Origin of the sequence: Streptomyces sp. NBC_01463, from assembly GCA_036227345.1 — a bacterium.
Classification (GTDB): Bacteria; Actinomycetota; Actinomycetes; order Streptomycetales; family Streptomycetaceae; genus Streptomyces.
In genome coordinates this window covers 8,108,754-8,339,439 of record CP109468.1, presented here as the reverse complement: position 1 = coordinate 8,339,439, position 230,686 = coordinate 8,108,754, and the positions used below count along the sequence as shown (strand labels likewise).

At 72.0% G+C, this 230,686-nt stretch carries 192 protein-coding genes, 4 pseudogenes and 1 riboswitch (2 of these 197 only partly in view); of the genes and pseudogenes, 87 read left to right on the top strand and 109 right to left on the bottom strand.

Annotation, left to right across the window (positions count from 1 at the left end):
* Both paaF and OG521_36560 read left to right on the top strand, forming a co-directional pair.
* Positions 1-740: the 3' portion of a phenylacetate--CoA ligase gene (gene paaF / locus OG521_36565; protein WUW25982.1), read on the top strand. It extends 556 nt beyond the left edge of the window; 740 of the gene's 1,296 nt are visible here — the last part of the coding sequence; its start codon lies off the left edge, out of view; the stop codon is at positions 738-740.
* Between the two features lie 156 nt (positions 741-896).
* Complete coding sequence (locus tag OG521_36560) at positions 897-1,688, top strand: SAM-dependent methyltransferase (protein ID WUW25981.1); 792 nt, start codon at positions 897-899, stop codon at positions 1,686-1,688.
* Positions 1,689-1,703: 15 nt separating this feature from the next.
* Here OG521_36560 and OG521_36555 read toward each other — a convergent pair whose 3' ends face one another.
* The 4 genes and pseudogenes from OG521_36555 to OG521_36540 all read right to left on the bottom strand — a co-directional run bounded on the left by OG521_36555 (position 1,704) and on the right by OG521_36540 (position 6,319).
* Positions 1,704-3,203, bottom strand: coding sequence for an acyl-CoA synthetase (locus OG521_36555; GenBank protein WUW25980.1), 1,500 nt, complete (start codon positions 3,201-3,203; stop codon positions 1,704-1,706).
* An 85-nt stretch (positions 3,204-3,288) separates the two neighbouring features.
* Positions 3,289-3,557, bottom strand: a pseudogene (locus tag OG521_36550) (hypothetical protein).
* A 114-nt stretch (positions 3,558-3,671) separates the two neighbouring features.
* A complete protein-coding gene (locus OG521_36545) occupies positions 3,672-5,213 on the bottom strand; it encodes an acyl-CoA synthetase (GenBank protein ID WUW25979.1) in 1,542 nt (513 codons plus the stop codon).
* A complete protein-coding gene (locus OG521_36540; GenBank protein WUW25978.1) occupies positions 5,210-6,319 on the bottom strand; it encodes a nitronate monooxygenase family protein in 1,110 nt (369 codons plus the stop codon). Before OG521_36540 ends, OG521_36545 begins: the two co-directional genes overlap by 4 nt.
* A 182-nt stretch (positions 6,320-6,501) precedes the next feature.
* Here OG521_36540 and OG521_36535 point away from each other — a divergent pair, with 182 nt between their 5' ends.
* Positions 6,502-8,340, top strand: a complete 1,839-nt coding sequence (locus tag OG521_36535) for a serine hydrolase (protein WUW25977.1) — start codon at positions 6,502-6,504, stop codon at positions 8,338-8,340.
* Positions 8,341-8,400: 60 nt separating this feature from the next.
* On the opposite strand, the gene OG521_36530 is transcribed toward OG521_36535, so the two are convergent.
* Entirely contained in the window at positions 8,401-8,838 is a 438-nt protein-coding gene (locus tag OG521_36530; protein ID WUW25976.1) for a VOC family protein, read from the bottom strand.
* Between the two features lie 642 nt (positions 8,839-9,480).
* On the opposite strand from OG521_36530, the gene OG521_36525 reads away from it, so the two are divergent.
* A complete protein-coding gene (locus OG521_36525; GenBank protein ID WUW26919.1) occupies positions 9,481-10,824 on the top strand; it encodes an endo-1,4-beta-xylanase in 1,344 nt (447 codons plus the stop codon).
* 105 nt (positions 10,825-10,929) lie between these two features.
* Here the strand turns inward: OG521_36525 and OG521_36520 are convergent, their stop codons facing one another.
* On the bottom strand, positions 10,930-12,012 hold the full coding sequence (locus OG521_36520) for a LacI family transcriptional regulator (GenBank protein WUW25975.1): 1,083 nt from the start codon (positions 12,010-12,012) through the stop codon (positions 10,930-10,932).
* A gap of 225 nt (positions 12,013-12,237) precedes the next feature.
* Between OG521_36520 and OG521_36515 the strand changes: the two genes are divergently transcribed.
* The 11 genes from OG521_36515 (at position 12,238) to OG521_36465 (ending at position 26,198) form a co-directional block, all read left to right on the top strand.
* Positions 12,238-13,506, top strand: a complete 1,269-nt coding sequence (locus OG521_36515; GenBank protein ID WUW25974.1) for an ABC transporter substrate-binding protein — start codon at positions 12,238-12,240, stop codon at positions 13,504-13,506.
* 138 nt (positions 13,507-13,644) lie between these two features.
* On the top strand, positions 13,645-14,487 hold the full coding sequence (locus tag OG521_36510) for a sugar ABC transporter permease (protein WUW25973.1): 843 nt from the start codon (positions 13,645-13,647) through the stop codon (positions 14,485-14,487).
* The gene (locus OG521_36505) at positions 14,474-15,397 is read left to right on the top strand and encodes a carbohydrate ABC transporter permease (GenBank protein WUW25972.1); all 924 of its coding nucleotides are present in this window, start codon (positions 14,474-14,476) and stop codon (positions 15,395-15,397) included. The genes OG521_36510 and OG521_36505 overlap by 14 nt, the downstream gene beginning before the upstream one ends.
* 45 nt (positions 15,398-15,442) lie before the next feature.
* The gene (locus OG521_36500) at positions 15,443-16,207 is read left to right on the top strand and encodes an SDR family oxidoreductase (GenBank protein ID WUW25971.1); all 765 of its coding nucleotides are present in this window, start codon (positions 15,443-15,445) and stop codon (positions 16,205-16,207) included.
* Complete coding sequence (locus OG521_36495; protein ID WUW25970.1) at positions 16,195-17,982, top strand: heparinase II/III-family protein; 1,788 nt, start codon at positions 16,195-16,197, stop codon at positions 17,980-17,982. The genes OG521_36500 and OG521_36495 overlap by 13 nt, the downstream gene beginning before the upstream one ends.
* 3 nt (positions 17,983-17,985) lie before the next feature.
* Positions 17,986-19,965, top strand: coding sequence for a heparinase II/III-family protein (locus tag OG521_36490; protein WUW25969.1), 1,980 nt, complete (start codon positions 17,986-17,988; stop codon positions 19,963-19,965).
* Between the two features lie 2 nt (positions 19,966-19,967).
* Positions 19,968-20,570 (top strand): hypothetical protein, encoded by a 603-nt coding sequence (locus tag OG521_36485; protein WUW25968.1) that lies wholly within the window; start codon positions 19,968-19,970, stop codon positions 20,568-20,570.
* On the top strand, positions 20,567-21,646 hold the full coding sequence (locus OG521_36480; protein WUW25967.1) for a right-handed parallel beta-helix repeat-containing protein: 1,080 nt from the start codon (positions 20,567-20,569) through the stop codon (positions 21,644-21,646). Before OG521_36485 ends, OG521_36480 begins: the two co-directional genes overlap by 4 nt.
* Positions 21,643-22,794: an SGNH/GDSL hydrolase family protein gene (locus tag OG521_36475; GenBank protein WUW25966.1), complete on the top strand. Its 1,152-nt coding sequence runs from the start codon at positions 21,643-21,645 to the stop codon at positions 22,792-22,794. The genes OG521_36480 and OG521_36475 overlap by 4 nt, the downstream gene beginning before the upstream one ends.
* A 10-nt stretch (positions 22,795-22,804) precedes the next feature.
* Positions 22,805-25,219 (top strand): polysaccharide lyase 8 family protein, encoded by a 2,415-nt coding sequence (locus OG521_36470; protein ID WUW25965.1) that lies wholly within the window; start codon positions 22,805-22,807, stop codon positions 25,217-25,219.
* Between the two features lie 16 nt (positions 25,220-25,235).
* Positions 25,236-26,198 carry an acetylxylan esterase gene (locus OG521_36465; GenBank protein ID WUW26918.1) on the top strand — a complete coding sequence of 321 codons (963 nt, stop codon included), beginning with the start codon at positions 25,236-25,238 and terminating at the stop codon, positions 26,196-26,198.
* A gap of 10 nt (positions 26,199-26,208) precedes the next feature.
* Here the strand turns inward: OG521_36465 and OG521_36460 are convergent, their stop codons facing one another.
* The 7 genes from OG521_36460 to OG521_36430 all read right to left on the bottom strand — a co-directional run bounded on the left by OG521_36460 (position 26,209) and on the right by OG521_36430 (position 35,864).
* Positions 26,209-27,753 carry an NAD(P)/FAD-dependent oxidoreductase gene (locus OG521_36460; protein WUW25964.1) on the bottom strand — a complete coding sequence of 515 codons (1,545 nt, stop codon included), beginning with the start codon at positions 27,751-27,753 and terminating at the stop codon, positions 26,209-26,211.
* Positions 27,754-27,822: 69 nt separating this feature from the next.
* Positions 27,823-30,084, bottom strand: coding sequence for a serine/threonine-protein kinase (locus tag OG521_36455; protein ID WUW25963.1), 2,262 nt, complete (start codon positions 30,082-30,084; stop codon positions 27,823-27,825).
* Between the two features lie 26 nt (positions 30,085-30,110).
* Entirely contained in the window at positions 30,111-31,001 is an 891-nt protein-coding gene (locus OG521_36450; GenBank protein WUW25962.1) for a DUF2236 domain-containing protein, read from the bottom strand.
* Positions 31,002-31,308: 307 nt separating this feature from the next.
* Entirely contained in the window at positions 31,309-32,967 is a 1,659-nt protein-coding gene (locus OG521_36445) for a sigma-70 family RNA polymerase sigma factor (GenBank protein ID WUW25961.1), read from the bottom strand.
* 106 nt (positions 32,968-33,073) lie between these two features.
* Positions 33,074-34,252, bottom strand: coding sequence for an acyl-CoA dehydrogenase family protein (locus OG521_36440; GenBank protein ID WUW25960.1), 1,179 nt, complete (start codon positions 34,250-34,252; stop codon positions 33,074-33,076).
* A 123-nt stretch (positions 34,253-34,375) separates the two neighbouring features.
* On the bottom strand, positions 34,376-35,533 hold the full coding sequence (locus tag OG521_36435) for a methyltransferase (protein WUW25959.1): 1,158 nt from the start codon (positions 35,531-35,533) through the stop codon (positions 34,376-34,378).
* A gap of 133 nt (positions 35,534-35,666) precedes the next feature.
* A complete protein-coding gene (locus tag OG521_36430; GenBank protein WUW25958.1) occupies positions 35,667-35,864 on the bottom strand; it encodes a hypothetical protein in 198 nt (65 codons plus the stop codon).
* Positions 35,865-36,117: 253 nt separating this feature from the next.
* Here OG521_36430 and OG521_36425 point away from each other — a divergent pair, with 253 nt between their 5' ends.
* Positions 36,118-36,942, top strand: coding sequence for an endonuclease (locus OG521_36425; protein WUW25957.1), 825 nt, complete (start codon positions 36,118-36,120; stop codon positions 36,940-36,942).
* Positions 36,943-37,020: 78 nt separating this feature from the next.
* Here OG521_36425 and glsA read toward each other — a convergent pair whose 3' ends face one another.
* The 3 genes from glsA to OG521_36410 form a co-directional block, all read right to left on the bottom strand.
* A complete protein-coding gene (gene glsA, locus OG521_36420; protein ID WUW25956.1) occupies positions 37,021-38,358 on the bottom strand; it encodes a glutaminase A in 1,338 nt (445 codons plus the stop codon).
* Between the two features lie 14 nt (positions 38,359-38,372).
* Positions 38,373-38,939: a hypothetical protein gene (locus OG521_36415; protein ID WUW25955.1), complete on the bottom strand. Its 567-nt coding sequence runs from the start codon at positions 38,937-38,939 to the stop codon at positions 38,373-38,375.
* Positions 38,940-39,042: 103 nt separating this feature from the next.
* Positions 39,043-39,537 carry a DUF1269 domain-containing protein gene (locus OG521_36410; protein WUW25954.1) on the bottom strand — a complete coding sequence of 165 codons (495 nt, stop codon included), beginning with the start codon at positions 39,535-39,537 and terminating at the stop codon, positions 39,043-39,045.
* Between the two features lie 121 nt (positions 39,538-39,658).
* On the opposite strand from OG521_36410, the gene OG521_36405 reads away from it, so the two are divergent.
* The gene (locus OG521_36405) at positions 39,659-40,771 is read left to right on the top strand and encodes a chemotaxis protein (protein ID WUW25953.1); all 1,113 of its coding nucleotides are present in this window, start codon (positions 39,659-39,661) and stop codon (positions 40,769-40,771) included.
* A gap of 67 nt (positions 40,772-40,838) precedes the next feature.
* Here OG521_36405 and OG521_36400 read toward each other — a convergent pair whose 3' ends face one another.
* The 4 genes from OG521_36400 to OG521_36385 all read right to left on the bottom strand — a co-directional run bounded on the left by OG521_36400 (position 40,839) and on the right by OG521_36385 (position 46,010).
* Positions 40,839-43,229, bottom strand: a complete 2,391-nt coding sequence (locus OG521_36400; GenBank protein WUW25952.1) for a phosphoketolase family protein — start codon at positions 43,227-43,229, stop codon at positions 40,839-40,841.
* A gap of 58 nt (positions 43,230-43,287) precedes the next feature.
* Positions 43,288-44,691 carry an NADP-dependent succinic semialdehyde dehydrogenase gene (locus OG521_36395; protein WUW25951.1) on the bottom strand — a complete coding sequence of 468 codons (1,404 nt, stop codon included), beginning with the start codon at positions 44,689-44,691 and terminating at the stop codon, positions 43,288-43,290.
* 177 nt (positions 44,692-44,868) lie between these two features.
* Positions 44,869-45,372, bottom strand: a complete 504-nt coding sequence (locus OG521_36390) for an ATP-binding protein (protein ID WUW25950.1) — start codon at positions 45,370-45,372, stop codon at positions 44,869-44,871.
* A gap of 245 nt (positions 45,373-45,617) precedes the next feature.
* The gene (locus OG521_36385; GenBank protein ID WUW25949.1) at positions 45,618-46,010 is read right to left on the bottom strand and encodes a hypothetical protein; all 393 of its coding nucleotides are present in this window, start codon (positions 46,008-46,010) and stop codon (positions 45,618-45,620) included.
* Positions 46,011-46,210: 200 nt separating this feature from the next.
* Here OG521_36385 and OG521_36380 point away from each other — a divergent pair, with 200 nt between their 5' ends.
* Both OG521_36380 and OG521_36375 read left to right on the top strand, forming a co-directional pair.
* Complete coding sequence (locus OG521_36380) at positions 46,211-46,543, top strand: DUF6479 family protein (protein ID WUW25948.1); 333 nt, start codon at positions 46,211-46,213, stop codon at positions 46,541-46,543.
* Positions 46,544-46,732: 189 nt separating this feature from the next.
* Positions 46,733-47,539 (top strand): VOC family protein, encoded by an 807-nt coding sequence (locus tag OG521_36375; GenBank protein ID WUW25947.1) that lies wholly within the window; start codon positions 46,733-46,735, stop codon positions 47,537-47,539.
* A 24-nt stretch (positions 47,540-47,563) separates the two neighbouring features.
* Here OG521_36375 and OG521_36370 read toward each other — a convergent pair whose 3' ends face one another.
* The gene (locus tag OG521_36370; protein WUW25946.1) at positions 47,564-48,088 is read right to left on the bottom strand and encodes a DUF6328 family protein; all 525 of its coding nucleotides are present in this window, start codon (positions 48,086-48,088) and stop codon (positions 47,564-47,566) included.
* Between the two features lie 203 nt (positions 48,089-48,291).
* On the opposite strand from OG521_36370, the gene OG521_36365 reads away from it, so the two are divergent.
* Positions 48,292-49,782 carry a SulP family inorganic anion transporter gene (locus OG521_36365; GenBank protein WUW26917.1) on the top strand — a complete coding sequence of 497 codons (1,491 nt, stop codon included), beginning with the start codon at positions 48,292-48,294 and terminating at the stop codon, positions 49,780-49,782.
* 26 nt (positions 49,783-49,808) lie between these two features.
* Here OG521_36365 and OG521_36360 read toward each other — a convergent pair whose 3' ends face one another.
* Entirely contained in the window at positions 49,809-50,300 is a 492-nt protein-coding gene (locus OG521_36360; protein WUW25945.1) for a GNAT family N-acetyltransferase, read from the bottom strand.
* A 60-nt stretch (positions 50,301-50,360) separates the two neighbouring features.
* A complete protein-coding gene (locus tag OG521_36355; protein ID WUW25944.1) occupies positions 50,361-50,765 on the bottom strand; it encodes a DUF1992 domain-containing protein in 405 nt (134 codons plus the stop codon).
* A gap of 230 nt (positions 50,766-50,995) precedes the next feature.
* Here OG521_36355 and OG521_36350 point away from each other — a divergent pair, with 230 nt between their 5' ends.
* Both OG521_36350 and OG521_36345 read left to right on the top strand, forming a co-directional pair.
* Entirely contained in the window at positions 50,996-51,580 is a 585-nt protein-coding gene (locus OG521_36350) for a hypothetical protein (protein ID WUW25943.1), read from the top strand.
* Positions 51,577-52,248, top strand: a complete 672-nt coding sequence (locus OG521_36345; GenBank protein ID WUW25942.1) for a hypothetical protein — start codon at positions 51,577-51,579, stop codon at positions 52,246-52,248. Before OG521_36350 ends, OG521_36345 begins: the two co-directional genes overlap by 4 nt.
* 30 nt (positions 52,249-52,278) lie before the next feature.
* Here the strand turns inward: OG521_36345 and OG521_36340 are convergent, their stop codons facing one another.
* From OG521_36340 to OG521_36325, 4 genes are all read right to left on the bottom strand, one after another.
* Positions 52,279-53,205 (bottom strand): hypothetical protein, encoded by a 927-nt coding sequence (locus tag OG521_36340; GenBank protein ID WUW25941.1) that lies wholly within the window; start codon positions 53,203-53,205, stop codon positions 52,279-52,281.
* Positions 53,206-53,346: 141 nt separating this feature from the next.
* A complete protein-coding gene (locus OG521_36335; GenBank protein ID WUW25940.1) occupies positions 53,347-54,147 on the bottom strand; it encodes a tyrosine-protein phosphatase in 801 nt (266 codons plus the stop codon).
* Positions 54,148-54,429: 282 nt separating this feature from the next.
* On the bottom strand, positions 54,430-54,768 hold the full coding sequence (locus OG521_36330) for an SHOCT domain-containing protein (protein WUW25939.1): 339 nt from the start codon (positions 54,766-54,768) through the stop codon (positions 54,430-54,432).
* Between the two features lie 57 nt (positions 54,769-54,825).
* Complete coding sequence (locus OG521_36325) at positions 54,826-55,254, bottom strand: DUF1269 domain-containing protein (protein WUW25938.1); 429 nt, start codon at positions 55,252-55,254, stop codon at positions 54,826-54,828.
* Positions 55,255-55,490: 236 nt separating this feature from the next.
* Between OG521_36325 and mutA the strand changes: the two genes are divergently transcribed.
* Genes mutA through meaB form a run of 3 tightly spaced genes read left to right on the top strand, consistent with a single transcriptional unit; the run spans position 55,491 to position 60,586 of the window.
* On the top strand, positions 55,491-57,347 hold the full coding sequence (mutA, locus tag OG521_36320) for a methylmalonyl-CoA mutase small subunit (protein ID WUW25937.1): 1,857 nt from the start codon (positions 55,491-55,493) through the stop codon (positions 57,345-57,347).
* A complete protein-coding gene (gene scpA, locus OG521_36315) occupies positions 57,347-59,548 on the top strand; it encodes a methylmalonyl-CoA mutase (protein WUW25936.1) in 2,202 nt (733 codons plus the stop codon). Before mutA ends, scpA begins: the two co-directional genes overlap by 1 nt.
* Positions 59,549-59,560: 12 nt before the next feature.
* The gene (gene meaB / locus OG521_36310; GenBank protein WUW25935.1) at positions 59,561-60,586 is read left to right on the top strand and encodes a methylmalonyl Co-A mutase-associated GTPase MeaB; all 1,026 of its coding nucleotides are present in this window, start codon (positions 59,561-59,563) and stop codon (positions 60,584-60,586) included.
* A 15-nt stretch (positions 60,587-60,601) separates the two neighbouring features.
* On the opposite strand, the gene OG521_36305 is transcribed toward meaB, so the two are convergent.
* Positions 60,602-61,483 carry a GNAT family N-acetyltransferase gene (locus OG521_36305; GenBank protein WUW25934.1) on the bottom strand — a complete coding sequence of 294 codons (882 nt, stop codon included), beginning with the start codon at positions 61,481-61,483 and terminating at the stop codon, positions 60,602-60,604.
* Between the two features lie 349 nt (positions 61,484-61,832).
* Between OG521_36305 and rho the strand changes: the two genes are divergently transcribed.
* The gene (gene rho / locus OG521_36300; GenBank protein ID WUW25933.1) at positions 61,833-62,981 is read left to right on the top strand and encodes a transcription termination factor Rho; all 1,149 of its coding nucleotides are present in this window, start codon (positions 61,833-61,835) and stop codon (positions 62,979-62,981) included.
* Between the two features lie 17 nt (positions 62,982-62,998).
* On the opposite strand, the gene OG521_36295 is transcribed toward rho, so the two are convergent.
* From OG521_36295 to OG521_36280, 4 genes are all read right to left on the bottom strand, one after another.
* On the bottom strand, positions 62,999-64,360 hold the full coding sequence (locus tag OG521_36295; protein ID WUW25932.1) for an NAD(P)/FAD-dependent oxidoreductase: 1,362 nt from the start codon (positions 64,358-64,360) through the stop codon (positions 62,999-63,001).
* Positions 64,361-64,492: 132 nt separating this feature from the next.
* A complete protein-coding gene (locus OG521_36290) occupies positions 64,493-64,795 on the bottom strand; it encodes a hypothetical protein (protein ID WUW26916.1) in 303 nt (100 codons plus the stop codon).
* A 74-nt stretch (positions 64,796-64,869) separates the two neighbouring features.
* The gene (gene ctaD / locus OG521_36285; GenBank protein WUW25931.1) at positions 64,870-66,600 is read right to left on the bottom strand and encodes a cytochrome c oxidase subunit I; all 1,731 of its coding nucleotides are present in this window, start codon (positions 66,598-66,600) and stop codon (positions 64,870-64,872) included.
* A gap of 240 nt (positions 66,601-66,840) precedes the next feature.
* The gene (locus tag OG521_36280; GenBank protein WUW25930.1) at positions 66,841-69,063 is read right to left on the bottom strand and encodes an NADP-dependent isocitrate dehydrogenase; all 2,223 of its coding nucleotides are present in this window, start codon (positions 69,061-69,063) and stop codon (positions 66,841-66,843) included.
* 160 nt (positions 69,064-69,223) lie between these two features.
* On the opposite strand from OG521_36280, the gene OG521_36275 reads away from it, so the two are divergent.
* Positions 69,224-69,724 carry a tetratricopeptide repeat protein gene (locus tag OG521_36275; GenBank protein ID WUW25929.1) on the top strand — a complete coding sequence of 167 codons (501 nt, stop codon included), beginning with the start codon at positions 69,224-69,226 and terminating at the stop codon, positions 69,722-69,724.
* 7 nt (positions 69,725-69,731) lie between these two features.
* Here the strand turns inward: OG521_36275 and OG521_36270 are convergent, their stop codons facing one another.
* Both OG521_36270 and OG521_36265 read right to left on the bottom strand, forming a co-directional pair.
* Positions 69,732-70,763: a glutathione S-transferase C-terminal domain-containing protein gene (locus OG521_36270; protein WUW25928.1), complete on the bottom strand. Its 1,032-nt coding sequence runs from the start codon at positions 70,761-70,763 to the stop codon at positions 69,732-69,734.
* Positions 70,760-72,277, bottom strand: coding sequence for an MFS transporter (locus OG521_36265; GenBank protein ID WUW25927.1), 1,518 nt, complete (start codon positions 72,275-72,277; stop codon positions 70,760-70,762). Before OG521_36265 ends, OG521_36270 begins: the two co-directional genes overlap by 4 nt.
* Before the next feature lie 143 nt (positions 72,278-72,420).
* On the opposite strand from OG521_36265, the gene OG521_36260 reads away from it, so the two are divergent.
* Entirely contained in the window at positions 72,421-72,816 is a 396-nt protein-coding gene (locus tag OG521_36260; protein WUW25926.1) for a helix-turn-helix transcriptional regulator, read from the top strand.
* Between the two features lie 23 nt (positions 72,817-72,839).
* Here the strand turns inward: OG521_36260 and OG521_36255 are convergent, their stop codons facing one another.
* Positions 72,840-74,147 (bottom strand): NAD(P)-binding domain-containing protein, encoded by a 1,308-nt coding sequence (locus OG521_36255; GenBank protein ID WUW25925.1) that lies wholly within the window; start codon positions 74,145-74,147, stop codon positions 72,840-72,842.
* Between the two features lie 105 nt (positions 74,148-74,252).
* Between OG521_36255 and OG521_36250 the strand changes: the two genes are divergently transcribed.
* A complete protein-coding gene (locus tag OG521_36250; protein ID WUW25924.1) occupies positions 74,253-74,618 on the top strand; it encodes a metalloregulator ArsR/SmtB family transcription factor in 366 nt (121 codons plus the stop codon).
* Here OG521_36250 and arsB read toward each other — a convergent pair.
* Both arsB and OG521_36240 read right to left on the bottom strand, forming a co-directional pair.
* A complete protein-coding gene (gene arsB / locus OG521_36245) occupies positions 74,558-75,718 on the bottom strand; it encodes an ACR3 family arsenite efflux transporter (GenBank protein ID WUW25923.1) in 1,161 nt (386 codons plus the stop codon). The genes OG521_36250 and arsB overlap by 61 nt on opposite strands.
* Positions 75,715-76,023, bottom strand: coding sequence for a metalloregulator ArsR/SmtB family transcription factor (locus OG521_36240; protein ID WUW25922.1), 309 nt, complete (start codon positions 76,021-76,023; stop codon positions 75,715-75,717). Before OG521_36240 ends, arsB begins: the two co-directional genes overlap by 4 nt.
* Positions 76,024-76,129: 106 nt before the next feature.
* Here OG521_36240 and OG521_36235 point away from each other — a divergent pair, with 106 nt between their 5' ends.
* Positions 76,130-76,552 carry an arsenate reductase ArsC gene (locus tag OG521_36235; GenBank protein WUW25921.1) on the top strand — a complete coding sequence of 141 codons (423 nt, stop codon included), beginning with the start codon at positions 76,130-76,132 and terminating at the stop codon, positions 76,550-76,552.
* Between the two features lie 11 nt (positions 76,553-76,563).
* Here OG521_36235 and OG521_36230 read toward each other — a convergent pair whose 3' ends face one another.
* On the bottom strand, positions 76,564-77,109 hold the full coding sequence (locus tag OG521_36230; GenBank protein WUW25920.1) for a DUF1697 domain-containing protein: 546 nt from the start codon (positions 77,107-77,109) through the stop codon (positions 76,564-76,566).
* A 51-nt stretch (positions 77,110-77,160) separates the two neighbouring features.
* Positions 77,161-78,468 carry an MFS transporter gene (locus OG521_36225; protein WUW25919.1) on the bottom strand — a complete coding sequence of 436 codons (1,308 nt, stop codon included), beginning with the start codon at positions 78,466-78,468 and terminating at the stop codon, positions 77,161-77,163.
* Positions 78,469-78,719: 251 nt separating this feature from the next.
* On the opposite strand from OG521_36225, the gene dhaK reads away from it, so the two are divergent.
* From dhaK to OG521_36205, 4 genes are all read left to right on the top strand, one after another.
* Entirely contained in the window at positions 78,720-79,706 is a 987-nt protein-coding gene (gene dhaK / locus OG521_36220; protein ID WUW25918.1) for a dihydroxyacetone kinase subunit DhaK, read from the top strand.
* A gap of 75 nt (positions 79,707-79,781) precedes the next feature.
* A complete protein-coding gene (gene dhaL, locus OG521_36215; GenBank protein WUW25917.1) occupies positions 79,782-80,396 on the top strand; it encodes a dihydroxyacetone kinase subunit DhaL in 615 nt (204 codons plus the stop codon).
* Positions 80,393-80,803 (top strand): PTS fructose transporter subunit IIA, encoded by a 411-nt coding sequence (locus tag OG521_36210; protein ID WUW25916.1) that lies wholly within the window; start codon positions 80,393-80,395, stop codon positions 80,801-80,803. The genes dhaL and OG521_36210 overlap by 4 nt, the downstream gene beginning before the upstream one ends.
* Positions 80,804-80,897: 94 nt before the next feature.
* A complete protein-coding gene (locus tag OG521_36205) occupies positions 80,898-81,407 on the top strand; it encodes an NUDIX domain-containing protein (GenBank protein WUW25915.1) in 510 nt (169 codons plus the stop codon).
* Between the two features lie 48 nt (positions 81,408-81,455).
* On the opposite strand, the gene OG521_36200 is transcribed toward OG521_36205, so the two are convergent.
* The 3 genes from OG521_36200 to OG521_36190 all read right to left on the bottom strand — a co-directional run bounded on the left by OG521_36200 (position 81,456) and on the right by OG521_36190 (position 84,630).
* Complete coding sequence (locus OG521_36200) at positions 81,456-83,099, bottom strand: ATP-binding cassette domain-containing protein (protein WUW25914.1); 1,644 nt, start codon at positions 83,097-83,099, stop codon at positions 81,456-81,458.
* A gap of 263 nt (positions 83,100-83,362) precedes the next feature.
* Complete coding sequence (locus OG521_36195; protein ID WUW25913.1) at positions 83,363-84,301, bottom strand: M56 family metallopeptidase; 939 nt, start codon at positions 84,299-84,301, stop codon at positions 83,363-83,365.
* On the bottom strand, positions 84,298-84,630 hold the full coding sequence (locus tag OG521_36190) for a BlaI/MecI/CopY family transcriptional regulator (GenBank protein ID WUW26915.1): 333 nt from the start codon (positions 84,628-84,630) through the stop codon (positions 84,298-84,300). The genes OG521_36195 and OG521_36190 overlap by 4 nt, the downstream gene beginning before the upstream one ends.
* A 298-nt stretch (positions 84,631-84,928) precedes the next feature.
* Here OG521_36190 and OG521_36185 point away from each other — a divergent pair, with 298 nt between their 5' ends.
* The 4 genes from OG521_36185 to OG521_36170 all read left to right on the top strand — a co-directional run bounded on the left by OG521_36185 (position 84,929) and on the right by OG521_36170 (position 87,327).
* Positions 84,929-85,597 carry a DedA family protein gene (locus OG521_36185; protein WUW25912.1) on the top strand — a complete coding sequence of 223 codons (669 nt, stop codon included), beginning with the start codon at positions 84,929-84,931 and terminating at the stop codon, positions 85,595-85,597.
* Positions 85,594-86,202 (top strand): phosphatase PAP2 family protein, encoded by a 609-nt coding sequence (locus tag OG521_36180; protein ID WUW25911.1) that lies wholly within the window; start codon positions 85,594-85,596, stop codon positions 86,200-86,202. Before OG521_36185 ends, OG521_36180 begins: the two co-directional genes overlap by 4 nt.
* 182 nt (positions 86,203-86,384) lie before the next feature.
* The gene (locus tag OG521_36175; GenBank protein ID WUW25910.1) at positions 86,385-86,804 is read left to right on the top strand and encodes a hypothetical protein; all 420 of its coding nucleotides are present in this window, start codon (positions 86,385-86,387) and stop codon (positions 86,802-86,804) included.
* A 154-nt stretch (positions 86,805-86,958) separates the two neighbouring features.
* A complete protein-coding gene (locus tag OG521_36170; protein ID WUW25909.1) occupies positions 86,959-87,327 on the top strand; it encodes a VOC family protein in 369 nt (122 codons plus the stop codon).
* A 61-nt stretch (positions 87,328-87,388) separates the two neighbouring features.
* Here OG521_36170 and OG521_36165 read toward each other — a convergent pair whose 3' ends face one another.
* Complete coding sequence (locus OG521_36165; protein ID WUW25908.1) at positions 87,389-88,033, bottom strand: DNA-binding response regulator; 645 nt, start codon at positions 88,031-88,033, stop codon at positions 87,389-87,391.
* Between the two features lie 92 nt (positions 88,034-88,125).
* Here OG521_36165 and OG521_36160 point away from each other — a divergent pair, with 92 nt between their 5' ends.
* Complete coding sequence (locus OG521_36160) at positions 88,126-88,968, top strand: oxidoreductase (GenBank protein WUW25907.1); 843 nt, start codon at positions 88,126-88,128, stop codon at positions 88,966-88,968.
* Positions 88,969-89,143: 175 nt separating this feature from the next.
* On the opposite strand, the gene OG521_36155 is transcribed toward OG521_36160, so the two are convergent.
* From OG521_36155 to OG521_36120, 8 genes are all read right to left on the bottom strand, one after another.
* Positions 89,144-89,464, bottom strand: coding sequence for a DUF6191 domain-containing protein (locus tag OG521_36155; protein WUW25906.1), 321 nt, complete (start codon positions 89,462-89,464; stop codon positions 89,144-89,146).
* A gap of 99 nt (positions 89,465-89,563) precedes the next feature.
* On the bottom strand, positions 89,564-90,604 hold the full coding sequence (locus OG521_36150; GenBank protein ID WUW25905.1) for an NAD(P)-dependent alcohol dehydrogenase: 1,041 nt from the start codon (positions 90,602-90,604) through the stop codon (positions 89,564-89,566).
* Between the two features lie 58 nt (positions 90,605-90,662).
* Entirely contained in the window at positions 90,663-91,436 is a 774-nt protein-coding gene (locus tag OG521_36145; protein WUW25904.1) for an SDR family oxidoreductase, read from the bottom strand.
* Positions 91,433-92,104: a TetR family transcriptional regulator gene (locus tag OG521_36140; protein WUW25903.1), complete on the bottom strand. Its 672-nt coding sequence runs from the start codon at positions 92,102-92,104 to the stop codon at positions 91,433-91,435. The genes OG521_36145 and OG521_36140 overlap by 4 nt, the downstream gene beginning before the upstream one ends.
* A gap of 113 nt (positions 92,105-92,217) precedes the next feature.
* Positions 92,218-93,429: a serine/threonine-protein phosphatase gene (locus tag OG521_36135; GenBank protein WUW25902.1), complete on the bottom strand. Its 1,212-nt coding sequence runs from the start codon at positions 93,427-93,429 to the stop codon at positions 92,218-92,220.
* Between the two features lie 241 nt (positions 93,430-93,670).
* Positions 93,671-94,447: a GNAT family N-acetyltransferase gene (locus tag OG521_36130; protein WUW25901.1), complete on the bottom strand. Its 777-nt coding sequence runs from the start codon at positions 94,445-94,447 to the stop codon at positions 93,671-93,673.
* Positions 94,444-95,364, bottom strand: a complete 921-nt coding sequence (locus OG521_36125; protein WUW25900.1) for an NADP-dependent oxidoreductase — start codon at positions 95,362-95,364, stop codon at positions 94,444-94,446. Before OG521_36125 ends, OG521_36130 begins: the two co-directional genes overlap by 4 nt.
* 152 nt (positions 95,365-95,516) lie before the next feature.
* Positions 95,517-96,254, bottom strand: a complete 738-nt coding sequence (locus OG521_36120) for a class I SAM-dependent methyltransferase (GenBank protein WUW25899.1) — start codon at positions 96,252-96,254, stop codon at positions 95,517-95,519.
* Positions 96,255-96,532: 278 nt separating this feature from the next.
* On the opposite strand from OG521_36120, the gene OG521_36115 reads away from it, so the two are divergent.
* From OG521_36115 to OG521_36080, 8 genes are all read left to right on the top strand, one after another.
* Positions 96,533-98,179, top strand: coding sequence for an ABC transporter substrate-binding protein (locus OG521_36115; protein ID WUW25898.1), 1,647 nt, complete (start codon positions 96,533-96,535; stop codon positions 98,177-98,179).
* Between the two features lie 36 nt (positions 98,180-98,215).
* Complete coding sequence (locus OG521_36110; protein WUW25897.1) at positions 98,216-100,324, top strand: alpha/beta fold hydrolase; 2,109 nt, start codon at positions 98,216-98,218, stop codon at positions 100,322-100,324.
* Entirely contained in the window at positions 100,321-101,361 is a 1,041-nt protein-coding gene (locus OG521_36105) for an ABC transporter permease (GenBank protein ID WUW25896.1), read from the top strand. The genes OG521_36110 and OG521_36105 overlap by 4 nt, the downstream gene beginning before the upstream one ends.
* The gene (locus OG521_36100) at positions 101,358-102,182 is read left to right on the top strand and encodes an ABC transporter permease (protein WUW25895.1); all 825 of its coding nucleotides are present in this window, start codon (positions 101,358-101,360) and stop codon (positions 102,180-102,182) included. Before OG521_36105 ends, OG521_36100 begins: the two co-directional genes overlap by 4 nt.
* A complete protein-coding gene (locus OG521_36095) occupies positions 102,182-104,134 on the top strand; it encodes an ABC transporter ATP-binding protein (GenBank protein WUW25894.1) in 1,953 nt (650 codons plus the stop codon). Before OG521_36100 ends, OG521_36095 begins: the two co-directional genes overlap by 1 nt.
* Positions 104,135-104,190: 56 nt before the next feature.
* A complete protein-coding gene (locus OG521_36090) occupies positions 104,191-104,805 on the top strand; it encodes an XRE family transcriptional regulator (protein WUW25893.1) in 615 nt (204 codons plus the stop codon).
* Between the two features lie 311 nt (positions 104,806-105,116).
* Positions 105,117-106,079, top strand: coding sequence for an RNA polymerase sigma factor SigF (locus tag OG521_36085; GenBank protein ID WUW25892.1), 963 nt, complete (start codon positions 105,117-105,119; stop codon positions 106,077-106,079).
* 394 nt (positions 106,080-106,473) lie between these two features.
* Positions 106,474-107,742: a sulfite oxidase gene (locus OG521_36080; protein ID WUW25891.1), complete on the top strand. Its 1,269-nt coding sequence runs from the start codon at positions 106,474-106,476 to the stop codon at positions 107,740-107,742.
* A 26-nt stretch (positions 107,743-107,768) separates the two neighbouring features.
* Here the strand turns inward: OG521_36080 and OG521_36075 are convergent, their stop codons facing one another.
* The 6 genes from OG521_36075 to OG521_36050 all read right to left on the bottom strand — a co-directional run bounded on the left by OG521_36075 (position 107,769) and on the right by OG521_36050 (position 114,594).
* Complete coding sequence (locus OG521_36075; protein ID WUW25890.1) at positions 107,769-108,674, bottom strand: NAD(P)-dependent oxidoreductase; 906 nt, start codon at positions 108,672-108,674, stop codon at positions 107,769-107,771.
* A gap of 55 nt (positions 108,675-108,729) precedes the next feature.
* On the bottom strand, positions 108,730-109,455 hold the full coding sequence (locus tag OG521_36070) for an adenosylcobinamide amidohydrolase (GenBank protein WUW25889.1): 726 nt from the start codon (positions 109,453-109,455) through the stop codon (positions 108,730-108,732).
* A 51-nt stretch (positions 109,456-109,506) separates the two neighbouring features.
* The gene (locus OG521_36065; protein ID WUW25888.1) at positions 109,507-110,808 is read right to left on the bottom strand and encodes an alpha/beta hydrolase; all 1,302 of its coding nucleotides are present in this window, start codon (positions 110,806-110,808) and stop codon (positions 109,507-109,509) included.
* Positions 110,809-110,894: 86 nt separating this feature from the next.
* Complete coding sequence (locus OG521_36060) at positions 110,895-111,953, bottom strand: hypothetical protein (protein WUW26914.1); 1,059 nt, start codon at positions 111,951-111,953, stop codon at positions 110,895-110,897.
* Positions 111,954-112,036: 83 nt separating this feature from the next.
* Complete coding sequence (locus tag OG521_36055) at positions 112,037-113,710, bottom strand: OPT/YSL family transporter (protein ID WUW25887.1); 1,674 nt, start codon at positions 113,708-113,710, stop codon at positions 112,037-112,039.
* An 83-nt stretch (positions 113,711-113,793) separates the two neighbouring features.
* Entirely contained in the window at positions 113,794-114,594 is an 801-nt protein-coding gene (locus tag OG521_36050; protein ID WUW25886.1) for an IclR family transcriptional regulator, read from the bottom strand.
* 486 nt (positions 114,595-115,080) lie between these two features.
* Here OG521_36050 and OG521_36045 point away from each other — a divergent pair, with 486 nt between their 5' ends.
* Entirely contained in the window at positions 115,081-116,148 is a 1,068-nt protein-coding gene (locus OG521_36045) for a PRC and DUF2382 domain-containing protein (GenBank protein WUW25885.1), read from the top strand.
* A gap of 108 nt (positions 116,149-116,256) precedes the next feature.
* Here OG521_36045 and OG521_36040 read toward each other — a convergent pair whose 3' ends face one another.
* From OG521_36040 to OG521_36020, 5 genes are all read right to left on the bottom strand, one after another.
* On the bottom strand, positions 116,257-117,045 hold the full coding sequence (locus OG521_36040; GenBank protein ID WUW25884.1) for an ABC transporter ATP-binding protein: 789 nt from the start codon (positions 117,043-117,045) through the stop codon (positions 116,257-116,259).
* Positions 117,042-118,085 (bottom strand): iron ABC transporter permease, encoded by a 1,044-nt coding sequence (locus OG521_36035; GenBank protein WUW26913.1) that lies wholly within the window; start codon positions 118,083-118,085, stop codon positions 117,042-117,044. The genes OG521_36040 and OG521_36035 overlap by 4 nt, the downstream gene beginning before the upstream one ends.
* 41 nt (positions 118,086-118,126) lie before the next feature.
* Complete coding sequence (locus OG521_36030) at positions 118,127-119,167, bottom strand: ABC transporter substrate-binding protein (GenBank protein WUW25883.1); 1,041 nt, start codon at positions 119,165-119,167, stop codon at positions 118,127-118,129.
* A gap of 62 nt (positions 119,168-119,229) precedes the next feature.
* Positions 119,230-119,418: riboswitch (cobalamin riboswitch) on the bottom strand.
* Positions 119,419-119,491: 73 nt separating this feature from the next.
* Positions 119,492-119,668: a hypothetical protein gene (locus OG521_36025; protein WUW25882.1), complete on the bottom strand. Its 177-nt coding sequence runs from the start codon at positions 119,666-119,668 to the stop codon at positions 119,492-119,494.
* A complete protein-coding gene (locus tag OG521_36020) occupies positions 119,665-121,566 on the bottom strand; it encodes an acyl-CoA oxidase (GenBank protein ID WUW25881.1) in 1,902 nt (633 codons plus the stop codon). Before OG521_36020 ends, OG521_36025 begins: the two co-directional genes overlap by 4 nt.
* Before the next feature lie 182 nt (positions 121,567-121,748).
* On the opposite strand from OG521_36020, the gene OG521_36015 reads away from it, so the two are divergent.
* The 4 genes from OG521_36015 (at position 121,749) to OG521_36000 (ending at position 130,017) form a co-directional block, all read left to right on the top strand.
* Positions 121,749-123,065 carry a hypothetical protein gene (locus OG521_36015; GenBank protein ID WUW25880.1) on the top strand — a complete coding sequence of 439 codons (1,317 nt, stop codon included), beginning with the start codon at positions 121,749-121,751 and terminating at the stop codon, positions 123,063-123,065.
* 109 nt (positions 123,066-123,174) lie between these two features.
* The gene (locus tag OG521_36010) at positions 123,175-126,288 is read left to right on the top strand and encodes an AAA family ATPase (protein WUW25879.1); all 3,114 of its coding nucleotides are present in this window, start codon (positions 123,175-123,177) and stop codon (positions 126,286-126,288) included.
* Positions 126,289-126,394: 106 nt separating this feature from the next.
* Positions 126,395-126,700, top strand: coding sequence for a hypothetical protein (locus OG521_36005; protein WUW25878.1), 306 nt, complete (start codon positions 126,395-126,397; stop codon positions 126,698-126,700).
* Positions 126,697-130,017 carry a S8 family serine peptidase gene (locus OG521_36000; GenBank protein WUW25877.1) on the top strand — a complete coding sequence of 1,107 codons (3,321 nt, stop codon included), beginning with the start codon at positions 126,697-126,699 and terminating at the stop codon, positions 130,015-130,017. Before OG521_36005 ends, OG521_36000 begins: the two co-directional genes overlap by 4 nt.
* Positions 130,018-130,143: 126 nt before the next feature.
* Here OG521_36000 and OG521_35995 read toward each other — a convergent pair whose 3' ends face one another.
* The 9 genes from OG521_35995 to OG521_35955 form a co-directional block, all read right to left on the bottom strand.
* On the bottom strand, positions 130,144-131,076 hold the full coding sequence (locus OG521_35995; GenBank protein WUW25876.1) for a carbohydrate kinase: 933 nt from the start codon (positions 131,074-131,076) through the stop codon (positions 130,144-130,146).
* A gap of 129 nt (positions 131,077-131,205) precedes the next feature.
* Positions 131,206-132,078, bottom strand: a complete 873-nt coding sequence (locus OG521_35990) for an ABC transporter substrate-binding protein (GenBank protein WUW25875.1) — start codon at positions 132,076-132,078, stop codon at positions 131,206-131,208.
* Positions 132,079-132,179: 101 nt separating this feature from the next.
* Positions 132,180-132,806 (bottom strand): GNAT family N-acetyltransferase, encoded by a 627-nt coding sequence (locus OG521_35985; GenBank protein WUW25874.1) that lies wholly within the window; start codon positions 132,804-132,806, stop codon positions 132,180-132,182.
* 85 nt (positions 132,807-132,891) lie between these two features.
* On the bottom strand, positions 132,892-133,218 hold the full coding sequence (locus OG521_35980; GenBank protein ID WUW25873.1) for a cupin: 327 nt from the start codon (positions 133,216-133,218) through the stop codon (positions 132,892-132,894).
* A 104-nt stretch (positions 133,219-133,322) separates the two neighbouring features.
* Complete coding sequence (locus OG521_35975) at positions 133,323-134,948, bottom strand: glycoside hydrolase family 13 protein (GenBank protein ID WUW25872.1); 1,626 nt, start codon at positions 134,946-134,948, stop codon at positions 133,323-133,325.
* A 139-nt stretch (positions 134,949-135,087) separates the two neighbouring features.
* Positions 135,088-136,047 carry a carbohydrate ABC transporter permease gene (locus tag OG521_35970; protein ID WUW25871.1) on the bottom strand — a complete coding sequence of 320 codons (960 nt, stop codon included), beginning with the start codon at positions 136,045-136,047 and terminating at the stop codon, positions 135,088-135,090.
* Positions 136,048-136,062: 15 nt separating this feature from the next.
* Positions 136,063-137,022, bottom strand: coding sequence for a sugar ABC transporter permease (locus OG521_35965; protein WUW25870.1), 960 nt, complete (start codon positions 137,020-137,022; stop codon positions 136,063-136,065).
* 92 nt (positions 137,023-137,114) lie between these two features.
* Complete coding sequence (locus OG521_35960; protein WUW25869.1) at positions 137,115-138,539, bottom strand: extracellular solute-binding protein; 1,425 nt, start codon at positions 138,537-138,539, stop codon at positions 137,115-137,117.
* Between the two features lie 331 nt (positions 138,540-138,870).
* Positions 138,871-143,160, bottom strand: coding sequence for a discoidin domain-containing protein (locus OG521_35955; protein ID WUW25868.1), 4,290 nt, complete (start codon positions 143,158-143,160; stop codon positions 138,871-138,873).
* A gap of 537 nt (positions 143,161-143,697) precedes the next feature.
* Here OG521_35955 and OG521_35950 point away from each other — a divergent pair.
* The 5 genes from OG521_35950 to OG521_35930 all read left to right on the top strand — a co-directional run bounded on the left by OG521_35950 (position 143,698) and on the right by OG521_35930 (position 150,369).
* Complete coding sequence (locus OG521_35950; protein ID WUW25867.1) at positions 143,698-144,435, top strand: 4'-phosphopantetheinyl transferase superfamily protein; 738 nt, start codon at positions 143,698-143,700, stop codon at positions 144,433-144,435.
* A gap of 46 nt (positions 144,436-144,481) precedes the next feature.
* Complete coding sequence (gene pgm / locus OG521_35945; protein ID WUW25866.1) at positions 144,482-146,122, top strand: phosphoglucomutase (alpha-D-glucose-1,6-bisphosphate-dependent); 1,641 nt, start codon at positions 144,482-144,484, stop codon at positions 146,120-146,122.
* A 108-nt stretch (positions 146,123-146,230) separates the two neighbouring features.
* Positions 146,231-148,603, top strand: coding sequence for an ATP-binding cassette domain-containing protein (locus OG521_35940; GenBank protein WUW25865.1), 2,373 nt, complete (start codon positions 146,231-146,233; stop codon positions 148,601-148,603).
* A gap of 9 nt (positions 148,604-148,612) precedes the next feature.
* Positions 148,613-149,344 (top strand): hypothetical protein, encoded by a 732-nt coding sequence (locus OG521_35935; protein WUW25864.1) that lies wholly within the window; start codon positions 148,613-148,615, stop codon positions 149,342-149,344.
* On the top strand, positions 149,344-150,369 hold the full coding sequence (locus OG521_35930; GenBank protein WUW25863.1) for a serine/threonine protein kinase: 1,026 nt from the start codon (positions 149,344-149,346) through the stop codon (positions 150,367-150,369). Before OG521_35935 ends, OG521_35930 begins: the two co-directional genes overlap by 1 nt.
* Here OG521_35930 and OG521_35925 read toward each other — a convergent pair.
* On the bottom strand, positions 150,342-151,658 hold the full coding sequence (locus tag OG521_35925) for a streptophobe family protein (GenBank protein WUW25862.1): 1,317 nt from the start codon (positions 151,656-151,658) through the stop codon (positions 150,342-150,344). The genes OG521_35930 and OG521_35925 overlap by 28 nt on opposite strands.
* 141 nt (positions 151,659-151,799) lie before the next feature.
* Here OG521_35925 and OG521_35920 point away from each other — a divergent pair, with 141 nt between their 5' ends.
* Positions 151,800-153,164 carry a hypothetical protein gene (locus OG521_35920; protein WUW25861.1) on the top strand — a complete coding sequence of 455 codons (1,365 nt, stop codon included), beginning with the start codon at positions 151,800-151,802 and terminating at the stop codon, positions 153,162-153,164.
* Between the two features lie 45 nt (positions 153,165-153,209).
* Here OG521_35920 and OG521_35915 read toward each other — a convergent pair whose 3' ends face one another.
* Positions 153,210-153,923, bottom strand: a complete 714-nt coding sequence (locus OG521_35915; protein ID WUW25860.1) for a 2-phosphosulfolactate phosphatase — start codon at positions 153,921-153,923, stop codon at positions 153,210-153,212.
* Positions 153,924-153,995: 72 nt separating this feature from the next.
* On the bottom strand, positions 153,996-155,801 hold the full coding sequence (locus OG521_35910; protein WUW26912.1) for a rhamnogalacturonan lyase: 1,806 nt from the start codon (positions 155,799-155,801) through the stop codon (positions 153,996-153,998).
* Positions 155,802-156,144: 343 nt separating this feature from the next.
* Between OG521_35910 and OG521_35905 the strand changes: the two genes are divergently transcribed.
* Entirely contained in the window at positions 156,145-158,169 is a 2,025-nt protein-coding gene (locus tag OG521_35905; protein ID WUW25859.1) for a SpoIIE family protein phosphatase, read from the top strand.
* Positions 158,170-158,394: 225 nt separating this feature from the next.
* Here the strand turns inward: OG521_35905 and OG521_35900 are convergent, their stop codons facing one another.
* The 3 genes from OG521_35900 to OG521_35890 all read right to left on the bottom strand — a co-directional run bounded on the left by OG521_35900 (position 158,395) and on the right by OG521_35890 (position 160,247).
* On the bottom strand, positions 158,395-158,862 hold the full coding sequence (locus OG521_35900; protein WUW25858.1) for a lamin tail domain-containing protein: 468 nt from the start codon (positions 158,860-158,862) through the stop codon (positions 158,395-158,397).
* A gap of 392 nt (positions 158,863-159,254) precedes the next feature.
* Positions 159,255-159,896, bottom strand: coding sequence for a hypothetical protein (locus OG521_35895; protein WUW25857.1), 642 nt, complete (start codon positions 159,894-159,896; stop codon positions 159,255-159,257).
* Positions 159,897-159,947: 51 nt separating this feature from the next.
* Positions 159,948-160,247, bottom strand: coding sequence for a DUF1876 domain-containing protein (locus OG521_35890; GenBank protein ID WUW25856.1), 300 nt, complete (start codon positions 160,245-160,247; stop codon positions 159,948-159,950).
* Positions 160,248-160,523: 276 nt separating this feature from the next.
* Between OG521_35890 and OG521_35885 the strand changes: the two genes are divergently transcribed.
* Positions 160,524-161,357: a serine/threonine-protein phosphatase gene (locus OG521_35885; protein ID WUW25855.1), complete on the top strand. Its 834-nt coding sequence runs from the start codon at positions 160,524-160,526 to the stop codon at positions 161,355-161,357.
* A 69-nt stretch (positions 161,358-161,426) separates the two neighbouring features.
* Positions 161,427-162,422: an MASE1 domain-containing protein gene (locus OG521_35880; protein ID WUW25854.1), complete on the top strand. Its 996-nt coding sequence runs from the start codon at positions 161,427-161,429 to the stop codon at positions 162,420-162,422.
* Between the two features lie 23 nt (positions 162,423-162,445).
* Here OG521_35880 and OG521_35875 read toward each other — a convergent pair whose 3' ends face one another.
* The 3 genes from OG521_35875 to OG521_35865 all read right to left on the bottom strand — a co-directional run bounded on the left by OG521_35875 (position 162,446) and on the right by OG521_35865 (position 165,856).
* On the bottom strand, positions 162,446-163,690 hold the full coding sequence (locus tag OG521_35875; GenBank protein ID WUW26911.1) for an FAD-binding protein: 1,245 nt from the start codon (positions 163,688-163,690) through the stop codon (positions 162,446-162,448).
* 115 nt (positions 163,691-163,805) lie between these two features.
* Positions 163,806-165,062: a glycosyltransferase gene (locus OG521_35870; GenBank protein ID WUW25853.1), complete on the bottom strand. Its 1,257-nt coding sequence runs from the start codon at positions 165,060-165,062 to the stop codon at positions 163,806-163,808.
* 107 nt (positions 165,063-165,169) lie between these two features.
* A complete protein-coding gene (locus OG521_35865) occupies positions 165,170-165,856 on the bottom strand; it encodes a ribonuclease HI (GenBank protein WUW25852.1) in 687 nt (228 codons plus the stop codon).
* Between the two features lie 192 nt (positions 165,857-166,048).
* On the opposite strand from OG521_35865, the gene OG521_35860 reads away from it, so the two are divergent.
* From OG521_35860 to OG521_35850, 3 genes are all read left to right on the top strand, one after another.
* Positions 166,049-166,231 carry a DUF6381 family protein gene (locus OG521_35860; GenBank protein WUW25851.1) on the top strand — a complete coding sequence of 61 codons (183 nt, stop codon included), beginning with the start codon at positions 166,049-166,051 and terminating at the stop codon, positions 166,229-166,231.
* A 177-nt stretch (positions 166,232-166,408) separates the two neighbouring features.
* Positions 166,409-167,143: an SDR family oxidoreductase gene (locus OG521_35855; protein WUW25850.1), complete on the top strand. Its 735-nt coding sequence runs from the start codon at positions 166,409-166,411 to the stop codon at positions 167,141-167,143.
* Between the two features lie 22 nt (positions 167,144-167,165).
* Positions 167,166-167,708: an HAD domain-containing protein gene (locus OG521_35850; protein WUW25849.1), complete on the top strand. Its 543-nt coding sequence runs from the start codon at positions 167,166-167,168 to the stop codon at positions 167,706-167,708.
* Between the two features lie 15 nt (positions 167,709-167,723).
* Here the strand turns inward: OG521_35850 and OG521_35845 are convergent, their stop codons facing one another.
* Complete coding sequence (locus tag OG521_35845) at positions 167,724-168,593, bottom strand: UbiA family prenyltransferase (protein WUW25848.1); 870 nt, start codon at positions 168,591-168,593, stop codon at positions 167,724-167,726.
* A gap of 118 nt (positions 168,594-168,711) precedes the next feature.
* Between OG521_35845 and OG521_35840 the strand changes: the two genes are divergently transcribed.
* The 6 genes from OG521_35840 to OG521_35815 all read left to right on the top strand — a co-directional run bounded on the left by OG521_35840 (position 168,712) and on the right by OG521_35815 (position 173,437).
* Positions 168,712-169,767 (top strand): type III polyketide synthase, encoded by a 1,056-nt coding sequence (locus tag OG521_35840; protein WUW25847.1) that lies wholly within the window; start codon positions 168,712-168,714, stop codon positions 169,765-169,767.
* A 12-nt stretch (positions 169,768-169,779) separates the two neighbouring features.
* Entirely contained in the window at positions 169,780-170,307 is a 528-nt protein-coding gene (locus OG521_35835; GenBank protein WUW25846.1) for an isoprenylcysteine carboxyl methyltransferase family protein, read from the top strand.
* A complete protein-coding gene (locus tag OG521_35830) occupies positions 170,304-171,317 on the top strand; it encodes an NAD(P)/FAD-dependent oxidoreductase (GenBank protein ID WUW25845.1) in 1,014 nt (337 codons plus the stop codon). Before OG521_35835 ends, OG521_35830 begins: the two co-directional genes overlap by 4 nt.
* Positions 171,318-171,420: 103 nt before the next feature.
* On the top strand, positions 171,421-172,206 hold the full coding sequence (locus OG521_35825) for an SAM-dependent methyltransferase (GenBank protein ID WUW25844.1): 786 nt from the start codon (positions 171,421-171,423) through the stop codon (positions 172,204-172,206).
* A gap of 30 nt (positions 172,207-172,236) precedes the next feature.
* Positions 172,237-172,914, top strand: a complete 678-nt coding sequence (locus OG521_35820) for a class I SAM-dependent methyltransferase (protein WUW25843.1) — start codon at positions 172,237-172,239, stop codon at positions 172,912-172,914.
* Positions 172,915-173,089: 175 nt separating this feature from the next.
* Positions 173,090-173,437, top strand: coding sequence for a DoxX family protein (locus tag OG521_35815; GenBank protein ID WUW25842.1), 348 nt, complete (start codon positions 173,090-173,092; stop codon positions 173,435-173,437).
* A 38-nt stretch (positions 173,438-173,475) separates the two neighbouring features.
* Here the strand turns inward: OG521_35815 and OG521_35810 are convergent, their stop codons facing one another.
* Positions 173,476-174,501, bottom strand: a complete 1,026-nt coding sequence (locus OG521_35810) for a hypothetical protein (GenBank protein ID WUW25841.1) — start codon at positions 174,499-174,501, stop codon at positions 173,476-173,478.
* A 336-nt stretch (positions 174,502-174,837) separates the two neighbouring features.
* On the opposite strand from OG521_35810, the gene OG521_35805 reads away from it, so the two are divergent.
* Positions 174,838-175,452, top strand: coding sequence for a hypothetical protein (locus OG521_35805; GenBank protein ID WUW25840.1), 615 nt, complete (start codon positions 174,838-174,840; stop codon positions 175,450-175,452).
* 62 nt (positions 175,453-175,514) lie between these two features.
* Entirely contained in the window at positions 175,515-176,507 is a 993-nt protein-coding gene (locus tag OG521_35800; protein WUW25839.1) for an aldo/keto reductase, read from the top strand.
* Between the two features lie 40 nt (positions 176,508-176,547).
* Here OG521_35800 and OG521_35795 read toward each other — a convergent pair whose 3' ends face one another.
* Positions 176,548-177,084, bottom strand: coding sequence for a MarR family transcriptional regulator (locus OG521_35795; GenBank protein WUW25838.1), 537 nt, complete (start codon positions 177,082-177,084; stop codon positions 176,548-176,550).
* A 119-nt stretch (positions 177,085-177,203) separates the two neighbouring features.
* Between OG521_35795 and OG521_35790 the strand changes: the two genes are divergently transcribed.
* A complete protein-coding gene (locus OG521_35790) occupies positions 177,204-177,617 on the top strand; it encodes an organic hydroperoxide resistance protein (protein WUW25837.1) in 414 nt (137 codons plus the stop codon).
* A gap of 59 nt (positions 177,618-177,676) precedes the next feature.
* Here the strand turns inward: OG521_35790 and OG521_35785 are convergent, their stop codons facing one another.
* The 5 genes from OG521_35785 to OG521_35765 all read right to left on the bottom strand — a co-directional run bounded on the left by OG521_35785 (position 177,677) and on the right by OG521_35765 (position 182,008).
* The gene (locus OG521_35785) at positions 177,677-179,440 is read right to left on the bottom strand and encodes a protein kinase (GenBank protein ID WUW25836.1); all 1,764 of its coding nucleotides are present in this window, start codon (positions 179,438-179,440) and stop codon (positions 177,677-177,679) included.
* A 115-nt stretch (positions 179,441-179,555) separates the two neighbouring features.
* On the bottom strand, positions 179,556-179,906 hold the full coding sequence (locus tag OG521_35780) for a transcriptional regulator (GenBank protein WUW25835.1): 351 nt from the start codon (positions 179,904-179,906) through the stop codon (positions 179,556-179,558).
* Entirely contained in the window at positions 179,903-180,409 is a 507-nt protein-coding gene (locus OG521_35775) for a hypothetical protein (GenBank protein ID WUW25834.1), read from the bottom strand. Before OG521_35775 ends, OG521_35780 begins: the two co-directional genes overlap by 4 nt.
* Positions 180,410-180,532: 123 nt before the next feature.
* Positions 180,533-181,279: a helix-turn-helix domain-containing protein gene (locus OG521_35770; GenBank protein ID WUW25833.1), complete on the bottom strand. Its 747-nt coding sequence runs from the start codon at positions 181,277-181,279 to the stop codon at positions 180,533-180,535.
* 93 nt (positions 181,280-181,372) lie between these two features.
* Positions 181,373-182,008 (bottom strand): DUF1345 domain-containing protein, encoded by a 636-nt coding sequence (locus OG521_35765; GenBank protein WUW26910.1) that lies wholly within the window; start codon positions 182,006-182,008, stop codon positions 181,373-181,375.
* A gap of 229 nt (positions 182,009-182,237) precedes the next feature.
* On the opposite strand from OG521_35765, the gene OG521_35760 reads away from it, so the two are divergent.
* Positions 182,238-184,571: an FdhF/YdeP family oxidoreductase gene (locus OG521_35760; GenBank protein ID WUW26909.1), complete on the top strand. Its 2,334-nt coding sequence runs from the start codon at positions 182,238-182,240 to the stop codon at positions 184,569-184,571.
* 21 nt (positions 184,572-184,592) lie between these two features.
* On the opposite strand, the gene OG521_35755 is transcribed toward OG521_35760, so the two are convergent.
* Entirely contained in the window at positions 184,593-185,030 is a 438-nt protein-coding gene (locus OG521_35755; protein WUW25832.1) for an SgcJ/EcaC family oxidoreductase, read from the bottom strand.
* Positions 185,031-185,179: 149 nt separating this feature from the next.
* On the opposite strand from OG521_35755, the gene argB reads away from it, so the two are divergent.
* A complete protein-coding gene (argB, locus tag OG521_35750; protein WUW25831.1) occupies positions 185,180-186,031 on the top strand; it encodes an acetylglutamate kinase in 852 nt (283 codons plus the stop codon).
* Between the two features lie 71 nt (positions 186,032-186,102).
* Here argB and OG521_35745 read toward each other — a convergent pair whose 3' ends face one another.
* Entirely contained in the window at positions 186,103-186,624 is a 522-nt protein-coding gene (locus OG521_35745; protein WUW25830.1) for a GNAT family N-acetyltransferase, read from the bottom strand.
* Positions 186,625-186,715: 91 nt separating this feature from the next.
* Positions 186,716-186,928 carry an MbtH family protein gene (locus tag OG521_35740; protein ID WUW25829.1) on the bottom strand — a complete coding sequence of 71 codons (213 nt, stop codon included), beginning with the start codon at positions 186,926-186,928 and terminating at the stop codon, positions 186,716-186,718.
* A 149-nt stretch (positions 186,929-187,077) separates the two neighbouring features.
* On the opposite strand from OG521_35740, the gene OG521_35735 reads away from it, so the two are divergent.
* Positions 187,078-188,172 (top strand): alpha/beta hydrolase-fold protein, encoded by a 1,095-nt coding sequence (locus OG521_35735; GenBank protein WUW25828.1) that lies wholly within the window; start codon positions 187,078-187,080, stop codon positions 188,170-188,172.
* 22 nt (positions 188,173-188,194) lie between these two features.
* On the opposite strand, the gene OG521_35730 is transcribed toward OG521_35735, so the two are convergent.
* The 8 genes from OG521_35730 to OG521_35695 all read right to left on the bottom strand — a co-directional run bounded on the left by OG521_35730 (position 188,195) and on the right by OG521_35695 (position 208,266).
* Positions 188,195-189,895, bottom strand: a complete 1,701-nt coding sequence (locus OG521_35730; protein WUW25827.1) for an ABC transporter ATP-binding protein/permease — start codon at positions 189,893-189,895, stop codon at positions 188,195-188,197.
* Positions 189,882-200,783: an amino acid adenylation domain-containing protein gene (locus tag OG521_35725; protein WUW25826.1), complete on the bottom strand. Its 10,902-nt coding sequence runs from the start codon at positions 200,781-200,783 to the stop codon at positions 189,882-189,884. Before OG521_35725 ends, OG521_35730 begins: the two co-directional genes overlap by 14 nt.
* Positions 200,784-200,840: 57 nt before the next feature.
* A complete protein-coding gene (locus OG521_35720; protein WUW25825.1) occupies positions 200,841-202,628 on the bottom strand; it encodes an ABC transporter ATP-binding protein/permease in 1,788 nt (595 codons plus the stop codon).
* A 40-nt stretch (positions 202,629-202,668) separates the two neighbouring features.
* Positions 202,669-203,727 (bottom strand): iron-siderophore ABC transporter substrate-binding protein, encoded by a 1,059-nt coding sequence (locus tag OG521_35715; protein ID WUW25824.1) that lies wholly within the window; start codon positions 203,725-203,727, stop codon positions 202,669-202,671.
* Between the two features lie 114 nt (positions 203,728-203,841).
* Entirely contained in the window at positions 203,842-204,684 is an 843-nt protein-coding gene (locus OG521_35710; protein ID WUW25823.1) for an ABC transporter ATP-binding protein, read from the bottom strand.
* Between the two features lie 35 nt (positions 204,685-204,719).
* Entirely contained in the window at positions 204,720-205,790 is a 1,071-nt protein-coding gene (locus OG521_35705; GenBank protein ID WUW25822.1) for an iron ABC transporter permease, read from the bottom strand.
* Positions 205,787-206,845: an iron ABC transporter permease gene (locus OG521_35700; GenBank protein WUW25821.1), complete on the bottom strand. Its 1,059-nt coding sequence runs from the start codon at positions 206,843-206,845 to the stop codon at positions 205,787-205,789. The genes OG521_35705 and OG521_35700 overlap by 4 nt, the downstream gene beginning before the upstream one ends.
* 65 nt (positions 206,846-206,910) lie before the next feature.
* Positions 206,911-208,266 carry a lysine N(6)-hydroxylase/L-ornithine N(5)-oxygenase family protein gene (locus OG521_35695; GenBank protein WUW25820.1) on the bottom strand — a complete coding sequence of 452 codons (1,356 nt, stop codon included), beginning with the start codon at positions 208,264-208,266 and terminating at the stop codon, positions 206,911-206,913.
* A 247-nt stretch (positions 208,267-208,513) separates the two neighbouring features.
* Between OG521_35695 and OG521_35690 the strand changes: the two genes are divergently transcribed.
* On the top strand, positions 208,514-209,461 hold the full coding sequence (locus OG521_35690) for a methionyl-tRNA formyltransferase (GenBank protein ID WUW25819.1): 948 nt from the start codon (positions 208,514-208,516) through the stop codon (positions 209,459-209,461).
* A 43-nt stretch (positions 209,462-209,504) separates the two neighbouring features.
* On the opposite strand, the pseudogene OG521_35685 reads toward OG521_35690, so the two are convergent.
* Together OG521_35685 and OG521_35680 are read right to left on the bottom strand one after the other, a co-directional pair.
* Positions 209,505-210,442: pseudogene (locus OG521_35685) on the bottom strand (aminoglycoside phosphotransferase family protein).
* Positions 210,443-210,529: 87 nt separating this feature from the next.
* On the bottom strand, positions 210,530-212,053 hold the full coding sequence (locus OG521_35680) for a catalase (GenBank protein WUW25818.1): 1,524 nt from the start codon (positions 212,051-212,053) through the stop codon (positions 210,530-210,532).
* A gap of 208 nt (positions 212,054-212,261) precedes the next feature.
* On the opposite strand from OG521_35680, the gene OG521_35675 reads away from it, so the two are divergent.
* On the top strand, positions 212,262-212,750 hold the full coding sequence (locus OG521_35675) for a flavin reductase family protein (GenBank protein ID WUW25817.1): 489 nt from the start codon (positions 212,262-212,264) through the stop codon (positions 212,748-212,750).
* A 40-nt stretch (positions 212,751-212,790) separates the two neighbouring features.
* Here OG521_35675 and OG521_35670 read toward each other — a convergent pair whose 3' ends face one another.
* On the bottom strand, positions 212,791-212,919 hold the full coding sequence (locus OG521_35670; GenBank protein WUW25816.1) for an LPFR motif small protein: 129 nt from the start codon (positions 212,917-212,919) through the stop codon (positions 212,791-212,793).
* 245 nt (positions 212,920-213,164) lie between these two features.
* On the opposite strand from OG521_35670, the gene OG521_35665 reads away from it, so the two are divergent.
* Positions 213,165-213,593, top strand: a complete 429-nt coding sequence (locus OG521_35665; GenBank protein ID WUW25815.1) for a polyketide cyclase — start codon at positions 213,165-213,167, stop codon at positions 213,591-213,593.
* 130 nt (positions 213,594-213,723) lie between these two features.
* On the opposite strand, the gene OG521_35660 is transcribed toward OG521_35665, so the two are convergent.
* Positions 213,724-214,812: a lytic polysaccharide monooxygenase gene (locus tag OG521_35660; GenBank protein WUW25814.1), complete on the bottom strand. Its 1,089-nt coding sequence runs from the start codon at positions 214,810-214,812 to the stop codon at positions 213,724-213,726.
* 673 nt (positions 214,813-215,485) lie between these two features.
* Positions 215,486-216,508 carry a LacI family transcriptional regulator gene (locus OG521_35655; GenBank protein WUW25813.1) on the bottom strand — a complete coding sequence of 341 codons (1,023 nt, stop codon included), beginning with the start codon at positions 216,506-216,508 and terminating at the stop codon, positions 215,486-215,488.
* Between the two features lie 469 nt (positions 216,509-216,977).
* Here OG521_35655 and OG521_35650 point away from each other — a divergent pair, with 469 nt between their 5' ends.
* On the top strand, positions 216,978-218,354 hold the full coding sequence (locus OG521_35650) for a cellulase family glycosylhydrolase (GenBank protein ID WUW25812.1): 1,377 nt from the start codon (positions 216,978-216,980) through the stop codon (positions 218,352-218,354).
* 167 nt (positions 218,355-218,521) lie between these two features.
* Entirely contained in the window at positions 218,522-219,673 is a 1,152-nt protein-coding gene (locus OG521_35645; GenBank protein ID WUW25811.1) for a HEAT repeat domain-containing protein, read from the top strand.
* 391 nt (positions 219,674-220,064) lie between these two features.
* Here the strand turns inward: OG521_35645 and OG521_35640 are convergent, their stop codons facing one another.
* Both OG521_35640 and OG521_35635 read right to left on the bottom strand, forming a co-directional pair.
* Complete coding sequence (locus tag OG521_35640; GenBank protein WUW25810.1) at positions 220,065-220,811, bottom strand: DUF2071 domain-containing protein; 747 nt, start codon at positions 220,809-220,811, stop codon at positions 220,065-220,067.
* Positions 220,808-221,140 (bottom strand): metalloregulator ArsR/SmtB family transcription factor, encoded by a 333-nt coding sequence (locus OG521_35635; protein ID WUW25809.1) that lies wholly within the window; start codon positions 221,138-221,140, stop codon positions 220,808-220,810. Before OG521_35635 ends, OG521_35640 begins: the two co-directional genes overlap by 4 nt.
* Positions 221,141-221,621: 481 nt before the next feature.
* On the opposite strand from OG521_35635, the gene OG521_35630 reads away from it, so the two are divergent.
* Genes OG521_35630 through OG521_35620 form a run of 3 tightly spaced genes read left to right on the top strand, consistent with a single transcriptional unit; the run spans position 221,622 to position 224,768 of the window.
* The gene (locus OG521_35630; protein ID WUW25808.1) at positions 221,622-222,917 is read left to right on the top strand and encodes a sugar ABC transporter substrate-binding protein; all 1,296 of its coding nucleotides are present in this window, start codon (positions 221,622-221,624) and stop codon (positions 222,915-222,917) included.
* Positions 222,917-223,906 carry a sugar ABC transporter permease gene (locus tag OG521_35625; GenBank protein WUW25807.1) on the top strand — a complete coding sequence of 330 codons (990 nt, stop codon included), beginning with the start codon at positions 222,917-222,919 and terminating at the stop codon, positions 223,904-223,906. The genes OG521_35630 and OG521_35625 overlap by 1 nt, the downstream gene beginning before the upstream one ends.
* Entirely contained in the window at positions 223,899-224,768 is an 870-nt protein-coding gene (locus tag OG521_35620) for a carbohydrate ABC transporter permease (protein WUW25806.1), read from the top strand. The genes OG521_35625 and OG521_35620 overlap by 8 nt, the downstream gene beginning before the upstream one ends.
* 99 nt (positions 224,769-224,867) lie before the next feature.
* Here the strand turns inward: OG521_35620 and OG521_35615 are convergent, their stop codons facing one another.
* Entirely contained in the window at positions 224,868-225,731 is an 864-nt protein-coding gene (locus OG521_35615) for a helix-turn-helix transcriptional regulator (GenBank protein WUW25805.1), read from the bottom strand.
* 149 nt (positions 225,732-225,880) lie between these two features.
* Here OG521_35615 and OG521_35610 point away from each other — a divergent pair, with 149 nt between their 5' ends.
* Positions 225,881-226,927, top strand: a complete 1,047-nt coding sequence (locus OG521_35610; protein WUW25804.1) for an NAD(P)-dependent alcohol dehydrogenase — start codon at positions 225,881-225,883, stop codon at positions 226,925-226,927.
* Between the two features lie 270 nt (positions 226,928-227,197).
* Here the strand turns inward: OG521_35610 and OG521_35605 are convergent.
* Positions 227,198-227,553: pseudogene (locus OG521_35605) on the bottom strand (transporter).
* A 362-nt stretch (positions 227,554-227,915) separates the two neighbouring features.
* Here OG521_35605 and OG521_35600 point away from each other — a divergent pair.
* Positions 227,916-228,656 (top strand): SDR family oxidoreductase, encoded by a 741-nt coding sequence (locus tag OG521_35600; protein ID WUW25803.1) that lies wholly within the window; start codon positions 227,916-227,918, stop codon positions 228,654-228,656.
* Positions 228,657-228,746: 90 nt separating this feature from the next.
* Here the strand turns inward: OG521_35600 and OG521_35595 are convergent.
* Positions 228,747-229,746: pseudogene (locus tag OG521_35595) on the bottom strand (IS5 family transposase).
* Between the two features lie 761 nt (positions 229,747-230,507).
* On the opposite strand from OG521_35595, the gene OG521_35590 reads away from it, so the two are divergent.
* On the top strand, positions 230,508-230,686 hold the 5' portion of the coding sequence (locus tag OG521_35590; protein ID WUW25802.1) for a serine/threonine-protein phosphatase. It continues 994 nt past the right edge of the window; the window shows 179 of its 1,173 coding nt (coding positions 1-179); it begins with the start codon at positions 230,508-230,510; its stop codon lies beyond the right edge, outside the window.

Genomic DNA, 230,686 nt, shown 5'->3' with positions numbered 1-230,686 from the left:
TGCTGACCCTCCTCGACGAGTTCGAGCGGCAGGGCATCGATCCGCGGACGACGTCGCTGAAGGTGGGGATCTTCGGGGCCGAGCCGTGGACGGAGGAGATGCGCCGGGAGATCGAGGAGCGGTTCGCGATCGACGCGGTCGACATATACGGGCTGTCCGAGGTGATGGGCCCGGGCGTGGCGCAGGAGTGCGTGGAGACGAAGGACGGGCTGCACATCTGGGAGGACCACTTCTATCCCGAGGTGGTCGACCCGTTCACCGGCGAGGTGCTGCCGGAGGGGTCGGAGGGCGAGCTGGTGTTCACCTCGCTGACCAAGGAGGCCATGCCGGTGATCCGTTACCGGACCCGGGACCTGACCCGGCTGCTGCCGGGCACGGCCCGCGTGTTCCGGCGCATGGAGAAGGTCACCGGGCGCAGTGACGACCTGGTGATCCTGCGCGGGGTGAACCTCTTCCCGACCCAGATCGAGGAGATCGTGCTCCGGACGCCCGGGGTGGCGCCGCACTTCCAGCTCCGGCTGACCCGCGAGGGCCGGCTGGACGTGCTGACGGTGCGGGCGGAGGCCCGGGCGGGGGCGACGCCCGAACAGCGGGCGGCGGCCGCCGCGTCGGTCGCGGCGGCGGTCAAGGACGGGATCGGCGTCTCGGTCGGGGTGGAGATCCTGGATCCCGAGACGCTGGAGAGGTCGGTCGGCAAGTTCCGGCGGATCGTGGACGAGCGGGAGCGTCCCGGCAGTTGACCTGCGGCGCAGCCGTCCGGCCGTTCAACTGACCTCGGGGCGCGCGTGGTTGCTGTGGCAGGATGCGTGCAGGGGGCACGGTGGATACGGAGATGTGCCCGGCCCCCGCGGCACCGTTCCGCGTGTCCTCCCGTACCGAAGAACTTGGAGCTCGCCATGACGACAGGCCCGGCCAGGACTCGGATCGACACCGGCAGGCCGCACCCGGCGCGCGTCTACGACTACCTCCTGGGCGGCAAGGACCACTACCCCGTCGATCAGGCGCTCGGCGAGCAGATGCCGCCCGAGGCGAAGGACGCCGTCGCGCAGAACCGGGCGTTCATGCACCGGGCGGCGGGCTGGGCCGCGCGGGCGGGCGTCGACCAGTTCCTCGACATCGGGACGGGCATTCCGACCCAGCCGAATCTCCATCAGATCGTCCAGGAGATCAATCCGGCGGCCCGGGTCGTGTACGCGGACAACGATCCGATCGTGCTGCGCCATGCCGAGGCGCTGCTCGTCAGCACGCCGGAGGGCGCCACCGCCTATCTCGAAGCCGATGTGCGCGAGCCCGGGAAGATCCTCGAACACGCCGGTACCGTGCTGGACCTCGGCCGGCCCGTCGCGCTGTCCCTGATCGCCCTCCTGCACTTCGTCCCGGACGAGGACGACCCCTACGGCATCACCCGCACCCTCCTCGACGCGCTGGCGCCGGGCAGTTGCCTGGTGCTGTCGCACTTCACCAAGGACTTCCTCTCCGGCGAGCAGGACAAGACCGACGAGTACCGGTCGAGCGGCATCACCCTGAGGCCCCGGACCGGGGCGGAGGTCGCGCGGTTCTTCGACGGGCTCGACGTGGTCGAACCGGGCCTGGTCACCGCCCCTCGATGGCACCAGGACCGGGCTGTCCCCGAGAGCAGGGACGCCACCGACAGTTTCCATGTCGGGGTCGCCCGCGTCCGCCGGTGACGCGCCCGCGCCTCCTCAGGCGAAGCGGTCGCGGAGCTCCCGCTTGAGGATCTTCCCGCTGGCGTTGCGCGGCAGGCCGTCCACGAACACGATCCGCTTCGGGGCCTTGAAGTGGGCCAGCTTCTCGCGGGCGTGAGCGATCAGTTCGGCCTCGGTCGCCTCCCCGCGCAGGACGACGACGGCGGTGACGGCCTCGATCCAGCGCTCGTCGGGCAGTCCGACGACCGCCGCCTCCGCGACCGCCGGGTGCGTGTAGAGCGCGTCCTCCACCTGGCGGGAGGCGACGAGGACGCCGCCGGAGTTGATGACGTCCTTCACCCGGTCGACGACGGTGAAGTAGCCCTCCGGGTCGCGGACGGCGAGGTCGCCGGAGTGGAACCAGCCGTCGCGGAACGCCTCGGCGCTCTCCTCCGGCTTGTCCCAGTAGCCGCTGCACAGCTGGGGCGAGCGGTAGACCACCTCGCCGGCCGTGCCGTCGGGGACCTCCTTGCCGTGCTCGTCGACGACCTTGGCCTCGACGAAGAGGACGGGGCGGCCGCAGGAGTCCATCCGGCCCTCGTGCTCGTCCGGTCCCAGGACGGTGGCGAGGGGACCGATCTCGCTCTGTCCGAAGCAGTTGTAGAAGGCGAGGCCCGGCAGGCGTGCGCGGAGGCGTTCCAGCACCGGTACGGGCATGATCGACGCCCCGTAGTAGGCCTTGCGCAGACCGCCGAGGTCGCGGGTCGCGAAGTCGGGGTGGTTGGCGAGGCCGATCCAGACGGTGGGCGGGGCGAAGAGGCTGTCCGCCTGTCCCGATTCGACGAGGTCGAAGATCCGGGCCGCGTCCGGGGCGTCCAGGACCGTGTTCTCGGCGCCGACCGCGAGATAGGGCAGCAGGAATACGTGCATCTGCGCCGAGTGGTAGAGCGGCAGGGCGTGCACGGGCCGGTCGCCGGCGCGCAGGTCCAGGGCGGTGACGGCGCTGACGTACTCGTGGACGAGGGCGCCGTGCGTCATCATCGCGCCCTTGGGCAGGGCGGTGGTGCCGGACGTGTACAGCAGCTGGACGAGGTCGTCGGCGGCCGGTTCGTGCGCGGGGACGAAGGGGCGCGGGCTGTCGAGTTCGGCCAGGAGGGAGCCGGGGGCGTCGCGCAGCGCCCGTACGGCGTACCCCTGCGGGACCCGGCCGGCGAGGTCCGGGTCGGTGAGGACCAGGGAGCTGCCGGACTGCTCCAGGATGTACGCGAGGTCGTCGCCCGTGAGGTTCTGGTTGACCGGCACGTGGACCAGCCCGGCGCGGGCGCAGGCGAGATAGGCGATCAGGTACGCGTCGGAGTTGTGGGCGTAGGAGGCGACCCGGTCCCCCGGGCGCAGTCCGTGGCCGTCCATGAGGACGGCGGCCGCGGTACCGACCGCCTCGTCGAGCCCGCGGTAGGTCCAGGCCCGGTCGGCGTACCGCAGGGCGGGGCGCTCGGGGGTGCGCCGTGCGCTGCGGGTCACGACGCCGTCGACTGTGCTGCTGCGTACACCGGTCATGGCGTGATCCTGTGCGGCCGGGGCCCGGTGGTCAAGGGCCGGGAGGGCAGCGCGCCCCGGTGGTCGTCCCGTCTGAGGTGGCCGTCCCGTCCTGGGTGAGCGGGAGGAGGTACTCCCGGTGCCTGACGGTCTGGACGGCGACGAAGAGGCCGTAGAGGAACAGCGAGGCGACGGCGGCGAAGGTGAGCTGGGCGCGGTCACGGCCAGTTCGCCGACGCGGTGGGCGACCACCTCGGCATGGTGCACGGCGGCCAGGACGGCGCCGGCGAGGCAGAGCGCGACCACGTCGACGGCGAACGGCGGCAGCTCGCGCCCCCAGCTGAACACCAGCGCGAGCGCCGCGACGAGCGGCACGACCACGGTCCACCGGGTCGCCAGTGCCCGGATCGTCGCGCTCGTGTTCGTAGGCCGTACGCTGCCAGAACCGGCCGGGGACCCGCTCGGCGGCCGGACCCGCCGAGGGGGGTTCTACGCGTGTCCCTCCCAGTACGGTTCGCGCAACCGCCGTTTGTACAGCTTGCCGTTGGGGTCGCGGGGCATCGTGGTGATGAATCCCAGGGTCTTGGGTCGTTTGTAGCCGGCGAGCAGCCCCGCGCAGTGTCCGAGGATCTCGGCGGCGAGTGCGTCACCCGCCTCGTGCCCCTCGGCCGCTTCGACCACGGCCCTGACCTCCTCGCCCCAGTCGGCGTGCGGGATGCCGAAGACCGCGGCGTCGGCGACCGCGGGGTGGGTGAGGAGGGCGCCCTCGATCTCGGCGGGGTAGATGTTCACGCCGCCGGAGATGATCATGTCGATCTTGCGGTCGCGGAGGAAGAGATAGCCCTCCTCGTCGAGGACGCCGAGGTCGCCGACGGTGAAGAAGTCGCCGATGCGGTTCTTCCGCGTCTTGCCCTCGTCCTTGTGGTAGCTGAAGCCGCCGGTGCTCATCTTCATGTAGACGGTGCCGAGCTCGCCCGGCCCGAGCCGGTTGCCGTCGTCGTCGAAGACCGCGAGTTCGCTGATCGGCCAGGCCCGGCCGACGGTGCCCGGCTTCTTCAGCCAGTCGTCGGCCGTGGCGAAGGCGCCGCCTCCCTCGCTGGCCGCGTAGTACTCCTCGACGCAGCGGCCCCACCAGTCGATCATGGCGCGTTTGACGTGGTCGGGGCAGGGGGCCGCGCCGTGGATGGCGTGGCGCATCGCGGAGACGTCGTACCGCTGCCGGACCTCCTCGGGCAGGGCGAGGAGGCGGTGGAACTGGGTCGGGACCATGTGCGTGTGGGTGCAGCGGTGGGTGTCCATCGCCCGCAGCATCTCCTCGGGCGACCACTTGTCCATCAGGACGAGCGGGTGGCCGATGTGCAGGGCCGCTCCCGCGAACTGCAGCACCGCCGTGTGATAAAGCGGCGAACACACCAGGTGGACGTTCCCGTCGAACGGCTTGATGCCGAAGATGCCGAGGAAGCCGCCGAGGTAGGTCTCCTCGGGGAGCTTTCCGGGCAGCGGCCGGCGGATGCCGCGGGGGCGGCCGGTGGTGCCGGAGGTGTAGTTCATGACCCAGCCGAGCGTGCGTCCCTCCGGGGGCGAGACGGGCCGGTTCTCCAGCAGTTCGGCGTACGGGCGGAAGCCGTCGACCGCGCCGACTCCGTAGCGGTGGCTCGCGGGCAGCTTCGCCTCGTCGGCCGCGGCGGTCGCGGCCTCGGTGAAGCGTTCGTGGGCGATGAGCACCTTGGCGCCGGAGTCGGCGACGATCCAGGCGATCTCGGGCCCGACGAGGTGGTGGTTGACGGGGACGAGGTAGAAGCCGGCCTGCGAGGCGGCGAGGTAGGCGGTGAGGAACTCGACCCCGTTGGGCAGGACGACGGCGAACGCGTCGCCCTCCTCCAGGCCCGCCGCGCGCAGTCCGTGGACCATGCGGTTGGCCTCGGCGTGCAGCCGTCCGGCCGTCCAGTCCTCGCCGTCGGGTGCGATGAGGACCGTGCGGTCGGGGTCTGCGGTGGCCTGGGCCCAGAAGCCGTTGGGCGGCTGGTTCATGAGGCGCTCCGTCCGGCGATGCGGTTGATCCGGTCCACGGCCCGTTCGAAGCCGCGGGTCAGGTCGTCGAAGACGGCCTGCACACTGCGTTCGGTGTTCATCCGGCCGACGATCTGGCCGACGGGGGTGCCGAGCAGGGCGCCCGTCTCGTACTTCTGGATACGGGAGACGGCCTCGGCGACCAGGAGACCCTGGAGCGGCATCGGCAGCGTGCCGGGTCCCGCCGGGTCGTCCCAGGCGTCGGTCCATTCGGTACGGAGCTGACGCGCGGGTTTGCCCGTGAGGGCGCGGGAGCGGACGGTGTCGCCGGATCCCGCGGCGAGGAGTTTGGCGGTCAGCGCCCGGGAGTGCATGTCGGCCTCCTCGGTGGTGAGCCAGAGGGAGCCGAGCCAGACGCCCTGGGCGCCCAGGGCAAGCCCGGCGGCGACCTGTTCACCGCTGCCGATGCCGCCCGCCGCGAGGACGGGGAGCGGACCGACGGCGTCGACGACGTCCGGGACGAGGACCATCGAGGCGATCTCTCCGGTGTGGCCGCCCGCCTCGTACCCCTGGGCGACGACCACGTCGATTCCGGCGTCCGCGTGGTGGCGGGCGTGCCGGGCACTGCCGGCGAGCGCGGCGACGAGGACGTCGTGCTCGTGGGCGCGGGCGACGACGTCGGCGGGCGGTGAACCCAGGGCGTTGGCGAGCAGTCTGATGGGGTAGTCGAACGCCACGTCGAGCTGGTTGCGGGCGACCTCCTCCATCCAGCCGGTGATGCGCCAGCCCGACGCCTCGCCCTCGGCGAGTTCGGGGACGCCGTACTTGGCGAGGGTCTCCTGCACGAACTGCCGGTGGCCGGGCGGGATCATCGCCTCCACATCGGCCTCGCTCACGCCCTCCACCTTCTTGGCGGGCATGACGACGTCGAGGCCGTAGGGCTTGCCGTCCGTGTGTTCCTGCATCCAGTCGAGGTCGCGTGCGAGGTCGTCGGGGGCGGTGTAGCGGACCGCGCCGAGTACGCCGAATCCTCCGGCCCGGGTGATGGCCGCGGCCACCGCCGGGAACGGCGTGAAGCCGAAGATGGCGTGCTCGATCCCCAGTTTTTGGCTCAGCTCCGTCTCCATGGGCGGCAGGATGCCGCAGTCCGACAACCGAGGGAAGAGATTTTCTGATGCTGTGTCAGATTCTTTGTGACTCCGGGGCCTACGGGGCGGCGAGGGGGGACAGTACTCTCTGCCTCGGCAGGAAGTTTCATGCTCGGAAGAATTTTCGAAAGTTACTTTCAGGCAGCGGGAAGGGGTTCCGGATGACCGAGGACACGGCGGGCGGGGGCATCAGCCGGCGGAGGCTGGGCAGTGGGATGCTGGCCCTGGGCGGGGCTCTCGCCCTGGCGCCCATCCCGTTCGCGGAGGCGGCGTCTGCCACGGAGTCGGGGGCGGGGTCGTCGGACATGGGCACAGGGACCGCGTCGGGGCACGGCAGGCCGACGCTGCGCCGCGGATCGGCCGCGCGCGCGGGGCTGTTGCAGGAGCCGCTCGACCAACTGGTCACCGAGGCGGAGAGATACCTCGCCGACTCGCCCAAATACCCCTGGTACGCGGGTGCCGTGCTGCTCGCGGGGCGGGGCGGGACGGTGGCACTGCACCGTCCGATCGGCAAGGCGGTGCGTTACGCGGCGTACGACGAGACGACCGACACCGGGGTGGAGTTCCCGGCGGACCAGCAGATCGCCATGGCCGAGGACACGGTCTTCGACCTGGCGTCGGTGTCGAAGCTGTTCACCTCGATCCTGGCGGTGCAGCAGATCGAGCGCGGCACGCTGGAGCTGGAGGCGACCGTCGCCACGTATCTGCCGGACTTCGCCGGCGGCGGCAAGCAGGACATCACGATCCGTCAGCTGCTCACGCACACCTCGGGTTTCCGTGCCTGGATCCCCCTCTACACGGCGCCGACCCGCGAGGGGAAGCTGGAGCTGCTCTGGAACGAGGCCCCGGCGAACCCGCCCGGCACGGTGTACCTCTATTCCGACCTCAATCTGATCTCGCTCCAGCTGGTACTGGAGAAGATCACCGGCCGCACCGAGGACGTACTGCTCCGCGAACAGATCACCGCTCCGCTCGGGATGCAGCGCACCCGGTACAACCCGCCGGCCTCCTGGAAGCCGAAGATCGCCGCGACCGAGGACGCCCGGCTCCCCTGGTCGGGACTGGAGCGCGGACTGGTCTGGGGCGAGGTCCACGACGAGAACGCCTTCAGCCTCGACGGGGTCGCCGGCCACGCCGGGGTCTTCTCCTGTGCCTGGGACCTGGCGATCCTCGCCCGCACCCTGCTCAACGGCGGGGTGTACGGACGCGCGAGGATCCTCTCGGCCGCATCGGTGGATCTGCTGTTCACCGACTTCAACACCGCGTTCCCCGGTGACGCGCACGGCCTCGGCTTCGAGCTCTACCAGCACTGGTACATGGGCGCGATGGCCACGCCCCGTACGGCCGGCCACACCGGCTTCACGGGCACCAGCTTGGTCCTCGACCCGTCCACCGACTCGTTCCTGATCGTGCTGGGCAACTCGGTGCACCCGGTGCGCAACTGGCGCTCCGGCAGCGCGCCGCGGGTCGCGACGGCCAACCAGCTGGCCCGGGCGGTCGCGGTCCGGCCGGCCCGGGGCCGTACCGCGTGGTTCTCCGGCATGGCCAGTGCCTCGACGGCCACGCTGGCACTCCCGCCGCTCACCCCGGCCTCCTCGCGCGCCCGGCTGAGCTGTGCGCTGTGGTGGGACGCCGAGCCCGCGTCGGACTTCCTCTTCCTGGAGGCCTCGACGGACGCCGGGGCCAGCTGGCAGCCGGTCCCGTTCACCACCACGCCGGCCCCGCAGCAGCACCGCCCACAGCCCGAAGCGCACCCGACGGGCTCGGTCTCCGGCTGGTCGGGCCGGGTCTGGCACCGCCTGGACGCGGACCTCGCCCAGTGGCGCGGCACCGAGACCGTGCTGCGGTGGCGGTACACCACCGATCAGCTGTACGTCGGACGCGGCGTGTACGTGGACGCGATCAGGGTCGAGGACGGCGGACGCACGGTCTTCGACGAAGGACGGCCGGGCGACGCGCGGCGCATCGAGGCGAAGGGCTGGGCCGCTTCGGCGAACTGACCGCACCGGACCGGGACGGCCCGCCTCTGCGGCCGGCCGTCCCGCAGCCGCGCATCCGGCTCACAGCAGGCAGAACTCGTTGCCCTCCGGGTCCGCCATCCAGAGGTGATCGGGCCGCCCGTCGGCCTCGAACTCCTCGACGACCTTCGCCCCCGCGGCAGTCAGCCGCTCCAGCGCCTCCAGCACGCGGGGCCACCGCACCTCCCACGGCACCTCACGGCCGCCACCGGCCTGCACGTCCATGTGCAGCCGGTTCTTCCCGGCCTTCGCCTCGGGCACCTTCATGAAGGACAGGCCGGGCCCCTCACCGTCCGGGTCCGCCAGATAGGCGCCGTCGCCCCATTCCTCCTCCGGGACGTCGTAGTGGGCGAACCACTCCTCCCAGCTGCCGAAGCCCTTCGGCGGCGGCTTCTTCGCGTAGCCCAGGGCGAGCGCCCAGAACTCCGCCAGTCGCGCGGGGTGCGCGCAGTCGATCGTCAGACTCCAACGTGTCGCCATGAATCCCTCCGGACAGAAGATCCGGCCCCTCGGCCGACCGCGGGACCGATCGTGCCACGGGGGATTCCGGGGATCTCCGCGATTCGATTCAAGATTCTTTACGGACCGAAATATTTCGGTCTGTTGTGTCGTCGATTTCGATTGATCAGTCATCCAATTCGATGGCGCGAGCGGCAACATGCCTGTTCAGAAGCGCTTCACCTGGAGCCGACTCCACCAGCGCGACGACCGCTCAACCCTTCCTTCACGCTCGACATTCGGAATCCTTTCGTAACTCTCGATGCCGAATGTACCCATCCGCCCTGCACGTCCCGCGACCAGTTGTGAGCCGAAGGGCATAAGACCAGTTCACGGCGCCACACGGTGGCGATGAAGCGGTTAATCTCACCGAAATATTTCGGAAATGTGGCGTTGACGAGCCGTCCGGGCGCGCGCATACTCTCCCTCGCTCCCTGCATCACCGATCAACTTCGCGCCGCGGAACCGTCGTTGGACGGTTCATCCCCCGCGGCGAACGAACCGCTCAGCGCACGGTCCACCCACCCGTCCGGACGGCCCGCTCACGCCCGTCCGGCAATCGGAAGAAGGTGTTGGAAAGTGATCGTCAATTCACCGCACGGCGGCGAGGCCGCACGTCCGTGGCTGCGCTCACGGACACGACGGGCCTGCGTGCTCGCCACGGCGGGGGTACTCGCCGCCGCGGGGGTCCTCTCCCTCGCCGGCACCGCCGACGCCGCGACGACGCTCGGGGCATCGGCCGCCGCCAAGGGCCGGTACTTCGGCGCAGCCGTCGCCGCGAACCACCTGGGCGAGTCCGCGTACGCCTCCACCCTGGACACCGAGTTCACCATGGTGACCCCGGAGAACGAGATGAAGTGGGACGCCGTCGAGGCCTCCCGCAACAGTTTCAACTTCAGCTCCGCGGACCAGATCGTCAGCCACGCCCAGGGCCGGGGCATGAAGCTTCGCGGTCACACGCTGGTGTGGCACTCCCAGCTGCCCGGCTGGGTCGGCGGGCTCGGGGCCACCGATCTGCGCTCGGCGATGAACAACCACATCAACCAGGTGATGGCGCACTACAAGGGCAAGATCTACGCCTGGGACGTCGTCAACGAGGCCTACCAGGACGGCAGCAGCGGGGCCAGGCGCAGCTCGCCCTTCCAGGACAAGCTCGGCAACGGCTTCATCGAGGAGGCCTTCCGCACCGCCCGGGCCGCCGACTCCGGCGCCAAGCTCTGTTACAACGACTACAACACCGACGGCCAGAACGCGAAGAGCAACGCGGTCTACGCCATGGTGAAGGACTTCAAGCAGCGCGGGGTGCCGATCGACTGCGTCGGCTTCCAGTCGCACTTCAACGGCAACTCCCCCGTCCCCTCCGACTACCAGGCCAACCTGCAGCGCTTCGCCGATCTCGGGGTCGACGTACAGATCACCGAGCTGGACATCGAGGGTTCGGGATCGGCTCAGGCCGCGAGTTACACCAAGGTCGTCAACGCCTGCCTGGCCGTGTCGCGCTGCGCCGGCATCACCGTGTGGGGCATTCCGGACAAGTACTCGTGGCGCGCCGGCGGCACCCCGCTGCTGTTCGACGACAACTACGGAAAGAAGCCGGCCTACAGCGCGGTGCTCGCGGCGCTGGGCGGCACCGGCGGCGGGGGTGACGGCGGTGGTGGAAACGGTGCCTGCACGGCCACTTACACCCGGACCAACACCTGGGGCGACCGCTTCAACGGGCAGGTGACCATCACGGCGGGCAGCTCGGCGATCAGCGGCTGGACGGTTCCGGTGACGGTGACGTCGCCGCAGAAGATCGCCACCACCTGGAACGGCACTCCGTCCTGGGACAGCAGTGGCAACGTGATGACGATGAAGGCCAACGGGAACGGGAATCTGGCCGCCGGGGCCTCGACGTCCTTCGGCTTCACCCTCATGACGAACGGCAACACCTCGGCGCCCGCCATCGGCGCCTGCACCGCCTCCTGATCCAGGGGCGTCCGAGGACACCGGCGCGAGGGCACCGCTTCCGGGGCGGTGTCCTCGCGTCGTCCGTGCACCGGCCGGCGGACGACGCCGACGCGCACCGGTGACTCACCGGTGCGCGAGAGCCTCCTCGGCCGCGGCCACCTCGGCGGGGGCGGAAGCCGTCGACTCCCGGACCACGAGTCTCGGCCTGATCAGGAGCGAACGTCCGGCGACCGGGGCGGAGTCGATCCGGGCCTTCAGCTGCTGGAACGTCTCCGCGGCCATCTCGGGCAGCGGCTGGCGGACGGTGGTCAGCGGCGGCTCGAAGAGGTCGGCGAGCAGGATGTCGTCGAACCCGACCACGGAGACGTCCTGTCCCGCACTGCGGCCGGCGTCCTTCGCGCCCCGGCAGATCCCGATCGCGCACATGTCGTTGATGGCGACGAACGCGGTGGGCGGGCGCGGGCCGCAGAGGAGCTCGCGGGCCGCCCTGCGCCCCAGTTCGGCCGCGTCCTTGTCACCGAACTCGGTGGTACCGGCGCCGGGCCAGACGATCGCGTCGGCCGGGTCGAGGCCGGCCGACTCCAGGGCGGCCCGGAAGCCGCGCAGCCGCTCGCGGCGGTTGACGCTGTTGACCGAGCCGGAGACGAAGGCCAGCCGGCGGTGGCCCAGTTCGAGCAGGTGCCGGGTGGCGAGCTCGGCTCCCATCGCGTTGTCGACGCTGATCGAGGCCAGTGACGGCGGATCGCCCGCCTGGGCGGTGCGGTCGAAGGCGACCATCTTCAGACCGCGGCTGAGCAGCGGTGCCACATGGTCGAGCGAGGGCAGCGAGGAGCAGAGCACCACACCGCTCACCCCGTCGGCCAGCAGCTCCTCGCCGTACTTGAGCTCACGGGCCGGATCGCGCTCACTGTTGCAGAGCAGTACGTGATAGCCCTCGGCCAGCGCGATGGCCTCCAGCTCCCGGGCCAGCGCCCCCCAGAAGGGGTTGGCGACGGACGGCACGATCAGGCCGATGACCTTGATCCGGCCGGTGCGCAGCATGCGCGCCGCGCGGTTGGGCCGGTAGCTGAGCTGCTCTATCACCTGCTCGACGCGAGCCAGGGTCGCCGCCTGCATACGGTCCGTACGTCCGTTGAGGACGTTCGACACGGTGCTCGCGGAGACCCCCGCGGCCTCCGCGACCTGATGGATCGTTACCCCGCTCATGCCACCTCCGGTTCGGAACGTGTTCGCCAGACTAGTGTACCGATTTACTGAACTCTCTTCACCGGTACACCCGTTAACTTTCCCGAAAATTGTTGTGCATCAGCTGTTGACGAGCCTCTTGGGGCGTTCTTAGTCTCAGTGCATCGATTTACCAGCGCTTCCCAGCCATGGCCGGGTTGCCATCGCTGGATCGATCCACTGTCTCCACCTCAAAAGGGGTGCCCAATGGAACTCAAACGACGGTCGCTGCTCGCTGCCATCGGCGCCGGTACGGCCGCGGCCGCACTCTCCGGCTGCGGCACCGGCTCTTCGACGGCCGGCTCCGCCGACGGTCCCGCCGAGGGCGAGATCACGCTGCTCACCCCGATCTACGAAGGCGCCGACGGCAAGACGCTGTTGGAGAAGGAGATCCTCGGCGGCTTCCGGAAGAAGTATCCGGACGTCAAGGTGAACGTGGACTACACCACGTACGCGCAGCTCAACGAGAAGATCACCACGGGGCTCGCCGGCGGGCTGCTGCCCGACGTGCTGATGATGGGCGTCGGCTGGATCCCGCCGTTCGCCGCGAAGAAGGCCATCGCCCCGCTGCCCGAGAAGTTCGCCACCGCGCACGACTACGAGAAGCGGGTCCTGGAGCCGTCGCGCTACGACGGCAAGCTGTACGCGCTGCCGGTCGTCCTGGACACCCGCATCGTCGTCTACCGCAAGGACCACTTCGCCGAGGCCGGCATCAAGAAGACCCCGGCCAACTGGGCGGAACTGCGGGCCGTCGCCAAGCAGCTGACGAAGGGCGGCCGGGTCGGATTCGACCCGTTCTCCATCGATCTGCGCCAGTGCTGGGAGACGTTCCTGTTCGCCAACGGCGGTCAGCTGTTCAGCGCGGACGGCAAGAAGGTGCTGTTCACCGACAACCGGGGCGTCGAGGCGCTGCAGTTCTTCAAGGACCTGTCCGCGGACGGCTCCGCCGACTACACCAAGAAGACGGCTGCCGGTGCACCGTCGAACGTCCAGACCGGCAAGGCGTCGATGATGATGACGACGAGCGCCCTGTGGGAGCAGGTCCGTGACCAGAACCCGGAGCTGCTGAAGGACGACACCCTCGGCGCGTTCATCCTGGCCAACCGCAAGCCGGCGATGCTCCAGGGCGGCACGCTCGTCACCCAGTCGGCGAGCTCCAAGCACCCGGCCGCGGCACGTGCCCTGGTCGAGTACCTCTCGACCCCCGACTCGATCCTGGGAGCGGCGAAGCAGCGCGGTTCGGTGCCGGGGCTCAAGGACCTCAACGAGTCCGGCTACGTGAAGGAGAACAAGTTCGTCGATCTCTCCCTCCAGAACATGAGCGCGGCCTGCTCCGAGGGCGGCACCGCGGCCTGGATGGAGATCCGCGAGAAGATCAAGCCGACGCTGGAGCCCGCGATCGTGGGCAACCAGTCCGCGAAGGATGCCATCGCGGAACTCGGCCGTCTCGCCGAAGCCGCCATCGGCCGGATGTGAGGCATCACTGTGGGAGCTGTATCCGTACTGAAGGCACGGCCCGCGCGGCCGCCTTCTCCGACTGAGAAGACCCGGCCCGCCAAGCGCCGGACCGGCAGGACCCCCACGGGTCCCGGGCGCCGCAGGCAGCGGGCCGGCATGCTGATGGTGGCACCCGCCCTGCTGCACGCCGCCCTCTGGATCGGCCTGCCGGTCGTCGCCTCGGTCGTCCTGGCCTTCACGAAGTACGACGTGCTGACGCCGCCGCAGTTCGTGGGGCTGGACAACTTCAAGGAGATGATGGACGACGCGGTGTTCCGCAAGTCCATCGTCAACACCGTCATCTACACCTTCTTCACCGTGCCGTTCGGCATGATGCTGGGGCTGCTGCTGGCGCTCGCCCTGCACACGGGTCTGAAGGCCCGCGGCATCTTCCGTACCGCGATCTTCCTGCCGCAGGTCACCGCCACCGTGGCGATCGCCCTGGTCTGGCTGTGGATCTACAACCCGGGCAACGGGCTGCTCAACACGCTGCTCTCGTTCGTCGGCGTCAGCGGTCCGGCCTGGCTCTCCTCGACCACCTGGGCGCTGCCCTCGGTGATCCTGGTCGGCGTCTGGCAGGGCATCGGCATGAAGATGCTCATCTACTTGGCCGCGCTCCAGTCCCTGCCGAAGGAACTGTACGAAGCGGCGTCGGTCGACGGCGCTTCCAAGGCGCGGCAGTTCTTCTCGATCACGCTGCCGCTGCTGAAGCCCGCGACGTTCTTCGTGCTCATCACGTCGATGATCAGCGCGTTCCAGTCGTTCGACCAGGTCTACATCCTCACCGAGGGCGGGCCGGCCAACAGCACCACGATGATGACGTACGAGATCTACAAGTCCGCCTTCCGGGAGTTCCGCGTCGGCTACGCCTGCGCCCAGTCACTGGTGCTGTTCGTCCTGCTGATGGGCTTCACCCTGGTCAACCGGCGGATCATGGGAGGCACCCGTGGCCACAACTGAGCTGCACAAGCCCGGGGTCGCGCAGCCGCCCCGCCCCAGGGCGAACCGGAAGCCGGTGTCCGCCGGCCGGATCGCGCTCTATGTGACGCTGTCCGTGATCTCCCTGCTGATGGTGGTGCCGTTCATCTGGATGGTGCTGACCTCGCTCAAGACACCGGTGGAGATCGCGTCGCAGGATGCCGGACTGCTCCCGGAGCACTGGGAATTCGGCAACTACGCGGAGGCGCTGAAGGCCGCGCCCTTCGCCACGTACGCCCGCAACAGCTTCATCATCGCGACCAGCCACACCGTGCTCAACCTGGTGATCGCCTCGATGGCGGGGTACGCGCTGGCCCGGATCAGGTTCCGCGGCAGCGAGGTCATCTTCTACCTGTTCATCGCGGCCCTGATGATCCCCACCTACACCAAGGTGCTGCCCGAGTTCCTGATCGTCCGCTTCATGCCGCTGGCCGGCGGGAACGACCTCTTCGGCCAGGGCGGCAGCGGCTGGCTCGACACCTGGTGGGCGCTCATCGTGCCCGGTGCGGTCACCCCGTTCGCGGTCTTCCTCTTCCGCCAGTTCTACCTGGACCTTCCGGTGGAGCTGGAGGAGGCGGCCAGGCTGGACGGTCTGGGCGAGTTCCGGATCTACGCCCGCATCATGACGCCGCAGGTCAAGCCCGCCCTCATCACGGTGGCGCTGCTGACCTTCGAGTCCTCCTGGAACAACTTCCTGTGGCCGCTGCTGGTGACCCGGACGGACAGTCTGCGGGTCATCCAGGTGGGGCTCTCCGTCTTCAAGACGGAGAACGGCCCCCAGTGGCACTTCCTGATGGCCGGCACCACGCTCGCCACCCTGCCCATGGTCGTGCTCTTCCTCATCGGCCAGCGCTACTTCGTGCAGGGCTTCGCAACCGCCGGTCTCAAGTGACCGGTCCCGGTCCTCAACGGCCGGTTATCGAAAGGGTTACCCCCCATGTCTGCTGATCTCCAAGGTTCCCGCGCGCTGGTGACCGGTGCGGGCCACGGCATCGGCCGCGCCATCGCCGTCGCCCTGGCCGAGGCCGGCGCCGATGTCGCCGTCCACTACCACTCCTCCGCCGACGAGGCCGCGAAGACGGTCTCCGCGATCGAGGCGCTCGGCCGCAAGGCCAAGGCGTTCCAGGCCGACGCGACGGTGACGGCCGAGGTGGACCGCCTGGTCGAGGACGCCACCGGATTCCTCGGCGGGCTGGACGTCCTGGTCTGCAACGCCGGTCATCTGATCGGCCGGGCGACGATCGCCGAGATGTCCGACGACCACTTCGACCGGGTCATCGACACCAATCTGACCTCGACGTTCCGTACGGTTCGGGCGGCGCTGCCGCACCTGAAGGAGTCGTCCGCCGGGCGCGTCATCACGATGTCGTCGCTGGCCGCGCACAACGGCGGCGGCCCCGGATCGGTCGCCTACGCGGCCGCCAAGGCCGGCATCAGGGGATTCACCAAGGGCCTGGCCAAGGAGCTCGGCGGCAGCGGCATCACGGTCAACACCGTCGCCCCCGGCTTCATCAAGGGCACCGCCTTCCACGACACGTTCACCGCGCCCGCGGCGCAGGAGGCGATGGAGGCGGGCATCCCGGTGGGCCGGGCCGGCACACCGGAGGACGTCGCCTCGGCGGTCGTCCACCTGGCCTCGCCCGCGTCCGGCTTCCTGACCGCCACCACGGTGGACATCGACGGTGGCGTATGGCCGCGTTGAGGCGGATCGCGCGGGAGCGCGGCGGCTGGTGGCACGCGTACGTCTGCCCCGCGCACGGGGTGGAGCTCGACCACGGTGATGTGCTCGCCGGGGAGTTCCCGGAAGGCGGTGCGCGCTGTGCGTACGGCTGCCGGGTCGACAACGAGGCGGTGCGCGGTGCCTGGCTGGTGCTGTCGCACCAGGCCTGGGCGCGGCACCTGCGGGTGCTCGCCCACCGGGGCGAGCGTGCCGAGGCGGTGGCGCGGCTGGTGGAGTACACCGCTCTGTACGAGGAGCTGGCCACCGCGCAGCACGGCGAGGCGCAGGGCTGGATGCTGCGCGGCCGGCTCTTCCACCAGGCGCTGACCGACGCGATCTGGGCGGTGAACATCGGGCACACCGTCCTGACCCTCGCCGAGGGCGGCACGGAGGACCTGTCCGGTGTGCTCCCGCTGCTGGACTCCTTGGAGCGGGCCGCACTCGACGCCCGCGCCGTGCTGATCGGCAAGGGGCAGCTCGCCTCCAACTACACCGCGTGGCTCAATGCCGCGGGCGCCGCCGCAGGGCGCGCCGCCGCGGCGGTGCGCGGGCAGGAGTGGGACGGCGCCAAGGAGTGGCTGGAGGGCGACAGCGGTCTCTACGCGCATCTGCGGGTCGCGGTCGCCGGGGACGGCTGGGAGTGGGAGGGCAGCACCTACTACCACGGGTTCGTCCTGCGTGCGGCGCTGCTGGCGCTGCGGGGCACCGACCCGGCGGCCCTGCCGGCCGATGTGACGGGTGTGCTGGCCGGGATGACGGACGTGCTGGCCTCGATCGCGACGCGGGGCGGCATTCTGCCCGCGCTGCACGACGGCCCGTACCTGCGCGCACCGCTGGCCCTGGAGTGGCTGGAGCTCGTCGCGCTGGCCCAGCAGCTGGTTCCGTCGGCCGCGCTGGACGCGGTGGCCGGGCGGGCCCGGGCCGAGCTGGGTGCGGGCGACGACGGGCTGGACCGGGAGCTGGGCGGCTGGTTCACCGGCCCGCCGCTGGCGGAACGTCCGGCGCCGGGTGCGCTCACGCTGTTCACCACGGCGGGCTACGCGGTGCTGCGCGTCGCGGGTGTCCACGCGCTGCTGGACTTCGGCCCGCACGGCGGTTCGCACGGCCACCGGGACAAGCTGTCTCTTTATCTCTACGGCGACACCACGCCGTGGCAGCCCGACCCCGGCCAGGTGCCCTACGCCCACGCCGAGTTCCGCGATCTGTACGCGTCGACCGAGGCCCATCCGGCGTTCCGGGTGGACGGTCTCGAACAGGCGGAGTGCACGGGCGCGCTGCTCGGTTCGGACGACCGCTCGGTCACCGCGGAGGTGACGACGGCGTACGAGGGCGTGCGCGGGGTGCGGCGGATCGCCGCGGGCGAGGGCTATCTGGTCGACCTGCTGACCGTGACGGCCGACGAGTCCCGGCGCATCACCGCGCAGTTGCGCCCCGGCACCGCGCTGGACGTGCAGGTGCAGGCCGCGGGCCCGGTGCGCACCACCTGGTACGGCGACGAGACGCTGCACGGCTGGCACACGCACCGCGCCGACGTGCCGGTGCGCCCGGTGACCGCGCCGGGTCCCGGCCCCGCCGACGACCCGCAGCGGATGCGGACCCGGGTCGACTTCACGGCCGACACCGGCCGGGTCACGTTCGCCTCGGTCTACCAGGCCGCGTCGGCCGGGCCCGCGGTGACCGACGTACATCTGGACGACGACGGACTGACGGTCTGCCTGGCGGACGGCAGCACCGCGCGGTTCCTGACGGAGGACTGACCCTTGTTGCTCTCGGCGACCCCGCCCCCCGGGCCGCGCCCCGCACAGGAGCTGCGGCTGTTCGAGGAGGCCGCCCGCCACCGCGGGCTGACCCCGCCCCGTACACACCCCCTGGCCAGCATCACCTGGCTCGGGCCCGCCGCCTCCAATCCGGCGCTCGCCTACCGGATCTCCGGCGACCGGGCACACCTCGCGGAGAGCGTGCGGTGGATCGAGGCCGCGGTGCGGCTGCCGCACTGGGGCAAGGCCCATATGCCGGACCACGACCTGGACGCCGGCTGGCTGCTGCACCATCTCGCCCTCACGTACAAGTGGCTCGGCGACGACCTGCCGGACGGGGTGCGGGCGCTGCTGCGGTACAAGCTGCTGCTCCAGGGGCGGCGGATGTACGAGTTCGCGGTGGCGAGCGAGGGCAGCTGGTGGTCGTCGTCGTACTGGCAGAACCACAACTGGATCTGCTACGCGGGTCTGGCGACGGCCGGGTACGTGCTGGGCAAGGAGGAGTGGACCGAGCGCGCCAAGGACAACCTCGGGACCGTCCTGGACCTGATGCCCGAGGACGGTTCGCACGCCGAGGGCGTCGTGTACTGGCGCTACGGCGTGCCGTTCCTCGCCATCCATCTGGATCTCCTGAAGGAGGCGGAGGGCATCGACTGGTGGGACCGGGGCGGGTTCATGTCCCGGACGTTCCGCTACCGGCTGCACCAGACGGCGCCCGGGTTCGCGTTCAACGTCGACCACGGCGACTGCCATGACCGGCGCAGCGGCCACAGCGCCGGGCTCTACTACCGGCTGGCCGCGCAGTACGCGATCCCCGAGGCCCAGTGGATGGGCGATCTGGCATCGGGCGAACTGCTGTGGCAGGAGGCGGCCGAGAGCGGCGTGCGGCCCGGCATCCTGCCGGAGGCCTACCTCGAATACCTCTGGTACGACCCGTCGGTGCCGGCCGCCCGGCCCACCGAGACCCGCGCGTTCTTCCCGGACCTCGGGCTGCTGGCCGCGCGCACGGGCTGGGACGACGACGCCACGCTGGTGTCGTTCAAGGCCAGCCCCGGGGGCGGTCACCGGGCGTGGGAGACCGCGGAGAAGCACCGGGTGGAGAAGGGCTGGGAGACGCTCAACCAGGGTCACCACCACCCCGACTCGGGCTCGTTCGTGTTCGTCTCGCAGGGCGCGTTCCTCGCCGTGGACGAGGGCTACAGCAACCGCAAGAAGGCCGCGCACCACAATCTGCTGCTGGTGGACGGGCAGGGGTACGCGGACGAGGACCGGTACCACGTGTACCGGGACATCCCCTTCGAGCGGCAGGCCGGGCAGCGCGATGTGCTCGTTGCCGCCGACTGCGGATGGGCGCACTCCACGGCCGGGATCGCGGCGATGTACGACCCCGCGCTCGGGGTGCGGCGCCTCGACCGGACGCTGGTGTTCACCCCGTCGGGACGTCTGGTGCTGCTGGACCTCGCCGAGGCGGATTCGGCACGGGAGTGGACGTTCCTGCTCCAGACCGACCGGCCCACCGAAGCGCAGGAGGACGGCAGCCGGCTGATCCGCTCCGGTTCGGCCGCGGCCCGGCTGCGGCAGTTCGCCCCCGTCGACGGCCGCGTCGCCGTCGAGGTCACCGAGGTCGAGGCCAATCCGACGTCGAGCACGCCGGAGCTGCGCCTCACCCGCACCCTGCACACCCTGCGCTCCACCACGCCCCGGTCGGCCGAGGGGATGTTCCTCAGCACGATCACCCCGGGCACGGAGACGGACGCCACCCGGGTCCCGTGCACGGAGGGCCAGGGCGTGTCCTTCGGTGACGAGACCGTGCTGCTCTCCCCCGTCACCCGGCGGATCCGCACCGCCGGGCTCCTCGCCGACGCCGCGGCCGTGCTGCTCGGCGGGGACGACGCCCCGTACGTGGTGGCGGCGACCCGGCTGGAGCGGGACGGCGCCGTGCTGCTCGACGTGGCGGAACCGTACACAGGAAAGGTCGGCTGATCATGCAGGCATCTCTCTCGTCCGGCTGGCCGACGCTGCTGCGCCGGCTGGAGTTCGTGGCCTACCCGGCCGCCGCCGGGGCCGCGTGCGCCGTGCTGTCGCTGGGGGTGGTGACCTGGCTGCCCGCGCTCGCCGCGATGGCGCACGGGCTCCAGCGGTGGCGGGCCGAGGGGGACAGCCGGTGCGTCGTCCACACGTTCAGGGCCTTCCCGCAGTACTGGCGGGCCCTGTGGCGGCACTCGCTCGTCTCCACGGCGGCCGGGGGCGTGCTGGCCGCCAACATCGTCCATCTGCTGGGCCGTTCGGAGCCGTGGACCTTCGTACTGCTGGCGGCCCAGGTGGGCATCGCGGCCGCCCTGGTCATCCACCATGTGGCGTTCGCGGCCGAGGCCGGACGGGAGCCGGGCGGCACCGTCCGTACCTGGACCCGGGGCGCGCTCGCGCTCGGCTTCGGTTCGGCCGCCCGGGGCACCGCCCTGCTCGGCGCGGTGGTCTCCGCCGTGCTCCTCTCCCTCGTCGTACCGCTGGGGCCACTGCTTCTCGGCCCCAGCATTCCCGTACTGCTCGCTCTGTCCTTCGCTGATCCCAGGAGGCACACCCCATGAGCCACGCACTGCGCACCACTCTCGTCGCCGCGCTCGCCGTCGGCGCGCCGCTCGTCTTCCCCCCGCCGTCGGTGGCCGCTGCCGCCGCCACCGCCTACTACGTGTCGCCCTCGGGAAGCGACAGCAACTCCGGTACGTCGGCGGGCTCCCCGCTCGCCACGATCCAGAAGGCCGTCGACCTGGCGCCGACGGGAGCGGTGGTGAACCTCGCCTCGGGCACGTACCAGCAGGACGTCGTGACCAAGCGCGCCGGCGTCACGATCACCGGCCCGGCGAACGCCGTGGTGAAGGGGGCGGGCGACGCCCGGATCATCCAGGTGCAGCACGACTCCACGACGCTGAGCGGCTTCACCGTCGACGGGCTGCACGGGTCGTCCACCGATGTGGCGGGGTACCGCCTCAAGCTCATTTATGTCATGAGCACGACCCCAGGTAACGGTGTGGGCGGTCTGCGCATCACCGGGATGACGCTGAAGAACGCCGCCGACGAGTGTCTGCGGGTGCGCTATCTGGTGACCGGCGCGGACATCTCCGACAACACCATCACCGACTGCGGTGTCGCCGACTTCAAGTTCGGCGGCGGCGGGAAGAACGGCGAGGGCATCTACCTCGGCACCGCACCCGAACAGCAGGGTGCGAACGGCGCCCCGGACGCGGCTCCCGACATCAGCAGGAACAACCGCATCCACCACAACACGATCGCCACCCGCGGCAACGAGTGCGTCGACGTGAAGGAGAACTCGACGAACAACTACGTCGAGTACAACGACTGCAGCCAGCAGAAGGACTCCAGCTCCGGCGGCCTGGACGCGCGCGGCAGCGGCAACATCTTCCGGTACAACACCATCCACGACAACACCGGCGCGGGCATCCGGCTCGGCGGCGACACCGCGGCCGACGGCACCGGCACCAGCGTCTACGGCAACACGATCACCGGGAACGCCGGCGGCGGCATCAAGTTCATGCGCACCCCGCAGGGCCCCGTCTGCACCAACACGATGAGCGGCAACACCGGTGGCGACGCCGTGGGTACCTACGGCAGCGAGTACGCCCCGACCGGTGCGTGCCCGCAGTGAGCGGCCGGGGACCCGCGAGACGCGGGGTACTGACGGCGGCGGCCGGGCTGGCCGCGGTCGTGGCGACGGCGCCGGGCGCGCAGGCCGCCGAAGGACCGGGCGCCGGTGCGCGCCGCTCGCGCTGGACGACCTCGTGGGCGACCGCGCAGACCGCGCCGACGCCCACCGACGCGGTGGCGAGCGCCGGGCTGACGCAGGGCACGTTCACCGCGCACGTACGCCTGTCGGCCGGCGGCCAGGTCCGGCTGCGCTACGGGCACGCGTTCGGCACGGTGCCGGTCCTGGTCGGGCCGGTGACCGCGGGCGGCAGGCCCGTGACGTTCGGCGGGCAGCGGCAGGCCTGGATCGCCGCGGGCGCCTCGCTGACCAGTGACGCGGTCGCGGGCCTGCGGGCCGCGGACGGCTCCCTGCTGACGGTCCGCACCGAACTGCCGGGCCCCACCGGACCGTTGTCCTTCCACCGCAACACCCATTCCTCGCATGACGTGGACGGGGAACGCACCACTTCGGTGTACCTGCTGACGGGCGTCGAGGTGACGGGCGCCCACGGGCCGGTCGTCGCGGTGCTGGGCGACTCCATCGCGGAGGGCGTCGGCACGCCCGACGACTCCGATCTGCGCTGGCCCGACCAGCTGGCCAGGGGGCTGCCGGGCGCGGCGGTCGCCGATCTCGGGATCAGCGGCAACCGGGTGCTGCTCGACGACGCCCGGTTCGGTCCCGGCGGACAGGCCCGTTTCGACCGCGACGTGCTCTCCCTGCCCGGGCTCCGTACCGTCCTGATCCACCTCGGGGTCAACGACCTCCAGCAGCCGCCCGCCCAGACCGACCCGTCGCTCGTCCTGGCCGGCTACCGGCAGCTGGTGCTGCGGGCCCGGGACGCGGGCCTGCGCGCGGTCGGCGCGACCATCGCCCCGTTCGGCGGCTGGACCCGCTGGACGCCCGAGCTGGAGACGGTGCGCCAGCGGATCAACGCTGCCGTGCGGACCGGCCGGGTCTTCGACGCCGTCGCCGACTTCGACGCCGCCCTGCGCGATCCGGACCACCCCGAGCGGATGCTGCCCGCGTACGACAGCGGTGACGGCCTCCACCCCAATCCATCCGGCCATGCGGCGCTCGCCGCGGCCGTCGACCGCCGACACCTTCTGTGAGGGCCGCACCATGAACCCAGGCACCACCAGGGGCACCACCCGCCGCACCGTGCTCGCCGGTGCGGCGGCGCTCGGCGCGGCCGCCGCCCTGCCGCTCACCCTCGCGGCGGGCACGGCGCACGCCGCGGACCCGGTCGACGACGCCGCCTCCCTGCGGACCCGGTGGCACACCCTGCTCACCGGCGGCCCCGGCCTCGACCTCACGGACTCCCGGATCGCCGCGGCCGTGGCCAGGATCGGCAAGGCCGCGACGACGTCCGCGAAGGGCCTGGACCCGTCCCGTACCGACGGGCTCTTCCCCGACCTGACCAGCACCACGCTCTCCAACCACGTCACGACCTCGTTCAAGCGCCTGGCGACCGTCGCCACCGCGTGGGCCGTCCCTGGCACCGTCCAGTACGGCGACACCGCACTGCGGGACCTGCTGCTGGCGGGCATCGACTGGATGCTGACGAACCGCTACGGGCCCGGGCACACCCGGTTCGACAACGACTGGGACTGGGAGATCGGCTCCGCGCTCGCGCTCAACGACGCGGCCGTGCTGCTGTACGACGCACTCGGTACGGAACGGCTCGGCCGGATCAACGACGCCGTCCGCGGCTACACACCCGACCCCAACCTCTGGCGGGCCGACCGGCAGATCGCGACCGGCGCCAACCGGGTGTGGATCTCCACCGTCGTCGCCGTGAACGCGGTACTGCGCGACAGCGGCGACGACCTCGTCCGGGTGCGTGACGCTCTTTCGGACGTCGAGGGTTCGGGCGCCAACAGCGTCCTCGCCTTCAACGACGCGAGCGCGGCGGCCGAGGGCACGGGCGAGGGCTTCTACTCCGACGGCTCGTTCCTCCAGCACTACAAGCACCCGTACAACGGCGGCTACGGCAAGGAGCTGCTGAACAACCTCTCCCGGCTGCTGAACCTCCTGGCGGGCACGTCGTGGACGGTCACCGACCCGGACCTCGACAACGTCCGGCTCTGGGTCGACGAGGGTTTCGACCCGCTGCTCGCGCGCGGCGACGTGATGGCGTCGGTCTGCGGGCGCGAGATCGCCCGCCCGAGCAAGCAGGGTCACGTCTCGGCGCAGACCGTCATCGAGGCCGTGGTGCGGCTGATCCCGAGCTTCCCCGGGGAGACCGCCGACCGGTTCACCGCCCTGGTCAAGCAGTGGATCGCCGAGGACACCTACCGCGACTTCCTCGCCGTCACGGACCTCGCCTCGCTCGTCGCGGCCCGCAACGTGATCGCGTCGTCCGTGCCGGCCCGCGGTCCGCTGGTCGCGCACAAGCAGCACCCGCGGATGGACAAGGCGGCCCACCACCGGCCCTCGTTCGCCCTCGGCGTCTCCGCGTACTCCTCCCGGATCTACAACTACGAGTCGATCCAGAACGAGAACCTGCACGCCTGGCACCTCTCCGACGGCATGGTGCTCCTCTACACCGACGACCTCGGCCACTACAGCGAGGACTACTGGCCCACCGTCGACCCGGCTCGGCTGCCCGGCACCACCGTCATCGCCGGCCGGCCCGCCGACGCGGCGGGACAGCGCACCACCAGCACCGCCGACTGGGCGGGCGGGACCGCGCTGCCGGGGACGACGCTCGGCGCGTACGGCATGGAGCTGCGGGCGTTCGGCAGTTCGCTGCAGGGCCTCAAGAGCTGGTTCTGTCTGGACGACGTCATCGCGTGCGTCGGCTCCGGGATCAGCGCGGACGCGGGCACGGCCGAGACGGTGGTGGAGAACCGGAAGCTGCGTGACCCGGCGGCGGCACTGACCGTCAACGGGCAGGCGGCGCCGGCCGACACCGGCTGGTCGGCGCGGCTGGACGAGGTGCGCTGGCTGCACGTCGCCGGGACCGGCGGCTATGTCTTCCCCGAGCCCGTCACCCTGAACGGTCTGCGCGAGAACCGGACCGCGACCTGGCGCGAGATCAACCTCAAGTACGGCACGGACACCTCCGTCACCCGCCCGTACCTGACGCTGTGGCAGGACCACGGCACCGCACCGGACCTGGCCGGATACTTCTGGCTGCAGGCCCCGATGGCCTCCGCCGAGCGGACCGCGCAGTGGTCGGCCGCGCCCCCGGTGAAGCTGATCGCGGACTCCACCGCCGTGCACGCGGTACGCCGCTGCGCGGACGGGCTGCTCGCCGCGAACTTCTGGACCGCCGGGACCGCGCAGGAACTCACCGCGGACGGACCGGCATCGGTCCTGGTCCGGCCGGAGGGCAAGACGGTCACCGTCTCGCTGTCCGACCCGACCCAGCTGCGGTCCTCGGTCGTGCTGGAGCTCGCCCTGCGCGGTCTGAGCGTCGTCTCGGCCGACCCCGGCATCACCGTGGCCCCCGCCGGCACGGGCGTCCGGATCACCGCCGACACTGCTGAACGTCACGGTGCAACCCTCAACCTCACCCTGAAGAGGAGCTAGACCCTTGCTGTTCGACATGCCCATGGACCGGCTGCGCGACTACCGGCCGGAGCCGGAGGAACCGGCCGACTTCGACGCCTTCTGGGAGAAGACGCTCACCGAGAGCGCCCGCCACGCCCTGGACGCCGAGTTCGTCCCGTACGACGCCGGATTCGCCACCGTCGACGTGTTCGACGTGACGTTCCGCGGCTGGGGCGGCCAGCCGGTCAAGGCGTGGCTGATGCTCCCCCGGGAACGCTCGGGCCCGCTGCCGGCCGTCGTGCAGTACATCGGGTACAACGGCGGGCGCGGCATCCCCTACTCCTGGCTCACCTGGAGCGCCCTGGGCTACGCCCACCTGGTGATGGACAACCGCGGCCAGGGCGGCGGCGGCAAGAACACCGCCGACACCGTGGACATCGGCCCGGACGGGAACGGCTCCTCCTCCCCCGGCTTCCTCACCCGGGGCATCGAGGACCCGTACCGGCACTACTACCGCCGGCTGATCACCGACGCGGTGCGGGCCGTCGACGCGGCGAAGGCCCATGACGCGGTGGACGCCTCCCGGGTCGCGGTCCTCGGCGGCAGCCAGGGCGGCGGGCTCGCCCTCGCCGTGGCGGGGCTGCGGGACGACGTCGTGGCGGCCGTCGCCGATGTCCCGTTCCTCTGCCACTACCGGCGCGCCTCGCAGATCACGGACGCCGGTCCGTACGCGGAGATCGCCCGCTGGCTGTCCGGGCACCGCTTCCGGATCGACGAGGCGATGGAGACCCTGTCGTACTTCGACGGCGTCAACTTCGCGGCGCGCGCGACCGCTCCGGCGTGGTTCTCGGTGGGGCTGATGGACAAGGTCTGCCCGTCGTCCACGGTGTTCGCCGCCTACCACCGCTACGCCGGTCCGGCGCAGATCGAGGTGTTCACGTACAACGGGCACGAGGGCGGCGCGGAGTACGACCTGCCGCGCAAGATCGAAGCCCTGCGCGGCGCGTTCGGTCAGTAGCGGATGCCGGTCACCGGCCCAGCACCGCCATCGCGGCGTTGTGGCCGGGGACCCCGCTGACCCCTCCGCCGCGCACCGCCCCGGCCCCGCACAGCAGCACGTTGGCGTGCGCGGTCTCCACGCCCCAGCGGCCGGTCTCCGGTGCGGCGTACGGGAAGGAGAGGTCCCGGTGGAAGATGTGGCCGCCGGGCAGCCGCAGGTCCCGCTCCAGGTCCAGCGGTGTCTTCGCCTCGATGCAGGGCGTGCCGTCCGCGTCGAGCGCCAGGCAGTCCGCGAGCGGCTCGTCCAGGTGGGCGTCGAGCTCGGCGAGCGTGGCCTTCAGCAGTGCGGCACGGGTGGCGTCGTTGTCCGCGGCGAACAGGCGCGCCGGAGTGTGCAGGCCGAACAGCGTCAGCGTCTGGTAGCCGCGGGCCGCGAGATCCGCGCCGAGAATCGAGGGGTCCGTCAGGGAGTGGCAGTAGATCTCGGAGGGCGGCGCGGTGGGCAGCCGGCCCGCGGCCGCGTCCCGGTAGGCGTCGGCCAGCTGCCCGTAGCCCTCGGCGATGTGGAAGGTCCCGGCGAACGCCTCGCGCGGGTCCACGGACCGGTCCTTGAGCCGGGGCAGCCGGGTGAGCAGCATGTTCACCTTCAGCTGCGCGCCCTCGGCGGGTACGGGCGGCGCGTCGCCGAGCAGGGCGGCGAGGGCCTCGGGAGAGGCGTTGACCAGGACCCGGCGTGCGCCGACGGTCGACTCGCCGCCGTCGGTCCGCACCGTCACCTCGGCGTGCGTTCCGTCCGTGTCGATACGGACGGCCTCGTGTCCGGTACGGATCTGCGCACCGGCCGTGAGCGCGGCGGCGGCGAGGGCGTCGGTGAGCGCGCCCATGCCGCCGACCGGGACGTCCCAGTCACCGGTGCCGCCGCCGATCACGTGGTAGAGGAAGCAGCGGTTCTGGAGCAGTGAGGGATCGTGCGCGTCGGCGAAGGTGCCGATCAGCGCGTCCGTGAGCACGACGCCGCGGACGAGGTCGTCGGCGAAGTTCTCCTCGACGGCGACGCCGATGGGCTCCTCGAACAGCATCCGCCAGGCCTCCGCGTCACCGATCCGCTCCCGCAGCGCCTCGCGGGTGGGCAGCGGCTCGGTGAGTGTGGGGAAGACCCGCTCGGCGACCTGCCCGGTGAGTCCGTAGAACCGCTGCCACGCCTCGTACTCCCGGTCCGATCCGGTGAGCGCGGCGAAGGAGTCCCGGGTGCCGTCGCCGCTGACGAGCAGTCCGGTGGCGCGCCCGTCGCGGACGGCCGGGGTGTACGAGGAGACGGTCCGCTTGCGTACGGCGAAGTCCAGGCCGAGCTCGCGGACGATCTTCGGCGGGAGCAGGGACACCAGATAGGAGTAGCGCGACAGCCGGGCGTCGACCCCGGCGAACGGGCGGGTCGAGACGGCCGCTCCCCCGGTGGTGGTGAGCCGCTCCAGGACCAGGACGGACTGTCCTGCGCGGGCCAGATAGGCGGCGGCGACCAGGCCGTTGTGGCCACCGCCGACGATCACTGCGTCATAGCTGTCTCGTACGGGCATGCCCCTTGGTAACACGGACGCGCGGCGCGGACCAGGGCTCCCCGGGGCGCGCCCGTGTGCCGGGCCGTCTCATCGCGGCGCGATGCCCCGCCGTTGCCGCAGCGCCGCCACCTGCCGGTAGAGCTCGACGGCCTCCGGGCCGCGGCCGAGCTGTTCGAGGCAGTGCGCCTCGTCGTTGCGGCCGGCGAGCGTGTCGGGGTGCTCGGCCCCCAGTATGCGGGTGCGGGCCTCGGCGACCTGCCGGTACACCTTGAGGGCGTCGGCCCAGCGTCCGAGCCAGCCGAGGCCGACGGCGACCTCACGGCGGCTGACCAGGGTGTCGGGGTGGTCGGCGCCCAGGACGCGGGCGCGGATCTCGCACACGTCACGGGATTCGGTGAGCGCCTCCTCCCAGCGGGCCAGCCGGCCCAGGTTGACGCCCAGGCCGTGGCGGGCGCGCAGGGTCTCCGGGTCGTCCGGGCCGCTGACCCGGGCCCGGTCCGCGACGAGTGCGCGGTAGAGCTCCAGCGCCTCGGCGCTGCGGCCCAGCCGGCCGAGGCTGATGCCGGTCTCGTAGCGGGCGGCGAGGGTGTCGGGGTGGTCGGCGCCCAGCGCCTGCGACCGGGCCAGGACCACCTCCCGGTAGGTCTGCAGGGCCTCCGTCCAGCGGCCGAGCCGGCCCAGGGTGTAGCCGACCTCGTAGCGGGTGACGAGGGTGTCGGGGTGGGTGGCGCCGAGCAGCCGGGCGCGCGCCTCCGCCACGTCGCGCGCCATCGCGTACGACTCCTCCAGCCGCCCGAGCCTGCTGAGGTTGAACGCCAGGTTGTGGCGGCAGCGCAGGGTGTCGGGGTGGTCGGGCCCCGTCGAGCGTTCCCGGGAGGCGAGAACGGCGGCGTACAGCTGGTGGGCCTCGAAGTGGCGGCCGAGCTGGCCCAGTACGTACGCCATCTCCTGACGGGCCGCGAGGGTCTCCGGGTGGTCGGGGCCGAGCGTGCGTTCGCGGCCCTGGGCGACGCGGCCGAACTCCCGCAGCGCGTCCGCCGCGCGCCCGGTCCGGCTGAGCGTGAACCCGACCTCGTAGCGGCTGGAGAGCGTCTCGGGGTGGTCGGGGCCCAGTACGCTCTCGCGTTCGGCGGCGACCGCGCGGTGCACCTCCCCCGCCTCCTCCCAGTGGCCGAGCCGGCCCAGGTTGAGGCCGGCGCTGTGGCGGCTGGCGAGGGTCGAGAGGAGGTCGGGTGCCGGGGTGGGCCGCTCGGCGCCGGCGGGACCGCCGGCCGGAACACGCCGCTCGGTGCCGGTGGTCCACTCACCGGTCAGGCCCGCCGAGTGGTCGAACCCGTCCGGCGGGAGGTGCGCGGCCCCGGTCGCCTTGTGCCCAGTGGTCATGCCACGGGTCCAGTCCGGCAGCCGCGGTGCGGGGACGGCCGGCCCGCCGGGCAGCGCGACCGGGGCCGGCGGCGCGAGGAGGACCCGGCCGGTGGGCTCCAGGTGCGGCTGTTCGCCGGTGCGGCCGACGGCGATCCGGCGGCGCAGGTCACCGGCGTCGACCGGCCGCTGGTCGGGCGTCTTGGCGAGCAGTTCCAGGACGACGCGGTCGAAGAACCCGGGCAGTTCGGCGCGGTGCGTGCGCAGGGGTTCGGGCGGGGTGTCCCGGTGGCCGACGAGCACCCCCCAGGCGTCGTCGAGGTCGAACGGCGGTGCCCCGGTGGCGATCTCGTACAGCACGCAGCCCAGCGAGTAGAGGTCGCTGCGGTGGTCGACCTGGCCGCCGCTGATCTGCTCCGGCGACATGTAGTGCGGGGTGCCCATGGCGATGCCCGCGCCGGTGAGCCGGGAGGTGACGGAGATGTCGTGGCCGAGCCGCGCGATGCCGAAGTCGCAGATCTTCACGGTGCCGTCGGCCAGCCGCATGATGTTCGCCGGCTTGAGGTCACGGTGGACGATGCCCTGCTGGTGGGTGTATCCGAGGGCGTCGGCGACCTGTTCGGCGATGTCGACGACGTCGTCGACGGGCAGCGGGACCTGCTTGTTGTCCTCCAGGAGCTGGCTGAGGTTGCGGCCGTCGAGGAGTTCCATCACCAGATAGAGCACGCCCTCGTGCTCGCCGAAGTCATGGACGACGGTGACGCCCCGGTGCTGGAGGGCGGCGGCGACCCGGGCCTCCCGCCGGAAGCGTTCGCGCAGGATGCGGGTGAAGTCCCGGTCGTGCTGCGGGCCCATGGGCTTGAGGCATTTGACGGCGACCTGCCGGCCGAGCGATTCGTCGCGGGCGCGCCACACCTCGCCCATGCCGCCGCGCCCGATCAGATCGAGCAGTCGGTACCGGCTCTGGATCAGCCTGGTTTCCGCCATGCCTGCTGTCGCCCCCGTCACTCCGCCTACTGTCGCTGCGCCCTCCCCGGCCCGTCCAGTATGGCTGCCTGCCTTTTCAGTTTGTACGGGGTGGGGCGGCTGCCGGGTCCGAGTCGTGCCATGGCGTTCACAATGTGACCGGGCGGGAGCTGCCAGCGCAGCCGCGACGGGATGGCGCGCAGGGCCGTGCCGGTGGTGCGCAGACGGCGGTCGACGGTGGCCGCCGGCGGGACGGGTCTGCCGTACAGCTCATGGGCGAACGGCGGCAGCGACTGGTAGGCGAGGCTCGCGACACGCCGCCAGAGCACGGCCCGCGCCGGTACGAGCAGCGGGTGCACCGGTGGCCGGCGCAGGAAGTCGTCGACGTCCGACGCCTCGGGCGAGGAGGCCAGCCGGGGCCGTATCCGGGCGAAGTAGGCGGCGAGCTGCGCGGTGCTCGCGGGGACGTCCGCCGGATCGAGGCCGACGAGGCGGGCGCCGGTGCGGTGCTCGTCGACGTACCGGTCGGCCTGCGCGTCGGTGAGCGGGTAGCCGGAGCGCCGCTCGACCTGGAGGTAGGAGTCGACCTCCGCGCAGTGCACCCACAGCAGCAGTTCGGGTTCGTCGACTCCGTAGGTCTCGCCGCTCAGCGGGTCGGTGGCCTTCAGGAGCCGGTGGATCTTGCGGACCCGCGCCCCCGCCTTCTCGGCGGCGTCGGCGGTGCCGTACGTGATCGTCCCGACGAAGCCCGCCGTGCGCATCAGCCGGCCCCAGGCGTCCTTCCGGAAGTCGGAGTTCTGCATCACTCCGCGCACGGCGCGCGGATGCAGCGCCTGGAGGTACAGGGCGCGGACTCCGGCCACCCACATCATCGGGTCGCCGTGCAGCTGCCAGGTGACCGACGAGGGCCCGAAGAGCCCGGGGTCGGGTTCCGTCATGTGCTCGTACCTCCCGTTGCTCCCGCCCGGCGCGCACCGGCGCACGCGTCGTGAACGGGCGCGCCGTCCCGGATCGCGGCCCCGCACCGGCGCTCCCGCCAGGATCCGCTGTCCGTCACCGCCCCGGCAACTGTCTGCCGGTCACCCGGCGATTCACCGGGCGGTCGCCGTCCACTCCTCGGGGCGCTCGTGATTCATCTGCGGCAGTGCTGTGAAGGCACCCGCGATTCCGCGGGACCGGCCGGCTCCTGTCCGGCGGGAGGAAGCGGGGGCGACGCGTCAACCGCACCGCCGGCCTTCGCACGGTTCAGAGCTTCGCGCCGAAGTCCTGCGTCCACCACGGTCCGCCGGGTCCCTGGTGGATACCGATGCCGATGTCCTTGAAGTCGCAGTTGAGTATGTTGGCGCGGTGGCCGGGGCTGTTCATCCAGGACTCCATCACCGAAGCGGGTGTCTGCTGGCCTCGCGCTATGTTCTCGCCGTACGTGGACCAGCGGTACCCGGCGTCGGTGACGCGCTGTCCGGGGTCGGCGCCGTCGGGGTTGGTGTGCTCGAAGAAGTCCCGGGCCGCCATGTCGTCCGAGTGGCGCTGCGCCGCGTCCGTGAGCTGTGAGTCCTCCGTGAGCGGCCCGCAGCCGGCGGCGCCCCGCTCCTTGTTGACCAGGGCGACGACCTGGGCCGCGGTGCTTATGGGGGCCGGCTGTGCGGCGGGGCTGCTCGGCACCCGCGGTGCGGTCGTCTGCTTCGGTGCCGGAGGGGCGCTCTTCTTCGGCTTGCGGCTCGGGGTCGCCGAGGCGCTCTTCTTCGCGGACGGCGAGGGCGACGCGGACACGGACGGCGAGGGGGACGGTGAGGTGGTGGCCGGGGTCTCGGGTGCGGTGAGGTCGGTGATGGGCTCGGCCGACGTACGCGACGCCGCTTCGTCGTCACTTCCCGTACCGGGGCCCAGTGACACGTACCAGAGGCCCCCGCCGGCCACGCAGGCCGCCAGTACCGCGCCGCCCACCGCCCGGCGCCGGACGGTCCGCCTGCGGGCTCGGGCCTCGGCGCGGGAGGTGCCGTGTCCGCCCCCGTGCCGCCCGCCCGGGGAGCGGTGCCGGCCGGGTCCGGCGGGTATCGCTCCCTCGCCCGTCGGCGCGCCGAGCGGGTACGAGGCGGCGACGGGTGCCGTCCCGTCCTGCGCGGGCCACAGCGCGAGCAGGGCCACGGGCACCGCGACCAGCGCCAGCCCCGCCAGCAGGCCCTCGGCGGGCATCAGGCCGCTGCGGAGTCCGGCACACCGGTAGCAGTCACGGGCGTGCCGGGCTATGCGCTTGCGCCACAGGGCCGACGGCCGGCCGTCCCAGGCGGCGAGGACCCCGCGCAGGTCCTCGCACGGCGGCTGCGCGTCGAGCGCCCGCACGACGATGCGGGCCGTCTCCAGCTGCGCCTTCATCCGCTGCACCCGGACCGCCGCGTACTGCGGCGTGAGTTCCAGCGCCTCGGCGACCTCGGTCCGGGTCAGCTCCCCCGCGCACTCCAGCCACCACAGCGACAGCAGGCCCCGGTCCTCCGGCTCCAGCCACCGCGTCGCACGCGCCGTCTCCTGACGCTGCCCGGACAGTTGCAGACGCATCATCGTGAGATCGACGAAGTCGGCCCTCGGATCGGCGACCTGTCCGGCCTCCTCCAACGGGCCTGGCGCGCCGTTGCGGCTCTGCCAGTGGGCCCGGACCTGGTTCATCGCGATCGCCACCAGCCAGGAGCGGAAGCTCTCCGGGGCCCGCAGACCGCCGAGCCCGTGCAGCGCCCGGAGCATGGTGTCCTGCACCACGTCGTCCACGTCCGCCGAACCGTTCAGTGCCCGGCCCACGATGTTGTAGACGAGCGGGAGGTAGGCGCCGGCCAGCGCGTCCCTGGCCGCCGCGTCCCCCTCGCGGGCGGCGGTCACCAGTGCCACCGGGTCCACCGTGTGCTGATGGCTCATGAAGAAGTTCCCTGTCCTGTAGACCGCTGATGATGCCCGATGGCTGGGAGACTGCCGAGGGCGGCCCGGATATCAGTTATCCGCGGACAGGATTTTCCGCGAGGACTCAGCGGCGTACGCGCGGCATCCCGAGGCCGATCCACGAGATGATCTCGCGCTGGATCTCGTTGTTGCCGCCGCCGAAGGTGAAGATGACGGCGGACCGGTAGCCGCGTTCGAGTTCGCCGTGCAGGACGGCGCCCGCGGAGCCCTCCTTGAGCGGTCCGGCCGAGCCGACGACCTCCATGAGCCAGGCGTAGGCGTCGCGGCGCGCTTCGGAGCCGTACACCTTGACGGCGGAGGCGTCCTGCGGGGTGAGGGTGTGGTTCTGGACGGCGGACACCATCTGCCAGTTCAGGAGCTTCATCGCGTCGAGCCGGGTGTGGGTGCGGGCCAGGCGGGCGCGGACCCAGCCGAGGTCGATGACGCGGCGTCCGTCGGCGAGGCGGGTCTCGGCGGCCCAGCGCCGGACGTTGTGCAGGGCGCGGATGGCCATGGTGCCGTGGGCGGCGAGGGTGACGCGTTCGTGGTTGAGCTGGTTGGTGATGAGCCGCCAGCCCTTGTTCTCCTCGCCGACCCGGCGGGAGACGGGGACGCGGATGTTCTCGTAGTAGCTGGCGGTGGTGTCGTGCGAGGCGAGGGTGTTGATCAGGGTGCAGGAGTAGCCGGGGTCGGACGTCGGGACGAGGAGCATGGTGATGCCCTTGTGGGGCGGGGCGTCCGGATCGGTGCGGGCGGCGAGCCAGACCCAGTCGGCGGTGTCGCCGTTGGTCGTCCAGATCTTCTGCCCGTTGACGACGTAGGTGTCGCCCTCACGCACCGCGCGGGTCTTGAGCGCGGCGAGGTCGGTGCCGGCGTCGGGTTCGCTGTAGCCGATCGCGAAGTCGATCTCACCGGCGAGGACCTTCGGCAGGAAGTAGGCCTTCTGCTCGTCGGTGCCGAACTGCATGATCGTCGGTCCGACGGTGTTGAGGGCCATCAGCGGCAGCGGGACGCCCGCCTGGGCCGCCTCGTCGAAGAAGATGAACTGCTCCATCGGCGACAAGCCGCGTCCGCCGTACTCCGTGGGCCAGCCGACGCCGAGCCAGCCGTCGGTGCCCAGGCGCCGGATCGTCTCCCGGTAGAAACGCTTCTGGGCGGCCGGGTCGGCGTAGCGCGCGTAGGCGTTGTCGGGAACCAGGGCGGCGAAGTACGTATGCAGTTCGGTCCGCAACTGCTGCTGTTCAGGCGTGTATTCGAGGTGCACGGCCCCTCCAGGAGTCTCGCTTCGCGTCGCCCGTGTGCGGCGGCGCACACAGTAGAACGTGTTGCAAGAATCCGGAAGGGGCACGGGCCCGCGGGCCCGTGCCCCTCCGCGGCTGTCCGGCTGTCAGCGTTTGACGGCGCGCAGCACGACGAACTTGGGGTCGCCCGCCACCGTGGTGCAGTTGCCGAAGGTCCGGCGCAGCTGGGTGTGGTAGCCGAGGTGCCGGTTGCCCACGACCCAGAGTTCGCCGCCCTGGCGCAGCGCGGTGCGCGCCCCGTGGAACATGTTCCGGGCGGTCGCGTCCGTGGTGGCCTGGTGCGAGTGGAACGGCGGGTTGCACAGGACGAGGTCGGCTCCGGCGGGCTCGGCGCCGGTCAGTCCGTCGGCGACGACGAAGCGGGCCCCGGTGTCCGCGTCGGTGTTGGCCCGGAAGGTCGCCTCCGCCGAGGCGAGGGCCTGGTACGACTCGTCGACGAAGGTGAGCCCGGCCTCGGGGTTGGCGAGCGCGGCGGCCAGGCCGAGCACCCCGTTCCCGCAGCCGAGGTCGACGACCCGGTCCGGGCCGCTGCGCACGGGCAGGTGCTTGAGGAAGAAGCGGGTGCCGATGTCGAGCCGCTCCGCGCAGAAGATCCCGGCGTGGTTGATGACGGTGCGTCCCGCGACGGCCCCCACGTCGTCGGGCAGCTCGTAGCGGTGCGGCCAGGGGCTGGGGGTGCGGGCCAGGGAGGGGTCCGGCGTGCAGTGGATGAGCCGGGCCTTCTTGACCGCGAGCGAGGTGCGGGTGGGGCCGATGATCCGCTCGAACAGCTTGAGGGTGGAGGTGTGGATCTCCTTCACCATGCCGGTGCCGACGACGACCGTGCCGGCGTGGACCGCGGGGGCGAGCCGGTGCAGCTGGTCCTCCAGGAGCGCGAGGCTCTTGGGTACGCGGACGAGCAGCACGTCGATGCGGTCCGGCGGGGTGTCGCGCGCGGAGAGCAGGCGTACGGCACCTGCGTCGGCCCCGTTGCGCTCCAGGTTCGCCGCCGTCGCCCGCTGCGCGAGGTAGGAGTCGGTGATCTGCACGGGGCGGTGGGCGGCCAGCGCCGTGCTCAGGGCGCCCCAGCGGTCGCCGACCACGACGAGGGCGCCGGAGAGGGCGACCGGTTCGGCCCCGTCGGTCCCCTCCAGGTGCCGGAGCAGGTATTCGTCGGCCGCGTCCCAGGCTCGGAACGGGTCGCGCGGGTCCTCGGGGAAGCGGGCGAGGTCGTAACCGGCCCCTGACGTCGTCAAACGGTTCATATTCCGTTCAGGCTAACCGAGCGACGGCCGGCCCCCGTACACGCACTGCCGCCGCACCGCCCGGTCGCGGCCGCGCACCACCGTGCCCCGGCATGCGCCGGTGGTCACGGCCGGTGCCGCGGCCGCGGGGTGCCTACGGCAGCTGCTTGTCGATGGCCGCCCGGCCCTCCCGGGCGATCCGGCGCTCCGCCCACTCGAGATTCCGGGGTGTCAGGTCCCGCCCTGAGGCGAGCACCACGTCCTCCGCGGACGGATTGTCGCTGGCGCCGGTGTGCAGAAGGGCGTCCGGGGTCACGCCCCGTACGGATACGGATTCGGGCTCGTCACTCATGCCGCCTCCTCGTCCTTGCGGCAATTCTCGCCCCCTGCCGACGGGGGCGCATCCGATGCCGGCGGGGAGGCCCGCGACGGCCCGGGACCGACTCTCACTTGACCTGCACATGATAGGTACGCAGCGTTCACACCTCGGTCACGGTGCGTGTGGAAGGCTCCCGCTGACCACCAAGCGACACGACCACCGCGGAGCCGCCCCCCCACCCTGTGACGGCGCCGCGGTGCCCGTATTTCCGGAGAGGACACCCCACATGTCCCGTCGTCACCTTTCCTGCCGGCGCCCACTGCTGGCCACGCTCGCCGCCTTCGCGGTGCTCGCCGGCACCGCGGCCGCCGCGCCGGCCGCGACACCGCAGCCCCCGGCGGCTTCCGTCACCCCGCTCGGCGCACTGGACGACACGTACTACCAGGACGCGCTCGGCAAGACCGGCACCGCGCTCAAGGGCGCCCTGCACACGATCATCAGCGACCAGACCAAGCTCTCCTACAGCCAGGTCTGGGACGCGCTGAAGGACACCGACGAGGACCCGGCCAACTCCTCCAACGTGATCCTTCTGTACACCGGACTCTCCGAGCCGAAGAGCGCCAACGGCGGCGGCGTCGGCCAGTGGAACCGGGAGCACGTCTGGGCCAAGTCGCACGGCGACTTCGGCACCGCCACGGGCCCCGGCACCGACATCCACCACCTGCGCCCGGAGGACGTCTCGGTCAACTCCACGCGCGGCAACAAGGACTTCGACAACGGCGGAACCGAGCTCGCCGACGCGCCCGGCAACTTCACCGACAGCGACTCCTTCGAACCGCGCGACGCCGTCAAGGGCGACGTCGCCCGGATGATCCTCTACATGGCGGTGCGCTACGAGGGCGACGACTCCTTCGCCGACCTCGAACCCAACGACAGCGTGTCCAACGGCTCTGCGCCGAACATCGGCCGCCTCTCCGCGCTGAAGACCTGGAGCGAGCAGGACCCGCCGGACACCTTCGAAAAGCGCCGCAACGACGTGATATTCGACCAGTACCAGCACAACCGGAACCCGTTCATCGACCACCCCGAGTGGGTCGAGTCCATCTGGTGAACCGCCCGTCCTGACGCGACTCCCCGACACGGCGACGGACCGCTGTGCGGGGAGCGCGAACCGGACGGTCCGGCCGGCTCAGCCGGCGGCGTCCGCCACACACCGGGCCACGGCCTCCTCGCGGGTGGCGAAGCACCTGGGGGCGGCGGCGCCGTCCCCAGGCTCCCGCAGCCGGCCGTCCGGGTCGGCGACCGCGGTGCGCCGGCCGTCGGCGGTGAGCCGGGCCAGCCCGCTGCGCAGCATCGCCCGCGCCACGGTGTCGATGTCGGTCACCCGCAGCAGGTCGAGCACCACGGCGCCGGTCCCCTCCGGTCCCGCCTCGTCCATGGCGTACAGCACCCGCTCCGCCGCCGTGAAGTCCAGCGCGCCCTGGGCGGCGACGACCGCCACCTGTTCGTGCCGGGCCCGGTCCCGCTCCGCCGCCGGCGCGGACGGCAGGTCGTCGGCGGTGGTGACGAGGGTGACGGTGGAGCCCGCCAGCGCCGGGTTGTGCATGAGGTGCAGGCCGAGCCGCTCCGAGAGCCGCCCGATCGCCAGGTGCCCCCGCACGGAGGACCCGCCCGCGTCGAGCAGCGGGCTGTACGTCCCCATGCCGAAGCGGGCGGGGCCCGCGGCGATCAGCCCGCCGGACACCCCGCTCTTGGCCGGCAGCCCCACCCTCAGCAGCCAGTCGCCCGAGGAGTCGTACATGCCGCACGTCGCCATGACGGCGAGCACCTGGGCGGCGACGGGTTCGGGGACCACCCGGTCCCCGCTGAGCGGATTGACGCCGCCGTGGGCCAGGGTCGCCGCCATCGCGGCGAGATCCAGGGCGGTGACCCGTACCGAGCACTGACGGAAGTACGTCTCCACCGCCGCGACCGGGTCCACGGGCAGGGGGCCGGTGCTGCGGATGAGGTAGGCGAGGGCGCGGTTGCGGTCCCCGGTGAGCGCCTCGGAGGCGTACACCTCCTCGTCCACGTCGAGCCGCCGGCCGGCGAACCGGCTCAGGCAGTCGAGGATGCGGCCGAACCTGGGCGCGGCCGGAGTGTCGGGGATGAGGGCGGTGGTGACGATGGCGCCCGCGTTGACCATGGCGTTGTCCGGGCGGCCGGTGCCGCGCTCCAGGCTGATCGCGTTGAACGCCTCGCCGCTCGGCTCGGCGTTCACCCAGCGGGACACCTCGTCGAGGCCGAGGACGGACAGGGCCAGCGCGTAGACGAACGGTTTGGACACGGACTGGACGGTGAACGGCACCTCGGCGTCGCCGGTGCTGTAGCGGTGACCGTCCATGCTGATCAGGGCCAGCCCGAAGGCGCCCGGGTCGGCGAGGGCCAGTTGCGGGATGTAGTCGGCGACTTCGCCGTCGTCGACACCGGCGAACTCGGCGTGCAGTTCCCGCAGTGCGTCCGTGACGGCACCGGTGGCGGCACTCACCGCGCTCCCGGCCGTCAGCCGCGCTCGGCCTGGGCGATGCGGGGGAACGACTTGACGCCGGCCGCCTTGCGGCTGTTGGCGTGCTCGCTGACCGTCCGGTTGGGCGGGGCGTCGGCGAAGCCGAGCACCACGGAGTCGAGCACCTTCCCCGAGGCGTCCACGAACTCCACCCGCACGGCGTAGAAGGCCGCCTTGCCGGAGCGGTTGGTGACGCGCACCAGGGCGCTGCGGAACTGCTCCGACGCCGCGACCGGGAGACCGTTGACGGAGACGTCCTCGACGGCGTTGCCCTTCCCGTCGACGCCCTTGAGCGTCGTCACGGCCTTCTGCCGGTTGCGCTCCACATCGGCGGAGACGGAGGCCGCGAAGTCGTCCTGGGTGCGCGGGCTCCTGGTGGCCTCGGGCGAGGCGACCGGCTCCGCCGAGACCGTACGGGTGCTTCTGGCCGTGCCCTGCGAGGAGGTGTCGGAGCTGTCGCAGGCGGCGGTGCCGGCCACGATCACCGCTGCGAGCACGGCGGGGGTCAGGCTGCGGGCTGCGCGGCCGCGCAGCGCGCGCCGCACGGGGCTGGTCTGGTTCACGGACGCTCCGTCTGCTCGGAAGTCGGAAGTACGGATGTGCGGAAGTACGGATGCGGGTGGGGCTGGTGAGGAGGTCCCGGACGCCGGGACCGCTCCCCAGTGGTCATGCCGCGTCGTCGCCGAAGATCTCGCGGAGCCGTTCCTCGCTCCGCGTGTCCAGATTGCTGTGGAGCAGTTCGGCCCCGCCCCCGGGGAACGCGTCGCCGATCCGGTCGGGCACCTCGTTCATGGTGAGCAGGAAGAGGGCCGAAGTGCCGGGGGTGACCTTCTCCTTGACCTCGGCGATGAAGTCGTCGTCGATGCCGACGTCGGCCAGCTTGCCGCCGAGTGCCCCGGCGGCCGCGCCGATGGCGGCGCCCAGCAGCGGCATCAGGAAGATCAGCCCGAAGAGCATGCCCCAGAAGGTGCCGCTGAGGGCGCCCGCGCCGACCAGGTTGAGCAGCTGCTTGGTCCGCGGCTTGGCGCGGTCGGCGGGCCAGCTCACGACGGCGGCGTCCAGGATCTTGATCAGCCCCTCCTTCTGCAGGGACTTCAGCGTCGTTTCCACGTCCTCCGCGCCTTCGGCCGACTGGAATTTCCACACCGTGAGCGTGGACATCGCGCATACCTCCCGAACCCGGAATGACCAACTCGCCCATATTAGGATCAAAAGGTATGAATTGACTCGTCGAATCACCCGCTCCGCACGGCAGTGCGCACGAGTCCCCGGGAGGGAACTGATGGATACGGATGCTCTGACCGCCGGTCTGTTGCAGAAGCTCCGCGCGGCCAGGCCCTATCCGGCCCTGTCCCTGACCATGCCGACCCATCGGCGTGCACCGGACAACGCCCAGGACGCCGTGCGGCTGCGCAACCTGGTGTCGGAGGCGGGCAACCGCCTCGACGCCGACCCCGATGTCACCCGCGAGGCGCGCGACGCGGTCCGCCGGCAGCTCGACCGGGCGGTGGCCGAGATCGATCCGCGCCGGGCCCTGGACTCGCTGGTGGTCCTCGCGACGGCGGACGAGTACCAGATCTGGCAGCTGCCGCGCACCGCGCCCGAGCGGGTGGTGCTGAGCGACACCTATCTGACCCGCAACCTGGTCGCCGCGAAGGCCCAGGCCCAGCCGTTCTGGGCGCTCACCGTGTCGGCGGACCACGCCACCCTGTTCAGCGGCACGGCCGACGCCGCGCACGAGGAGCGGATCGGCGGTTTCCCGCTGACGGCTCCGCGCGAGGCGCCCAACCCGCAGCGCGAGGAGCGGATCGGGGACACGCCCAGCACCTTCAGCGACGAGGAGACCCGCCAGTTCCTGCGCACGGTGGACGAGAAGCTGCGCGGGGTGCTGGCCACCGATCCGCGCCCGCTCTATCTGGTCGGCCTCGCCCCGGCGCTCGCGCTGCTCGACGAGGTCGGTGAGAGCGCCGACGTCGCGGTCGGCCGGGTCACCAAGGGCGCACCGGCCGACACCTCCGCGAGCGATCTGCTGACCGAGCTGCGGCCCGCGCTGGAGGCCCGGCAGAAGCGCTTCGCCGCGGAGATCGACGGAAAGCTGGACGAGGCACGCGGCAGGCGTGCCTTCGCCGGCGGTCTCGACGAGGTGTGGGCCGCCGTCCGGGAGGGGCGGGCCGGCCTGGTGGCCGTGGAGGAGCACTACCAGCAGACGGTCCGGGCCGACCGGGAACACCTGGTGCCGGTCGGCGGGGACGCCACGGAGCCGCCGGAGACCGTCCGTGAGGACATCGTCGACGAACTGGTGGAGGCGGCCCTGGACAGCGGCGCCGACGTGGTCTTCGTCGCGGACGACTCGCTGAAGGAACACGGAAGGATCGCGGCGGCACTGCGCTACTGACGGGCCGGACGGCGCGAACACGGCCGGGGCCCGGACGGTCTGCACCGTCCGGGCCCCGGCCGCACGCTTATTGGCCCTGCCAGGTCCAGTCGGCCACTTCCGGCAGGTCCGTGCCGTGTGCGCGGATCCACTCGTGGTGGCGCGTCCGGGTGTCCGCCATCGCCTGACGCACCGCCACGGCACGGACGCCGAGGCCCGGGACGCGGTCGACGACGTCCATGACCAGCCGGTAGCGGTCGAGGTCGTTGCGGACCACCATGTCGAACGGCGTGGTCGTCGTGCCCTCTTCCTTGTAGCCCCTGACGTGCAGCTGGGCGTGGCCGGTGCGGCGGTAGGCCAGCCGGTGGATCAGCCAGGGATAGCCGTGGTAGGCGAAGATCACCGGCTTGTCGCGCGTGAAGAGGGCGTCGTACTCGGAGTCCGGCATCCCGTGCGGATGCTCACCGTGCGGCATGAGCCGGGCCATGTCGACGACGTTCACCACCCGTACCGCCAGCTCCGGCAGATGCTGCCGCAGGAGGCCCGCCGCCGCCAGCGTCTCCAGGGTGGGTACGTCCCCGGCGCAGGCGAGCACGACATCGGGTTCGCGGCTGCCGTCCTCCGTGCCCGCCCACTCCCAGACGCCCGCGCCCCGTGCGCAGTGCGCGCGGGCCTGGTCGAGGGTGAGCCAGTCGAAGCCGGGCTGCTTGCCGGCCACGATCACGTTCACGTAGTCCCGGCTGCGCAGCGCGTGGTCGGCCACGGACAGCAGGGTGTTCGCGTCCGGGGGCAGATAGACACGGACGACCTCGGGGCTCTTGTTCAGGATGTGGTCGACGAAGCCCGGGTCCTGGTGCGAGAAGCCGTTGTGGTCCTGGCGCCAGACGTGCGAGGTGAGCAGGTAGTTGAGGGAGGCGATGGGGCGTCGCCAGGGCAGCCGGCGCGAGGTCCGCAGCCACTTGATGTGCTGGTTGACCATCGAGTCGACGATGTGGGCGAAGGCCTCGTAGCAGGAGAAGAGTCCGTGCCGTCCGGTGAGCAGATAGCCCTCAAGCCAGCCCTGGCACAGGTGCTCGGAGAGGATCTCCATGACGCGGCCGTCGCGGGCGAGGTGCTCGTCGGTCGGGAGCGTTCCGGCCTGCCAGGCCTTGCCGGTGGCTTCGTAGAGGGCGTCGAGCCGGTTCGAGGCCGTCTCGTCGGGGCCGACGACCCGGAAGTCGCGCCGGTCGGCGGTGGCCGTCATGACGGCTTCCAGCAGACCGCCGAGAACCTTGGTCGGTTCGTGCAGGGTGGTGCCGGGGCTGTCCACCCGGACGGCGTGCGCCTCCAGGGGCGGGACCGGCAGGTCACGCAGGAGGAGCCCGCCGTTGGCGTACGGGGTGGCGCCGAGCCGTGCCGTGCCTTCCGGTACGCAGGCGAGGACCTCCGCCGAGGGGTGCCCCTCCGCGTCGAAGAGTTCGTCGGGCCGGTAGGAGCGCATCCACCGCTCCAGTTGCCGCAGGTGCTCCGGGTTGTCCCGGACCCCGGGCAGCGGGACCTGGTGGGCGCGCCAGGTGCCCTCGACGGGCAGCCCGTCCACCTGGTCCGGGCCGGTCCAGCCCTTCGGGGTCCGCAGCACGATCATCGGCCAGTGCGGGCGGCCGGTGTCACCGCCGGTCCGGGCGGCCTCCTGGAGCTCCTGGATGCGGTCGACGGCCCGGTCCATGGCGGCGGCCATCGCCCGGTGCACGGTGAGGGGGTCGTCCCCCGCCACGTACAGCGGTTCGTGTCCGTAGCCCCGCAGCAGCGCGTCGAGCTCCTCCTCGGGGAGGCGGGCGAGCACCGTCGGGTTCGCGATCTTGTAGCCGTTGAGGTGCAGGACCGGGAGGACGGCTCCGTCGTGGACGGGGTCGAGGAACTTGTTGGCGTGCCAGGACCCGGCGAGCGGTCCGGTCTCCGCCTCGCCGTCGCCGATGACGCAGGTGACCAGCAGGTCCGGATGGTCGAGTGCGGCCCCGTAGGCGTGCGCGAGGGAGTAGCCGAGTTCGCCTCCCTCGTGGATGGAGCCGGGTGTCTCGGGCGCGACATGGCTGGGCACTCCGCCGGGGAAGGAGAACTGCTTGAACAGCAGTCCCATGCCCGCCGCGTCCCTGCTCACATCGGGGTAGGTCTGCGAGTAGCTGCCCTCCAGCCAGGAGTTGGCGAGGACGGCGGGGCCGCCGTGACCGGGGCCCCAGACACAGAGCGCGGAGGTGCCGCGCGACCTGATGATGCGGTTCACGTGGGTGTAGACGAGGTTGAGCCCCGGTGAGGTGCCCCAGTGGCCGAGCAGCCTGGGCTTGATGTCCTCGGGGGCGAGCGGCCTGGTCAGCAGCGGGTTGGCCATCAGGTAGATCTGGCCGACGGCCAGGTAGTTGGCTGCCCTCCAGTGTGCGTCGAGCGCGGCGATCTCCTCGTCGGACGGGCCGGTCGTCGATGAGGACGGCGGTGCGTCGCTCATGGTCACCTCTCAGCGGGCGGTGTGCGGTGGTCCGGCCGGTACGGGGCCCGGACCGTGGTCAGGCTCCGTACCAGACGGTCGTGGCGTTGCAGAATTCGCGGATGCCGTGGCCGGCGAGCTCACGTCCGTAGCCGGAGCGCTTCACCCCGCCGAACGGCAGTGCGGGGTGCGAGGCCGTCATGCCGTTGAAGAAGACACCGCCCGCCTCCAGATCGCGGACGCAGCGCCTGCTCTCCTCGGCGTCCCGGGTCCAGACGTTGGAACTGAGCCCGAACGGCGTGTCGTTGGCCAGCTCCACGGCCTCGTCGAGGCTGCCGGCCCGGTAGAGCGTGGCGACGGGACCGAAGGTCTCCTCATGGTGGATGCGCATGGCGGGCGTGATGCCGCCAAGGACCGTGGGGGCGTAGAACCAGCCCCGCTCCAGGCCGCCCGTCAGGCCCTCGGGCCGGCCGCCGCCGCACAGGGCGCCGGCCCCCTTCCCCAGCGCGTCGTCGACGAGCTCCTCCAGATCGGTGCGCCCCTGCTCGGTGGCGAGCGGGCCGATGTCGGTGGACTCCTCCAGCGGATCGCCGACGGCGAGGTCGCGCATGCCCACGGTGAAGCGCTCGGCGAACTCCTCGTACACCTGGGTGTGCACGATGAACCGCTTGGCGGCGATGCAGGACTGCCCGTTGTTCTGGACCCGGGCCGTCACGGCCGTACGGGCCGCCTTGGCGACGTCGGCCGATGGCAGGACGAGGAAGGGGTCGCTGCCGCCGAGTTCCAGGACGGTGTGCTTGACCTCGTCGCCGGCGACGGCCGCGACGGCGCGGCCGGCGGGTTCGCTGCCGGTCAGGGTTGCCGCGGCCACCCGGCGGTCGCGCAGGATCGCCTCGACGGCCCCGGAGCCCACCAGGAGGGTCTGGAAGCAGCCCGCCGGGAAGCCGGCCCGGTGGAACAGGTCGCCCAGGTACAGGGCCGTCTGCGGCACGTTCGACGCGTGCTTGAGCAGGCCCGTGTTCCCGGCCATGAGCGCGGGGGCCGCGAACCGTACGACCTGCCAGAGGGGGAAGTTCCACGGCATCACGGCGAGCACCGTGCCCAGGGGGCGGTAGTGGACGTAGGCACGGGACGCACCGGCGTCCTTCACGTCGGCGGGCGAGGGATGCTCGTCGGCGAGGAGCTCCTCGGCGTGGGCGGCGTACCAGCGCATGGCCTTGGCGCACTTCGCGGCCTCGGCCCGGGCGGCCTTGACCGGTTTCCCCATCTCCAGGGTCATGGTGCGGGCGATGTCCTGCTGGTCCTCGTCGAGCAGGTCGGCGGCCCGGTTCAGCAGCCGTGACCGCTCACCGAATCCGGTGGTGCGGTACTCCCGGAATGCGGCGTCCGCCGCGGCGAGCCGCCGCTCGATCTCGTCCGCCCCCAGTGCGTCGAACGTCCTGAGCGTCTCGCCGTTCGCGGGGTTGACCGTTGCGATGGGCATGACTGTGGCCTCCTTGCCTCGGTACTTCGACCGTGCCGCGCCGCGCGCGGCGACGCAACGCGGACCCCTCCACCCGGATACCCGACCGGCGCGGACCATGCCCGAAAGGGGCAGTGGATCCGCGCCGGAGGGTGCGCCGGGGGGCGGGGACGGTCAGGGCCGCTCCGTACCGCCGCCTCAGACGAGGGCGAGGGCGTCGGTCCGGACCGGGGCCGCCGCGGGAAGGTCCGTGACGACGGCCGGCGGCCGGCGGAACTCGCGGACCCCGGGCAGCGGCGGCAGCGGCACCAGCTCGATGAGCTGCGGCTCCTGCGCGTACCGGGTGAACCAGACGACCTTGCCCTCGGCGGTCCGGCAGGTGCCCCAGCTGTCGCTGAGCGCCATGACCCGGCTGAGGCCGCCGCCCTCGTGGAGCAGCCGCGGCATGTCGGAACCGTTGTCGGCGACGGAGACCGTGAGGTGCCGTCCGGACCAGCGGAGTTCGAGGACACAGGTGTTGTCGTCACCGACGTGCCGCTGGACGTTGGTCAGCAGCTCCTCCACAGCCCGGCACACGGGCCGGATGTGGAGTTCGAGACTCCAGTGACGGAGGTGTGCGGCGACGATCCGTCGCAGCTGGGACACACGCTCTGCCGATACCTGGAGTTCGACCAGATAGTGCCGGTCGAGTGGAACGGTCATCGTCGAGGCTCCTCACATCGAGGCCCACATGCTTCGCCCCGTTGAACCAACGACCCCCGAATACGAACAGTGAGCAGATGTCACTTCTGGGTCACTCCATAGGGTGACCCGGTGGAGCCGGTCGCGCAACATATCCGGCCCCTCACCCCCTGTGACCGGCGCATATCCGTCCGGTGTGTGCCGTCCGCAGGTCGGCGTGGCGGGCGGATGGAGCAGCGGACGGCGGGCCGTCTCCGGGAGAGGCGCTAGGCGTTCTCCAGCCGCAGACGGACCTCCTCCTCCTGGTCGCCGGAGACGGTGCCCACGACCCGGACGGCGAAGGCGTCCGCCAGGCTCTGCCGCAGGCGCTCAACCGCCCAGTAGCCGCCCTGCGCGTCGACCGTGACGGGTGCGCCGAGCCGTACGGGCCCCGACACCACGCGGGCCTCGGTGACATCGACCGTCACGACCCATGCGGTCGGACGCTTGCCGTTGACGTCCTGCGGCACGTCGACGGAGGCCCGGTCGGTGGTGAAGGCGGCCCTCAGCACGTCGAAGACCGTGCGCGCGTCGCCCTTCTCGCACCCGCTGACGACGACCGACACCTCACTGCCGGAACGGCTCTCGTCCGTCCGCTGCTCTTCCTGTGTGCTGTTCACCGCGGTTCCTTCCGGAGGGGTCACTTCCAGGCTCGCCCCGCAGCCGCACGCCTGCGACATGAGGGGCCCGGCCGCCCCGCGGGTGCCGGCGGCAATTCACCTCACATGAATTCGAAACACTTTTCACGGCCATATCCACTTAAAACATGAATTCGACCGCAGATCCGAGTGACTGCCCCGCCCCGGGGTATCCGGCAAGCATGGACGTATCGGATGGAGCCCTGAATTCCCTCGCCATCACCCTCGCGGACGGACGGAGCGCGACAGGGTGGGTGATGGCCGTGGTCGGCGTGGTCCTGGTGGCCGTGCTGATCGGCGCCGTCTGGCTGGGCAGGCGGCGTCGGGCCGAGGAGTTGCCCCCTCCCCGGCCCGACGAGCAGCCGGTGGTGCCCGATCACCGCGCCCACGTCGAGGAGCACGACGTCCATGGCGACGACAGCTTCCCCGCCGACGGCCGGGGGCTCTCGCCGTACGAGCTCGGTGATCACGGCAGCGGGACCGCCCACCGGGACGACGAGGAGCGGCGCGACTGAGCGGCCCGCGCCGCGGTCCCGGACCGCCGGCCCGGCGGGGCGCCCACCCGGTGCCGCGGCGGGCGGCGAAGCCGCGTGTTGCGGGAGCGGCCGCCCGCGGTGAGGCTGGTGAAGGCCCGAAGGCCACCGGCACACGTCTGCCGCACATCCCATGAAGGCAGTAGGACCATGACCGCAGGCACCTCTGGTATGGCATCCGCGCCCGCGCCGCTGACCGGCTCGGCCGCGCCCTGCTGGGTCAATCTGATGACCCTCGGCCTGGAGTCGGCCCAGGAGTTCTACGGCCCGGTGATGGGCTGGACGTTCCGGCCGGGCAAGCTCGGCCAGGAGTTCTCGGTCGCCCGCCGCGGCGACGTACCGGTGGCCGGGATCGGCGCCGTGGCCAGTACGTTCCGCGTCGCGGTGGCGTGGACGCCCTACTTCGCCGTCCGGGACGCCGATGTGGCCGCTGCCCGGATCCGGGAGCGCAGCGGCACGGTGGCGGTGGGCCCGCTGGGGCTGGGCAAGGGGCGCGGCGCGCTGGCCGCCGACCGCGACGGTGCGGGGTTCGGCATCTGGGAACGGACCGAGCCGGCGACTTCGCCGCCGGCCCCGGACGGCCATGCGCACGCCTGGCTGCGGCTGCGCACCCGGAGCGCGTTCGACGCGGCGATCTTCTACGGCGAGGTCCTGGACTGGGCCAGCGGGCGTCCCGGCGCCTGTGAGGTGACGTACGTGAAGGACGAGGTGATCGTGGAGTGCGGCGGCCGCCAGCTGGCCCGCATCAGCTCGGACGCGGTCGAGGCGGCGCCCGATCCGCTCGTCCGCCCGCACTGGCAGGTCATCTTCCCGGTGGACGACGTCCCCGCGGCTGTCGCGGCGGCGCGTGAGCGCGGCGGTTCGCTGGTCGAGGAGCTGACCGGGCCCGAGGGCCGCGAGGCGACCCTGATCGACCCCGACGGCGGGCTCGTCACGCTGACGGACGTCCACACATCGGCGGCCACCGGTACGGCGTGAACCACCGCCCGGTACCCGGCAGCGTCACTTCTCCCGTCGTGGTCCGGGCCGGGAGCGGGCCAGCGCCCAGGCCGGGAACACGAACCAGCAGACCAGGAACCACAGCGCCATCCCGCCGACCAGCCACAGGGCGAGGGCGTTGTGCAGCGCCACCCGGAGGATCAGCAGGAGCGCCGAGCACATCGTGCAGAACAGCAGGACCAGCCCGATCACGGTGAGGCGCGACGCCCAGGTGACCGTCTCCGGTTTCATCCGCCTCCCGGTCAGCAGCCGGTGGTACGAGACCGGCCCGATGAGCGCCCCCGCGGTGGCCGACCCGAACATCACCGTGACGACGTAGATCGTGCGGTCGGTGTCGGAGAGGTCCGTGAAGCGCGGCTGGAAGACGACGGCGAGCAGGAAGCCGAAGAGGATCTGCACGCCGGTCTGGGCGACGCGCAGTTCCTGGAGCAGATCGGTCCACCGGCGGTCCGCCCGTTGCTCGGGCGTCTCGCGGCGGCGTCCCCACGCACCGTCCTCGCCACTGTCCCCCTCGGGTGTCGGGCTCACCGTGGACCTCCGTCCGGACAGCCGCGGCGTCCGCGTCATCGCCTTTCCCACACGGTAGACCGCCCAGTGGCCCACGGCCCCTCGCGGAGCGTCCCGGACCCGGGGCGGGGGGTAGAATTCCGGGGTCAGCACAACGCCCGGTGCCCGCCGCCGGGCGGGCGGTCCCGGGCTCCGCCCGAACAGGACAGGTCCCGCTCCCCTTGCTGCTCTCCCCCGCACGGTCGCTGAAGGAACTGACCGCCCCCGTCCGGTCGCCGAAGGTGCTGCGTACCGAGGTCCTGGCAGGTCTGGTCGTCGCGCTGGCCCTCATACCCGAGGCGATCTCCTTCTCGATCATCGCCGGTGTCGACCCCCGCATCGGCCTCTTCGCCTCGTTCACCATGGCCGTCACCATCTCCGTCGTGGGCGGCCGGCCCGCGATGATCTCGGCCGCGACGGGCGCGGTGGCCCTCGTCATCGCCCCGCTCAACCGCGAGCACGGGTTCGGGTATCTCGTCGCCGCGGTCATCCTCGGCGGCCTCTTCCAGATCGTGCTGGGCGCACTGGGCGTGGCACGGCTGATGCGTTTCGTGCCGCGCAGCGTCATGGTCGGCTTCGTGAACGCCCTGGCGATCCTGATCTTCATGGCGCAGGTCCCCGAGATGCACGACGTGCCGTGGGCCGTCTATCCGCTGATCGTGGGCGGCCTCGCCCTGATGGTGTTCTTCCCGAAGCTGACGAAGGCCGTGCCGGCGCCGCTGGTCTCCATCGCGATCCTCACCGCGATCACCGTCGGTGCCGCGATCGCGGTGCCGACGGTCGGCGACAAGGGCGCCCTGCCGTCCTCCCTGCCGGTGCCGGGACTGCCGGACGTCCCGTTCACCATGGAGACGCTGACGACGATCGCGCCGTACGCGCTGGCGATGGCCCTGGTGGGGCTGATGGAGTCGCTGATGACGGCGAAGCTCGTCGACGAGATCACCGACACCCGTTCCAGCAAGACGCGCGAGTCGGTCGGCCAGGGCATCGCCAACGTGGTGACCGGGTTCTTCGGCGGTATGGGCGGCTGCGCGATGATCGGCCAGACGATGATCAACGTACGCGTGTCGGGCGCGCGGACGCGGCTGTCCACCTTCCTGGCCGGTGCGTTCCTGATGGTGCTCTGCATCGTCTTCGGCCCCATCGTCTCGGACATCCCGATGGCCGCGCTGGTCGCCGTGATGGTGATGGTGTCGGTGGGTACGTTCGACTGGCACTCGGTCGCACCGGCGACGCTGCGCCGGATGCCCCTCGGCGAGACCGGCGTCATGGTGATCACCGTGGCGTGCGTGGTCGCCACCCACAACCTGGCCATCGGCGTGGTGGTGGGCACGCTCTGCGCGATGGTCGTCTTCGCCCGTCGGGTCGCCGGGGTCGCACAGGTCACCTCGGTGACGGACCCGGAGGGCGACAGCGTGCTCTACGCCGTCACCGGCGAGCTGTTCTTCGCCTCCTCGAACGACCTGGTCACGCGGTTCGACTACGCGGGCGATCCGGCCCGCGTCGTCATCGACCTGTCGGCCGCCCACGTCTGGGACGCCTCCTCCGTGGCCGCCCTGGACACGGTCACCGCGAGGTACGCGCAGCGGGGCAAGACGGTGGAGATCATCGGCCTCAATCAGGACAGCGCCCGGATCCACGGCACCTTGAGCGGCGAGCTGGCCGCGGGTCACTGACGCGGTCCGGCGGGAACGCTGTCGCCTCAGGCGACGGGCAGCACCAGTTCGGGGCGGTCCCACATGACCGCGGGCGGCGCGGCCCGGACGGTTCCCGTCCGCCTGGCGCCCACCTCCGTGTAGAAGCCCTCGGCGGGCGGATGCGACACGATGCGCACATCGGTGAGTCCGGCCGCGCCCGCCTCGTCCCGCAGGTGTCCGATGAGCAGGCGCCCGATACCGGCGCCCTGCGCGGCGTCGGCGACGAACATGAGATCGAGTTCGGGCGGGTCGAGGATCAGGGAGTAGAACCCGAGCAGCCGTCCGGTGGTCTCCCCCACGGCCACGAAGACCCGGTGCGTCTCGACGTAGTCGTGGCCCACCCGGTAGCCCGCCACCATGGGTGCGTACGGGCCCTCGTAGGCGCGGGAGGTCCGCACCAGCCGGGTCAGCCGCTTCGCGTCCCGGGCGGTGGCCCGCCGGATCCCCACCTCTTCGCCCAGCGCCCCGCGCCCCCGCGACGTAATGCCTGATCTCATACAGGGAGTATTACGTACGTGAGCCGGGCCGGAAGACCGGCCCACGCACGGGCGACCGCGTCAGGAAGCCTCGCGGGCCGCGCGCCACTCGTCGACGAGGGCCTCGACATCGAAAGGCCGGAGGTTCAGCAGGGGGCCGGGCGGCGGGCGTCTGACGGCCGCGTCGATCTTCTCGTTCACCTCGGTCAGCATCCGCCGCACCTCCGCCTCCGTGCGGACCTCCGGCAGGGCTGCGACGGTGTCCTCCGCCTCTTTACGCAGGGCCAGGGTCGGCGGGAGCACGGACACCCCCTCGCGCTGCATCTTCGCCTTGATCCACCACGTGTCGTCGTACGGGCGGTCCATCGCTTCCAGCGGCTTGCCGAACCCCGGCAGCTGGGAGAAGTCACCACGCTGTTCGGACTCACGAATCTGTTTGTCGACCCACGACTCGAAGCTGACGCCCGTGGGCTTGCGCTCGGTCACCGTGATGCCCCTCTCGGAGATGCGTGTGATGCAGCCCCTTCACGATACCCAGGGGCCGTACGGCGGTGGCCGGAGGCCGCCCCCGACTCGGGCCGCGGGCAGACACCGTGCCTTGAACGCGAACGGCGGGGTACACGAGCAGCACGCCCGGCCGGCACAGCGCCGGGACACGGACCGAAAGGGATGGTGAGCGTGGAACACAGCGACCCGCGGACCGAGAACGGGAAGGGGTGGTGACCGTGACGACCGTAGTGATCATCGTCGCTGTCGTCCTCGTCGCCGCCTGCGCCCTCGCCTTCCTCTACACACGCCAGACGGGCGGGCAGGGAATGCGGCGCCGCTTCGGCCCCGAGTACGACCGGACCGTCGCCCGCCACGACGGCGACGCGAAGGCCGCCGACAACGAGCTGCGCGAACGCCTGAAGCGGCACCGCTCCCTGCGTGAACGTCCGTTGACCCCCGAGGCACGCGCGCAGTACGCGGACCGCTGGACGCAGATCGAGGGCGGCTTCGTCGACGCGCCCCGGCAGGCGGTCGCCGATGCGGACACCCTGCTGGCCGAACTGGCCCAGGACCTGGGCTTCCCCGACGGCACGGACTTCGGCGAGCAGAGCGACGCGCTCTCCGTCCACCATGCCGAACACGTCAACGGCTACCGCCGGGTGCACGACGCCAAGCAGAACGACGGCGACACGGAGAACATGCGCGAGGCGCTGCTCGAGGCCCGCGGGCTGTTCGACGTACTCGTCTCCAACGGCACGGACCGGCCGGTCAGCCGGCACTCGAACCACGCAGAAGGAAGTGACAGGGCATGACGCACGACGCCGATCGCACTCCTCGCATCCCCACCGACGCCCCCGAGGCGGCGAAGAAGCCCACGGAGGCCACCACCACCGGCCGCACGGTCGACCCCGCCTCCACGGGCGGCGACGCCGCACGCAAACCGGATGACGCCCCGGCCGGTATCCCGCGCATGCGGACCCCGGCGGCCGCACCGCCCGACGACGGACCGGCGACCCGACTGCCGACCGACACCCGGACCTCCGACACCCGGGCCTCCGACGCCCTGTCGTCCGACGCCCGGTCGTCCGACACCCGGTCCCCCGAATCCCGGTCGACCCACACGCGGGAGAAGACACCTGACACCCGGGAGAAGACAATCGGGTCCCGCGATGAGACACCCCGCACCCGGGACGAGACACCCGGCAGCCGCCACTCCCTCATCCCGGACGGCGACCACGACAAGATCGCCCAGCGGCTCCAGCACGCCGTCAGCGAGTTCGTCGAGAGTCCCCGCAAGGCGGTCGAGGAGGCCGAGAGCACCTTCGACTCCGTCGTCGACGGGCTCACGGCGGCACTCAAGGAACAGCGGCGCACGCTCGGCAGCTCCGGCCGCGACGGCGACCCCGGCTCCCGAACCGAGGAACTGCGGGTCACCCTGCAGCACTACCGCGACCTCACCGAGCGCCTGCTGAACGTCTGAGGGACGCGACCCCCGCACGCCGTGCCGTGATCAGTGGCCGTGTGTGTCAGGTGTCGTAGATCCGGCCCGCCCGGCTTCCGGGCGGGCCGTCGTCCTTGCCTCGACGGTGAACGCGGCGGTGTGCACCTTCCCGCCGTGACGGAAGTCGAGGAAGAGACGGTAGGTGCCCGCGCTCGGCGCGGTGGCCGCGAACGAGACGGCGGGACCGGGACCTCCCTCGTTCGGGTGGACGTGGAGGTAGGCGAGGTCGCCGGAGCGCAGGGCGACGAGGTGACCGTACGCACCGAGGTGGGGCTGCAGGTCCGTGACGGGCCTGCCGTTCCTGCTGACGGTCAGTTCCAGTTCGCTCTCCCGGCCGGCGCGCAGCCCTCCGCTCAGCGCCACCTCGTAGCCGTCGGTCACCGCGGTGGTGCGCACGGCCGGCAGTTCCTTGGGACGGTAGCCGCCGGACACGGCGAGGTCGGTTCCCAGCGTCAGGTTCGAGGCGCCCCGCACGGCCGGGGTGAAGTCGGCGAACATGCGGTAGCCACCGGCGGCCGGCAGCGATACGGGCACCGACCAGGTGCCGTCGGCGGCGCGCACGGGGTGCAGATGCCGGTAGACCGTGAGGTCCCGTGAGGCGAGGACGAGGTGCAGTTCCTTGCCGTGCTCGCGCTGATACGCGGTGACCCTGCGGCCGGTCGCGTCGTCGACCACGGCGAACCGCAGGACGGTGCGGGTCCCGGCCCCGAGCGCGGGCGTCCGCAGATCCAGCGTGTAGCCGCCCTCGGAGACCTGCAGCCCGCCCGCCGCCGGGCCGGTGACCGGCTCGGCGGGCCCGTGATCCGCCCCGTGCCCACCCGCGGGCCGCACCTGGGCGGTCAGCTGCGGGCCGACACCGTTCCCCACGCCGTACGCGACACCGAAGGTCGCCGCCAGCGCGGCGGCAAAGGCGGTGATCTTCAGTCCGTTGTTCATGACGCTCTCCTCCGGTGCGGCTGCCCCTACGCCTCACAAGATACCCCCTAGGGGTATCAAGCAACCGGTCGGTCCCGATCGGCAGGACAGACAGCGGGGCATGCCGGCGCCGGAGGACGGGCCGGTCCGCCTCCCCCGGATTCAGCCGGTGGAGACCACGAGTTCGTCGCGCAGGCGCCGCAGCGCGGGCTCGGGGATGCGCAGCCCGTCGCGTGCGTAGCCGTCGAGCCCTCCCCAGCGTTCGTCCATGGCGTCCAGGGCCGTGTCGAGGTAGCGGGGGCGCACCTCGATGATCGCGGAGGCGATCGCGGGGTCACCGCCCGCGTCGAGGAAGCTCTGGACGTACGGTCGGAACGCGACGCGCACCACCGGGTTCACCGCGAGGAACTCCGTCCTCGCGACATCCCGCGAGGCGCCGAGCAGCAGGAGCAGCACGGTCGCCGCCCAGCCCGTACGGTCCTTGCCCGCGGTGCAGTGGAAGAGCACGGGGCGCGCGGCGGCGTCGGCGGCCGTCTCGACGAAGGCCCGGTAGGCGGCGGCCGCGCGCGGCGAGAGCACCATCTGGCGGTACGTCTCGGCGAACATCTCCTCGGCCTTCCCGCCCCCGAGCAGCCGCTCGGCCTCGACCGGATCGGCGAGCAGGGCACGGAGCCTGGCGGGCGCCACTCCCGGGTCGTCCCCGAGCACGTCGGCGACGAACAGCCGGGCCCCGGGCGGCAGCCGGTCGGGCGCCGAGGACCGCTCGTCCGCGGTCCGCAGATCGACGACGGTACGGATACCGAGTCCGGCCACCGCCGCGTCGTGCACCGGATCGAGACCGCTGAGCTGACCGGAGCGCAGCACCACGCCCGGCCGCACCTGCCGGCCCGGGCCCACGGCGATGCCGCCCAGGTCCCGCAGGTTGAGAACAGAGGCTGCCGGGACGGCCCTGGCGGTTTGCACGATGAACTTCCTCTTTTCCCGACACGTATCCGAATTGATTTCGGGCTTGGCCGGATCAAAAGTCGCATGATGTCGGGAAATCGACAAAGTAAAACGCCGGAGATGATCGACGGGTCATTCCGGGCCGGGAAAGCGGGCGCGTGAAAGAGCTGCTTCGGGCCCGTGGCCCGGGGCGTTGCACGCTTTCACCGGGCGGGAGAGCAGCCGGACGCGGTCATGCGCCGCCGCACTCCTGGGCGGCGGCGGGAGCAGACATCCGCCGGCCCGCCCTGACAGAGGGAGTCACTCCGCCAGAAGCCTCATCTTCTGGTCGTTGAACTCGGCGTCGGTGAGGATGCCCTGCTTCTTCAGTTCGGCCAGCCGCTCAAGGCGGCTGATCAGATCGTCCGGAGCCGGCTCGGCGGCCTGCTGCTGGGCCGCTTGCTGCTGGGAGGCCTGCTGCTGAGCGGCCTGCATCTGCATCTGCTGCCGCATCTGCTCCTCGGCCAGCTGGTCGGCGTCGTCATCGGCGAACCTCGCCTGCTGGTGCCGCTGCACGCGGCCGCTGACCGCCGATGCCGTGCCGGCGACGACAGCGGTGCGCGCCACCGCCCCCAGCAGACCGGGGCCGCGGCGGTTCATTCCAGGTCCTCGAAAGATCGGCATGTCGGGCGCCTTTCCGGTGCGATGCGGGAGGGGTCAGCGTTCCGTGGCGGCGGCCGCCACCGCGGCCTCCGCGACCTCGGCGGGAATCCGCTCATGGGCGACGAGCCGGCCGCCCGACGCGCGGACCGCCTCGGTGATCGGCAGCGCCCAGAGGTCCTCCCACACGATGAGCGCGGCGGAACTGCCCGGCGGCACGCTCTCGCCCAGCGTCCGGATGTCCTCGCTGTTCAGCATCCCGGTGACCTCACCCTCGACCGGCTCGAACGAGACGAGGTCGTCCGGGTCGAGGTCCTCCAGCTCGACGGTCTCGATCGCGCCGTCCTCGGTCCGGTACACAAAGGTCAGATCGAGGATGCGTACCGCTTTCGAGGCGACCGCTTCGGCCAGCGCCGGCGCGATGGCACCGGTGAAACGGCTGCCGGGAAACGCGACGACGAGGTACTCCACAGGTCCCACAGCCACGAGCGTGTCCTCTCCGGAAGAATGGATTGCCAGCAGCATAACTTCGTACTTTTGGTGCCGCACTGTGGCGAATCATCACCAATCATTGGATCCACATCGGTTAAGGATGGATCCGGCAGGCGTCCACGGCACGGGTTAGGCGACGGTGCGTGAAGGATCAAGCGCGTTTCGGAGAGGGCAAGGTCACAGGTCGAGCCCCTGCTGCTGTATCTGAGACCTGTCCTAGCATCGGATCCATGACGGTCCAGCCTGCTGACGGGCTTTCGTTGGCCGCCGAATTCCCGGAACCCACCCATGAGCAGTGGCAGAGCCTCGTCGAAGGTGTGCTGCGCAAGTCGGGCAAGGACGTTTCGGGTTCGGCCGCCGAGGAAGCACTGTCCACCAAGGTGGAGGACGGGCTCATCACTCGTCCCCTCTACACCTCGCGCGACGACGCGCCCGATGCCGGTCTCCCGGGCTTCGCCCCCTTCACCCGCGGCAGTACGCCGCAGGGCAGCACGGCGGGCGGCTGGGGGGTCCGGCAGCGCCACACCTCGACGGATCCCGTCCGGCTCAACGAGGCCGTACTCGGGGACCTGGAGAACGGCGTCACCTCGTTGTGGCTGACCGTCGGAGGTACCGGCGGTGTGCCGGTGTCCGGTCTGGCCCGGGCCCTCCAGGGCGTCCACCTCGACCTGGCACCGCTCGTCCTCGACGCAGGAGACGAACTCGACGCCGCGGCGGAGGAGTTCCTCCGGCTGTGCACGGAGCGCGGTGTGGCGCCGGAAGCGGTGCGCGGCAGCCTCGGCGCCGACCCGCTGGGACAGGCCGCCCGCAGCGGCGGCGCGGCGGACACGGCATCCGCCGTGCGCTGGGCGAAGCGCTGCGCGGCCGGGTATCCGGGGCTGCGGGCCCTGACCGTTGACGCGCTGCCGTACCACGAGGCCGGCGGCTCGGCCGCCCAGGAGCTGGGCAGTTCACTGGCGACGGGTGTCGCCTATCTGCGGGCGCTGACCGATGCCGGGCTCGGTGTCGAAGAGGCCTGCGCGCAGCTGGAGTTCCGGTACGCGGCCACCGCCGACCAGTTCCTGACGATCGCCAAGCTGCGGGCCGCGCGCCGCCTCTGGGCGCGGGTCGCCGAGGTCTGCGGGGCACCGGAGGCAGGCGGGCAGCGGCAGCACGCGGTGACGTCGCCCGTGATGATGACCCGTCGCGATCCGTGGGTGAACATGCTGCGGACCACGCTGGCCTGCCTGGGGGCGGGTGTCGGCGGCGCCGACGCGGTGACCGTGCTGCCGTTCGACCACGCACTGGGCCTGCCGGACGCTTTCGCCCGGCGCATCGCGCGCAACACGTCGACGATCCTGCTGGAGGAGTCTCATCTGGCCCGGGTCATCGACCCGGCGGGCGGTTCCTGGTACGTGGAGCGGCTGACGGACGAACTGGCCGACTCCGCCTGGGCGTTCTTCCAGGAGATCGAGCGGGCCGGCGGTCAGGCCGCGGCACTGTCCTCGGGTCTGGTCGCGGACCGCCTCGCGGCCACCTGGGCGGCCCGCAGCAAGGACCTCGCCCGGCGCAAGGAGCCGATCACCGGCGTCAGCGAGTTCCCTCAGCTCGCGGAGCGCGCGGTGGAGCGGGATCCCCTGCCGGCGGCCGCCGCGCAGGGCGGACTGCCCGTGGTCCGTCGCGACGAGGCGTTCGAGGCGCTGCGCGCCCGTTCGGACGCCCATCTGGCGGCGACCGGAAACCGGCCGCGGGTGTTCCTCGCCGCGCTCGGCCCCGCCGCGGCGCACACCGCGCGTGCCTCGTTCGCCGCGAACCTGTTCCGGGCGGGCGGCATCGAACCCGTCCACGAGCCGGTCCAGGTGGACGCCTCGTCGGCCGCGGCGGCGTTCACCGCCGCGGGCACGGACCTGGTGTGTCTGTGTTCCAGCGACGCGCTCTACGCCGAACAGGCAGGCGAGGTCGCCGCGGCGCTCGTCGCCGCCGGTGCGCAGCGGGTGTACCTGGCGGGACGGCCCGGTGAGTACCCGGGCGTCGACGAGTTCGTCTTCGCCGGCTGTGACGTGGTGGCCGTGCTCTCCTCCGTTCTCGACCGTATGGGTGTGGCGTAATGCGGATCCCCGATTTCTCCGACATCGAGCTCGGGCCGGGCAGCGGCACCGAGGTGACCGAGGACCAGTGGCGTGCCGCGGTCAAGGAGTCCTCCGGGACCTCCGACGGCGATCTCCTGTGGGAGACGCCGGAGGGCATCGCGGTCAAGCCGCTGTACACCGGCCAGGACCTGGAGGGCATCGACTTCCTCGGTACGTACCCGGGGGTGGCGCCGTATCTGCGCGGCCCCTACCCGACGATGTACGTCAACCAGCCCTGGACGATCCGGCAGTACGCGGGCTTCTCCACCGCCGAGGAGTCCAACGCCTTCTACCGTCGCAACCTCGCGGCCGGGCAGAAGGGCCTCTCGGTCGCGTTCGACCTGCCGACCCACCGCGGCTACGACAGCGACCACCCGCGGGTGACCGGTGACGTCGGCATGGCCGGTGTCGCGATCGACTCGATCTACGACATGCGTCAGCTGTTCGACGGCATCCCGCTGGACAAGATGTCGGTGTCGATGACGATGAACGGCGCGGTGCTGCCCGTACTCGCGCTCTACATCGTGGCCGCCGAGGAACAGGGCGTGCCGCCCGAGAAATTGGCCGGGACCATTCAGAACGACATTCTGAAGGAGTTCATGGTCCGCAACACCTACATCTATCCGCCGAAGCCGTCGATGCGGATCATCTCCGACATCTTCTCGTACACCTCGCAGAAGATGCCGCGCTACAACTCGATCTCCATCTCCGGCTATCACATCCAGGAGGCCGGAGCGACGGCCGACCTGGAGCTGGCGTACACCCTGGCCGACGGGGTGGAGTACCTGCGGGCCGGACGCGACGCAGGGCTCGACGTCGACGCGTTCGCACCGCGGTTGTCGTTCTTCTGGGCGATCGGCATGAACTTCTTCATGGAGGTCGCGAAGCTGCGGGCGGCCCGGCTGCTCTGGGCCAAGCTGGTCAAGGAGTTCGAGCCGAAGAACGCCAAGTCCCTCTCGCTGCGCACCCATTCACAGACCTCGGGGTGGTCTCTGACCGCGCAGGACGTGTTCAACAACGTCACCCGCACCTGCGTCGAGGCGATGGCCGCCACCCAGGGCCACACCCAGTCGCTCCACACCAACGCCCTCGACGAGGCCCTCGCCCTGCCCACCGACTTCTCGGCACGCATCGCCCGCAACACCCAGCTCCTGCTCCAGCAGGAGTCCGGCACCGGACGGGTCATCGACCCGTGGGGCGGCAGCGCCTACGTGGAGAAGCTCACCCACGACCTGGCGCGGCGGGCCTGGCAGCACATCGAGGAGGTCGAGGCGGCCGGCGGCATGGCCAAGGCCATCGACGCCGGCATCCCCAAACTCCGCATCGAGGAAGCCGCCGCCCGCACCCAGGCCCGCATCGACTCCGGCCGCCAGCCCGTCATCGGCGTCAACAAGTACCGCGTCGGGACCGACGAGAAGATCGACGTCCTCAAGGTCGACAACTCCTCCGTCCGCACCCAGCAGATCGAGAAGCTGCGCCGGCTGCGCGAGGAGCGCGACGAACAGGCCTGCCAGGACGCCCTGCGCGCCCTGTCGGCCGCCGCCGGGCGGGCCCCGGGGCCCGGCCTGGAGGGCAACCTGCTGGCGCTGGCGGTCGACGCGGCGCGCGCGATGGCGACCGTGGGCGAGATCTCCGACGCGCTGGAGAAGGTGTACGGCCGGCACGCGGGCCAGATCCGTACGATCTCGGGTGTGTACCGCAACGAGGCAGGGGAGTCGCCGTCCGTGGACCGCACCCGCGCGCTGGTCGACACGTTCGAGGAGGCGGAGGGACGCCGTCCGCGCATCCTGGTCGCCAAGATGGGCCAGGACGGGCACGACCGGGGCCAGAAGGTCATCGCGACCGCCTTCGCCGACCTGGGCTTCGACGTGGATGTGGGCCCGCTGTTCCAGACGCCGGGCGAGGTCGCCCGGCAGGCGGTCGAGGCGGACGTGCACATCGTGGGCGTCTCCTCGCTGGCCGCCGGCCACCTCACCCTCGTGCCCGCACTGCGTGAGGAGCTCGCGGCCGAGGGCCGCGAGGACATCATGATCGTCGTGGGCGGGGTCATCCCGCCCCAGGACATCGAGGCCCTGCACGAGGCGGGCGCGGCTGCGGTGTTCCCGCCCGGGACGGTGATCCCGGACGCCGCCCACGACCTGGTCACGCGCCTGGGCGCCACACTCGGCCACGAGCTGTGAGCCGCTGAACCGATGGCCCCGAAGATCGATCTCGACAGTTATGTGAAGGGCGTTCTCGACGGGAAGCGCGCGCATGTCGCGCGCGCCATCACGCTCGTCGAGTCCACCCGCCCCGATCACCGGGCGCTGGCCCAGCAGTTGCTGCGCGAGTTGCTGCCGCACTCGGGCAGCGCCCGGCGCATCGGCATCAGCGGGGTGCCCGGAGTCGGCAAGTCCACGTTCATCGACGCCCTCGGCACGATGCTCACCGGGCTCGGGCACCGGGTCGCGGTGCTCGCCGTGGACCCGTCCTCCAGCCGCACCGGCGGCTCCATCCTCGGCGACAAGACCAGGATGGAGCGGCTCGCCGTCGACCCGGCGGCATTCGTCCGCCCCTCCCCCACCGCAGGCACGCTGGGCGGGGTGGCGAAGGCGACCCGGGAGTCCATCGTGGTGATGGAGGCGGCGGGCTACGACGTGGTGCTGGTGGAGACGGTGGGTGTCGGCCAGTCGGAGACGGCGGTCGCCAACATGGTCGACACGTTTCTGCTGCTGACACTGGCCCGCACCGGTGACCAGCTCCAGGGCATCAAGAAGGGTGTCCTGGAGCTGGCGGACGCCATCGCGGTGAACAAGGCCGACGGCCCGCACGAGCGCGACGCCCGCTCCGCGGCACGCGAACTGGCGGGTGCGCTAAGGCTGATGCACCCGGTGGACGCTGCGTGGACACCGCCGGTGCTGACCTGCAGCGCCCGCGAGTCCAGCGGTCTGGACACCCTGTGGGAGCGCCTTGAGCAGCACCGGGCGCTGCTGGAGTCGACGGGCCGGCTCGCGGCCAAGCGCAGTGAGCAGCAGGTGGACTGGACGTGGACGATGGTGCGGGACGAACTGCTGGAGAGTCTGCGCAGCCATCCCGGGGTGCGCGCCCTCACCCCGGACCTCGAACGGCGCGTACGGGAGGGCTCGTTGCCCGCCACGCTGGCCGCCGAGCAGATCCTGGAGGTGTTCCGGGAACGGGACACGGCGGCCGGGCGCGACGAGGAGCCGGGCCCGGCCTGACCGGGTCGGCAGACCTCAGAGGTCGAGCTGGTACTCGAAGGAGCGGTGCGTCGGCTCGTATCCGAACGCGTCGTTGATACGCCGCATGTACGTGTTGCTGTCCGCGGTGTCCGCGAGCAGGCCGCCCAGGTCCGGGTGGTGCTCGCGGGCCCGCAGGATGGACGCCGCCTTCATCCAGCGGGCGAGGCCGTGGCCCCGGTGCTCGGGCAGGACGCCCGTTCCGTAGTGCTGGGCGTCGCCCAGGCGGTCGCCCGGCACGACGAGTTCGGTGAAGCCCGCGATCGATCCGTCGCTCTCGTCGACGGCGGCGACCGTGTGCAGCAGCTCGCCCCGGTCGGCGACGGACCGGGCGACGGACCTGACCCGGTCGACGTCCCAGACCATGGTGCCGTAGTCGGTGTCGTCCATGGGCATGTCGTCCATGGCGCGGCGCGATGCGGCGAAGGTGTGGGCCAGCGGTTCGGGGACGGTGCCGTCCCAGGACTCCAGCCGGTAGCCGGGATGCGGCTCCTCGATGACGGCGGTCAGTGCCGCCGTGTCCACCTGCTTCAGCGGCAGCCGGGCGTAGGTGAGGGCGAGGACCCTGCGCAGCCCCCTGGCCCGCAGGAACAGGTCTCCCGGGGTGCCGTCCCCGGCCTGCGCGACGACGGCCCTGCGGCCGAGGTCCGCCGCGGCCCCGGCGGCCGCCTCCAGCAGCCGGGAGCCGGTCCCCCTGCGGCGTTCGGCCGGGTGGACCTGGATGTCCAGCTCGGCCAGATGGTCCTGGCCCTCCCTGGTGAACACCCGCAGGAACGCCGATCCGACGGGTGCTCCGGCCTCGTCGGACGCCAGCCACGCCAGGCGGTAGTCGTTGGCGCCGCGGTCGGGATCGGTCAGGGCGGTGAGATGTATCGGCAAGGTGACTCCGGGGTCGGGAGTGAGGACCGGACCGGAGTACGAAACCACTCCCGCACCCCCGCCGCAATGGAGTTACCCGCACCACATCGGCGCCCGGAGTCCGGCAGCCGTGCTACATTGCAATCGGTACTTGTGTACGCCTCTCATTCAGGCGCCGGTACCGATTCACCTTCACCACGCTGATGCGCCCGTCCTTTCCGACCGGCGATCCAGCTTCATCGCATTGACTTCCCAGTCCGGTTCGGACTCGTTCCCACCGGTCTTTCCTGCCCGTCGTACGGGGCGTGAGTTGTCCGCCCCCGTCCCTGCCGGGCCCCTTCATTCGCATGTCCGCGAAAGGACCACCCGCATGACCACCACACTCGAACACCCCGTATCCACCACCGCCCGGCCCGCGGCCGCAACGGCCGCCGCCGGCATCCTCGACATCACGCAGCAGGGGCACGGTTCCCTGCGCTCATCCGGCGGCCACCCGGCCCCCGGCGACGTGCAGGTCCCCGCGGCGCTGATCCGCCGGCACGGACTGCGCAGGGGCGACGCCGTCGAAGGCGTCTGCGAGCGGCGCGGCGCCCTGAGCGCCGTCGCACGCGTCAACGGGCTCGCCCCGCAGGCGCTGCGCGGCCGCCCCCACTTCTCCGACCTCACCCCGCTCCACCCCCGGCAGCGGCTGCGCCTGGAGACACCGTCCGGCGGCCCCTCGACGCGCATCGTCGATCTCGTCGCGCCGGTCGGCAAGGGCCAGCGCGGGCTGATCGTCGCCCCGCCCAGGACCGGCAAGACGGTCCTCCTCCAGCAGATCGCGGCCGCCGTCGCGGAGAACCACCCCGAGTCCCATCTGATGGTGGTGCTCCTGGACGAACGGCCCGAGGAGGTCACCGACATGCGCCGCTCGGTGCGTGGCGAGGTCTACGCCTCGACCTTCGACCGGCCCGCCAAGGAACACATCGCCCTCGCGGAACTCGCGCTGAACCGCGCCAAGCGCCTCGTCGAGCAGGGCCGTGACGTCGTCATGCTGCTCGACTCCCTCACCCGGCTCTGCCGCGCCCACAACAACGCCGCGGGCAACGGCGGACGCACCCTCAGCGGTGGTGTGGACGCCGCCGCGCTGCTCGGCCCCAAGCGCCTGTTCGGCGCCGCCCGCCTCACCGAGGAGGGCGGCTCCCTGACCATTCTGGCCACGGCGCTCGTGGACACAGGTTCCCGCGCGGACGAGTACTTCTTCGAGGAGCTGAAGGGCACCGGCAACATGGAGCTCCGCCTCGACCGGTCACTCGCCGAGAAGCGGATCCACCCGGCGGTGAACATCGCCGCCTCCGGCACCCGCCGCGACGAACTCCTCGTACCGGCGGAGGAGTTGACCGCCGTACGAGGGCTCCGCCGGGCGCTGCACTCCAGGGACGCGCAGACCTCGCTGGAGACGCTCCTCGACCGGATCCGGCACACCCCGGACAACACCGCGTTCCTGCGCCTGATCCGCAACACGGTGCCGTCCGCCTGACGGGTGCCGGCGCCGGCTCACATCCGGGCGTTCAGCGCCGCGGTGTGCTCACGGACCTGCTCCGGGGTGAGATAGCGGTCCGTGTACTCGAAGTCCCGCAGGGTCGCGGGCTTGCGGGACTGGAATCCGGTACGGACGAAGTCGTCGCCCGCTGCCGCGTTGATCAGCCAGTTGGTCATGACGCGCGCCTTCGCCACATTGGTCCGCAGCGCCGACCAGTGGTAGCCGCGGGCCACGGCCTGGGCGGTGATCCCGTGCATCTCGATGCCGAGGGGCTTGGAGACCGCGTCCTTGCCGCCGAGGTCCACGACGAGCCCGAGGTCCTTGTGGACGTACGGCTGCAGCGGCTGGTGCCGGAGCGTGGCCAGCAGGTTGTCGGCGAGCTTGCGGCCCTGGCGCATCGCGTGCTGGGCGGTGGGCGGGCAGACCGCGCCGTCGCCCTTGGCGAGGTCCGGCACGGCCGCGACGTCACCGAGCGCGAACATCCCGTCGTACCCGGGCAGCGTCATCTCGGGCGTCACCGCCAGCCTGCCGCGTACCGTCTCCGCGTCGAAGGTGGTGACGAGCGGGCTCGCGGCGACGCCCGCCGTCCAGATCAGGGTGCGGCAGGGCAGGACCCGGCCGTCGGTGAACGTCACCTTGTCGGGGCCGGCCTCGGCGACGGAGACGCCGAGCGACACCTCGATGCCGCGGTCGCGCAGCACCTTCAGAGCGCTCTCGCCGAGCTTGTCGCCCAGCTCGGGCATCAGCTTCGGCGCGATGTCGATCAGATGCCACTTGATGAGCTTCGGGTCGAGCCTGGGGTAGTGCCGCACCGCGTTGCTGGTGAGCCGCTGCAGGCAGGCCGCGGTCTCGGTGCCCGCGTACCCGCCGCCGACCACCACGAACTGCAGCCGCGAGGCCCGCTCCTCCTCGTCCTCGCTGGCGTCCGCGAGGTCGAGCTGGGCGATCACGTGGTCGCGTACGTAGGCCGCCTCGGCCAGCGTCTTCATGCCGCGGGCGTTGTCGAGCAGCCCGGGGATGTCGAAGGTGCGGGTGACGCTGCCCGGGCTGAGCACGATGTAGTCGTACGGCTCGTAGACGACTTCGTCGGTGATCTTGCGGATGACGCAGATCTTCGCCTTGGGGTCCACTCCGATGGCCCCGCCGGGAATGATGCGCGTGCGGTGCCGGCTGCTCCGGCGCAGTGACACCGCGACGGACTGCGGTGTGAGGACGCCGGAGGCGACCTGTGGGAGCAGGGGCAGGTAGAGCTGGTACGAGAACGGCGCCACGAGTGCGATGTCCGCTTCACCCGGACGGAGCCCGCGTTCCAGTCGGCGTACGCACTCGACCCCGGCAAAACCGGCTCCGACAACGAGAATCCTGGGTCGTGCCACAGTGTTCGTCCCTTCTCGGGTCTGGACGGTCGTCCGTTCGCCTGCCCCGTCACACGCGCCCGTCACCTCTCATCTTTACGAGAGGGGCGCGGGTTCGCCTGCTGGGGCGGCAGAACGGACGATCTCACCGGGTCATCTGGCCAGGTATGTCACCACGGTGCAGGCGCCGCCCGCCGTGCCCGCGCAGACGACCGCGGCGGCGACGCAGCGCGCCCTGAGCCTGCGGTAGCGCTCGCTGTACTCGCCGCGTAGTTCGGTGGCGCGCGCCGAGACACGCATCAGCATGGCCCGCGAGGCCGCTGCCCGGTCGGCCGCGTAGACCCGCTCGACGTCCTCGCGCTGGGCCGTCGTGAGCCAGGGCAGCTCGTCGGTGAAGCGGCGGGCGAGCCGGCGCGCCTGCTCGACCTCGGCGCTCCACAGCAGGTAGCCCTCCATCCGGGCCAGGCCGCGGGCGGCCTCCTTGTCGGAATAGGACCCCACGCGTCTCTCCTCTCCCCCTGCCGTCCTGTTCACGCCTGCCGGTCCCCCGGCGCCACCGTCACCGATTGGTCGCCGCGGTTGGCGGCCTCGTCGAGCTCGCGTACGTCGGGGTGGTGCAGGTCGAACGCCGGGGATTCGGAACGGATCCGCGGCAGGGTGAGGAAGTTGTGCCGCGGCGGCGGGCAGGACGTCGCCCACTCCAGCGAGCGGCCGTAGCCCCACGGGTCGTCGACCTCGATCTTCTCGCCGTACTTGGCGGTCTTCCACACGTTGTAGAGGAACGGCAGGATCGACAGGCCGAGCAGGAACGAGGAGATCGTCGAGATCGTGTTCAGCGCGGTGAAGCCGTCGGCGGCCAGGTAGTCGGCGTACCGGCGCGGCATTCCCTCGGCGCCGAGCCAGTGCTGCACCAGGAACGTGCCGTGGAAGCCGACGAACAGCGTCCAGAAAGTCAGTTTGCCGAGCCGCTCGTCGAGCATCTTGCCGGTGAACTTCGGCCACCAGAAGTGGAATCCGGCGAACATCGCGAACACCACGGTGCCGAAGACGACGTAGTGGAAGTGCGCGACCACGAAGTACGAGTCCGAGACGTGGAAGTCCATCGGCGGAGACGCCAGGATGACCCCGGTCAGACCGCCGAAGAGGAACGTGACGAGGAAGCCGATGGACCAGAGCATCGGTGTCTCGAAGGACAGCGATCCCCTCCACATCGTGCCGATCCAGTTGAAGAACTTCACCCCGGTGGGCACCGCGATGAGGAACGTCATGAACGAGAAGAACGGCAGCAGCACGCCTCCGGTGACGTACATGTGGTGCGCCCACACGGTCACGGACAGACCGGCGATGGAGATCGTCGCGGCCACCAGGCCGATGTAGCCGAAGATCGGCTTACGGCTGAAGACGGGGATGATCTCGCTGACGATCCCGAAGAACGGGAGCGCGATGATGTACACCTCCGGATGGCCGAAGAACCAGAAGAGGTGCTGCCAGAGCAGCGCGCCGCCGTTGGCCGCGTCGAAGACGTGGGCGCCGAACTTGCGGTCCGCCTCCAGCGCCAGGAGTGCCGCCGCGAGCACCGGGAAGGCCAGCAGGACCAGCACACCGGTCAGCAGGACGTTCCAGACGAAGATCGGCATGCGGAACATCGTCATGCCGGGGGCGCGCATGCAGATGATCGTGGTGATGAAGTTGACCGAGCCGAGGATCGTGCCGAAGCCGGAGAAGGCCAGACCCATGATCCACATGTCTCCGCCGACGCCCGGCGAGCGGACGGCGTCCGTCAGCGGGGAGTAGGCGAACCAGCCGAAGTCGGCCGCACCGTTCGGCGTGAGGAAGCCGGCCACCACGAGGATCGAGCCGAAGAGGTAGAGCCAGTACGCGAACATGTTCAGCCGCGGGAACGCCACATCGGGCGCGCCGATCTGCAGCGGCATGATCCAGTTGGTGAACCCGGCGAACAGCGGCGTCGCAAACATCAGCAGCATGATCGTGCCGTGGATCGTGAACGCCTGGTTGAACTGCTCGCTCGACATGATCTGCATCCCGGGGCGGGCCAGTTCTGCCCGCATGAAGAGCGCGAGCAGCCCGCCGATGACGAAGAACGCGAACGAGGTGACCAGGTACAGCGAACCGATCGTCTTGTGGTCGGTGGTGGTCATCCACGTGATGACGACGTTGCCCGGCTGTTTGCTGCGCACCGGGAGTTCGTTGGCGTACGACTCGTCCTCGTCCGTCGGCCCTGCCGTGCCAGTCGTCGTCACTGGGACGCTCCTTCGGTAGTCCTCCGCCGGGTGGACCGCGCACCCGGCCGGATGCAGCAAACCAGCCGTGGGAGCCCGGTGCGTGGCCCTGCGCCCGCCGTGGCGCGACATTCACCCGTCAGGGGGTCCCGCAAACAGCTCCGCCCCGGCTCGACGGAACGTCGGCCGGGGCGGAACGGGTCACCGGTCCCATGGGCGGGTCAGGGGCACTGGTCCCCCGCGCCGCCCGCGTGACTCAGCTCAGGCGAGGCTCGCGATCGCCTGGTTGAACGTCGCCGAGGGGCGCATGACGGCGGCGGCCTTGGCCGGGTCGGGCTGGTAGTAGCCGCCGATGTCGGCGGGCTTGCCCTGGACCGCGATCAGTTCGCCGACGATGGTCTGCTCCTGCTCGGCCAGCGTCTTGGCGAGCGGGGCGAACGCCGCGGCGAGCTCGGCGTCGGCGGTCTGCTGCGCCAGCTCCTGGGCCCAGTACAGCGACAGGTAGAAGTGGCTGCCGCGGTTGTCGATGCCACCGAGGCGGCGGCTCGGCGACTTGTCCTCGTTCAGGAACGTGGCCGTGGCCCGGTCCAGGGTGTCCGCGAGGACCTGGGCGCGGGCGTTGTCCGTGGTCTGCGCGAGGTGCTCGAAGCTGACCGCGAGGGCGAGGAACTCGCCCAGGCTGTCCCAGCGGAGGTAGTCCTCCTTGACGAGCTGCTGGACGTGCTTGGGCGCGGAGCCGCCGGCGCCCGTCTCGAACAGACCGCCACCGTTCATCAGCGGCACGACGGAGAGCATCTTCGCACTGGTGCCGAGTTCCAGGATCGGGAACAGGTCGGTGAGGTAGTCACGCAGCACGTTGCCGGTCACCGAGATGGTGTCCTCACCGCGCCGGATGCGCTCCAGCGAGAAGGCGGTGGCCTTCTCCGGGGTCAGGATCTCGATCTGGAGACCGTCGGTGTCGTGGTCCGCCAGGTAGGTCCTGACCTTGGCGATCAGCTGCGCGTCGTGGGCGCGGGTCTCGTCGAGCCAGAACACGGCCGGGTTCCCGGTCGCGCGGGCGCGGGTGACGGCGAGCTTGACCCAGTCCTGGATCGGCAGGTCCTTGGTCTGGCACATCCGGAAGATGTCACCGGCGCCCACGGTCTGCTCCAGCACGGCGTTGCCCGCGGCGTCGACGACGCGCACGGTGCCGGTGGCGGGGATCTCGAAGGTCTTGTCGTGGCTGCCGTACTCCTCGGCCTTCTGCGCCATCAGACCGACGTTGGGCACCGAGCCCATGGTCGACGGGTCGAAGGCGCCGTTCGCACGGCAGTCGTCGATCACGACCTGGTAGACACCCGCGTAGCTGCTGTCCGGCAGGACGGCGATGGTGTCGGCCTCGCCACCGTCCGGGCCCCACATGTGGCCGGAGGTGCGGATCATGGCCGGCATCGAGGCGTCGACGATGACGTCGCTGGGGACGTGCAGGTTGGTGATGCCCTTGTCGGAGTCGACCATCGCCAGGGCGGGGCCCTCGGCGAGCTCGGCCTCGAAGGACGCCTTGATCTCGGCGCCCACCTGGGGAACCGAGTCGAGGCCCTTGAGGATCCCGCCGAGGCCGTCGTTCGGGGTCAGGCCCGCGGCGGCGAGGACGTCGCCGTACTTGGCGAAGGTGTTCGGGAAGAAGGCGCGGACCACGTGGCCGAAGATGATCGGGTCGGAGACCTTCATCATCGTGGCCTTGAGGTGCACGGAGAACAGGACGTCCTCGGACTTGGCCCGGGCGATCTGCGCGGTGAAGAACTCGCGCAGCGCGGCGACGCGCATGACGGCGGCGTCGACGACCTCGCCGGCGAGCACGGGTACCGACTCACGCAGCACGGTGGTGGTGCCGTCGTCGCCCACCAGCTCGATGCGCAGCGAGCCGGGCTCGGCGATCACGGCGGACTTCTCGGTGGAACGGAAGTCGTCGACACCCATGGTCGCGACGTTCGTCTTCGAGTCGGCCGTCCAGGCGCCCATGCGGTGCGGGTGCGTCTTGGCGTAGTTCTTGACCGACGCGGGGGCGCGGCGGTCGGAGTTGCCCTCACGCAGGACGGGGTTGACCGCACTGCCCTTGACCTTGTCGTAGCGCGCGCGGACGTCCTTGTCCTCGTCGCTCTGCGGGTCGTCCGGGTAGTCCGGGAGGGCGTAGCCCTGCTCCTGGAGCTCGGCGATCGCGGCCTTCAGCTGCGGGATCGAGGCCGAGATGTTCGGCAGCTTGATGATGTTCGCGCCGGGAGTGGTGGCCAGCGCGCCGAGCTCGGCGAGCGCGTCCTCGATGCGCTGGTTCTCCTGGAGGCGGTCGGGGAAGCTGGCGATGATCCGGCCCGCCAGGGAGATGTCACGGCTCTCCACGGTGACCCCGGCCTTCGAGGCGTATGCCTCGACCACGGGCAGGAACGAATACGTCGCCAGGGCCGGGGCCTCGTCGGTGTGTGTATAGATGATGGTCGAGTCAGTCACCCTGTGCTCCGCTCCACGTCTGCAACATTGCTTGACATCAAGATATCTCGTGATCGCCACTGTCTCGACAGGGCCCTGCCCCGTCCAGTCCGGAACCGGCCGTACCGCCCCCGCCCGGCGGATTTGCGATGCCTGCCCGGCCCTGGCAGCGTGCGGCTGTATGACCACGGACAGCGAGCACGACGAGGCACTGGCACAGGCGGTACGGCTGCGCGAGCTGCGGACGCCCGAGGCGCACGAGCGGCTGCTGCGCCTGGCCGCCGACCATCCCGGCCACGGCGGGATCGCCTATCAGACCGCGTGGTCGCACGACCGGCTCGGCCTGGAGGCGCAGGCCGTGCCGTTCTACGAGCGTGCGCTGGAGGGCGCGGGCCTCCCGGCCGGGAGCCGGCACGGGGGCTTCCTGGGGCTCGGCAGCACCTTGCGGGTGCTGGGCCGGTACGAGGAGGCGCACGCCGTGCTGCGCCGGGGCCTCGCGGAGTACCCCGACGACGCCGCGCTGCGGACCTTCCTCGCCATGACGCTGTACAACCTCGGCGAGGCGCGGGAGGCCGTGAGCACGCTGCTGAAGGTGACCGCCGCCACCTCGGCGGACGACCGGATGCGCGAGTACGTCCCGGCGGTCGAGTACTACGCCGACCATCTGGACGAGACGGAGTAGCGGCGGCTCAGGGCCGGTGCCGCGGGGGTACCGCCTCGTCCGCCGGCACGGGTCCCGGCGGGGTGCCGTCACCGAACGGCCGGCCGCCCAGCTGCTCCCGGTGGTGCGGGGTGAGCCACCCCGACGGATCGGGTCCGACGGGCACGATGCCGGTGGGGTTGATGCCCGTGTGGACCCGGTAGTAGTGCTGCTTGATGTGGTGGAAGTCGACGGTGTCGCCGAAGCCGGGGGTCTGGTAGAGGTCCCTGGTGTAGGCCCACAGCACCGGGTCCTCGGCCAGTTTCGAGCGGTTGCACTTGAAGTGGCCGTGGTAGACGGCGTCGAAGCGCACCAGCGTGGTGAAGAGCCGGATGTCGGCCTCGGTGATCGTGTCGCCGACCAGGTACCGCCGGTCCGCGAGCCGGTCCGCCACCAGGTCGAGCCGGCGGAAGAGCGTCTCGTAGGCGTCTTCGTACGTCGCCTGGCCGTCCGCGAACCCCGCCCGGTAGACGCCGTTGTTGACGTCCCGGTAGATCCCTTCCATGACCTCGTCGATCTCCTCGCGCAGCGGCTCCGGGTAGAGGTCGGGTGCCCCGGGGCGGTGCAGCGCGGTCCATTCGGTGGCGAGGTCCAGGGTGATCTGCTGGTAGTCGTTGGTGACGAGGCGGCCGCTGGGTACGTCGACGACCGCCGGGACGCTGACGCCGCCCGGGTAGCCCTCCTCCCGCGCGTCGTACGCCTCGCTCAGGTAGTGGATGCCGAGCACCGGGTCGCGGCCGTCCGGGTCCAGGGTGAAGCGCCAGCTGCGGTCGTCCTGCAGCGGGTCGGCGACGGCGAGCGAGAGGGCGCTCTCCAGGCCGAGCAGTCTGCGGGAGACCAGGGCCCGGCTCGCCCAGGGGCAGGCGCGGCTGACGACGAGGCGGTAGCGGTCCGCCTCGACGGGCCAGCCGTCGCGGCCGTCGGCGGTGATCCGGTCGGCGAAGTGGCTCCGGGACCGTTTGAAGGGCTTGTGCCCGTACGCGCTGTTGCCGTCCTGGGCGGTGCCGTCGGGGTCGTTCATCGCGTCTCCTTGCGGTCGGCCGGGGAGGGTGCGGACTGTTCCGTACGGCTTCTGCCCCGCCGGGCCCCTCCCACGTCGGCCAGCGCCACGACGAGTCCGGCGAGGACGAAGGCGACGGAGACGACGAGGCCGTGGTCGTAGGCGGTGGACCAGGCGGCGGAGCCCACCTGGGCGAAGAACACCGAGCCGACGGCGGCGATCCCGATCGCGGAGCCGACGCGCTGGCCGGTCTGCAGCGTGCCGCCGGCGCTGCCCGCGGTGGCCACCGGCACCTGCGAGAGGGTCAGGGTCTGGTTGGGGGCGATGACCAGGCCGCTGCCCAGTCCGGCGAGGAGCAGCGGGGCGGCCATCGCCCAGCCGGCGCCCCGGCCGGGCACCAGGTGGACGGCGAGGGCGGTGCCGGCCAGGCCCACCGCGACGGTGGCCAGTCCGATGACGACGAGGGGCCGCCCGTACCGGCCGACCAGCCGGCCGCCGGGTCCGGCGGCGACGGCGGAGCCGAGGGCGAACGGGGTGATCGACAGCCCTGCCTGCAGGGCGGTGTAGTGCAGCCCGCTCTGCAGGTAGAGCGTGGTGATGAAGAAGATCGAGGTGAATCCGGCGAAGTACAGCAGGATCAGCAGACAGCCCAGCCAGTAGGAGCGGACGCGGAAGAGCGACAGGTCGACGACCGGCTGTGTGCCGCGCCGGCCGCACCGGGACTCCCAGCCGACGAACGCGGCGAGCAGCGCGACGGCGACCACCAGCAGCAGCCACTTCCCGTTGCCCGGCCACTGGTGGGCCTGGACGAACGGCAGCAGCAGGGCGAGGACGCCCGCGCCCAGCAGCAGGATGCCGAGGGGGTCGAGGTCCCGCAGCCGCACCGGGCCGGCCGACGGCGTGTCGGGCAGCAGCCGGCGGGCCAGCAGGAGGCAGACGAGGCCGAGCGGCAGGTTCACGTAGAACACCCAGCGCCAGCCCTCCTCGGCGCCGGCCGCCTGGATGAGCAGACCGCCCAGCAGGGGGCCGACCGCGGTGGAGATGCCGACCACCGTGCCGAACATGCCGAACGCCCGGCCGCGTTCCCGGCCGGAGAACATCTGCTGGATGAGGGCGGAGATCTGCGGCGAGAGGAGACCGCCGGCCAGCCCCTGGACCAGCCGGGCGATCACCAGCCAGGTGCTGGACTGGGCGGCGCCGCAGGCCGCGGACGACAGGGTGAAGAGCACCAGCCCGGTCATGAAGACCTCGCGGCGCCCCCGGGCGTCGCCGAGGCGTCCGGCGGGGATCAGGAAGAGACCGAAGGCGAGCGCGTACCCCGAGAGCACCCATTGGAGGTCGGACTCCGGGGTGTGCAGCCCTTCCCGGATGGACGGAAGGGCTACGTTGACGATCGACACGTCCAGGAGTGTCATGAAGCCCGCGACCAGGCAGACGGCGAGTGCCCGCCACCGCCGGGGGTCGGGGGTGTCCGGACCGGTGGCGGAACCCGCCCCCCACCCCGCGTCACCCCGGTGCGCCGCGCTCTCTGCCATGGCTCGCACCCTAGGGCGCACGCCCCGATTCCTCATCCCGACAGGGCCACCCGGCCCACCGGCATCAGTCACCCATGGCATACACCAAGCATTATCGAGAAAATGTTTGCATATGCGACCTGCGAGCCTTTAAGGTGCGGCATATGCAGTCCTACACCGTCGGTCAGGCCGCCCGTCTGCTGGGCGTCAGCCCGGACACCGCACGCCGCTGGGCGGACGCCGGGCGCGTCGCCACCCATCGCGAGGAGGGCGGGCGCCGGCTCATCGACGGCCGCGATCTCGCCGCGTTCTGCGTCGAGGTGGCGCAGAACGAGCCCGGCGAGGAGGACACCTCGTACACCTCCGCCCGCAACGCCTTCGCGGGCATCGTCACCGCCGTCAAGCTCGGGGACGTGGCGGCGCAGGTGGAGATCCAGGCCGGCCCGCACCGGCTGGTCTCGCTGCTGACCCGGGAGGCCGTCGAGGAGCTGGGCCTTGAGGTCGGCATGCAGGCGACCGCCCGGGTGAAGTCGACCAGCGTCCACATCGACCGCGTCTGACCGGACCCCTTCCCCGGGGCGGGTCAGGTTCCGCAGCAGCCTCCGGCCCCGTCCTGCCCGGCGGCCGGGTCGTCGAAGAGTCCGGCGCCGCCGCAGACCCCGGTCTCCGGGAGGGTGAGTTCGACGCGGTCGGCCGCGTCGGTGTCGCCGGCGAGGGCGGCGGTGACCGAGCGGACCTGTTCGTAGCCGGTCATGGCGAGGAAGGTCGGGGCACGGCCGTAGGACTTCATGCCGACGAGGTACAGGCCCTGCTCGGGGTGGGACAGCTCGCGGTGGCCGTGCGGGTAGACGGTGCCGCAGGAGTGCTGGTTCGGGTCGATGAGCGGGGCGAGCTCCACCGGCGCCTGGAGGCGTTCGTCCAGGGCGAGGCGGAGTTCGGACAGGAAGGACAGGTCGGGGCGCAGACCGGTCAGGACGATGAGCTCGTCGACCGGGTCGAGGCGCCTGCCGTCCTCACCGACGAGGGCCAGCCGGCCGCCGTCGGCGGGCTCGACGGCCTCGGTGCGGAATCCGGTGACGGCGTCGGCGTACCCGTCGTCGACGGCGGCCTTGGCGGCCAGCCCCAGCGCGCCGCGCGCGGGAAGCTGGTCGGCGCTTCCGCCGCCGAAGGTGGAGCCGCTGATGCCGCGGCGGAGGATCCACACCGAGTGGGTGCCGGGCTCGTCCTTCGCGAGGCCGGCGAGGGTGGCCAGGGCCGTGAAGGCGGAGGCTCCTGAGCCGATGACGGCGGTCCGCTTCCCGGCGTACCGGGCGCGGACGGCCGGGTCGGCGAGGTCCGGGACACGGTAGGAGATGCGGGCAGAGGCGGCGCGTTCGCCGAGGGCGGGGAGGCCGTCGGCGCCGATCGGGGCCGGGGTGGACCAGGTGCCGGACGCGTCGATCACCGCACGGGCGAGGATGCGCTCCTCGGTGCCGTCGGCGCGCGTGACGCGGAGGGTGAAGGGCTGCCGCTCGCGGTCCGCGTCGACGATCCGGTCCCGGCCGAGGCGGGAGACGCCGGTGACCGTCGTGCCGTAGCGGACCCGGGCGCCGAGGACGTCGGCGAGCGGCTGGAGGTAGCCCCCGGCCCACTCCCCGCCGGTGGGGTAGGTGTCCGCGGCGGGCCGGACCCAGCCGGCGGGCGCCAGGAGCTTCTCGGCGGCCGGGTCCGTCAGCTCGCTCCAGGTCGAGAACAGCCGCACGTGCGACCAGCCTCGCACCGCGGTCGCGGCCGTGGGCCCGGCCTCCAGGACCAGGGGCTCGATGCCGCGCCCGACGAGGTGGGCGGCTGCGGCAAGCCCGGCGGGGCCGGCGCCGATGACGACGACCGGAAGGTCTGCAGTGGTGGTCATGACAGTGATGTCCTCCGGAACGGGCGACCCCACACGGTCGCTGTTTCGATCGATGTCTATATAAGAAGCTTGGCACTCGGCATCGATGAGTGTCAACATAGACACATGTCGAAGTCAGAGCTCGTGCGGTTGCCGGTCCTGGACGCGGATGCCGTGGTGCCGTGCTGCCCGCCGATCACCGCTGGAGAGCTGTCGCAGGGGGACGCGGAGAAGATGGCCGCGATGTTCAGGGCGCTGTCCGACCCGGTGCGGCTGCGCCTGTTCTCCAAGGTCGCCTCGCATCCGGGCGGCGAGGCGTGCGTGTGCGACATCTCCGACGTCGGCGTCTCCCAGCCGACCGTGTCCCACCACCTGAAGAAGCTGCGCGAGGCCGGCCTGCTGACCTCGGAGCGGCGCGGGACCTGGGTCTACTACAAGGTCGCGCCGTCCGTCGTGGCGGGGATGTCCGCCCTGCTCGACGTGCGCACCTGAGCCGTGTGCACCGATGTGAACCTCTTCCGCCAGGCCAGCGCGACGTACACCAGCCCGATCAGGACGGGGACCTCGATCAGCGGGCCGACGACACCTGACAGCGCCTGGCCGGAGGTGACGCCGAAGGTGGCGACGGCCACGGCGATGGCGAGCTCGAAGTTGTTGCCCGCCGCCGTGAACGCCAGCGTCGCGGTGCGGTCGTAGGCCAGCCCGAGCGCCTTGCCGAGCAGGAACGTACCGAAGAACATGATCGCGAAGTACACGAGCAGGGGCGCTGCGATGCGTACGACGTCGAGCGGCCGCGAGGTGATCGTCCTCCCCTGGAGTGCGAAGAGGACGACGATCGTGAAGAGCAGTCCGTACAGCGCCCAGGGGCCGATCCTCGGCAGGAACCTGGCCTCGTACGGTCCGCGGCCCATCCTCCGCTCGCCGATGCGGCGGGTGAGGAAGCCGGCGAGCAGCGGGACGCCGAGGAAGACGACGACGTTGAGCGCGATGTGCCAGACGGGCACGTCGAGGCCCTGCCCGTCCCCCAGGCCCAGCCACCGCGGGAGCAGGTCGAGGTAGAACCAGCCCAGCGCGCCGAACGCGATCACCTGGAAGACGGAGTTCAGCGCGACGAGGACGGCCGCGGCCTCGCGGTCGCCGCAGGCGAGGTCGTTCCAGATGATGACCATGGCGATGCAGCGGGCGAGGCCGACGACGATCAGGCCGGTGCGGTACTCGGGGAGGTCCGGGAGGAAGACCCACGCCAGCGCGAACATGACGGCGGGCCCGACGACCCAGTTGATGACCAGCGAGGACACCATCAGCTTCCGGTCGCCGGTGACGGTGTCGAGCCGGTCGTAGCGGACCTTGGCCAGCACCGGGTACATCATGACCAGCAGGCCGAGCGCGATCGGCAGGGAGATGCCGCCGATCTCGGTCCGCGCCAGCGCGTCGTTCATCCCGGAGACCATCCGCCCCAGCCCCAGGCCGGCGGCCATGGCGAGCAGGATCCACACCGCGAGGTAGCGGTCGAGGGTGGAGAGCTTCCGGACGACCGAGTCGTCGCCACCGCCGACCGGAGCGGGGGAGGTGGCGGGCTCTGCGGAGGTCACGGGCACGCCCTCTTGTTCTCGGAAGCGTTTCGGGCCGAGTCGGCCAGTGCGGCGAACCGCTCCGAGAGCCCGGCCAGGATCTCGGGCTTCAGCTTGTAGTAGGTGAAGCGGCCGCAGGGCTCGGTCTCCACCACTCCGGCCTCCCGCAGGACCTTCATGTGGTTGGAGAGGTTGGTCTGCCTGGCGCCGGTCTCCTCGACCAGGTGCGTCGTGCAGAGCGTCTCGCGCGCCAGCAGGGTCACGATCCGGAGGCGGAGCGGGTCGCTCAGCACCCGCATCAGATCAGCGTCGACTGAAGTCAGCATGCACTGATACTGTCACATCACCGCAGACTGATACCAGCAGGGGCTGACCTTTCGGGCCTGTCCGCCGGGGCGGCCGCACCCGCCGCGAAGAGGGAGAACGACCACCATGACCGAGTCGGCCCGCAAGCCGTCCGTGCTGTTCGTCTGCGTGCACAACGCGGGCCGCTCCCAGATGGCCGCTGCCTGGCTGACCCATCTGGCCGGGGACCGCGTCGAGGTCCGCTCCGCCGGGTCCGACCCGGGCGCCCGCGTCAACCCGGCGGCCGTCGAGGCGATGGCCGAGGCCGGGATCGACATCTCCGCCGAGAGCCCGAAGGTCCTGACGGCCGACGCGGTCCGCGCGGCCGACGTGTGCGTCACGATGGGCTGCGGCGACGCCTGTCCCGTCTTTCCCGGCAAGCGCTACCTCGACTGGAAGCTGGACGATCCGGCCGGCCTCGGCATCGAGGGCGTGCGCACCGTGCGCGACGGGATCAGGGCGCTCGTCGAGCGCCTGATCGACGAGATCGCCCCGCCCGCTTCGGCCTGACGGCGCGTGGCTCAGGCAGCGCCCTTCTTGGCCGCGTCGAGGATCTTCACCAGGGTGTGGAAGAAGCGCGTCGTCGCGTCGTGGCCCAGGGCGCGTTCCTGGAAGCCCTTGGCGGCGGGTGCCTTGCCGTTGATCAGGTACCAGACGACGAAGGCGTCGTAGCCGGTGCTGCCGATGATCTCCATGTCCTTCTTCGGGGAGAGCAGCGGGAGCTCCAGGTCCGGATCGATCCGCTCGGTCGTGAACACCACGCAGCAGCGCATGTCGTCGGTGACCGGGACGTCCTTGAACGGGTCGAGCGCGATCAGCGCCTCCAGTTCCGGCACCGTGCGCAGGCACACCGCGACCTCGTAGCCGAGCGCGTCGGCGAGGTGGTCACCGATGCGGGTGCCGAGGACGGTCCGGTCGGTCTCGTCGGACTCGAAGAAGACGTTGCCGCTCTGGATGTAGCTGCGTACGGAGTCGAACCCCATGCCGGTGAACAGACCGCGCAGGTACTCCATCTTCACCGAACGGCCAGGCACGTTCATCCCGCGCAGGAACGCGATGTACAGCAATTCCGATCACCTGTCCGTACGAGAAGGGGAGCCGGTCCGGCGCCTGCCAGCCTATGCGGTGTCCCCTGCCGTGTCCCCGTCCGGCGTGATCGCCCGGCCGGGTGGGACCGCCTCCGTACGCGGCGATCCGCCGGGCCCGGACCGCGCGATTCCGGTCAGCGTGCCCGTCAGCGCGACGGCCAGCACGGCGCAGCCGGTCACGAGGAAGACCGGCGTGACCCCGAATCCGGCCGCGGCCGCCGTGGCGGCGGCCGCGCCGAGCGGTCCGAGTGCCGAATGGATGGTCCAGAACGCCGAGGTGACCCGTCCCAGCAGCCGGCTGGGGGTGACCTCCTGGCGCAGCGACATGGAGGAGATGCCGGCGATGCCGGTGCACAGGACGTTCACCGTCATCAGTACGGCGATCACCGGCACGCTCCGCGCCGGCCCCATGCAGACGACGGCCGCGCCGGCCAGCGCGAACGCGGTGATCCAGCTCGCGCCGAAGCCCATCCTCGACCGGACCCGCGCCACCAGGGCGGAGGCGATGAACGTGCCGACCGTACCCGCCGCCAGCACATATCCCACCGTGGTGTCGGGGCGGCCGAGGTCGTGCTTCAGCAGGTAGATGACGAGGTCCGTCAGCCCGTAGGTGAGGAAGGTCAGCAGCGAGAGCAGCACGGTCAGCGGGCGGAGCACCGGATGCGCCCACAGGAACCGTGCGCCCGCCAGGAACTCCCCCCGTACCGTGCCGCGTCCGTCCTTCTCCGGACCGGCCGGCCGGTCCGGACGGATCCTGACGAACAGCACACCGACCGCGGAGACCGCGAAGGTCAGGGAGTCGATGCCGATGGCGGCGGCCGGTCCGGCCGCCGCGGCCACGAACCCCGCGAGAGCGGGACCCGCGACCCCGGCGACGGCGTACGTGGCGAAGAGGTGTCCATTGGCCCGCGCTATCTGATCCGGCGCCACGAGAGCCGGAACGACCGTCACATAGGTGACCTGGAACAGCATGGAGAAGACCCCGACGACCGGTACGACGGTGTAGATCAGCCAGACCGGCGCCGCGAACAGCCAGACCAGCGGGATGAGCGCGTAGAGCAGGCAGCGCGCACCGTCGCCGACCACCAGGAGCATCTTGCGGTCGAACCGGTCCGCGATCACCCCCGCGAACAGGCCGGTGACGATCGACGCGACTCCGGTGAGACCGGTGACGACTCCCATCTGGACCACCGATCCCGTGCTGTGCAGCACCAGGAGCGGAATCGCCACGTACGAGAAGGAGTCCCCCAGGGCGGAGAGCGTCTGGACCGCCAGGAACAGGCGATAGGCCGGGTCTCTCCACAGGGAGGGCGCGCCGGCCGCCCCGGCTGCCGTCATCCGTTCCCCGGACGGTGTCCCTGCGCCCACTGTGTGCCCCTCCCCGCTGCGTTCCGGCCGCCCCTGACCGTAGGCGTCGCGGCGGGGGCGGCGCGCGCCGCTTTCCGGCCGTCCCCTCGGTACCGGCCCGGGCGGGTCCAGGTGCGGTTCTTCGCACAGGGGCCTTGCGCGTCCTACGGTGGTGGTCCGATGTCCCCCGAGCCCGCACCCCCCGCACAGGTCCGACACTCTCCTGGGAGATTCCGTTGCGCATGCTGATCAACGTCCCCGAAACCGTGGTCGCCGACGCGCTGCGCGGCATGGCCGCCGCCCACCCCGAACTGACCGTGGACGTCACGAACCGGGTCGTCGTACGCCGTGACGCACCCGTCGCCGGAAAGGTCGCCCTGGTCTCCGGCGGCGGGTCCGGGCACGAACCGCTGCATGCCGGGTTCGTCGGCCCCGGCATGCTCTCGGCGGCGTGTCCCGGCGAGGTGTTCACCTCACCCGTGCCGGACCAGATGGTGCGGGCCGCGGCCGCAGTGGACAGCGGGGCGGGCGTGCTGTTCATCGTGAAGAACTACACCGGTGACGTCCTCAACTTCGAGATGGCCGCCGAACTAGCCGACGAGGAGGGGGTGCGGGTCGCCCAGGTGCTCGTCAACGACGACGTCGCGGTGACCGACAGCCTCTTCACGGCCGGCCGGCGCGGCACCGGAGCGACCCTGTTCGTCGAGAAGATCGCCGGCGCGGCGGCCGATGAGGGCGCGCCGCTGGACCGGGTGGCGGCCTTGGCGCGCCAGGTCAACGAGGCTTCGCGGAGCTTCGGCGTGGCGCTGACCTCGGTCACCACCCCTGCCAAGGGCTCCCCCACCTTCGATCTGCCGCCCGGCGAACTCGAACTCGGGGTGGGGATCCACGGCGAGCCGGGACGGGAGCGGCGCCCGATGATGACCTCGCGGGAGATCGCGGACTTCGCGGTGGACGCGGTGCTGGAGGACCTGCGGCCGCACGGTCCGGTGCTCGCGCTCGTCAACGGGATGGGCTCGACGCCGCTGCTGGAGCTGTACGGCTTCAACGCCGAGGTGCAGCGGGTGCTCTCCGAGCGGGGCGTGGTCGTGGCTCGTACGCTCGTGGGGAACTATGTGACCTCGCTGGACATGGCGGGCTGTTCGGTGACGCTCTGCCAGGTGGACGAGGAGATGGTACGGCTCTGGGACGCGCCGGTGCAGACTCCCGCCCTGCGCTGGGGCCGTTGACCCACCGGTCTCCCGGACCGGGTGACCCCTTCCGTTCTCATTCATTCGATTCATTCGACGGACCGAGGAGAGCATGTGCTCGACGCCGATTTCTTCCATCGCTGGATGACCACGACCGCCGCGTCGGTCGACCGCGAGGCGGCGCGTCTGACCGAGCTCGACTCCGCGATCGGGGACGCGGATCACGGCAGCAATCTGCAGCGCGGATTCGCCGCGGTCGTGGCGGCCCTGGCCGAGGAGCCGCCGCAGACGCCGGGTGCCGTGCTCATGCTGGCCGGACGGCAGTTGATCTCGACCGTCGGCGGGGCCTCCGGGCCGCTGTACGGGACGCTGCTGCGGCGCACGGGGAAGGCGCTCGGCGAGGCGCCGGCCGTCACCGCCGAGGAGTTGGCGCAGGCGCTGGGAACGGGGGTCGCGGCGGTGGCCCAGCTGGGCGGGGCGCAGGCCGGTGACAAGACGATGCTCGACGCGCTGCTGCCCGCGGTGGAGGCGCTCGGGTCGTCGTTCGACGCGGGACGGGACGCGGCACTGGAGGGCGCACTGGCGACCGTGCCTCTGCAGGCGCGCAAGGGCCGGGCCAGCTATCTCGGGGAGCGGAGCATCGGGCATCAGGATCCCGGGGCCACCTCGTCCGCGCTGCTGATCGCCGCGCTCGCGGAGACCGCCGCTGCGACCGGCGGTGACGTGTGAGCGGGGAGAAGCAGGTCGGAATCGTGCTGGTCTCGCACAGCGGTCCGGTGGCCGAGGCGGTGGCCGAGCTCGCCAGGGGGCTGGCGGCCGGTGGTGCGACTGCGCCGGTGGCCGCGGCCGGCGGGACTCCCGCGGGCGGGCTCGGCACCAGTTCGGAGCTCATCGCCCGGGCCGCCCGGTCGGTGGACGGCGGCGCGGGTGTCGCGGTGCTCGTCGACCTGGGCAGCGCCGTCCTCACGGTGAAGGCGATGCTCGCCGAGGGCGACGAACTCCCGGACGGGGCGAGGCTGGTGGACGCCCCGTTCGTGGAGGGCGCGGTGGCCGCGGTGGTCACGGCGTCCGCCGGCGGCGACCTCGACGCCGTGGCGGCGGCGGCCTCGGAGGCGTACGACTACCGCAAGGCCTGAGCGTCCGGTCAGGCACGGAGGTCGTTCACGCGGCCGAGGGTTCCCCGGCCGCGTGAGCGGGGCGCGGTTGTCCTGCGGGACCACACTGGACGGTATGGCTTCCCACACGGCTCCCAGGCGCAGCGCCGGTCTCCTCCTGTTCCGAAGGCGCGGGCCCTCCTTCGAGGTCCTCATCGGCCATATGGGCGGGCCGTTCTGGGCGCGCCGGGAGAGCGCGGCGTGGTCGGTGCCGAAGGGCGAGTACGAGCCCGGGGAGACGGCACGGGCGGCGGCCGGGCGGGAGTTCGGGGAGGAGTTCGGCCGTCCGGTACCGGACGGTGCGTGGGTGGCGCTGGGTGAGTCGCGCCAGTCCGGCGGCAAGACCGTGACGGTGTGGGCGGTGGAGGCCGAGCTGGATCCGGCGGACGCCGTACCGGGGACGTTCACCATGGAGTGGCCGCGAGGCTCGGGCGTGCAGCGGGAGTTCCCGGAGATCGACCGGTTCGCCTGGTGCGCGCCGGAGGTCGCGGCCGAACGGCTCGTCAAGGGACAGCGGGTGTTCGTGGAGCGGCTGCGCGAACGGCTGGCGGACGGGCAGGGCCCGGACCGGCACGGCGAGGACTGAGGCCGCAGCCGTGGCGGCCCGGGCCCCCCGCCGTCCGGTGGTGCCCGCTCAGGTGCGGGCGACCGGCCGTCCCGCGTCGAGTTCCAGCCGGTCGCCGGTGAACCGGCCGCGGAAGCTGCGGTCGTGCGAGACGACCACGACGGCGCCCTCGTGCGCCGCCAGCGCCGCTTCCAGCTCCTCCACCAGGTCCAGGGCGATGTGGTTGGTCGGTTCGTCCAGCACCAGCAGATCGGCGGGCCGGGTGACCAGCCGGGCCAGGGCCAGCCGCCGCTGCTGGCCGACGGAGAGCGCGGCGACGGGAACCGACAGGTCCTCGGGGCGGAAGAGGCCGAGCGCGAGGAGCAGGCCGGTGTACTCGTCGGCGTGGCCGGGCCGGCCGGCCGCGAAGGTCGCGAGCAGCGTGCGCCGCGTCGGCCGGACGGGGAGTTCCTGCGGGAGGTAGCCGATCCTGGCCCGGCGGCGGACCGTGCCCGTGTCGGGGGCGAGGTCCCCCGCCAGGACGCGCAGGAGGGTCGACTTCCCCGCCCCGTTGGGCCCGCTGACCAGGAGCCGCTGCCCGCGTTCCAGCCGCAGCGCGGGCAGGCTCAGCCGGTCGCCGACCGCGACGGAGGTGAGCTCCACGAGCGGTCCCCGGTCCCCCGCGCCCTCGTCGGCGAGGGCGAGTCCGGCGGAGAACCGCAACGGCTGCGGCGGCACAGGCACGGGCGCCCTGCGGAGGGCTTCCAGCCGGGTCCTGGCCGCCCGGACCTGCCCGGACAGCTTCGCCTCGTGCGAGCGGCGGTGCTTGCCCCAGCCCTCCCCCGGGTCCTTGCCGGTGGTGGCGAGGCGCTGTCCTGCGGCGCCCACGAGCTCTTCGGTGCGGGCCAGTTCGTCCAGCCACTCCTGGTGTTCCTGCGCCCAGCGGCGGCGGGCCGCCGCCTTCGCGGTGCGGTAGCCGTCCCAGCCGTCCCCGTACCGGACGACGCCGCGCAGATCGCGGTCGACCTCGACGATGACGGTGGTGGTCCGTTCCAGGAACGTCCGGTCGTGGGTGATCACCACGAGAGTGCCGCGATGGGCGCGCAGGTGCTCCTCCAGCCAGGTGACGGCCCGGAGGTCGAGGTGGTTCGTCGGCTCGTCGAGGAGCAGCAGTTCGGGTGCTGCCGCCAGCACACAGGCGAGGGCGAGCCGGGACTGTTCACCGCCGGAGAGGGTGCCGAGGGTGCGCTCCCGGGCCAGGTGCCCGAGCCCGAGCCCGTGCAGTGCGGCGTCGGCCCGCGAGTCAGCGAGATATCCGCCGCGCTCCTCGTACTCCGTCAGCAGGTCTCCGTACGCGGCGAGTCGCGCGTCGTCGGCGCCGCCCGGTGCGGCGAGTGCCGCCTCCGCGTCGCGGATCCGCCGCTCCAGCGTGCGCAGTTCGGCGAGGGCGGTGTCGACGGCGTCCTGGACGGTGCGGGCGGGGTCGAGGGCGAGCGTCTGGGAGAGGTAGCCGGTGCCGCCGTCGAAGCGGACGGAGATCTCGCCGCTGTCCGGCGTCTCGGCACCGGCGATCAGCCGCAGGAGGGTGGACTTCCCGGAGCCGTTCTCGCCGATGACGCCGACGTGGTCGCCGGGGCGGACGGTGAGTGACACCTGGTCGAGGACTACGCGGTCTCCGTACGCCTTGGAGACGTCCTTGACGGTCAGCTGGGCGTGGTCGTGCTGGAGGGGCATGGGTGGTCTTCCCTGAAGGGTGCATGCCTCGGCGGCCCGTGACGGGGCGCGGCGGTCGGGGATTCCGGACGGTCCTGTGGGGGACGGCGGTGCGCGCGGTGAACCGTGCGTCGCGCGGCGGCGTCCCTGACGGAATCAGCGGAAGAAGTAGTACGAACCCATGGATGTCAGTGTAGTCACGGACCCGCGGGGGCTGTCAGGTCCTTTTCCCGGATCGGGTGCGGCTCGGTCCACACGGCGAGCGTGCGGGAACGGGCCTGCACCTACGGGGTCTCGCCCTGGGCGGTCTCGATGCTGCTGTGCAGGTCGTAGGTGGCATCGAGCGCGGCGGCGCCCGACACCGCCAGGCAGGCAAGGAGGGTCGCGGCCGCGGCCCGGCCGATCCGCGGGCGCACGACGGGCCGGCCCAGCAGCGCGGCGACACGTCGTGGGACGGGTCCGGCGGCTGCCGGAAGCGCGCCTGCGGGGCGGGGTGCGGGCGGGGCTCCGGCGGACCCGGCGGCGAGTGCGGCCCGCCCGATCGCGCGGGCCGCCACCCGGCGGTCCCCGACGGCGAGCGCGGCCGCCTCGTCCGCACAGCGCTCCAGTGCGTAGCCCAGAGGGGCGCGCAGGGCGCGCAGCGCCGGATGGCAGCGCGCGGACAGTTCGGCGAGCACGAGGTAGAGGTGGTGGCGGCCGGTGAGATGGGCGCGCTCGTGGGCCAGGAGCACGTCGCGTTCGGCGGGTTCGAGAGCGTGCAGCATGCCGGTGGTGACGACGATGCGTCCGGGGCTGCCCGGCCGCCCCGGCAGGGCGTAGGCGTCCGGGCGGCTGTCCCGCAGGACCGCCAGTTCGTCCCCGTCGTCGCCGTCATGGCGGGCCGCCCGGTGCAGTTGGCTCCAGTGGCCGCGCACCGCACGGGCCAGGGCCACGGCGCAGCCCGCGAGCAGTGCGAGGGCGGCCGCCGCGAGCGGGACGGCGACGGCCGGCGCGGCTGCCGCCAGGGGGTGGACGAACTCACCCGCGGCGGCGACGACGGACAGCCGGCCGGCCCCCGGCACCACCAGCAGGGCCAGGGCGAGCACCGTGCACAGGGCCAGACCCGCCGCCGTCACGGCGAGGAGCCGCACGGCCCGTGCGGGCGCGAGCGCGTCGGCCAGCCGGCGTGCGGCGGGCACGACGACGAAGGGCGTCAGCAGGGGAATCCATACGGCGTAGATCATCGGGCGTCGCCGTCGAGGAGCTCGCGGAGCAGCTGCTCGTCCTCGTCCGTGAGCTGCGAGACGAACCGGGCGAGCACCGTGCCGCGGTCGTGCTCCTTGCGCAGTTCGCTGTGCATCCGGCGGGCGGTCAGTCCGGCCGCGTCCTCCGTGGGGGTGTACGCGAACCCGCGCCCCGCCCTGCTGCGGGTGACCGAGCCCTTCTCGTACAGGCGCGAAAGGATCGTGGTGACGGTGGTGCGGGCGAGTTCGGTGCCGATCTCCCGTTGCACCTGACCGGGTGTCAGCGGGGTCCCGGCCGCCCAGAGGGCCGCCAGGATCGTGGACTCCAGAGCGCCGGAGGAGCGTCGCTCGACCGCGGCGCGGTCCGTCGGGGCGGGGGATCCGGGCGGGGACTGCGGGCCGGGGGCGGCCGGCACCTCCTGCTCGGGTGCGGCCCGGCCCGGCCGCGTGGAGGGCGTGGCGCCGTGCTCCCGGGGGTTGCTTTCGCCACCCGGTATTCCGTTCACCTGGGACATGGAACTCTCCTCCCCGCCCGAGCGTCTACAGTGACGTAGACCGTCTACATCACTGTAGTCGGTCCGGGCGTTCCGCTGGTCCGCCCGCTCACCATTATGGGAGGCCGTCACCATGCCCGTTCTCCTGTCGGCGCCGCCGCCGTTGGCGGTGAACCCACTGGACGCCGGTTCGCTGCTGTCGGCGTTCGGTGTGCTCGGCATCGCCGTCGTGCTCTTCGCCGAGACGGGTCTGCTCGTCGGCTTCTTCCTGCCGGGCGACTCACTGCTGTTCACGGCAGGGCTCCTGTGCGTGCCCGGGACCCACGGGCCGGTCGCTCTGTCGTTGCCCCAGGTACTGGTGGCCGCGGTGGCAGGTGCGCTGCTCGGCGCGCAGACCGGGTACGGGATCGGCAGGCGCGGCGGCCGCGCTCTGCTCGCCCGCCGGAGCGCCGGGCGGCTCCGCGAGGGCGCGGACCGCGCCGAGGAGCTGCTCGCCCGGTACGGGCACGGCCGTGCGATCGTGCTGGCCCGCTTCGTCCCCGTGGTGCGCACGGTGCTCAACCCCCTGGCCGGTGCGCTGAACGTGCCGGTGCGCCTCTTCACGCTGTGGCAGGCCGTCGGCGGTGTCATCTGGACGGCCGGCCTGGTCCTCGCCGGATACGGGCTGGGGTCCTCCGTGCCGAACATCGACCGCTATCTGCTGCCGGTCGTCGCCGTGGTGGTCGCGGTCTCCCTCATTCCCCTCGCCGCCGAGCTGCTCCGCTCCCGCGCCCGGCGCACCGCCGAAGGAGAAGGCCAGTGACGACGCCCGCATTCGCCGCCCCCTCGTTCGACGACGGCTTCTACACCTGGGTCACCGAGCTGGCCCAACGCTCCCCCGACGCCCTGGACTCCGCCGTCCGGCTCTGGTCGGACTACGGGATGGTCCTGTTCGCCGTGCTGATGCTCGCGTCCTGGTGGCGCTCGCGCGGCGGCGATCCCGCGCGCACCGCGATGGCGCTGTGCGCGCCGCTCGTCGTGGTGTCCGCGTACCTCGTCAACGACGTGGTCAAGTCGGTCTTCCACGAACAACGGCCGTGCCGGACGCTGCATGTCGTGACGGTGGAGGCGTGCCCGCCACTGGGCGACTGGTCCTTCCCCAGCAATCACGCAGCCATCGCGGCAGCGGCGGCGACCGCGATCTGGCTGGCCGACCGCCGGCTGGGTGCGGCCGCGCTCACCGCCGCGCTGCTGATGGGCGCCTCCCGGGTCTGGGTCGGGGCGCACTACCCGCACGATGTGCTGATCGGGCTGATGACCGGCGCCCTGGTCGCCTGGCCGCTGACCTCGGCGGCGCGCCGCTGCGCCCCTGCGGTGGAACGGCTGCGCGACAGCCGGCTGCGCCCGCTGGTCACCGCTTCACGGTGAGCGGGGCCCTGTCCGAACGAAAGGGCCCAGGGCGTGTTTCGAAAGTCCCGCCTGCTCGGCGGCGTCTGGCACGCACGCTCGCCGCGCTTTCGGGATCAGCCCGGCGCGCCCAGTATCGGGACCGTTCATTCATGCCTCCGGGACCGGCCTCCACGCGGGGGCCGACGGCCTATCGTGTCGCCATGTCACTGGGTCACATAGTCCTGTTGTCCGGTCGGTGGATCCAGCTCGTCGAGCTGCGGATCTCCTCGACCTACGGGGGAATGCTGGCGGGCTACCCGTGCAAGCGGGTCAACGACCGGAGGATCAGCCGGCTCCGGCAGCAGGCCGAGACCGCGTATCCCTCCATGCCGGTCCATCTCGTTCAGCCCACGCCCGAGTACCCGGACCGGGCCCCCGGCCGTCTCGGCCCCGTCGAGGTGCTGCCCGGTGTGGCCTGCGTCGGCCTCTTCGACTCCGCACCGCTCGCCACGGCGATGGACGGCTCCGTCCTGGCCGCGGCCTGGTTCCAGCCGGCCCCGGAGGTGCCGGCCGGCGAGAACGCGGATGCCGCGCTGCGCGCCATCCCCTGGGAGGCTCTGGCCGAGGACTACGAGCTGTAGCGACCTGCGCTGATCGCGGCGTCGGCACTGCAGGCCGCCCGGGACGCCGTCCGGCCACCGCCACGCACGCCCTCGGAAAGCCCGGGGCTCGCCGATGAGTTCTCCGTTCGTGAACGGTCCGATCAGTGCCGCGACCGTTCTCGACAGGAGTGCCATGTCCACCATCCAGCCCGTGATCCTGACCGCCGACCAGGACGTCCTGCGCCGGTTCTATACGGACCTGTTCGGCGCCGAGGAGATCTTCCGGGTGCCGGCGGCAGGTCCGGCCTTCTACCTCGGCCTGCGCATCGGCGACACCGACCTCGGCCTGGTGACCAAGCCGGACCCGGGGGACGGGGCGGCGCCGCGGATCCTGCTCAGCATCGGTGTCGACGACGTCGACGAGACCCTCGGCCGGGTGGAGGCGCTGGGCGGCTCGGTCAGCAGCGGCCCCAAGGACATGCCGTGGGGTCAGAGGGTCGCCCACATCCGGGACCCCGACGGCAACGCGGTGAACGTCACGCAGGCGACCCCGGCGGAGTGACGTCACCTCGGCACACGTTCGGAGGGTGTGACCCCACGGCCCCCGCCGTGACGCCCCGCCCTCACCGCCCCGGCAGCCCCAGTTCCCCGGCCCGCAGTCCCGCCTGGAAGCGCGAGGCGGCCTGCAGCGTCACCATCAGGTCCGCCACGCGGCGGCGGTACGTCCGCAGGGAGACGCCCAGCCGACGGGCGGCCGACGCGTCGGTGAGGCCCGTGCTCAGGGCCTCCAGGATGGCGCGGGACTCCGGGTTCAGGTGCGGGGTGTCCGTCGCCAGGTACGTCGTGTAGTCCGCCGACCGGTTCCACATCGCGTCGAACAGCGAGTGGACGCCGTCGATCATGTTCCTCGACGTCGTCACGGAGTACTCACGGCCGGCGGGCGCCTCGCGGCCGGCCAGGATCATGACGCGGCGGTCGATGATGATCGTCTCGTGCGGGAGCTCCGCGTCGGTGATGCGCACCTGGGCACCCGCGCCCAGCACCAGCCGCAGGTGGTCCCTGGTCGCCTCGTCCGTGAGGGCCGCCGGGGTGAGCAGCTTCCGGGTCGTGAAGTCGGGGCCCGGAGTCGTCCACGTCGCGGGCCGGGGCCACGTCGTCAGGGTGCGGGCGGCGCACAGGAACTCGCTGCGGGCCGATTCGAGGAGGTGTCCGGCGCGCGCCAGCAGCTCCGCGTCGCCGTGGACCGAGAAGATCTGTTCGTTCCGCATACCGCCAGTCTCGCAGCATCCCGCAGCCCGCAGGTCTGGCAGCAAGCTGCCACGCGCTGGGCCGCCCCGGCCCCCACGGAGAGCATGAAGCCATGACCACCACCACCTTCGCCCTCGGCGGCGACCTCCCCGTCAACCGTCTCGGCTTCGGCGCCATGCGGTTGCCCATGAGCACGTTCGACGGCCCCGCCCGCACCCCCGAGGACGGCATCGCGGTCCTCCGGCGGGCCGTCGAGCTGGGCGTGAACCACATCGACACCGCCGCCTTCTACGCCCGGGGCGACGTCCGCGCCAACGAACTGATCCGCGAGGCGCTCGCCCCCTACCCCGAGGACCTGGTCATCGCGACCAAGGTCGGCCCGCTCCCCGGCCCCGACGGCATGCCCAGCGGCCAGGCCACCCCCGACCAGCTGCGCGGTCTCGTCGAGGCGGACCTGCGCGCCCTCGGCGTCGACCGGCTCGACGTCGTCAACCTCCGCGTCGGCGGCATGAGCGGCCCCGGCGGCGAGTCCGTCGCCGAGCGGTTCGCCGTGCTCGCCGGGCTCCAGCGGGAGGGCCTCATCCGGCACCTGGGCGTCAGCAACATCGACGCCGCGCAGCTCGCGGAGGCGCGGTCCGTCGCGCCCGTCGCCTGCGTGCAGAATCCGTACGCCGACGACCTGGCGCTCCTCGCGGAGTGCGAGGCGGCGGGCATCGCGTACGTGCCGTTCTTCCTGCTCGGCGGCGGACGCGAGCCGTTGGACACCCGGCGCCTGGAGAAGGTCGCGGCCCGGCTGGACGCGACCGTCGCGCAGGTGCAGCTCGCCCTGCTGCTCGCCTCGTCACCGGTCATGCTCGCCATCCCCGGCACCGGGAACCTCGCGCACCTGGAGGAGAACATGGCGGCCCGCGACCTCACGCTCACGGACGAGGACCTGGCCGAGCTGCGCGGCTGACGCGGCCCGGTCGGCCCACGGCGGGTCCGCCGTCGGCGCCTCCGGCTCGCCGGCCAGGCGCGGCGTGTGGCAGCCGTCCGCCGCCACGTGGTGGATCTGCCCGGCAAGTGGGGTGCAGCAGGGCCAGGATCTCCGCACGTGTCCTGGGACATGACCAGCACTCTCGCAACGGAGCCTAGGCGCTGTGACCGGGGAGGCGGACGACGGCGAGGCCGCCGTCGAGGTCGACGGTGGTGCGGTGGGGCGGCGCGCCGTCCTCCTCGTCGTCACGCAGGAGCAGGGCGCTCTGGCGCTCCTTGAGCTCGCTCTGCTTGCCGGGCGAGAACGTCGCGTGCAGCTGCTCGAACCCGGTCGCCGAGATCTGGCCCTGCCGCGCGCTGTTGCGCCACGGCAGCAGACCGGCCCGTCCCGCGCGCAGCAGCAGCTGGTCGAGGAAGGCGGCGACGGTCAGCCCGATGACCAGCCCGGGCAGCGTCATCAGCACGAGGAATCCCATGCGGGCAGTGTCTCCGTATCCGTGGGAGGTGCGCAACGGTCCGCGGCACGCCCCCGCGGGCCGGCGCGCGATGCGCCGGCCCGCGGGGAGGGGCAGGGATCAGCCGTTGGGCAGGATGACCGCGCGGCCGTTGATCTTGCCGTCGTGCAGGCGCTCGTACGCCAGCGGAGCCTCGTCCAGCGTGTACGTCTCGACGTGCACCTCGACGGCGCCCGTGCGGGCCAGGTCGAGGACCTCGGCCAGTTCGGACCGGGAACCCCAGTACGGGGCGGTCACCGACGTGTTGAACGGCAGGGAGCCGAAGCCCACCGGCAGTGCTCCGCCGCCGATGCCGACGATCGTGACGTCGGAGTCGATGGCGGCCGCGGCGCCCGCCGTGGCGACGGTCGGCGGCGCCCCGACGAAGTCCAGGACGACCTGGGCACCGATGCCACCGGTCAGTTCACGGATCCGGTCCGCGGCGTGCGCGTCGGACAGGACGGTCTCGTGGGCACCGACCGTGCGGGCCAGCGCGAGCTTGTCCTCGGTGACGTCCAGGGCGATGACCCGGACGGCCGTCATGGCGCGCAGCAGCTGGATGGCGACGTGGCCGAGGCCGCCGGTGCCGATGACGACGGCGGTCGCGCCGGGGACCAGCTTGGGCAGCGAGCGCTTGATCGCGTGGTACGGGGTGAGGCCGGCGTCGGTGAGCGGCACGGCCTGGACCGGGTCGAGGTCGCCCAGCGGCACCAGGTGGCGCGGGTCGTCGACGATCATGTACTCGGCCATGGCGCCCGGCGCACCCAGTCCGGGCGGGTTGATGCCGAGCTCCTTGGCGCGCAGGCAGTAGTTCTCCTTGCCCTCCGCGCACTTGACGCAGGTACCGCAGCCCCAGGGGCCGTAGACCGCGACGGAGTCGCCGACGGTCAGCCCCTCGACCCCGTCGCCGAGTGCGGCGATGGTCCCGACGCCCTCGTGTCCGAGGGTGAGCGGCAGCGGGAACGTCAGCTGCTCCGCGGGCCAGCTCATCACCGCGATGTCGGAGTGGCAGACGCCCGCTGCGGTGACCTTCAGCAGCACCTGGCCGGGCCCGGGCTCCGGGTCGGGCACGGTGACGACCTCGGGTGCGGCGCCGACGGTGCGGTACTGGACGGCTTTCATGGGTCCTCCTTGACCTCTGCTGTTCTCTTTCTCGCCCCCCCTGTCCCCCGTCCGCCACTCAGGAGGCGGAGTAGCCGCCGTCCACCAGGTGGTAGCTGCCGTGGATGAAGGACGCGCGGTCGGAGAGCAGGAAGGCGGTGAGTTCCGCCACCTCCTCCGCGGTGCCGAGGCGTCCGGCCGGGTGCAGCGAGATGAGGTGGTCGCGGGCCGGGCCGTCCGTGTTGCGCAGCAGCGGGGTGTCGATGAAGCCGGGGCCCACCGCGTTGACGCGGACGTTCTGTGCCGCGTACTCGAGCGCCGCCGTCTTGGTGAGGCCGACGACGCCGTGCTTGGCGGCGACGTACGCCGGGGAGCCGGCGAAGCCGTTGGTGCCGAGGATCGACGACATGTTGACGATGGCGCCGCCGCCCGCGGCGACGATGGCCGGGAGCTCGTGGCGCATGGAGTAGAAGACGCCGCTCAGGTTGGTGGCGACGACCCGGTTCCAGTCATCGACGGCGTAGTCGCCGGTCGGGTTGCTCGGGCCGCCGATGCCGGCGTTGTTCACGGCGAGGTGCAGGGCTCCGAAGGTGTCGACGGCGAACCGCACACCCGCTTCGACGGAGGCCGGGTCGGTGACGTCCATGGCCACGGCGGCGGCCTTGGCGCCGGTCGCCTCCAGGGCGGCGACCGCCTTGCGGGCGCTCTCCTCGTCGTAGTCGGCGACGACGACGGACGCGCCGGCGGCGGCGAGCCGGTGGGAGAGGGCCAGACCGATGCCGGAGGCCCCTCCGGTGACGAGGGCGGTGCGGCCGGCGAACTCCTGGTCGGCGGGGGTGGGGGTGGTGCTCATGATGTTCCGTTTCCTTCCGTGGTGCTGTGTGACGCCGGTCCGGCGGGCGGCTGTGTGAGCAGGTCCGCCGCAAGGACGTCGAATGCCTGCTCGACGAGCCGGGGCAGCTCTTCGGGGCAGCCTCCGCGCACCCAGGCGGCCTGGGCGGCGAGGAGCGCTCCGGCTCCGGCGGCGACCGTGACGGCGGGGCGGATGTCCTGCCGCGGGTCGACGCCGAGCCGGTCGGCGATGAGGGTGACCGAGTCCTCCTGGGCGTCCACCCGGATGTGGTGGAACGCCGCGTAGAGGGTCGGTTCCCGCTGGGCGAGGACCAGCAGTTCGAAGATCCTCGGTCGGCGGTGCCAGGCCTGCGCCCCGGGGTCCGCGAGCCAGTCCAGAACGGCCCGGCGGTACGCGGTGAGCGGCGGTTCGCCGGCGGGACGGGCCCGCAGGGCGTCGTTGATCCGGTCGCCGTCGCCGCGGACCGAGTCCAGGACGGCGGCTTCCTTGCTCGCGAAGTACCGGCTGAACGTGCGGCGGTCGACGTCCGCGCGCTCCGCGATCTCCTCGACCGTCACGTCCTTCAGACCCCGGTCGAGCACGAGCTCGATCGCGGCCTGGGCCAGCGTGTCCCGGGTCCGGCGGGCCTTGCGGCTCCGCCTCTCCGGTGTCTTCCGTTCCGCGTTCATACATGCACCGTACACCCAGAAATGTCCCGGCGCGACATAAGTCGCATCGGGACATAGGGAGGGTGCACGGGGGCTCGGTCTCCGGCAGGACCTGGAGGTACGGGGCAGCGCCGTCAGCGGCCGCTGAACACCTCGGCGGCCCGCTGTGCGCCCCGGCCGGGCAGGGCGGAGCGGTGCACGCCGGACGGCGTCCGGCGCAGGGCGAGCACGGCGATGTCGTCGCGGCGCACTCCTCCGGAGAACTCCTCCAGGTCGGCGTGGAGCGCGTCGAGCAGTTCCCGGGGACCCAGGCCCGCCCAGCGGTCGAGCCGGGTGTCCAGCGGGTAGAAGGTGCCGGCGGCGTCCCGGGCCTCGGTCACTCCGTCGGTGAACATCAGGAGCGTCGCACCGGGCGGGAAGTCCAGCCGTTCCGTGACGCGCGCCTCGCTGCTGAGCTCCGCCATGCCCAGCGGCACCGAGGTGCGGCGCAGCGGGACGGGGCCCGCCACTCCGTCGTGCAGCAGCCGGGGCGGCAGATGGCCGCAGTTGACGGCCTGGACGCGTCCCGCGCCGTCGAGGCCGAGCACCAGGGCGGTGACGAAGCGTTCGATCTCGCCGGTCTGGGCGGAGAAGGCGTTGTGCCGGGCCACCGCGTCCTCCAGGGCGTCGACGACACCGGTCAGGGTGGGTTCGCGGATGGCCGCCTCGCGGAACGCGCCGAGTACGGCGAAGCCCGCGCCGATAGCGGCGAGCCCCTTGCCCTGGACGTCGCCGATGATCACCCGGGTCCCGTAGGGCGACTGGACGACCTCGTAGATGTCACCGCCGACCAGGCGGTCCTCCTCGATCGGCGCGTAGGTGCCGTGGGCGGCGACCTGGTCGGTCAGGATGGGCAGCGGGCGCAGGATCTGGCGCTGGAGCGCGACGGCGGCGGAGCGCAGCCTGGCTATCTCGGTGGCGTGGCGGATGCGCAGCTTGCAGGCGCCGACGCCGAGGAAACACGCCAGCACCGTGAACAGCACGCTGCTGGTGATGTCCCAGAACGTCCCGCCGGACATCAGCCGCGAGATGACGGCCACCACCATGATCCAGGAGGCAACGCCCACGGTCTGCCGGACCGTGCCGAAGACGGAGACGAGCGCGGGCACGACGACCAGGAGCGGCACGATGCGCAGTTCGTCGCCCGAGCCCATGTCGAGCAGGACGATCACCGCGATGAGCAGGGCCAGACCGCCGAACAGCGCCCGGTTGCCGACCCTCGGCGCCAGCACGGCCGCCTCTCCGGGGTCCAGCCCCGGGAGCACGGGTTCCCGTGTCTTCGGCTGGTGCTGAAGCCCGATCGTCACGGCGGTGTCCTCCCTGGGATGTGCCGGCCCGCTGCCGGCGTTCATTCCCAGTGCACCCGAGCCGCCACGGTCGGCACACGAGGCTTACGGCCCCAGCCGTCGCGCCGAAGGTCCCGGAACCGGCTTCGGCAACAGCCATCGGCCCGGGCTCGGCGGCCCGGAGGTCCCGGGCCGGGGTCCGGGGCCCCGGCCGAAGGCCACGGCCCGGGGCCCCCGGGAGCCGGAGGTCCCGGGCCGGCCGTCAGCGGGTGGCTGCCTCACGGACGTCGTCCCGGACGGTGCCGGACCGGCGTACCGGCGGGTGCTCCGGTACGAGCGCCGAGAGGAACGGCGTACGGCGGCGCAGCGCGAAGCCGAGCGCCTCGTAGAGCCGGACGGCGTTGGTGTTGGAGGCGGCGGCGTGCAGGAACGGCGTCTCGCCGCGTTCCCTGATCTCGTGGGCGACGGCCCGCACGAGTCCGCCGGCGAGCCCCTGCCCGCGCACGGACTCGTCCGTGCAGACGCCGCTGATCTCGCTCCAGCCGGGCGGGCGCATGCGTTCGCCCGCCATGGCGACCAGCACACCGTCGCGCCGCACACCGAGGTAGGTGCCGAGCTCGACTGTGCGGCGCTCGAAGGGGCCGGGCCGGGTCCGGGCGACGAGGCCCAGCATCTCCGGCACATCGGCGGGTCCGAGCCGTACGGCCTCCGGGAACGGGGCGGCGTCCACTCCGGCGTCGACGAGCTGGACGCCCTCGGCGTGGAAGACGACCTCCCAGTCGTCCGGCGGCGGCTCGTGGAACGCGGTGATGGTGACGGAGCCGCCGGGTCCGGCGAGTGCCGCGGCGTCGGCCCAGTCGGCGGCCTCCGGGCGGTCCGGCAGGGCGATCCAGGGGGTGACGTCCGGCGGGTAGCGCAGGATGCGGCCGCGGCGCTCGGCGAAGTGGGCGTGCGGCCCCCTCAGCGCGGTGCCCACCGGGTCGTCCAGGGGATGCGCACCCCCGCCGGCGCCGGCCGGGTCGATTCGTTCGGGACTCACGCGGTCACCTCGATCACGATCTTCCCGAGCGCATGACCGCTCTCCACCGCGCGCAGCGCCTCGCCCGCGCCGGCGAGCGGGAAGGTCCGGGTGACGAACGTGCGCAGGACACCGGAGGCGACGAGCTTCGCCACCTCGTCGAGCACGGCCGCGTTCCTGGCCCGTTCGACGGCCGCCCCGCCGAGCTCCACCGCGAGGGGCTTGCCGCCGGCGCTGATCAGCGTGGCGGGGTCGGAGAGCAGCGGGGCCACCTCGCGCAGCGTGTCACCGCCGACGAGGTCGAAGACCGCGTCGACACCGTCGGGCGCCGCCGCCCGGACCCGGTCGGCGAGTCCGGGGCCGGAGGCGACGTGCACGGCGCCGAGCGACTCGACGAAGTCCTTCTTGGCCGCGCTCGCGGCGCCGATGACCCGCACCCCCGCGTGGCGGGCGAGCTGGACCGCGGCGGTGCCGACACCGCCGCCGGCGCCGGTGACCAGGAGCGTGGCCCCCGGGGCGAGGCCTAGCTGACGCACCCCGTCGTACGCGGTGGCGGCCGCGACCGGCAGCACCGCCGCGTCGGCGAACGGGAGCCCGGCCGGCTTGTGCGCGGTCACCGAGACGGGCAGCAGCGTGTGTTCGGCGTACCCGCCGGTCACCGGGTTGCCGAAGACCTCGTCGCCGGGCGCGAATCCCTCGACGCCCGGGCCGACCGCCTCGACGACCCCCGCGGCCTCGCTGCCGAGCACGGTGGGGAACGGCTGGGGCTCGCTGCCGGGCCTGGTGTAGCCCGCGCGCAGCTTCCAGTCCACCGGGTTGACCCCCGCCGCCCTGACGGCGACGAGCAGTTCCCCGGGGCCGGGCACCGGCGTGTCCTGGTCCACGAGGGCCTCCACCTCCGGTCCGCCGTTGCGGGTGAAGACGTACGCCTTGGACATGGTCTGCCTCTCTCTGTTCGGGCACGGGCACCCGGGCCGGACACCGGACGCCCCGACAGCAGCAAGTCCGTTCCCCTCGCACGTATTCCCGGCGGCGGGTGTGTTCACAGGGCCGCAATGATCACGCGGGTGCGACGGGGCGCGGGCCGGAGTCAGCCGGAGGTGGAGCGCAGCACCAGGGTCACGAAGCCCCATGTCTCCCGGTAGCCGCGCAGCCACTCGGTGCGGCGGGTCGCCGCCGTTTCGAGCACCTCCGCGCTGTCCGGGTGGGCGGGGTTGTCCAGTGCCCAGGAGGCGAGGGATCCCCAGCAGGCCCACTCGTAGGCGTCCAGTTCGCCCCGCGAGCTGATGTGGCCGTGGACGGGTGTCCAGCCGTCGGCGGCGACCAGGTCCAGGGTGGTCGCCAGGTCGGAGAAGTCCCCGAGCATCTCGACGGCCTCCGGTGCCGGTTCGCGTTCCCAGTAGCCGTCCCCGATCAGTACGCGGCCGCCGGGAGCGAGGTGCTCGCGGGCGGCCGCGAGGGTCGGCAGCAGTCCGCCGAAGACATGCGCGGCCCCGACGCTGAGGACGAGGTCGAACGGGTCCTGGGAGGTGAAAGCGGCGCCGTCCTGTTGGTGCAGCACGAGGCGCCCGCGCACACCGAGCCGGTCGGCGGCCTCGCCCGCCAGCCGGAGGGAGCCCTCGGAGATGTCGACGCCCTCGGCCCGCAGGCCGGGGTGCCCGTCCAGGGCGCGCAGGAGCCATTCCCCTCCCCCGCAGCCCAGATCGAGCGCCCGCGCGTCACCGTGCGGGACGGCATGGCGGAGAAGCCGTGTCACCGAGTCGTCGTCGAGCGGGGCCTTGACCGGGTGGGCGGCATGGGCGAGCGCGGAGATGTGGTCATGGTTCACCGGCGCAGCCTGACAGCGCCCCCGGCCGTGCGCACGTCGTTTTCGCTGCCGCCCGGGCGGCCCGGCGCGCACGCCGGCTCTGTGCGGTCACCATCCGACGGCCATATCCACCCGTCGAGAACACGGAGAGCTCTACACCCCTTTCATCGCATAAGTGACGATCCGATGTCCACGTTTCGGACAGTTATTAGCCACCCTTTGACGCCCTCAAAGCCTTCGGATACTGTCCACGCCCAGTTGGGCAGCAACAGTGGACGAAGCGAAATGGATGGTTCCCGATGACTTCGGAACCGGGTGGCACTCTCAGCCGACGCCGAATGCTGGGCCTCGCCGGCATGGGCGCCCTCGCCGCGTCCGGTGTGCTCGCCGCGTGTGCGCCCCCGCCCGCGAAGGACTCCGGGGACGGCGCGGCAGGCTCGGGGACCGGTGCGCAGGGCGCCGACGCGCAGATCGGCACCCTCACGCTCGCTCTGCCGTCGTCGCTCTCCAGCCTCGACGTGGGCCGCGAGTCCGGCGTCCTCAACTACCTGGTCGCGGTGCTCGCCCAGGAGTCCCTGCTGTCGGTCGACCCGTCAGGAAAGCTGGGGCCGGGACTCGCCGCGTCGTGGAAGCAGCCCGACGCCAGGACGTATGTGTACACCCTGCGCCGCGGGGTCACGTTCACCGACGGCAGCCCGTTCACCGCGGACGACGTGGTGGCCTCCGTCGAGGCCATCAGGGACCCGAAGAACGGTTCCGCCCTCGGTTACGCCTACGCGGGCGTCGAGTCCGTGAGGGCCTCCGGCGACCACGAGGTCACCATCCGGCTGAAGGCCCCGGACGCGATGTTTGCCTGGACGACGACGGCGGGCGGTCTCCTCGTGAGCAGCCGCGCCTTCCTCACCCGCAACCAGGGGCGGATCGGTACGTCGAAGACGCTGCTGCTGGGGACCGGCCCGTACCGGATCACCGAGTTCGCCGCCGACGACCACGTCCTGCTGGAGCGCAACGACGCCTGGTGGGGCGAGAGGCCCGCCGTGCGGAAGCTGAAGCTCTCCTTCGTGCCGGACGCGGGTACGCGGCTGGTCGCGATGAAGTCCGGCGCGGTGGACGGCGCCCTGAGCCTCGCGTCGGACGAGGCCCGCGGCTGGGAGTCGAGCGCGCGCGTCACGTACACCGGCGACCGTTCCGTGGTGTCGCTCGCGTTCGACACGTCCCGAGCACCGTTCGACGACGTGCACGTCCGCCGCGCCATCGCCCACGCGGCCGACCGCACGGGCATGGTGAAGGGCATTCTGCACGGCAAGGCCGAGGTCGCCGACGCGCTGCCCTCCCGCGAGATGTGGGGCGATCTGCTGCCGGCGGACGAGGTCCGCGCCGGCTACGACGCGATCCCCTCCCCGGACTTCGACCTGGCGGCCGCACGGACCGAGCTGGCCAGGTCCTCGGCGAAGGACGGCTTCACGGCCGAACTCCACTACCCCAACAGCGGTCCCCAGCTGGGCAAGGCGGCGCTCGCACTCGCCGCCTCGCTCAAGAAGATCGGCATCACGCTGAACGTCAAGGAGATCACCCTGGAGCAGTGGGTGGCGGAGCTCGGCTCCGGCAAGCAGCCCCTGCAGTTCCTGTGGTACTTCCCCGTCACCGGCGACCCGGCCGAACTCGCGGACCCGTACCTCAACGCGGCGGCCACCGCGACGGACATCGCGCACTACGACAACGCGGCGGTCAACTCCGCCCTGGACACCGCGAAGACCGCGACGGACAAGGACGTCCGCGCCCGGGAACTGATGAAGGCCGTACGGACCGCGGGCGCCGAACTCCCCTACCTGCCCCTGTGGTGGGCACAGACCGCGTCCGCGTTCTCCGAGGAGTTCGTGCTGCTGGACCAGGGGCCGTTCGCGTTCATCGGCCCGTGGGCGACCCGCATCCGCAAGTCCGCCTGACCCGCCGCCACTGCCACTTCCAGGGAACGGACCCCCATGCCCAGTACCGCTGCGACCGTCGTGCGGCGCGCCCGCGAGGCGATGCTGCGCCTGGTCCACCCGGTCGAGGCCCGGATCAGCCCGGACGGCCGCGCCGTCGCCGTGGCGGCGGCCGGTCCCGAGCATGCCGCACTCGTCCTCGCCCCGGTCCCGGCCGGGGCGCGGGACGGCGGAGCGGACCCGGGGACGCCCGCGCTCCGCGCACCGTCCGGGCCGGACGCCCCGACGGACCGTCACAGTCCGCGCTGGCTGCCGGATTCCCGCACCCTGCTGCACATCGCGCAGAGCGAGGGCCCGGCCGGGACCGAGGTGCGGCTCGCGGCCCTGGACACCGTCTCCGGCACCGTCCGCACGGTCGCGACGGCCCCCGGCGCGGTGGAGGAGCTGCTGGTGTCCGACGACGGGAGCCAGGCCCTGCTGCTCTGTGCGGCGGACGGCGCCGAGCGCGACGGCATGCACCTCGGGCTGCCGGTACGCCTCGGATCCGTACCGGCGCCGGAACACTTCGCCCGGGGCACGGGCCGCCGTTCGCTGCATCTCGTCGGCCTCGCCGACGGCTCCGTGCGCGAGGCCGGGCCCGCGGGGCTCACCGTGTGGAACGTCGCCTGGCGCGGCGGGGCGACCGCCGCGGCCACGGTCTGCGAGGACACGCTGCCCGCCGGGTACTACGGCGCGCGCTTCGCCGCCCTGGACCTCGACGCCCGCACCGCCAGGACCGTGTACACGCCGCAGGGGCAGCTGGGCGCCCCCGCGCTCGCAGCCGACGGCCGGACCGCCGCGGTCTGCGAAGGCATCTCCATCGTCGCCGGACGCCCCGTCGTGGTCGGCCTGACGACCGGGGACAGCTCCGTGGTGCCCGGTGTCGAGGACGCGACCTGGCTGCGGTTCGACGACGACGCGCCCGGCGCACTGTGGTTCGCGGGCTGGGACGGGACGGGCTCCCGCGTCGGCCGCACCGGACAGCCCGCCGGCACCTGCTGGTCGGGGCCGGTGACGCTCGGCGGGGCCGGCTACCAGCCCGGACTCTCGCTGAGCGCCGACGGACGGCTGGCCGCCACCGTGCTCGACGCACCGGGCAGGCCACCCGAAGCGGTGGTCGCCCGCACCGAGGGACCGGACGCCTGGAACTGGGCGCCGGTCACCGCGCTCAACACGCCCGACCCGGTGCTCGCCCGTGTCCGCACCGCGCAGACCCTCTGGTCCGCGCCCGACGGCCGCACCGTGCAGGGGCTGGTCCTGTCCAGCGGGGAGCGCACCGGGCCCCGGCCCCTCGCCGTCCTCGTCCACGGCGGCCCCGCCTGGCTCTGGTCCGCCGGATACGCGCCGGGAGACGTACTGGGTCTCGCCCCGGCGCTGGCCGCCGCCGGATACCTGGTGCTGCTGCCCAACCCGCGCGGCAGCAACGGCCGGGGGATCGAACACGCCCGTGCCGTGGTCGGTGACGTCGGCGGCGCCGACCTGGACGACGTGCTGGCCGGGGTGCGCCACCTGGTCGACTCGGGGCTCGCCGACCCGGACCGTACGGCCGTCCTGGGCCACAGCTACGGCGGCTTCCTCGCCGCCCAGGCCGCGGCCCGCACCGATGTCTTCCGCGCCGCGGTCGTCGTCTCCGCGCCCACCGACTGGCTGAGCTTCACGCACACCAGCAACATCGGCGGCGGTTACGACCGCACCTACGGCATCGGTGGCCCGGACGCCCCGGAAGGGCTGATCCGGCGCTCGCCGGTCTTCGCCCGCGGCGGCAGCGGCACGCCGACACTGATCGTCCACGGCTCCGCGGACCGGGTCACCCCGGTCGGCCAGGCCCACGAGCTGTACCGGTCGCTGCTGCGGACCGGCCGCGCGCCCGTCGAGCTGTACGTGTACCCGGACGAGGGCCACGAGTTCACCGACGGCGGCCATCTCCTCGACGCCGCCGCCCGGACCGAGCAGTGGCTCGCCACCCACCTGGCGCCGCGTCCCGCGGCCGCCCCACAGACCGCCGTGCCGGGGGACGCTTCCCCCGAGCCGATCCCCGGCACGGCTCCCGCGGCAGGACCGGCCGGCGACACCCCCCTGAAGCCGTCCGGTCCTGCCGTACCCCTGACGGCTGGAGGCGGGCGATGACCGTCACCCGGCGGGCGCGGCTGCGGTCCGCGCTCCCCGCCCGGCTCGTGGTGCGCCGTCTCGGCGGCACGCTGGGACTCCTCGTCGTGCTGTCCGTCGCCGTGTTCGCCCTGCTCCAGGCCGCACCGGGTGATCCGGCCCAGACGCTGCTCGGTCCCCGCAGCGCCACCCCCGAGGCGCTGGCCACCGTCCGGGCCCGCCACCACCTGGACAGCCCGATGGCCGTGCAGTACTGGTACTGGCTGAGCGACGCCGTCCGGCTCGATCTCGGTACGTCGATCCGTACCGGCGAGAGCGTCGGCGCCGCACTCGGCGACCGGCTGGTGCTCACCGGCCAGCTGGTCGGTCTGGGCTTCGCCGTCGCGCTGCTCGTCGGACTGCCGCTGGGCGTCCTGGCGGGCCTGCGCAACCGGCGGGCCACCGACCGGGCCGTGCAGAGCCTCGGCGTGGTGGCGCTGTCCACGCCGGCGTTCGCGGGCGGGCTGGTGCTCATCTACGTCTTCGCGCTGATGCTCGGCTGGTTCCCCGCATACGGACCGGGCGAGGGGGCGGGCACCGACCGGCTGAGCCATCTGGTGCTGCCCGCGCTGGCGCTCGGCCTCGCCGTCACGGCCGTCCTGCTGAAACTGACCCGGGCGGCCGTGATCCGGGAACTCGACCGGGAACACGTCACGTTCGCCCGCGCCCGGGGGGTGCGGGAGCGGGACATCCTGCTGCGGTACGTGCTGCGCGGCACCGTCGTCCCCGTCCTCACCGGGATCGGGCTGGTCCTCGCCTACCTGCTGGCCGGCACGGTCATGGTGGAGGAGGTCTTCGCACTGCCCGGGCTCGGTTCCCTGCTGGTCGACTCGGTCACCTTCCGGGACGTGCCCGTGGTCCAGGCCGAGGCGCTGCTCATCGCCGCCCTGGTCTGTCTGGCCGGCCTCGCCACCGATCTCGTACAACCCCTGCTGGATCCGCGGCTCCGGACCGCACCCGCGGCGAGGACCTCGGCTGCGGCGCCGGCGTCCGGCGACCGTGAGGAGGAGAACGCATGAAGACCCGCACCTCCCGCAGGTTCTCCCCGCTCACCGTTTCCTGCGCCGTCCTGCTGTCGCTGTTCGCCCTGGCCGCGGCCGTCGGCCAGCTGGTCCTGCCGGACTGGGACGCGCAGGATCTCGCCACCGGCGCCGCCATGCCGGGCGGCGGGCATCCGCTCGGCACCGACGAACTCGGCCGCGACATCGCCCGGATGGTCGTCGCGGGCGCACGGTCCACCCTCGCCGGTGCGGCGCTGGTCGCGATCGGGTCGATGGTCATCGGCAACGTCCTCGGGCTCCTCGCCGGGTACCGGGGCGGCTGGATCGACACCGTCGTGCGGCGCTGGGCCGATCTGCTGCTGGCCCTGCCCGCGCTCCTGGTGACGATCGTCGTCGCGGGAATCGGCGGAGGCGGCTACGCCCTGGCCGTCGGCGTGCTCGTCGTGCTGACGTCGCCCGCCGACATCCGGCTGGTCCGGTCCGCCGTGCTGGAGCAGCGGCACCGGGCGTACGTCGAGGCGGCGGAGACCCTCGGGCTCTCGCGTCTCACGGTGATGACCCGCCACATCTGGCCCAATGTGCTGCCCGTCGTGGTGGCCAACACCCTGCTGAACTTCGCCGGTGCGATCGTCGCGCTGAGTTCCCTGTCGTTCCTCGGCCTCGGGGTGCCGCCCGGCGCCCCCGACTGGGGCCGGATGCTCTCCGAGAACCGCACCCTGCTGTACGACAACCCGTCCGCGGCACTCGCTCCGGCGGTGCTCATCGTCGCGGCGGCCGTGGCCCTCAACCTCCTCGGCGACCGGCTGTTCGAGGCGTTCTCCGACCGTGGGAGGTCCTGATGGCAGCGCACCCGGCGACGGACAGCCGTCCCGCCCCCGCCGCACCGGCCACCGTGCCCCTGCTCGCCGTCGACGGTCTGCGCGTGGCGGCGACGGCCGCGCCGGGCGGCCCGGTCCCGATCCTGGACGGCATCTCGCTGGCCGTCGGCCGCGGCGAGTGCATCGGCATCGTCGGCGAATCCGGCAGCGGCAAGTCCCTGGCCATGCGGGCGGTGGCGGGGCTGCTGCCGGCGGGGACCGGGGTGACGGGCGGTTCCGTTCGCATCGACGGCCAGGAGGTCCTGACCCTGTCGCCGCGCGACCGGCACGCGCTGCGCGGCCGGCGCGTCACCCTGCTGATGCAGGATCCGTTCACCATGCTGCATCCGCAGCTCACCTGCGGGCGCCAGATCGCGGACGGTCTCCGCGGCCTCGACGGCGGGCGGCTGCGGCGCGACCGGGCGGCCCGGCGTGCGGAGGTGGAGCGGCGGCTGACCGAGGTCGGGCTCTCCCCCGATGTCGCCGACCGCTATCCGCACGAGCTGTCCGGCGGGATGCGCCAGCGCGTCGCCGCGGCCGCGGCGCTCGCGGGCGACCCCGAACTGCTGATCGCGGACGAGCCGACCACGGCGCTGGACGCGGCCAATCAGCGCGCCGTGCTGGACCTGCTGCGCGGTCTGCAGCAGAGCCGCCGCATGGGCCTGGTCCTCATCACCCACGATCTGCGGGTCGCGTTCTCCGCCTGCGACCGGGTGTACGTGCTGTACGCGGGCCAGGTGCTGGAGCACGGCCGCTCGCGGGAGCTGGAGTCCGGGCCGCGGCATCCGTACACCGCGGGACTGCTGGCCTCCGAACCGTCCGTGCGCGAGCGGTTCGCGCGGCTTCCGGCTATCCCCGGCTCCGTGCCCGCGCCGGGATCCCGGGGTCCGGGCTGCCCGTTCGCCGACCGCTGCGCCCATGCGGCGCAGGTGTGCCGCAGCGCAGCGGTCGAGCTGCTGCCGCCACCGGCGGCGGGATCCGGGGCGGCCGCCGGGGACACGGACCGAGGGTCCGCCTGTGTGCGGATCGCCGAGATCGCCGGCGTGCTCTCCGCGCCGGCGGCCCGCGAGATCGCCGCGGCCGCACCGGAGCACGGCCAGGAACCCGGCACGCGGCCGGAGCCGGAAGCGGCGCTGGTGGTGGCCTCCGTCGACCGCACGTTCCGCTCGTCGGCCGGGGACCACACCGCGCTGCTCGACGTGAGTCTGACGGTTCCGCGGAACACGGTCGTCGCCCTGGTCGGCGAGTCCGGCTCCGGCAAGACGACGCTCGCGAGGATCGCGGTCGGCCTGGAGACGTTCGACCGCGGCGCGGTGTCCGTGGGCGGGATCGCGCTGCCCGCGGGGCGCCGTCCGGGCACCGCCGACCGGCGGCGCCTGGCCGGACAGGCGCAGATCGTGTTCCAGGACCCGTACTCCTCGCTCAACCCGCTGCGGACCGTGGGCGCGACGCTGCGCGAGGCGCTGGCCGCCGCTTCGGGCGGGCGCGGGAAGGGCGGCCCGCCCGCGGCCGGGGTGGACGCCCTGCTCGCACAGGTCGGCCTGCCCGCCTCGTACGCCTCGCGCCGTCCGGCCGCGCTCTCCGGCGGCGAGCGTCAACGGGTGGCCCTGGCACGGGCGCTCGCGGCCCGGCCGCGGCTGCTGATCTGCGACGAGGCGGTGGCGGCTCTCGATGTGTCGGTCCAGGCGCAGTTGCTCAACCTGCTCGTCGCCCTTCAGCGCGAGGAGGGCTTCGCGGTCCTGTTCATCACGCACGACCTGGGGGTGGTGCGGCAGATCGCCGACCGGGTGGTGGTCATGCACCGGGGCCGGATCGTCGAACAGGGGGCGGCGGCCCAGGTGCTGGACGCGCCGCGGCACTCCTGGACCCGCCGCATGATCGATGCCCTGCCCCGGGCCGCTGACGAGGACCCGAACCCCGGACCGGGCCACTGACACGCGGGTAGAGTGTGCCGCTGACCTGCGCGTACCACCGAGAGCGAGGAGGAGCGGTGTCCGAGCCGACCACCAGCGCCGGACCGCCCGCGGCCGCGCGTCCGCCGGAGGCCCAGCAGTCCGGCGCCTCCGGTGTGCGGGCGTCCCTGGCCGGGAACCTCAACCGCCGCCGCCTCGCCCGTGGCTGGAGCCTGCGCGAACTGTCGGCGGCGACCGGGGTCAGCAAGGGGCTGCTGTCCCAGATAGAGCGGGCCGAGGCCAATCCGACCGTCGACGTGCTGGTCCGGATCGCCGATGTGCTGGGCACCAACTGCACGGATCTGCTGCGCCAGCCGCTGCTGGAGCCGGAGATCATCCGGGCCGCGTCGCTGGACGAACCCGCGGACGAGACCACGGTCAGCCTGCTCTACGCCGGCCACGAACAGGGCCGCATGGAGATCTACCGGACCCGGCTGCACCCGCACGCGCAGAGTCAGGTCAGCTCGCACGGCACGGACTCGGTGGAGTACGTGCTGGTGATGTCGGGCCGGGTGACGCTGGTGGTGAACGACGTCCCGTATCTGCTGGAGGCGGGCGACACGGCCCGGTTCTCGGCGCAGTGCAGCCACTACTACACGACCGAGGACTCGCCCGCGGTGACGCACACCGTCGTCGGCTATCCGCGCGACTGAGTTCCGCAGGCGGGGCCACATCGGGGCACCGTCGATTTTGACTCAACTACCGCCGGATATGCGTCGCCCGGTCCCCCCGGCCGCGGTGGCTGTGGCACTCTGGAGACGACCGCCCCACCGGGCTCCCCCGTACCGGTGGGGCGGTTCTTCGTACCGGTACGCCTGGTACCGCACGTATATGACGAAGGATCACGTCACATCCAGGCCATTGGCCTGCCGCGACATGATCGACTTCCGGTTGTGTGCATGGGAGCGTTCTGACGGGGCACACGCTTAGACCTCATGGCCTACCACCAGGGGAGCGTGACGAGATGACGACGCACACTGCGCGGACTGCCGGTGCGGAGCGAGCGGAGAGTGCTGGGTCGGCGCCCGCCGGCCACGGGACGGTCCTGGCGGCTGCCGCCGGGAGCGAGGAGCGCATCGGGTCCGCACCGGCCCCCGGTGACCTCGGTGATCTGCCCTGGATCGAGGACGCGGGCAAGGTGGCCCCCACCGACGCACGGGAGCTGTCCCGGCTGTTCTTCGACCGCCTCCAGGTCCTGGAGGAGGGCACGCACGCCCATCAGTACGCGCGCAACACGCTCATCGAGATGAACCTCTCCCTCGTCCGGTTCGCCGCCGGCCGGTTCAGGAACCGGGGCAGCGGCGACATGGAGGACATCGTCCAGGTCGGCACCATCGGGCTGATCAAGGCCATCGACCGGTTCGACCTGTCCCGCGAGGTCGAGTTCACCTCCTTCGCGGTCCCGTACATCACCGGGGAGATCAAGCGGTTCTTCCGCGACACCAGCTGGGCGGTCCATGTGCCGCGCCGGCTCCAGGAACTGCGCGTCGACATCGCGAAGACCAAGGAGACCCTGGCCACCGAACTCGACCGGGATCCCACGGTCTCCGAACTCGCCGAGCAGCTGGGGCTGAGCGAGGACGAGATCACCGAGGGCATCGTCGCGGCCAACGGCTACACGGCGGGTTCGCTGGACATGCCGGCCGCTCCGGCGGACGCGGGTCAGCACAGCGCGGCGGGGCGCACCTTCGCCGATGTGCTGGGCAGTCCGGACCCGGCCATGGAGACGGTGGAGAACCTGCACACGCTGGCGCCGCTGCTGGGCGATCTCGACGACCGTGAGCGGCGCATCATCGACATGCGGTTCGGTCAGGAGATGACGCAGTCACAGATCGGCACGGAGCTCGGCATCTCGCAGATGCACGTCTCGCGGCTGATCAGCCGGATTCTGCACAAGCTCCGCGACGGGATGTTCGTCGAGGAGTGAGCGGGGACGAAGGGGCTCCCGGCCGTCACGGCCGGGAGCCCCTTCGTCGTTTCCGGGCACCCGTGACACCCGGCGCCCGTACATTGCGGCCCGATGAATTCGCGCGGGCCCGCGACCCCGTCCGCCCCCGCGCACACCGCCTCGCGCACTCCCCCGCGCGCGGCGCGTCCCCGCAGGCCCAGGGGCCGCAGGGCGGCGCCCGGCAGACCGGCGGGCCGCTCTTCGCCCTTTTCCCGCGGGCCCGTTGCCGCACGGGGACGCTGTTGACGCTCCCCCCGGCCGCTGACACGCTCGCCCGCATGCCCGCGACCGAGGCGCTCCTCCCCGCTGCGCCGAACCGGTCCGGGCTGCTCCTCGTTCACCTCTCCCCGTCCGCTCGTACCTGGAGTTGCCCATGAGACCCGTCCCGCCGTCCGAGGCCGCCTACGACGGAATGCGGCTGCGTCAGTGGTCGCGCGGTGCCGCGCGCTCCGCGGGGATCGAGCGGCGCGATCTGCTGCGGCTGGTCGCGGCGGCTTCCGTGGCGGGCCCGCTGACCGGGCTCGCCGCTCCCGCCCACGCGGCGCAGGGGGCCGCGACCGCCGCTCCGGGCATCGTGAAGCCGCTGCCGCCCGAGGTGTTCACGGTGCGCGGCACCAACGCGGAGACGAACTTCGCCGCGCTGCGGACGACCGGACTGCTCACCCCGGCCGACCGCTTCTTCGTGCGCAACCACACCGTCACCCCGCGGATCGACGCGGCCGGCTGGCGGCTGCGGGTGTGGGGCGACGGGCTCAGGGGTCCGGCGGTGGAGTTCACGTACGACGAGCTGCGTGCCCTGCCCTCGGTGACCCGTACCGCGTTCGTCGAGTGCGCGGGCAATGCCCGCAGCTACTACACGACGCAGCAGAACGAGCAGGTCACCGGGACCGCGTGGACGCTGGGCGCGATCGGTACGGCCCGCTGGCGCGGGGTGCGGCTGGCCGATGTGCTGCACCGCGCGGGCATCGCGCGGGGAGCGGTCGACGTGCTGCCGCGCGGCCTGGACGACGAGGTGATCAGCGACGGGATCAACCTCGGGCACGTGCGCCGGCCGCTGCCGGTGGCGAAGGCGCTGGACGACGTCCTGCTCGCGTACGAGATGAACGGCGAGCCGCTGCCGCCCGACCACGGCTTTCCCGTGCGGCTGATCGCGCCGTCCTGGGTCGGGATCGCGAACATCAAGTGGGTGGGCGACATCGAGGTGAGTGCCCAGCCGCTGGTCTCCCCGTGGAACACCGGTCTCTACCGGCTGTTCGGCCCCGGCTACCCGGCGGAGGGCAGTGCGCCGCTCACCCGGCAGACGCTCAAGAGCGCCTTCGAACTGGCTCCGGGGGCCGCGTTCCCCGCCCGCCGGCGCCAGGTGCTGACGGGGCGTTCGTGGTCGGGCGGGGCGCCGGTGCGCAGGGTCGAGGTCAGCACCGACGGGGGTGTGCGGTGGCGTCGCGCCCGGCTGCGCGACGAGCCGCGCAGCGGGAGCTGGGTCCGCTGGTCGGCCGACTGGGTTCCCCGGGACCGCGGTCCCGCCGTCCTGCTGGCACGGGCGACGGACCGGTCGGGCCGCACCCAGCCGGAGGTCGCCGTCCCCAACACCCAGGGCTATCTGTTCGACGCGGTGGTGCGGCACGAGGTCCAGGTCGTCTGACGGGGTGACGGTCCAGGGGGCCGGGGTCAGCCGCCGTCCGTCTCCGTGGGGCGGCCGGCGTAGTAGGTGGCGATCATGTCCTCGTCGCCGTGCCCGGCCGCCTCGGCCCGTTCGAAGCGGGCCGCCGAAGCGGCGGTCAGGTCCAGCCGGACGCCGGACCGTTCGGCCGCTTCGAGGATGAGCCGGGTGTCCTTGAGGGCGGTGGACAGGGCGAAGCTCGGGGTGAGGTCGCCGGAGAGCACCGCGGCGGACTTGCCCTGCAGATAGGCGGAGTCGAGCGGGCCGCCCTTCATCACGTCGAGGAAGGTCTGCGGGTCCACGCCGAGCCCCTCGGCGAGGTTCAGGCATTCGGCGACACCGCCGACCATGGTGATCACCCAGGTGTTGACCACGAGTTTCAGCCGGGAGGCGGCGCCCGGCTCCTCGGACACCCAGACGGTGCGCTGCCCGATCGCGTCCAGGACGGGTCCGGTGACCGTGCGGGCGGCGGACGGTCCGGAGACGAAGACGGTCAGGGTGCCCTGTTCGGCGGGCTGCCTGGTGCCGGAGACCGGGGCGTCGAGGTAGACGAGGCCGAGGTCGGCGGCGCGCTGGGCGAGCTCGGCGGTCGCCTCGGGCCCGACGGTGGAGCTCTGCAGGAGGACCTGGCCGCGGTGCAGCCCGTCGGACGCGGCGGTGAGCGCGGCGGCGACGGCGGTGCTGTCGTTGACCGCGGTGAGCACGACGTCGGCGCCGCGGACGGCGTCGGCCGCGGTCTCCGCCACGGTGGCGCCGTCGGCGGCCAGCGGGACGGCCCGCTCGTGCGTGCGGTTCCAGACGCGGACGTCGAGACCGGCCCTGAGCAGGCTGCGGGCCATGCCCGAGCCCATGATTCCGGTGCCGAGCACGGCGACGGCCGGCCGCTCCCGGACAATGTCGGCTGCTGGGGTCATGAGGGCGATTCCCTTCGTCGGCCGCGCCCGGTTCGGCGCGCGGCGCTTCGGATACTCAGGCTTGTCGCAGCGCGCCTTCGAGGACGGCGGTGTGTACGGCCCTGGCGAGCCGGGCTCCCCAGCGCGAGCGGGGGCCCGCGAACGGTTCACCGGCGCCGGTGTCCGGCGAGGGGGCGGGTGCGGCGACGCAGACGGAGTCGGTGGGGGTGCCGGAGCAGTCGAGGCCGGCGTCCAGGAGTGCCTGCACCTTGGCCTCGGTCGCGGTGGCGACGGCGTTGACGAGTGCCGCGTCGGACAGCGGCACGGGGAGCGTGACGACGATGTTGACCGTCCCCGGCCGCTGCGGTCCGCCGGTTCCCTCGGCCGGTGTCGCCGCCCAGCCGCGTACGCCGAGGCCGCAGGTGGCGGTCGCGGTGACGCCCTGGTCGGCGGCGGCCGTGTACGCGGTCACGTCTGCGGCGGTCATCAGTCCGGCGCCGGGTCCGGTGAGCCGTTCGGCGGCGGCGATCTCGGCGAGGTGGCGGTCGGGGTCCATGCGCGGATAGCCGCCGGGCACCTGGGCGTTGAGGATCCAGCCGCGCGGGCCGATGCCGCCGCCGAGCACCGCGCTGCTGCACACCCGCCATCCGGGCCCCAGCCGCCACACGAGGTGGTGCAGGTCCTGTCCGTCCTCGCTCCGGGCCAGCAGTTCGCCGCGCTGACCGGGCAGTCCGATGCGTACGGAACGGATGGGACACCCCCGGTGGTGCAGCTCGGCGGTCGGCACGGACCTGTCGATCATAGGTGCCGCGGGCGGGGTGCTCCGGAGCGCCCCGCCCGTCGCCGCGGCGGGTCAGGCCTCGCCGCGCGCCATGGCGATCAGCCGGTCGAGTACGGCGGCGTCGGCCCGGACCCCGTCGTGGGCGTAGGCGTCGGTGACCCAGGTGCGCAGGCCGCGTACGGCGTCGGCGGTGGCCAGGGCGTGCTCCCGGTCCACGTACATGTCGTCGTGGTAGACGGCGGCGACGACGGGGACCTCGTTCGCGGCGAGCCGGTCGAGGTCGTACAGGGCCGGCCAGTCGGTACGGGCGGCGAGCGCCTCGGCGGCGGCGCGCAGCGGGACGAGCGCGGGGTCCTCGTCGAACTGCCACGGGTAGACCATCTCGCCGGTGAACCGGAGCGGGCCGCCTGCGGTGGCGTCGAACGCGGGGAACTCCTGGCGGATCCGGTGCGCGGACCAGTCCGTGGGGCGGCCGCCCTGGGCGTAGATCGGCTCGTGGAGCGCGGCGTACAGGGGGCGTTCGGCGAAGGACACGGCGGCGTCGACGCCGCGCAGGAAGGTGTCGGTGAGCTCCGGCCCGTCGGCGCCCTCGGTGAACGCGGTCTCCAGGAGGTAGTGCAGCGAGTCGAACTTCGACGCGGTGCCGAAGGTGATGCCGAGGGTCTGGAAGCGGCGCACGGTGAGGCGTTCGCCGGTCGGCATCCGTACGTCGTGGGTGTCCAGGTGTGCGGCGACCGCGTCGGCGACGGCCTGGTCGCCGGGGTAGCGCGCGAAGTAGCGCTCGTTGTGGGCGAGGGTCCGGGCGTACGCGGCGCGGTAGACGTCGTCGGCGTGGCCGGTGAGCGTGGGCAGCCCGCCGGTGATGTACGCCCGGGTGAGTCCTTCGGGGGCGAGGGAGAGGTAGGTGAGGGTGGAGAATCCGCCGAAACTCTGGCCGAGGACGCTCCACGGCCGGTCGCCCTGGAGGCGGCGGCGCAGGAGTTCGGCGTCGCGGACGATCGAGTCGGCGCGGAAGTGCGCGAGATACCCGGCGGCGGCCTCGGCGTCCGTGCCGAAGCGGGCCAGGGTGACGCGGTCGGCGGGGGTGGAGCGGCCGGTGCCGCGCTGGTCCATGAGGACGACGCGGTGTTCGGCGAGGGCACGGCGCAGCCAGGCACCCGCGGCGTTGGGGCGCTCGGCGCGGCCGCCGGGGCCGCCCTGGAGCCAGAGCAGCCGGGGCAGGTCCTCGTGCTCGCGGCCCTCGGCGACGACCTCGCGGGCGAACAGGCCGATGGCCGGTCCGCCGGGGGTGCAGTGGTCGAGCGGCACGTCGAGGGTGTGGTCGGTGCAGACCAGGCCGCCGTGGCGGTAGGAGACGGGGGCGGGGGTGGTCATGGGCGCTCCTTGCGCGTCTCGGTGCGGTTTCACGGGTGCCGGGCGGGCCCGCACCCCCGAGGGTGCGGGCCCGCCCGGCGGTCGGCTCAGTAGCCGGCGACGCCCAGGTCGCGGCAGATCCCGACGAGCTCGGGGTGCACGTAGCGCCCGTTCTCCTCGATCGCGACGCCGTCCAGGTAGATGGACGGGCCGAGGACGCTGCCGTCGGTGTGGGCGGCGGCGACCCACGGTTCGCCGCCGATCCAGGCGCCCTTGGTGCCGATGCCGAGCTCCACGCAGCCGAAGACGCGCTCGTCCTCGACGATGCGGCCGGTCGGGGCGAGGACGCCGGGGTTGAAGCCGAGCGACCAGTGCGCGATCCGGAACATGTTCGGGTCGTCGAAGGACTCCATCCAGCGGCGGAAGGTGTCCGCGTCGGCGTCGCCCTCGATCTTGGTGACGACGCCCTTCTCGACGGTGCAGCGGACCGGCGAGCGCAGCAGGCCGAGCTCGTCCGGCGGCCACAGGGCGCCGTCGAAGACGAGGACGCCGTCCTGGGTCTCCTCCAGGGGGTTCCAGGAGATCTGGCCGGAGAGCATGACGGTCTCGCCGGGCTTCTCGGCGGGCTTGCCGCGGAGGTTGATCGGCCGGTCGCCGTTGCGGCCGACCAGGTCGGTGCCGTTGGCGGAGGTGATCCGTACCTCGTCGGCGGCCTCCAGGAGGGCGACCAGCGCCTTGCCGAGGCGGATGACGCCCTGGAAGTCGGGGCGGCCGACGGTGGCGACCAGCATCTGGACGTCCATCGCGGTGAGGTTGGTGTAGCGGCAGCCGTTCGCCATGGCGGTGCGGAAGGCGTCGGAGTGCATCAGGTACGAGACGGCGAACTCGATCCACACGTCGGCGTCGGCGATGGCTCCGGCGACGGGCCTGGGCGGCTCCATCGAGGCGCCGGGCAGCGTCTCGTACCAGACGACGACGGGGTGCGCGCCGGCGGCGGCGACGGCCTGGGCGGTGGCCTCGATCACGCGGCGGTCGCTGCTGGTGTCGCCGGTGAGGACGACGTGCTCGCCGCGCTCGACGAGCATGACCTCCTCGACGAGCTTGCGGGCGGCCAGGGCGAGTTCGAAGCTGAGGTACTCGGGACGCGGTTCGAGCCTGCTGTACATGTCCACGGGGTGGTTCTCCTTGCCGTGCGGGTGGAGCTGAGTGGTGCGGTGGTGCGGGTGGTGGTTCTGGGGGTGGCGGGCCGTCAGGTCTTGAGGATCTGGGCCGAGTCGCCGAGCGAACTGCCGGCGATCAGTCCGGCGCCGACCAGGTTGAGCTCCTCGTCGGCCGCGGGGCCGCGCAGCCTGCGGTAGCCGACCCGGACGACGAGGGCGCCGAGGACCAGCCAGCAGGCCTGCGGGGTGAGGATGAGCAGGCCGGTGGCGAGCATGACGCCCATCTGCCGGCGGGTGCCGCCGAGCAGCTGGATCGCGGCGCCGGGGATGGCCCACAGCAGCATGGTGCGTACCGCGTCGGGGTCGCTGAGACCGCTCTTGATGGTGTCGGCGTAGACCTTGGCGACGGGCGGGATGAGTCCCTGTCCGAAGTAGGAGCGCCAGGCCAGGGCGACGACGGCGAGGGCGACGGCGAATCCGATGAGGGCGGCCATGAACTGCTGGCGGCGGCCCTCGCGCTCGAAGGGGTCCCAGGGGCGGTGCTCGCGCCGCAGCAGCCAGCCGGCCTTGAGGTCGTACCCCATGTCGGCGAAGGCGGGTCCGGTGGCGGAGACGTACCCGACCAGCAGGGCGAGCGGCACGGACGGGATGCCGATGGCCAGGCCGAGGATGAGGAAGATCAGGGTGACGGCGAAGGACGGGAACCAGCCGGACTGCATGGCGGCGAGTCCGACGATCAGTTCGTGGACCAGGGCCGCGAAGGCGGCGAACAGCACCCAGCCGACGATGCCGAGCGGACTCATGTCGCCGATCAGCCCGCCGAGCACGGCGAGGACGACGGCGCCCGCGGTGAACAGCGCGTAGCCGCGGATCAGGGAGAGGCGCAGGGCCCGCTCGTCGACGGTGTACGCGGTGCTGGGGTCCGTCTGCACCAGCGTCGCGGCGCTCGTGGCCTCGGCCTCCGCCTCGGCGGCCTTCCGCTTGCGTTCGCGGCGGCCTATCAGCAGATGGACGGCCTGGCCGAGGGCGACGATGCCCGCGCCGACCATGACGCCGTGCGGGATGTAGCCGGCGCCGAGATCGGTGTGGAAGACGTCGGGGCTGTACTGGCGCAGCATCAGGCCGATGCCGAACATCATCAGTGCCCAGACGTTGCCGAGGAAGGCCACGCCGGCCGCGGAGAGCGGCAGGCTGAAGAGGGTTCCGGCGAGGCCGACCGCGGTGCCGCCGGCCAGGATCAGGGCCCGGCGTCCTCCCCGGTCGCCGGCCTTGATGGTCTCGGCCGCGGCGGTGCCGGGCGGCCAGGCCGCGTCGGCGGGCAGCAGCCGGGAGCCGAAGGCCCGGTACAGGACCCAGGCGTCCACGACGAGGCCGATGAAGGCGCCGGCGAGCATCGGCCAGACCAGGTCCTTGCGGCCGAAGACGTACGGCACCGCGACGGAGGTCAGCAGGGCGTTCGCCGAGGCGAAGGTCGCCGCGGAGATGGCGCTCTGGGCGAGGTTCTGCCGGTGCACGGATCGCATCCGGCGCAGGAAGCCCAGCGGAATGCGGCCGATCAGCATCGCGACGAGTGCGCCGACCACCGAGGTGTTGGCGGAGATGCCCAGCTTGGAGACCAGGTCGATGCCGATGACAGCTCCGACGGCGGAGAGCACCACCAGGATGACCAGCAGGACGGGTTCCATCACCCGCGGGTGGGACCGGGGCTCGTCGGGGCCGGCCGGCGGTGGGGCAGGGTGCGGCGCGGAGACGTGGTGCGCCATGAGGCACCCCCTTCGGTGAGCAGGGCTGTGGGTGAGGTCGGGGTGTCCCCCGGTGGCTTGCGCCGGAGAGGCCGGTGCGCGGTTCAGCCGCCGAGGGCGGCGGTGATCTCCGCCGCTCCGGCGCGTACCAGCGTCACGAGGGTGTCGGCGGCCCGGTCCACGCGGTGGGAGGGGCCGATGACGGTGAGGGAGGCGGGGACGCCGTTCCCCTGGAAGACGGGGACGGAGACCGCGGTCACGGCCTCGTCGTACTCGCCGTGGCTGATGCAGTACCCGTCGGCGCGGACCTGCGCGTAGCAGGCGAGCAGCGCGTCCAGGTCGGTGATGGTGCGGTCGTTGAAGCGTGTCAGCCCGGTGGCGCCGAACATCTGCCGGATCTCGCCCTCGGGGTGGTAGGCGAAGAGGGTGTGGCCGGACGCTCCGGCGTGGCCGGGCATGACCGCGCCGATGATCGCCGTGTAGCGGACCGGTCCGGTGCCGTCGACGGCGGCCTCGCAGCGGTAGCTGCCGCCGTGCGGGACGTTGAGGACGACGCTCTCACCGGTCTCGCGGAGCAGGCGGGCGAGTATCGGCCGGGAGATCGAGGACAGCACTCCGCTGTGCTCGCTGACCCGGGCCAGGCGCGAGAGGGCGGGACCCGGGCGGTAGCGGCGGCTGTTGTCGTCGCAGAGCAGGAAGCCGCGCGCGCTCAGGGTGGTGAGCAGGCGCTGGACGACCGCCTTGTCCCAGCCGTGGTGGCGGGCGAGTTCGCTGACGCCCCACTCCGGGCGCTGCTCGGTGAACGTGAGCAGGACGAGCAGGGCCCGGTCCACGGTCTGCAGGACTGCGGGGGCCTGCTGTCCGGCGGGGGCCGGGGTGCTGGTGTCCGTGCCGTGCTCAGCCATGGGGCCGGGCCTCCTTCGTCCACGTCGTCCGTAGGTCGGTGCGGAAATCGCAACGCCGTTGCGATTTCTGGCGAAAGGATGCGGCTGGACCCAGCGGGTGTCAAGGGTTTCCCGGAAATTCACGCGCATCGGGAACGGCCTGTTCAGAGGTGGTGACGGGCGGGCAGCACACCCTCGCCGCAGCCGGTGTCACGGTGGCCGGGAACCGGCCTCCGCCGGGTGCGGCCCGATCCGGCGCGCCGTCTCCGCCGGCGGCGGCCGGATCGGAAGGGCACTCCCGAGCCCCGTTCACTCGATTGGCCTAACCGGGGCACCGACCCCGCAGCGGCATCGCACGGGGCCTGCACCGACGCGGCACGGTTCGGCGCCCGGCTGCCGGGCGCCGGGCGGTTGCAGCGTCCATCCGGGTGAGGCGCGATGGAATCCGGACGCGCCTCCCCTGGTGGACCCACCCACAGGACGCGCCCGGGCGAGGAGGAATCGGTCATGGGAGCCGCTGACGGTTTCACGGATTCCGGAGAGCTCGACGGCCTGACGGTGTACGACACCGCGGGCGAGAAGATCGGCAATGTGGGCCGGGTGTATGTCGACGACACCACCGGCCGGCCGGACTGGATCACGGTCAAGACCGGCCTGTTCGGCATGAAGGAGAGCTTCGTGCCGCTCGACGGAGCCCGTCGCGTGGGCTCCGACCTGCACATCTCGCATCCGAAGGACCGGGTCAAGGAAGCCCCGCGGGTGGACGCGGACGCCCATCTGTCCGTCTCCGAGGAGGAGGAGCTCTACCGGCACTACGGCCTGAGCAGGAACACCACCGCCAATCTCGGCGACCGCGCCGGGGCCGGCGGCACCACGAGCGCCAGTGCGCCGACCACGACGGGTACCGGCACCATGGGCGCGGCCGGAGCGGGCGCGGCGGCCGGAGCCGGAGCGGCGGGCGCCGCGGGCGCCGCACGCACCTCGGGCACCGACCGGACGACGTCGGCCGGCACCACCTCCGGCACCCCGGCGGCCGGCATGGCCGGCGCGGGTACCGGAAAGCACCGGGACACCGAGACCTCGGGCACGGCCCGTCCGCTGGTCGGAGCCGGAGCGGGCGCCGAACGTTCCGCGGCGGCCGGCCTCGACGGCAAGGAGGAACTGATCCGTTCCGAGGAGCAGCTGCACATCGGGACCGAGGAGTTCGAGAGCGGCAAGGCCCGCCTCCACAAGTACGTCGTCACCGAGAACGTCACCAGGACCGTGCCCGTGACGCACGAAGAGGTGCGGGTGATCCGTGAGCCGCTCAAGCCGGGCGACAAGGCGGCCGGCCGCACGGACATCAACGAACAGGACGTGGAGGTCACCCTGCACGCCGAACGCGCCACGATGCGCAAGGAGACCGTGCCGGTCGAGCGGGTGCGGATGGAAACGAAGAAGGTGACCGAGCAGAAGGAAGTCTCCGCCGAACTGCGCAAGGAGCAGATCGACTACGCGGACGGCACCACCAAGAGCGGCAAGGACATGGGTGGCAAGGACATGGGCGGCGAGTTCGGTCAGGGCCGACGCCGCTGACCCCCCGCACATCGCGGCGGACGGCCGTACGGCACCCGGCGAGGGGCGGACCCGCACACAGGGGTCCGCCCTTTCGCGCGGCACGGCACGAGGGTCCGTACGCGGACGTCAGGGCCGCTCCGGGCGGAAGCGCACGGCGGGGCGCCCCTGCGGGCCGTCCGGTGTCACGACGGCCCGTACCCGGTAGACGTCCGCGATGAGCTCCTCGGTGATCACCTCCGCGGGGGTGCCGCCCGCGACCACCCGTCCCCCGTTCATCACCACGATCCGGTCGCAGAACATCGCGGCGAGATTGAGGTCGTGCAGGGCGACGACCGCGGTCAGCGGGAGCGAGGTGACCAGGGACAGCAGCTCCAGCTGGTGCTGGATGTCCAGGTGGTTGGTCGGCTCGTCCAGCAGGAGTTCACGCGGCTGCTGGGCCAGTGCGCGGGCGATCTGGACACGCTGGCGCTCCCCGCCGGAGAGGGTGTGCCAGGACTGGTCGCGGCGGCCGGCGAGACCGGTCCGCTCCAGGGCCTCGCCCACCGCCCGCTCGTCCTGTGCCGTCGGCGCCGACCAGGCGCGGCGGTGCGGGATGCGGCCCAGGCGCACGACGTCCACGACGCTGAGCTCGACCTGGGTGACGGCGTGCTGGTCGACGACCGCGACCCGTCTGGCCACGGTGCGCCGGCCGACGGCGGCCAGCGGGTCGTCGTCGAGGGTGACGAGACCGGCGTCGGGGGCCAGGACCCCGGCGAGGATCCGCAGCAGGGTGGACTTGCCGGAGCCGTTCGGGCCGATCAGCCCGATGGTCGCGCCGGGCGGCGGGGCGAGCGAGACACCGTCCAGGATGAGGCGGCCGCCGGCCTGCCGGCTGACCCGGTCGGCCCGCAGGCCGCCGGGGGTGGTCGCGGTCATGTGGCCCGCCGGGTGCGGTAGAGGACGAGGACGAAGGCGGGCACCCCGATCAGGGCGGTGACGACACCCACCGGGACCTCCTGCGGGTCGAGGACGGTCCGGGCGAGGGTGTCGACCCAGACGAGGAAGACGGCTCCGGCGAGCGCGGTGACCGGCAGCAGTCTGCGGTGCCCGGACCCGGTGAGGGCGCGGGCCGCGTGCGGCAGCACCAGCCCGACGAACCCGATGGCGCCGGCCGAGCTCACCAGCGCGGCGGTCAGCAGCGCGGTCGTGCACAGCAGGACGATCCGGGTCCGGCCGACGTGGATGCCGAGGGTGGCGGCCGCGTCCTGGCCGAAGGCGAAGGCGTCGAGCGTACGGGCGTGGCCCAGGCAGATCAGCAGCGTCACGGCGAGCACGGCGGAGCAGGTCCACACATCGGTCCAGCCGACGCCGCCGAGCGAGCCCAGCAGCCAGAACAGCACCCCGCGGGTCTGCTCGGCGTCGGCCGCGGTCATCACGACGAAGGAGGTGAGCGCGGAGAAGAGCTGCATGGCGGCGACCCCGGACAGGACGACCCGGTCGGTGCTGCCCCCGAGAGTGTGGCTGAGCAGCATGACCAGGGCGAAGGAGCACAGCGCCCCGATGAACGCACCGGCCGACAGGGACACCGCTCCCCCGCCGACGCCGAGGACGACGACCACGACCGCACCGGTCGACGCCCCGGAGGAGACCCCGAGGACGAAGGGGTCGGCGAGCGGGTTGCGCAGCAGCGACTGCATCACGGTGCCGCAGACCGCGAGCCCCGCGCCGCACACGGCGGCGAGCAGGGTCCGCGGCATCCGCAGGTTCCAGATGATGCCGTCGCGGATCGGGCTGAGCCCCGACTCGCCGATACCGAGGTGGGCGGCGACCACGGACCAGACGTCGGCGACGGAGATCCGGGCCGGTCCGATGGTGACGGCGACGGCGACGGACAGGGCGAGCAGCAGCAGCCCGCCGGTCCACAGGAGGCCGGCCCGGATGCCGCTGCCGCCACGCCGGCCGGGGCGGGCGCGCACAGCCGCGTCCCCGGGCGGCGCCACGGCCTGTCCGGTGTCCGTCACCCCGCGAGCCCGAAGGTGCGCAGCGCGGCGGCGACGCGCTCCAGGCCCTCGACCGTCCGGATGGACGGGTTCATGGCCTGGCCGCTGAGCAGCACGTAGCGCTTGTGCCGGACGGCGTCCATGTTCTTCGTGGCGGGGTTGGACTCCAGGAAGGCGATCTTCTTCGCGGCGCTCTCGGCGGTCTGCGACTTGCGGGTCAGGTCGCCGATGACCAGCACGTCCGGGTTGCGGTCGGCGACGGTCTCCCAGTTGATCTGCGGCCATTCCTCGTGGGTGTCGTCGAAGACGTTCTTCGCGCCGAGCTCCCGGGTGATGATGCCGGGCGCACCGCAGCAGCCGGCCAGGTACGGGGCCTCGGAGTTGGCGAACCAGTACAGGAGGGACGTGCCGGAGGCGTCGATGCCGCTCGTCGCCCCGCGCACCCGGGTGCGCAAGGCGGCGACGAGCTTCTCGCCGCGTTCCGGGACGCCGAACACCTTGGCCAGGTCGCGTACTTCGGTGTAGACGCTGTCCATGGTCAGGGCGCCGGTGCGGACCCCGTCGCCGTCCTTGCTGTTGTCCTTGGCGGTGCAGTCGGCGGGCGAGACGTAGGTGGGGACGCCGAGCTTCTCGAACTGCTCACGGGGGGCGACACCGCCCTTGGCGAGCGTCGACTCGAAGGAGGCGCTGACGAAGTCGGGCTCCTGGTCGAGGACCTTCTCGGACGAGGGGCGGTTGTCGGCGATCCTGGGCACCTCGGCGTTGGCCTTCTCCAGGCCCTTCATCACCGGGTCGGTCCAGGTGGCCGTGGCCGCGAGCCGGTCAGCGAGCCCGAGCGAGAGCAGGATCTCGGTCGACCCCTGGTCGACCGGGACGGCACGCCGGGGGGCGGCGGGCACGGTGACGGTGCGCCCGCAGTTCTTCAGGGTCACCGGATAGCCGTCGGCTCCCCCGGACTTGGCGGCGGAGCTGTCCCCGCCGCCGCCGCAGGCCGTCAGCAGCAGGAGTGCGGCGGTGAGCAGGGCGGCGGAGCGGGCGTGGCCGGCTATGGGCGGCACGGAGTACCTCGGCGTCTCTGGGCCCATGCGCGGGGCCCGGTGTACGGAGTGCCGCGATCCGGTCCCGGACCGCGGGTGCCAGCAGGTCTTCGGACTCGGGTTCATGCGGACGGGGCGCCTTCCCGGGGAACCCGTGGGTCTCCCAGTGGCCGTGGCCCCGCCCGTCCCCCTCACCGCTGCGCGTCAGTTCCGGATTCGCACCGGATTCCCTGACCCCTACGTGGAGTTCGACTGGCTCCGGCACGCTACCACGAGCCTCCGTGCAGCTCAGCGGCGGTGCGGCCGGTGGTGCGGGGCCTGCCCGCATGCCACCGGCCGGCCCGGCTACGCCTTGCGGCGAACCGATTCGCCACCCTGGGTGCGCAGCCGTTCGCGCCCTCGGGAGAGCACGGCCGCGGTGCCCCAGAACGCCAGCAGGACGACACCGACGCCCAGCCCCTGGACCGCCTCCGCCGCCCGGGGCAGCCGGCCGTGCGCCGCGCGCGGCGGGCCGCCCGTCATCGGGCGTCCCCGGCGGATTCCCGGGCCGGATCGCGGTGCCAGGAGGCGCCCGGGTCGTCGTAGGCCTCGGTGTAGCGCGCTCCCGCGATGGGCCAGTCGGCGAGGAGCTCCGGGGGCAGCGCGAAGGAGTCGGCGAGCTCCGGCAGCCGGCCGCTCACGGCGGCGATGAGCTCCTCGGTGGCGTCGGTCAGTCCGTCGGCCTGACCGGCGGTCAGGTGGCCGGCCGCGAGCAGGTCCCCGCTGTTGCGGGCGATCCAGCGGAGCGCGAACAGCCGGGCCAGGTCGCCCAGCGTCCTGTGGGCCTCACCGGCGGGCAGCTCCGCGAGCGCCGTCCCGTACGCGTCGGCCGCCTGCCGGTACGCGTGGGCCTCGACCCCTCGCAGCGCTGCTCCGGCGGCCGCGTTCCACCGCGTCAGCGGGTCGTCGTCCGGTACCGCGGCGAGGCGCGCGGCCGCCCGGGCGAACCAGATGCGCTCCACCTTGTACAGCAGCCGGCCGAGGAAGCGGAGGTCGTCGAGGTCTCCGCTCAGGGGACCGGCCGGCGGCTCGTCTCCGGTGTCCTGTTCCGCGTCGAAGAGCATTCCGGCGGCGGCCCTGGAGTGGATGGCCACGTTGTCGCCCTCGGCGGTGATGGCGCCCTCGACCCCGGTGACGAGTTCGGTCATCCCGTTGTTCTCCAGCAGCCCCTGGGCGCCGCACCGTTCACGGCATTCGACGATCACGGACCGGGCCTGCCAGGTGATCCATCCCTTGGCGATGTCGACCAGCCGCTCGGCCGCCTCCCGCTCCTGCGGCGGTCCCGCCGCGGCCTGCTCCCAGCGGGCCAGGGCGTGCCGGTGCAGAAGGCTCATCGCGAAGACGGTGGCCATGGCCTCGGCGAGCGGGCCGTGGTGGCTGCGGTGGGCGATCACCGGCACCCGGGGTCCGGGGTGGCTGCCCGAGATGAGGCGGTGCCCTCCGTAGCGGACCGCGATGGCCAGGGTGACGCGGGCGGAGCCCACCGCACTGGCGCTCATACAGATCCGGCCCGCCGTGACCCGCCCGATCGAGGCGAGGAAGCGGCGCCTGCGCCCCTCGGTCCCGCTGCGGAACACGCCGTCGTCACCGACCCGCCCCTGGACGCCGCCGAGCAGCGCCCCGCGCGCCACGAAGACCTGGTCGAAGGAGGTCAGGCAGTGGTCGACGGGGCTGCCCATCCGGGCCGGCAGCCGGCGTACCCGCACCCCGGGCAGGGCGCGGGAGGCGTCGGTGAGGGGCACGAGGAGGAGGAAGACGCCCTGGTCCGTGCCGTCCACGAGCAGCCGGGCGGCGACGAGCCCCGACTTGGGGCCGCCGGCCGGGCTGGTGTTGGGCATGAACTTCTGGGCGCCGGGGTGCGGAGTGTGCAGGACGAACCCGTCCCGCGCGGGGTCGTAGGTGGCGGTCGTCTCCACGGCGGCCGCGTCGTTGCCGTGCGCCACCTCCGTACAGAGGAAGGTGCCGATCCGGCGCAGGTCCAGGAAGTCCGACAGATCGCGGGGGCTGTCGGCGTCGTGGTCCAGGAGGCTGCCGAGGAAGAGGTTGTAGTGGATACCCGCCACGGTGGCCAGGGCCGGGTCGACCGGGGCCAGCCATTCGTGCAGGGCCGCCAGGGCGCGTGGGTCGGCGGCCGGCCTGGCGGCGCTGTCGAGTGCGCCGTTGAGGGTGCGCAGCCGGGCATGGGCAAGGGCGAGGCGCTCGTCGGGCGTGGGGCCGGGAGCGGGGCGTACCGGGCGGCGGAACGGTTCTGTGGAAATGAGCCGACGCCAGAAGCCGTGCTCCCGGCGGATGTCCGTACCGAGAAGAACGGAGGTGAGCAGGTCCACGACCGGCTCGGTGCCGGCTCCCGCGTGGCCGGAGCTGTCAAGAAAGGTGGTCATAAGACGGAAACGATCAGAAAACGCCCAGGACACCCCGGAAGCGCCAGCCCGTCGGTGGGACAGGAGTCCGGTACGCACCAACGGGGCGGCCCTCGCCGGTCAGCCGGCCGCCTCTCGCCCTCGTTCACCTGTTTGCAGCAACCCGCCGCGCTGCGCGGGCGGCCAGGGCATCCCCTTGGGTCATGGAACGGGAACCCGGCCGGCCGGCCGCGCCGGACGAGCACACCGAACTGGAAGCCCTGCGGGCCCGGGTGGCACAGCTGGAGGCCCGCGCCCCGGCCCGGCCCCGGCGGCATCCGCGTTCCTTCTTCGCGGTCGTCCTGATCCTGGTGGCGGCCGTGCTCACCCCGCTGAGCATCGTGTCGAGCTGGGCGAGCGACGTCGCCGGGGACACGGACCGGTATGTGGCGATGATGGAGCCGCTCGCCTCCGACCCCGCTGTGCAGGACGCGGTGACCGACCGGGTCACGGATGCCGTGATGACCCGTCTGGACATCGACGCGCTGCTGGCGGACGTCGCCCCCGCCGACCGGCCGGTCGTCGACAAGGCGCTCGGGAAGCTCGGCGGTCCGCTCACCACGGGTGTCACGAACTTCGTGCGCGGGACCGTGGAGAGGTTCGTGACCAGCGAGGCGTTCGAACGGCTCTGGCGCGATCTGAACCGGCAGGCCCACGCCTCGGTCGTGAAGGCGCTGACGGGTGAGGGCGGCGGCGCGGTGAAACTGACCGACGACACCGTCACCCTGGATCTCGCCCCCGTCATCGACCGGGTGAAACAGCGCCTCGTCGACCGCGGCCTGACGGTCGCCGGCAAGATCCCCGAGATCCACACGGACTTCACGGTGCTGACCTCGGACTCGGTCGGCAAGGCCAAGAAGGGCTTCCGGGCCCTGGAGATCCTCGGCTTCTGGCTCCCGGTGGTCACGCTGCTGGTCGCCGCCGGCGGGGTACTGCTCGCGGTACGCCGCCGGCGCGCGCTGGTCACCGCGGCGATCGCGGTCGCGGTGGGCGCCGCGCTGCTCGGGATCGGGCTCTGGGCAGGACGCGCCTTCTACCTCGACAGCCTCCCGTCCGAGGTCTCGCAGCCCGCCGCGGGAGCCGTCTTCGACGCCCTGGCCGGCTATGTGCGGGCCGGCGTACGGCTGGTCGTGACCGTGGGCGCGGTGGTGGCGCTCGCCGCCTGGCTCACCGGCCGGGGCCGCGCGGCGACCCGGGTCATGGCGATGTGGGGCGGCGGGATCGGCGCCGTGCGGGACGCGGCCGGTTTCACGGGCGGTCCGATCGGCCGGTGGGTGCACCGGGCGAGGCGTCCGCTGAACTGGACGGTGGTCGTGGTCGCCGTCGCGGTGCTGGTGGCGTGGGACCGGCCGACGGGCCTGGTCACCGTGTGGATCGCGCTGTGCGCCCTGTTCGCCCTGGCCGTGGTCGAGTTCCTCGACGACGACAGCACCCCGCATCTCGCGGTGCCGGGTGCCGGGCCGTCCATCGGCGGCTCCTGAGCCGGTTCGCACACCCCTCCCCGGGGAACGGCCACCGGTAACGCGTCAGTAACGCGGAGTGGGTATACCGGCCCCGTACGAATGACGGCTGATCGCTGGGGTGTGCGGCATGTCCGGACCGGGGGAACCGCCGCGCGCGGGGCGGCTGTCGCTGCAGCTGCTCGGCGGGTTCGCCGCCGAGCGTGACGACGGGGTGGTCATCGCGCGCCGCTGGCGCCGCAGCACCGCGCGGACCCTGGTCAAGCTGCTCGCCGTCGCTCCGGGGCTGCGGCGCCACCGCGAGCAGGTGATGGACCTGCTGTGGCCCGACGCCCCGATGGAGACGGCGGTCCGCAACCTGCGGGTCACGCTGCACGCCGCCCGGCACTCCCTGGAACCCGAACTGGCACCGCGGGCCCCGTCCTCCTACCTGGTGGCCGAAGGCCATCTGCTGTTCCTGTCACCGGAACGGGTCCGCGTCGACGCGGACGAGGCGGAGGACGCCGCCCGTGCCGCGCTCGTCACCCGGGACGCCGACGCGCTCGGGGCGGCGCTCGCCCCGCTGGAGCGGGAGCTGCTGCCCGAGGACCGGTTCGCCGAGTGGGCCGGCGAACGACGCCGCCGGCTGGAGGTGCTGCGCGAACAGCTCGTACCGGCCCTGGCCGGGCGGCTGTTGGCGTCGGACCGCACCGATGACGCGGTGGCCGTCCTGCGCCGTGCGGTGGACCGCTCCCCCGCCGACGAGATCCTCCATCTGCTGCTGGCCCGCATCTGGTGCGATCTGGGCCGGCCGCGCCAGGCCATCCGCCAGTACCACGCCTGCCGCGAGGCGCTGGACGACGAGTTGGGTGTGCGGCCGGGGGCCGAGCTGGAGGCGCTGCACCGCACGGCGCTGGCGGCGCTGGACGCCCTGGGTGCCCCGCCGCCGTCCCGGCGGACAGCGGAGCCCGCCGCCCTGCCGCCCGCCATCCGCAGGCCCGAACGGTTCCCGCTGTTCGGCCGGGAGCGGCCACTGGACCTGCTCACCGGACACGCGACGGCGGCCGGGGACGGCGCCCCGTTCGTCGTGGTGCGCGGCGAGGCGGGCATCGGCAAGACGCGGCTGGTCGCGGAGGCGGCCCGGCGTGCGGCAGCACAGGGCGTGTGCGTGCTGTGGGGTACCGGCCACGAGGCCGAGGGGCAGACCCCGTACGGGGTGTTCGCGGACGCGCTCGACGGGCATCTGGCCGGGTGCGACGCCGAGGAGCGGTCCCGGGTGAGTGCCGAACACATCGGGCTCGCCGCCCTGTTGCCGTCCCTGGGCGGCGGACCGCCCGCCGCCGCCAGCCCGGAGGAGGAACGCGCCCGGCTGTTCCGTGCCGTCGCCGGGGTACTCACCGACCTCGCGGCGTCCCGGCCCGTCCTGGTCGTGCTGGACGACCTGCACGCGGCCGACCCCGGCTCGCTCGGGCTGCTCCATCACCTGGTGCGGACCACCCAGGCCAGGCGGTGGCGGTTCATCGCCACCTTCCGTGACGACGGCCTGGAACCCGACGACGCACGACGGCAGATACTCGACGGCATCCTGCGGCAGCGGATGGCCGTGGAGATCGACCTCCTGCGTCTGAGCCGCGCCGACTGCGCGGCGCTCGCGGCGGCGGCCGGGGCGAAGGGCCCGCGCACCGGTTCCCGCATCTTCCGCCTGTCCCTCGGGAACCCGCTGTTCGCGATCGAGCTGACCAGCAGTCCCGAGCCCGACCTGGAACGGATGGGACCGTGGCGCGGCACGACCGCCGAACCGGCCGGGGACGCCGTGCCGGACAGCATCCGCCGGCTGGTCGGCGGCCGGCTCGCCCGGCTCCCCGCACAGGCGCGGCGCGTCCTCGCCGCACTGTCCGTGGCGGGCGGGGCGGCCGTGCCGCTCACCGAACTGGAGGCCGTCGCGGCCGGCGGACTGCATCCGCCGGTGGACGCGGCGGCCGTCACGGCGGCGCTCGACACCGCGGCCCTGTCCGGGATCGTGGAGGAACGTGACGTCGTCGTCGGGGGCCGGCCGGTGCTCGGCCACGCCTTCCGCCATCCGCTGGTGCGGCTGGCGTGCGCGGACGGGCTGAGCCGGGCGGCGCGGCGGCGGCTCCACCAGGCGTACGCGGACACGGTGCTGCGGCTGCGCCCCGAAGCGGTGGACATGATCGCCTTCCATCTCACGGTCGCCGGTGATGTGCGCGCGCCCGGTTTCCTGCGCGCGGCCGCCGACCGGGCCGCCGCCCTGTTCGCCAATGACAGCGCCTGCGACTACTACCGGGAGCTGGTCGCGCAGCTCGAACCGGCGGACCCGACGGCTGCCGCCGAGGCCCGCCTCGCCTGGGGTGAGGTACTGCGGCGCGCCGCCCGCTATCCGGAGGCGGAGGAGGTGCTGCGGCGGGCCCTGGCGGAGCTCGTACGCGACGGCGGTCATCCGGCGGCGCTGCGCGCCGCGACCTGCCTGGCCGAGGTGCTCGGCCGGGCCGGGCGCCCCGTCGAGGGGCTCGACGTGCTGCGTTCCGCCCGGGTGCACAGCCGGTCGGCCGCGGCCGACCGGGCGGCCCGGCACCTGGCCGTCGGCGCGCTCGGCTTCCAGACGGGTCGCTACCCGGACGCGATGGCGGCGCTGCACCGCGCGGAGCTGGAGACCGCCCGGATGACGGACTCCGCCCGGCTGCCGCTCCTGTCCCGGCTGAGCACGATCCGAGCGGCCTGTCTGCTGGTCTCCGGGCACCTCCGCGAGAGCCGCGAGGCCGCCGAAGAGGCGCTGCGCACGGCCGAGCGCGCCGACGACGCGGCACTCGTCTCCAGTGCGCTGTCCGTCGTCGGCGAACTGGCCCGCAGGGAAGGGAGGTGGGAGGCGGCCCGGGAGTGTGCGCGGCGTGCGGTGTCGATGGCCCGGCGCACCGGCGACCCGACCGTCCTCGCCTTCGACCGGAGCAACCTCGCCGGTGCCGAACTGCTCGCGGGCGACCACGAGCGGGCTGCCGCACTGGCGGCAGCGGCGGTCCGTCTCGCCCGTTCGCTCGGCTCCTCCTGGGCGCTGCCGTACGCGTTGGTGGGCCTGGCGGAGGTCGAGTTGAGGCGCGGCCGGCTCGACGGGGCGGAGGCGGCGCTGCGGGAGTGCGGTGAGGCGATGGCACCGGCGCCGGACCCGCAGGTCCGGGACGGCATGCGCAGGCTGGCGGACGAACTCGCCCTGGTCCGCGCCGCGCGGGGGGTCACACCGCCGGCGCGGTAATGCCCGGGTAACAGCACCTGCCTACCGTCCTGGCCAGTCCCGGAACCCCGGGGTGTGCGTGCCCGTGTCTCCCGTCGAGGAAGAACCGCCCATGTGTGCTGTCTCGTTGCCCGCATCGCCAGGCCCGGACGACGCGGTCCGTGCCGTCGTCGACGCGGGCGGCGAACCGTGGGACCGGATCCTCGGACTGCTGGAGCGGCGCTGCCGTGACCTGCCGGCGGGCAGTGTCCTGGAACTGCACAGCGCCAATCCCCTGGTCCGGGCCTCGCTGCACGCCTGGTGCCGGCTCACCGGCTCCAGGCTCCTCGGCGAGGAGGCGACGGGCGAGCGCAGTGCTTACCGCATCGCGCTGCCGTCCCCCGCGCCGGGCACGCCGCATCCGTCCCCCCTCCAGAACCCGGAGTCCTCATGAGACCTCTCGCCCGCGCCAGAATCGTGGCGGCACTCGCCGTCGCCGCACTGTGCTCACCGACGCTCGTGCCGTCGGCGGCCGCAGGCCCCGTGTCCGTGCCCTCGTCGAACGCCTCGGGAAAGGCCGGGCACCGGACCGTCACGCTCATCACGGGTGACCGGGTGACGGTCACCACCACCCCGGACGGCAGGAAGTCGTACAGCGCGGTTCCGGCGGCCGGTTCGCGGCCGGGGACCGTCCTGATGCGGACGGACATCGACGGCGACGCGTACTTCTACCCGAGCGACGTCATCGGCAAGGTCGGCTCGGTGCTGGACCCGCAGCTGTTCAACGTCGACGGTCTGGTCCGCGACGGCTACGACGACGCCCGCGTCGGATCGCTCCCGCTGATCGTGCGGCGGACCGGTGCCGCCCGGCCGCAGGCCCTGACCGCCGGCGGACTGCTGCCCGCCAAGCGGGACTTCCGCTCGCTGAGGGCCAGCACGGCGGTGCTGGACAAGGACGACGCGTCCGAGGTCGGTGACGCCCTGGGTGCCAAGGGCGCGATCGAGGGCGTGCAGAGCATCTGGCTCGACGGCAGGGTCCACGCCGACGCCCTGGACCGCAACCTCACGCAGATAGGCGCCGACACGGCCTGGCAGTCCGGCCGGACGGGCAAGGGCGTGAAGGTGGCCGTGCTGGACACCGGCGCGGACCGGACACACGCCGACCTCGTGGGCCGGATCAGTGAGTCCAAGGACTTCTCGGGCACCGGCAACACGCTCGACAAGGTGGGCCACGGCACCCATGTGGCGGCGACCGTCGCGGGCAGCGGGGCCGGTGCGCCGGGAGTGCGCTCGGGTGTCGCCCCGGACGCGGACCTGATCGTCGGCAAGGTGCTCGGCGACGACGGTTCCGGTTCCGACTCGCAGGTCATCGCCGGGATGGAGTGGGCCGTCGCGCAGGGCGCGAAGGTCGTCAACATGTCGCTGGGCAGCGGCCCGACGAACGGCATGGACCCGGTCACCCAGTCGCTGGAGGCACTGGCCACCTCATCCGGCACGCTGTTCGTCGTGTCGGCGGGCAACACCGGGCCGAACATCGGCACGGTGTCCGCGCCATCGATCGCCCCGCACGCCCTGTCCGTCGCCGCGGTGGACTTCGCCGGCGGCACCGCCTCGTTCTCCAGCCGCGGACCGTCGATGAACGGCACGGTGAAGCCGGAGATCGCCGCCCCCGGTGTCAACGTCGTGGCGGCACGCGCCACGGGTACGAACATCGGGACGCCGCAGGCCGATCCCGCCTACACCGCGCTGAGCGGTACGTCGATGGCCGCCCCGCACATCACGGGCGCCGCCGTCGACCTGGCCCAGGAGCACCCCGACTGGACCGCCGACCAGCTGAAGCACACCCTGATGGGCACCACGACGGCCCCGCAGGCCGGTCAGACGATGTATGACGTCGGCACCGGCGTGGTGAACCTCCCCGCGGCGCTGAAGCAGTCCGTGGTGGCCGACACCGGCGCCGTGGACTTCGGCCGGCTCGACGTGTCGGACGGCACCGCGACCCGTACCGTGAAGCTCACCAACACGGCGGACGCCCCGGTCACCCTCGCCCTCAAGGGCTCGCTGGCGGCGACGGGTTCGACCCCGCCCGCCGGTCTGCTGAAGCTGTCGGCCTCCGTGGTCACCCTGGCGGCGGGCGAGTCCACCGATGTGACCCTGACCGTCGACACGGCGGGCACCCCGACCGGTACGTACATCGGCGGTCTGACGGCCGTGCCGTCCGGCGGCGGCCAGGAGCTGCGCATCCCGTTGCTGCTGGACCGGGCGCAGACCCTCAAGGTCACCACGCTCGACCGCGCGGGCAAGCCGGCGGCCGCCCAGATCTCCCTCCTCAACGCGGACAACGGTGCCGCGCTGAACGCGGAGGTCCGGGCGGAGGGAACCCGTGACCTCCGGGTCCCGGAGGGCCGGTACATGGGTCTGGCCATGATCGCGATGACCATCGACGGTGTGTACCAGATCGCGATCGTCAGCGCCGACCTCGCGCCCGGTGCCGACGAGATCGTCTTCGACGCCCGCAAGGCGCGCCGCTGGACGGCGTCCATGGAGGGCAAGGAGACCCGGCCGGAGTTCATGGCGGGCAATCTGACGCGCACGACGGACGACGGACAGTTCGGCATCCGGCACAGCATGCTGGCCGGCGGCGCCTACGGGGCCTTCGGCCGGGACGCGCTGTGGATCACCCCGACGACCGGATCCCACCTGGGCAAGGTCGCGTTCAACGAGCGCTGGCGGCTGGCCGACGCGGACAGCGACATCACCGTGGGCGACACGACGGCCCTCTACGACGCGGCCTACGCCCAGGACGACGTCAGCGACAACCCCGAGCGGCGGCTGACGCGCGGCGAGGTCAAGAAGTTCGCCAAGGTCCGCATGACGTACCGGGGCATGAACGAGAAGCTGCGGTACCAGGAGGGCAGCACGGTCTACGGCACCGGGCTCGAAGGACTGAACGTCTCCTCGCCGTCCTACCTGACCGTTCCCCGTCAGCGCACCGAGTACATCCAGGCCGAGGACCGGATCTGGCTGCGGTTCACGTACCGCAACGTCAGCGGTGTGCAGATGGACTACGCGCCCCTCCAGTACACCTACCGTCCGGGCAGCTCCACGCAGGACACCTGGTTCACCGGACCGTTCTCCGTGCGCGCCACCGGGCAGGCCACCGGTGCCCGGCTCCAGCTCAGGCTGGACGACAACGTCAATCCGAAGGGACTCGTCGGCGAGTACACCGACTTCAACATTCCGCAGCGCTTCCAGGCCACCACGCAGCTCTACCGCAACGGCACACTCGTCGCCGACAAGACCTCGATGATCGACAAGACGTTCGAGGACGCCGGAAAGGCCTCGTACGAGCTGCGGCGCGGATTCACCTCCGCGGGCATCTTCCCGATGGGTGGGGAGGGGACCGCCAGGTGGACCTTCACGGCGGGCGGAACAGGTGAGACGGCGACGCCGGTGAACCTCCTCAACGTGTCGTTCGACGCACCGCTGAACGAGCTCAACCAGGCGCGTGCCCGGCTTCCCCTTCTCGTGAAGGCCGATGTCACGGGCGCGGTGGGCGGCCTGAGCAAGGTGCGTGCCTGGGTCACGTCCGACAACGGCAAGACCTGGAAGCAGGTCCTGGTCCTGCGGCTGCACGACGGCGAGTACCGCTTCCTCGCACCGCACACGGCACTGGTCAAGGGCGGCTTCCTCGGCTTCCGGGTGACGGCCGAGGACCGGCAGGGCAATACCGTGGACTCGGCCCTCCCCCGGGCCGTGCCGGTTATCTGATCCGGCCGCCGGTAATGCCTCGGTAACGGGCGGTTGGTAGACCGTCCTCGTGCGGAGGACGGCGGCTGGTCGCCGCCGTCCGTGGTGCCACCGTTCCCGTGGGGGGTGACGGTGGCACCGCCGCGTTCAGCCCCGGCCGAGTGCGGCCGCGAGTTCCGGTCCGTCGGGAGGGCTGGCACCGGCCCGGGACACGGTCACGGCCGCTGATGCCGCCGCGTGCCGCAGGACGTCGGCCACGGTGGCCCGGTCCAGTGACCGCAGCCGCTCCCGGCCGGCCGGCCCGAGCAGCCCGTGGGCGGCGAGCGCGTGCAGGGTGCCGGACATGAAGGCGTCCCCCGCTCCCACCGTGTCGGCCGTCTCGACCGGCAGCGCCTCGACGGCCACCTGCCCGTCGGGCAGGACGGCGAAGGCGCCGTCCCCGCCCCGGGTGACGAGGACGACGGCCGGGCCGGTGGCCCGCCACCGCTCCGCGACCTTCGCGGGATCCTGGCCCGGATACAGCCACTCCAGGTCCTCGTCACTCGCCTTGACGACATCGCTGAGCGCCACACAGAGCTCGACCCTGCGCACGGCGGCCTCGTGTTCCCCCATCAGCTCCGGCCGCACATTGGGGTCGTAGCTGACCGTCGCGGCGGACCGCAGCGATTCGACGGCGGCGAGGACCGTGGCCGCACCGGGTTCCGTCACCGCGGCGATCGATCCGGTGTGCACGTGGGCGGGCGCCCGCTCCAGGGCGACCGGGCCGAGCGTCCAGGCGATCTCGAACCTGTACGTGGCCCGGCCCGCCCCGTCCAGCGTCACGGCGGCGGACGGGGTGGGCGCGGTGGAGCCGTCCGTACGGACGTCGACCCCGGCGCCGGTCAGGTGGTCCCGGATCAGCCGCCCGTTCCCGTCCGCACCGAGCTGGGTGAGGAGGGTCGCGCCGTGCCCGAGTCTGGCCAGGCCGTACGCGACGTTGGCCGGGCTGCCGCCCGGGTGGACCCGGTCGGCCGCACCCGGCAGCCGGACGATGTCGGCGACACATTCACCGATGACCAGCAGGTCGAGTCTGTCGAGCATGGGCGTGAGCTCTCCTGGAGTGCGGTGACGTGTACGCAGCCGCCGTCGAGGTGCGCGAACGGCCCGCGGACACATGGAGTTCCGATCCTGCCGCATGTCAGGCGGGCACCGCTCGCACCCGGCCGGGCGCTACGCCTCCAGCGCGTCGGCCACCAGGCCGAGGAACCGCGCATGGGCCCGGGCGCTGCACACCGGCTCGGGGTTCCACGGCACCACGCGCGCGGAGCGCTCGACCGACGCCCAGTGCTCGTTGCCGCGGAGCTCGTCCAGCGGGGTGGCGTTGGCCCGGATGTCGGCGAGCACCACGGCCGGGCGCAGGGCCGCGGCCTGGCCCCAGCCGACCGTGGACCAGTTGGCCCCCGGCCCGTCGGCGGGTTCCACCAGGCCGACGCCGAGCTCGGCCAGCACCCGCAGTTCCGGCCACATGCGGGGGCGGGCCAGGTGCGTCTCCTCCTGGCCGGCCAGGGACAGGGCCAGGACCCTCGTGGGGCCGGGCCCCGCGGTGAGGGCACGCAACCGGTCGCGGGCGGCGTCCAGTTCCCGCGTGGCCGCCGCGGGCTCCTCGGCGCCGAGGGAGCGCGCCAGCCCGGCGAAGCGGTCACCGATCTCGGCGAGGGTGCGCGCCTGGCCGACGTCGATGACGACGACCGGGACGTGCCCCTCCAGATGTTTGGCGGTCTCCGGGTCGAGCCCGTAGACCTGACCGCCGCCGTAGCTGACGGCCACCACGAGGTCCGGCTCACCCCTCAGCAGGGTGTCCACGTCCAGCGCGGGGCCCGCCCCGACGTACGCGGTCCCGTCCAGGGGCAGCGAACCGGTCTTCGCCACGTCCGGCACCACCGGATCGTCGTGCCCGGAGCCGAATATCGCGCTCGGGCGGATGCCGTGATCCCATAACGTCGCACCGGCCTGGACATAGGCGAGCACCCGCTCCGGGCGCTGCCCGGCGGTCGACACCTGTCCGCGGTCGTCGGAGAATTGCCACACGGTCGGCTCACTCACGTCATACACCTCTCACCACCGGCTGTCCGCCCCCCGTCACGGTCTCGTCCAGGACTACCTGCCCAGCGGGACCGCGCGGCACCCCCGGTGCCGGCGACGGGCTACAGGTCCGCCTCCGTGGAGCGCACCAGGTAGGTGACGGGTCCGGGGTCGGGGACCGTGATCTCCGTGAAGCCGAGCCGGTCGTAGAAGGCCCTGGCCGGGGTGTTGGCGGTGAGCATGGACAGGTGAACGCCCTTGACACCCTCGGCGTTCAGGGCCGCGAGGAAGGTGCGCATCAGCTCCCTCCCGTACCCCCTGCGCTGCCAGTCGGGCAGCAGGTCGATGTGCAAGTGGGCCGGGTGGTCCGCGAGTTCGGGCAGGATCATCCGCTCCGGGTGGTGCAGGAGGCCGATCATCTCGTCGCTGGGACTGCGCGGCGGCCCGTCCGGCCGCGGGTAGCGGTCCTCGACCAGCGGCAGCCAGCGGGTGCGGAACTCCGTCACGAACCGCGGGGTGTCGGCGGTGCCGAGGATGTAACCGACCGCCCGGCCGGTCCCGTCGTCGAGGACGAAGGCCAGGCCGGGTTCGAGGTGGGCGTAGGGCGCGGCGAAGATCGCCGGCATCAGCTCGTGGTCCGGGTACAGGTGCCGGGAGTCGCCGCCGTTGTCGGCCGTGCGGACGCAGATGTCGGCGAGGGCGGCACGGTCGTCCGGGTGATAGGCCCGTGGGCCGGGAAGCAGGGTCACCGGCTCATCCTGCCGACCGTGAGAGCGCTCCCACAAGACGGCGCGGCAAAGAGGTCACCGCCGCGCACCCCGGCCGGCCGGGCCGTCAGCCGTTGACGGCGGTCAGCAGCACCGCGGCGTCCTCCAGGGCGAGCAGCCCGTGCCGCTCCTGCGGGATCGGGTACAGCTGTCCGGCCGCGAGTTCCACGTCGCCGGAGTCGGCGGTGAGCCGGACCGTGCCGCGCAGCACCTGGAGGGAGGCGGCGGGCGGGGCGTTGTGCTCGTCGAGTGCGCGGCCCGAGGCCAGCGCGATGACGGTCTGGCGCAGCGGCTCCTCGTGCAGGAGGAGGTGGGCGCTGCGGCCGTGCGGGGAGGTGCGGGCCGCGGCCAGGTGCTCGTCGGCCAGGGCATTCAGATCGTTCGGAGCGTCCATATGCCCCACTGTGCCGCAGCCCTCGTTCCCCCGCGATCCTGCCGGGCCCGGCCGTGCGTCACGCACGGCCGGGTCCGTCCACAGGTGCGTCCCGGGTCCGCCGGTCAGGCGCGCAGCCAGACCGCGGTGTCCTGCGGCAGCCTCCCCGCGTCGTCGAGGGGGCCACTGGTGAGGAGGACCGCGGTGTGCGGGGGCAGGGCGGCGGCCTCGGCGGCCAGGTTGACGACGCAGACGAGTCCGTCGGTGCGGGTGAAGGCGAGCACGCCGGGCGCGGCGTCCAGCCAGGCCAGCCGGTCGATCCCGGGCTCCCCCGCCGTTTCGAAGCCCGGCTCGGTGCGGCGCAGCCGCAGGGCCTCGCGGTACAGGCTGAGCATCGAGTCCGGGTCTCCTTCCTGGAGGTCGGCGGCGTACGAGGCCCAGCCGTCGGGCTGCGGGAGCCAGGGTTCGGCGGTGCCCCCGAATCCGGCGTACGGTTCCGCCGCCGCCCAGGGCAGCGGGACCCGGCAGCCGTCGCGGCCCGGGTCGGCGCCGCCCTTGCGGAAGTGCATCGGGTCCTGGATGCGGTCCAGCGGGATGTCGGCCTCCGGCAATCCGAGCTCCTCGCCCTGGTAGAGGTAGGCGGCGCCGGGCAGGGCCAGTGAGAGGAGGGCCGCGGCGCGGGCTCGGCGGGTGCCGAGGGCCAGGTCCGTGGGCGTCCCGAAGGTCTTCGCGGCGAAGTCGAAGCCGGTTTCCGCGCGGCCGTAGCGGGTGACGGTGCGGGTCACGTCGTGGTTGCACAGGACCCAGGTGGCCGGCGCGCCTACCGAGGCGTGTTCCGCGAGGGTGTCGTCGATCGCGGTGCGCAGCAGTGCGGCGTCCCAGGGGCAGGCCAGGAAGTTGAAGTTGAAGGCGGTGTGCAGTTCGTCGGGGCGCAGGTAGCGGGCGAACCGCTCGGTGTCCGGGAGCCACACCTCGCCGACGAAGATGCCGTCGTACTCGTCGGCTATCGCCCGCCAGGAGCGGTAGATCCCGTGCAGTTCGTCGCGGTCGACGAAGGGGTGCGGGTCGCTGCCGTGGACGAAGTCGGGCAGGTCGGGGTCCTTGGCGAGCAGGGCGGCGGAGTCGATCCGTACGCCGGAGACGCCGCGCTCGAACCAGAAGCGCAGGACGTCCTCGTGCTCCTGGCGGACCGCGGGGTGTGCCCAGTTGAGGTCGGGCTGCTGGGTGGCGAAGAGGTGGAGGTACCACTCGCCGTCGTCCAGCCGGGTCCACGGGGTGCCGCCGAATTCGGAGACCCAGTCGTTGGGCGGGATCTCGCCGTCGGCGCCGCGCCCGGTGCGGAAGTGGAAGAGGTCGCGCTCGGGGCTGCCGGAGCCGGCTTCGAGGGCGGCCCGGAACCAGGCGTGCTGGTCGGACACATGGTTGGGAACGACGTCGATGATGGTGCGGATGCCCAGTTCGCGGGCCTCGGCGATCAGCTTCTCGGCTTCGGCGAGGGTGCCGAACGCGGGGTCGATGCTGCGGTAGTCGGCCACGTCGTAGCCGCCGTCGGCGAGCGGCGAGAGGTACCAGGGGGTGAACCAGAGTGCGTCCACGCCCAGTTCGACGAGATAGGGCAGTCTCGCCCGGACCCCCGCGAGGTCGCCGGTGCCGTCACCGTCGCCATCGGCGAAGCTGCGTACATAGATCTGGTAGATGGCGGCGTCTCGCCACCAGGTCGCGGTGGCCTCGGACGGACGGTTGGCTGCCACGTGGCGTTCCTTTCGGGCAGGTGGGACTCCGCCGCCGGCCCGGCGAGCGGGGCAGGATGGGAGAGCCGGCGGCGGAGTGCTGAGGGGAAGGCGGCCGGACGGGGCCCCGGCCGGGCGGGGGCGCGGTCCGGGAGGGGGGTTACCCCTTGAGGCCGCCCGCGGTCAGACCGTTCATGATGTTGCGCTGGAAGAGCAGGAAGATGAGCAGCGTCGGGATGGACGCGATGGTGAGCGCCGCGATGAGGACGTTCTCCGGTACGCCGCTGGCCAGTGAGTAGATGCCCACGTTGAGCGTCTGCTTGCTCGGGTCGGGCAGCGTGAGCATCGGCCAGAGGAAGTCCTTCCACACCCCCACGACGGCGAAGATGGAGACGACGCCGAGGATCGGCCGGGAGATCGGCAGGACGATCGAGCGCAGCGTGCGCAGGGGCGACGCTCCGTCGATGGCCGCGGCGTCCAGGAGCTCACGTGGGATGGAGTCGAAGAACCGCTTCAGCAGGAAGATGTTGAAGGCGTTGGTGACCGACGGGAGCCAGATCGCCCAGGGCGAGTTGACGAGGTTGCGCTGGAAGATCGGGACGTCCAGGACCGTGAGGTACTGGGGTACGACGAGCACGGTGGCCGGGATCATCAGGGTGGCCAGCATCATGCCGAGGATGACCTTGCCGAAGACCGGCCGCAGCTTGGACAGCGAGTAGGCGGCCGCGACGTCGAAGACCAGCTGGAAGGCGAGCGCGCCGAAGGCGTAGTACAGGGTGTTGAACAGCAGCTTGGACAGGTCCATCACGGTCCAGGCCTGGCTGTAGTTCTCCGTGTGGAGCGAGCTGGGGAAGGCCGTGGGCGGGCTCTGCACGACTTCCTGGGTGGTCTTGAGTCCGCCGGTGACCATCCAGTACAGCGGCCCGAGGAAGACCACCGTGAAGAGGATGATCACCAGGGCGAAGACGATCCAGTAGAAGGCCTTGCCGCGGGGCCGGCCGAGCTGGGCCGGTGAGATGAGGGTCCGCTGGCGCCCGAGGGCGGCCGCGCGTCCGGCCCTGCGCCGTTCCGCTCTGCGCCCCTCGCTCCCGCGCCGGGAGACTAGCGTGTTCGATGCCATGGTCGTGCTCCCGTCCTAGTCTTCGCTGCTGCGGCTCAGTCGTACGTACACCGCGGAGAATCCCGCGAGGACGACGAGCAGGACGAGGCCGAGTGCCGCCGCGCTGCCGTAGTTGTTGAAGTTGAAGGCGTACTGGTAGATGAGGTAGACGACGGTGGTGGTGGAACCCTCCGGGCCGGCGCCGTTGGTGAGCAGGAACGGCTCGGTGAAGACCTGCATCGTCGCGATGACCTGCATGAGCAGGAGCAGCGAGAGGATGAGCCGGGTCTGCGGGATGGTGACGTGCCAGACCTTGCGCAGCAGCCCCGCGCCGTCCAGCTCCGCCGCCTCGTACAGCTCTCCGGGGATGCCCTGGAGCGCGGCCAGGTAGATCAGGGTGGCGCCGCCCATGTTCATCCAGGTCGCCGCGATGACGACCGAGAGCATGGCGGTGTCGGTGTCCTGGAGCCACTGCTGTGCGGGCAGGTGGAAGATCTCCAGGATGCGGTTGAAGAGGCCGTACCCGGGGTCGTAGAAGTACTTGAAGAGCAGTACGGAGGCGACCGGCGGCAGCATCACGGGGAGGTAGACGAGCAGGCGCAGATAGCCCTGTCCGTGCCGGAACTCGTTGAGCACGACGGCGACGACGAACGGGACGACGAAGCCGAGCAGCAGCGCGAGCACGGTGAACAGGACGGTGTTGCGCCAGGCCTGCCAGAACGCCGGGTCGTTGAAGACGTAGGTCAGGTTGGACCAGCCGGCCCAGGTGGTCTTGCCGTCCTCGGTCTTCTGGAAGGCCAGGATGAATTCCCTGACCATCGGGTACCAGGAGAAGAAGGAGAAGCAGAGCACCGCTCCGATGAGGAAGCCGTGGGCTGAGATGTTGCGGCGCACGGCACGCAGGAACTCCTCGCGGGCGGAGTCCCGGCGAGCCGGGCCTGAATGTCCTGGACGAGGCCTGGTCGCCTTGTGGGAGGACAGGGTAGGGGCCGACATGGTGTCTCCTATGTGCCGGTGAACTGAAGCGCAGTAGTCGGACGGGGCCGGAATGCGGGACCGGGTCCGCGTGACCCGGTCCCGCGCGTCCGTTACTGGTTCGCCAGAACCTGGTTGACCTGCTGCTCAGCGGTGGAGAGCAGCTTGTCGATGTCGGCGTCCTTGTTGGTCAGCACACCGGACATGGCGTTGTCGAGGATCTTGTAGATCTCCTGCGCCTTCGGCGGCTCGGCCTTGCCCTGGACGGGGTTGTCCATGAAGGCCTTGAAGTTCTCGATGGGCATCGAGGCGTTGGCGGCGCGTGCGGCGTCGTCCTTGGTCTTGGAGTCGTTGAGGAAGAAGTTCGGCTGCGGCAGGCCGACGGGGAGCTTGTCGGCCTTGGTGCGGGCCCAGTCGAACTGTCCCTTGCCCGGCGAGAGGTTCTTGAAGTTCAGCCAGGCGATGCCGGCCTTGATCTGGTCGGGCGAGCTGCCCTTCTTGATCAGGTAGTTGTTGCCGCCGAACAGCGTGCCCTTGGCGCCGGGGATCGGGCCCAGGCCGAAGGTCTCGTACTTGGCGCCGAGCTGCTGCACCATGTAGGCGATGTCGTCGGGGGCGGCGAGGAACATGCCCAGCTTGTCGCTGGCGATCTGCTTCTGGAGGTCGCCCCACTTGAGCAGCTGGGTCTTGCCCATGCTGTCGTCCTCCCAGCGCATGTCGTGCAGCTGCTGGAGGACCTGCTTGCCCGAGGCGTCGTTGAAGGCCGCCTTCTTGCCGGAGGCGTCGACGACCTCTCCGCCGAGTCCGAACTGGGTGGCGGCGAAGTGCCAGCCGCCGTTGTTGCCGGCGCTGTACTCACCGTAGCCGGAGATGCCCTTGCCCAGGCCCGCGATCTTCTTGGCCGCGGCACGGACCTCGTCCCAGGTGGCCGGCGGCTTGTTCGGGTCCAGACCGGCCTGGGTGAACAGCGTCCGGTTGATCATCAGGCCCATGGTGTAGTTGCTGGTCGGCAGGCCGTAGAGCTTGCCGTCCTTGCGCGCCACGTCGACGACCTGGGGCTGGATGTCCTTGAGCGCGGGCACGGACTTCTCCGTGACGTACGCCGAGATGTCCTCGGCCCCGTCGTTGTCCAGCACCTGCTGGAGGTCGGAGAAGTACGCGTAGAAGACGTCGGGCTGCGACTTCCCCTTCAGCATCGCCGTGAAGCGGGGCGGCTCGTTGCACTGGCCGGGGGTGGACTTCCCGTTGATCGTGACGTTCGGGTACTTCTGGTTGAACGTCTTGATGTCCTCGTTCCACTCGCGCAGCTCCGCGGCCTTGGCCGCCGGCGGCATGCAGTCGATCGAGATCGTCACCTTCGCCTTCGGGTCGAGCGGGGCGGAAGGGTCGGACGATCCCTTCGACGCGCTGTTCGAGTCCTCGTCCTTGCTGCTGCTCGTGCCACAGGAGGCGAGCGAGGTCAGGGCAAGTGCGGTGACAAGGGCAGCCGCGGAGGCACGGCTGATACGGCGTGTGCGGCGCAACCCAGCACTTCTCATCGATGGTCCCCTTTGGGCATGAGCGTGGATGGCCCTCGGCCGACTCTCTGCCGGGGCGAGGCACACTCAACCAGCGTCGACATGTGAACGCAATATCTCGCGCAGTTTTCGTAAAAGTTTGACAGAGGTGTGCCGGGCCATGCCGTGCACCACAGAGACGCGCCGCCCGGGCTCCACGGAGCCGGGACGGCGCGTCAGGGTGGGTTCCGCACGGTTCGCGGTCTCGCGGCTGCACTGATCATGCAAACTTCGCACGTCGGGGCGCAAGGAATTTGCGCACCTCGGAACGCCGTCCGGCCGACCGGACGGCGCCCCCTGGGTGCGGTGCCTGTTACGGGTTGATGTTGATCTTCATGGTGGACGTCGTGTTCTTCACGTCCAGAGCGTTGCCGCTGAGCTTCAGGCCGTTGAAGGTCACCTCACCGACGGCGGGCCCCTGGCCGGCCTCGGGCATCTCGTTGGCCCACAGTCCGAAGCCGGACTTGGCATCGTAGGCGTCGCCGCTCTTGCGCGCGCCGGAGATCGAGATGTCCGTCAGGATCGTGTCCTTGATCGGGAACTGTGGCTGGCCTCCCACGTAGTTGGTCTGGAACATGATGCCGCTGTACGTCGGGTCGACGATGTCGACGTGGTTGATCCTGATGCCCTGGAAGACCTTGGAGGCGGAGAACAGCCAGATGCCGGGGAAAGTCTGCGAGCCCCAGAAATGGCCGCCTGAGCGGAGCACGGAGACGTTCTCGACCGTGGTCGGATCGGTCCCGAAGCCGTTCATCGGGTAGCCGAAGTCCAGCGAGCTGACCGTGATGCCGGAGTAGACCAGGGTGTCCGCGATCAGGATGTTGCGGAAGGTGTTGTTGTAGCCGCCGTAGACGGCGACGCCCGCGGCCCGCCAGGTCAGCAGCGAGGTGAGGTTCTCGTAGACGTTGTTCTTCATGTCCGCGCCGCCGGAGTCGATCGCCGAGAACAGCGCGAAGCTGTCGTCGCCGGTGGCCCGGGACTCGTTGTTGACGACGTGGTTGTCCGTCGAGCCGTTGGTCATGTTGATGCCGTCGGCGAACGTGTTCCGGATGCGGGAGTTCCTGATGGTGATGCTGTCGGTGTTGGCGCCCCAGTAGAGGCACACCTGGTGCTCGTTCCAGACGTTGTCGATCACGATGTCCGAGACGTTGGAGAAGTCGAACACCTTGCCGGGGCCGTCGATGCGCGAGGTGTAGTTCCCGAAGTACGCGAAGTTCGCGAACGACGAGCCCTTGGCGCTGGCCTCGGCGCGGAAGCCGTTGTCGGTGTTCTCCTGGCCGGAGGGTGCGAAGAACCTGGTGTACCAGGGACCCGCGCCGACGACCTTGACGGCCTTGCCGTAGACCTGGAACTTGCTCGCGGTCTGGTAGTCACCGGCCGGCAGGTAGACACCGACCAGCTTGCCCGTGGTGTCCATCCGGACCTTGTCCAGGGCGTTCTGGACGTCCTGGTGGGTGAACCCGGTGGGAACGGCGTAGGCGGCCGCGTCCGGGTTCGGGATCTGGGTCGCCTGCTCCAGGCTGACGAAGTCGATCGCGTACGTGCTGGTGTTCGCCGCGTCCTTCTGGAGCCGGATCTTGCTGCCGGCCGGCACGGTCTTGCCCAGCAGCATGTTCGCCTCGTCGTAGATGTGCCGCGGCGAACCCGAACCCGGGGAGTTGCCCGGACCGGTCTCGGCGCCGTACAGCCACGCGTACTTCGAGGTGAGGTCGATCGCCTTGAGGAAGGTGCCGTCCACGTAGACGTTCAGCTTCGAGTCGATGCCCCCGCCGCCCGCGGAGTCCGGGATGGAGAAGCGGGTCACCAGGGAGTTGGTGCTCGCCCTGGTGGTGAACTCGACGTAGTTGCCGGTGCTGTTGAGGGTGACGGCCTTACGGCCGGACGCCTCGCCCGCGACGTCGCCGACGGTCCTGTTCGGGCCGACGACCTGCGCGCCGCCACCGGTGACCCCGTCCTCCGCCTCGTACATGTCGTACGGCATGTTGGCGCCGCGTCCGACGAAGAGGGAGCTGGTGGTGGTGTTGTTCTCGCGCTTCACCGGCAGCTCGTTGGTGTCGTCGGCGATCACCGTCTTCACGGAGTACGAGCCGTTGACCGCCGTCCAGCTGCCCAGGCTCACCGGGGCGCTGGTCGCACCCGCGGCGATCGCCCCGGTGTAGGTGCCCGTGAGGGTCTTCACCGTGGCGCCCTTGGAGTCGAGCAGGGTCAGTGTGATCGCGTGGCCGCCGGCGGCTGACGCCACCGAGCCCTGGTTCTTGATGGCGACCGAGAAGGCGACGTTCTGCCCGGCGGACGGGGCCGACGGGGAGGTGCTGACCCCGGTGGAGACCAGGTCCGAGCTGGCGACGGGCTTCACGACGAGGCCGGTCGTGCTCGTGTAGGTGTTGTCGGTCTCGTTCTGCTCGATGACCTCGTTCGCCGGGTCGGCGACCGCGCTCAGTGCGTACGTGCCCGCGTCACGCGGACCGATGTCGGCGCTGACCTGGGCGGAGGCCCCGCCCGCCAGCGCGCCCACGGACGCGGTGGCGACCTTGGAGCCGCCGAGCCGGAACTCGACCTTGCTCGCCGGTGCCGCGACCGAACCGCTGTTGCGCACCGTCGCGGTGAGCGTGACCGGGTCCGACTCGACGGGCGCGGCCGGGGCCGCCGTCACCGAGTTGACCTGGAGGTTCGGGTTGGGCGCCGGAGCACCCAGCACCTGGAACTCCGCGACCTGACCGGCGCCCGATCCGGTGTTGGAGTTGAACTTCAGCTGGACGTCGGCGACCCGGCCGCTGACCGGAATGGTCACCGTGTTGCCGCTGCCCGGGCTGAAGGCGTAGTCCTTGGCCGCGGCCAGGCTGGTGAACGCCGAGGCGCTCTGCTCCCGGCCGAGGACCTGGATGTTCTGGGTCCTGGCCCCCCAGCTGCTGTCCGGGTTGAGCTTGACGACGACGTTCTCAGTGTCGGCGTTGGCCCCCAGCTTCACGGTCAGGGTGTTCGGGTAGCTGCCCCCGGCGCCTTCCCAGTAGGTGGTCACGCTGTTGTCGTTGGCGTTCTCCGCGACGAACGTGTGGACCACGGACGAGGCGGTGATGGGCTTGCCGACCGCGAGGTTGGACGCCGAGCCCGTGCTGCCGTTACGCGTGACGGTGTTGCTGTCTCCCGAGACGTTGCCCGCAGCGTCCTTGGCCCGGACGGTGTACGAGACGGTGGTACCGGCGGACTGGGTGTCGGTGTAGGTGGTGACATCGCCGGCCACGCTCTTGCGCAGCACGTTGTTGGCGTAGATGTCGTACCCGGTGACGCCCTTGTTGTCGGTGGACGCCTGCCAGACCAGCTTGATCTGACCGGCGGTCGCCTCGGTGAAGCTCAGGTTCGCCGGTGCGGTCGGCGCCTGGGTGTCGCCGCCGCTCCCGGTCCGGGTCACGGTGTTGCTGTTCGCCGAGGCGTTGCCCGCCGCGTCCTTGGCCCGGACGTAGTACGACACGGTGGAGCCGGCCGGACGGGTGTCGGTGAACGTGGTGACGTTGCCCGCCACGCTGGTGAGCAGCGCGTTGTCGGCGTAGATGTCGTAGCCGGTGACGGCCGTGTTGTCCGTCGACGCGTTCCAGGTCAGCTTGATCTGGCCGGTGGCCGGTTCGGTGAACGCCAGCTGCGAGGGTGCGGTCGGCGCCTGGGTGTCGCCCGACTCGGGCCCGTAGATCTCCAGCTCGGAGACCTGGGCGCCCGGCTGGACGGAGTTGGCGCTGACGAGCACGCGTACGTAGCGGGTGGTGGTGGCGTCGAAGGAGACCGTCGCCGTCTCACCCGCCGTGGGGCTGAAGGTGTACGCCTTGGGCTGCGTCACGTCGCTGAAGTCCGTGCCGTTGGTGCTGCTCTGGATCTTCAGCGTCTGGGTGCGGGTCTCCCAGCCGTCCGGCAGCCGCAGGACCACCCGGTCGACCCGCACCGAGGATCCGAGGTCGGCCTGGATCCACTGGGGCAGGGCTCCGTTGCGGCTCTCCCAGTAGCTGCCCGCGTTGCCGTCGTTGGCGTGGGCGGCGATGTACGTCTCGGTGTAGCTGCTGGCCGTGAGTGTGCGGCCGGCCGCGAGGTTCACCGACGACTCCGCCGCCGCGCGCACCTCGAGCTCGGCGAGCTGGCCGTTCTTCGCCGCGGTGTTCGCGGTGATGTTCGCCCGCACGAACCGGGCCCGGGTGGCGGGGACGGAGATCGTCACCTTGTTGGAGCTGCCCGGCGCGAAGGTGTAGGAGGCCGAGGTCTTCAGTGTGGTGAAGCTGGTGCCGTCGGCGCTGCCCTGGAGCGAGAGGGTCTGCCGGCGGCTCTTCCAGTCGGCGGGGAGCTTCAGGGTGACCTGGTCGATGCGGGTGACCTTGCCCAGGTCGCTCTGCACCCACTGGGGAAGGGAACTGCCCGACCCTTCCCAGTACGTCGACTGTTCTCCGTCGGCGATGTTCCCGGCGTCCCTGCCGCTGCCCTCGCTGCTCGCGGCCGTCCTGTGACCGGCGGCGATGTTGGGCCCGCCGGCCGCCGACGCGTTCAGCACCGGCCCGCCGACCATCAGCAGGCTCGTGGTGACGGCGGTGGAAAGGACCCGCCGTCTCCAGCGTTGCGTTCTCATATGTCCCCGATCTTCGGCCTCGGCGCAGGGGGCGCGGCCAAGGCGCGGCTCTGTCTGCGTACCTGCTGGGGCATGAATTCCTGCACCACCAGGATGGACTTTTGCGTTTTGCGGTCAGAGAGTTGCAGAGAATTGAGGGCGAGTCCACTGTTGCGGCAGAAGAAAGAAGCTAAACGGACTCCTTCATCCCGCCACAACTGGCCCGACAATCGCGGCATTTGACCATGCGCGAGGCAGACAGGATGGACGGCCGCCACCACGCAAGGAATTTGCGTCAGAACGCAAGCCGCTGAAAGGTGCCAGCTCGGAGGGGGAGGCCGGGACGCGGAACGCCGGGCACGACGAGGAGCGGGGCCACCGTCACGGACCCCCGCGCGCCCATCCGTCACGGCCGAGGGCGCGGTCACGAGCACGGCCATCCCGTCGCTCTATGATCGAACGTACGTCGGACCCCGGCCGGATCCTCAGCGGATGCGAATCGGCCGCCCCGCCGTGACACGCCCTCACCACCCGCCCTGCGAAGGAAACGACGTAACGGTGTACCAGCCCGACGTGTTCGCGTTCCCCGAGGAGGGACAGTCCGGCCCGTCCCTCCTCCCCCCGCCCGGTGTCCTCTCGTTGTGGCGGGTGGACGTCGCACGGCACTGCGGGCAGGCGGCGCGGGTCGCGCCGGGCATCCTCGATGCCGGAGAGCTGGACCGGGCCGCGCATCTGGTCGTCGACGCCGACCGTGAGTGCTATGTCGCCTCGCATGTGGCCCTGCGGATACTGCTCGGCGCCCGGCTGGGAGTCGCTCCCGGTGCGGTGCCGCTGACCCGGGAGCCGTGCCCGTCGTGCGGCGGCCCGCACGGCCGGCCCGCGACCGGCGGGGGTGTGCACTTCTCGCTGTCGCACACCCGCGGAGTGGCGCTGCTGGCGTTCGCGGACGTGCCGGTCGGAGTGGACGTCGAGCTCCTCCCGAAGACCGGCGTCGTGTCCGAGATCGCCGGTCAGCTGCACCCCGCGGAGTCCCGCGAGCTGGCGGAGCTTCCGGAGGAGCTGCGGCCGGCCGCCTTCGGCCGGGTGTGGACCCGCAAGGAGGCCTATCTCAAGGGTGAGGGCATCGGCCTGGCCGACGGCCTCGCCGCCGAGCACGTCGGCACCGGCCCCCGCCCCGGCCCCGGCCCGGCGGGCTGGACGATCACCGATGTCCGGGTGCCCACCGGATACGCGGCGGCGGTGGCGGTCCGCGCGGCGGGGCAGCCCGCCGCCCGCGACGGCGACCGGCGAAGATGACGACGCGGGCAGATCGCACCGACCGACCGATACGGAGGAGTGGCAGATGCCGCAGACACGAGCCGGGCAGCAGGCACGCCCGGAGGACCTGACCGATGTGGCGCGGCTGGTGACGGCGTATTACACGCTGCACCCCGATCCGGCCGAACCGGGCCAGCGGGTCGCCTTCGGCACCTCGGGGCATCGCGGGTCGTCGACGGCCACCGCGTTCAACGAGGACCACATCGCGGCGACGAGCCAGGCGATCAGCGAGTACCGCGCCCGGCAGGGCACGGACGGACCGCTCTTCCTCGGTGCCGACACCCACGCGCTGTCGGAGCCCGCGCGGGTCACCGCCATCGAGGTGTTCGCCGCGAACGACGTGACCGTGCTCATCGACGCGGCCGACGGCTACACCCCGACCCCCGCGGTCTCGCACGCCATCCTCACGTACAACCGCGGGCGCACCTCGCAGCTCGCCGACGGTGTGGTGGTCACCCCGTCGCACAATCCGCCGGGCGACGGCGGGTTCAAGTACAACCCGCCGAACGGCGGACCTGCTGCGTCTCAGGCGACCGGCTGGATCCAGGAGCGGGCCAACGAGATCATCGCCGGCGGCCTCAAGGACGTGCGCAGGCTGCCGTACGTGCGCGCGCTGGCGGCGCCGACGACCGGGACGTACGACTTCCTGGGCACCTATGTGGCCGATCTGCCGTCGGTGCTCGACCTGGACGCGGTGCGTGCGGCCGGTGTGCGGATCGGCGCCGACCCGCTGGGTGGTGCCTCGGTCGCGTACTGGGGCCGCATCGCCGAGCAGCACCGGCTCGACCTGACCGTCGTCAATCCGCTCACCGATCCCACCTGGCGCTTCATGACGCTGGACTGGGACGGCAAGATCCGGATGGACTGCTCATCGCCGTACGCGATGGCCTCGCTGATCGGACAGCGGGACCGCTTCCAGATCGCCACCGGCAACGACGCCGACGCCGACCGGCACGGCATCGTCACCCCGGACGCGGGGCTGATGAACCCGAACCACTACCTCGCCGTCGCCATCAACTACCTCTACGCGCACCGGGACCGCTGGCCGGCCGGCGCGGGCATCGGCAAGACCCTGGTGTCCTCCGGAATGATCGACCGGGTCGCCGCGGATCTGGGCCGGCGGCTGGTCGAGGTGCCGGTCGGATTCAAGTGGTTCGTGGACGGGCTGGCCGACGGGTCGCTCGGCTTCGGCGGCGAGGAATCTGCCGGGGCCTCGTTCCTGCGCCGCGACGGATCGGTCTGGACGACGGACAAGGACGGCATCCTGCTGGCCCTGCTCGCCTCCGAGATCCTCGCGGTGACGGGCGACTCGCCGTCGCAGCACTACGCCGCGCTGACCGCCCGGTTCGGCGAACCGGCGTACGCCCGGATCGACGCCCCGGCGGACCGCGAACAGAAGGCGGTGCTGGCGCGCCTCTCCCCCGAGCAGGTCAGCGCCGACACCCTGGCGGGCGAACCGGTCACGGCCGTTCTCACCTCGGCACCGGGCAACGGCGCCGCGATCGGCGGGATCAAGGTCACGACGGAGAACGCCTGGTTCGCGGCGCGCCCCTCGGGCACCGAGGACGTCTACAAGATCTACGCGGAGTCCTTCCGGGGCACCGAGCACCTCGCCCAGGTGCAGGAGGAGGCCAAGGCCGTCGTCTCCGCGGCCCTGGATGCCTGACACCGCGCCGCGAGGCCGCCTCCCCTGCTCCGTTCCGACCGGGAACATGGGCCCTGCACGCACTGCGCTGGCCGGGCACATACCCGTACCGGTCGATAGAATTCGGGCATGGGAGAGCGGCCTGTCGCGCCGACGGCGCCCGAGCTGGTACTCGAAACCGACGCAGGACCCACGGTGATGAGTCCGGTCCGGGAATACCACGTCGGACGCGACCCCTTGAGCGACATCGTGATCGACGACGTCCGGGTCTCCTGGCACCACGCGGTGCTCAGGGCCGTGGACGGTCACTGGTCGATCGAGGACGAGGGCAGCACGAACGGCACCTACACCGGTGGCCGGCGGATCCATGAGTCGGGCATCGGTCCGGGCAGCGTGATCCGTTTCGGCCATCCCGATGACGGGCCGCGGGCGGTGCTGAGCGGCCGGGCCGTGCCGGAACCCGAGCCCGGCCCGGTGCCTGCGGCTCCGGGCCCCGGCCGTCCGTCGGCCGTCTCCGTGCCCGCCGCGACCGGCACGTTCCGGCAGCCGACCACCGTACGGCCGCTGCCGTCGCGCACCGTGCGGATCGGCCGCGGTTCCGGGAACGACCTCGTCGTCGAGGACCTGAGCGTCTCGCGCCACCATGCCGAACTGCTGGCCCACGCCGACGGCACCTACGAGATCGTCGACCTCGGATCGCACAACGGCACCTTCCTCAACGGCCAGCCGGCCACCCGGGCCGTGGTCGCCCCCGGGGACATCGTCGGCATCGGTCACTCCGCGTTCTGCCTGGTCGGCGACACCCTCCAGGAGTTCGTCGACACCGGTGAGGTGTCGCTCGACGTGCAGGACCTGGCGGTCACCGTCGACAAGGGACGCAAGACGCTGCTCGACCACGTCTCCTTCCCGGTGGGCGAGAAGTGTCTGCTGGGGGTCGTGGGACCGAGCGGCGCGGGCAAGTCCACCCTCCTGAACGCCCTGACCGGACTGCGCCCCGCCGACGAGGGCACCGTCCTCTACGACGGCCGCGACCTCTACCACGACTACGCCGAACTGCGTCAGCGCATCGGACTGGTGCCGCAGGACGACATCCTGCACGCGCAGCTGACCGTGCGCCGCGCGCTCGGTTACGCGGCGGAGCTCCGGTTCCCGCAGGACACCGCCGGTTCGGAGCGGCGCGAGCGGGTCGCCGAAGTGGTGCGGGAGCTGGGTCTGGAGCAGCGGGCCGACCAGCCGATCCACAGTCTCTCCGGCGGACAGCGCAAGCGGGTGAGCGTGGCGCTGGAGCTGCTGACGAAGCCGTCGCTGCTCTTCCTCGACGAGCCGACTTCCGGCCTCGACCCCGGCATGGACCGCTCGGTGATGCACATGCTCCGCGGCCTCGCCGACGACGGGCGGACGGTCATCGTCGTCACGCACAGTGTGCTGAGCCTGGACGTGTGCGACCGGCTGCTGGTCCTCGCGCCCGGCGGAAAGATCGCGTACTACGGTCCGCCCGAGGACGCCCTGGCCTTCTTCGGCTTCGAGCAGTGGCCGGAGGCGTTCGAAGCCTTCGAGAACGACCGCGACCGGCCCTGGGCCGAGGAGTTCGCCGCCTCGCCCTTCCACCGGCAGTACATCGCCAACGCCAGCGCTCAGCCCCTGCTGCCGCACGCGGCGGCCGCGGAGGTCGCCCCGCCGCCGAAGACCCGCAGCTGGGGTGCCCAACTGCGGACCCTCGTACGGCGGTACGCGGCCGCGCTCAGCGCCGACCGGACGTTCCTCGTCATCATGATCGCGCTGCCCTTCGTCATGGGCGCGATGGCCCGGGCTCTCGCCGGGAGCAAGCTGACGCAGGAGACGGCGATGAACGCGCTGCTGATCCTGTGTGTCGGCGGAGTGCTGACGGGCGCGGCCAACGCGGTACGGGAACTGGTCAAGGAACGGGTGATCTACCAGCGGGAGCGGGCCGTCGGCCTGTCCAGATCCGCGTATCTGATGTCCAAGGTCGTGGTGCTGGGCACCATCACGGTGCTCCAGGCCGTCGTGCTGACGCTCGTCGGTCTCGTGGGCGTCGATCTCAACGCCCCGGGCGGCAAGGGGGTGCTGCTGCCACCCCTGGCCGAAATCACCCTGACGGTGGCGCTGTTGTCCTTCACCGCGATGATGCTCGGCCTCCTGGTGTCCGCGCTGGTGCGCAAGGAGGAGGTCACCATGCCCCTCCTGGTGCTGCTCGCGATCGTCCAGGTCGTCTTCTGCGGTGCGCTGCTGAAACTGCACGGGGTGCCCGGCATCGAGCAGTTGTCCTGGCTGATCCCGTCCCGCTGGGCGCTCGGCGCGATGGCGGGGACGATCGACCTGGCCAGGATCGTGCCCGGGAAGCTGACCTCGGACCCGCTGTTCGAGCACGCCGCCGGGACCTGGCTCCTGAACATGGGGATGCTGGTGGTGCTGTCGGCCGTCTTCGGATGGGCGGTGGCCAGACTGCTGCGCCGGCACGAGCCCGCGATCATGCGGAAGTAGGAGCGGCCCATGGAGAACGAGGACTTCCGCCCCACCCACGTCGTCCCCCGGGACGGGCTGCCCGCCTGGGAGTCTCCGGATGTCTCCAGGCCCACCGAACCCCTCGACCCGCTGCTCCCCGTCCAGCTGCTCGACCGGCGCGGCGACTGGGGCCAGGTGCTGTGCGCCAACGGCTGGTCGGCCTGGGTCGACGGGCGGCTGCTCGTCCCCGTACCGCACGACCCGCCGCAGGCCGGACAGCCGATGGCCCGGACGGCGGACCCCCGGCCGCTCGTCGCCCGGGTCCAGGAGTCCCTGGAACGGTTCCGCCGGGCGTCCGACGAGCTCATCGGGGGCCGCATCGACGGCGAGACCTTCCGCCGCCGTACCCAGGGGCTCCGGGCCGGTGTGGTCGTCGACGGCGAGGCCGTCTGGCTGTACGACGCGGAGCACGAGCGCTGGGTGTACACGGACGGGACCCGGCTGACGACGTACGCGGCGCAGTCCGGCCCCGGCCGCCCGAGCAGCGCCCCGGCGAGCGGCGGCGGAGCGGCTCCGGCCGCCCGGCCGGAGGCGACCCGGCTCGTCGGCCCCGCCGAGGTCGCAGCCGCCGGCGCGCCCCGGCCACCGGAAACCGCGGGCGGTGCTCCACCTCCGGCCGGTCCGGCTCCGGTCGATCCGGAGGAGACCCAGCTGCTGCACCCCCCGAACGACCCCGACCCCTCCCCCACGCATCCGCCGACCAGGCGCGGTGACGGCTGATGAGCCCGTCCCCGGCTCCCCCCGGCCCCTCGCTGCCCGCCGGGCGGCCCTCCGACCTGATCGGCCGGCAGATCGCGGACTACCTGGTGGAGGGCGAGATCGGGCGCGGCGGGATGGCGGTCGTGTACCGGGCCAAGGACCTGCGGCTGGACCGGACGGTCGCCCTCAAGCTGCTCGCCCCGGAACTGGCCCGCAACGACACCTTCCGCAAGCGGTTCACGCACGAGTCACGGGTGGCGGCCGCGATCGACCACCCGCACATCGTGCCCGTCTTCGAAGCCGGTGAGACGGAAGGAATCCTGTACATCGCCATGCGCTACGTGGCGGGACAGGACCTGCGCGCGCTCATCGACCGGCAGGGCCCCCTTCCGCTGGGGACCGCGGTCCGGATCGCCGCGCAGGTGGCCTCCGCCCTCGACGCGGCCCACGATCACGATCTGGTGCACCGGGACGTCAAACCGGGCAACATCCTGGTCGCGGCGGGTACGGACAGCGACCATCCGGAGCATGTGTACCTGACGGACTTCGGTCTGACGAAGAAGTCCCTCTCCCTGACCGGATTCACCTCGGTGGGCCAGTTCGTCGGCACGCTCGACTACGTGGCGCCCGAGCAGATCTCGGGCCGCCCGGTGGACGGGCGCTGCGACGTCTACAGCCTGGCGTGCGTGGTGCACGAGACGATGGCCGGTGCCCCGCCGTTCCAGCGCGACGACGACATGGCGCTTTTGTGGGCCCACCAGTTCGATCCGCCGCCGGCGCTGACGTCTCTGCGCCCCGATCTTCCGGCGGGTGTCGACGCGGTGCTGGCGAAGGCGCTGTCGAAGAGTCCGGACGACCGGTACGACTCCTGCCTCCAGTTCGTGGCGGCCCTGCGCGCCGCTGCCCGCGGCGGGGCGGCGGGCGGTCATCCGGCGACGCAGGTGGACCGGCGGATCGCCGGATGGCAGTCCGGGTCCGAACCACCGCCCGCACCTCCGCGGTGGGCGCTGCCGGTCTTTCACGAGCGGTCCGGGTCCGGCCCCTGAGGTCGGCCGGGCACGTCGTCCACCTCGCCGCGACGGTGGACGCGGGCGGCGAGCAGCCAGCCGAGGAATCCGGTCACGAGCCCCCACAGCAGGGCGAGTCCGAGGGCGCCCCACAGGCGCGGGCGCAGCAGGACCTCGCCGCCGAGCCCGCCGCCGAGGTCGCCCAGGCCCAGCAGGGACAGTCCGTAGTGGGCGGAGATCCGGACGAGCAGGCATACGGCGAGCACGGTGAGGGCGAGGGCCACCGCCATGTGCACGGCGTGCTGCCAGGGGCGCGTCCGGGCCGGTGAGCGCGCGGCCATCAGGAACGCGGCCGCCAGGGTGAGCACCGCCGCCACGACGACGCACCACCACGCGCGGCCGTCCTGCTCGGCGAGCGTACCGACGTTGAGCGTGGAGAGGTCCGGTGTCCGCAGCACGGAGTCCAGCATCTGCGGCATGGGCAGTCCGAACGGCCCGTCCACCTTCCCCTCCCAGGACGCCCCGAGCCCGAGGGTGAGGACGAGCCAGACCAGGTTGGGCAGTCCGAGCAGGATCACCGCGAACGTCGCGGCGGGCTGCCCCCGTGTCGCCGCGACGACGAGCGCGATGACCAGTCCGAGGGCCACGCAGACGAGCAGCAGCGCCACCATGGCGTACGCGGCCGGCCGCACCGACTCCTGGAAGCGCACCAGCCGGGCGGGGAGCGGCGCGCCGCGGGAGACGAGCAGGGCCAGGACGAGGACCCCGGCGAGCCAGAGCAGACCGAGGACGACGGTGAGCGGGATGTCGGCCCGGAATCCGGCCCGGGGCGAGGCGTCGAGCACGTCGCCGATGACACCGCCGGTCGGGTCGGCGCCGGGGATCGCGAAGGTCTGCCGGGCCAGGAGGGACAGTCCGATGAGCACCAGCGCCCAGAGCACCGCGATCCGGGCGGCCCACCCGGCGAGTTCGCGGGCGGTGGCGACGGCCCGGTGCCTGAGCGGGCGGAGGAATCCGGCGGCGAGCACCAGGGCGCCGACGAGGGTGACCGAGAGGGGCAGCACCGAGATGTCCGCGTGCGTCTGCGCGAGCTCGCCCGCGTTGCCGGACAGGTCGACCGAACCGCCCGCCGCCATGACGACGACCGCCGCGACCACCCGGGGGAACGAACCGCCGGGCAGATCCGTGGCCCCGGCCGCCCAGAGGCCGAGGGCCGCGGTGACGCCCATGACCACGAGTGCGGCGAGGACCGCCAGGAGGGCATCGCCCCAGCCGTGTGCGACGCGGCGCTCCGTCGGGCCTGCGCCGTCCGATCCCTGTGTGCTCACGGACCCACGCTAGGCAGCCGCGAGGGCGGCCGCCCCTCGGGTGGGCCGACCGCGTCGGCTTGCGGGCCGCGCGGGGGCGAGGCACACAATGGCGGATATCGGAATAATTCGATCACGACCCTGGCATGGGGAAGAAGAACCGTGAGTGACCAGCCGCCGTCGTCCGACCTGCCGCCGTCGTCCGACCTGCCGCCGTCGTCGGGCCGCCCCACGGGGCCGCCGTCCGGACCGCTCTCGGGTCCGTCGCAGGAACGCCCCGTCCCGCCGCCGCCCGAACGCCCCTCCGGACCCCCGGCCGGCCCGCCGTCGGGCAGCGGCCACGGCGGATCGGGTGAATCGGGCGGATCAGGCGGCCCCGTGGAACCGGGCGAATCCCCGCAGGGCTCCGGCCAAGGACCCCGCACTCCCTGGTGGCGGTCGGTGCCGAAGGTGGCGACCATCGCCGTCGCCCTCGTGGCGGCAGTGGTGCTGACGGTCGTCCTCACCCGGCCGGACGGCTCGAAATCGGCGGGGGGCGAGGTGTTCCTCCAGGCAGCCGGTTCGGCCGGCCGCCAGCCGTTCACCGGCTCGACCGCGCGCAGCGCACCCGGGGACGCGACGCCGACCCCCGTGCCGAGCATGTCGGCGAGCGCGTCCGGGACGGGGAACAACGTCACCCAGGGCGTGGACGGTTCGGCTCCCGGCCTGTACGGCGGCACCCGCAAGGTCGCCAGCTGCGACGTGGAGAAGCAGATCACCGCCCTCACGGACCAGCCCGCCAAGAACAAGGCGTTCGCCTCGGTCGAGGGCATCGACCCGTCCGGCGTCCCGGCGTACCTGCGCGCGCTCACACCGGTTCAGCTGCGGCTCGACACCCGGGTCACCAACCACGGGTACGAGAACGGCGCCGCCACGAGCTACCAGGCGGTGCTCCAGGCCGGTACGGCGGTGCTGGTCGACGACCGCGGTGTACCGAGGGTCCGCTGCGCCTGCGGCAACCCCTTGCTGCCGCCGGTTGCGCTGAAGGGCTCGCCCGAGGTGAAGGGCGATCCCTGGCCGGGCTACCGCGCCGGCCAGGTCGTGGTGGTGCAGCCCGCTCCGCAGCCGGTGAACGTGTTCGTCATGTTCGACCCGAAGACCGACGGCTGGTTCGAACGGGACACCGGTGACACGGGCGACGGCGACAAGAAGACCGACCCGCCCGCCGATGCGAGCGCCTCCCCGTGTCCGCCGAAATCCGGCGGAGGAACGGCGGCCCCTTGCCCCTCGGACTCCTCCTCCCGCTCCCCGGGGTCCGACGAGCCGTCGTCACCCGGGACGGATTCCGGCGGGCCGACGACGGAAGCACCCCCCTCGCCGCCGCCGACGTCCGAGGAGCCGCCGCCTTCTCCCCCGCCCTCCTCGGAGGAGCCGCCGCCGACCTCGGAGTCGGCCCCGGAGCCGGTGACCCCGCAGACCGGTGAGTCCGAGGCCCCACCGCCCGCGCCGCCGGCCTCCGGTGACGGGGCCTCGGACGGGACGGCGTAGCAACGGCGTCCGTCACCCCCGAAGCCAGGCGGACGCTGCCGCCGATCAGACCGGGTCCCCGTCGGGCCCCTGAGGGATCGCGCACGGACGCAGGATCATCAGCGGCCCTTCCGACGCCGCCACCATGGCGAAGGGAAACCGGTCGGCCTCCAGACAGAGCGCGACGTCATCGGGATGGACTCCCTGCCGCACCCCCTCCGCCAGTTCGGCGGCGGCGCGCGACCGGGCAGCGCGGCCGAGGAACCCGGCCGCGTCCGTGCCGGCGGGATCGGTGACCCTCCCGGCGATGTACTGCGCACACGCCAGGTCCTCATCGGCCCGCCCGTCCTCGCCCGTGACCACGAACGTGACACGGTCGCTGCCGCGCGCCCGCAGGAGCCGGGCCGTTGCCTCCGCCACCACGAAGCCGGCGCACAGCACCAGTTCGGACTCCTTCACCGCGAGGGCGCCGACCGTCCCCGCCGTGGTCTTCTGCACCACGGTCCGTCCGGCCAGGTCGACGGAGCGCAGCAGGCCGGGCGAGTTGACGGCGTCGAACCCGGGCGCGGGCGGACCGTCCTTGACCGCCACCCAGTCCGGGTGGCGGTCCTTGAGCGCCCGGGCTTCGTCCAGCGACCCGGCGAGCACGATCTTCTCCGCCCCCCGGGCGAACGCACAGGCGGCCACGGTGAACGCGCGCATGACGTCGACCACGACCGCCACGGAGGGAACGTCGGTCAGATCATCGATACCGAGGAAACGAGCCTTCATTCCGGTCATGATCGCGCATGCCCGGCCGGTCGGGGCGACGGGGGCGGCACCCGGTACCTCAACAGGCCTACGTGTACGCGCCTATGGCGTCGACACGGCCGGCCGCGGCGCCGCCGCCATTCCGCTCCCGATGTGGAAGCTCGGGTGCGGGGGCTGGTTGTAAGCCGTGTTCTGCCAGGCCAGCGCCGTGCGGTAGGTGGTGTCGTGGAGCAGTGTGGTGATCTTCGTGCCGGTCTCGTACGGCGTGGAGTAGATCCGCAGCGCGGTGTTGTTCGTCGTCGCCCAGACCACTTCCTCGCGCCAGTCGCCGAACAGGTCGCCGGAGATCGCGGGGGTGGCCTTGGTCCCGTTGTTGGAGTGGACCGATGCCCCGGTCAGCTGCCGGGTGTCGGCGGAGGTGCCGTACTTGTCGATGTGGGTGCCGTCCAGGAGTTCGCGGGTGGTGTCGCCGTCCCACCAGGCCAGGAAGTTGGCGCTGGAGGGCTTGCGGCTCGCCACGACGGTGCCCTTGGGGTTGCGGACCCCGTCGGCCGCGGACGACCAGGACTCGGCGCCCGCGCTGCCGGACCAGATGTCGTCGCTGACGCCTCGCCCGTTGTCACCGGCGGCCGGCGTCGACCAGATGATCTGGCCGGTCCGCGCGTCCGCCATCCACGACGAGGGCTTCGAGCTGTCCTCGTCGACCTTGAACTCCTCCGGCCCGGGCCGGGACGGGTCCAGGTCGCCGACGTGCATCGCGTCGCCGTGGCCGTTCTTCGTGGTCCACAGGGCGTTGCCGTTGTCGTCGACGGCCATGGCGCCGTACACGATCTCGTCCCTGCCGTCCGCGTCCACGTCGGCGACCGAGAGCTGGTGGTTGCCCTGGCCGTCGTACCCCTTGCCGGAGTTGGTCGAGCTGGTGGTGTCGAAGGTCCAGCGCCGGGTGAACGCCCCGTTCCGCCAGTCCCAGGCGGCGATCACCGTCCGCGTGTAGTAGCCGCGGGCCATGATCAGTGACGGCCTGGCGCCGTCGAGGTAGGCGGTGCCGGCGAGAAAGCGGTCGACGCGGTTGCCGTAGCTGTCGCCCCATGAGGAGACGGTGCCGCGTGCGGGGACGTAGTCGACCGTGCCCATGGCGGCGCCCGTCTGCCCGTTGAACATGGTCAGGTACTCGGGGCCGGACAGGACGTAGCCGGCGGAGTTGCGGTGGTCGGCGGAGGCGCTGCCGATCACCGTGCCCCTGCCGTCGACGCTGCCGTCGGCGGTCTTCATCGCGACCTCGGCCTTGCCGTCGCCGTCGTAGTCGTACACCTGGAACTGGGTGTAGTGCGCGCCCGAGCGGATGTTGCGGCCCAGGTCGACGCGCCACAGCCGGGTGCCGTCGAGCCTGATCCCGTCGACGATCGTGTTGCCGGTGTAGCCGGACTGGGAGTTGTCCTTGGCGTTGGTGGGCTGCCACTTGAGTACGAAGTCCAGTGCGCCGTCGCCGTCGAGGTCGCCGACGGAGGCGTCGTTGGCCTCGTAGGTGTAGGCGACGCCGTCGGGGGTCGTGCCGCCGGCGGGCGGGGTGATAGGCACGTCCTTGTAGCCGGTGCGGAACTGGATCGCGTGGACGGAGTCGCTCTGTTCGACTCCCCCGACGACCGCGCGCACCGTGTAGTCGGCCGAGTTGGGGGCCCCGGCGTGGAAGTAGTTCGTCGAGGCGGTGACGGGTGAGGCGTTCACCTTGGTGCCCGCACGGTAGACGTTGAAGGACACGTCGTCCGCGTCGGTGGCGAGCCAGCGCCAGCTGATCAGGTTGCCCGCGTCGGTGTGGACGCTGACCACACCGCGGTCAAGCGCCTCCGCCTGGCGTGCGGTCGCGGCATGCGAGGTCTGGCCGGTGACGACCAGTGCGGTGGCTGCCAGGAGACCTGCCGTGACGGCGCCGAGCAGTGTTCGGGTGCGGGTGGCGCGGCGTCTGCGGGGAGTCAAGGAGAGCTCAGGAGTCACGGTGCGTGCCTTCCGGAGTGGGGGCGTGGTATTCCTCAGTGCCCGCCGGGCCCGGAAAGGTTGCCGCCCGGGCGCACCGGACGGGCGGCGGGCGTTCGCGCGGCGGGGTTCACCCGTCTGCCGCAGCGCGGTGGCGGGCCGCGCGGGGCATGCGCAGGCTGTCCGGAGAGCTGCCGATACGCAGGGGTGGCGGAGCCGATGGGGGTGCGACGTGCCGGACGCCGGTCCACCGGTCCCTGGGACATCCCCGGCCGACAAGATGACGGGGGCTCTCCTGGACGCACTGTTCAGCCAGTCCGCGGTGGGGCTGCACGTCCTGGACACACAGCTGCGGGTGGAGCGGGTCAACACCCTGTCCGACGCGGTCGCACCCGAACGGATCGTGGGACGGCACTTCACCGACGCCTACTGGCTGCAGGACCCCGAGGAGTCGGAGGAACTGCTGCGCGGAGTACTGGAGAGCGGTACGCCCCTCCTGAACCATGTGATCCGCGGGCGCCTCATGGAGGCACCCGGACCCGACCGCAGTCTGATGGTGACCGTGCACCGTCTGGACGACCCCTCCGGCCGGCCGCTCGGACTGCTGGCGGCCGTCGTCGACGTCAACGAGCAGGAGAAGTCCCGCACGCGCGTGGACGCCCTGGCCTCGGTCCGCCGGAACGTGGGCCACTCGCTCGACATGGAGGCCATCTGCCAGGGCCTGGTGTCGGCGCTGGTACCGCAGTTCGCCGACTTCGCCGTGGTCGAGGTGGTGGACGACGTCCTGCGCGGCACGAGTGCGCCGGTCAGCCCGGTGAGGCCCGATGTCCCCCTGCGCCGTGCGGCCCAGTTCGGGGTCGACGGGGACACCCCGGTGGGCGAGATGCGGCACCTGCCCGCGGGCACGCCGTACGCACTCACCGCCGTCGATCTGCGGCCCAGGCTCATCCAGATCACCCCAGGCACCCCCTGGCTGGACGCGGACCCCATCACCGCGCACATGATCGCCACGACCGGCGCCCACTCCCTGATCGTGGCGCCGCTGAAGCTGCACGGGGCCTTCCTCGGTCTGGTCAGCCTCTACCGCTGCACCGGCTCCGAACCGTTCGACGAGCGTGACCTGACCCTCATGCTGACAGCAGCCGCCCATACGGCACTGAGCATCGAGACCTCGCGGCGCTACGCGCACGACCATGTGATCGCCTCGACCGTCCAGCGCAGACTGCTGCCCCAGCACGACGGCGCCCGGATCGCCGTGGAGACCGCCCATGTGCTGATCCCGGGGCGCAACAGCGGCTGCTGGTTCGACACCATCGGGCTGTCCGGCGCCCGGACCGCGCTGATCGTCGGCAGCGTCGCGGGGCACGGGCTCCAGACCGCCATCACCATGGGGCAGTTGCGGACGGCCCTGCACGCCCTGGCCGGTCTCGACCTGGACCCCGACGAGGTGCTGGCCCGTCTCAACGACACGGCCGACCGTCTCGCACGCGAACGCAGGTCGCTGCCGCCGGGCGACTCGCTGCACCGCCAGCCGCTGACGGCGAGCTGTCTGTACGCGGTCTACGACCCCTTCGCCCGGACCTGCACGGTGGCGCGTGCGGGGCACCCGGCACCGGTCGCCGTCGATCCGGACGGCCGCCCGGTCACCCTCGACGTGCCCGAGGGGCCCGCGCTGTTCTCTGAGGACAGCGCCCCGTTCGCCACCGCGACGATCGAACTCGACGAGGGCAGTGTGCTGGCCTTCCTCACCGGTTCCCGGCTGTCCGACGACGAGTCGGCGAGCAGGGTGCGGGACGCCCTCGGCTACCCGGACCGGCCCCTCCAGGACCTGTGCGACGCCGTCGTCTACAACCTCCCCGCGGCGTCGCACCCGGACGGTGCCGCGCTCCTGCTCGCCAGGACCGGCGTCGTCCCGCCCGAACGGGTCGCGACCTGGGAACTGGCCCACGACCGGACCACGCCGTCCGTCGCCCGCACCCTGGTCCGCGACAGGCTGGAGGGCTGGCACCTCGGCGAGGAGACCATCGAGGCGACCGAACTGATCGTCAGCGAACTGATCACCAACGCGGTCCGCTACGGCGCCCCGCCCCTCCATCTGCGGGTCATGCTGGACCGCACCCTCACCTGCGAGGTCCACGACACCAGCCCGGTCGCACCGCACCTGCGGCACGCCCGCACCGTCGACGAGGGCGGCCGGGGCCTGTTCATCGTCTCCCAGCTCGCGACGCACTGGGGCACCCGGTACAACACCGACGGCAAGGCCCTGTGGACCGAGCAGGAGGTCCCGGCCGACGACAGCACGTGACGGCCGCGGGCAGCCGAACCCCCTGCGTACCGCGGCGTTCGTCCTGGCCGTCCTGTGCACGCTGGTGATGACCCTCACCGCGACGGCCCGCAGCACCGAGGAGCGTGCGGCGGCCGGTGACTCCTGACGCGGACATGGGTGCGGCGCACCACGGCGGTCGGGCCGTGGTGCGCCGCGGTCGGGCGCCGGCGGCCGCCCCGGGTTCGGAGGGCGGCCGCCGACGGATCAGTGGCGGCCGCCGTGGCGGTGGCCCCAGGACTTGGAGTCGACCTTGTGACCGTGCGCGTCCCGCAGGGTCGCCGTGTCGCTGCTGTCCCAGACGTAGCGGCGGAGGTCCTGGTAGACGTCGGTGCGGGTGTCGCGGCCCACGCCGGTGTGCACGCGCACCGAGGAGCCGCCGGGCAGGCGCAGGTCGAACCGGTAGGTGCGGCGGCTCTCGTCACGGAGGGTCCAGCCGCGCAGGTTGACCGAGTGGCGGCTGGTGTTGGTGACGGTGACCCACTCGCCGTTCAGGCTCCGGTTCGAGCCGTTGTCGCGGCCGGGGCTGTTGTACTGGATCTTGCCCAGGACGACGGTCGAACGCTGGGAGTGACCACGGCCGTGGTCGTCGGCGACCGCCGGGAGGGCGGCGGCGGCCACCAGTGCGCCGGAAGCGAGAACGGCTGCGGTGATCCGTCGTGCGGAACGGGACATGAAGACCCCTCAGGGTGCGGGCCCGGGCCTTGCGGTCCGGGCGTTGTTCGGCCCCGGCGTGGTACCGGGAAGGCACACTCTGGCCTGATGACGGCGCCCGTGGTCACCGCCCCGGTGCGTGTGACGAAGTAAAGACATTTCCGTCACGGGCGACTGTAGGCGGCATCCACCGAACCGTCCGGGTACCTGTCAATTCCTGCACGCTGCACCCACCCGCGCTGCACCGGGTTGACGGACGGTCAAGCGCCGTCGCGCCCCCGTCGCGCGCCCGTCCGGGGTGTGCGGCCCGGCGTCCGGGTTCTGTAACAACCGCCACCACCCCGCAGGTGAACGCCCGTTCCGTTACTCCGGGAAAGCAGCACGGAGGTTCCCTCGAACACCGGCCGGGGTGGTCAGGGTGTCGCGCGGCCGGACGCGAGGGGCCGGCGGTCCGTCCTGCCGGACCAGCCGAGGAGAACCAATGAGCAGACGGCCGCGAACGCGCACCAGGTGGAGATGAATTCCAGCCGCCACAGCGCGGCGCACACCGCGGCCCCGCCCGCGACCAGCACCCCGAGCCATGTGAGGATCCGGTCGCCGGACAGGAGCAGGGAGCCGACGGTGGCCAGGAGGTATCCCGCGACGAGGAGTCCGGGGCGCGGCAGGTCGAGGACGTATCCGAGGGTGTGTCCGCGGATCTCCGCCGTCACCTGCCGTGTCGCGAGGCTGTACGCGAGCGCGGCGGAGGTCGCGGCGCCGGCCGCCAGCGGCACGGCGAGACGGCGGCGGGCGTGCGCGGGGGCGGCGCACATCACCCCGAGGGGCACCCACAGCGCCAGGAGCGGCAGGGCGATGACCGCCCATGCCACGGTGGCCGGGCCGGTGCCGCCGTCCGCCCGCCAGACCGCGGACTCGATGATCTGGTGGGCCCCCAGGAGCAGCGGCAGCGCCGCGAGCGGCAGATCCCGCGCCCGGCGCGCGCGTACGACGCAGCCGGCACCGATCGCCGCCACCGCGGTACCCGCGACCAGATCGGCGGTGGCGCTCCAGCACATGGGTCCCCCCGGGACTCGCGGTTCGGCCGGCCGTGGCAGGCGCTTACGGGTTCAGGCCGTGGCGTCCGACCAGGCGTACGGCGGCGGCACGGGCCCGTCCGCGGGACCCGCACCCACCCTGCCGAGTTCGCGGTCGGCGACACTCATCAGCTGACCGGCGACATCGCGCATCGCGCGGCTCGCCGCCAGTTCGCCGCCGATCGTGGGTACGTCGGGGTCCTGGGGACTGCACCGGGCGACTCCGTGGCCGGTGAGTTTCGCCGTACCGGTGTCCAGCACCGCCTCCGCCTTCGTCGTACCGTCCGTCTCGGACAGGTCGACATGGACCGTCCATTCCATCGAGCGATTCATCGCACACCTCCGGGCCCCGCACCGGCGAGCAGGCGCTGCCGGCGTGCGGGAGCACTCCCAGGATCCACCCGACCGGCCCGGCGCGCAGCTTCCCGGCCGCCCGGTCCGGCTCGGCCTGCGCGGATCCCCGGACCGAAATAGGATGCAGTCATCACGCCCGCAGCAGCCGGGCCGGGGCCCGGGCCCTCCGGGTCCGAAACGTTGGCCTCCCCGGATCGTCGCGCCACGACAGCCCTGTGATGCGGCCGGCCACCCCAGATGTCTGCGGAGCGGCCCATGAACCGGCGTCGTCCTCCCCGCTCGGCCAGTGCCGAGGAGTTGCTCACCACGCTCCAGCACCTCACCTCACGGGCACGCCGCGAGGTGGAGGTGCATCAGGCGCGGGTGGAACTGGCCCAGGCGCTCCAGCGCGAGATGCTCCCCTCCACGCTGCCCGCCCTGCCCGGGCTGCAGGCCGCTGCCCGGTACACCCCCGCGCGCAGCGGCCTGGACATCGGCGGTGACTGGTACGACGGGTTCCGGCTGCCCGACGGTTCGCTGGCGTTCGCCATCGGGGACGTCCAGGGCCATGACGTCGAGGCGGCGGCCTTCATGGGCCAGGTCCGCATCGCCATGCGGGCGCTGGCGGTGACGGCCTCGGATCCGGGCGAGGTGGTGCGCCGCACCAATGACCTGCTGCTGTCCGTGGACTCAGGTCTCCTGGCCACCTGCACCTTCGTCCGGCTCGACCCGCGCACCCTGGAGCTGCAGAGCGCCCGGGCCGGGCATGTGGGCGCCGTGTGGGCGACCGCCGACGGGCGGTCCGGCGTCACCGAGGACGAGGGCGGTCTGCCGCTCGGGATCCAGAGCGGTGAGGAGTACCCCGTAACCACGCGGCGGCTCGCGCCCGGCAGCGCGTTCGTCCTGCTCACCGACGGGGTGGTCGAAGGCCCTTCCTACCCCCTCGACGAGGGTCTGGACGCCGTCGTGCAACTGGTGCGTTCACGCGTGGGCGACAGCGCCGACGAACTGGCCGACGCCATTCTGCGGACGGCGGCGCGCACCGGGCACGAGGACGACGCCGCGGTGCTCGTCCTGCGCCACGAGGCGTACCCCGCCGCCGCGGGATGAGTCACCGCCGGGGACCGGCGCGCGTGTCACGCGGTCGCCTCCGCTGGTGGCCGGTGTCTGATGAGAGGCGTGATCCGCAGCGAGAAGCACCGACGTACGGCCGTGGCATTACTGCGCATCCTGGCCGTCGCCGGTGCCTACTACGCGGCCGGGGCCCTGGGACTGATGCGGCAGGTGACCGTCCACGGGGCGGTGATCACCCCGCTGTGGCCGCCGACCGGGATCGCGCTGAGCTGTCTGCTGTACCTGGGGCTGCGCATCTGGCCCGGCATCGCGCTCGGCTCCCTGCTCGTCATCGCCACGCTCAGCGGATCGGTGACGGCCTCCAGCGTCTTCGTCGTGGCGGGGAACACGCTCGCCCCCGTCTGTGCCTTCCTGCTGCTGCGCAGGGTCGGCTTCCGGACGGAGCTGGACCGGCTGCGCGACGGTGTCGTCCTGGTCTTCCTGGGGGCGATCGTGGGCATGACGATCAGCGCGACCACGGCCACCCTCGTCCTCCTGGCCGACGGCAAGCTGCCCGCGAGCGGGTTCTGGTCGGCCTGGGCGGCGTGGTGGGCCGGGGACGTCATGGGCGTGCTCGTGGTCACCCCGGTCCTTCTCGTGCTGCGCAGGGTGCGGATGCCGCGGACCACCCACCGGTGGGTGGAGGCGGGGGCGCTGCTGGCCGTCACGGTGATGGGCTCGCTGCTGGCCACCCGCAGTTCGCTGTCGATGCTGTATCTGGTGTTCCCGATCATCATCTGGGCGGCGCTGCGCTTCCGGCTCGCGGGCAGCGCGCCCTGTGCCCTGCTGGTGTCCGTGCTGGCGGTGGTCGCGGGCACGGACCGGGTGGGCCCGTTCGCCAACCACACGATCATCGAGGTGATGGTCAACCTCACGGTCCTGAACGGTGCCGTCGCGCTCACCGCTCTGCTGCTGGCCGCCGTCGTGGCCGAGCAGCAGAACATCCGGCGCCGGATCGAGCGCGCCTGCGAGGACCTGGCCGACGTGGTGGAGCAGCTCGCCCCGGGCAGATCGGCGGCCGCCTGGCCGTCCCGTGCCAGGGACGAGCGCGAGACCCGCTGATCCGTCCGGGACGCGGCCGTGGCTCACCCCGGGAAGTGCCGGTCCAGGAAGTCGTTGCGGAACGTGCCGGCCGGGTCGTACCTGTCCATCAGCTTCACGAAGTCCCCGTGCCGCGGGTACAGGGCGCGCAGCACATCGGGGGCGGTGCCGAAGACCTTGCCCCAGTGCGGCCGGGCGCCGAAGGGTGCCAGCGCCTCCTCGATCTCCGCGAGCACCGGTGCGACGGCCTCGCCGTCGGGGACCCAGGTGAAGTGGAAGGCCACCGACTCCCTGCCGGAGGCGGGGCTCAGCCACAGGTCGTCGCGCGCCACCGTGCGGATCTCGGAGATCTGGAGCAGCGGGGTGATCCGGTCCCGGAGCCGGGCCACGGCCTCGTACGCGGCCGCGGCGTCCTCGCGTGCCACGAAGTACTCGGACTGGAGTTCGTCGCCGTTGCTCGGGGTGAACTCCAGGCGGAAGTGCGGGAGCCGCCGGTGCCAGGGGCCGGGGACTCCCTGCTGCCGGGTGCAGTTCCCGGCCGGCACGCCGGGGATCGGGTGCCGCGGACCGTCGGCGAGCCGGGCGCCGAGCCACTCGGCCGGGGCCTGCCCCGGCCCCTCCTCGCCCACCCGCTGCTTGAGCCACACCTGGCCCACCGGACCGGGCCGCCAGTCGGTGAAGACGCTCACGCTGTACGCGGCCGCCATCACCTCGTCGAAGCCACCGGTCAGCGCGGCCTCGGGCAGGTCCTCGTAGACCCACTGCTGAACGTCGAAGGCGGGCACCAGGTCCAGCGTCAGCCGGGTCACCACTCCCAGGGCGCCCATCGACACCACCGCGCCGGCGAAGTCGTCGTCACCGCGCCGCAGGGTGGTCCGCCCGCCGTCCGCCGTCACCATCTCCAGCGCCCGGACGGCTCCCGCGAGGGAGCGGTTCCCTACGCCCGAGCCATGGGTTCCGGTCGCGCAGGCCCCGGCCACCGAGATGTGCGGCAGCGAGCCCAGGTTGTGCAGCGCGAAGCCGCTCTCGTGCAGTTCGCCGGCGAACTCGCCGAACCGCAGTCCCGCGCCGACGGTGACCGACCGCTCCTCGGGGTCGATGTCGACCACCCGTGGCAGCCCGGCCACCGAGACGAGGTCCCCCGTGGTGTCGGCGACGGTGTTGAAGGAGTGCCGGGTGCCCAGGGCCCGTACCGAGGCCGAGGCGGCCACCGTCTCCTGCAGCTCGGCCTCCGAAAGGGGTACACACAGCCGCCTCGCCCCGAACGTGATGTTGCCGGCCCAGTTCATCTCCGCGGGAGTCACCGTGCGTCCCTCTTTCGTTCATGGCCGGGCACTGTCTCCCGGCACCGCATTCTCCCAGACGGCGGCGGGGGGACGGGCGGCGAGGCGGGCGGCGGGCTGTTCACCGGCGGTGGCTCTCCCCCGCCTCGTCGAAGACCTCGCCGAGCAGTGCGTCGAAGCGGGCGAGACCGGCCTCCCTGCTCAGATGACGTGCCACGTAGAGCGGTCCGTGGGCGCCGAGCCGGTCCGCCGCGGCGGGTTCCTCGAACAGTTTGCGGACGGCCGCGAGCACCGCGGCCGGGTCCTCGGGTGCGACCAGCAGCCCGGCGCCCGAGCGCTGCACCTCCTGGGCGGCGCCGCCCCCGTCCGCCACGGAGGCGACGACGGGGCGGCCCGAGACGAAGTACGAGGTGAGCTTGGAGGGGACACCCGTGCCGCGCACGGACGCGCACTGGGTCACGACGAGGACGTCGGCGGCGGCCAGGATGTCGGTGAACTCGTCCGCGCCGGCGGGCGGCAGGAAGTCGAGGTTGGGCAGCCCCGGTGCCCGGGCCAGCAGGGCGTCGCGCTGATCGCCGTCCCCCATCAGCACGACACGTATGTCGGGGGCGATCCGCGCCGCGTCGACGAGGACCTCCAGGCCCTGTTTGCGCCCCATGGTGCCGGAGTGCAGAACCACGGGGACGCCGTCGCGCCACCCGAGGCGCGCCCTGGTGGCGGCCCGGTCGGCCGAAGGGGCCTGCGTGCGGCTCCAGTTGGGGACGAGGCGGATGCGGCCGGGGTCCACACCGTGGGCGGTGACCCGGGGGACGAGGCTCTCGTGGATGACGCCGACCAGCGTGGCCGCGCCCAGCGCGTACCGCTCGGCCCTCGCCGCGAGGGCCGCGCCGGCCTCCCGTATCCCGCTCCGGGCGGCGGCGACGCCCGTCAGGTTCCGCACGACGGGTATGTAGGGAACGCGGTGGCGGCGGGCCAGGCGGGCGCCGATGACGCCGCTCGCGAGGCCAGGCATCTGCGCGATCACGGCGTCGGGCCGCTGCGCGGGTGGTGCGGTCAGCCCGTGCGCCAGCACACTGGCCTCGAACACTCCTCTGCGCAGGACACCCTGACGGGGCGGCACGTAGTGTCTTCGGCGGTGGACGTGGACGCCCGAGCGTTCCTCGTCGGCGCGCCACACCCCTCGGTAGGGCGCCTCCGTCCGCCAGGACGGGTAGTGCGGCATGCCGGTCAGCACATGGGTCTCGGCTCCGGAACGCGCCCAGTGCTCGGCGAGCTGGGCGGCGTACGGTCCGGGGCCCGTCAGCTCCGGTGCGTAGTTCGTCGAGACCATGAGCAGACGGCGGCCCTCGAAGGGCATGCGGTGTTCTGATTCCGGCATCGGGCGATCGCCTTCCCCTGGGAGCCACCTGCGTTCCCCCCAAGGAACAGCCCCAAAAGCAAGCATGTCCATTCACGGGGTGCGCAAGCGGTCCTCGGCGTACGGCGTCAGGCGGTGGCGGTCCGGCACTCCGGGTGGCCCCAGCCCTGGTCGTTCTTGGCGATCATGTCCTTGGCCGCGTAAGGCTTTCCGCAGTGGCACCGGCCGGCGAACCTGGCGCGGATGGTGGCCCCGGCGCGGGCGCCGCTCCCCGCCATCTTCGGCGCTGCTGCGGTCCGCCGCCCCTCAGTGGCGCGGGCGGGCGCGGGGACCGGAAGATCGGCGGTGCCCTGCGAGGTGCCGGCGGCCCGCTGCGCGACGGCCACCTCGCTGGCGGCCTGGTCGGCGAGGGCGTTGAGCGGGTCGCCGTCGACCTGATGGGCCGGCACATAGACGAACTGCACGGTGCGGCCGCTGAGCAGGGAGTCGATCCGGACCACCAGCTCGCGGTTGGCGACCGGCTTGCCGGCCGATGTCTTCCAGCCGTTGCGCTTCCAGCCCGGCAGCCACTTGGTCACCGCGTTCATCGCGTACTGCGAGTCCATCCGGACCTCCAGCGCCACGGCCGGGTCGAGGGACTGCAGCAGCTCCTGGAGGGCGGTGAGCTCGGCGACGTTGTTGGTGGCGGTGCCCAGCGGCCCGGCCTCCCATCGCAGCGGCCGGCCGGCCGCGTCGGCCACCACGTAGGCCCAGGCCGCAGGCCCCGGATTACCCTTCGACGCCCCGTCACACGCGGCGATCATGCGCTCGTTCATACCCCTGATCATGCCAGCGCCGGGGCGCCCGGATCACGCCGGTGCCGCGGCGGGTGGCCGGACCCCGCCGCCCCGGCCTCCGCACCCGCCCCACCTGGCACTCTCACCGTACGTCACGCTCCGGCGTGCGATCGTCGCTCTGCGCTGCTTCTCTGAAGGAGCCCGCTCTTCCCTACCGTTCAAGGAGCGACGATGAGCGTTGCAGGAGAAACAGACCGAGCCCAGCAGATGCGTGAGAAGGCCCGGCACATGACCGAGGCCGCGGAGCGCACGAGCGACCCGGAGCAGAAGCGCCGGCTCCAGGAGAAGGCCCGGAAGCTGCACGAGCGGAGCGAGCAGCAGGGCGCCCGCGACAACAGCGACGTCCCGCTGTAGCCGACGCGGCGTACACACCACCGATGGACCGCCACCCTTCCATGAGGGGGTGGCGGTCCATCGGCGCGTGCGGAGTCCGGGGCGGGGCCTGGGTGCGGGCGGGGCGTTGATCATGGTTGCCTACGATGGCGGTCCACCGAGGACGTCACGTCGTCGCGCAGGAGCGAGGGGATTCCCATGAACCGTCATCAGGTCACCGTGGTCACGGGCGGCAGCCGGGGCATCGGGGCCGCCGTCTGTGTCCGGCTCGCGGCCGACGGCCATGACATCGCCCTGGGCTACCGCTCCGACGCGGCAGCGGCCGATGAGGTCGCCCGGTCCGTGCGGGAATCGGGCCGCCGCTGCGTCACGGTGCGGATGGACACGAGCGAAGAGGCCGACGTCGACCGGCTGTTCGACACCGCGGCGACGGAGCTCGGCCCGGTCACCGGTCTCGTCAACAACGCCGGGGTCGGCGGCCCGCTGGGCCCGCTCGCCGACGCCGACGCGGCGGGGCTGCGGCGCGCCCTGGACGTCAACGTCGTCGGCTATCTGCTCTGCGCCCGGCGTGCGGTGCGCGACATGAGCGGATCGGGCGGCGGTGCCATCGTGAACATGTCGTCGGCGGCTGCCACGCTCGGCAGCCCCGGCGAGTACGTCCACTACGCCGCGGCCAAGGCCGCCGTGGACACGATGACCGTCGGCCTGTCCAAGGAGGTCGCGGCGGCCGGAATCCGGGTCAACGCGGTGGCGCCCGGCGTGATCCGGACCGAGTTCCACGCGGACCCGGAACGCCCCGACAAGCTCGCCGCGGGAATCCCGCTGGGCCGCCCGGGGCAGCCGGAGGAGATCGCCGGCGCCGTCGCCTGGCTGCTGTCGGACGACGCCTCGTACGCGACCGGAGCGATCCTGCGGGTGGCGGGCGGTCGCTGACCTCAGGCTGTACGGTGCGGCGGTGACCGGTCCCGGCGGCCTTCCGCTGCTCTTCCTCGATGTCGACGGCCCGCTCGTTCCGTTCGGCCCGCGCGCCGGCGGCCACCCGGTGTATCCGGGCGGGCCGTTTCCACCGGGCGCCGGGGCGAATCCGCTGCTCGGCCGGATCGATCCGTCGCTCGGGCCCCGGCTGGCCGCGCTCGCCTGCGAGCTGGTCTGGGCGACCACGTGGGAGGACGAGGCGAACACGGTCGTCGCACCGCGGCTCGGGCTGCCGCAGCTGCGCGTGGTGACCTGGCCCCCGTCTCCGGACGAGGGTGAGGACGGGTGCGACGCCGAGGCCGAACGGGGTGTGCGGGCCGGGCTGCACTGGAAGACCCGCACGCTCGTCGGCTGGGCGGCGGGGCGCGACTTCGTGTGGGTGGACGACGAGATCACCGCGGCGGACCGGCACTGGGTGGCCGCGCACCACACGGGGCGGGCCCTGCTCCACCGCGTCGATCCCGGACTCGGCCTCACCGACGCGGACCTGCGACGGATCGGCGTCTGGCTGCGCGCGGGGTGAGGGCCGCGGCCCTCGTCACGCCGGGCCGGTGCCCCGTACCAGCAGAAGGGCCACGTCCGCGGCAGCGACGACGGCCGCGGCGGCGAGCGGTGCCTTGCGCCAGGTCCGGGCGAGCACGAGCCCCGCGACCGCCGCGGGTGCGGCGACCGCGAGCGTCACCGCTCCCCACCGGCCGGGCGGGCCCGCCGGGCCGAACGCCAGGACCGCCGACGCCGCCACGAGGGGCACGGGCAGCAGCAGCCGGGTGGCCGTGGCTCCCAGCCGCTGCGGCAGACCGGTCACCCCGTGGCGCAGATCGTCCTCGATATCGGGCAGGACGTCGCCCAGGTGGGCCGCCAGGCCCAGGAGCGCTCCCGCGGTCACCGCCCACCAGGCCGGCCACGGGCGGCCGGGCAGCGTCAGGGTGGCCACGGCGGGCAGCGTGCCGAACCCGATGACGTAGGGCAGCCAGGACAGCACCGTCGCCTTCAGTTTCAGGTTGTACGCCCAGGCGGCCGCGACCGCCGCCAGATGCACCGCGCCGGCCTGCGGGCCGCAGGCCAGGGAGAGCGGCACGCACAGCAGCGCGGCGGTGAACGCGGCCGCCCAGACCGCCCTCCGGCTCACCGCCCCCTCGGCCACCGGCTTGCCCGTGCGTCCGGCCGCGGCGTCCCGGCGGGCGTCGAAGGCGTCGTTGCACCAGCCCACGGAGAGCTGGCCGGTCAGTACGGCCGCGACGAGGAGGACCCAGCGGGCCCCGTCGAGGCCGCCGGCCGCGCCGAGGCCGCCCGCCGTCACCGACACCGCGATCACCGGCCCCGGATGGCAGGACCTGGCCAGTCCGGCCACGCGGCGCGGCGGCCAGGCTGTCGCGGCGTATCCACGCGTCGGTTCCGGAGTGCCCATCACGTGATCGTAGGTACGCGGGAGGAAGGGGACGTGACAGCCGCACGGGTTGTTTGCGGTGTTTTGTCACTGATGTGGGGCAGAGATGGGCCATGACGCCTCCGCAGCAGGACTCTGCATGACCCGGCTCGCAGCCGTGCACGGCACGCCGGCCCCGTACCGCCACACCCAGCGCGAGGTCACCGACATGGTGGCCCGCACCTGCCTGCCGCCGGGGGCGGACCGGCGAGTCCTGGACCGTCTGCACGAGAACGCCCGGGTGCGCACCCGGAACATGGTGCTGCCGTTGGAGCGCTACGCGGAGCTGGACGGTTTCGGTGACGCGAACGACGTGTTCATCCGCTCGGCGGTGGACATGGGCGCCGAGGCGCTGCGCGGGGCGCTGCGGACGGCGGGGCTGCGGCCCACCGACGTGGACCTGCTGATGTTCACCTCCGTCACCGGGGTGGCCGCCCCGTCCGTCGACGCCCGGCTGGTGGGGCGGCTCGGCATGCGCCCCGATGTGAAGCGGCTGCCGGTCTTCGGCCTCGGCTGTGTCGCCGGCGCGGCGGGGGTGGCCAGGCTGCACGACTATCTGCTCGGCCGGCCCGACGACGTGGCGGTGCTGCTCTCGGTCGAGCTGTGCTCCCTCACGTTCCAGCGCCGGGACGCGACGCCCGCCAATCTCGTGGCGACCGCGCTGTTCGGGGACGGCGCGGCCGCCGTGGTGGCGCTGGGCGAGGGGCGGGCGCCCGCGGCCGGGCCCGAGGTGGTGGCGACCCGCAGCCGGATGTATCCGGACACCGAGCACGTGATGGGCTGGGACATCCGCGACTCCGGCTTCAAGGTGGTGCTCGATCCGGGTGTCCCCGATGTCGTGCGCCGCTATCTGGCGGACGACGTGCGGGAGTTCCTGGCCGAGCACGGGCTCAAGCCGAAGGACGTGGCCCACTGGGTGTGCCACCCGGGAGGGCCCAAGGTCCTGGAGGCCGTCAGCGACGTGCTCTCGCTCCCCGACGGCGCGCTCGACGTCACCTGGCGCTCGCTGGCCGAGGTGGGGAACCTGTCCTCGTCCTCGGTGCTCCACGTCCTGCGGGACACGCTGGAGCAGCGGCGTCCCGAACCGGGTTCACCTGGCCTGCTGCTGGCCATGGGCCCCGGCTTCTGCTGCGAACTCGTGCTGCTGCGCTGGTAGGTCGGAGGACACATGATCTGGTACACCGCACTGGTGCTGGCCGTGGCCGGCGAGCGCCTCGCCGAACTCGTCGTCGCCCTGCGCCACACCCGCTGGGCGCTGGCCAGGGGCGGGACCGAGTCGGGCCGCGGCCACTACCCGGCCATGGTCGCCCTGCACACGGCGCTGCTGGCGGGCTGTCTCGTCGAGGCGGGACTGGCGGACCGGCCGTTCGTGCCCCTGCTCGGCTGGACGATGACGGCCGTGGTGATCGCCGCGCAGGCGCTGCGCTGGTGGTGCATCCGTACGCTCGGGCCGCGCTGGAACACCCGCGTCATCGTCGTCCCGGGACTGCCGCTGGTGACGGGCGGTCCCTACCGGCTGATGCGCCACCCCAACTACGTGGCCGTCGCCGCCGAGGGGCTCGCGCTGCCGCTCGTGCACGGCGCGTGGGTGACCGCGGTGGTCTTCACCGTGCTCAACGCGGCGCTGATGGCCGTACGCATCCGGTGCGAGGACGCGGCGCTCGCCTCGGCACCGGCGGCGGGTGTGCCGGCGTGATCGATCTCCTGATCGCGGGCGGCGGCCCGGCCGGACTCGCCGCGGCCATCCGGGCGGCCGCTCTCGGCATGGAGGCGGTCGTCGTGGAACCGCGTACGGCCCCCATCGACAAGGCCTGCGGCGAGGGCATCATGCCCAGCGGGGTGGCGGCCCTGCGCGCCCTGGGCGTCGAGGTGCCGGGCCGCCCGCTGCGCGGCATCCGTTACGTGGCAGGGGCGCGGAGGGCGGAAGCGGCGTTCCGCGGCCGGCCGGGGCTCGGTGTGCGGCGGACCGCGCTGCACTCGGCGCTGCACGCGCGGGCGCTGGAGCTCGGCGTCCGGATCGTGCCGGGCAAGGTCACGGAGGTGCGGCAGAGCGACGACCGGATCGAGGCCTGCGGGCTGACCGCCCGCTGGCTGATCGCCGCCGACGGACTGCACTCGCCCGTCCGCCGCGGACTCGGCCTGGACGGGCCCGGCAGCACCGTGCGCCGGTACGGGCAGCGACGGCACTACCGGATCGCCCCGTGGACGGAGTTCGTGGAGGTCCACTGGTCCCGGCACGGTGAGGCGTATGTGACGCCGCTCGCGGACGGGCTGGTGGGGGTGGCCGTGCTGAGCGGGGAGCGTCTCGCGTACGAGAGCCAGCTGGCCGCCTTCCCCCGTCTCGCCGCCGGACTTCTCGGCCGGGACGCCGGTCCCGTGCGGGGTGCCGGCCCCCTGCGCCGGCGGGCGCGGACCCAGCGGGCCGGGCGGGTGCTGCTGGTCGGTGACGCCGCGGGGTACGTGGACGCGCTGACCGGCGAGGGGGTCGCGCTGGCGGTGGCGACGGCCGGTGCGGCGGTGGACTCGCTGGCCGCGGGCCGCCCGCAGGACTACCCGGACCGGTGGGCGCGGGTGACCCGGCGTCATCGTCTGCTGACCTGCGGCCTGTTGTCGCTGGCGCGGCGGCCCGCCACCGCACGGCTGATCGTGCCCGTGGCGCACCGGGCCCCGGCCCTGTTCGGCGCGGCGGTCCGCGCGCTCCAGTAGGCGGCTGCCGTGCCTCCGCCAACGGCGCGTGATCATCATGGAGTTGCTGTGGCAGACTGCGCCGGAGGAGCGGTTCTCACTCTCATCAGCAACGGAGTTCGCCATGACGACCGGGACGTCCCAGCCCCCCATAGACACCAGCAGGCCGCAGTCGGCGCGCGTCTACGACGCGCTCCTCGGGGGCAAGGACAACTACCCCGTCGACCAGGCCGTGGCGGAACAGCTGCCCGTCGAGGCGAAGATCGGCGCCCGGCAGAACCGCGCGTTCATGAACCGCGCCACGGCATGGCTGGCCGGTGAGGGCGTCGACCAGTTCCTGGACATCGGCACCGGCATTCCGACCGCGCCGAACCTTCACCAGATCGCGCAGGAGATCAACCCGGCCTCGCGGGTGGTCTACTGCGACAACGATCCGATCGTTCTGCGTCATGCCGAGGCGCTGCTGATCAGCCGGCCGGAGGGTGCCACGGACTACATTCCGGCGGACGTCCGTGAGCCGGACAGCATCATCGAGGCGGCCCACAAGATCCTGGACTTCCGCCGCCCCGTCGCCCTCTCCATGCTCGGCCTGCTGCACTTCCTGCCCGACGCGGTCGATCCGATCGGGATCGTCCGCACACTGACGGACGAGATGTCGCCGGGCAGCTACGTGGTGCTGTCCCAGGGCGCGTCCGACGTCAACCCGGAGCGGGGACAGCAGGGTGCCGACGAGTACGACAAGGGCGGCATCCAGCTGGCGCTGCGCACCCGCGCCGAGTTCGCCCGGTTCCTCGACGGTCTGGAGCTCGCCGAGCCCGGCCTGGTGACCGCCCCCGAGTGGTTCCGCGGCACGACGGCGCCCGAGCCCGAGCACAGTGGCCTGTACGTGGCCGTCGCCCGCGTCCCGTAGCCGGGCAGGCGCAGAGGAAGGGATTCCGCCATGGATGAGGAGCAGGGCCTGCCGGACCAGGGCCCGTCGGGGCCCGGCGGGACGGGGCAGGATCCCACCGCTGCTTCGGTGTTCGACGCTCTCGGAGCCGACTACGAGCGGGCGTTCGGCGGTTCGGCCGCTCATCGCGCCTCGCTGGAAAGCCTGTTGGAGCGGATCGCACCGGGCAGCCGGGTGCTGGACGTCGGCAGCGGCACGGGGCGGCCGACCGCGCGGACGCTGGCGGACGCCGGCCACGAGGTGCTGGGCGTCGATGTCTCCCCGGTCATGGTGGACATCGCGTCCCGGCAGGTGCCCGGGGCGGAGTTCCGTTGCGCCGACATCCGCGAACTCCACCTGGAGGAAGCGTCTTTCGACGCGGTGTGCGTGTACTTCTCACTCCTCCAGCTGTCGCGTGCCGAGCAGCGGGATGTCCTGCACCGGTCCGCACGCGCACTGCGGCCGGGCGGGCATCTGGCGGTGGCGACCGTGCCGTTGGACCTGGAGGGGGTGAGCGGCGTGTTCATGGGTCAGCCGGTACGGGTGACCAGCTTCGGTGAGGACGCGTTCGCCGATGTGGTGACGGAGGCGGGGTTCACCGTTCTGGAGCGGGAGAGCACCCTGTTCACCCCCACCCATCCGGCGGGGGTGCCGGAGCCGCATCTGTTCCTGCTGGCGCGGCGGCACTGACGGGTCACCGCGCGAGCGGGCGCGACACCCTGCCCCGAGGGGTGCGGACGAGCGGGAGAAAGATTTTTCGCGGACGTGTCACGTTTCTCCGTCGGGGCGTGTCGATGCAGTGCCGGACCGGCCACCGTGGCCGGCGCGAGAACACTCCGGCACCGTCCGATGAGGAGCCTTCACCATGTCCGTCGCCCACGTCGTCGTCACTCTCGTCGCTGCCGCCATGGCCGGATACTCGGCCGGCGCCCTGCTCTTCCGCGCCCAGTGGGTCGTCCAGGCCCTGACCGACTACAGCGTCCCCCGCTCCTGGTGGACCTGGCTGGGAGCGGCCAAGGCAGCCGGGGCCGTGGGCCTGGTCGCCGGACTGTTCGTCCCGGTGGTCGGCATGCTGGCGGGGGCCGGTCTGGTGCTGTACTTCGCCGGTGCGGTCGTCACCGTGATCCGGGCCCGCTGGTACACCCACATCCCGTTCCCGCTGGTGTACGCGGCGCCGGTCGTCGGGGCCATGGTCCTGGGGCTCGCGGCCTGAGCCTCCGGGCCGCCCCGGGCCGCGGGACCGCGGCCGGTTCAGCCGTCACGCAGGCCCCCCGGGGCGTTGCGGGAGGCGAGGTCCAGTCTCACGCGCCCGTGGCTGTGGCGGGCGATCCCGGCCGCGAGTGTGTCCCAGTCCGCGGCGGTGAACCTCCGGTCGTCGGCCAGGTGGTGCCTCCCCCGGCCGGCGGCGGCCGCGTCCGCGGGTATCGCGTACAGGGCCACGACCGGATCGTGCCGGTCGCTGTCGAACACCAGCAGGGCGATGTCCGGCCAGCGCAGTTCGTGCGTGGTCACCCACGTGATGCGGCCGCCGGGCGACCGCCGTTCCTCCCGGACCGTGACGGAATCCGGGCCCGCGGTGATACGGATGCCGCCGGCCTCGATGGTGGCGGGGCCGCCGGGCGGGGCGGCGGCGGTCCCCGGGCGCGGCGGTGCGGAGCCCGTCCGCTGCCGGGGCGGTGCGGCGCTGGTGCCCGGCCGTGCCGGCGGTCCGGCGATCAGTACGGTGAGGAGCAGGTCCCCCGACGGTGCGCCGCCCTTCCCCGGCGTGCCCCGGCCGCGAATCCTCAAGGTGCTCCCGTGCCGGACCCCGACGGGGATGCGCACGGTGACGCTCCGGGGACCGCGCCGGGTCAGCCCGGTGCCCCGGCACCGCGCGCACCTTCGTCCCGCGCCCACGGTGCGCACCCCGCGGCCGTCGCAGTGCGGGCAGCGGGCCCGCACCCGGTAGTCGACTGGCACAGTGCCGCCCCCTTCGGCCTGCTCCGGGGTCAGCGACACCCGGGCGCGCGCCGGCCGCCTCGCCCGGCTCTCCCTGAGTGCGAACCCGCAGACGCCGAGGAAGAGCAACGGGCCGACAGCGATGCCCACCCCGCCCAGAACGTGCCGGAGGCGCCGCGCGTCGTCCATGTCGTCCTGCGTGACGGCACGGGTGGGGGTGACACAGGAGTCCCCGTGGATCACTCCGCCGTCGCCGCACTCGACGGGGCCGCCGAAGAACGTGGCGAGTCCCCAGACGAGGATCACCGATCCGACGAAGAGGGCCCCGAGGCACCTCACCCGCGCCGTGCTCCTCGCCATCGCTCCCCCAGCCGTTCTGCGCGCGCCCTGTCATCCGCCCGGCAACGACCGGGTGCTGCGCCGCGCTCGTACGCGGGCATGTCCGTACTGACGCACAACACCTGTATGGCAGTTGCACCTGTCCGAAGCCAAGGGCGGGCCCGGCCGGGCCCGCCCGGTGGACCGTTTCCGGCCGCCGAGATGCCGAACCCCGCACGAGGACATAGCTTCCATGTGGCGCATACCGCGCTCCGGGAGGTGCTGATGCGGAAGGCGAGCCGCGCTCAACGCCGTGTCTCCCGTATCTCCGGCCGCGGGACGGTTGGCCGAAGCCGTGTGCCGCGATCGCGGTCCGCGGCGGCACTCACCCGTACGGCGACCGGCCGCGCGTCGGCCCTCCTGTTCACGGTCCTGCTCGTGTTCGCCGTCCTGACACCGTCTTCGCACGCCGGCACTCCCCTGCTCCGGCGTGGCGGCGACGCCGTCCGCGCGCACTGCGGCGACTCCCCCGCGTCGTGCGGGGGCACCGTGGAGTGGCTGAACCGGTACAGCTACTCGACGGGCTTTCACCCGTTCACCAGCGCCCACGACGTACGCCGGCAGCTCACCGACAACTTCTGGCTGTTCCCGGTGAGCGGCGCGTGCCCGGCCAGGATCGAGCCGGGTGACGAGTGCGATCTGCTGGGCGGCAACCCGGTCCGGGTCGAGGCCGTCGGTGCCGACGAGCTGCGGATCGCGACGCTGCCCGGTCACGGCCTGGGCGAGGGGCTGCACATCCGCTTCGCGTTCACGCGTTCGCTCGGCTTCCACTATCTGGACGTCAGCGCCTGGCAGGACCGGCCGACGTGGTGCACGGAGGGGGCGCTCTGCGGCGCGGCCGGCCGGGCGGGCGCCTGGGTGCTGTGGAAGGTGCTGTCCGCGACGCTGGCGGTCAGCGCGTACGCCGCCTGATCCGGCCGGGCCGCCCGACGCCCTTGCCCTCGCGTGCGCTTCAACACCTAGCGTTCCCGGCCATGGAGACCTTGGAGAACAGGACGTTGGGGCGCAGCGGCATCCGGGCCGGCGCGCTGGGATTCGGCTGCTGGGCCATCGGCGGTGAGTGGACGGACCCGGCCGGGGCGCCGCTGGGCTGGGGGAGGACGGACGACGAGGAGTCCGTCGCGGCGGTGCGGCGGGCGCTGGAACTGGGCGTGACGTTCTTCGACACGGCGGACGTGTACGGGGCCGGGCACAGCGAGCGGCTGCTCGGCCGGGCGTTGCGGGGGCGGCGGGCGGAGGCGGTGATCGCCACGAAGTGGGGGAACGTCTTCGACGAGCGGCAGAAGGTGATGACCGGCGGGGACGACAGCGTGGGGTACGCCCGTGCGGCACTGCTGGCCTCGCTGCGGCGGCTCGGCACCGACTACGTGGACCTGTGGCAGCTGCACCTCGGGGACGCCGATCCGGAGCGGGCGGCACTGCTGCGGGAGGCCTGTGAGGGCTTCGTACGGGAAGGGCTGATCCGGGCGTACGGCTGGAGCACGGACGATCCGGCCCGCGCGGCGGTCTTCGCGCGGGGTCCGCACTGCGCCGCCGTGCAGCACGGGCTGAACGTCCTGGTGGACGCCCCGGAGATGGTGGAGCTCTGTGAGCGGGAGGAGCTGGCGAGCATCAGTCGCGGTCCACTCGCGATGGGCCTGCTCACGGGGAAGTACGGGCCGCTGAGCAGGAGCGCCGCCGGTGACATCCGGGCCACGCCGCCCCCGTGGCTCGACTGGTTCGACGCGGGTGGGGTCCCGTCGCCCCAGTGGCTCGCCCGGGTCGAGGCCGTGCGGGAGATCCTCATGTCGCAGGGGCGCACGCTCGCGCAGGGCGCACTCGCCTGGCTGTGGGCGCGCAGCCCGCGGACCGTGCCGATCCCGGGCTTCCGCACCGTCGCCCAGGCGGAGGAGAACGCGGGGGCGGTGGCGTACGGACCGCTGTCGGCGGAACAGCTGGCGGAGATCGGGAAGCTGCTCGGGCGATAGGCCGGGCGCCCCGGGGCCGGCCGGTGCGGGAAGGGTGGCGCTACTTCGCGGCGCCCCCGCCGACGCCGTCCGGTCCCTCGTCCAGCTCCGACGAATCCAGCTCCGACGCGTCCAGCGCCGCGGTGAGCCGGTTCAGCCGGTCCCGGAGTTCGCTGATCTCGTCGAGCTCGAAGCCGGTCGCGGCGGCGATCCGGCGGGGCACGAGCAGGGCCCGCTCGCGCAGCGCCGTGCCCTCGTCCGTGAGGTGCGCGTGCACCGAGCGCTCGTCCCGGGCGCTCCGCTCACGGCGCACCAGACCGGCCGCCTCCAGGCGCTTCAGCAGGGGCGAGAGCGTGCCGGAGTCGAGCCGCAGGTGCTGACCGAGCGTCTTCACGGGCAGCTCGCCGTGCTCCCAGAGCACCAGCATCACCAGGTACTGGGGGTAGGTGAGCCCCAGGTCCTTGAGGAGCACCCGGTAGACACTCCCGAAGGCGCGCGACGCGGCGTTCAGGGAGAAGCAGATCTGCTGGTCCAGGCGGAGGTAGTCGGCCCCGGACGAGGCCGGGGCCGTGCGGGCGGGGCTGGGCGTGGCGGTCATGGACTCAGCATAACGCCGCGCACCCGATTTGATTGTGCACAACTTAATTGTGTGCTTCACTTCAGGGGAAGCGGCCGGACATCGCCGCCGGAACATGACCTTCGAGAGGACCGGTTTCCATGGACACGATCTACACCGCCGTCGCCACCGCCACCCACGGCCGCGACGGCCGCGCCGTGAGCAGCGACGGCAAGCTCGATCTCCAGCTGGCCGTCCCCGTGGAGATGGGCGGCAACGGCCAGGGCACCAACCCGGAGCAGCTGTTCGCCGCCGGATACGCGGCGTGCTTCGCGAGCGCCCTGGGCCTCGTGGGCCGTCAGGCCAAGGTCGATGTCAGCGATGCCGCCGTCACGGGCGAGGTCGGTATCGGCAAGCAGGGCGAGGGCTTCGGTCTCGCGGTCACGCTGCGGGTGGAACTGCCCGAGTGCGTCGACGAGGCGACCGGCCGCAAGCTCGTCGAGCAGGCCCACCAGGTCTGCCCGTACTCGAACGCCACCCGCGGCAACATCCCGGTCGAGCTCGTCGTCGAGTAGCCGATCCACGGAAGGACCGGCGCCCGCCCCGGAGCACGCGCTCCGGGGCCCGCCGTGCGTCAGGCGTGGAAGCCGTTGCAGACGACGGACGTGTAGTCCGACGGCCCGCCCTCGACGTGGTAGATCACGACGGTCCAGTCGCCGCGGTCGTCCCCCACCGGGATCGCGTCGACGGCCCGTTCACCGAAGTGGGCCCGGAAGTCCTGGGGGTAGCGGAGCTTGACCGTGCCGCCGGAGGTCCAGTGCGCGTAGAGGTCGACCGGCTTGCTGGTGAAGCCGATGCCCTTGCTGACGGTGGCGAGCGGCCGGCCGGTGGCGCGGTCGGTCTCGTGCGGGGGCCGGACGCCGACGGATACGTAGTACGGCTCCGGCCTCTTCCCCTCCCCCGCACCCTCGGGCCGCATCGACACCGTCGCGGTGTCCGAGCCGGTGGTGTGGGAAACGGAGGACCTCAGGCCGTCGGGCGGCGTGACGTCGGGAAAGGCGCCGTCGCAGTCGCCGCTGAGAAAAGCGGCCTGCTCGGAGTCCCCCGACAGGGTCCAGCGGTCGTGCGAGACACGGTCGTTGAGGATGTGGTCCGGCGGCCCGGCGGACTTCTTCCCGCCGTCCGGGCCCTTGCCGGCCGGACTCGACACCACAGGCCGTCCGGACCGGGTGGTCCCGGGCGTGGCCGACGCGTCGTCCTCACTGCCCGATCCGGGGAGCAGCCAGACCGTCAGCGGGACGGCGGCGGCCACCGCGCACACGGCGAGCCAGGTCTTGTTCCGCGGGGCCCGGCCGGGACGGCTCCGCCCGTCCGGGCCGTCGGAGGGTGCCGTGGTGCCGGACGCCGGCGAGCCGGACGGCCCCTCGCTCCCCAGCCTCGTGCGGGGCCCGGTCCCGGTGGCCGGCAGGACGTCCGTTCCGGATTCCCATCGGCGCCGCTCGCCGGAGGGGACGGGCCGCGTCCGCTCGTCCGGTGACACGGGCACGGGATCGGCGGCCCGGGCCACGGCACGGTAGTGCGGGTCCGAGGCCAGCGGTGAGTCCACCGCGCATCCGGCGATGACGGCGGCCGGGTCCGGCCGCCGCGCCGGGTCCTTGGCGACACACCCGCGGATCAGTGCGGCGGCCTCCGGCCGTACGCCGTCCAGGTCGATGTCCTCGTAGACGGTCCGGTAGTTCACGGACGCCGCATCACCGGCTCCGTACGGGGGCCGCCCCGTCAACGCGTACGCGAGGGTCGCGCCCAGGGCGAAGACGTCCGCCGCCGGGCCCACCTCGTTGCGCAGCAGCACCTCGGGCGCCGTGTATCCGGGCGTCCCCGACGTCGCCCCCTCCCGGGTGAGGATCGTCTGCTCCAGCCCCCGCGCGATCCCGAAGTCGATGAGCTGCGGCCCCTGCGGCGAGAGGATGACGTTCTGCGGCTTCAGGTCCCGGTGCGTGACGCCGTGGGCATGCACGGCGGCCAGCCCCTCGGCGAGCGCCGCGAGCAGCCGCAGCGCACTGTCCGGCGGGAACGGGCCGCTCGCGCCCACGGCGCCCCGCAGGGTGGGCCCGGCGACGTACTCGGTGGCCAGCCAGTACGGGGACGCGTCGAGCGCGGCCTCGATCAACTGGGCCGTGTAGGCGCTGCGTACCGTCTCGACGGTCGCGGCCTCCCGCCTGAACCGGGCCAGCGCTTCGGGATGGTCACTGATCTCGTCGCGGATGACCTTCACCGCCACCAGCCGCCCGCCGGGTGACCGGCCGAGATACACCCTTCCCATGCCGCCCGCGCCGAGGCGGGCCAGCAGCTGGTAGGCGCCTATTCGCGCGGGGTCCGAAGGCCTCAGAGCATCCACGGCCCGACTGTGCCACATCCGCCCGCGCGAGGGACCGGCAGGCCACAACTCCGGTGTCCGTTCCGGTCGATGTCCCCGGAGACCCATCGCGGCACGGTCCCGGGCCGACCCCGGATCAGGGAGCGGAGTCGTGCACCGACCCGCCCGCGGTACGGGCCGAGTCGGCGATCGCCTGGAGCGCGGCGACATGACGGCCCAGCGCATCCCGGCCCACCTGCGTGAGGGAGAGCCAGGTACGGGGACGCCGGCCGACGTGCCCCTTGCGGATGTGGAGGTAGCCGGCCCCCTCCAGAGCCGTGGAGATCTTGCTCAGCGCCGAATCCGAGAGCCCGCAGTGATCTCTGACTGCCGCGAAGTCGGCCTCGACGCAGGCCGAGAGGAAGGCCGCGACCGCCAGCCGGCTGGGGTGGTGGATCGTCGCGTCGAGCGCGGGCCCCGCTCCCCGGCCGGCGGAGTCCACACTCATACGCGTCCCCGGATCCCACGTCGGGCCCGGCTGTTGTGTGCGACGCACCGGCCCCACGTACTCAGTCCGACGACCACGGCCACGGCCACCGTGGTGACGCCCCCATCGGCCCCGGACAGGAGGCAGACGGCCCACGCGGCACCCGCGGCGGCGAGTTGCGCAAGAACTCCGGCCCCACGGCCGCGCCGGAGGCGGGCCGCGAGCGGCAGCCGCACTCCGGTGGCGAGCGTGCGGGTGCGCATGAGCAGCAGGGACAGGCCCCAGACGACGACGGCGCCCGCCCACACCAGGGCGGGGTGGTCCGCATGAGTCACCCCGCTGCCGATCACGACGACCCCGGCCGCGCCGGAGAGCGCGGCCATCAGGCCGTACCACCAGGGGCGAGGCACTTCCGCGGGCGCCGCCCTGGCCGTGTCGACGGAGCCCAGCGCCCGCGCTGCCGCCCGGGCGGACGGCTCCAGGTCATGGGGGACGGACTCCGTGGCACCTTCGTGCGCGGGCATGGGACGTGACACCTCCGGGCCGGGGACTCCTGTGTTGCCATCCTCGCACGTACTTTCCTGTATGGAAAGTACTTGCCCGGTGGATGCTCGCCGGCTGTCCGGTGCCGCGTCGGCGCCCGTGGTTCAGCCGGGGAGCGAGAGTCCCTGGGACACCCGGATCGCGGAGGAGAGCAGTCCCTGCCGGACGTGGCTGCTGCGGTACATCCGGTCCGACCGGAAGGAGATCCCGAGGGACCCGACCTGATCGCCGCTGTACACGGGCACCGCGACGCAGGTGGTGCCGCGGACGTACTCCTCACGGTCCATGACGAGCGGCGCGGTCGACGAGGTGTCGAGCTCCTGGATGAGTTCCTGCCGGTGTGTGATGGTCCGGGGCGTGAGGCCGGTCAGGGAGTGCCGGGACAGGTAGTCGGCGCGTGCCTCCGGGTCGAGTTCGCGCAGCACGCTCTTGCCCAGGGCGGTGGCGTGCCCGGCATCCTCGAAGCCCACCCAGAGGTCCACGCGAGGGGTCCGGGCGCTGTCGACTATCTCCATGATCCGGATCTCGCCGTCCACGTACAGGGTCAGGTAGACGGCTGCCGACAGATCGTTCCGCAGGGCGGTGAGAACGGGGCGGACACGGTTCAGCAGTCCCTGGCCGTCGCCTCCCGCGCCCGTCCCGGCCAGGGTGAACGTACCGTCGTCCAGCTCCCGCACGTACCCGTCCCGGGCCAGCCCGGGCAGCAGCTCACGGACCGTGACCAGCGGCAGCCCCGCATCGCGGGCCAGCTGCTCCGCGGTGGCCTCGTCCCCGTGCGCCCCCGCGGCCTCCAGCAGGCGAAGGGCACGCCTGACGGCCGCGACAGGCTCGGGGCGTGCGTGGTCAGCCATGCTCCCAAGCATCACCCGGGGACCCCGGAGCGGCAACGCGTCCCGGTCGCGGAGCGGCCCGGGTGCCCCCGCGGGCGGGGAGGGCTCCGTGCGTCAGCCCGTGACGATCCCGGCGACGAGGTTGATGGTGGTGGCCAGGATGCTGGCGCCGAACACGTACGACAGCAGACAGTGCCGCAGGACGATCGCGCGGAGCGGGGAGCTCGACACGTTGGTGTCGGAGACCTGGTAGGTCATCCCGAGGTTGTAGCTGAAGTAGAGGAAGTCGATGTAGCGCGGCGGATCGTCGGAATTGAAGTCGATCCCGCCCCGCGGCGCCCGGTAGTAGAGGTACGCGTAGCGGGTGGCGTACATCAGGTGGAGTGCGGCCCATGCCATGAAGACACCGCACAGCGCCGTCGCGGCCGCCGCGTGGGTGAGGTCCGACCGGTCGACCAGGAGCAGCAGCACGATGCCGACCAGTCCGCACAGGGCGGAGCCGACGACGACGAGTTCCTCGACGACGGGGCGGAACTCCTCGCGCCGGGCGTTCCGATGGGTGGTGGCGGCGTCCATGGGCCACAGGACGAGCCAGCCCGCGACGACGAAGAGGGTCTCCACGGCGGCGATACCGGCGAGCAGGCCCAGCGGGACGGTGGTCAGCAGGGCGACGACCGCGCCGGTCGCCGCGCCGACGACCGCCGAACCGGCGAGCCGGGGAACGGCGGACAGCGGCAGCCGGTGGCTGATGGGCTTCACGATCGACCGCCTCGGTGGCTGCTCGGTGAGGTCTCCGGCGCCTCCCCTCGGACACGGACCCGCGCGGAGACCGGGAACGTCGTCCCGCTGGCAGTAGAACGTGATTCCGCGGCCGTCGCCACGGGGACGGGACCGGCGCGGTGGGGCACCGGCTGCCGGATGGCGCGGGTGGACCCCCCGGCATAGCCTGCCCGGGACCAGCGTTTTGTCACCCACCCCCATGGTGGAAGGGCTGAGGAACTTGAGCGCGAACGGTGACGGCCGGCAGCCCCGGGAGCCCGAAGTGGGGCCCACCCCGGACGAGGAGCCGAAGTTTCGCCCCTACCACCACCCCGCGGCCGGCTGGGGGGCGGCCAGGAGCGTGACCCAGTTCCTGGTACGTGAGCGCGCACTGGTCGACGGCCCGCGGGCGATCATGCGGATGAACCACGAGAACGGCGGCTTCGACTGCCCCGGCTGCGCGTGGCCCGACGACACCAAGGGCCTGCATCTGGACATCTGCGAGAACGGCATCAAGCACGTCACCTGGGAGATGACCCGCAAGCGGGTCGGCCGCGAGTTCTTCGCCGCCCACTCGGTGACCGAGCTGGCCGGGTGGAGCGACTTCGAGCTGGAGAACCAGGGCCGGCTGACCGAACCGATGGTGTACGACCCCGAGTCGGACCACTACGTACCGGTCAGCTGGAAGGACGCGTTCGAGCTGGTCGGGACCGCCCTGCGCACTCTGGACCACCCGGATCAGGCGGCGTTCTACACCTCCGGGCGCCTCGGTAACGAGGCCACGTTCCTCTACCAGCTGATGGCCCGCGAACTGGGCACGAACAACCTGCCGGACTGTTCCAACATGTGCCACGAGGCGAGCGGCCGCGCCCTGACCGCGTCCCTGGGTACGGGGAAGGGGACCGTCGACCTCAAGGACTGGGAGTCCGCCGACGCGCTGTTCATCCTGGGGGTCAACGCCGCATCCAACGCTCCGCGGATGCTCACCGCCCTGGCCGAGGCCCACCGGCGCGGCGCCAGTATCGTGCACGTCAACCCCCTGGTCGAGGCCGCCGCCACCCGCACCATCGTCCCGCACGACTTCGTGGACATGGCCCTGTTCAAGCCGACCAGGACCAGCACCCTGAACCTCCAGGTGCGCATCGGCGGCGACATGGCGCTCCTGCGCGGCATGGCCAAGGCGATCCTCGAGCAGTCCGCGACCGATCCCAAGGCGCTGGACCAGGAGTTCATCGACCGGCACACCTCCGGTTTCGGGGAGTACCGCACGCGGTGCGAGGCCACCCCGTGGGAGGAGATCGAGACCCAGTCCGGACTGAGCCGCGCCGACATCCTCGAAGCGGCGCGCGTGTACCGCGAGGCCGACCGCTCCATCGTGAGCTGGTGCCTCGGACTCACCCAGCACGAACACGGCGTGGACACGGTCCGGGAGATCGTCAACCTGCTGCTGCTCCGCGGCAATCTGGGGCGCGAGGGCGCGGGCCCCTCCCCCGTGCGCGGACACAGCAACGTGCAGGGCAACCGCACGTGCGGCATCGACCACCGCCCCACCGACGCGTTCCTCGACCGGCTGGCGGAGGCCTGCGACATCGAGCCGCCGCGCCGGCACGGTCTGGACACCGTGCGCACCATTCGGGCGATGCACAGCGGTGACGTGAAGGTGTTCGTCGCCATGGGCGGCAACTTCGCCCTCGCCGCACCCGACACCCCGTACACGTACGAGGCACTGCGCGCCTGCGACCTCACGGTCCAGGTGAGCACCAAACTGAACCGCAGCCACATCGTCCACGGCAGCCGGGCCCTGATCCTCCCCTGTCTCGGCCGGACCGAGAAGGACCATCAGCGCAAGGGGATCCAGAGCACGTCCGTCGAGGACTCGATGAGCATGGTCCACCTGTCGGTCGGGATGAAGCGTCCCGCCTCACCGCACCTGCTGTCCGAACCGGCCGTCGTCGCCGGCATGGCGCGCGCCGCGCTCCCCGACAGCGCGACGCCCTGGCAGTGGTACGTCGAGGACTACGACCGCATCCGGGACACCATGGCGCGGGCCCTCGACGGCTTCGAGGACTTCAACCGCCGGGTACGCCTCCCCCTCGGCTTCCGGATCAAGCAGCCCGCCCGTGAACTGGTCTTCCTCACGCCGTCGGGTCGCGCCGAGTTCTCCGCCGCCGCCCTGCCGGACATCGTTCCCGAGGCCGGCACCCTGGCCCTGGGCACCATGCGGTCCCACGACCAGTGGAACACCACCATCTACTCCGACAACGACCGCTACCGCGGCATCAAGAACCTGCGCACGCTCGTCTTCATGAACCGGGCCGACATGCGCGAACGCGGCATCGCCGATCTCGGTCCGGTCGACATCACGAGCATCGCGAAGGACGGCGGCCGGCGGTCCCTGAACGGCTATACCGCGATCCCGTACGACATCCCGCGCGGCTGCGCGGCCGGTTACATGCCGGAGATGAACGTGCTGTGCGCTCTGGGCGACTACAGCACCCAGAGCGATCAGCCGATCATGAAGCACGTCAAGGTGACCATCGGCCCCGCCGCGTGAACCGGCGGGGCCGGTCCGGCGCTACTCGGCCCGCACTTCGGTGTTCTGGCCGGCGTGCAGGAGCCAGCGCCCGTCGTCCTGCTTCGTCATGACGTAGAGCGGAGAGCCCTCCGAGGCGCCCTCCGGTGCGTGGTAGACCTGCCGGACCTTGACGGCCGCCACATCGGGGCGCAGGAACTGCGTGTGCGCGGCCTCGTAGGTGACCTCTCCGTCCCAGCTCGCCGCGGGCAGCACGGCGCGGGTGAACTCGGCGATCGCGTCGAAGCCGATCAGGACCTTGCCGTGGGCCGTCGTCCAGAGGGCGTCGGGGTGGAAGAGTGCGAGGAACCCCTCGACATCCTTGGTGCGCTGGGCCCTTTCGACCGTGCTGACGACCAGTTCGATGGCCTTGATGTCCGCGGTTTCGGTGTCCGCGGTTTCGGTGGCTGTGGCTTCGGTGGCTGTGGTTTCGGTGTTCATGCAGATCACTCTGGGATCTCAAGCGGACTTGAGGTCAAGGCCCTTCAGTGAAGTCGTCCGGTCGGATCCGGCCGCGGTTCCCGCGGCTCGCCACCGGGCGGATCATTCAGGTTAGGCTAACCTGACTTCTCTGAACGGGGTGGACAGGCATGAGACCGGTCGTCGTCAAGTTCGGCGGCAACGCCATGGTGGACGCGGGCCTGCAACGGCTCTTCGCCCAGGACGTCGTGGAGTTGTGGCACGCGGGCCTGCGGCCGGTCGTCGTGCACGGGGGCGGGCCGCAGATCAGCGCGATGCTCGACCGCCTCGGGCTGGAGACCCGCTTCGAGGCGGGCCTGCGGGTGACCACGCCCGAGACCATGGACGTGGTGCGCATGGTGCTGTCCGGCCGCGTCCAGCGGGAGCTGGTCGGCCAGATCAACGCCCATGGGCCGTTCGCCGTCGGTATGACCGGCGAGGACGCGCACACGATGACGGCGGTGCGCAGACAGGCCCATGTGGACGGCCGCCCGGTGGACATCGGCCTCGTCGGGGACATCGTGGACGTGAATCCGGCCATGGTGCGCACCCTTTTGGCACAGGGGCACATCCCGGTGGTCTCCCCCGTCGCCCGCGGCGACGACGGACAGGTCTACAACGTCAACGCGGACCTCGCGGCATCGGCCCTGGCCGTGGCGCTCGACGCGGAACGGCTGGTCATGCTCACCGACGTGGCGGGGCTGTACGCGGACTGGCCGCACAGCACCGACGTGATCGAGCGCCTGACGGCCGACGAACTGGACGAGCTGCTGCCACGGTTGGCGAGCGGGATGCTGCCGAAGATGGAGGGCTGCCTGCGGGCCGTGCGCGGCGGTGTGCCCAGGGCGCAGGTGCTCGACGGCCGGGTGCCGCACGCGGTGCTGCGCGGCACGCTCGGCGAGAACAGCCCCGGCACCGCGGTGGTTCCGGGCGTCGCCGTCGCGCCCGGCGCCGGTCAGGACCGCGACCTGAGCACCGTGTGACACCCGGTCCGCGGGCGCGCCGCGGACCGGCCTGCGGCGTCAGGGGCGGGGCGCCACGGCCCCCCGCCGCTTCACACGGCCCTCGCGAGGATGCGTGCGTCGCGCCGCGGATCCAGTGAATCCGCCCAGGCCCGGGGCGCCAGCCGGGCAGCCGCGGGAGTGAATCCGTAGCGCTGGAACAGCCTTCCGCCGCCGGTCGTCGCGGTGAACAGCGCACCGAGGGACCGGGTGCGCGCCCGCGTCAGCGCGGTACGCAGCAGCACCGCGCCCACACCGCGTCCCTGCCAGTGCCCGGCCACACAGAAGTTGTACAGCACACCCGCGGGCACACCGCCCGCCGCCGGACCGGCCGGGTACACGCTCAGCCCCACGCATCCCTCGATCGCCCCTCCGGGGCCCACGGCCACCACGAAGTCGGCCGCACGGGCGGCGTAGAGCGGGACCGGCCGCTCCCGCAGCGCCCCCGAGCGCACGAAGGGCCGGGACAGGGCGGCGAGTTCGGCGGCGTCCTCCGCGCGGCCGAAGCGCACGGAGGAGGCAGGCACGCGGAGTGCGGGCAGATCGAGGGCGGGCCTCGGCGTGGCCGTGGTCAACGCTTTCCTTCCTGGGTTCCACGAACGGACGGCACGGCGGACCGGGACTCCGGGCGCCCGGAGTGCGGGCGGCGGGGCGGTCCGGAAGAGGTCAGCCGTCCATGGACGCGGCGAGGGAACGCGGCCGCAGGTCCGTCCAGTTGGCCTCGACGAAGTCCAGGCACGCCTCCCGGGTGTTCTCCTCGAAGGCGACGGTCCAGCCTCCGGGCACCTCCGCGAAGGACGGCCACAGCGAGTGCTGGCCCTCACCGTTCACCAGGACCAGGAACCGGCCTTCGGGATCGTCGAACGGGTTGGTGCTCATGGTGTCAGTACCTCCTTGGGTCCGACGGGCCGGTGGCGGCCGCGCCGGGCGTGTCCAGCGTGCATGGAAGGAGAGGCCGAGCTTAGGTTAGGCTCCCCTAATCGAATGGAGCTTAGCCTTTTCTCCGCCCCTCTCACAAGGAGACGTTCATGCCCCCGGCCGCTACCGAGAACGCCTTCGCCGCGTTCGGCCTGCCCGGCGCACCCGGGTCCGACGAGTTCTGGGCGGCGGCGCGGACACCCGCGTCGGTGCCGGCCGACGACGGCGGCTGGGTGACCCTGTTTCTCTGGCGCGGCTCCCCCGCGACCCTCGGCTTCGAGAGCTGGTCGCCGGAGATCCCTCTGCACCGATGGGACCGCACCGACTGCTGGTACGCGGAGGTGCCCATGCCCGAACGGCTGCGGGTGACCTACCAGTTCCTCGTGGACGGCACGGCGTACGCCGACCCGTTCAACCCGGCCGGCGCAGGCCTGGACCGCTCCATCGCCGCGACCCCGGACGCGCCCGACCAGCCGCACTGGCCCCTGGTCGGTGCCGACGACGTGCTGCCCGTGCCGGACACCCGGCTGCGCTGGGCCAGTGAACGGCTCGGCGGGCGGCGCACCGTGCGCGTCCACCCGGTGGGCGGCGGCGGACCCGTGGTACTGCTGCTCGACGGGGACGACTGGCTGTACCTGCACCCGGCGACGGCCGCCTTCGACTCGGCCGTGGCGGCCGGCGACCTGCCCCCCGTCACGCTCGTCTTCCTGCCGGCCAAGGACCGGGCGGGCGAGTTCACGTGCCGCCCCGCGCTGTGGGAGGCGGTCCGGGACGAACTGCTGCCCCTGGTGGCGGAGTCCGGTGTGCCCGCCGACCCGGACCGGCTGGTGGTCGCCGGGCAGAGCCTGGGCGGTCTGAGCGCGCTGTACGCGGCGCTGGAGTTCCCGGAGCTGGTCTCGCGCGTCGCCTGCCAGTCGGGGTCGTTCTGGTGGAGCCCCGGCGTGGGCGACCTGCCGGACCCCTTCGCCGGCCCGACGGGCGGCACCGTCGCCGCACGGCTGCGGGAGCGCCCCGACCTGTCCGGTCTGCGGATCGCGTTCGACGTGGGGGAACACGAGACCCGGATGCTCCCCCACTGCGAGCCGGTCGAGGCCCTGACCGAGCAGGCCGGGGCGACGGTCCGGATCTCCCGGTCGGCCGCCGGCCACGACCGCGCCGGCTGGCGGCACCCGCTGCTCAGGGATGTCGCCTGGGCCCTGGGTTAACCGCCGCCCGGCGTCGGGGCGGTCAGCGGGCCACCGCGAGGCAGTACGCCTCGTCGGTGGCCAGCAGGTTGCGATGGGTGTCCTCGGCCGCGATGACCCCGTCGGCCAGGACGAGGACCCGGTCGGCCGCGTCCAGGACGGCCGGGCTGCTGGTGAACACCACGGTGGTCCGGCCCCGGCGCACCTTCGCGATGTTGCGCGCGATGAGCTGCTCGGTGACCGCGTCGACGGCCGTGGTCGGGTCGTGCAGCACCAGGACGTCGGAGTCGGCGGCCAGGGCGCGGGCCAGGGAGAGCCGTTGACGCTGCCCGCCCGACAGGTTGGCCCCGCGGTCGCGGACGCCGTGGTCGAGCCCTTCGCGGTGCAGGGCGACGACATCGGTCAGCATGGACGCCTCGACGGCCTCCGGAAGCATCCGGCTGGTCCCGGACGGGTCGATGTTCGTACGGAGGGTGCCGGCGAAGATCTCCGCGTCGTACGGGTTCACCAGCATGAGCTCGCGGACCGCCTCGACCGACAGCCCGGCGAGCTCCTGCCCGCCGATCCGTACCGCGCCCTCGTAGTCGTCCGGCGGGACGTTCACCGCGAGGATCGACGCGAAGTCGGCCGCCGCACGCGGCTGGTAGGCCGCGACCGCCACGAACTCCCCTGCTGCGACCCGCATCTTGAGCCCGGCCAGCGCCCCGTACCGGACACCGTCGATCTCCAGGTCCCCGCCCGCCGACGGGCGTTCCGGTCCGGGCGTCGTCACCGGCGGCGCCGCGAGGACCAGCGCCATCCGCTCGGCCGACGCGCGCGCCATCATCACGTACTTCGGCATCTCCGAGAACATCTTGAGCGGTTCCATGATGAACTGCGCGAGCCCCACGGCCATCACGAGGGCGCCGATGGAGATCTGGCCGTCGAAGGCCAGCCAGCCCGCGGTCAGCGTCACGGCGGCGGCGAGGACCGCGTTCAGGGCCAGTGCGGCGCCGGCGTACACACCGTTCACCCGGGCGACGGTGACCGCCTGCTGCTTCGCCTCCGTGCTGACCTTGCGGTAGGACACGAACGCCGCGTGGTTCCCGCCGAAGCCGTGCAACGGGCGCAGGCCGGAGATCAGGTCGGCGACCTTGGCGCCCGCCCGGGCCACGCGGGCCTGCTGCTCCTGGGTACTGGCGCCGATCCGCTTGGACATCACGCTCAGGATCGACAGGATCACGACGGTTCCGACGATCACCAGCAGCCCCAGCCGGATGTCCGCCAGGCCCAGCGCGACCGCCGCGACCAGCACCGCGACCAGCGAGCTGATCAGCAGCGGGACCACCTCGATGATGTCCGCGGTCGAGTCGGCGTCCTCGGTGGCGATGGTCAGCACCTCGCCCGACTTCAGATCGACGTCCCGGTCCACGGGCTGGAGTCCGCACTCCGCGACCTGCACCCGCCAGCGGTGCGCCTCGGTCGTGTTGGCCTTCTGCAGCACCCGCATCCCGAACCGCCACGACAGCGACACGGTGGTGATGATCACCGCCAGCGCGCCGATCGCGAGCCCCAGCGAACCGGGGCTCCGGTCCTGCAGCGTGTACTCGACGATCAGGCCGAGCGCGATCGGGAACGAGGTCTCGCCCGCCTGGTACAGGCCCATGAGGACGGTGCCCCAGACCATCGCGCCGACGTTGCGGCGCAGCGCGGTCCGCAGGATGGCGGCGCCCCGGCGGGGCGGCTGGGTGTCAGGAGTTTTCATCGAGGTGACCGGCAATCGCTTCGGGGGTTCGCAGGGTGAGCAGGTCACGGATCGTGATCACCGGACCGTACTCCCGGCGGAGCAGCCCGATCAGACGCACCGCCACCATGGAGTGTCCGCCGAGGGACACGAAATCACTCACCGCGCTCACCTCGTCGTCGTCCAGGTCCAGTGCTTCGGCGAAGAACTCGCACACCGTGATCTCGGTTTCGGTCTCCGGCGCGCGCTCCGTCCCGGTGGTCAGCACGCCTAGCGGCCTGGCCTCCGGCAGCGCCTTGGTGTCAGCCTTCCCGTTCACGGTGAGCGGGATGCCGGCGACCTCGGCGTAGTGCGTCGGGCGCAGGAAGTCGGGGAGCGCGGCTCCCACCTCGGCGGCGACGGCCGCCAGGTCGGACGATCCGTCCAGCACCAGGTAGGCGGCCAGCCGGTACGCCCCGTCGACCTGCGGGTCGGGCTGGGCGACGGCGGCGGCGAACCGCACCGCCGGGTGGGCCGCGAACGCGGCCTCGACCTCGCCCGGTTCGACCCGGTGGCCGCGGATCTTCACCTGCTGGTCGGTGCGGCCGAGGTACATCAGGTTGCCGTCGGGCCGCCTGACCACCAGGTCGCCGGTGCGGTACATGCGCTCGCCGGGTCCGCCGAACGGGCACGCGACGAACCGGTGCGCCGTCTGGGCGGGCTGTCCGAGGTAGCCGCGCGCGATGCCGACGCCCGATACGTACAGCTCGCCCGGGACCCCGTCCGGCAGGGGCCGCAGCCACGGGTCCAGGACGTACACCTCGGTGTTGTCGATCGCGACGCCCACCACCGGGTCCTGGCATTCGAAGGTGCCGACGCCGAGCGTGTTGATGGTGTACTCGGTGGGTCCGTACAGGTTGTACCCGGCCGTGCCCTCGGTCTCCGCGAGCCGCTGCCACAGCGCCGGGGTGACGGCCTCGCCGCCCAGCAGCACCAGTGCGGGCCGCCGTGCGGGGTCGTCGAGCAGTCCTTCCGCCACCAGTTGCTGGGCGTAGGTCGGCGTCACGTTGACGACGTCGATCCCGTGCTCCAGGCAGTACGCGACCAGCCGGGGCGCGTCCCGGCGCAGTTCCTCGTCGCAGATGTGCACCTCGTGGCCGTCGGCGAGCCAGAGCAGTTCCTCCCACGACATGTCGAAGGCGAACGACACGGTGTGGGCGATCCGGAAGACCCGGTGGCCGTGGTCGGCGAGGACCGGCTCGAAGATCCGGCGCTGGTGGTTGATCAGCATGTTGGTCAGCCCGGCGTACTCGGTCACCACGCCCTTGGGCTTCCCGGTCGAGCCGGAGGTGAAGATCGTGTACGCGGGATGGCGCAGCCGGTCCGGGTCGTCCGGTGCGAACGTGGTGTACGGCTCCGCCTCGGGCAGCGGGCGGTCGAGTTCGATCAGGTCGCCGGTGAGCCGCGGCGACACGGCGCTCACGGTGAGGATCACGTCGGGGCGGGCGGCGTCCACGATCGCGGCGATCCGCTCGTCCGGGTGGTCCAGCTCCAGCGGCACGTACGCGGCGCCGACGCGCAGCACGGCGAACAGCGCCACGATGGAGTCGAGGGAGCGCGGGATCGCGAGACCCACGGTCGTCTCGGGTCCGATGCCGCGCCGGGCGAGCACGCCCGCCACCGCGCGGCTGCGCTCCTGGAGTCCGGCGAAGGTCATGACCGAGCCCTGGGCGACGAGGGCGGTCCGCTGCGGGTCGCGGTCGGCCGCCGTGTCGAAGCGGTCGACGACGGTGTCCGTGCCGATTTCCGTCCGCACGCCCGGCTCGGGCCTGGGGCCCGGCCCCGGAAGGGCCGCGAGCGGGCCGGTCGACCTGGCCAGGTCCTCCAGGACGCGCAGATAGTCGTCGAGGAGCCGGCGGGCGCCCGCGGGGTCGTCGTCGCGGTGTTCCAGCTTGACCGTGAGCCGGTCGCCGGGCGTGACGACCCAGGTGAACGGGTAGTGGGTCGAGTCGTCGGACTTCACCGAGGTGATGCCGTGCCTGCTGTTCATGGCGGCGAACGCGTCCATGTCCAGGAAGTTCTGGAGCACGAACAGGTTGTCGAACAGGCTGTCGTGGCCGCTGGCCCGCTGGATCTCGCCGAGCCCGAGGTGCTCGTGCTCCATCGCGTCGACGCGGGCCGTCTGGACGGCCGTCAGGTACTCCCGGACCGTGTGTTCAGGCCGGGCCCGCGTCCACATGGGCACGGTGTTGAGCAGCACGCCGACGATGCCGGACAGCCCTTCGCCCTCCCGGCCCGAGACGGTCACGCCGAACACCGCGTCGCTGCGGCCCGTGTGCGCGCCGAGCAGGAGGCCGAAGGCCCCGGTCAGCACCGAGTTCAGTGTGACGCCGTGCACCCGGGCCGCTTCGCGCAGCAGGTCGGACAGTTCGGCGGACATCGTGTGGACGAGGGCGCGCGGCAGGTCGTCCGAGACGGCCGGCTGCGGTCCGGCGAGCAGCGTCGGGCCGGTCAGTCCGTCCAGGTGCTCCGCCCAGAAGCGTTCCGACACGGCGGAGTCCCTGGCGGCGAGCGTCCGGGCGTAGTCCTCGAAGCCCGGGGTGAGCGGGGTCGCGTCGAGGGTCTCGCCGGCGACGACCGCCCGGTAGGCGTCGAACAGGTCGCGCAGCAGGATCTCGCGGGACCAGCCGTCCCACAGCAGCAGGTGGTAGCTCAGCAGCAGCCTGTCCCGGCCGTCGGGCAGCCGCACCACGGTCAGCCTGATCAGGGGCGGCTCACCGGGGTCGAATCCGGTGTCGCGGTCCCTGGCGCGCAGGGCGTCGGCCTCCGCCTCCGTTTCCAGGTGGACGGTGCGGACGCCGACCCGCCGGCCCGCCTTGAGGACCTGGACCGGGTTTCCGCGGTCGTCGGTGGCGAAGCCGGCGCCGACGACCGGGTGCCGGGCGATGACGTACGCCATCGCGTCGGCGAGCGCGTCGGTGTCCAGGCGCCGGTCGAAGGCGAAGTAGCTCTGCGCGACGTAGTGTCCGGCCGTGCCCGCCAGCTGGGCCTGGAAGTACAGGCCGCGCTGGAGGGGGGTGACCGGTGCGGTGCGCTCGGCCGTCGTGGCGGCGTCGGCGATGTGTTCCAGGGCGCCGAGCCAGTGCCCCGCCAGCTCGTCACCGATGCCGTCGGCGAGGGTGAAGGCCGCGTGCAGGCTGCCGGTGGCCTCGTCGGTCCACGCGTTGACCTCGACGGCGTACGGGCTGCCCTCGTCTGCGCCGGTGATCCGCGGTGCCTGGGACTCGCCGCCCCGGCCGAGGTAGTTGAACAGCACCTGGGGGCGGGCGGTGAGCAGCGGGGCCGTCTGCGGGTTGAGGTAGCGGAGCCCGCCGTAGGCGAGGTGTCCGTCCTCGTCCGGCTGGCGTGCGGCCAGTTCGCGGGCGGCCTCGACCGGGTCGGTGTGCGCCGTGAGCCGGACGGGCGCGATGGCGGTGAACCAGCCGACGGTTCGGGTGTAGTCGTGGTGTTCGCGTGCCGGGACGCGGCCGTGCCGCTCCAGCTCGATCGCGAGGTCGGTGGGGGCCGGCTGGACGTGGGTCAGCGCGGTGCGGAGCGCTCCGCACAGCAATTCGGTGAGGCCGACGCCGAGTACGGCGGGTGCGGTACGGGTCACCCGGTCGCTCACCTCGGGCGGGAGCACCACGATGGTCTCGCGCAGGCTCCCGACGGCGGGCAGCAGCGCGGGGGCCCCGAGGGTCGTGAGCCAGTCCCCCAGGCCCTCGGCCGTCCCGGCGGACCGGGCGCTCAGTGCCTCGGCGTACTCGGCGTAGGACGTGGTCGGCGGCGGCAGGGGCGTGCCGGCGATTGCGGTGGCCAGGTCGTCGAGCAGGACCAGCCAGGACACCGCGTCGACGGCGAGGTGGTGGACGGTGACCACCAGGGTGCGGCTCGCCGCCAGCCAGCTGAACGCGATGACGTCGCCGGCCTCGGGATCGAGGCGCCCGGCGGCGTCGTTCGCCGCGGCCGCCGCGTCGGCCGGGTCCGCGGGGACGACGGTGACCTCGCGGCGGGGTCCGGTGCGCAGGGCCCAGACGCCGTGCTGGACGTCCAGCCTCAGCCGGAGGACCGGGTGCGCGGCCACGACGGCGTTCGCGGCGCGTTCGATGTCGGCGAACCCGGCGTCGTCGGGCACCACCCACGCCCTGGCCTGGGCGAACCGGGCGAGCGATCCGCCCAGTTCGCGCCGGCGCAGCATGATCGGCGTCGGGATCAGCGGACCGTCCTCGGGGCGGACGGGCCCGGGTGCGGCGGCCCGCGGCGTCCGTGTCTCCACCTGCGCGGCGAGTGCGCGCGGGGTCTTGAACAGGAAGACGTCCCGCGGCGCGATCGACAGACCGAGCGCCCTGGCCCGGTTGATGACGGTGATGGCGAGGATGCTGTCGCCGCCGGCCATGAAGAAGTCGGTGTCGGCGTCCGCGTCGGAGCCGGGCAGCGTGGCGGCGAAGATACCGGTCAGCGCGTCGAGCGCGGAGCCGGTCGCGGCCACCGGGACGACGTCGTGCGCGGCATGCTCGGTCAGCGCCTTGCGGTCCAGCTTGCCGTTGACCGTCAGCGGCAGCGCGTCGACGCCCCGCACCTGCCCCGGCACCATGTGCACGGGCAGCTTCGCGGCCAGGAGTCCGGTGAGGTCCTCGGGCACCCGGCCCACGACGTGTGCGATCAGGTGGTCCCCGCTGTCCGCCGCGGTGACGGCCACGTCTACGACGCCGTCGAGTTCCCTGATCGCGGACTCCACCTCACCGAGCTCGATGCGGAATCCCTTGAGCTGGACCTGGTCGTCGGCGCGGCCGGCGAACTCCAGCTCACCGTCGAGCGTACGGCGGGCGAGATCGCCCGTGTGGTACATCCGGGAGCCGTCGTCCGCGAACGGGTTCGCGACGAACCGGCCGGCGGTGAGGCCCGGCCTGCCGAGGTAGCCGAGCGACAGCTGGTCGCCCGCGACGTAGATGGCGCCGACCCGGCCGGGCGGCACCGGCCGCAGCCGGTCGTCCAGGAGATAGGTGTCGAGACCGGGGACCGGGCCGCCGATCGGGCTGACGTCGGCGTCGGCGCCGAAGTCCACGTCGGTGAGCACCCGGTGGGTGACGTGGACGGTGGTCTCGGTGATGCCGTACATGTTGACCAGCTCGGGCGATGCGGTGCCGTACCGCTCGACCCAGCCGCGCAGCCGCACGGGATCGAGCGCCTCGCCGCCGAAAATGATCCGGCGCAGCGCGGTGGCCGGTTCACCGGCGTGCCGGTCGGCCTCGATGAACTGGTAGAACGCCGAAGGTGTCTGGTTGAGGACGGTCACCCCGCGCTCGCGGACCAGCCGGTGGAAGTCGACCGGGGACCGGGTCAGTCCGTAGTCGGGCACCAGCAGTTCGGCGCCGTGGACCAGCGCGCCCCACAGCTCCCAGACGGCGAAGTCGAAGGAGTACGAGTGGAACTGGACCCACACGTCGTCGGGGCCGAACCCCATGGCGGGCCGGGTGTTGGCCAGCAGGGTCACCACGGCGGAGTGCGGGACGACGACGCCCTTGGGGCGTCCGGTGGATCCGGATGTGTAGATGACGTACGCGGGATCGTGCGGGCGGGCCCCGGGGTGGGCGGTGTCCGGCGCCCGCTCGTCCGCCCGCGGCAGTTCCTCGCCGAGCACGAGCACCCGGGCCCGCACTCCCGCCCGGCTCAGGAGCCCGGTGAAGCGGTCCTTCTGCTCACGGCTCACGAGCACGACCTGCGGGGCGGCGTCGGTGAGGATGTACTCAAGACGGTCGTCGGGGTACGCCAGGTCCAGTGGTACGTAGGCGCCGCCCGCGGTGACGATGGCGACGAGGGCGGAGACCTGCTCCAGCGAACGCGGGACGGCGACGGCGACACGCCGGCCGGGTCCGACACCGGCTGACCGCAGGAGCGCGGCCAGTTCGTCCTTGGCCGCGGCCAGTTCGCCGTAGGTCAGGGACCTGGTGCCGCCGTCGAGTCCGCACTGGGTGACGGCGGCCGCTGCCGGGGCACGGCCGGCGGCGGCGTCGAACAGTGCGCCCAGGGTCGTCGGTGCGAAGGCCTCGGGGCGCCGTTCCTGCTCGGCGGCCAGTTCCCCGACGAGGGCGTCCGGCCGGGTGAGCAGTGCGGTGAGGGTGCGGGTGAAGGTGTGCAGGATCGCCTCCGCGCTCGGCTCCCGCAGCAGCTCGCCGTCGTAGATCAGGTTGAAGCGCGGGCGGCCGTCGGGGGCGCGCTCCACCACCAGTGTCAGCGGGTAGTGCGGGGCGCCCTCGTTGACGATGCCGGTGACGGCCAGTTCGTCGTCGCGCCCGCGCAGCGCGGCCACGTCGGTCGCGACGTCGAAGACCACCAGGGTGTCGAACCGGGCGTCGACGCCCGTCTGCCGGCCGATCCTCGCCAGCGAGACGTGCTGGTGGGGCAGCACCGCGCTCTGGTGCTCCCGTACCGAGGCCAGCAGTCCGGCCGCGGTGGTGGTGGCCGCCCAACGGGCGCGTACGGGGATCGTGTTGATGAACAGACCCACCATGTCCGCGATGCCGGGGACGTCCGCGTCGCGGCCGGACACGGTGGAGCCGAACACGACGTCGTCGCCGTGCAGGATGCCGCCGAGCGTCACCGCCCAGGCGCTGTGCACGGCCACGCTCAGGGGCACACCGGCCGACCGTACGGCCGTGTCGATGTCGTCGGCCGGCTCCACGATGGTGTCGGCGAACCGGTCGGACGGGGTGTGTCCCTCCGCGACCAGCGACGGGCCGGGCAGTCCGGCGAGCTCATCGCTCCACACGCGGTCGCTCTCGGCGTCGTCGCGGCCGGCGAGCCAGTGCACGTAGTCGGCGAACCCGCCGAGGCGGTATCCGGTGCCCGGCCGGTGGTACTCGGCCAGCAGGGTGCGGAGCATCGGCGGCACCGACCAGCCGTCGGCGATGATGTGGTGCACGGTCTGCACCAGCACGTCGCGGCCGTCGCCCCCGCGGACGAGCGTGTACCGCATCAGCGGTCCGGTGGCCAGGTCGAATCCGGCGCGGCGGTCGCGCTCGGCGTACGCGCGGATCTCCTCGTCGGTGATGCCGGGGCGGTCCAGGACGGTGAACGGGGCCTCGGCACCGCTCTCCAGCACGGAGACCACCCGGCCGTCGGCGAGCGCCACGAAACGGGCGGCCAGGTTCGGGTAGAGGGCGAGCAGCCGGGTCGCCGCCGCGGCGAGCCGGCCCGGGTCCGCCTCGCCGTCGAGGGTCAGCAGCTGCTGCTCGACGTAGCTGCCCGCCGATTCGTCGTCGAAGACCGAGTGGAAGTACAGGCCCTCCTGCAAAGGGGTGAGGGGCAGGATGTCCCGCAGTCCGGGGCCGTCCAGCGTGTCGACGTCGTCCTGGGTGAGCGGCACCAGGGGGAAGTCGCTGGGCGAGTGGCCGCCCTCGTCGAGCGCGGCCAGTCCGGCCAGCGCTCCTTGCAGGTACCCGCCGATCACCGTGATGTCGGCTTCGGTGAACATGCCGTCGGGCCACGAGATGGTGGTGACCAGTTCGTAGGTGCCGGCCGCCGCGGGTTCGGCGATGAGGTTGAACTCCAGGGCGCGCGGCAGGCGCATCCTCGGGTCGCGCTTCTCGCCCAGCTGCCCGGTGGCGCCCGCGGGCTGCCAGTCCGCCGAGGTGCCCGAGTCGAAGCGGCCCAGGTAGTTGAAGAGCACCTGGGGTGCGGGCGCGTCGAAGCGGGTGTCGGCGAGGTGGCGCAGCGCGCCGTAGGAGAGACCGTTGCTGGGGACCCGGGAGAGGTCCTCCTTGACGGCCTTGAGCGCGGCGGCCAGGTATGCGGGCGAGGTGAGGTCGGCCGCCGGTCCGGGGTCGACGGTCACCGGGAAGAGGGTGGTGAACCAGCCGACCGTACGGGACAGTTCGGGCTCGAAGCCGGCGGCGTCCGCCACGAAGCGTCCTTCGCGGCCGTGGCCCTCCAGCTCGATGTGCGCGAACGTCTGGTCCTGGCCGAGGTCGCGCCGCCAGCGCGCGAGGGCGACGGCGAGCGCGGTGAGCAGCACGTCGTTGACGCCCGCGTGGAACTTCGCGGGGATCTCGCCCAGCAGCGCAGCGGTGATCTCGGGGCCGACCGAGAGGGTGCGCTCCCGTTCCTTGGCGACGGTGTCGGATGCGGACAGCGGGCGGCGGCCCACCGGCCCGTCCGCTCCGGGCAGGGTTCGTCCGAAGTAGGAGCGGTCCGCGTCGAATCCGGCGCGCCCGAGAAGTTCCGTCCAGCGCCGGAACGACGTGCCCACCGGGGGCAGTTCGACCGGTGCGCCGGCGGTGCACTGCCGCCAGGCCGTGGCCAGGTCGTCCATCAGGACGCGCCAGGACACCCCGTCGACCACCACGTGGTGGACGACCAGGACCAGTTGGCGTGCCTCGCTGCGCCAGACGGCGCGCAGCATCACGCCGTTGTCCGGGTCGAGCGCCTCGGTGGCGAGCTCGACGCATGCGTCGAGCGGCAGGTCACTCTCCTGCCACCGGGCGACGGCGCCGTCCGCCTCGGGGATGTCGAAGCCCCAGCGGTCGCCGCGCACGAGCCTGGCGCGCAGCATGTCGTGCCGCGCGACCAGCGCGGTGAGCATCCGGTCCAGGGTGCCGGCGGTGAGTTCCGCCGGGGTGTTCAGGACCACGGACTGCACGAAGCCGTCGACGGCGTCCGTGGTTCCGCCGAGCCACTGCACGATGGGCGAGCCGACGACCGATCCGGTCGCCACGTCGTCGTCCTCGACCGGTGCCACGTCATCGCGGCTCGCGACCGCCGCGAGGGCGCCCAGGACGCTGTGGGTGAAGATCTGGCGGGCCGTGACATAGAGGCCGGCCTCGCGCAACGCGCTCAGCAGGGAGATCGCCAGGATGCTGTCTCCGCCGAGCCGGAAGAAGTCCTGGTCGACACCCACCTCGTCCACGCGGAGCACCGCGGCGACGGCCGCGCAGACCACGCGCTCGTCGTCGGTGGTGGGGGCGACGACGGGCCCGGCCGAGAGCACCGGCTCCGGCAGCGCGGCCCGGTCGATCTTGCCGTTCGCGGTGAGCGGGAACTCCTTCATCACGACGGTGTGGGCGGGCACCATGTACTCCACCATGTGCGCGCCGGCCCAGGCCCTGACGTCGTCCGCGCGCAGTTCCCCGCTCCCGGCGGCGGGGATCACGTAGCCGACGAGGTAGGTGCCCCCGGCCGAGTTCTTCTTCGCGACGACACAGCTGTGCCGTACGCCGGGGTGCTCGGCCAGACCCGCCTCGACGTCCTCGATCTCCAGGCGCATGCCGCGGATCTTGATCTGGTTGTCGGCCCGGCCGAGAAAGTCCAGCGAGCCGTCCGGGGCGAACCGGGCCAGGTCGCCGGTGCGGTAGAGCCGGGAGCCGTCGGCGGCGAAGGGGTTCGCCACAAACCGGGAGGCGGTGAGGCCGGCCGCGTTGACGTAGCCGCGTCCCAGCAGGAAGCCGCCCACGTACAGCTCGCCGCCGACCCCGACCGGGACCGGGCGCAGCTCGTCGTCCAGGACGTACAGCTGGGTGTTGGGGTTGGCCTTGCCGATCGAGGTCGACAGGCGTTCGGCGGCGCCCCGGTAGATGACGTGCGAGACGCCGATCGTCGTCTCGGCGGGGCCGTAGCCGTGGTACATGGGGATGTCGAGGCGGGTGCGGAAGCGCTCGTAGAGCTCGGGGGTCAGGACCTCGCCGCCGCACCACACGTGCCGCAGGCTGTCCAGCCGCCCGGACTCCCCCGCGATCTCCAGCAGGACGTCCAGCATGGACGACACCAGGTAGGTGAAGGTGACGCGCTGCCCGGCTATCACGCTCAGCAGGTGGTGCGGGTCGCGTTCGCCGCCGGGCCGCAGGACCACCAGCCGGCCGCCGCAGACCAGGGGCAGGAAGATCTCGTTGATGGAGATGTCGAAGGACAGCGGTGCCTTGAACAGTGACGCGTCGTCGTGACCGAAGCCGAGGATCTCGCGGGACTGCCACAACAGGCGTTCGCTGATGGCCTCGTGACGGATCATCGCGCCCTTGGGGCGGCCGGTCGAGCCGGAGGTGAAGATCACGTACGCCAGGGCGGGGCCGGGCACGACGACCTCGGGGGCCTCGGCGGGCTCGGCGGCGAACCGCCAGTCGCCGAGGTCGACGGCCACGGCGTCCGGTTCGCCCGGGGCGCTCTCGCCCGATGCGTTGAGCTGGAGCACGACGCGGGCGTCCTCGACGACGACCGCACGGCGCGCGGCGGGCCACTGCGGGTCGAGGGGGACGAACGCGCAGCCGGCCTGGAGCACGCCGAGCAGGGCGATGACCATGTCGGCGGAGCGGCCCAGCGAGATGCCGACGACCTGCTCGGCGGCGAGTCCGCCGCGGGTCAGGTGGTGGGCCAACTGGGCGGAGAGCTCGGCCGCCTGACGGTAGGTCAGCGACCGGTGTTCGTCGACGATCGCGACGGCGTCCGGCCGGGTCCTCGCCTGTTCGCGGAACATCTCCACGACGGTCGGGCGCTCCCGCCCGGCCTCGGTGTCGTTCCAGCGGGCCAGCGTCTCGACGCGTTCGGCGGCGCCGGACGGGCCGATGGTTCCGAGCGGCCGGTCGGGGAAGTCGGCGAGGTCGTCCAGGGCGCGCTGCGCATCGGCGGCCGGGACGCCTTCGGGGACGGCGATGGTCCGGCCGTCCGCGCCGGCCTCCCAGCCGGCGGGTGCGCGGCCGCCGTTGTCGGCCCAGCCGAGCACGTCGGCGAACAGGGTGGCGGGGGTGAGTTCTATGCCGTCGGGGCTCCGGCCGGTCGCCCAGTAGGACAGGCCGATGGCGCACGCCTCGGCGAGGGTCCGGTCCTCGTAGTCACCGGTGCGCCTGCGCAGACCGGCCAGGCCCGCGGCAGAGAGCAGTGCGAGGCGAGCGCCCGTTTCCAACATCGAAGACTCCGCTTCCCGTCCGAGATATGCGACCAAGCCAGTTTAACTAAGGCTTACCTAACTACCTTCGCGCCAAGCCTGCCACAGTCGCGCATACCGGCCCCCCAGGGCCACCAGCTCGTCGTGCGTGCCCTGTTCCACCACACGCCCCGCGTCCAGCACGGCGATCCGGTCCGCGGCCATCGCCTGGGTCAGCCGGTGCGCCACGAACAGCGTGGTGCGGCCCGCGCAGGCGGCCAGCACGGCCCGCTCCAGCTCGGCGGCGCCCTCGCTGCCCGCCTCCGCCGTCGACTCGTCCAGCACCACGACGGGCGAACGGGCCAGCACCAGCCGGGCCAGCGCGATCTGGGCGACCTTGGTGACGTCCAGGCGTTCGCCGCCCTCGCCGACCAGGGTTCCCAGCCCGTCGGGCAGCGCGTCGGTCCACGCTCCCGCGCCGACCGTGCGCAGCGCCGCGACCAGATCGGCGTCGGTCGCCTCCGGCGCGGCGAGGCGCAGGTCGTCGGCGAGCGGGCCGGAGAACACGTGTGTCTCCTGGGTCAGGATGCTCACCAGGGCCCGGGCCCCCGCCTCGTCCATTCCGGCGAGGTCGTTCGGCCCGATGCGCACCGAACCGGCCTGTGGTGTGCCGATGCCCGCGATCAGTGCGGCCAGGGTCGACTTGCCCGCACCGGTCGCCCCGACCAGAGCGAGTGAACCACCGGCCGGAATCGTCAGACTGACATCCCGCAGGACCGGGTCCTCGGTGTCGGGATAGCTGAACGTCAGCCCCTCGACGGTGACTTGATAGGGCACGTCGTCCGCCGCCGCCACGGTGGCATCGCCCACCAGGCGGTCCTCCGCGTCCTCCGCCAGCACCCCGACCAGACGGGTCAGGCTGGCGCCCGACTTCTGTGCCTCGTCGAAGGTGAACATGATGGCGCCGAGCGGGGTGAAGAGCCGGTGGAACATCAGCGGGGCGGCCGAGACCTCGCCGAGGGTGGCCGCGTCGCCCTCCAGCAGCGCGTAGCCGACCAGGAGGATCAGGACCAGGCCGATGAACTCGGCGCGGTTCTCCCTGCCGACGAAGCGGCCGAAGAACCGGAAGACCTCGATACCGAGTTCACGCACCCGCCACGACTCGCTCGTGACCTTCTCGCGGAAGGCCCCTTCGAGGCGGTAGGCCCGGACGGTCTCGATCCCGTTCAGACCGCTGATCAACGCCTGTGCCCGGTCGGCCTGGGCGGCCCGCTGCTTCTTGTACAGCGGCGCGGAGCGGGGAAGGTACCAGCGCAGGGCCAGTGCGTACGCCGGCAGCGCGCCGGCTCCCGCCAGGCCGAGCCGCCAGTCCAGTCCGAACATGCCCGCGGTCGCGATGGTGACCAGCACCCCGGCCGAGAACACCGTGGGGATGGCCGACCTGATGCCCCGGGACAGCACGGCCACGTCGTCGCCCACCCGGGACAGCACGTCCCCCCGGCCGACCTGTTCGATGCGCGCGCTCGGCATGCCGAGCACCGCGCGGACCGCGCCCTCCCGCAGCCGGGCGAGCAGGTCCGCGCCGAGCCGCCCGATCAGATACGTGGAGGCCGCGGTGGCCGCCGCACCGAGCAGGGCGGCGGCCACCATCAGCACTCCGACCCTGACCAGGACCGCGCGTGACTCGCCGTCCACGACCCCGTCGACCACCTGGCCCAGCAACAGCACCGGGAGTACCTGGAGCGCCGCCCCGGCCACCGTGGTGAACAGGGTCGCGGCACTCAGCCACGGCACCTCGCGACAGTGTGCCGCGAGCCATCGGGTGGCCTCACCCCCCGTCGCCGTACGCAGGGTCGCCGGGGGGATGCGGGTCGCGGTGGTGCTCACACGTGGGCCAGTTCAGGTAGGGGGCGGGACGGCGCGGACCTCACTGGCCGGCCGACTTGACGAGCTCGTCGATCGCGTACGGCATGGACAGCAGCGTGCCCTGCGAGATGGCGGCACCGACCGCCGGGCCCTCGCCGTCGAGGAGGTACGACACGCGTCCCTCCTTGACCGCCTTGAGGTTGGCGAAGAGCTTGGACTTCTTCAGGGCTTCCTGGTCGGCCTTGTCGTTGATGACGAAGATGCGGTCGACGTCGACGAGGTCCATGCGCTCGGGTGACAGCTTGGTGTAGAACTTGCCGCCGGCGATCTTGTCGATCTCGGTGGCGCCCTTGTAGCCGATGCCCGTCAGCAGGCGTCCACGGACGTCGGTGGTGGTGAACGGCGCGACGGAGTTGTCGTACCAGGACAGCGCCACGGCGGTCTGCTTGGCGAACTCGGGGTGCGCCTTCGCGGCGGCGTCCAGCTGGGTCTGGATGCCGCTCACCATCTCCTTGCCCTCCTTCTCCTTGCCGAGGGCCTTGGCGATGTGCAGCGCGTTGTCCTGCCAGGGCGCGCTGAAGGGCTCCTTCTCCGCCTTGGTGCGGCCAACCGTCGGGGCGATCTTCGACAGCTTGTCGTAGGCGGCCTGGTCGATCTCCGAGTAGACCGCGATGATCAGGTCCGGGCGGAGGCCCGCGATCTTCTCGTAGTTGGGGCCGGAGTCACCGTTCTTCATGATGACCTCGGGGCGGGCGTCCCCCCACTTGTCCTTCACCCAGGGCCACTGGGTGTTGACGTCGGGGGTCTTGCCCTCGGGGTTCGGGTACTGGTCGACCATGCCGACCGGCTTGATGCCGAACGCCAGGATGGTCTGGTCGTCCGTGTAGCCGACGGAGACGACCCGCTGGGGGGCCTTGGTGATCTTCGTGGATCCGAACGCGTGCTCCACGGTGACCGGGAACGCACCGGCGGCGGCCGGGGCCTTGTCGCTCGCCTTGTCCGTCTCGTCCTTCGAGTCGGAACCGCATCCCGCCAGGAGGCCGATGCCGAGGGCCGCGGCGGACACCGTCGCCGCCACCCGCTGCCAGGGCTTCGTGAGCATCGTTCTATGGATGAGCATCCGGATTCCCTTGCGTTCGCACTGTCCACTGGCCCCTGTGTAAGGGCAGCCAAACCTTACCTCGAATGAATGAGGGCAGCCTAGCCTAACTGGCGTAATTCCCGTGTTCGAGACCTAGTTGAGTTGTACGTGCGTCCGGCCGATCGGCACGATGAGCGGCCGGTCGCCGACCGGGTCGTCGATCACCATGGCCCGCAGCCCGAACGCCTCGTGCAGCAGATCGGCCGTGATCACGTCGCGCGGGTGCCCCTGCGCCAGGATCGCCCCGTCCCGCATCACGACGAGGTTGTCGCTGTACCGCGTGGCCAGATTGAGGTCGTGCAGCACCATGACGACGGTGCATCCCGACTCGTGCAGGTCATCCACCAGATCGAGCACGTCGATCGCGTGCGCCAGGTCCAGGTAGGTGGTCGGCTCGTCGAGCAGCAGCAGGTCGGTGCCCTGGGCCAGGGTCATCGATATCCACACGCGCTGGCGCTGTCCGCCCGACAGCGAGTCGACGGGGCGGTCGGCCAGTTCGGAAACCCCGGTCATCGCCAGCGCCTTCGCCACGACGTCGGCGTCGTCCGACGACCACTGCCGCAGCCAGCTCTGGTGCGGATGGCGGCCCCGGGCGACCAGGTCGGCCACCGTCAGGCCCTCCGGTGCGACGGGCGCCTGCGGCAACAGGCCGAGCTTCTTCGCCACATCCCTGGTCCGCAGTCCGGCGATGTCCTCGCCGTCCAGCACGACCGCGCCGCCGGCCGGTTTGAGCAGGCGCGTCAGGGTGCGCAACAGGGTCGACTTCCCGCAGCCGTTGGGGCCGATGATGGTGGTGATCACCCCCGTCGGGATCTCGACGTCGAGGCCCTCGATGACGGTGCGGCCGCCGTAGCCGACCGTGACGTCCCTGGCCGCCAGTCGTGCGGCGCCCTTGTCCACCGACGCGACCTCGGTGGTGGTGAAGTGAGCGGCCACGGGCCCCCCTTTGTCCGGGTAGTCCAATTCGAATGTCATGCCGACTGCCTGAGGTTCGCCCGTACCAGCAGGTACACGAGGAACGGGCCGCCGATCGCCGCCGTGACGACGCCGACCGGAAGGCTCTCAGGCAGTGCGGCGCGCGCGATCAGGTCGGAGCCGGTCAGCAGGAGTGCGCCGACCAGCCCCGAGGCCACCATCGGCGGTGTGGGGCACTTCGCCAGACGCATCGCCACCTGTGGCGCGACCAGCGCGACGAACGGTACGGGGCCAGCGGCGCTCACCGCCACCGCGGCGAGCAGGACCGCGCACAGCAGCAGGACGGCCCGCACCCGGGTGTGCCGGACGCCCAGGCCCGCGGCGACCTCGTCGCCGAGGTGCATCGGCTTGAACTGGAACGCGGCGCAGGCCACGACGGCCAGCAGCACGAGCGTGCACCAGACCGCCACCCGGACATCGTCCGACGACCGGTTCTCCAGCGAGCCGACCAGCCACGCCTGGGCCCGGGCCACATCCCTGATGTCGGCCGAGACGAGCAGCCAGGTGGTGATCGCCTCCATCACCGCGCTCACCGAGATGCCGATGAGGATGAGCCGGAAGCCGTCGATCCCGCGCCGCCACGCCAGGAAGTAGACCAGCAGTCCCGTGCCGAGACCGCCGGCGAGTGCGGCGGCGGACAGTCCCATGGAGCTGACGACCGTCGCCGCGGTACCGCCCGAGACCGTCACCGAGAACACCGCGACCGCGCCGGCACCCCCGGTGATCCCCAGGATGTCCGGGCTGGCCAGCGGATTGCGCGCCACTGACTGGGTGATCGCCCCGGAGACACCCAGCGCGATCCCCACGACGAGGCCGGCCAGCGCGCGCGGCATCCGCAGATCCATGATCACGAACTCGTCGACCTGTTCGCCCCGGCCCAGGAGCGTGGCGAACACCCGGGAGAGCCCGATGGGGAAGTCCCCGACCGCGATCGACAGGCAGAACACCAGAAAGGCCGCCGCCGCCAGCACCAGCGTGACCAGCACCATCCACGGCCGCCACACGAACGACACCCGGCCGAGCCGGACGCCCGGAACCGGGGAGGTCTTCGTCTCCGTCACGTTCATGCGCTCCTGAACTTTCCACGCCACACCAGAGCCGCGAAGAACGGCGCACCGACCAGGGCGACGACGACGCCCGCGTCCAACTCGCCCGGCCGCACGACCAGTCGGCCCACGATGTCGCAGACCAGCAGGACGACGGCGCCGAGCAGACCCGCGTACGGCACCAGCCAGCGATAGTCGGGACCGGTCAGATAGCGGGCCACGTGCGCGACCATGAGCCCGAGGAACGCGATGGGGCCGCACGCCGCGGTCGCCGCCCCCGCCAGCAGCGTGATCGCGAGGATGCCGATCGTACGGCTCCGCGCGATGTTCACGCCCAGGCCCCGCGCCACGTCGTCGCCCAGATTGAGCAGGTTGAGCGAGGGCAGCATGGTCAGCGCAAGCACCAGGCCGGCCGCGACGAACGCGGTCATCGGCCAGATGAGATCGAAGCCGACGCCGGCCACGGAGCCCGCGTTCCAGAAGCGCAGCGCGTTCAGCGACTTCTGGTCCGACAGCGCGACCGCTGTCGTCATCGCCGCGAGGAACACCGTGACCCCCTGACCGGCCAGAGCCAGCGTCAGCGGATTGCCGGCGCCCCTGCCGATGCTCGCCAGCCCGAACACCACGACACCGGCGACCGCCGCACCCAGGAAGGCGAACCAGATGTACTGGAGCGGATCGCTGAGCCCGAACACGGCGATCACCGACACCACGGCGAACGAGGCCCCGGCGTTCACACCCAGCAGCCCGGTGTCCGCGATCGGGTTGCGCGTGTACCCCTGGATCAGGGAACCGCCGACCCCGAGGGCGATGCCCGCCACCACGGCGAGCACCGTCCTGGGCACCCGCACGGTCTGCACGATGAGCCTGATCTCGGTGAGGCGCTGGTCGGATTCCGGCGCGGCGAACAGCCCGTGCCAGACCTCGGCGGGACTCAGCGCACGCGCCCCGACCGCCAACGACAGGGCCCCCGCGACCAGGAGGATCAGCAGAAGCACCCCCAGGCCCACAACCCGCCGCCGGCGGGCCTTCGTTGTGCCCCGGGGTATGGGGCGCTCCACTGCAGTCGTGCTCATGTCGACGTACGTTATCCCTTTGATCCGTTCGCTCCGCAGGACGGTCCGAACAGGTGGTGACCGCGCTAGCGGGGTGCGCTGCCGGTTCCGCCGACGACCGGACGGGCCTCGGCGGCAGCGGTCCCGGCGCCCTGGCCGAGGAGCGAGTCCAGGATCTCGCCGACGCGTATCGCGGTGTTGGAGAGCAGGGCCGACGTGATGCCGTGGGTGTGCTCGGTGCCCCCCTGGAGGTAGATGCCGCAGCGCAGTCCGGGCTCCGTCGCGATCCGGTAGTCGCGCTCCACCCGCAGGCGGCCCTGGTCGTCGCGCAGGCAGCTGTCCCCGACCTCGCCCAGCAGGCCGAGCGGGTCGGCGGGGCTGTAACCGGTGGCGAACACCACGACGTCGGCGTCCAGGTAGGTCTCCTCGCCGGTGACGAGGGATCTCACGGTGGCGCGGACGTTGTCCGGTGTCTCCTTGACCTCGTCGAGCCGGGAGACGTTGAGGAAGCGCAGCCGCTCGGTGCCGAGCACCTTCTCCTGGTACATCTGCCGGTACAGGTCGTCGATCAGGTCGATGTCCACCACGGAGTAGTTGGTGTTGCCGTGGTACTCCATCAGCTTGCGCTTGACGCCCTCGGGGGCGTCGAAGTACTCGTCGACCGCGCCGGGATCGAAGATCTTGTTGGCGAAGCTGCTGTCGTCCGCGGGGCTGTAGCCGTAGCGGGAGAAGACCGCGCAGACCTCCGCGTCGGGGAAGCGGCGGTGCAGATAGGCGACGTTCTCGGCCGCGCTCTGCCCGGCACCCACGACGACGAACCGGGAGGGCGAGGTGCCGTCCAGTTCACCGACGCGCATCAGCAGTTCGGAGTTGTGCCAGACCCGGTCGCCGCGCTCGACGCCTTCCGGCACGAGAGGGCGCAGGCCGGTGCCGATGACGAGGTTGCGGGCGCGGTGGACCGTGAGCCCCTCCCCCGACCGGACCGTCACGTCCAGGTACTCCACCGTTCCGTCGTGGACGACGGGTGTGACGGAGACGACTTCGTGGTCGTAGGAGACCAGGTCCGCGACCTGCGCCGCGGCCCACTCGAAGTACTCGTGGAACTCGACCCGGAGCGGGAAGAGGTTCTTGTGGTTGATGAAGTCGATCAACCGCCCCTTGCTCTGCAGATAGCAGAGGAAGCTGTACTCGCTGGACGGGTTCCGGAGCGTCACCAGGTCCTTGAGGAAGGACACCTGCATGGTCGCGTCGTCGATGAGCATGCCCCGGTGCCAGCCGAAGCGCGGTTGCTGCTCGAAGAAGTGAGCGCTGACCGCCTCCTGGGTGCCACTTCGTGCGTTGTGCTCGCTGATCGCGATCGCCATGGCCACATTGGACGGCCCGAAGCCGATACCAATGAGGTCGTGGACCGGTGGTGCGTCGCCAGGACGAACCTGTGACATGTCACTCCCATCGTGCGGGGACGCCGCCTGTCAGGTGTGGGGAACGTGTGAAAGACGGGCACGCCGACAGAGCGTCCCGATGAACTTAGGTGAGCCTAAGCTAATCCTGTGACGCTGTCGATAGGCGGGTTCCGGACATACCTCGCCCCGATGCCGTTCAACTGGGGCAAATCGTGCGCCCGTTGCACGATAAGGTAAGCCTTGCTTTACTGGGCGTCGCTCCATTCCTACGCTGAGGAGGAACCCCATGCGGGTCGTCATGTTCGGTTACCAGACCTGGGGGCACCGCACCCTGCAAGCCCTCCTGGACTCCGAGCACGACGTGGTGCTGGTCGTGACACATCCCAAGAGCGACCACGCGTACGAGAAGATCTGGAGCGACTCGGTCGCCGATCTCGCCGAGGAGCACGACGTCCCGGTTCTGATCCGCAACCGCCCTGACGACGACGAGCTGTTCGAGCGCCTCAAGGAGGCCGACCCGGACATCATCGTGGCGAACAACTGGCGGACCTGGATCCCCCCGCGCATCTTCGCCCTCCCGCGCCGCGGCACGCTGAACATCCACGACTCGCTGCTGCCGAAGTACGCCGGCTTCTCCCCGCTGATCTGGGCGCTGATCAACGGCGAGAGCGAAGTGGGCGTCACGGCGCACATGATGAACGACGAGCTCGACGCCGGTGACATCGTCCGGCAGGAAGCGGTCCCGGTCGGACCGGCGGACACCGCCACCGACCTCTTCCACAAGACCGTCGACCTCATCGCCCCGGTCACCACCGGTGCACTCGACCTCATCGCCTCCGGGCAGACCGAGTTCACCAAGCAGGACCGCACCCGGGCGACCTTCTTCCACAAGCGGTCCGCCGAGGACATCCGCATCGACTGGAACTGGCCGGCCCAGGACCTCGAACGCCTGGTCCGCGCCCAGTCCGAGCCGTACCCCAGCGCCTACGCCTTCCACAAGGGCAAGCGTCTCGAGGTCCTCGCCGCCGTCGTGTCCCAGGGCCGCTACGGCGGGACGCCGGGCCGCATCTTCTACCGCGAGGGCGAGGGCGTGGTGATCGTCGCCGGCGCCGACGCCCGCACCGGCCGCAACCACGGCCTGGCCATCACCCGCGTGCGCACCGAGGACGGCCGGGAACTGGCCGCGACGGAGTACTTCACCTCCATGGGCGGCTACCTGACCAGCCGCGCCTGACGAGCAGGACCGCGGGCCCGGCCGCCCTCCCGGCCGGGTCCGCTCAGCGGGCCGTGGCGACGAGACGCCGCAGCGCGGCCCGGCCCGGCGGACCCCAGCTGGGCTTGCCGCCGGGCCGGCCCCGGACGCCGGCCTCCCCGATGAGGATGCAGCTGAGAGCCGTCCGCACCGCCCAGCCGCGCGCGCGGCGCAGGGCCGCCGCGTCGGCCGCCGGCCGGTAGGCGGCGTGGAATCGGTCGATCGCGCCATCGGGCAGCAGCACCCAGGGAGCGGCGAGGTCGCAGGCGGGATCGCCCGCGCAGAGGTCGCCGAAATCGATCACCCCGCAGATGGTGCCGTCCGCGGTGAGGATGTTCGCCGGATGCAGATCGCCGTGGAGCCACAGCGCCGGCCCCTCCCACTCGGGCGCGGTCACGGCGTCCTCCCAGACCGCGCGCACGACGTCCGGGTCGGGGACCAGCCCCTGCCCGGCCGCCTCGTCGAGCGTCCTGAGGGTTCCCTCGGAGCCGTCGGCCAGCGACCCGCCCCGGCCGAACCGGCCGACCGGCGCCGTGTCCGGGGCCGGCCGGTGAAGCGCCGTCAGGAATCCGGCCAGGGCATCCGCGGCCTCGGCGGCCTTCGTGGCGGGAGCGCGGTCGGCGGGCGCGCCCGGCACCCAGGTGGTGACGATCCAGGGCCGCGGGAAGCGCTCGGACGGCTCACCGAGCCGCTGCGGCACCGGGACCTCCAGCGGAAGGCCGGGACCTCCAGCGGAAGGCCGGGGGCGAGGGCAGGCAGCCAGGTGTGCTCCACCCGCAGCAGCTCGTCGGCGGACTGCGTCGCCCAGGGCAACCGGACCGCGAGATCGTCACCCAGACGCCACAGCTGGTTGTCCCAGCCACGCGCCCCGAGCGTCAGAGGAAGGCCGGCGAGGTCGGGGTGCTGTTCGCGCAGCAGCTCCCGGACCAGCTCCGCGGTGATCTCGGTGTCGGTGTGTGTCATGCGGACCAACCGTAGTCGGCGCGCACATCCGCCGGGTTCCGGAGCCCTGCCCGGAACCCGGCGGATGTGCGCGCCAGGCCCTTGCCGTCAGGCCTTGTCCTGCATGTCCCGTCGTGCGGGGTTGCTCTGCTGCGCGGCCTTGGGGTCCTTCTCGTCCGCCTTCGCGCGGACCCCCTGCTCGATCCGTTCACCGATCGACTTGTCGACGTTGGACCAGTACTCGAAGGCCCGCCGCAGCACGGGCTCCGTCACCCCGTTGAGGAGATGGCCCACCACGTTGTCCACCAGGCGCTCCCGCGCCGCGTCGTCGAGGACCTCACGCACCAGGGTGCCGGCCTGGCCCCAGTCGTCGTCCTCGGAGTGGGAGACGTACGCGGCCCGGGTGATGTCCCCGTCGGCGTACCAGCTGGGCGGAGTGCCGTGGCGAGCGGTGTCGGCCGCGGGGCCGCCCTTGGAGTTCGGCGCGTAGACGGGGTCGGCCGTCTTGCGGTACGCCATCGCCCCGTCCTTCGAGTACGTGTGCACGGGGGCGACCGGCGCGTTCACGGGGAGCTGCTGGTAGTTGGCGCCGATGCGGTAGCGGTGCGCGTCCGCGTACGAGAAGAGCCGGGCCAGCAGCATGCGGTCCGGGCTGGGGCCGATGCCGGGGACCAGGTTGTTCGGCTGGAACGCCGCCTGCTCGATCTCCGCGTGGTTGTCGGTGGGGTTGCGGTCCAGCGTCATCCGGCCGACCTCGGTCAGCGGATAGTCGCTGTGCGGCCACACCTTGGTCAGGTCGAACGGGTTGAACCGGTACGCGGCGGCGTCGTCGTACGGCATGACCTGTACGTGCAGGGTCCAGCTCGGGAAGGCGCCGTCCCGGATGTGCTCGAACAGATCCCGGGTGTGGTAATCCGTGTCCGCCGAGGCCATCTGGTCGCCCTCGTCCTGGGTGAAGTACTCGATCCCCTGGTCGGTCTTGAAGTGGTACTTCACCCAGAAGCGCTCGCCCTGCGCGTTGATCCACATGTAGGTGTGGGAGGTGTAGCCGTTCATGTGGCGCCAGCTGCGCGGAATGCCCCGGTCACCCATCAGCCACGTCACCTGATGGGCCGACTCGGGCGAGAGCGTCCAGAAGTCCCACTGCATGTCGTGATCGCGCAGATTGCTGTCCGCGCGGCGCTTCTGGGACCGGATGAAGTGCTGGAACTTCATCGGATCCTTGATGAAGAAGACGGGGGTGTTGTTCCCCACCATGTCGTAGTTGCCCTCGCTGGTGTAGAACTTCACCGCGAAGCCCCGGGGGTCACGCCAGGTGTCCGGGCTGCCACGCTCACCCGCGACGGTGGAGAAGCGGGCCACGAGATCGGTCGTGGTACCGGGCTGGAACACCGCGGCCTTGGTGAAGGCGCTGACGTCACCGGTCACCTCGAAATGCCCGAAGGCACCGCTGCCCTTGGCGTGCGGCTGGCGCTCCGGGATCCGCTCCCGGTTGAACTGGGCCATCTGCTCGATCAGATAGGCGTCCTGGAGCAGGATCGGGCCCCCGGGTCCGACAGTGAGCGAATGTTCGTCGCTCTCCACCGGAGCTCCGGAATCGGTGGTCGTCGGTTTGCTTGCGTTGTCGGTCATCCGGCTGCCCTCCATCATGTCGCTGTGGGTGCGACGCTGGTCCCGCCGGATCGGCGGAACGACGTCACGACAGTTCGACTAGCCCGGTACGAATGATGTCAAACCTGGATGAACAGCACCTTGCACCGTCAGGGCATGACTCATCGGCGCCACGTGCGGCCGCGAACGAGACCCCAGCGTCCGATCCCCGGGAGAGGAGCCGAGAACCGTGGCCGAACTGAATGCGTTCACCGACGCGCTCGACTGTCCGCTGTATGTCGTGACCGCCGAGGCGGCGGGGGAACGGGCCGGCTGCCTGGTCGGCTTCGGTTCGCAGTGTTCGATCCGGCCGCCGCGGTTCATGGTGTGGCTTTCGAGGGCCAACCGGACGTACCGGGTCGCCGACCGCGCCGACCGGCTCGCGGTCCATGTGCTGGCCCATGACCAGGAGCACCTGGCCCGCCTCTTCGGCGGCGAGACCGGTGATCACACCGACAAGTTCGCTCGCACCGCATGGCACCGCGGCCCGGGCGGGGCGCCCGTCATCGACGGGGCGCCCGCCTGGTTCGTCGGCCGTGTCGAGAGCCGCGTCGAAGGGGGCGACCATGTGGGGTTCCTGCTCGCGCCCGAGGTGGTGCAGCACCCCGCGGGCGACGCTCCGCGTCTGCTGTCCATGTCCGACGGCCGCGGCATCACGCCGGGCCATCCGGTGAACTGACAGAAACCCGGCCGGCCCCGGACGCGCTGCTCCGCCGGCGTCAGCCGTGGCGGTGCGCCGTACTCGAGGCTCCGCCGAAGAGACGGCCGAGCGCGCGGAACGGCAGACTGACCAAGGTGGCGACCGCACTGCCGATTGAACGGAAAACGTCTCCGATTGCCTTGAGCATGCGAATGACCTTCCTTCCGGCTCACCCCCGGACGTCAGTGCCGGGGGTGTGGGTTACGTGATCGAGTGTCCTCGTCGCGTACCCCTGCTCCCCGTCGGGAAACGGGCGCTGCCCGACCGCTGGTCACATGCGCGGACGCGATCGCCGCACACACGGAGGCAGGAGCGGCGATGGCTTCTCTGCCGGCTCCGTGTGCGTGCGAGGGTGTGTCCATGACTATAGAGCGCTTCGAAGTGCGACGTCAGATGACTGCGAGCCCGGAGAGGATCTTCGCCGTGCTGTGCGACCCCGCCGGACACGTGGCGATCGACAGCTCCGGCATGCTGCAGTCGGCCGAGGGCGACCCCGTGCGCGGGAGCGGTGACGAGTTCGTCGTGCACATGGACCGTGAGTCGCTGAACGACTTCCCCCTCGGCAAGTACGACGTCACGGTGATCATCACCCGGTTCGAGCAGGACGCTCTCATCGAGTGGACCATCTCCGGCCAGGTGCAGCCGCCCATTCGCCACCTCTACGGCTACCGGCTGGAGCCGAACGAGGGCGGCACTCTGGTGACCTCGTACTACGACTGGAGCGCCATCGAGGAGCGATACCGGGGCGCGGGCATCTTCCCCGTCATCCCCGAGGCGGGCCTGCGCGCGACCCTCGGCATTCTGGCGCGGAACGTGGAATAACCACCGACGGGGTGCGACGTGAGCCGGCCACGGGGCCCGTACGGCAGCGCTCGGCGAGACCCCGTCGCCGCTCGGCACGGCAGCGCCGACCCCCGCGCGATGCGGGAACCGGCACTGCGCTCAAGAGCGGCTACGGGTTGACGCAGCCGATCGAGCCGACCGGGAAGTCGTTGCCGGTCGATGTCGCGGTGAACCCGAAGGTGACGCTGCCGTCCGGCGGGACGGTCCGGTTGTAGTCGAGGTTCCTGACCGTGACCGTGCCATCGGAGCCCCTGGTCAGCGCACCGTTCCACACACTGCTGACCTCGGCGCCGGCGCCCGGCGTCCATTTCACGGCCCAGCCCTCACGCGCTGCCGTGCCATGGTTCATGACCTCCACCGACCCCTGGAAACCGCCGCTCCAGGAGTTGGTCACGCTGTAGACGGCCATGCACCCGGTGTGCGGGTCGGTCGGCGTGGGGTCCGGAGTCGGCGTCGGGTCCGGAGTCGGCGTGCTGCCCGAACCGCGGATGCCGGTCACCTCGCCGTTGCCGCCGTCGAAGGCGATGTCGGAGCAGGAGAAGAAGTTCTCCTGGCTGTCCGAACGAACCCACTGGATGAACATCACCGCGTCACCCGAGCGGCCGGACGGCAGGTCCAGATCCCAGTAGTAGTGGCCGCCGTCCGTGCCCGGCGAGCCCGACTGCGGCGGGTTGGTGACGGTGTCGATCAGCTCCAGGTCGTCCCAGCCCAGTTCGGTGCTGGGTGAGTAGCCGGGCTTGGACATGTACACCCGGAACGAGCCCGGGTGCGCCGCCCAGTTGCTGTGCTTGACCTGGATCGTGGTCCCGGACGTCAGGTGCGTACGGGGCCAGTCGGCACGAGCGGCGTTGTATCCGGTGAAGTTGTACGGCGACCGGTCACCTGCGCTGCACAGCTTGCCGTCCGGGACGTAGCCCTGCCCTCGCCCGCCGGCGTTGGAGTCGAGTACGGCGAACCAGTTGTACAGCGCGGTGGCGCCGCTCTCGTCGAGCGCGGCCCTGCACGCCGGGTTGGTCGGATCCAGGGAGCCGGTACTGGTCTTGGCGTCCAGCCAGCAGAGGTAGGTGCGCGACCCCGGCGTCATCGCCACGCCGTGCGCCTGCGCGTTGCCCTGGCCCAGAAATGTCAGGGCCAACCCGCCGAGCAGCGTCGCGAGCACCGTCGCCAGGGAGGCCAGTTGCTTCCTGCGTCGAGCCATGGTGTCTCCTGTTCCTGTGGGGGATCTGCTTCCGCTTCCGCTTGCGCTCTTCTCCTTCGGGCGGTGGGCCCGGGCGGGGGCTGCATGGCAGGTGGGGGCGGCCGGGGCGCCGGGTGGCCAGGTGGCCAGGGCAGTCATGGCCCCTGCGGGCGCCGGATCGCGCAACCAGGGAATCCCGGGTGCATACCGACCACCTCGCATGGGAGCGCTCCCATCTTCTGGTCCGTAGGGGACTGTAGGAGCGTGACCGTGTCCCTGACAACCCGTCGGAACGGAATGCGTCGACGGGATTTCAGTAGGGGCAGGTCAAGGACGGTATGAGGATGCGCCGAATTCGCCGCGCGGGCGCGAACGGCCTGGGAGCGCTCCCGTACTCGCGCCGCCGCAGGACTCGGACGCCGGCGCGAACAGGTGCCGCCGGAGAGCGGAGCGAGCGTTGGAGTCGGCGGTGGACGGCGCCCTTCGCGGAAGGCGGGTCGTTGAGCTGTCTCCCGGGGACCTCACGAGGAAGGGCGCGGTGACGCCTGAACCGGATTTCGCGGCATCCCCTCTCCCCCGGAGGGAATCCGGCGGCGCGCGTCACCTGGCGGGGCGGGCCAGCCTCCGGGCTGTCGGACTGCCGCTCGGACGGGCAACCGCCCGAGCGGCGGTCGAAGTGGGCGCGCGAGGGACCTCAGGCCGACTCGCGCACCACCAGCCGCGTCCGGAGGATCGCATGACGCCAGGCCACCTGCGGCTGGCCCATTTCCTCCAGCAGCAGCCGCACCATGGTCCGGCCGATCTCCTCCATCGGCTGACGCACGGTCGTCAGGGACGGTTCCGTCTGCTCGGCCAGCTCGAAGTCGTCGAAGCCGATCACCGCCACGTCCTGGGGCACCCGGCGCCCCGCCGCATGCAGGGCGGCAAGCGCTCCGGCGGCCATGCTGTCCGACGCGGCGAAGACGGCGTCGACCTCCGGGTGCCGCTCGATGAGTCCCGTCATCGCCCGGCGCCCGCTGGCCTCGCTGAAATCTCCCTGTACGACCAGCGACGGCACCTCGTCGAGCCCGGCGTCACCCAGCGCCTCCCGGTAGCCGCGCAGCCTGCACTGGGCGACGTACATCTCGGGCGGGCCCGTGATCGCGGCGATGACCTTCCGCCCGCCGCGCGTCAGATGGCCGACCGCGGCCCGAGCGCCACCGACGTTGTCCGCGTCCACGTAGGTCACCCGCTCCTCCCCCGAGCGCCTGCCCAGCAGCACCGTGGGCACCCCGGCGTCGGCGAGCATGTCCGGCAGCCGGTCCTCGGCCCGCATGGACATCAGCAGCACCCCGTCGACCCGGCCGCCGCGCACGTACTTGACGAGCCGCTGCCGCTCGGCGTCCGTGCGGACCAGTGTGAGCAGGAGCTGCACGTCCACCTCGGCCAGGGCATCCCCGACCGCCCGTACGACCTCCGAGAAGAACGGCTCGCCGAACAGCCGCCAGTCCGCCTTCGTCATCACCAGGGCGACGGCGTCCGCGCGCCGCCCGGCCAGTGAACGCGCGGCCAGATTGGGCACGTAGTCCAGTTCGTCGATGGCGCGCAGCACGGTACGGCGTGTGGACGCCTTGACGCCCGACGCGTTGTTGATCACTCGGGAGACCGTGCCCCGCCCCACACCGGCAAGGGCGGCCACTTCCTCCAGCGTCGGTGTGCCGGAACTTCGCTTCAGCATGTTCCCACCCCCAGGAGTACCCGATCTTACGGCCCGACAGGTCCTGGGCCTGGGCAATCACGAAGAACAGGGCCGCATAGAGGGGCAGTTGGCACCCGCGGTCGCCCGGGAGACCGCACGCGGGTGACTCCTGGTCCGGACGCGGGCGGCGCGGCGGGGGATGCGGCCCCGGGACGCCGGCCCCGACCATGGACGCCGCCGCACCGCACACACGACAACGGTGGCGGATCCTGTCCAACAGCTTGACGGCGGGTCTCACGCGCACCAAATTGGGAGCGCTCCCAAACCGTACGCCCCATCGGACGCACACTGCGGAACACCCGGGCCTGCGGGACGACTTCACGCGTCGAGGCCGGCCCGGCGGGAAGCGAGGCCGCTTCCGTCCACCAGCAAGGTTGGCCATGACCGAACCCTGCCGTTCGGGAGCGCTCCCATCATGTCGTTTCCACTTCGTACGAGGAGGAATGCTGTGAAACGCTTCTTGGCCCTACTGGCGGCCTGCGCGACGATCCTGGGCCTCACGGCCCTGTTCGGCCCCCAGGCGGTGGCTGCCACCGGATGCAAGGTCGACTACACGGTCACCAGCCAGTGGCAGGGCGGCTTCCAGGCCGGCATAAAGATCACCAACCTGGGTGAACCCGTCAGTGGGTGGACGCTCTCGTTCGCCCTGCCGGACACCGGACAGAAGGTCGTGCAGGGCTGGAACGCCACCTGGTCGCAGTCGGGTTCCACGGCCAAGGCCGTCGGCGTCGACTGGAACCGCACGCTGGCCACCGGCGCGGCGGCCGACGTGGGGCTGGTGGGTTCCTTCACGGGCGCCAACCCGAAACCGACGGCGTTCACGCTCAACGGCGTCTCCTGCACGGGCTCCGTCGACGAGACCTCGCCGCCCGACCCGGGCGGCAACGGCACCCCGGTGGACGTCAATGGCCAGGTCCACGTCTGCGGAGTACACCTGTGCAACCAGTACGACCGCCCCGTGCAGTTGCGGGGGATGAGCACGCACGGCATCCAGTGGTTCAGTCAGTGCTACAACAACGCGTCCATGGACGCGTTGGCGAACGACTGGAAGTCGGATCTGCTGCGCGTCGCCATGTACGTGCAGGAGGACGGTTACGAGACCGACCCGGCGGGCTTCACCAACCGCGTGAACGGCCTCGTCGACATGGCCGAGGCCCGCGGCATGTACGCGCTGATCGACTTCCACACCCTGACGCCCGGCGATCCGAACTACAACCTCGACCGTGCGAAGACGTTCTTCGCTTCCGTCGCCGCGCGCAACGCCGACAAGAAGAACGTGATCTACGAGATCGCCAACGAGCCCAACGGTGTGAGCTGGTCGGCCATCAAGAACTACGCCGAACAGGTCATCCCGGTGATCCGGGCCGCCGACCCGGACGCCGTCGTCATCGTCGGCACCCGCGGCTGGTCGTCTCTGGGAGTCTCGGACGGTTCCAACGAGAGCGAGATCGTCAGTAACCCCGTCAACGCAGCCAACATCATGTACGCGTTCCACTTCTACGCCGCAAGCCACAAGGACTCCTACCGCAGCACAGTGAGCCGGGCAGCCTCTCAACTTCCGCTGTTCGTGACCGAGTTCGGCACGGTGAGCGCCACCGGCGGCGGAGCGATGGACCGGGCGAGCACCACGGCCTGGCTGGACCTGCTCGATCAGCTGAAGATCGGCTACGCGAACTGGACCTATTCCGACGCCCCCGAGAGCAGCGCGGCGTTGCAGCCCGGCACCTGCGACGGCAGCGACTACAGCAGCAGCGGCGTACTGACCGAATCGGGGACCCTGCTGAAGAACCGGATCAGCACCCCCGACAACTTCCCCACGAGCTGATCCGGTACGGGGCTCCGGCTGCACCGGAGCCCCGTCCGGCATCCGCCCTCGGCCGAACTGTGGTGTCGCGCCCAATATGCCCGACAACGCGGCGAGGTGCCGCAGCTGTCGTCTTGCGCCCGCCAGGAATGTTGGCTGTCGGTGTTCCCTGCTGGAACGATCCTGGGATGACCGACAACCGTGACGCCGTCCTCCGCCTGTGGGGTCGCCAGCTCTACGAGCGTCAGGGCGAGCCACTCGCCTGGGCGGAGGCGGTCCTGGAGGCCACCGGTCGCCCGCCGGCCTCCGTCACCGCGGCGATGTCCGGCCGGCTCGACGCCCTCGCTGATTCCCCATCGGACCGCGCACGGCTGCTGTTCCGTACGGTCGCCAAGCTGGCCGCGAACCTGCGGGGCGACGGCCGATACGACGCGGACGTCGGCACCCGAATCGGCCCACTGGCCCTGTGGTTGGGCCAGCTCGAACCGCCGCTCACCGGCCCGCTGGGAGACGCACTCGGCCACCCACCGGACGGGCCGACATCCCTCGTCACCGTCCACGCAGCCGAGTTGAGCGAGAGCCGCACGATCCGGGTGCGGGCGATCGACGCCCTGCTGGAGTGGGCCGAGCTCGGCCATCCGCAGGCCCGGGCAGCCCTGTCCGAAGTCGCCTCCGACCACCGGACGCAGGATGTCACCGTCTGGACCAAGGCGCTCAACCGGATCGCCCTGTTCGGCGACGCGAGCCTCGAACCGGGCCTTCTGCGCGCGCTCGCCGACACCGGGCACTGCGGGGTGCGGTGGTCGGCGCTCGCCTGTGCCGAACTCGGCTTCCGCCGGGCTGTTCCGCTGATCACCGCCCTGCTGGAGCATCCCGATCCGATGGTCCGCGAGGGTGCCTGCGAGGCACTGGGCCTCTTTGCGGAAGATGCCGCCGTGCCCGCCCTGACAGCCCGGCTGAACGACGAGACCGACTGGGTACGCAGCAGAGCCGCCCTGGCGCTCGGCCAAATCGGCGGCGCCCGGGCACTCGCTGCGCTCTGGCAGGCCATGCTGGAACGCCGGAACCCGAAGGCGAGTCATCTCGCGTCGGCGATCGCTGCCTTCGGCCCGCTTGCGGTGGACGACCTGATCGCCCTCACCACCGATCCCGACCCGGACCTCCGAGCACTGGCCTGCCGCGCTCTCGGCTCCACCGCCGACGACCGGGCCCTGCCGGCACTGGAGCGCCTCGCCGCCCACGACCTCGCCAGAACCACCCTCGGCGGCCTCGTGGCAACCGCCGCCAAGCAGGGACTGCGGACCGCGCACCGCATTCGCGCGCGCACCGCATCGACCTGAGCTCGACGCTCGTCCCGACTGACGTTCGCTCTGAGCCCGTCGATCGACCTGCCCGTACAGCGGCTGAGCGTGAGGCGTAGGGGAGTTGCCTGACGTCTCGTATCGGGAATGCACCGACCGTCGACAACTGCCCCAGGCAACAGGCCTCAGCCCACAGCGAGATCGTGCTGAGGGGCGCGGACGAGGGCCCACAGGTCGTCGAGGCGGCGGCGGGCGAGAGCGAGGATCGACTGTCTGTGGCTCTTGCCCTCGGCTCGCTCGCGATCGTAGAAGCTCGTGGACGTGGGGCAGAAGCGGGCGGTGATCCGGGCGGAGAGGCAGAAGACGGGCCCCTCGGTCTCCCGATCGTACGAAGGACCGGAAGCAGCCCTCCAACACGGTAAGGAGCGCTTCACTTGGCGAGTTGAGCGCCTCGGTTGGCTGCCATGGCCGGGAGCGGGCGCCAGTCGGCCGGCACGTTGCGCATGACCAGAGCGCAGTCCAGGGTTGCGGTCCCTGGCGGGAAGCGGTCCGGGTCGTCGAAGAAGGACGACGCGGCGGAGCGAACCCGGCCGGCTTCCACGTGCCAGGCGTCGGTGTGCAGCTCCATGCCGTCCAGGTGGCGGCCGGACCTCGTGGCCGAGTAGCCCTTCACCCCGGACCGAAAGAAGCGGGAGGCCTCGGTGAGACCGGCGAAGAGCTCGCTGCCCCGCAGCTCGTCGGACGGCTCGACGGTGACGTCCACCCGGATGTCGCCGTCCCACGTCGCGAGGGCGACACGCACCTGGCCCGGTGTCTCGTGCACCTCGAAACCGGCACCGCCGTGCTCGCCGGGGAAGACGCGGCCTCCGGCCCAGACGTTGAGCCGCGAGGCGGTATCGCGACGCGGGATGTAGACGCCGGTCTCGACGCCGTCCGGTCCGTCCCACTCGACTGCGATCCGATGCGCCGCGTTCTCGCTCCGCAGCCCGAATACCTTGGGGGCCCAGACCGGCCGGACACTTCCCAGCCGCAGCAGACAGATCCCTGCGACCGCATGGCCGTGCACCAGTTGCGGACGCAGCGGCTGGGGAAGCAGGCGTGCCGCGGCGTCCGGGGCGACCCGGTAGTTCACCAGAAGCCGTCGTTCAATGACGCTGGACAGGCACGGCTGCCTCATGATCCCTCGCTCTGCGCCCCGGAGCGCCATTTGGTGTGGCGCAGGACGATCTGCTCGGGGCAGACGACGCTGAGAAACCGGCCGATCGAGGTGGCCAGGCGATCCTCGGCCAGTGTGTAGAGGATCCGGTTGCCGTCCCGCCGCTCGGTGACCAGTCCCGCTCCCTTGAGCACGCCGAGATGCCGTGAAATGGACGGCGCGCTGATCGCGAACCTGCTCGCGATCTCGCCTGCCGCGAGTTCGCCACCTCTGAGGTCCTCAAGGATCTGGCGCCTCGTCGGATCAGCGAGTGCACGGAAGGCCCCTGCCTCGTCCTGAGCTTCTGCCATGTTAGATATTTAGCACATGAGCTAAAGAGCTAACAATGGGTCCGGCGGTCTTCAACGACATCGTCGCGGCGGCGGCCCATGACCTCGTCTCAAAGTCGCACCCTTCGCCGACTCCGCCGCTCACCGCTTGAGGCGGGGCCGTCGCACCCGCGGTCGCCGTCGGGATCGTACGAACCCACGCGGGCGAGCCGCGTGCCGCCACCCTCCACCGACGCCTTTGCCGCATCGCCAATCCTCGTACGCCGCACCCCAATTCGGCCGTCACGGGGTTGGGTGGACGGCTCCGATGCCGCGAAAGGTGCTCAGAGGGGAGCGAGCGATGCGCAAAGATGATTCAAAGTACCCTTGACCCAACAACTTTGAGCAAATAGCGTCTGGACGTTCCGTTTTTAGGGCAGCGTCCCCCGCGGAACGGACAGTTCGGTCCCATGGCTTCTCCCGCGCGGTGAGGCTGCGACCCCCCACCCCAGGAAGGCTCCGCGTGCGCAGACGTTCCCTCCTCACGGCGGCTGCCGCCACGACGCTCGCGGCGGCCCCGCTCGCGTCCGGCTGCAGTTCCTCCTCGTCGCCCTCACCCTCCTCGGGCGGCTCCCGGCGCGGCCATCTCACCTACGGCGTCTGGGACGTCTACCAGGTGCCGGCCATGAACCGGGCGGCGCGGGAGTTCGAGCGCACGCGGCCCGGCGTCACCGTCGATGTGCAGCTCACCCCCAACGGGACGTACTGGACCAAACTGCGCACCGCGTGCACCGGCGGTGCCGCACCGGACGTCTTCTGGATGAACGGGCCCAACTTCGGCCTCTACGCCGATGCCGGGCAGCTTCTCCCGCTGGAGACCGAGGGGTCCGAGGCCGTGCTGCGCCCCGCCGACTTCCCGGCCGACCTGATCTCCCTCTACCGCTGGAAGGGCACCCAGTACGGCGCCCCCAAGGACTTCGACACGGTCGCGTTGTGGTTCAACAAGGAGATCTTCGACCGGGCCAAGGCCGACTACCCGGACGCCTCCTGGACCTGGCAGGACCTGATCGCCACCGCCCAGCGTCTCACCGACCGCAAGCGCGGGATCTACGGCGTCGGGGCACCGGTCCGCGCACAGGAGAACTACTACAACTCCATACCCCAGGCCGGCGGCTGGGTCATCTCCCAGGACAAGGAGCACTCCGGCTACTCCGACGACCGCACGCGGGAGGGGCTGCAGCTGTGGATCGACCTGATCCACCGCTACCGCGCCGCCCCGTCCCTGCAGCAGATGACCGACACGGACCCCACCCAGATGTTCCAGTCAGGAACGCTGGCCATGACCTACGAGGCGTCCTACAACGCGGCGACGTTCTACGCCGACCCCGAGCTGCGGGCCAAGGTGGACGTCGCGCCGATGCCCAAGGGCCGCCGCCGGGCCACCGTCCTGCACGGCCTGGCCAACGTCGTCTACGCCCGGACCCCGCAGCCCGAGCTGGCCCGGGAGTTCGTGCGGTTCCTCGGCGGGGAACAGGCCTCACTGCTCCAGGGCAAGTACGGCACCGCCATCCCGGCCCGCAACGGCACCGCGAAGCCGTGGGCGGCCGGAATGCCGCGCTTCGACCTCCAGGTGCACCTGGACGCGCTCGACTACGCGGTGCCCTTCCCCGGCTCCGCCAACAGTGCCGCCTGGCAGCACAAGGAACAGATGTGGCTCGCCAAGGCGTGGAGCGGCGACGCCACCCTCAAGGGCGCCACCGGCTCCCTGACCGATGCGATGAACCAGCTGCTCGCCCAGGAGAGGAAGGGCCGGTCCTGATGAGCCTCGATGTGCGTACGCGTTCCGCCGTACCGGCGCAGCGCTCCGGGCCGGACGTCCTGGACCAGCGGGAGCTGCGCCGGCGCGAGCGCCGCTTCAGGAACCGGGACAAGTGGTGGGGCTACGCCCTGATCGCCCCGGCCGGCCTCGGCCTCGCGGTCTTCTACCTGTGGCCGGTGGTGCAGACGCTGTACTACAGCTTCACCGAGTGGGGCGCCTTCGGCGGGACCACCTGGATCGGCCTGTCCAACTACCGCACGCTGGTGGGCGACCCGGAGTTCTGGCACTCGCTGGGCAACACGGGCATCTACACCGGGCTGGTGCTGCTCGGCATCCCGCTGTCGATGGCCCTCGCCGTGCTGCTCAACATCAAGGGCCTGCGCGGCACCGGCGTGTACCGCACGCTCTACTTCCTGCCGGTGGTCACGATGCCCGCCGCCGTCGCGGTGGTCTGGCGCTGGCTCTACAACGGCGACGCCGGCATCCTCAACCACGCACTGTCGTCGATCGGCATCGACGGCACCTACTGGGTGTCCGACCCGCACACCATCCGCTTCGCGGTGGCGGTCGTCGGCGTGTGGATGACCGTCGGCTACAACATGATCCTGCTGCTGGCCGGACTGCAGAGCATCCCCGGCGACTACTACGAGGCGGCGGCACTCGACGGCGCGGGACGGGTGCGGCAGTTCTTCTCGGTCACCCTGCCGCTGCTGAGCCCCACCCTGTTCTTCACCACCGTGCTCTCGATCATCCAGTCCCTGCAGGTCTTCGACCTGGTGTACCTGATCATCGGCGCCAACACGACGAACTCGCTCCAGAACCCCGCCTACGGCGAGGGCCAGACCGTCGTGATGCTCTTCTTCCAGAAGGCGTTCTTCGACAACCAGCGCGGCTACGGCGCGGCCATCGTCTGCGTGCTGTTCGTCCTGATCATGGCGCTGACCACCGTCCAGTTCCGGTTGCAGAAGAGGTGGGTCCACTATGCGTGAGGCGACTGTGCGTGACGCTGCGCGTAAGCCGGCGCGGCGGGCGAGCCGCGAAGGCAGGATGTGGCCCGCCCACGTCCTGCTCACCCTCGGCGCGGTCATCACCGTGTTCCCCCTGGTGTGGGAGCTGCTCACCTCCTTCAAGAGCTTCGGCGAGTCCGTGCAGGTGCCGCCGACGATCCTGCCCGCGCACTGGGACTGGTCGAACTACAGCAAGGTCTTCGACGGGATCCCCTTCGGCCGGCAGTTCATCAACACCGTCGTGATGGCGCTGCTGCGCACCGCGGCCCAGCTGCTGCTCTGCTCGATGGCGGCCTACGCCTTCGCCCGGATCCGCTTCCCCGGGCGCGGGGCGATCTTCCTGGCCTTCCTTGCCGTGCTGATGGTGCCCGGACAGCTGTTCCTGCTCCCGCAGTACCAGATCATGCAGAACCTCGGCTGGCTGGACTCCATGCAGGCCCTCGTGGTGCCCGGCATGTTCTCCGCCTTCGGCACCTTCCTGCTGCGCCAGTTCTTCATGGGGCTGCCGGAGGAGCTGGAGGAGGCGGCACGCCTGGACGGTGCCAATCCGTTCACCGTCTTCTGGCGCATCGCTCTGCCGCTGGCCCGCCCCGGGCTGCTGGCGCTGGGCATCCTCACGTTCCTGTGGTCCTGGAACGACCTGATGTGGCCGCTGATCGTGAACACCGACCCGGCCAAGATGCCGTTGTCGGCCGGCCTGGCCTCGCTCCAGGGCGCCCACCTGACCGAGTACCCGGTACTGATGGCCGGCTCCCTCCTGGCGACTCTCCCGGTGATCATCGTGTTCGTCGCGATGCAGCGCCAGTTCATCCAGGGCATCGCCTTCTCCGGCATGAAGGGCTGAGCACGCCTGACCGGCACGTCCATCCGTGCCGAGGGCCGGCTGGAGCACTCCCCCTGCGCGGCTACGGGCGGCGCAGGGGGAGGGAGCCACGGCGCCGGGTCAGCGGTTCACCGGCCGGGTGTCGGTGTCGAGGCCCCAGCTGCCGAGCAGCCGCATCGACTCCTCGGCGGCCGAGCCGGGCGCGGCATGGAAGGTGACCAGCGACATGTCCTGGTCGGCCGGCAGCTTCAGCGTCTCGTAGGACAGGGTGAGGTCACCCACCAGCGGATGGTGCAGCCGCTTCGTGCCGTACCCCTTCTCCTGGACCGTATGCGCGGCCCACAGCGTCCTGAACTCCTCGCTCTTCACCGAGAGTTCTCCCACCAGGGCCGAGAGCAGCGGATCGTCGGGCCAGCAGCCCGCGCACAGCCGCAGCGCGCTCACCAGCTCGACGGCCTTGCACTCCCAGTCCACGTACAGATCTCGCGAGTGCGGGTCGAGGAACACGATCCGGGCCATGTTCCGCTCCTCGGGCGGCAGCGCGGTCTCGTCGCCGAGCAACGCCCGCGCCATCCGGTTCGACGCCAGGATCTCCATCCGCCGCCCCAGCACGTACGCGGGCACGCTGTCCATGGCATCGATCAGGTACTGGAGCTCCGCCCGCAGCCGCTGCGGGCGGGCGGCGGCGGCACGCTTCTTCTTCGTCTTCGGGTTCGCCAGGTGTGTGAGGTGAGCATGCTCCGTGTCCGACAGCCGCAGCGCACGGGCGATCGCGTCCAGCACCTCACCGGAGACGTTCCCGCTGTTCCCCTGTTCCAGACGTGTGTAGTAGGCCACGGACACGCCGGCGAGCTGGGCCAGCTCCTCGCGCCGCAGCCCCGGCACCCGCCGGGCCCGGCCCACATCGGGCAGACCCACGTCCTCGGGCTTGAGCCGGGCCCGCCGGCTACGGAGGAATTCGCTGAGTTCGGCGCGCTGGTCCATGTCCTCCAGTATCCGGGTACGGCGCGGTGCCCACCGTGACCCTGCCAGTAGTACGCACAGCAGACGTAGGCACAGCGGGGACCTGGGTGTTTGTCGGGGCATGAGGCACAGTTGAAGAACCACCCCACCTTTGAGGAGATCATTCCCGGATGACTGTCACCACCGTCGCCGCATACGCCGCCCCCACCCCCAAGGCCCCGCTGGAGCGCACGACCGTGCCGCGCCGCCCGGTCGGCGAGCACGACGTCCTGATCGACATCAAGTACGCAGGGATCTGCCACTCGGACATCCACCAGGCCCGTAACGGCTGGGGCGAGGGCATCTTCCCGATGGTTCCCGGCCACGAGATCGCAGGCGTGGTCGCCGAGGTCGGTCCCGGCGTGACGAGGTTCGCCGTCGGCGACCGGGTCGGCGTCGGCTGCATGGTCGACTCGTGCCGCGAGTGCGAGAACTGCAAGGCCGGCCTTGAGCAGTACTGCTCCGAGGGCAACGTCGGCACGTACAACGCCATCGGCAAGGACGGCGAGCCCACCTACGGCGGGTACTCCACCCACGTGGTGGTCGACGAGAACTACACCCTGCGCATACCCGAGGGCATCGCCCTCGACGAGGCCGCTCCGCTGCTGTGCGCCGGCATCACCACGTACTCCCCGCTCGCCCACTGGAACGCCGGTCCCGGCAAGAGGGTCGCGATCGTCGGACTCGGCGGTCTCGGGCACATGGGCGTCAAGATCGCGCACGCGCTCGGCGCCGAGGTGACCGTGCTCAGCCAGACGCTGCGCAAGGAGGCCGACGGGCTGAAGCTGGGCGCGGACCACTACTTCGCTACCAGCGACCCGAAGACGTTCGAGCAGCTCAAGGGCTCGTTCGACCTGATCATCTCCACGGTCTCGGCGCCGCTGCCGCTGGACGCGTACCTCGCGCTCCTCAAGACGGACGGCGCGATGGTCAACGTGGGGGCGCCGGAGGAGCCGGTCTCGCTGAACCTGTTCTCCGTCATCGGAGGCCGGAAGACCCTTGCGGGCTCCGGTATCGGCGGCATCCGTGAGACGCAGGAGATGCTCGACTTCTGCGCGCGGCACTCCCTCGGCGCCGAGATCGAACTGATCCGCGCCGACCAGATCAACGAGGCGTACGAGCGCGTGCTCGCCAGCGACGTGCGCTACCGCTTCGTGATCGACACCGCCACCATCTGACGTCCGTACGCCGATGCCCTCGCCGATGCCCGCCCTGTCGCGGATACAGACCGGCTGATCGCGGAAGGCACCGTTGTCCGCCCGAGGGGCCGCCGCCGGCGCGGCCCCGAGGGAGGCGTCCCCCGGAGGGGGCTGGCCGGGGGCGTTGTTGACACGGGTGTACGGCGAGGACGTGGACGTTCCGGCCGGGGAGGGTTCCGGGGCGTTGGCAGTGAAGCGGTGGTTGGCGGGGCTCGGTCGCCGCACCCGGCGAACGGCCGGCGTCAGGGCGCTGACGGATGCCACGGTCTCAAGGCCGAGCAACACGCTGCCGAAAAGGCGGTAGCGCACCAGGTCGATGCTGCGTCGGTGCTCCCGGACCGCGTGCACGTCATAGCGCGTGAGGTCACCAGCGATGCACACCAGCCTCGGTTCGCTCCAGAGGACCTGGGCCGCCGTCGCCGTCCCCAACAGGTCACGGACCAGGTGCTCGAACTCGCGGCGGTGATCCATCAGCCACGACAGGTAGAACAACCCCTGGTTGATCACGCCGACGTCGATGCGCGCTTGTACTCGACGATGACCGGGCTACCGTTCTCATCCAGCCCGAGCGAGTCGATCCGGCCGCCATGGACCGGGCCGGTGTTCCGTGAACGGCTTCCGGAAGGTGAAGAAGGCGTGCGCACGGGCACGCCTCTCGTCTGGCAGCCACTGGTCAGCACTGCTGTCTGGTGACTGTCTCCCAGCACGAAATGCAGCAAGGGGTCCAGCTCCGAAGAGCTGGACCCCTTTCGGCTGCACGTCTACTACTGAGCCAAGAACGCGGTGCGAAGTCACCCGCCACATGCTGACCGGGGCCTCTGCCGTACCGCCTGGCACCGCGTACTCCTGGGCCTCCAGTCACAGACCCCCACGCTCAAGATATCGAGCCCTCCGTTCCTTGCCCGCCGAGTAGAGTGCCGCCTGTTTGATCGATCATCGATCATTTACCCGGCTCGGAGGAGCGGACATGGTGGAACAGGGAGAGCGGCAGCAGGTGACCGTGGTCACCGGCGGCAGTCGGGGCATCGGAGCGGCGATCTGCCTCCGGCTGGCGGCCGAGGGACACGACATTGCCGTCGGGTACCGGTCGGACGCCGAGGCGGCCGAGGGCGTGGCCGAAGGGGTGCGCGCGCTGGGCCGGGCTGCCGTCGCGGTCGCGGTCGACACCGCCGATGCGGCGGACGTGGACCGTCTGTTCGATACGGCCGCCGCGCAGCTGGGACCGGTCACCGGCCTGGTGAACAACGCCGGGGTGAGCGGGCCGGTCGGGCCACTGACCAGCGCAGATCCGGAAGGGATGCGGCAGGCCCTGGAAGTCAACATCCTGGGCTACCTGCTGTGCGCCCGCCGGGCCATCGGCGGCATGACGGCAGGCGGGGCGATCGTGAACATCTCCTCCGCTGCCGCGACCCTCGGCAGCCCCGGCACCTACGTCCACTACGCGGCGGCGAAGGCCGCCGTGGACGCCATGACGGTCGGGCTGTCGAAGGAGGTGGCGGCCGAGGGCATCAGGGTCAACTGCGTCGCGCCGGGCACGATCTGGACCGACTTCCACGCCGACCCGCATCGGCCCGCCAAGATCGCGGCCCTTGTCCCCTTGGGCCGCGCCGGCCAGCCCGAGGAGATCTCCGGAGCGGTCGCCTGGCTACTCTCGGACGACGCCTCCTACGCCACCGGCACGGTGATGAGGATCGCCGGCGGAATGTGAGCGCAGGCGGCTCCCCCGTCCGGGGGCAAGACCGGCATCCTGGTCTCGGCGGCGAACGGCGACCAGAGGGCAGCGCGCACTCAGTGGCGATCAAGGGGGCCCTATGAGGTCTCTGATCAAGATCGTCGAGGCACGGAGGTAGAGCGCCCGGCCAGGTAACTGCCCGGGTTCTTGTCGTAGCGCGTGGCGATGCCTCGCCACGCTTTCATCCTGTTGATCGCACGTTCGACCGTGTTCCGGTCCTTGTAGAGGTCAACGTCGTGGCTGACGGGCCGGCCACCTCTGGAACCCTTCTGCTTCCGGTTGGCGGCCTGGTCCCGCTTCTCCGGGATGACCGCCTTGATACCGCGTTTACGCAGGTGGGCGCGGTTCCTGCGGGAGGCGTACGCCTTGTCCCCGGCGACCGCGTCCGGCCGGGTGCGGGGGCGCCCGACGGGCCCGCACACCCGCACTTCCTCAAGGACGGGGATGAGCTGTGGGTTGTCCACTGCCTGGCCCGCGGTCAGATGAATGCCAGGGGGCGGCATTTGCGGTCGGCAGCGAGGTGGACCTTGCTGGTCTGCCCTCCCCTGGAGCGTCCGAGGAGGGCGGCCTTCAGTCGGAGTTTGCGCCGGCGCCGGATGCGTCGGCGCTCTTCCCGAGCGGGACCGCCTTCGGTGGCCTGACCGCTTTGTTCTTCGCGGGCGCCCCCTTTGACCGAGCCTTCTCTCCTTCGGTTGCGGCTTCCTCCAGGGCGGTGACGATGTCCTCATCGATGTGCTTCCCGGCCGCGTCGTGGTGAGCCCGGGCGGTGGTGGAGTCGATGCTGACCAGGAACAGGTCGACCTCGCCGCGTTTCGCGGCCTCCGCGATCAGACCCTCCAGCAGAGCTTCGAAGACTCCAGCGTCACGCCACTGCCGCAAGCGGTTGTGAACGGTCGACCAGGCGCCGAACTCCCTCGGCATCTCCCGCCACTGCCCGCCCGTCCTGAACCGCCAGTCACACCCTCGAACTGCTGCCGCAGCCGTTCGGGGTACGGCCGCACTCCCCGATCGGCAGGTGAGGCTCGATGAACTTCCACTCCCGACCCGTAAGTTGCACTCGTGTCACACAAGGAGATCTACCGATCCAGGCTCCGCAACGAGGCCGATTCCGAAGGGTTGATCGCAGCCGAGGGAGGCAGCGCCTGGACGACGGGTGTGAACCGACTGAGTACTTCCGTCAGCTCCGGCGGCCTGTCCGGACGGCGAAGCCGAATGTGGAAGAGCACCTGCTGTCTCACGCCCGCCACCCCCATTCCGTGATCACCCGTCCCGAAGCACCAGTGCTTGCGAACCCACTGTTGTCCCGTGCTGGGAGCGCGCGAGTAGCGGTGGGTTCCCTGTCAGGGCCGTGTGGGAATCGACGAACCCGCTGGACTCCGACCTGACCGGCGCCGACGGCGGTTTCGGCTGGCCATGGTCAACCGCCTCGCTCGCACCACCGCGATCACACGCCGGCCGGCGGCAAGACCGTCACCGCTTTCCTCCCCCTCTGACAACGCCAGGCAGCGGATCTCCGTGCCTCGGGGACAATCGAACACCCGCCACCTGGCCCCCGGCCCCCGGCGACCGGCGGAGCATCGGTTCTACGCCAGAGCGACCGCCCTCCAGGGACGCTCTGGTGCCCTGTGCCTCGCACGCGGGCACGTCTGCGTTGAAGAGCGATAGTCATGTCGCGCCGATTCGCCAGCAGGCAGGTGGTCCCGTGTGCGAGGAGCTGAGCGCGCTTGGTGTCCTGAAAAGGCGCATGGTGGAACTGGTGAGAGATTCACTGCTCGGTGCCCGCGGTCAGGGGCGCAGCGTGTATAGGGCAACGCTTGGGAGACGGCAATGCCGGGAGACCCGTTCGGGCTGGCCAGGCTGCTCGCCGCAGCGGAGGACGCGGCGCCGGGAGAGTCTCTGGCTGTGGTGGCACGCAACCTGCGCGACCGGTTCCAAGCGCGGGCGGTGTCGTTCCTGTTCGTCGATGTTGTCGGCCAGCAGGTGGTGCGGGTCAGCGACGAGACCGC

What these genes read in the sequence shown, in the direction of transcription:
- OG521_35740 (WUW25829.1), bottom strand. Translation starts at nt 186,928, where the DNA reads ATGAGCACCAACCCGTTCGACGATCCCGAAGGCCGGTTCCTGGTCCTG.
- OG521_35660 (WUW25814.1), bottom strand. Translation starts at nt 214,812, where the DNA reads ATGGCTCGACGCAGGAAGCAACTGGCCTCCCTGGCGACGGTGCTCGCG.
- OG521_36480 (WUW25967.1), top strand. Translation starts at nt 20,567, where the DNA reads ATGAGCCACGCACTGCGCACCACTCTCGTCGCCGCGCTCGCCGTCGGC.
- argB (WUW25831.1), top strand. Translation starts at nt 185,180, where the DNA reads ATGAGACCGGTCGTCGTCAAGTTCGGCGGCAACGCCATGGTGGACGCG.
- OG521_36255 (WUW25925.1), bottom strand. Translation starts at nt 74,147, where the DNA reads ATGACCACCACTGCAGACCTTCCGGTCGTCGTCATCGGCGCCGGCCCC.
- OG521_35645 (WUW25811.1), top strand. Translation starts at nt 218,522, where the DNA reads ATGACCGACAACCGTGACGCCGTCCTCCGCCTGTGGGGTCGCCAGCTC.
- OG521_35905 (WUW25859.1), top strand. Translation starts at nt 156,145, where the DNA reads ATGACGGGGGCTCTCCTGGACGCACTGTTCAGCCAGTCCGCGGTGGGG.
- OG521_36165 (WUW25908.1), bottom strand. Translation starts at nt 88,033, where the DNA reads ATGCGGAACGAACAGATCTTCTCGGTCCACGGCGACGCGGAGCTGCTG.
- OG521_36330 (WUW25939.1), bottom strand. Translation starts at nt 54,768, where the DNA reads ATGAACCGCCGCGGCCCCGGTCTGCTGGGGGCGGTGGCGCGCACCGCT.
- OG521_35885 (WUW25855.1), top strand. Translation starts at nt 160,524, where the DNA reads ATGAACCGGCGTCGTCCTCCCCGCTCGGCCAGTGCCGAGGAGTTGCTC.
- OG521_36075 (WUW25890.1), bottom strand. Translation starts at nt 108,674, where the DNA reads ATGACCCCAGCAGCCGACATTGTCCGGGAGCGGCCGGCCGTCGCCGTG.
- OG521_36540 (WUW25978.1), bottom strand. Translation starts at nt 6,319, where the DNA reads ATGGAGACGGAGCTGAGCCAAAAACTGGGGATCGAGCACGCCATCTTC.
- OG521_36125 (WUW25900.1), bottom strand. Translation starts at nt 95,364, where the DNA reads ATGTCCAAGGCGTACGTCTTCACCCGCAACGGCGGACCGGAGGTGGAG.
- OG521_35770 (WUW25833.1), bottom strand. Translation starts at nt 181,279, where the DNA reads ATGGCTGACCACGCACGCCCCGAGCCTGTCGCGGCCGTCAGGCGTGCC.
- OG521_36455 (WUW25963.1), bottom strand. Translation starts at nt 30,084, where the DNA reads ATGGCGGAAACCAGGCTGATCCAGAGCCGGTACCGACTGCTCGATCTG.
- OG521_35690 (WUW25819.1), top strand. Translation starts at nt 208,514, where the DNA reads ATGCGGGTCGTCATGTTCGGTTACCAGACCTGGGGGCACCGCACCCTG.
- OG521_35790 (WUW25837.1), top strand. Translation starts at nt 177,204, where the DNA reads ATGGACACGATCTACACCGCCGTCGCCACCGCCACCCACGGCCGCGAC.
- OG521_36060 (WUW26914.1), bottom strand. Translation starts at nt 111,953, where the DNA reads ATGTACAGCAGGCTCGAACCGCGTCCCGAGTACCTCAGCTTCGAACTC.
- OG521_36200 (WUW25914.1), bottom strand. Translation starts at nt 83,099, where the DNA reads ATGCCCCTCCAGCACGACCACGCCCAGCTGACCGTCAAGGACGTCTCC.
- OG521_36055 (WUW25887.1), bottom strand. Translation starts at nt 113,710, where the DNA reads ATGGCGCACCACGTCTCCGCGCCGCACCCTGCCCCACCGCCGGCCGGC.
- OG521_35655 (WUW25813.1), bottom strand. Translation starts at nt 216,508, where the DNA reads ATGCTGAAGCGAAGTTCCGGCACACCGACGCTGGAGGAAGTGGCCGCC.
- OG521_36050 (WUW25886.1), bottom strand. Translation starts at nt 114,594, where the DNA reads ATGGCTGAGCACGGCACGGACACCAGCACCCCGGCCCCCGCCGGACAG.
- OG521_36445 (WUW25961.1), bottom strand. Translation starts at nt 32,967, where the DNA reads ATGAGCCATCAGCACACGGTGGACCCGGTGGCACTGGTGACCGCCGCC.
- OG521_35970 (WUW25871.1), bottom strand. Translation starts at nt 136,047, where the DNA reads ATGGCATCGAACACGCTAGTCTCCCGGCGCGGGAGCGAGGGGCGCAGA.
- OG521_36140 (WUW25903.1), bottom strand. Translation starts at nt 92,104, where the DNA reads ATGAACGCGGAACGGAAGACACCGGAGAGGCGGAGCCGCAAGGCCCGC.
- OG521_36195 (WUW25913.1), bottom strand. Translation starts at nt 84,301, where the DNA reads ATGATCTACGCCGTATGGATTCCCCTGCTGACGCCCTTCGTCGTCGTG.
- OG521_35615 (WUW25805.1), bottom strand. Translation starts at nt 225,731, where the DNA reads ATGGACCAGCGCGCCGAACTCAGCGAATTCCTCCGTAGCCGGCGGGCC.
- OG521_36250 (WUW25924.1), top strand. Translation starts at nt 74,253, where the DNA reads ATGTCGAAGTCAGAGCTCGTGCGGTTGCCGGTCCTGGACGCGGATGCC.
- OG521_35635 (WUW25809.1), bottom strand. Translation starts at nt 221,140, where the DNA reads ATGGCAGAAGCTCAGGACGAGGCAGGGGCCTTCCGTGCACTCGCTGAT.
- OG521_35900 (WUW25858.1), bottom strand. Translation starts at nt 158,862, where the DNA reads ATGTCCCGTTCCGCACGACGGATCACCGCAGCCGTTCTCGCTTCCGGC.
- OG521_35725 (WUW25826.1), bottom strand. Translation starts at nt 200,783, where the DNA reads ATGTTGGAAACGGGCGCTCGCCTCGCACTGCTCTCTGCCGCGGGCCTG.
- OG521_36520 (WUW25975.1), bottom strand. Translation starts at nt 12,012, where the DNA reads ATGAGCGGGGTAACGATCCATCAGGTCGCGGAGGCCGCGGGGGTCTCC.
- OG521_35820 (WUW25843.1), top strand. Translation starts at nt 172,237, where the DNA reads ATGGATGAGGAGCAGGGCCTGCCGGACCAGGGCCCGTCGGGGCCCGGC.
- rho (WUW25933.1), top strand. Translation starts at nt 61,833, where the DNA reads ATGACCACCACACTCGAACACCCCGTATCCACCACCGCCCGGCCCGCG.
- OG521_36390 (WUW25950.1), bottom strand. Translation starts at nt 45,372, where the DNA reads ATGACCGTTCCACTCGACCGGCACTATCTGGTCGAACTCCAGGTATCG.
- OG521_36460 (WUW25964.1), bottom strand. Translation starts at nt 27,753, where the DNA reads ATGCCCGTACGAGACAGCTATGACGCAGTGATCGTCGGCGGTGGCCAC.
- OG521_35855 (WUW25850.1), top strand. Translation starts at nt 166,409, where the DNA reads ATGAACCGTCATCAGGTCACCGTGGTCACGGGCGGCAGCCGGGGCATC.
- OG521_35625 (WUW25807.1), top strand. Translation starts at nt 222,917, where the DNA reads ATGAGCCTCGATGTGCGTACGCGTTCCGCCGTACCGGCGCAGCGCTCC.
- OG521_35700 (WUW25821.1), bottom strand. Translation starts at nt 206,845, where the DNA reads ATGAGCACGACTGCAGTGGAGCGCCCCATACCCCGGGGCACAACGAAG.
- OG521_36095 (WUW25894.1), top strand. Translation starts at nt 102,182, where the DNA reads ATGGCAGCGCACCCGGCGACGGACAGCCGTCCCGCCCCCGCCGCACCG.
- OG521_36425 (WUW25957.1), top strand. Translation starts at nt 36,118, where the DNA reads ATGTCCCGTCGTCACCTTTCCTGCCGGCGCCCACTGCTGGCCACGCTC.
- meaB (WUW25935.1), top strand. Translation starts at nt 59,561, where the DNA reads ATGGCCCCGAAGATCGATCTCGACAGTTATGTGAAGGGCGTTCTCGAC.
- OG521_35705 (WUW25822.1), bottom strand. Translation starts at nt 205,790, where the DNA reads ATGAACGTGACGGAGACGAAGACCTCCCCGGTTCCGGGCGTCCGGCTC.
- OG521_35840 (WUW25847.1), top strand. Translation starts at nt 168,712, where the DNA reads ATGACCCGGCTCGCAGCCGTGCACGGCACGCCGGCCCCGTACCGCCAC.
- OG521_35895 (WUW25857.1), bottom strand. Translation starts at nt 159,896, where the DNA reads ATGTGCTGGAGCGCCACCGCCGATCTGGTCGCGGGTACCGCGGTGGCG.
- OG521_36260 (WUW25926.1), top strand. Translation starts at nt 72,421, where the DNA reads ATGCAGTCCTACACCGTCGGTCAGGCCGCCCGTCTGCTGGGCGTCAGC.
- OG521_36380 (WUW25948.1), top strand. Translation starts at nt 46,211, where the DNA reads ATGGACGTATCGGATGGAGCCCTGAATTCCCTCGCCATCACCCTCGCG.
- OG521_35715 (WUW25824.1), bottom strand. Translation starts at nt 203,727, where the DNA reads ATGCTCATCCATAGAACGATGCTCACGAAGCCCTGGCAGCGGGTGGCG.
- OG521_36025 (WUW25882.1), bottom strand. Translation starts at nt 119,668, where the DNA reads ATGACGGGCGGCCCGCCGCGCGCGGCGCACGGCCGGCTGCCCCGGGCG.
- OG521_36345 (WUW25942.1), top strand. Translation starts at nt 51,577, where the DNA reads ATGACGCACGACGCCGATCGCACTCCTCGCATCCCCACCGACGCCCCC.
- OG521_35735 (WUW25828.1), top strand. Translation starts at nt 187,078, where the DNA reads ATGCCCCCGGCCGCTACCGAGAACGCCTTCGCCGCGTTCGGCCTGCCC.
- OG521_36150 (WUW25905.1), bottom strand. Translation starts at nt 90,604, where the DNA reads ATGAAAGCCGTCCAGTACCGCACCGTCGGCGCCGCACCCGAGGTCGTC.
- OG521_36235 (WUW25921.1), top strand. Translation starts at nt 76,130, where the DNA reads ATGACCGAGTCGGCCCGCAAGCCGTCCGTGCTGTTCGTCTGCGTGCAC.
- OG521_35795 (WUW25838.1), bottom strand. Translation starts at nt 177,084, where the DNA reads ATGACCGCCACGCCCAGCCCCGCCCGCACGGCCCCGGCCTCGTCCGGG.
- OG521_36360 (WUW25945.1), bottom strand. Translation starts at nt 50,300, where the DNA reads ATGAGATCAGGCATTACGTCGCGGGGGCGCGGGGCGCTGGGCGAAGAG.
- dhaK (WUW25918.1), top strand. Translation starts at nt 78,720, where the DNA reads ATGCTGATCAACGTCCCCGAAACCGTGGTCGCCGACGCGCTGCGCGGC.
- OG521_35965 (WUW25870.1), bottom strand. Translation starts at nt 137,022, where the DNA reads ATGTCGGCCCCTACCCTGTCCTCCCACAAGGCGACCAGGCCTCGTCCA.
- OG521_35730 (WUW25827.1), bottom strand. Translation starts at nt 189,895, where the DNA reads ATGAAAACTCCTGACACCCAGCCGCCCCGCCGGGGCGCCGCCATCCTG.
- OG521_35640 (WUW25810.1), bottom strand. Translation starts at nt 220,811, where the DNA reads ATGAGGCAGCCGTGCCTGTCCAGCGTCATTGAACGACGGCTTCTGGTG.
- OG521_35860 (WUW25851.1), top strand. Translation starts at nt 166,049, where the DNA reads ATGAGCGTTGCAGGAGAAACAGACCGAGCCCAGCAGATGCGTGAGAAG.
- OG521_36510 (WUW25973.1), top strand. Translation starts at nt 13,645, where the DNA reads ATGCTGATGGTGGCACCCGCCCTGCTGCACGCCGCCCTCTGGATCGGC.
- OG521_36040 (WUW25884.1), bottom strand. Translation starts at nt 117,045, where the DNA reads ATGACCGCGACCACCCCCGGCGGCCTGCGGGCCGACCGGGTCAGCCGG.
- OG521_36110 (WUW25897.1), top strand. Translation starts at nt 98,216, where the DNA reads ATGCCCAGTACCGCTGCGACCGTCGTGCGGCGCGCCCGCGAGGCGATG.
- OG521_36430 (WUW25958.1), bottom strand. Translation starts at nt 35,864, where the DNA reads ATGAGTGACGAGCCCGAATCCGTATCCGTACGGGGCGTGACCCCGGAC.
- OG521_36105 (WUW25896.1), top strand. Translation starts at nt 100,321, where the DNA reads ATGACCGTCACCCGGCGGGCGCGGCTGCGGTCCGCGCTCCCCGCCCGG.
- OG521_35865 (WUW25852.1), bottom strand. Translation starts at nt 165,856, where the DNA reads ATGAACGAGCGCATGATCGCCGCGTGTGACGGGGCGTCGAAGGGTAAT.
- OG521_35815 (WUW25842.1), top strand. Translation starts at nt 173,090, where the DNA reads ATGTCCGTCGCCCACGTCGTCGTCACTCTCGTCGCTGCCGCCATGGCC.
- OG521_35665 (WUW25815.1), top strand. Translation starts at nt 213,165, where the DNA reads ATGACTGCGAGCCCGGAGAGGATCTTCGCCGTGCTGTGCGACCCCGCC.
- OG521_35870 (WUW25853.1), bottom strand. Translation starts at nt 165,062, where the DNA reads ATGCCGGAATCAGAACACCGCATGCCCTTCGAGGGCCGCCGTCTGCTC.
- mutA (WUW25937.1), top strand. Translation starts at nt 55,491, where the DNA reads ATGACGGTCCAGCCTGCTGACGGGCTTTCGTTGGCCGCCGAATTCCCG.
- OG521_36435 (WUW25959.1), bottom strand. Translation starts at nt 35,533, where the DNA reads ATGAACCGTTTGACGACGTCAGGGGCCGGTTACGACCTCGCCCGCTTC.
- OG521_36100 (WUW25895.1), top strand. Translation starts at nt 101,358, where the DNA reads ATGAAGACCCGCACCTCCCGCAGGTTCTCCCCGCTCACCGTTTCCTGC.
- OG521_35780 (WUW25835.1), bottom strand. Translation starts at nt 179,906, where the DNA reads ATGAGTGTGGACTCCGCCGGCCGGGGAGCGGGGCCCGCGCTCGACGCG.
- OG521_36185 (WUW25912.1), top strand. Translation starts at nt 84,929, where the DNA reads ATGCCCGTTCTCCTGTCGGCGCCGCCGCCGTTGGCGGTGAACCCACTG.
- OG521_36045 (WUW25885.1), top strand. Translation starts at nt 115,081, where the DNA reads ATGGGAGCCGCTGACGGTTTCACGGATTCCGGAGAGCTCGACGGCCTG.
- OG521_36270 (WUW25928.1), bottom strand. Translation starts at nt 70,763, where the DNA reads ATGAACGACCCCGACGGCACCGCCCAGGACGGCAACAGCGCGTACGGG.
- OG521_36205 (WUW25915.1), top strand. Translation starts at nt 80,898, where the DNA reads ATGGCTTCCCACACGGCTCCCAGGCGCAGCGCCGGTCTCCTCCTGTTC.
- OG521_35935 (WUW25864.1), top strand. Translation starts at nt 148,613, where the DNA reads ATGGAGAACGAGGACTTCCGCCCCACCCACGTCGTCCCCCGGGACGGG.
- OG521_35600 (WUW25803.1), top strand. Translation starts at nt 227,916, where the DNA reads ATGGTGGAACAGGGAGAGCGGCAGCAGGTGACCGTGGTCACCGGCGGC.
- OG521_36000 (WUW25877.1), top strand. Translation starts at nt 126,697, where the DNA reads ATGAGACCTCTCGCCCGCGCCAGAATCGTGGCGGCACTCGCCGTCGCC.
- OG521_35755 (WUW25832.1), bottom strand. Translation starts at nt 185,030, where the DNA reads ATGAACACCGAAACCACAGCCACCGAAGCCACAGCCACCGAAACCGCG.
- OG521_35995 (WUW25876.1), bottom strand. Translation starts at nt 131,076, where the DNA reads ATGCTCGACAGACTCGACCTGCTGGTCATCGGTGAATGTGTCGCCGAC.
- OG521_35930 (WUW25863.1), top strand. Translation starts at nt 149,344, where the DNA reads ATGAGCCCGTCCCCGGCTCCCCCCGGCCCCTCGCTGCCCGCCGGGCGG.
- OG521_36175 (WUW25910.1), top strand. Translation starts at nt 86,385, where the DNA reads ATGTCACTGGGTCACATAGTCCTGTTGTCCGGTCGGTGGATCCAGCTC.
- OG521_36450 (WUW25962.1), bottom strand. Translation starts at nt 31,001, where the DNA reads ATGACGGAACCCGACCCCGGGCTCTTCGGGCCCTCGTCGGTCACCTGG.
- OG521_35845 (WUW25848.1), bottom strand. Translation starts at nt 168,593, where the DNA reads ATGGGCACTCCGGAACCGACGCGTGGATACGCCGCGACAGCCTGGCCG.
- OG521_35955 (WUW25868.1), bottom strand. Translation starts at nt 143,160, where the DNA reads ATGAGAACGCAACGCTGGAGACGGCGGGTCCTTTCCACCGCCGTCACC.
- OG521_36405 (WUW25953.1), top strand. Translation starts at nt 39,659, where the DNA reads ATGGATACGGATGCTCTGACCGCCGGTCTGTTGCAGAAGCTCCGCGCG.
- OG521_36155 (WUW25906.1), bottom strand. Translation starts at nt 89,464, where the DNA reads ATGGGATTCCTCGTGCTGATGACGCTGCCCGGGCTGGTCATCGGGCTG.
- OG521_36080 (WUW25891.1), top strand. Translation starts at nt 106,474, where the DNA reads ATGAGACCCGTCCCGCCGTCCGAGGCCGCCTACGACGGAATGCGGCTG.
- OG521_36395 (WUW25951.1), bottom strand. Translation starts at nt 44,691, where the DNA reads ATGCCCATCGCAACGGTCAACCCCGCGAACGGCGAGACGCTCAGGACG.
- OG521_36340 (WUW25941.1), bottom strand. Translation starts at nt 53,205, where the DNA reads ATGAACAACGGACTGAAGATCACCGCCTTTGCCGCCGCGCTGGCGGCG.
- OG521_35875 (WUW26911.1), bottom strand. Translation starts at nt 163,690, where the DNA reads ATGAACTGGGCCGGCAACATCACGTTCGGGGCGAGGCGGCTGTGTGTA.
- OG521_36160 (WUW25907.1), top strand. Translation starts at nt 88,126, where the DNA reads ATGACCACCACCACCTTCGCCCTCGGCGGCGACCTCCCCGTCAACCGT.
- OG521_35670 (WUW25816.1), bottom strand. Translation starts at nt 212,919, where the DNA reads ATGCTCAAGGCAATCGGAGACGTTTTCCGTTCAATCGGCAGTGCGGTC.
- OG521_36535 (WUW25977.1), top strand. Translation starts at nt 6,502, where the DNA reads ATGACCGAGGACACGGCGGGCGGGGGCATCAGCCGGCGGAGGCTGGGC.
- OG521_36145 (WUW25904.1), bottom strand. Translation starts at nt 91,436, where the DNA reads ATGAGCACCACCCCCACCCCCGCCGACCAGGAGTTCGCCGGCCGCACC.
- OG521_36515 (WUW25974.1), top strand. Translation starts at nt 12,238, where the DNA reads ATGGAACTCAAACGACGGTCGCTGCTCGCTGCCATCGGCGCCGGTACG.
- OG521_36375 (WUW25947.1), top strand. Translation starts at nt 46,733, where the DNA reads ATGGCATCCGCGCCCGCGCCGCTGACCGGCTCGGCCGCGCCCTGCTGG.
- OG521_36070 (WUW25889.1), bottom strand. Translation starts at nt 109,455, where the DNA reads ATGATCGACAGGTCCGTGCCGACCGCCGAGCTGCACCACCGGGGGTGT.
- OG521_35915 (WUW25860.1), bottom strand. Translation starts at nt 153,923, where the DNA reads ATGACCGGAATGAAGGCTCGTTTCCTCGGTATCGATGATCTGACCGAC.
- OG521_36485 (WUW25968.1), top strand. Translation starts at nt 19,968, where the DNA reads ATGCAGGCATCTCTCTCGTCCGGCTGGCCGACGCTGCTGCGCCGGCTG.
- OG521_36530 (WUW25976.1), bottom strand. Translation starts at nt 8,838, where the DNA reads ATGGCGACACGTTGGAGTCTGACGATCGACTGCGCGCACCCCGCGCGA.
- scpA (WUW25936.1), top strand. Translation starts at nt 57,347, where the DNA reads ATGCGGATCCCCGATTTCTCCGACATCGAGCTCGGGCCGGGCAGCGGC.
- OG521_36065 (WUW25888.1), bottom strand. Translation starts at nt 110,808, where the DNA reads ATGACCACCCCCGCCCCCGTCTCCTACCGCCACGGCGGCCTGGTCTGC.
- OG521_36410 (WUW25954.1), bottom strand. Translation starts at nt 39,537, where the DNA reads ATGTCCACGCTCACGGTGTGGAAATTCCAGTCGGCCGAAGGCGCGGAG.
- OG521_36265 (WUW25927.1), bottom strand. Translation starts at nt 72,277, where the DNA reads ATGGCAGAGAGCGCGGCGCACCGGGGTGACGCGGGGTGGGGGGCGGGT.
- OG521_36240 (WUW25922.1), bottom strand. Translation starts at nt 76,023, where the DNA reads ATGCTGACTTCAGTCGACGCTGATCTGATGCGGGTGCTGAGCGACCCG.
- OG521_36545 (WUW25979.1), bottom strand. Translation starts at nt 5,213, where the DNA reads ATGAACCAGCCGCCCAACGGCTTCTGGGCCCAGGCCACCGCAGACCCC.
- OG521_36225 (WUW25919.1), bottom strand. Translation starts at nt 78,468, where the DNA reads ATGACGGCAGCCGGGGCGGCCGGCGCGCCCTCCCTGTGGAGAGACCCG.
- OG521_36465 (WUW26918.1), top strand. Translation starts at nt 25,236, where the DNA reads ATGCCCATGGACCGGCTGCGCGACTACCGGCCGGAGCCGGAGGAACCG.
- OG521_36400 (WUW25952.1), bottom strand. Translation starts at nt 43,229, where the DNA reads ATGAGCGACGCACCGCCGTCCTCATCGACGACCGGCCCGTCCGACGAG.
- OG521_36170 (WUW25909.1), top strand. Translation starts at nt 86,959, where the DNA reads ATGTCCACCATCCAGCCCGTGATCCTGACCGCCGACCAGGACGTCCTG.
- OG521_36115 (WUW25898.1), top strand. Translation starts at nt 96,533, where the DNA reads ATGACTTCGGAACCGGGTGGCACTCTCAGCCGACGCCGAATGCTGGGC.
- OG521_36470 (WUW25965.1), top strand. Translation starts at nt 22,805, where the DNA reads ATGAACCCAGGCACCACCAGGGGCACCACCCGCCGCACCGTGCTCGCC.
- OG521_35695 (WUW25820.1), bottom strand. Translation starts at nt 208,266, where the DNA reads ATGTCACAGGTTCGTCCTGGCGACGCACCACCGGTCCACGACCTCATT.
- OG521_35890 (WUW25856.1), bottom strand. Translation starts at nt 160,247, where the DNA reads ATGAATCGCTCGATGGAATGGACGGTCCATGTCGACCTGTCCGAGACG.
- OG521_36275 (WUW25929.1), top strand. Translation starts at nt 69,224, where the DNA reads ATGACCACGGACAGCGAGCACGACGAGGCACTGGCACAGGCGGTACGG.
- OG521_36020 (WUW25881.1), bottom strand. Translation starts at nt 121,566, where the DNA reads ATGACCACCTTTCTTGACAGCTCCGGCCACGCGGGAGCCGGCACCGAG.
- OG521_35775 (WUW25834.1), bottom strand. Translation starts at nt 180,409, where the DNA reads ATGCCCGCGCACGAAGGTGCCACGGAGTCCGTCCCCCATGACCTGGAG.
- OG521_35620 (WUW25806.1), top strand. Translation starts at nt 223,899, where the DNA reads ATGCGTGAGGCGACTGTGCGTGACGCTGCGCGTAAGCCGGCGCGGCGG.
- OG521_36495 (WUW25970.1), top strand. Translation starts at nt 16,195, where the DNA reads ATGGCCGCGTTGAGGCGGATCGCGCGGGAGCGCGGCGGCTGGTGGCAC.
- OG521_36010 (WUW25879.1), top strand. Translation starts at nt 123,175, where the DNA reads ATGTCCGGACCGGGGGAACCGCCGCGCGCGGGGCGGCTGTCGCTGCAG.
- OG521_35980 (WUW25873.1), bottom strand. Translation starts at nt 133,218, where the DNA reads ATGGACGCTCCGAACGATCTGAATGCCCTGGCCGACGAGCACCTGGCC.
- OG521_35825 (WUW25844.1), top strand. Translation starts at nt 171,421, where the DNA reads ATGACGACCGGGACGTCCCAGCCCCCCATAGACACCAGCAGGCCGCAG.
- OG521_36085 (WUW25892.1), top strand. Translation starts at nt 105,117, where the DNA reads ATGACGACGCACACTGCGCGGACTGCCGGTGCGGAGCGAGCGGAGAGT.
- OG521_36560 (WUW25981.1), top strand. Translation starts at nt 897, where the DNA reads ATGACGACAGGCCCGGCCAGGACTCGGATCGACACCGGCAGGCCGCAC.
- OG521_35610 (WUW25804.1), top strand. Translation starts at nt 225,881, where the DNA reads ATGACTGTCACCACCGTCGCCGCATACGCCGCCCCCACCCCCAAGGCC.
- pgm (WUW25866.1), top strand. Translation starts at nt 144,482, where the DNA reads ATGCCGCAGACACGAGCCGGGCAGCAGGCACGCCCGGAGGACCTGACC.
- OG521_35760 (WUW26909.1), top strand. Translation starts at nt 182,238, where the DNA reads ATGGTGGAAGGGCTGAGGAACTTGAGCGCGAACGGTGACGGCCGGCAG.
- OG521_36500 (WUW25971.1), top strand. Translation starts at nt 15,443, where the DNA reads ATGTCTGCTGATCTCCAAGGTTCCCGCGCGCTGGTGACCGGTGCGGGC.
- OG521_36015 (WUW25880.1), top strand. Translation starts at nt 121,749, where the DNA reads ATGGAACGGGAACCCGGCCGGCCGGCCGCGCCGGACGAGCACACCGAA.
- OG521_35960 (WUW25869.1), bottom strand. Translation starts at nt 138,539, where the DNA reads ATGAGAAGTGCTGGGTTGCGCCGCACACGCCGTATCAGCCGTGCCTCC.
- OG521_35680 (WUW25818.1), bottom strand. Translation starts at nt 212,053, where the DNA reads ATGACCGACAACGCAAGCAAACCGACGACCACCGATTCCGGAGCTCCG.
- OG521_35835 (WUW25846.1), top strand. Translation starts at nt 169,780, where the DNA reads ATGATCTGGTACACCGCACTGGTGCTGGCCGTGGCCGGCGAGCGCCTC.
- OG521_35800 (WUW25839.1), top strand. Translation starts at nt 175,515, where the DNA reads ATGGAGACCTTGGAGAACAGGACGTTGGGGCGCAGCGGCATCCGGGCC.
- OG521_35940 (WUW25865.1), top strand. Translation starts at nt 146,231, where the DNA reads ATGGGAGAGCGGCCTGTCGCGCCGACGGCGCCCGAGCTGGTACTCGAA.
- OG521_36290 (WUW26916.1), bottom strand. Translation starts at nt 64,795, where the DNA reads ATGGAGGGCTACCTGCTGTGGAGCGCCGAGGTCGAGCAGGCGCGCCGG.
- OG521_36555 (WUW25980.1), bottom strand. Translation starts at nt 3,203, where the DNA reads ATGACCGGTGTACGCAGCAGCACAGTCGACGGCGTCGTGACCCGCAGC.